Genomic DNA, 230,686 nt, shown 5'->3' on the forward strand with positions numbered 1-230,686 from the left:
TGGGCTGCGGTGACAAGGAAAGCGGCATGAAGATGCCGATGGGGCCGCAGGGCATGCCTGACGCGGTTCATCAGCGCTGATCGGGTCCTGACCGGAGCGGGGCGGCGCCATCAGCGTCGCCCCTGGAAAGGCCCAGGGAGGCACGTATGACAAGACTGATCTGGGGGTTCGCCGGTATCCTGCTGTTTGGGATCGGCGCAGGAGCGACCGTCGTTTTCGGTGGCCTGTATGATGTGGGCGCCACCTCGCCGCACTGGCGGCTGACCTATCGTGTTCTGGAAACGGCACGCCTCCATTCAATCCGGCATCACGCCGAGGGCATTACCGCACCTGTCGATCTTGAAACGCAGGCACGGCTCGTCGGCGGCGCATCGCATTTTTCGACGCATTGCGCCTCCTGTCATTCCGCGCCGGGCGTCGAGGCCGAGGATATGGCGGTGGGGATGTATCCGAAGCCGCCGGTTCTGAAGGATGTGGCGCAACGCTATACACCGGGCGAACTGTTCTGGATCCTCAAGCATGGCATCAAGATGTCGGGCATGCCGTCCTGGGCGGATCATGGTGATGATGATCTCTGGAACATCGTTGCGTTTCTCGGGAGCCTTCCGGGAATGAACAGTTCTGACTACCAGGCGCTGGTCGCCCAGGCAGGAGCAGCTGGCGGACATCATACGCATCACGACATGGATATGCCGATGCCCCGACCGTAGATGCCGCTGCGATAATTGATCGAGATCAAGGAAAATATGCCATACCCCCGTATAGTAATTTCTTATTCCTGACGACGTCCGGAAAATGGGTCGGTATGCGCTTTGCCGAGGATGATGACGTGTTGGAGAAACCATGAGGTGTTGATTTTCACCGAGAACTGGGTTCTTCCGCACTTTTCGTGATGATGTTTTTTGATTATGCGGGCTGAAGGACACGCGCCCTGAGGAGTTCGAAGCCTGCTCTTCCGAACATGGTTCGCTTGATCATTTTCAGTCGGCTGATCTGTCCTTCAACCGGGCTGGTTGTCCAAGGTGTGACAAGAGACGCTTCAATGGCAGCCGCATCCCGTTCAAGCGCGGGAATCAGACGTGACAGCAGCGTCGTCTTTCCTTCTTCCAGCAGAGCCTTCAGATCGCCTCCCGTGCAGGTGTCACCCCTTTTACAGAGCAGGGTCTGCATTTTCCTGAGCCAGCAGAGTGTGACGGCAAGGTGCGGTTCAGCTTCCAGAAGGGCAGGAACCAGCAGTCCCTCCTGTCCGGCAGATAACGGATCCTCTGCGAGGAGAAGCCGCGCAAGTCTGCGTCCCCGAGGTGCAACGACATGCGCGGAAGGAACGAGTTTCGCGGAACATCCCTGTCGCGTCGCCACCCATTTCCAGACGGTGCCATATTGTCCTGCAAAGCCCTGCTCCAGGAGTTCCCGCCATAGCTGACGACTATTGCGACATCCTTCGGACCATCTCTTTTCCAGGTGGGCTGTGTAAGGCACGAGTATGCTGCGTGACGGAACCGTTCTTTTCCATGGTGGTGCATGGCCCCGCTGAAACCAGCGCCGCACGGTTTTTCTCTCTACCCCGATCGTTGTGGCGATAGCCTGAATGCTGTGTCCCGCTGTTTTCAGGGCAAGAGCTTCCTTGAAAAGAATGTCACGCCGTTCCCCAGAGGCTGACCTGACGACCGCCTGCGCCTCTTCTGGATGCGCTCTGATTGTTTCAGATATTTTGCTTACGACCGTTGATACGTTCATCTGTCGTGTCAGGGTCCTGACAGTCGTCGTAAAACGGTCCAGAATGCTGACAAAAGCGTCTGACAGGTTCTTCAGCAGATGCCAGCGGTCTGTCACCTGAAGAGCGGATGGTGCGCCTCTGCGGCATCCGTCTGCATAAGTACCGGCACGGTCTCTGGCAATGATTTCAATACCGGGGTGGACCTGCAGCCATCGGGCAAGGGTATCAGCGTCCCGATCTGGCAGGAGGTCAATGACATCATTTTTCTCAAGATCGACCACAATCGTTCCATAGTGATGTCCCCGCCGCCATGCCCAGTCATCCACCCCCACCACACGTGTAAGGGCCGTGCCTTTTGTGGTGTTCTGCACACGTGAGAGAAGACGGCGGACAAGAGTATCCGCGCTGATGGGGCAACACAGGCGCACGGTCATTCGTGCTCCAGCGGAACCGCCCAGGGTGTGGGCGATATAATAATGAAGATCGGCAAGACGTGTGGTCTGTCTGCCATGACGCACGGTTATCCCCTCAAGGGGCATGACAAACGTCCGACGTGGACAAAGCATCGTCTGGCAGAAAAAGCGCGGCACAGAAACGATCAGCGTGGCTGGACGGCCCTGCCATGGAAGATCCGCGAGTTTTCTCTGATAGAAACTGTGAATGCGTTGTGTCGGGCACTGACAGTCCGGACACACTGCACTCCGTTTTCGCAGACCGACTTCGATCTCCACTCTGTTATCCAGTGCAACAACACGACGAACGACGAGGGAACGGGGAAGATCAAGAGACCGAAGGCGTGACACTGGGGAATATCCATGAAAGTGAACGACTTTCTGGATTTCCCAGTTCCGGAACCTCAGTACAAGATACCCATCACGAAAAGTGCGGAAGAACCCAGTTCTCAACGAAAATCAACACCATGAGCACCTTACTGACGTGTTTATCGGGCGCCTGCCGCCTAAAGCAGGATTGGGTAGGGCCAATGTCCGGAGTCGGGAATGTGATCTGGGCATCCGAACGACCGAGACGAGGGCGAAAGCTGCGACAACATCTCACTCTCCGCGACGGCGCCAAGGCTCTCACGTCGTCTGTCCAATACCTCATCAATCCGGAAAATTATGTCTTCGTGTCCATTGCACTGGCTCAAATATTTCGGAAGGGTGCCAGCCGGTCCGAAAGATAAAGACGATTCATCCGCCGTAACTCGTCAGGCGCGCTTGGCGTCGTGGGAGCGTCCTTCGCGAGCATGCCGCGCAAGGCTTTCATGGTGTTCAGAACAACGGCCGCGACATCTTTCGCCAGCATCTCATCCAATCCTGGCGCGCAGACACGCAGCGCAGCCGCGATTCCGGCTATAGCATGTCCTCGCGCACGATCACGGATCTCCATCTTGTCAGTCCGCGCTTCCATCAGGGCGGACAGAGATTTCACGCGAGGATGAAGCGTGACAAGCAGTTCGATCAAAATATCCGCCAGAGCGTCCGGCGAGAGGGTGGCTGCACGTTTGGCGAGTGCGGCGTATTCGTCTTCCAGAATGGCAATATGGCGCTGCACTAAAGCGTCCGCCACTGCTTCCTTGTTCGGAAAGAAGCGATACAGCGAGCCGATCTTCGCTCCGGCTCTTGCTGCGATCTCCGCCATAGTCGTCGCCTCGTAACCGCGCTCTGCCATCACGTCCGATGCGGCTACCAGCAGTTCTTCGACACGTTGACGTCCGGCTGCTCGCAGCGGTTGAAGAGTCGCTCGTTTTGCTCTTGACGTATTTGAGTCCATCCTCAAATAATGCTCCTGCTTGAGTATATGCTCAACTTATTAACGTTTCCGTGTGTTCCGGACAACAGTTCGGGATGGCGGTTCTAATGCCGATAGGGAAGGTCTTGCCATGATTTCGCTTCCAGCCACCCGGACGGCTCTCGTCCTGATCGATCTCCAGAAGGGCATCACGGGGCTCCCCCTAGCTCCGACACCGGGTGCTTTAATTGTTGAGCGATCGAAAGAACTCGCAATGCGTTTCCGGGCTGCCGGGGCTCCGGTCATTCTGGTTAATGTAGCGTTCGCACCAGATTTCGCCGATGCCGTGCATGCGGTCGTCGATCGCAACTTTTCGCCGCCCGGAGGCTTCGCGCCGGACTGGGCAGAACTCGTTGACGGACTTGCCGAGCCAACCGATCTGCGTGTCACGAAACGGCAGTGGGGTGCCTTCTACGGCACGGATCTTGACCTCCAGCTGCGGCGACGCGGTATCACGACCATCGTGCTCGGCGGAATCGCCACCAATCTGGGCGTAGAATCGACTGCCAGAGTAGCGCATGAGCATGGATACAACGTTGTGCTCGCCGAGGATGTCATGTCCACATTCACGGACCAGATGCAGCGCTTTGCCTGCGAGGAGATTTTTCCCCGTCTTGGCCGTGTGACGACGAGCGAGGCAATTGCGCTGGATGCATAAACGCATTGTTCATGTCTGCGCGTCTCACGGTTCCCGGAGAGATCGTTCATGAACGCCGGAACATCGTCGCCTGCCCAAGGCTCGGATCGACTGCCTCCAGGCACCTGGAAAATCGTGAGCGTCGCGGCGATCGGATCTTTCATGGCGCAACTGGACGCCACGATCGTCAATGTGTCGCTACCAGATCTTGTCGCGACCCTGCACGCGCCGTTTTCACACATTCAGTGGGTGGTCAGTGGCTATCTGCTGGCGCTCGCCCTGACGTTGCCGCTGAACGGATGGCTCGTAAGCCGCCTCGGGGGGCGAGCGGTCTATTTATGGTGCTTCGGTGCCTTCACGCTGACATCGGGCCTGTGCGCGCTGGCATGGTCGGCACCGTCGCTGATCGCCTTCCGTCTACTGCAAGGCATGGCGGGCGGCCTGCTCGCTCCTATGGCGCAGATGACAGTCGCCCGTGTGGCGGGTCGGCAGATGCCGAGGGTCGCGAGTGCGATGACGGCACCCGTTCTGCTCGCGCCGCTTCTTGGGCCGGTCGTCGCGGGAGCCATCCTCTCCATCGCGTCCTGGCGCTGGATCTTTCTTCTCAATGTCCCGGTCGGGCTGGCGGCCTTCATCCTCGCCGTTCTGTTTCTCCCGGACGACAGACATGAGGAGCGCCCCCGACCGCTTGATCTGACAGGGCTCGGATTGCTCGCGCCCGCCCTCGTCTCGTTTCTCTACGGCATGGATCATGTCACCCGACCCTACGGATCAGCGACCCTGGGTGCGTCTCTCGTGCTGTTCGTCCTGTATGTCCGATCCGCTCGACACAAGGGTGATGACGCGCTGATCGATCTGCGCCTGCTGCGTGCACCCGCCTTTTCTGTGTCGGCGGTCATCATGTTTCTGACGAACGGGGTGTCGTTCGCTGGTCAGATGCTTCTACCCGTATGGCTGATCCACGTCTGCGGTGTCTCGCCCGAGCGGACGGGTCTGTTTATGGCGCCACTGGGTCTGGGGATGATGTGCGTCTATCCGCTCATTGGCCGTCTGAGTGACCAGCTTGACGCGCGCAATCTGACCGGTTGCGGGGCTCTTTTGTCGTTGGTCGGAACAGTGATTTTGGTGGTGCTTGCTTATAGCGGTCTGAACGTCGTCCTGCTGACCATAGCATTGTTGTTGCGGGGCGGCGGCGCGGGCGCCGTCGGCATTCCGGCGATGAGCGCGGGATACGCTTCGATCGCACGCGCGGATATCCCGATGGCAACGACTGCGCTGAACATCATGCAAAGGATCGGAGGGCCGATGTTGATTACAGCGTGCGCCACATTCCTTGGGTGGCGGCTTGCGACAATCGCTCCATCCCATGTCGCATCGGAGGCTTATGCCGAAACATTTGGGTTGCTTGCATTATTCCATGGTATTCTGCTATTCGCGACGCGCTGCATCAAGCCTTTGGAAAAGAAACGTCAGTTCGGATCGAACCTGTCACGCTCTGATACTGACCTGAGAAAATAAAAGTTATCCAGGCAAGATTGGGCAGCGTCATCCGCTTTAAGATCAGTTGTTTGTATTTCGGATTGTCCGAGATGAGGGCGACTACGGCCCGTCTACTTTTCAGACCGGGTCGTCTTTCTGCTTAAGCAGAAACGTGTCCTAGCACTACAGTTGTTTTTCGAGATAAAGTATGATTCCATGCATTTCCATGGAATGGAACATGATGACGGGCGGAGCATCTGTTGAAGAGACGCTGTCGCTGCTGGTTACAGGACTGCGAACGGTCAAGGAAAAGATGCGTCCCCTGTTTGGCCAGGCCCGGGTTGCGGTCTCGGCGGAGCATTATCTGGAAACCCTTCTGGGTAATCTGCCACGCAAGACAGGGTGGCAACGTGCTGAAGCGGCTGGCGATGGAGGTCCCTGGCGTCAGCAGGCCTTACTGGGCCGAACGCAGTGGAACGCAGACGGCCTGCGTGACATTGTCCGCGATCATGTTCAGGAAACCCTGGGCGATGAGGATGCTGTCCTTGTGATTGATGAGACCGGCTTCCTCAAGAAGGGCAAGGCTTCCTGCGGCGTGGGACGCCAGTATACAGGTTCGGCAGGCAAGATCACGAACTGTCAAATCGGTGTGTTTGCAGCCTATGTCTCCCCCCGGGGTCATGCTTTTGTGGATCGTGCCCTGTATCTTCCCAAAGCCTGGACCTCGGATCCGGCACGGCTGTCTTCAGCCTCTGTCCCGACAGACGTAGCATTCGCGACCAAACCCTCTCTGGCCCGACAGATGATCGAGCGCAGCCTTCGGGCGGGCCTTTCTTTTGAATGGGTTGCTGCTGACAGTGTTTATGGCGTGGGAGAGATCGAGATGGGGTTGCGGCATGCTGCAAAGGGCTATGTCCTGGGCGTGGCAGGAAACCACTGGTTCAATTCCTGGGGCCTGGGAGAAAGACCCGTTGCAGGAGAAGCCCGTGACATCGCCCGGAATGCTCCGGAACAAGCCTGGGTCTCCCTGTCGGCCGGACACGGAACAAAAGGCGAGCGCCAGTATGACTGGCTATGGTGTCCGCTCGCCGAACTCAACGGAGCAGACTATACGGCAGGCGATGGCAGAGCCTGGATCCGGGGGCTGCTCGTGCGTCGAAATCCGACTGATGGGGATCTCGCATATTTCACTGTCTGGTGCCCTACGGGAACAACGCTTGAAAAACTCGTTCAGGTCGAGGGAACGCGTTGGCGGATCGAAGAAGGTTTCAGAACGGCCAAGAACGAATTCGGCCTCGATCACAATGAAACCCGTTCCTGGCATGGCTGGCATCGTCACGTATCCCTCGTCATGCTGGCCTATGCTCTGATGGCCGGTGTAAGGGCAGAAGCAAATGCCAGACCTCCCAAAAAAAGACTATCGAACGCTTACCAGGCCTGATCCGGTGGTCCATTCAGGAAATCCGGCGTCTTATCGTCAGATTAACGCAGCAGCAGATTTCCCTCGACCATATTCTCCACTGGTCACGCTTTCGAAGAACTCACCAAGCGGTAGCTTATGCCTCTCATCTAAAAAAACAACTGTAGTGCTAGGTCGCGTTGACAAAAGATTCAATCCAAAGTCTCGCGGCGGCGAGATTGAGGAAGCTTATGAATGATAAGGCGGTTTTGTCGTATCGGGTTGTAATACGGCGCATCTGCTTGAGCCTGTTGAACATCCGCTCAATGCGATTGCGGTCTCTGTAACGCCGCCAGTCTGTTTTCTGTGGAGCGTTGCGGCCTTTGCGTGATGGAATAACCGGCAGTATCCCACGGAACAGCAGATCCTGGCGGAAGCCGTCGCTGTCATAGCCCCGATCAGCCAGCATGGCTTTGGGGTTTGGAACCGGAAACGCCATCAGGGCATCTGTGGCCTTGTAATCCGAGACCTGACCTCCGCTAAGGGCAAAGCCGAAAGGACGTCCTTGATTGTCGCACCGGGCGTGGATTTTGCTCGTAAAGCCGCCGCGTGATCGACCAAAACCCTCCGTATGAGCCCCCCTTTTGCACCTGTTGCCTGGGAGTGGGCGCGGACCACGGTACTGTCGACCATATGCTGCCAGTCATCACTCAGACCCAGGTCCACCAGGGTTTGCAGCAGGGCATCCCAGACACCCTGTTCAGCCCAACGCCGGAACCTGACATAGACAGAGTTCCATTTTCCGTAGCGCTCATGCATGTCCCGCCACGGACAACCGGTGCGCAGGACATACAACATGCCGTTGAGAAACCGGCGGTTATCTCCGGATGGTCGTGCCCAACGGCCACGCTCGGATGGCAAAAGCGGACCAATCAGCGCCCATTCACGATCCGTCAGATCCCCTCGTGTCATCCCCGCTTCACCTTATCGCCTTCGTAGAAGCAACCAGTGAATCAGATCTCAGGATGATCGTATAGACCTTTTGTCAACGCGACCTAGGTCCACGAAGCTCAGAGCATCTACATATCCTGCCACAAGGCCCAGGATGAAAATGCGCCGGCCGGAGACAGCAATTGGCATGAGGGAAGGCGACATCATGAATTCCGATATTTGACCCGGTTCAGATAAATCTGGCACGACATTCTTATTCCAGTTTTCCAGTCGTCGTCATGAGGGCCGAGGAAACGGCTTATACTGCTATGGACGTTTTCTGTGTCTGATATGCCTTCTGCTCCTGTGAAACCATCTGTTCATCACAAGGACAGGATCCACCATCTCAGACGAACAGCGCGCGCCAGGACAACACGCTGGCGCCGGATGAGTCTTTACTGGATCGGCGCTGTCCTTGTGGGTCTCACTGCCGTTTTATTTGCCAGGTTTGGTGATCAGTGCGCTGAACTGCGGACGCGCTTCGTGACGTGGCATCCCTGGGCCATGCTTGTTCTCGCGCCCGCGGGCTTTGCCTTTATTACCTGGATGACACGAACGCTTTTCAAAGGATCACAGGGGTCAGGAATTCCCCAGACGATCGCTACCCTCCACATGGGAAATTACGACGTTGTGGACCGTATTCTCACGCTGCGGATTGCCGCCGGGAAAATCATTCTGACCTGCCTTGGCCTTGTCTGCGGTGCCTCCATCGGACGTGAAGGTCCCAGCGTGCAGATCGGGGCCTCGATCATGCATGGCTTTTCACGACTGCTTGGGCAATCCAATATCGCGTCCAAGCGCAGTATGATTCTGGCGGGAGGCGCTGCTGGAATGGCAGCTGCTTTCAACACGCCGCTGGCTGGAATTGTCTTTGCTATTGAGGAGCTTTCTCACTCTTTCGAACAGAAAGCCTCAGGCCGGACATTGACGATCGTTGTGATCTCAGGTGTCACCGCTATTACCCTCATGGGAAATTATACCTATTTTGGTCATGCCGACGTCAACATCCCGGTGGGGACAGCGTGGATCGCCGTTCTTGTCTGCGGCATTGTCGGGGGACTGGCTGGGGGGAGCTTTGCCGCACTCGTCATCAGGGCTTCCAGAGGCTTACCTGGCTCTGTCGGCCGATTGGCCAAACAGCGTCCGATCATGTTCTCAGCATTGTGCGGACTGTTGACCGCGGTGATCGGCCTGATCTCCAAAGGGAATACTTACGGAACGGGCTATGTGCAGGCCCAGGCAATTTTCGCAGGAACCGACCACTACCCGGCCTCGTTCTTTATCCTGAAGTATCTCTCCATGCTGGTTTCGTACTGTTCGGGAATTCCAGGTGGAATGTTCGCACCTTCTCTTGCAATCGGCGCGGGTATCGGCGGATGGATCGAGCAGTTTCTGCCGCACACGACCCCCGGTGCAGTCGTGCTGTTGGGGACAGTCGCCTATTTCTGTGGTGTTGCTCAATCGCCGTTAACAGCAACGATTATCGTCATGGAAATCTGCGATAACCAGCAAGTGACCCTTGCACTTCTGGCCACAGCGTTTCTGGCGTTTGGTGTTTCCCGGATTGTCTGCCCTCAACCTCTCTATACTGCCTTGGCCGACAGATTTCTGGAAACGATGGACAAACCCTCGGCACGACCAGAGCCCATGCTTACGAAACAGGACTCTGCCTCTGAGGAGAAGTTACCGATCTAAGCTTGAGAGACGGGTGGAGGGGAACAGTCTTCGGACGACCCATTCCATCGTAAGTCCTTGTACGATGATCGTGAATACCACTACGCCGTAACAAACCGGCAACAGCAACTCCCGTAAGTCTCCGGCTGGCAGTCCAAGCGCCAGAGAGACCGAGATGCGGCCACGGAGGCCACCCCATGTCAGGATACCCAGGACGCGGCCTCGTTCCCATTGCCTGAGATGGGTTGGGAGCGTTGAAAAGAGCACGCTCAAGGCCCGCACAGCAATGGATAGCGGGATGATGGCAAGCGTCGCCAAAACTGCAAACACATGCGGCTTGATCTCAAGGATTTCAAAGCCGATCAGCATGAACAGCAGGACGTTCAGCACCTCGTCAATAAGGGTCCACGCAACGTCGAGATCCTTGCGGGACGCTTCATCGAAAATGGAATGGCTATAGCTTGTTCCAAAGCACAGTCCTGCCACCACGACGGCAATCGCTCCGGACATTCCAAACTGATTGGCGATGCTGAAGGTTCCAGTGGCCAGGGCCAGCGATGTCAGCAGGTCGATATGCGGATCCCGCTGTCCCTTGAGCACCCGCAAAGCCATCCACCCGGTCAATGCGCCCAACAGACCACCACCGATAGAGGTGGTCCCCATTTTTCGGACAAAGCGATAAGCTATCATCTGGCCTGAACGAGGACGGGTTTTATGGGCAAGGTTACGCGGAAACGGTATGCGGCAGAGTTCAAGTCACGGGTTGCGCTGGAGGCGATCCGTGGGGAACTGACGCTGGCGGAACTGGCTTCGAAACATGGGGTACATCAGACGATGATCGCCCAGTGGAAACGGCAGGCGATCGAGGGGATGGCGGCGACCTTTTCCGGGAAGACGGTGGCTGAGCCCCCGGTCAGCCCAGCTGACGTGGAGAAACTGCACGCGAAGATAGGCGAACTTCTCGTGGAACGGGATTTTTTGCGGGATGCCTCTGCTCGGTTGGGCGTGATCAGAGGCGGCAGATGATTGACCTGAAGCGAGCGCGTCTGCCGATAATCCGGCAATGCACGCTGCTGCAACTCAACCGGTCGGGCGTCTACTATCGGCCTGTGCCACAGAGCGAGGCCAATCTGGAGCTGATGCGGCTGATCGACGCCCAGTTCCTGGAAACGCCATATTATGGCTCACGGCAGATGACATGGTATCTGCGCCGCCTGGGATATGAAGTCGGCCGCAAGCGGGTCCGGCGGCTCATGGCGATCATGGGCCTGCGGGCGGTCTACCAGAAGCCGCGCACGAGTGTGCCTCATCCGGAGCATCGGAAATATCCGTATCTGCTGCGGGATCTGGTCATTGAGCGGCCTAACCAGGTCTGGTGTTCCGATATCACGTATATCCCCATGAAACGGGGATTTCTCTATCTCGTGGCGATCATGGACTGGTTCACGCGCAAGGTGCTGTCCTGGCGTCTGTCGAACACGATGGATGCGGAGTTCTGCATCGAGGCGCTACAGGATGCCCTCATGCGCTATGGCGCCCCGGACATTTTCAATACTGACCAGGGGTCGCAGTTTACGACGCCCCGTTTCACCGGGCTCCTGGAAGAGCGTCAGATCCGCATCAGCATGGGACGGGCGCGGGCGATGGCTGGACAACGTGTTCATCGAGCGTCTGTGGCGGTCGCTGAAATATGAATGCGTCTACCTGCACGCGTTCGAGACCGGATCAGAGCTGAGGGCCGGGCTTGGCAGATGGATCGCCCATTATAACGAAAGGCGTCCGCATACGGCGCTGGCTGGACGTACGCCCGATGAGGCGTATCATAACGTGCCGACGCCATCTGGTCCGGGGTTAACCCCGGACCAGATGGCCAACAGCAACGCCGTCAGAAGGGCGGCATAACAACAACCGGGTATAGCTTATCAAGCCCGCAAAACTGTCCGAACGGACGGGACCACCTCACTGGTGGTTCCGCAGGCTGATGCGCCGTTTCCTGTTCCAGACCATTCATGATGTCTGTCTGATGCTCGATCGTGAAGCGGCAGGACGCGAAACCAGTCCATCGGGTGGTGTCATTGATAGCCAGTGAATTGCCCCGGGTTTTGTGGAGACAGAACGACCCGTGAGGTAAGAAGAATTCATGAGCAACAAATCGAAGCGTTTTCCGCCTGAATTTCGCGAGCGTGCAGCCCGCATGGTTCTGGAGGAAGAGAAGAACCATCCATCACGTTGGTCCGCAGTGATGATGATAGCGCCAAAGCTGGATATTCATCCTGACACGCTGTCAAAATGGACCCGTCTGCATGAGCGGGCCAATGCGCCTGCGGTGAGTGACCTGCCTGATCGAGAGAAGATCAGGCAACTGGAGCGAGAGAACCGCGAATTGCGGCAGGCCAATGAAATCCTGCGCAAGGCATCAGCATATTTTGCCCAGGCGGAGCTCGACCGCATCTTCAGACCATGACACGCTTCATTGAGGAGCATCGGCAGACATATGGTGTCGGGTCAATCTGCAGGGTTCTGTCGATTGCACCATCTGCCTATTACGCTTATCGGGCGAGACAGAAAAATCCCTGTGTGCGCAGCCAGAAAGATAAAGAGCTCTGTCATGAAATCCGCAGGATCTGGAACGATAATTTCTGCGTCTACGGAGTGCGCAAGGTCTGGCATCAGCTCAGACGTGAAGGTCTGGATGTCGCCCGCTGCACGGTAGAGCGGCTGATGCACCGGATGGGACTGAAAGGTGTCATGCGTGGCAAGGGGGTCAGAACCACACGGCCCGATCCGGCACGGCCCTGTCCACAGGATCTGGTACAGCGACAGTTTCATGCACCAGCCCCCAATAGACTCTGGGTTTCGGATTTTACTTACGTTTCCACCTGGCAGGGCTTTGTGTATGTGGCCTTCATCATTGATGTCTTTGCCCGGGTTATTGTGGGCTGGCGCGTCTCGTCCACTGCCCATACCGACTTCGTGCTGGATGCCCTTGAGCAGGCTCTGTGCCAGAGGCGGCCTGAGGGAAAAGTGACCCACCATTCCGACCGCGGATGTCAATATGTGTCCATTCGCTACACGCAAAGACTGGCTGAAGCGGGCCTTGTTGCTTCTGTCGGAAGCGTTGGGGATTCCTATGATAACGCTTTGGCGGAGACCATTAACGGACTTTATAAAACCGAACTCATCTATCGACAGGGGCCATGGAAAAACAGGGACGCTGTTGAGCTAGCAACACTGAAATGGGTCGACTGGTTCAATAATCGGCGGCTCCTGTCCTCCATTGGAAACATCCCGCCAGCAGAAGCCGAAGCACGTTTTTATGCGCAACAGAAATCACATGCATTAGCCGCTTAAATCAGATAAAAAACGTCTCCACAAAACCCGGGGCAATTCACCAGAGTATCAAGGCACCCCACGCAAAGACACGTGGTTATGACGCAGGCAAGAAGATCGTCGGTCGGAAACGTCACATCGCAGTTGATACGGATGGCCGCCTTCTCCTGGTTCAGCTGACAACAGCCGATATTTCGGACAGTGCAGGAGGACAGATGATCCTTGATGCCATTCGTAAACGCTGGCCTTGGGTGAAGCACCTGTTTGCCGATGGAGCCTATGACCGCCTCCAGTTGATGGATAAGGCCACTTTTCTCGACTTCACAGTCGAGATCATCCGGCGGTCAGAGACAGCAAAAGGGTTTGAAATCCTGCCGCGTCGGTGGGTTGTTGAACGGACCTTCGGTTGGATAATCCGCTGGCGTCGCCTTGTGAAGGACTACGAACAGCGGATCGACGTCGCAGAGGCCATGATCCACATCGCCATGGGAAGCCTCATGCTACGCCGAAACGCTCATCCGTGAATTTCCAAAAGGGCTCTAAGATCAGACGGATAGCGTTTCGTCTTGCGTGTAATTCCGGCCATGCGGCCTCGTTGTGCTGGCGTCCACATCCTGCCTTTGAATCACGCGCAAAACCTCTTGAAAACCTATCACAGCGAATTTCCAAAAGGGCTCTTAGCTATGTTCAGATGTATTCATATTCAGTCAGATTGCATGCCCCAGTAGCATAGTCAATATTGCACAGAAAATGTGTTGATCATGAATTACAAAAGACGTGTTCGTGTTTTATTGTAATGCGTTATCTTTCTAAAAAATTCTTAACTTTCGATGAATCGTTGAAACCTCGTTCAAACAGAATGGTTTGTTGTAATGACGGTCGTATCCGTGACCGTCTTGATATTGGAAACGAGGAATAGAAAAATGGCAAATCAAGGTGGTAGTCACGAACAGCATGTCAAGGCTGGCGAACAGAGCCACAAAAACACTGGCACGTCGCATGACGAAAAGAATCAAGGTGCGCATGGCTCCGGCACGAGAGGCGGCACTCACGAGCAGCACGTCAAAGCTGGTGAGCAGAGCCACAAGAATGCAAGCACATCGCATAGCGAGAAAGAGGAAGGCGAGCATGGCTCCGGCACGCGGGGCGGCACGCATGAGCAACATGTCAAAGCAGGCCAGCAGAGCCACAAAAATAGCTGACTCTGTGTCTGCTACCGGGGACATCGGCAATATCGCTGACGTCCCCGGAAACCGAATGCTTTCCTTAACTTACGAACTGTCCCATACCAGTCAGGTAAAGGACAGGCTTTCGAAAATGGAGAAAATCCATGGGCTTTTTTTCGAAACCGATAAGGACCCTTGACGATCTGTTTGTGCATACCCTTCAGGATATCTATTATGCTGAAAATCAGATCGTCAAGAACTTGCCCACGATGGTGGAAAACGCTGCTGATCCGGAGCTGAAGGCGGCATTTCAGCATCATCTGACGGAAACGGAAGAGCAGGTCCGCAGACTGGAGCGGGTATTCCATATGCACGATCAGCCCGTTAAAGGGGTGACGTGTCAGGCTATGGATGGAATCCTTGCCGAGGCAAAAGACATTATTAGTGATTGTGATGATCCTGAAGTTTGTGACGCCGCCATGCTTTCAGCCGCTCAGGCCGTAGAGCATTATGAAATAACCCGTTATGGCAGCCTTATCGCTTATGCCATACAGCTTGGCCGTCCCGACTGTGCCGCCGTCCTGAAGCAGACGCTTGAGGAGGAAAAATCGGCTGATCAGAAACTGACACATATCGCCGAGAAGGGTGTAAACCAGCATGCAGCCTAGGGCCTGTTAGATCTTGAATTTCTTCCCATATTGTAGGGATGGAAGAAGGAGACAGAACAGGCACCTTTACGGACGAGACATGGGCGATCTGGGAACCTCTGATTGAGGAGGTTCGCCCGAGGGGCAAGACGCCGCCACATGATCTGCGGCGGACGATAGCAGCGATTTTCTGGCGTCATGAGAATGGCGCGAAATGGCGGAGTATCCCCGCTGAACTGGGTCCGTGGTGGCGGGCTGCGCAGCTTTTCATCCGCTGGGCGAAGCTCGGCGTATGGGAGCACGGCCAGCCATTCCCGCGAAACGACGCGATGGCCCGGTCGCCTGCCCCAAATGGGCCTATCGGTGTCGGCATCTCGTTGAGAACCTCTGGGCTCGCCTCAAGGAGTGGCGCGCTGTCGCAACCAGATATGAAAAAACAGCAACGTCGTTCCTCGCGGTCATCCACATCGCTGCCGCAGCAGACTGGATCAAGCCCTAACAGGCCCTAGTTCCATCGTGTCCTTCTTCAGCGCCGCCCCCGCTTCGGCCGCAACCGTCTGGCCCGCGCGTTCGCTGCCCGTCAGGGCGACGCCACGGATGCGGAAATCTTTGATCAGTTCAGCGGACTGGTCGTTGTCGAGGAAGATATTGGTATAGACGCCAGCAGGTGCCCCTGCGTCATGGAACAGCTTTTCAAAGGCCAGCGCACATTGCGGCACGTTGGGTGCGTGTTTCGCAATGACCACGTTGCCCGCCATCAGGTTCGGGCCCGCCACGCGGGCAAGCTGGTAATAGGGAAAGTTCCACGGCTCGATGCAGTAAATCACGCCCAGCGGTTGGTTGATGATCTTTGCGTGGCCTTCCTTGACCTTCAGATGCGTAGAAGCGAGGAATTTCTCCGCACCATCGGCATAGAAGGAGAGGATGTCGGCGGTGATATCGATTTCCTCCAGCGCGTCAGGCAGCGCCTTGCCCATTTCGGTCGCGATCAGGCGCGCATGGGCCACACGGTCGCGGCGCAGCAGATCGGCGGCCTTTGACATGATGACCTTACGGGCCGCGATGTCACGCTTTTTCCAGTCGGTCTTCCACACATGGTCCGCGCGATCGACAATCGCCTTCATCTGCGCGGTGGTGTGAAGCTCGAACGTGCGTTCCACGGTTTCCGTGGTCGGGTTGAGGGTCTGGTAAAAACTTATTGGTCCGTTTCCCTGTTTATGGATTATGGAAAGGGTAGTCGGTGTAGCCATGCGCACTGCCGCCATACATCGTCGCCGGGTCCAGCGGATTGAGCGGCCAGTTATGTTCCAGCCGCGCAGGCAGGTCAGGATTGGCGATGAACTTCCGGCCAAAGCCGATCATGTCCGCCCAGCCATGCGCCAGCACATGCTGTGCTTTGTGCAGGTCGTAACGGCCCGCACACAGGATGCGGCCGCCAAAGATGTCGCGTACGCTGGTGCGGAAGGTGTCTGGCATTTCGGGTGCATTGTCCCAGTCAGCTTCGGCCAGCGAGACGTAGGCGATGCCCGCCTCCGCCAGTACGCGCACGGCTGCCGTGTAGGTTTCCGCTGGATTGTCCTCCAGCAGGCCGAGATAGACGCGCTCTTCCGTCGTCGTGCCGAACAGCGGAGAAAACCGCACGCCCATCCTGTCGGGCGTGACGACGGCGGAGACGGCCTCGACCACCTCGCGCAGGAAGCGCAGGCGATTGGACAGGCTGCCGCCATAGGCATCGATGCGGAAATTGGCCCGTTCGGAGATAAACTGGTTGATCAGGTAGCCATTGGCTGCGTGGATCTCTACCCCATCGAAGCCTGCGGACAGCGCGTTGCGCGCCGCCTGTGCATACATCTCCACCACTTCATGAATTTCGGGAATGGACAGCGCGCGCGGCGTGTCAGGTGGCACCAGCTTTCCCGTGCCTGGTCCCGTGGGGATGAACACATTCACGCCTGTTGCCGCGACCGCAGACGGGGCGATCGGCGCCTCATGACCGGGTTGCAGGGCGCGGTGAGAGACACGACCGACATGCCATAACTGCGCAAAGATAAGCCGCTGTTTTGCATGCACCACATCGGTAACCAGTTTCCAGCCCGCGATCTGTTCAGGAGAGTAGATGCCCGGTGTCCAGGCATAGCCCTGCCCGCGAGGTTCGATCTGCGTGCCTTCGGTAATCAGGAAACCTGCCTGCGTGCGCTGCGCGTAATACTCGGCCATCAGCGCGTTGGGAATATCGCCGGGCTGGGTGCTGCGGCAGCGTGTCAGTGGTGGCAGGAAGATCCGGTTTTCAAGAGGCAGATCTCCCAGCCGCACAGGCCTGAATAAAGAAGATGAAGACATGACCAACCTTGTTTACAAATACAGGCCATTCGTCCGGCCTGCCTGTAAACATTGACCCGCCCCATCTTATGCGCAAGAACGCACATAAACCGCCACTAGTGTCAGGAATGATACCATGCCTCGCATCCGTCATACCACGCTGGCCTGCAGCCCCGGCTGCACGGTGGAAGCCACGCTGGAACTGTTTGGCGGGAAGTGGAAGGCGTTGATTCTGTATCACCTGTTCGAGGACGGAGTGCTGCGGTTCGGCGAACTGCGCCGCCGTCTTCCCAACGTCACGCAGCGGATGCTGACCAATCAGTTGCGCGAACTCGAGGCAGACGGACTGGTGTCACGCACCGTTTTCCCCGAGGTGCCACCGCATGTGGAATACGCCCTGACCGAACTGGGAAAGACGCTGAAGCCAGTTATTCAGGCGCTCAAGAAGTGGGGAGATCGGTATGCGCATTCTGTTCAGCGGAACAAAGCTGGTGATCGAGATTGACCGCTAAGCATCGTGGCAATTCCGGCTCAACCTATCTGTCGGGTTAGCAAAAGCAGAGCAGACAGGCTGCAGTCGCCTCTTTGCGGACGCTGGTACATTTCCCAGTATCTCTTAAAAGCAGACCTAAAAGTGCGACCTAGGAACACTGATCTTCGGTGGTTTAGGGCCTGTTAGATCTTGAATTTCTTCCCATATTGTAGGGATGGAAGAAGGAGACAGAACAGGCACCTTTACGGACGAGACATGGGCGATCTGGGAACCTCTGATTGAGGAGGTTCGCCCGAGGGGCAAGACGCCGCCACATGATCTGCGGCGGACGATAGCAGCGATTTTCTGGCGTCATGAGAATGGCGCGAAATGGCGGAGTATCCCCGCTGAACTGGGTCCGTGGTGGCAGGCTGCGCAGCTTTTCATCCGCTGGGCGAAGCTCGGCGTATGGGAGCGGCTGCTCGCACTGGTTCAGGAACAACAGGGAGTGGCATTCGGAATGACTTTTCTGGATGGCACGAACATCAGGGCTCACCACAAAGCGGCGGGAGCCCAAAAAAAGGGGCCTCTTTCGAAGAGCGAGACCATCGTGAAGCACTTGGCCGCTCTCGCGGCGGCTATGGCACAAAAGTCTGCGTGATCGCTGATGGACATGGAAAAGCCTTCGGTTTTGCGCTGGCCCCTGGACAGGCTCATGAACTGCCTCTGACACCAGCCATGCTCGACAGCCTTCCCGCCACTCCCCTGTGGGTAGTAGCGGACAAGGGCTACGCGTCGAACGCCATGCGTGAACGGATATGGGACATGGGAGCACGGCCAGCCATTCCCGCGAAACGACGCGATGGCCCGGTCGCCTGCCCCAAATGGGCCTATCGGTGTCGGCATCTCGTTGAGAACCTCTGGGCTCGCCTCAAGGAGTGGCGCGCTGTCGCAACCAGATATGAAAAAACAGCAACGTCGTTCCTCGCGGTCATCCACATCGCTGCCGCAGCAGACTGGATCAAGCTCTAACAGGCCCTAAGGTCCAAGGGCGCTTATCAATCCACTTATCCCCCCACATACTTAAACTTTTTAGAATTGGCATGAGGCTTTCTCCTTCTGGAGTGAGAGAGTATTCAACTTTTGGCGGCACGACGGCATAGACCTTCCGTTCAATAAGGCCATCCTCTTCTAATTCTCTCAACTGCTTAACGATAAGTCGAGGAGAGGCTCCCACAGCGAGCTTACTAAATTCATTATAACGCATTGTTCCATCCAGAAGATGAAAAAGAAAGACTCCCTTCCATTTACCGCCAATAACATTCAAAGCAGCCTCAATAGAACAGCCAGGGATACGTTCCCATCTCTTCTCTTTTTTCATTCAGCCCTCCATCACTATACAAAATTATACTATATGGTTTTTTATACAGTATTTTCTTTTCTAACTTAGAACGCTACCTTCTACGAGAGTAAAGTTTTCATTTTTATTATAACGAGGCTACTGGTGAAACTGTTTGAACCGCTGACACTTCGCAATATTACACTCCGCAATCGTATTGTAATGTCACCAATGTGCATGCATTCAGCGCTTTCTGGTGGTTTTGTAAGCGATTTCCATCTTGTCCATTACGGAGCACGCGCTCTTGGTGGGGTAGGTCTAGTCTTTTTTGAAACACTGGCAACGCTTGAAAACGGTATGATTGGCCCAGGAGATCTCGGCATTTGGAGCGATGAACATATTGATGGTCTAAAGCGCCTTGTACAGGTTGTTCAAAAAATGGGCGCTAAAGCCGGTGCCCAAATTGGACATGCAGGGCGACTGGAAGGAACACAGGTCCACACGGCAATTGCTCCATCTGCCATTGCTTTTTCAGAAAATACTCAGGTCCCGCACGAACTTACTAACGAAGAAATTCTGAACATAGTTCAAAGCTTTAAAGCGGCGGCCAAACGGGCGCGACTGGCTGGCTTCGATATTCTGGAAATCCATACAGCGCATGGATATCTTCTGAATGAATTTTTATCTCCACTGGCCAACAAACGAACTGACACGTGGGGAGGAAGTCACGAAAATCGCTACCGTATAGTGCGATATATTCTTGATGAAGTCCGGCAGGAATGGGATGGTCCGTTATTTGTCCGGATATCATCTACAGATTACGCTCATGGTGGAAACACACCAGAAGATTTTGTCATCTATGGGCAGTGGATGAAGGAACAGGGTGTCGACCTCATAGATTGTTCTTCTGGAGGCATTGCACCTGCTAAAGTCGATAGTTTTCCGGGGTATCAGGTCACTGCGGCAACGCTGCTCCGTGAGCAATTAGACATTATGACAGGTGCCGTTGGGCTCATTGAAACCGGAGATCTCGCCGCCGATATTATCGGCAACAATCGAGCAGATCTTGTTTTCATTGGCAGGGCAATTCTACGAGACCCCTTCTGGCCGAGAACTGCGGCTGATGAACTACGGGTCAGCATCACTGTACCAGATCAATATACTCGCTATGGTGCATGGTGGCTGAACAATCAGCCTCGCCCCACACCAGCACTCCCCCAGACAACCGCTGAGTAAAATATCCAACGTAATTAGTTAGAGCTACCAGGTTCAGCTCTTATAAAGAGCTGAATTTGCATTTAGGGCCTGTTAGGGCTTGATCCAGTCTGCTGCGGCAGCGATGTGGATGACCGCGAGGAACGACGTTGCTGTTTTTTCATATCTGGTTGCGACAGCGCGCCACTCCTTGAGGCGAGCCCAGAGGTTCTCAACGAGATGCCGACACCGATAGGCCCATTTGGGGCAGGCGACCGGGCCATCGCGTCGTTTCGCGGGAATGGCTGGCCGTGCTCCCATGTCCCATATCCGTTCACGGAAGGCGTCCGAGGCATAGCCCTTGTCCGCCACCACCCACAAAGGAATGGCGGGAAGGCTATCGAGCATATCTGGAGCCAGCGGCAGTTCATGGGCCTGGCCGGGCGCCATGGCAAAACCAACAGCCTTTCCATGCCCGTCTGCTATCACGCAGACTTTCGTGCCATAGCCGCCGCGAGAGCGGCCAAGTGCTTCACGATGGTCCCGCTCTTCAAAAGAGCCCCCTTTTTTTGGGCTCCCGCCGCTTTGTGGTGAGCCCTGATGTTCGTGCCATCCAGAAAAGTCATTCCGAATGCCACTCCCTGTTGTTCCTGAACCAGTGCGAGCAGCCGCTCCCATACGCCGAGCTTCGCCCAGCGGATGAAAAGCTGCGCAGCCTGCCACCACGGACCCAGTTCAGCGGGGATACTCCGCCATTTCGCGCCATTCTCATGACGCCAGAAAATCGCTGCTATCGTCCGCCGCAGATCATGTGGCGGCGTCTTGCCCCTCGGGCGAACCTCCTCAATCAGAGGTTCCCAGATCGCCCATGTCTCGTCCGTAAAGGTGCCTGTTCTGTCTCCTTCTTCCATCCCTACAATATGGGAAGAAATTCAAGATCTAACAGACCCTAGAGCTTTTCAAGCATTACGACATCATGCGTCCCCACGGCAGCGACTACCAACATTTAAAACAATTGCGTGGTTATGTTAAGCGCTCGGCGCAGCTATGTAGTAACTTAAGCTCATGCTGGTAATAGAGAGAAACATCCTCTAACCAAACAATCTGTGCGATTGGCGCAGGCGGATCGCAATAGAGGTGTGAGAAAAGGTCATGATGAATACATCCGAAAACATATTTTATCTAATTGGCTCGGATGGTTCAAGATATGTGCCTTATAAAAAAGAAAATAGAAAGAATGGAAAGTATGGATATGAAATACTTCCATCGGGTTACGGCAATGATCCATCTCGCGCGGAGTATACAGAAGACGTCGAGCAGAGGTGGACCCGTCCGTTCGGACAGTTTTGTGGGCTTGATAAGCTATACCCGGTTGTTGTTATGCCGCCATTCTGACGGCGTTGCTGTTGGCCATCTGGTCCGGGGTTAACCCCGGACCAGATGGCGTCGGCACGTCATGATACGCCTCATCGGGCGTGCGTCCAGCCAGTGCCGAGTGCGGACGCTGCCCGTTATAATGGGTGATCCATCCGGCAAGCCCGGCCCGTAGCTCCGATCCGGTCTCGAACGCATGCAAATAGACGCATTCGTATTTCAGCGACCGCCACAGACGCTCGATGAACACGTTGTCCAGCCATCGCCCGCGCCCGTCCCATGCTGATGCGGATCTGACGCTCTTCCAGGAGCCCGGTGAAACGGGGCGTCGTAAACTGCGACCCTTGGTCAGTATTGAAAATTTCCGGAGCGCCATAGCGCGTGAGGGCATCCTGTAGCGCCTCGATGCAGAACTCCGCATCCATCGTGTTCGACAGACGCCAGGACAGCACCTTGCGCGTGAACCAGTCCATGATCGCCACGAGATAGAGAAATCCCCGTTTCATGGGGATATACGTGATATCGGAACACCAGACCTGGTTAGGCCGCTCAATGACCAGATCCCGCAGCAGATACGGATATTTCCGATGCTCCGGATGAGGCACACTCGTGCGCGGCTTCTGGTAGACCGCCCGCAGGCCCATGATCGCCATGAGCCGCCGGACCCGCTTGCGGCCGACTTCATATCCCAGGCGGCGCAGATACCATGTCATCTGCCGTGAGCCATAATATGGCGTTTCCAGGAACTGGGCGTCGATCAGCCGCATCAACGCCAGATTGGCCTCGCTCTGTGGCACAGGCCGATAGTAGACGCCAGACCGGTTCAGATGCAGCAGCAGGCATTGCCGGACAATGGAAAGGCGCGGTCGCTGTGGGTCAATCATCTGCCGCCTCTGATCACGCCCAACCGAGCAGAGGCATCGCGTAAAAAATCCCGTTCCACGAGAAGCTCGCCTATCTTCGCGTGCAGTTTCTCCACATCAGCAGGGCTGACCGGGGGCTCGGCCACCGGCTTCCCGGAGAAGGTCGCCGCCATCCCCTCGATCGCCTGCCGTTTCCACTGGGCGATCATCGTCTGATGCACACCATGTTTCGAAGCCAGTTCCGCCAGCGTCAGTTCCCCACGGATCGCCTCCAGGGCAACCCGTGTTTTGAACTCCGCCCCATACCTCTTGCGCGTAACCTTACCCATAAAACCTGCCCTCTCTCAGGTCGGATTATAGCTTATCGCCCTGTCTGAAAAATGGGGACCACCTCTGTTTGCCCAGAGTGTTGAGGCTGTATTGGTTTTATCAAGCAAGCCTTCTCTCAATCGCGCACCATCACTGGCGGCGGCATCTGTCGTCTTCCATTTGCGGAGCAGACGAAACTTCCGATCGATGGAAATATGAGATTTGTAGCCAAAGAACGGGATGGCCAAGTCTGTTGCGGGCATACTCCCGTCCTCCTTTCGTTTCGCTTTCGTGAACTTCAACGTCCAGCGCGCATGACGGTCCTTGTGGGACAGCTTGGAGGCTTGTCCTGCCTGTCCCTGTGGGATCCGTCGGATCCATCCTTCCCGCAGATCCGCCTTTTCATCGTTAGTATTGCGCTACTTTGGGGCTGCTACCAATGTTGCAGCCAGAATCTGGCCTGACATCGACAGATACGGGCGATGATCATGTTTGTGGAGAAGACGCGTCCTCTCGATTCGAATCCGATTCGCGCAGAAAGTGATTATTTTTACATCATTTGAATTTATGCCTTTTTATTTGAAGTAAATAAATAATTGAAATAAAATTAGAATATTCATTATCGCATTAGAGTAATATCGGATAAATTCAATTTATTTTATTGTTTATTTGAACATATTGAGTAATTTTTTCTCCTTTTCATATTTATATTAAAAATATGAGCGAATGTTATTTTTAAGTTCAAGGGTTGGAAATTGCTAAGCCGCATATATTCACGTTTCAAGTCGATAATATATGAAAATATACATATTAATACACAATTTTGGCAACAAACCGAAGAATTAGGCACTATTTTTTGCTGATTATCAGGAGTTTTTTCTATATTTGTACAGATAAAAATATTTTATTGTTTTAAGTCACGTTTTTTCGAGATATACCATTCGCATCAGAGGCGATATGCCTCGATATACTCTAATTTTTAAAGTAATTATTGGAGTATATGTTTTCTCGGAGGTAATGATGGCAGAAAATCTTCTGACAATTGCTCAGGTGTGCGAACGCGTGTCTATGTCGGCGTCTCACATACGCAAAAGGATTAAGCTGGGAAAATTTCCCGCGGCGACGCACAGGTTGAGCACACGTATGGTGAGATGGAGCGAAAGCAGCATTAATGAATGGATTGAAAAGACGCACGAGCAGAAAAAACACTAAACTGTTGAATATAAAACAGAATAACTCATGACTCATGTGTAGAGTGAAATGAATGGAAGAATTTACTCGATACGACGATCACCGACCTCACCGTTTTCTGTGTTGTAGAAGTGTCACGGCGTCGGCTGCGTCTGACATCAGAAGATCGGCCCATATCTGAGCCAGCTCCTGCCGACGTTCCATATGCAGAGCCCGGTTATACGCGGCTTCAACTCTGTTTTGATTTGAGTGTGCCAGCATAAGATCAATGACAGCTCTGTCCTGCGGATAATGCTCGTTCATGATGGACGAAAACGAAGCACGAAAACCATGTGGCACCTGTCTGCCAGCGTAGCCTGCCCGCTGCAGAAGATAACCGAGAGCGTTTTCGCTCATCGGGCGATGGGCCCACCGCGCATTAGGAAAAACAAGAGGGCCTCTGCCCGTCAGCGTAGAGACCGCATCAAGAATGTCCCGTGCCTGACGCGATAAGGGAACAACGTGCTCACGCCGCATCTTCATGCGCTCTGCTGGAATGACCCAGGTGGTTCTGTCCGCAGACACCTCATGCCAGGCCATTGCATGTACTTCACCGGGACGCACAGCAGTCAGAGCCAGAAAACGCATCGCCAGAAGCGTAACCGGGTGGGCCGGGATGGCTTCGACGTCCTGGAAGAGGCGTCTCAGCGCATCAAGATCAATGAGGGCAGGTTGTCGTCCTTTCTTCAGAGGAGCCAGAGCGCCTTTGATAACGGCGGCGGGATCATGAGAACCCAGCCCATGCGCGATACCGAACAGAAAAATAGCACTTAATCTCTGTCTGATCCGGCGCGCCGTTTCCTTCGCACGCCCAGCTTCAATTTTCCTGATTGCTTCAAGGACCATCGGAGCAGTGATATCGTCCAGGTCGATGTGCCCCAGATGCGGCCAGATCAGACGCTCAAGACTCGTTCGAACGTCTTCACTGTGTCGGGGTGTCCACCGGGCAGATTGAGTCTGAATCCACATTTCGCCGACATGCTGCAGCTGTCTATCAGTGCGCCTGGCTTGCGCTTGTCTCTGACGACGGGTCAGAGATGGATCACGGCCCGCCCGCAGCTCCGCGCGTGCCTGATCACGGGCGTCACGGGCCGCTGCAAGCGTCACCTCAGGGTAAGCGCCAAAAGCGAGCAGCTTTTCCCGCCCACCAAAGCGATACTTCATGCGCCACAGACGCGAGCCATTTTTCTGGACCAGAATGAACAGTCCGCCTGTATCGGCAAGCTTGTATGGCTTCTCTCGGGGTGCGAGGCGACGCAGCTGAACGTCTGTCAGCATTGATACCCCAACACCAGAAATGATACCCCCATATCTACCCCCACAATGCATGAGCTTGAAGGAACATCACAGCGCGTCATAGAGCACATAAGTGGCAGAAAACTGCCAGTCTTTCTGTGCTTGAAACGCTATAGACTGCTATGGGATATATCAACTGGCGGAGAAGGTGGGATTCGAACCCACGGTACCCATAAGGCACAACGGTTTTCGAGACCGCCCCAATCGACCACTCTGGCACCTCTCCGTAACGCCTTGCAGCGCTCGCAGCGAGCTTTTAGGCAAAGTTTTCATCAGGCACAAGAGGGGAATTGCGTCTCTGTCTGTTTTCGGTTGACGAAAAACCCGTCTCCCGCGTAAAAGCCCCTCTCCACCGCCGTAAGGTGGGGCAGACTGCGCAACAGCGGTCAACGAGAAAAAGCGACTGGACTGATCGCCTGCGTGAAAGCGCCGCGAGATGTCGATTGATCGGAAAGAGACGAGTTTCATTATGTTCGCAGTTATCCGCACCGGCGGTAAGCAGTATCGCGTTACGCCAAACAGCGTGCTCAAGATCGAAAAGCTTGAAGCTGAAGCTGGTTCGACCATCACATTCTCCGATGTTCTCGCTGTCGGCGGTGAAGCTGGTACGACCATCGGCGCTCCGCTGGTTGCTGGCGCCTCCGTGACAGCCACGGTCATCGCGCAGGACCGCCTTGCGAAGATCATCATCTTCAAGAAGCGTCGTCGTCAGAACAGCCGTCGCAAGAATGGTCACCGCCAGCCGGTCACCGTTGTTCGTATTGGCGAGATCAAGGCTGCCTGATCTCTCTTCGTGAGGTTGATCACAGGCAGGCATTAAGCAGGAGTAAGGTTCATGGCACAAAAGAAAGCAGGCGGTTCGTCCCGTAACGGACGCGACAGTGCAGGCCGTCGTCTTGGTGTGAAGAAGTTCGGTGGCGAAAGCGTCGTCGCTGGCAACATCATCGTCCGTCAGCGCGGCACGAAGATGCTGGCTGGTGCGAATGTTGGCGTTGGTCGCGACCACACGCTTTTCGCGCTGTCAGACGGCAACGTGCGCTTCCAGCGTCGTGGTGACGACCGCGTTCATGTTTCGGTCGAGGCTCTGCCGCTCGCAGCTGAGTAAAAGGCCCTGCGCGGGATCCCCCGCGTCTAGACGCAAGACAGGGGCCGATCCGGTTTGGATCGGCCCTTTTTGTATCCCTGTCAGGGCTTTTGTCGCCTGCAGGATGTCAGGTGACAGTGATGAAGTTTCTCGATCAGGCCAAAATCTATGTACGCTCGGGTGACGGCGGTGATGGTGTCACCGCTTTCCGGCGTGAAAAATATATCGAGTTTGGTGGTCCTGACGGCGGCAAGGGTGGCCGGGGTGGAGACATCATTTTCGAGGCTGTCGATAACCTCAATACGCTGATCGACTTTCGCTACACCCAGCATTTCCGGGCGCGTAAAGGCGGCAACGGTGCTGGTTCCGACCGTACGGGTGCTGCTGCGCAGGACGTCGTGATTCAGGTGCCGGTGGGCACCCAGATCATGGATGATGACAGGGAGACGCTGCTTGCTGATCTCGACAAGGCAGGCAAGCGCATCGTGCTGTGCAAGGGCGGCGACGGCGGTTTTGGTAATGCTCATTACAAGACCAGCACCAATCGTGCACCGCGTCGCTCTGACAAGGGATGGCCGGGTGAAGAGCGGTGGGTATGGCTGCGTCTGAAGCTGATCGCGGACGCCGGTCTGGTTGGCCTCCCCAATGCCGGGAAATCGACGTTTCTTTCTGTCGTGTCGGCAGCCCGTCCGAAAATTGCGGACTATCCGTTCACAACGCTTCATCCGCAACTCGGTGTTGTCCGTCTGTCGATGACGGAAGAATTCGTGCTGGCCGATATTCCTGGACTGATTGAGGGCGCTCATGAAGGTCATGGTCTCGGCGACCGTTTCCTTGGGCATGTCGAACGCTGCGCTGTTCTGCTCCACCTGATTGATGGTGCTGCGGGCGATGTGGTTGAGGCATGGCGCACCATCCGGACCGAGCTTGATGAGTACGGTGGTGGTCTGGCCGAAAAGCCGGAAATCATCGTTCTCAATAAGGCTGACGCCATGACGCCACAGCAGATTTCCGGTCGCAAGCGTGCGCTGGAAAAGGCTTCAGGCTCAAAGGTCATGGTCATGTCCGGTGTCGCGCGGCAGGGCGTCGATGACGTGTTGCGGGCGCTGTATGATGTGGTTGCAGCTGCGCGTGCCGAGCGTGTTGAAAATGCTGAAACGGACGACTCTGAAGCATGACGGATTCAGTCACACCTTCGCTGGCGCAGGCGCGACGCGTGGTCGTCAAGATCGGCAGCGCCCTTCTTGTCGATCCGGAACTTGCGGCCCCTCGTGAAGCGTGGCTGGCCAGCGTTGCCGATGATATTGCGGCGCTGCGTGCTTCCGGCACCGAGGTTGTGCTTGTCTCTTCCGGGGCTATTGCGCTGGCGCGTCATGCGCTGGGGATGCCGCATCGGGCGCTACGTCTGGAAGAAAAGCAGGCAGCGGCGGCTGTCGGTCAGATCAGACTGGCGCAGGCATGGAGCAGTGTGCTGTCCGAACGTGGGGTGACCGCTGCCCAGTTGCTGCTGACACCCGATGATACGGAAGATCGTCGCCGTTATCTGAATGCGCGGGCAACGCTCGACACGCTTCTCGGTCTTGGCTGTGTGCCGGTTATCAATGAAAACGATACGGTTGCGACGGCGGAAATCCGGTTTGGCGACAATGATCGCCTGGCGGCCCGTGTCGCGCAGATGATCGATGCCGACCAGTTGATTCTGCTGTCTGACATTGACGGGCTCTACACCGCTGACCCCAGAAATGATCCGGACGCGCAGCACATTCCGGTGGTCGGCGCGATGACTGCCGAAATTGATGCGATGGGGGGAGCTCCTCCGCCGGGTTATTCTTCCGGCGGTATGCGCACGAAGCTCGTGGCGGCTCATATTGCTACGGATTCCGGCTGTGCGATGGCCATTGCTCTGGGCAAGCGGCCCCATCCATTGGCGGCTCTACGCGATGGTGCGCGTTGCACATGGTTTCTGCCGGGAACCGATAGTCGCTCCGCCCGTAAACGCTGGATTGCCGGTGGTCTGACGCCCATGGGTGACATCACCATTGATGACGGTGCGATACGGGCGCTGGTGCAGGGAGGCTCTCTGCTGCCAGCTGGCGTGACGATGGTTGAAGGTGAGTTCAGCCGCGGCGATCTGGTGCGTGTGGTCAGCAAAACCGGTGACGAACTTGGGCGTGGGCTGTCCGCCTATAAGGCAGAAGATGCGCGTCGGATTGCCGGTCGTCGTTCAGAAGAGTTTGAGAGTGTGCTCGGTTGGCAGGGGCATGACGAACTGATTCACCGCGATAATCTGGTCCTGCTTTGAGTGACTAAAGATGGCGGTGTGCCTGTGAAATCCGACGACTTCAGTGGTGAGGGGAAACGTTCATGAATGCACAGGACATCATCACCCAGCTTGGACTTGCGCCACATCCTGAAGGGGGCTGGTATCGCGAGACATGGCGCGATCGTCACTTCGGGCATGATGAACGAGGCTGCGCATCGCTGATCTATTATCTGCTGGAACGCGGCCAACGCTCGCATTGGCATAAAATCGACGCATCGGAGATCTGGCTGCATCAGGGTGGGGGAACATTGCGCCTGCATACATGGTCCGGCGGAGAGGTGACGACGTGCTGTCTTGGGCAGGACCTTGCTGATGGTGAGGTGCTTCAGGCCTGTGTCGAGCCGGGTGAGTGGCAGGCGGCGGACACGGACGCGGATTGGGTGCTGGTCAGTTGCATGGTGGCGCCGGGCTTTATGTTTTCAGAATTCGAGATGGCTCCTCCCGGATGGGCTCCCGGTCATCCGGAGTAGGGCGCAAGCGGTACTGATGACTGTTCCTGTTTCTGGATCAGTTTGTACGCATCGCTGTCCCGCGTTTGTGGCCCTGTTATCCTTTCGATCATGATCCCACATTTAGGTCTGAAAATTTCATGATCAGAACAGGATGAAATCGACATGGCTGACAAACTTCCTCATGAAACAAGCAGTTTGCATGCTCTTGCCGAGCGGGCAGTCAAGGAGCCCAAGCTTCTGACGAAAGCTGAAGTCACGGAGCTGGCGAATTTTGTGCTCAAGGGCGGGGAACATGCCTCGGAGCTGGAGCGCGAGATTGCGAAAAAGGCACAACATAATCCTGAAGGCGTAGAGAAGTCCAACATCGTGACTCTCGCCCGCAAGGTGCTGGACCGGAAATAGGAGCAAGATCATGACGACACATCACGAACCATCCGCCGAGAATCTCGCTCACCGTCTGAAAGAGGTAGAGCGTGAACTGGCCCGTGCCGAAAAGGACAATCCGGAACATGTGCATGCACTGACAGAAGAGAAGAAAAAGCTCGAAAGTCAGCTCTCTCAACGCTGAGAGACACTCAAAAGCCTGCAAGAAGAGCAAGAGGCTTTCAATCTATAAGGATTGAAAGCCTCTTTTCTTTCCGTATGCCCGGACAGACTTACTCTCCGGTCACCTGCAAATAAGACGCCATAACCCGCTTGGCTCCGGCTTTTTCAAACGCCACTTCTGCCGAGCCACGATCCGCGCCAATCACCACGCCATAGCCGAACTTCTGGTGAAAAACCCGTGCGCCGACTTCGATTTTGGGCGCACTTTCCGCCAGTTCGTCATGCACTGAACGACGCTTCTTTGCGACCAGCGGCGACATTGAACCTGTCACCTCATCAGTGAATACGCTGGGGCGGAAAAAGCCGGAGTAGTCCTGACGGGCCTTCCGGGTGGCAGTCTCGCCCTCGCGATCCACGTATTCGTCGGGAAGTTCATCGAGAAAGCGGCTCGGCATGGATTCCTGCCAGTTGGCGTAAATCCGGCGATTGGCCGCATGCAGGATCGTGGCGCGGTAGCGGGCGCGGGTGATTCCGACATAAGCCAGACGCCGCTCTTCTTCGAGCCCCTTGTCTCCACCTTCATCCACCGTGCGCTGGGAAGGGAATACGCCTTCCTCCCAACCGGGAAGATAGACGGTATCGAACTCCAGCCCTTTTGCGCCATGCAGGGTCATGACCGAGACGCGCTCGTTCTCGTTCGTGCCTTCCGCATCCATCACAAGAGCGATGTGTTCGAGAAATTCTCCGAGCGTGCCAAAGTCGGCGAGGGCGCGGATCAGTTCTTTTAGGTTGTCCAGCCGTCCTGGGGCGTCGGGGGATTTGTCCTCACGCCACATTTCCAGATAGCCGCTGTCTTCGAGCAATGCGCCGACAGCGACAACATGGCCTTCCTTTTCAAGGAGCGCACGCTGCTGAACGAAACAGTCCTGAAAAGCAGCCAGTTTCTCTGCTGATTTTCCCTTGAAGCCCTTTGATTCAAGGAGTGCTCCAAGCGCCACGTAGAGAGAGCTTCTCTGGCCGCGGGCCTGCGCATGCAGTTTCTGGAGAGCGGCAGGGCCAACGCCACGTTTGGGAAGGTTGACGATACGCTCGAAGGCCAGATCGTCTGCAGGGTTGATCAGCAGTCGCATATAGGCGATCGCATCGCGGATTTCGGCGCGTTCATAGAAGCGAAGACCGCCGACGATACGATAAGGGATGCCGGTCTGCACTAGCCGTTCTTCAAAGGAGCGTGTCTGAAATCCGGCCCGCACAAGAATGGCGAATTCGCCAAGTGGGTGCCCGTTGCGCCACAGATTTTCGATGCGACTGCACACTTCCCGAGCCTCGGCGTCGGAATCCCACACGCCAACGACATGCACCAGTTCGCCCTGTGCGTCGTCCCGACCGGGGCGGAGAGTCTTGCCCAGACGGCCTTCATTGTGAGCAATCAGACCGGCGGCGGCTCCCAGAATCTGTGCGGTCGAGCGGTAGTTGCGTTCCAGACGGACAATCTTCGCGCCGGGGAAATCCTTCTCGAAGCGGAGGATGTTTTCCACTTCCGCGCCGCGCCATGAATAGATCGACTGGTCGTCATCCCCGACACAGCAGATGTTGGAAGGTTCACCCTCACGGCGTGCGAGCAGGCGCAGCCAGAGATACTGGATCGTGTTGGTGTCCTGATATTCGTCGACCAGAATATAGCGGAACAGACGTTGATACTGTTCCAGCACATCCGGGCGGGTGCGCAGGATTTCAACCACATGCAGCATCAGGTCGCCAAAGTCGCAGGCGTTCAGTTCGCGCAGACGGCTCTGATAGGCGGCGTAGATGGCGCGGGCATGGCCATCGGCGTAATCGGTGCTTTCGGCCGGAGTGATGCCGTCCGGGATCAGGCCGCGATCCTTCCAGCGCTGGATGATCCCGAGCAGTCCGTTCAGCGGCCAGCGTTTGACATCAATCCGCCACGGCTCGACGACCTGCTTGAGCAGACGCATCTGGTCATCGGTGTCGAGGATCAGGAAGCCGCTGGTCAGGCCGACATATTCAGCGTGACGGCGCAGCATCCGTGCGCAGAGGGCATGGAACGTGCCCAGCCAGAGCCCTTCCGCTGGCTCGCCGAGGATGCGCCCGATCCGCTCCCGCATCTCCCGCGCGGCCTTGTTGGTGAAGGTGACGGTCAGAACCTGCCACGGCTTCGCCCGATGGGAGAGCAGGATATGGGCGAAGCGGGTGGTAAGAACCCTTGTCTTGCCGGTGCCTGCGCCTGCTAGGACGAGCAGGGGCCCCTCGGTTGTCTCGATGGCGGCGAGCTGTTCGGGGTTGAGGCGATCAAGGTGGGAGGATGTCGTCACGTAATAAGGTCTTTATCGTCTCTGTTTCATCACACTGTAACAGGCGATGAGAGAGGGATTGTTCCCTATCCGTGCCTGCGGCAAAGCTTGGGAAAAGGGTTACACCTCTTCCTCCGTTTTGTCTTGCTAGCGAAAGCTTGTCCGTGATCTGCTGACAGAACGCTTGACGTGCGCGCCATGTCGTCTCACTTCTGAGGCTCGACGAGACCGGGACAGGAACCAATGAGCGTTCGCGTTTTGATTGATCATCGCAAGACGGCGCAGGACAAGACAGTTCAGGCGGCGCGCCACCCGGAAAAGGCGCATCGTCCGGATAATCCTATTGCACGGAAACCGGACTGGATCCGTGTAAAAGCGCCAAATCATCCCGTGTACCATGAGACGCGTAAGCTCATGCGCGACAACAAGCTGGTCACGGTGTGTGAGGAAGCGGCCTGCCCCAATATCGGTGAGTGCTGGTCGCAGCGCCACGCCACCATGATGATCATGGGTGAGATCTGCACGCGCGCCTGCTCGTTCTGTAACGTGACGACAGGCCTGCCGCATGCGCTTGACGCCGATGAGCCGACTCGTGTGGCGGATGCTGTGGCCAAGCTTGGTCTGAGGCATGTGGTGATTACGTCCGTGGACCGTGACGATCTGGCGGATGGTGGCGCGCAGCACTTTGCTGAGGTCATCGGCGCCATCCGCAAGGCGTCTCCGGAGACGACCATTGAGGTGCTGACTCCCGACTTCCTGCGCAAGCCCGGTGCTCTGGAAGTGGTGGTGGCAGCCCGTCCGGATGTGTTCAACCACAATATCGAAACGGTGCCGCGTCTCTACACCACCATTCGTCCCGGAGCCCGCTACTACCAGTCCGTGCGCCTGCTGGACCGGGTGAAGCAGCTTGATCCGTCGATTTTCACCAAGTCCGGTCTGATGCTGGGTCTGGGAGAAGAGAAAGCGGAACTGGCGCAGGTCATGGATGATTTCCGTATTGCGGACATCGATTTCATCACGATGGGTCAGTATCTCCAGCCGACCGTGAAGCATGCTGCCGTTGCGCGGTTTGTGACGCCGGAAGAATTCGCTGAATACGCCGCCATGGCGCGTGTGAAAGGCTTTCTGCAGGTCAGTGCAACGCCGTTAACGCGTTCATCCTATCATGCGGACGCCGATTTTGCGGCCTTGCGTGAGGCGCGTGAGGCTCAGCTTCGCAATCGCGGATCAGCGCCGCATGAACAGAGTGACAAGGTGAAGACTTCCTGATGCCTACCCATTCAGAACGCCGCGTACTGAACTATACACCCGAGCAGATTTTTGACCTTGTCGCGGATGTAGGTAGCTATCCGAAGTTTCTTCCGTGGTGCGCGAATGTTCGTGTTGTGTCATCAACGTCCAGCGAACTGCTTGCCGATCTGAGCGTTGGTTTTGGGCCTTTTCGGGAAACCTTTCGCTCCCGCGTGACGCTGGATCGGCCGAAGACGATTCGCGTTACCTATGAAAAAGGTCCGTTCAAGTATCTGAACAATGTTTGGACATTCACACCTGACGCCAATGGCTGTCTTGTCGATTTCTTTGTCGATTTCGAGTTCCGCTCGCGCCTCCTTCAGGCGGCGATCGGAGTGGTGTTCAACGAGGCCGTTCGTCTGATGGTCTCGGCCTTCATCCGGCGGGCTCGGGAGATTTATGGGCCGCCAGTTCTGGGGGCTAAGGCTGGCGCATCGGTGGCTGGGCGGACGGTATCAGGCTCGGGCGCGTAACTCATCAGTCTCTGTGGACTGAAATGGTCCGTTTGACTGAGATGTTGTTCATTTTGAACTGTGACGCCCGTAACCTCCTGAAAGTTTTCACGTTAAACTGGTTCTGATGATGCCGTTCATTTCATGGTGTCACATCCGATTGGCAGGAGACCGGTTTGCGGAGCCTGGATTTTAGTTCGTGGCATAGCGCCTTGATTACGATGATCGGCCTGACGCTGTTGACTCTTCTGGGTGTTGGCGTACGGCTTATCATGATGCTGACGCTCCAGCAGCGCCGGGAACGGCTGAACCGCCAGATCAATGAACGGATCAGGACACTTATCGCGGCTTACAAGACGCTGGGAGGCTCTTTTACGGGCGATCTGAGTGTCAGTCCACTTCATCTGCGGGATATGAAGCAGCGTGATGGCGGTTCCTCGGATGTGTCCTCTCTTGAGCTTTCAGGGAGCACTGATCGTGCCCGGCGTATCCGGGATGCTGTGGAGTCAGCACTCTCCGATATCATTCTTCTCGGAACAGAAGAGCATGTTCGTCTGGCTGTGAAAGCGGCTTCTGAGCTGGTGCAGGGCCGCAATGTCCATACGCACGATCTGGTCGTTGCCCTGCGGGACTTTATCCGCAAGGCGCTGGATATCGAACGTATTCCGTCCACCCTCGAAATTCCCCGTCAGGGTCCAAGCCGCCCCGCCAGTTCAGGCGGAGGACGTGAGAAGGGAGAGGGCGGCGGAAAAGGCGGTGGTGGTGGAGATATGGGCGGCGGAGGCGGCGGTATGGGAGGCGTTTCGACTGATAGCGATTCAGACGCTTCCAGCAGTCATCACATGTGATGCGTCATGCTTCATTCGCAGGAGCTGTTAACCTTGAAGCGCAGTTCGTAATGAGACTGATTTTCTGAACGTTTCTGCTGTGTAATACAGATATCCGGACTCTGTGGAATCAGGCTGTTGACGAGCCAGACGGTGTCCGGACCGGCTCCCTTGTTATCATAGGTAAGCGTGTAGTCTCCCTTTTTGAAATCTGTTTTTGCTGTGAACTGAATGTCGATTGTGCCAGCACCGTTTTTTATGGCGGAAAGGGAAGGAAAGGTTGCGGTCTTCGCCGACAAGGGCTGAGGCTGTCCGTTGATCGAAAGGGTCAACGTCTGTGCGATGTGGGCCACGTAAGTCTGCTGTTCCGCAACGGATAGATTGCCATCTCCGTTCTGGTCTATCTGGCGGATAACACCGTCAGCAACATCCACTCCGGGTGTAAGGCGCAGATGCAGCGCGATACTGTGGTCGGAAAGGCCGATTGTTGTCGCCTGAAGATATTCATCCAGCCGATGCGCCGAAGCTGTGACGGGAAAGCTCAGCGAGACAATAGCCAGCAGCAGTGCAGTCTTTTTTATGGTCATTGCGCTGTAAACCACCGGCTGCCATAGCTGTTGCTGGGGTCACGATAGACCGTGTGAACATGCAGGGTAGGGTCGCCACCCACGCCCTGTGGAGAGAACTCGATCCACAGATGTGGTCCCTGAATACGGTAATAGGACGAGCCATTGCGGTTGGGTTCATGTGTGGTCGGGCCACTCCATGCAAACCACGTCTCGTTCAGGGTGTCGCGGATTTCCTGCATATGAGGAGCGGCGTAGGTAGTGTTGATGATGCCTGCCCATTCCGTGATGACCTCCATCAGAAGAGCTTTCTGCTGTGTGGTCAGAGTCGAGCCTTTGATCCCTTCCGGGATGATGCTTTCTCCGTCATGTCCCGGACCCTGAACGAGATCCGCAACCTGATAGGGAAGGATGGCCTGCGCCCGCTGGGTGGCGCTCAGGCTGTTCAGAAATGCAAAAGCCTTGTCATTTTCGCCAGAGAGAACGCGAACGGTTTCATTGCCACGTTTGAACAGGGCTGGCTGGGCTCCTGTCAGGGTTGGAGTCATGGTGCCATGCGGACCGTCGATTACAATGTTCAGGCCCAGATGGTGGCCCCCGAACTGCACCATCCAGGGAGTGGTCTCAGAGGGTTCGCCCAATATGGCAATCGTATAGACGGCCTGACCTGAGGCAAAATGCGTTTCGGTCTCTGAAAGGGCCTGATCTGCTCCCATGATGTCCTGCACTTTCTGATAACCTTTGGCGCTCAGGAGTGTTTGCAGAAGATGGAACGCTGCGGCTTTCTGGTCCGGTGTCAGTTGCCCCATTTGAAGCCCCGGACGCAGCACATCGCTCACTGGGTAATTGGACCATATTCCGACGCCATACTGTTCGCCGATAAAACCTTCCGGTGGGCCCATGCCCGGCCCACGCCTGACCGGTGCTTTGGCCTGTTCGCCAGTCACGGGAGCGACTGGCTGATCCGGAGCCGTTCTGCGAAAACGGATGAGTGTGCCGAACTTTTTTTCGACAAAGGCGAACTGGACCTTTGGACGGCTGGCTGCGTCAAAGGTCGCCAGAAACGCACGACCAGCGGTTACTGCTGCCGCTGTTGTGCTTTCTGGTGTTGAGGCTGACGAAAGGGCTGATGATGGTTTTTCTGCAAGGGCAGGGGAGGCAGCCAGAATAAGGCTGCCAATTAATAAAAAGCTTTTATGCATCAGTGCATGTCCCGTTTTTTAAATCTATTGGCCACAAGAGTGCAGATCCTGAAGGTCTATGCCTTGGCCTGACTGAGCAGCCAGTCTCTTGCGGCCCTGATATGAAAAAACTTGCGTGCTGATCCCATGTGATCAACGCCCTGGAAGGTAAGGAACGTAATGTTTCCTTTCTGTTCAAGATAACTGTTGATCTCCACAGTCAGTTTTTCCTGCTGGTCTATTGGAAAAATAAGCGCCGGATCGAGTGTTCCCTTGGGACGGACGACCTTACCGCCAGCCTGCTCCCAGACGGGAATACATTTCTCGTTCCAGGGCGTGGCCTTGTCGTCTTCGGTTCCGGTAATGATCAGGACTTTCTGATGCGCAAGAGGCGCCATGTCGGCGGGACGCTGCTGTCCGGCAATGATGAGACCGGCAGTGAAAGTTTGCGGATGTTTGGCCATAAGCCAGAGCGAGGTCATCGCTCCCATGGACCAACCCGTGCAGTATACCCGTTTCGGGTCGATTTTCAGGACCTTGTCGGCACGGTCCGCCCGGTTGGGGTTTCCGTAATTCCATGTGTTGCTGAGAAGAGATTCGACAAGCCGCCCGGTATTTTCGACATCGAACGTATGTTCCCAGTAATCGTTCATCGTTGTGCGTTCGTAGCGGGGGGTGATCACCACGCATTCATGTCTCGCCTGTTCTTCAGGCAGGCTCCAGATACTGGCGATACATTGTTCTGTCAGGGTCTGCGCGCACGTGCCGTCATAGCTCGTTCCCGAATGGGTCACGGCGAGCACGAGGGGATAGGATCTGTTTTCACCGCCTTTTTCCAGAAAGGATTTCGGCAGATAGATGCTGTATTCCAGCCATGCGGAACGGGTGTCATCCCACCACCAGTGGCTCTGTTCCCAGTCATCGACCCCACGGATTGTGACGTTATTTCCCCTGTGACCTGCATTGGTCCAGAGCTTTCGGCTGGCGGCATAAACGGCACCGCTGGTGGTCCGGACGCTTTTGTTCTGGATCAGGGTCACCTTGTCGCTGTCCGTGGTCGGAAGGCTCAGGTCAGGATCGTGGGCGAATTCAGCAATGACATAACGTCCGGACGCACTTTTACGATCAGGACGCAGGCCCGGCTGATCACTTGTGTAAACCGCCATGACAGGGCGCTGCTGTGCGATGGCCGTCGTGTCGTTCTTGTTCGGCTCCTGCGGCATACCCGGGAAGAATCCTTTGGCGGCAGGAAAAACAGCCGCTGTGTAAGTGTCGGAGTGCAGGCTGGCCGGATCAATATTGACGTCATATTCGACGGCAATGCCGTAGACTTTTTCGCCGCCGCCCGTGACTTCACAGACTGCGCAGATACGCTGGATGCCGGGCTGTTTCTTTTCGTGGGGTCCGGGACCGTCTTCCATGTTGGAGGAGGCCGCCATGAAACCGCCGCCGGGATGATCCGCAGCGCTGGCGGTCCGGCTCGCGCCTATGGCCATGACTGAGACTGTGCCCGCCAGTGCTGCGCCGGCCACAAAATTTCGCCTCGACACTTCGGCCATGCTTTTCTCCATCCATTCAGACAGGCTGGAACGATCCTGTGATCCGACCTGATCAAACACTTATTGCAATTGTGTCGCATCTAGCCGTGATCGTGAAGTCTGAAAATCAGTAATGAGGTTTCCAGTTCCGGCCTATAGATCAACATAATCGGTTTTCTGAATGGGATTGCAAAATGCCAGAGTGTTTTGAGTGAATAATGAGGTTTTTTGTTATTGTCTGAAAAACTTGGAAACATGCGTGTCTGCCGAATGAAGTCGGCAAAAGACAGAGGATTACTGACATCACTGGCGAATTATTCAGTGCTCTTTGGTAACTTTAATGCTGTGCAATCAGGCTGTGTGATCGTGTCACAACAAAGCCGGGTATAGCGCTTTCAGAAAAAAAGTGTCTGGTGAGAGGCTTCCATGTCCGGACAGGGCTGGATGAACCGGCATTTATTCCGGTTCGTCCGCCGTCAGTTCGGGTTCATGAAAACCTGAATTGAGGCTTGCCTCAACCTTCTTCAATCCCGCCATCAGTCGATCCCGGATTTTTTTCAGGCGGTTTTCGTCTGTCACCTTCATGCCCGACAGATCCTTGACGTAGAACACGTCAACGGCGCGCACGCCGTAGGTGGTGATGTGGGCGGAGTAGATCTGCAGACGCATCTCGTTCAGGGCGCTGGCGACGTCGTGAAGCAGACCGGGACGGTCACGTCCGTTGATTTCGATGACGGTGTGCGAGTTGGACGCACGATTGTCGATGACGACACGGGGCGGCACGTGAATGGCACGTGTGCGTGACAGAAGCTGGCCTGACGCGTTGGTTTTCGCAATCTCGGTAGCGATATCCAGCCGTCCGCTCAGCGCCCGTTCGGTGATGGAGAAGAGCTTCGTCAGACGATGCGGTTCGTCAAAGGCCTCGCCGGTCGCATCCTGAATCCAGAGCGTATCCAGCGCCATACCGTTGCTGAGCGTGTGAATACGGGCATCGACAATGGAAGCGCCCGCCAGCGCCATGGCGCCTGCGATCTGTGCGAACAGACCGGGATGATCCTGCGTGTGGATCGTGACTTCCGTGACGCCGCGGGCAGGGAGAGGCTGGGTCTCGATCACGAATGGCGCGGACCGGGATTCTGCCTCCCGGATCAGGCGGGCATGACGCAGCAGCGTGTCCTGATCGAAGCAGAGCCAGTAACCGGCATAGCCCAGGTCGAGGAAGTGGTTGATGTCGGCCTGATTGAAGCCTTCTTCTTCCAGATTTTCCGCGATGATCGCCTTGCTGTGGGCCACGCGCATGTCGCGTTCGGGAGTGGCCAGACCGCCTTCCAGCACTTCGGCCACACGGGTGTAAAGTTCGCGCAGCAGCGTGGCTTTCCATGCGTTCCAGACGCGCGGGCTGACGGCCCGCATATCCACGATGGTCAGCAGCAGCAGCAGACGGAGACGTTCCGGGGACTGCACGACGTCAGCCACGTCCAGAATGGTCTTGGGATCGTCGATGTCACGCTGGAATGCCGTATGGCTGAGCAGGAGATGCTGAAGCACCAGCCATGAAACCGTTTCGGTCTCTTCGCTCGACATTCCGAGCCGGGGGCAGAGCTCCAGCGCCAGTTCCGAGCCAAGCTCCGAGTGGTCGCCGCCACGTCCCTTGGCGATGTCATGCATCATGACCGACATGTAGAGCGCCCGGCGGGACTGGATGTCCCGCGCGAGGTCGTAGGCCACGGGAATCTCGTCCGCCATCGTGCCTGTTTCGACGCAGCGGAGAATGCGCAGCGCCTCGATCGTATGCTCATCGACGGTGAAGATATGGTACGTGTCGAATTGCATCTGCCCGACGATGCGCGACCAGTCCGGGATCAGCGCGCCCCAGAGGCCGCTTTCGTTGAGAATACGGAGCCAGTGGACATAGTCGAGGCGGCGCCCGTTATCGATTTCGACCGGATGAGGCGCTTCCGCCGTCCGGACATCTGTGCGACTGGGGGCCGGTCGACGCGGCTTTGTCGTCGGTCGCTCGTCACACAGGAGCTCAAGGAAAATTTCGGAAGCGCGCGGGTCAGAGCGCAGGGTCGCGGCACGGCGCTCCCAGCGGATCAACTGCTGACGGGCGAGGGGATGAATCGGAACATGACGGCTGCGGGAGAGTTCGAGGATCTCGAACATCTTGATCGGCTCGTCATCGAAGGAGACGCCCTTGGCCGGAAGAATCTGACCATCGAGCAGGGTGAAGCCTGCCTCACGCATGGCGTCATCGGCCTTGAGCACATGGGCGGCCGCACCCAGTGCGATGCGCATGATGGTCGGCTCGAGAATGTGCGTCAGACGCATGACTTCCCGGACAGTCAGGAAGTAATGACGCATGAAGCGCTCAACACCATTCTGCCGTCCATGGCGCGTATAGCCCATGCGGCCACCGAGAACGGGCTGCATGTCGAAGGTCAGGCGATCTTCCCCACGACCGGCGACATAATGGAGATGAAAGCGGACGGTCCACAGGAAATCCCAGGACCGACGGGCGCGGGCAGCTTCCTGTTCGGTGATGAAGCCGAGACGGGTGAATTCCGGGGCCAGAAGATCCGAGACATGGCGTGTGCCGAAGGTGTAGCGGCACATCCAGTAGAGCGTCTGCATATCGCGCAGACCGCCCCGGCCTTCCTTGATGTTGGGCTCGACCAGATAGGGGCTTTCCCCGAAGCGGCGGTGACGCTCCGCGCGTTCCGCCCGTTTGTCGGTAATGAAGCGGGCTGATCCGGCTTCGACACAGGCGACGATGAAGCGCGCCTCGAACATGGCGAAGAGGCTGAAGCTGCCGACCAGCAGCCGCGCATCGAGCAGCGCCGTGCGGACGGTCGTATCGGCTTCCGCCTGTGCGATGCAGTCGGTGATCGAGCGGGTCGCGTGGCCGACTTTCAGACCAAGATCCCACAGGAAATACAGCACGTATTCCACAAGGGAGAGCACATCCTGCGAGGGCTCTTCGGGTGTCAGGAAAAGCAGGTCGATGTCGCTGAACGGCGCCAGCAGTTTTTTGCCATATCCGCCCGTGGCCGCGATGCTGATCTGATCAAGAAGCGCTTCCCCGCCGCCAAGCGCATTGGAGGCGAACACTACAAGGGAAGACACGAGTTCATCCGTAAAGGCGGCGAGCGCCTTGCCGGCCTGAACGCCTCTCAGTTCCCGCTTTTCGAAACGCTGCCGGACATCGGTCTGATACCGTCCGAGATGACGTCGGAAAATCGCCAGAGCGACATCACGATCCGCAACCTTGCCGTTTTTGCCAGCATGTTCAGCCAGTGCTTCCTGGAGCTGCAGCCCAAGGCTCTGCGGAGTCAGCGTGATTTCCAGAAGGTCATGGGACGCCGTATCAGGGATGTCTGACAGCACTGGATTGGTGATACCTTCGACCTTGAGACTGGGCATGATAGCGGAAGTGCTCGACAAAAAAGCTAAAGGGTTCTCATTCTCTTACAGAAAGGCTCTGCGCTTCAAGCGTCAATTTACGCAGATCATACAATGCGGCAAGAGCTTCCCGGGGCGACAGGGAATCCGGATCACAATCCCTGATCGTATCAAGAATTTCTTCATATCTGGTAAAATCAGCTGCCGGTGCGGGTTCAGGCTCTTCTTCCGACACGCCGGAAGGAGGGTCGTCAAACAGCGGTAGCGGAGCTGGGCCGGTTGCATGGTCCTTTTCCAGCTCTTTAAGAAGTCGCGACGCACGATCCACAACAGGCATCGGCACACCGGCCAGTTTTGCGACATGCACGCCCCAGCTTTTACGGGCTGATCCGGGGATAACCTCGTGCAGGAAAACCACCTGACCTTTCCAGTCCCTCACCGCCATGGTGTGGGGGGAAAGGCGGGGAAGGCTGCCCGAGAGTTCGGCAAGTTCGTGAAAGTGTGTTGCAAAAATGGTACGGCACCGCAGGGTGGAATGCATGGCCTCCAGCACGGCCCATGCGATGGAAAGACCATCCAGAGTCGAGGTGCCGCGTCCGATTTCATCGACGACAACCAGCGAGCGTGGACCAGCCTGATTGAGAATGGCCGCCGTTTCCGTCATCTCGACCATGAAGGTGGAGCGGCCACGGGCGAGATCATCCGCCGCGCCGACGCGGGAGAACAGCTTGTCTACGATGCCAATATGGGCGGATTTCGCGGGCACCGGCAGACCGGCCAGCGCGAGAATGACCGCCAATGCGTTCTGGCGCAGGAAAGTCGATTTACCGGCCATGTTGGGGCCAGTCAGCAGCATCACCCGGTGGTCCGGGGCAAGGGAACAACCGTTTGCCGTGAAGCGCACGCCAGAGCCCAGAGCAGCTTCCACGACCGGATGACGGCAGGCGGTCAGTGTAAACGCCTCGCTGTCGTCCACGGTGGCCCGGCACCATGTTTCCCCGACAGCGAGGGAAGCGCAGGACTGCATCACGTCGATAAACGCGAGGGCTCGGGCGAGTGGTGGAAGGTGTTCGTCTTCCAGAGCCTGATTGACGAGAAGCCCGAAAATCTGACGTTCACGGACCGAGGCGCGTTCCGCTGCTTCTGCAATGCGGGAGTCGAGTTCCGAAAGTTCTTCGGTCGAGAAGCGGGCGGCGGTTGTCGTGCCCTGACGGAAGCTGAGATCCTCGTTGGCGCGAAGCTTGGCCCCGGAGGCTGTCGGCACTTCAATCACATAGCCAAGCTGCGCATGGTGACGGATCTTCAGGCTCGCGACGCCAAAGCGCTGGGCATAGTCGTTCTGAAGTGTGGCGATGACACGGCGTGAGTCATCGCGGAGCGTGCGATAGGCGTCGAGTTCACCATCATAGCCGGTCGCAATGACACCGCCGTCATCAAGGCGTGCGGGAAGTTCATCCGCCAGCGCCCGGTCGAGTTCCGCAAGCAGCGTGTCACATTCACCCAGATGTTTCAGGGTTTTCGAGATCAGATCCGGCCTTGTGTCCGGTGCGATGATAGCTAGTTCTTCCGCGATCCTGTGGGCCGCAGTGACGCCATCACGCAGTGCAGCCAGATCGCGCGGCTGACCGCGTCCGAGCGAAAGCCGTCCGAGCGCCCGGTCTATGTCCGGCACGCCGCGCAGTGTCTGGCGCAGCAGTTCGACGCGAGGTGTGTCGCCTTTCAGCCAGTCCCAGCATGCCTGACGGGCGCTGATCCTGTCCGGCAGCGTTAAAGGGGCTGCAATCCATGAAGCCAGCAGTCTTGCGCCGGGGGCGGTAGCCGTACGGTTTACGGCGGAGAAGAGAGTGTGCTCGCTGCTACCGTCGCGGGCGCGGAGAAGGTCGAGGCTGGCGCGTGTCGCCGGATCAAGGCCGAGGGTGTGACTATCTTCCTGCGGCACCGGATGCGCCAGACGGGGCAGGGAACCAGCCTGTGATTTTCGGACATAATCGAGCGCCATGAGACCGGCGGCGGCCTCGGCGTCGCTGAAGGTGCCGAACGCATCCAGACTGGCGACACCGAAGGCTTCCGCCAGACGGGTGCGGGCCGTATGTGCTGAAGGTGGTTGTTCGCCGGGAGCACGTCGTAGGTCGAAATCGCCGAGGTCACGATCTGGCGGGGCCAGAATTTCGGCGGGGTCGAGGCGGGCGAGCAGGTGACCGAGTTCCGCATCCGCGCAACGGGCTGTCTCAAACAGGCCAGTGGAAATGTCGATCCATGCCGCGCCCCATTCAACGGTGCCACGTCGGGCAGAATGCGCTGCGAGCGCCATCAGAAGATTGGAGCGACCGGGTTCGAGAAGTTCGTCCTCGGTCAGCGTGCCGGGGGTGACCAATCGCACGACTGCACGGGGCAGCGGGCCTTTCTGGGTGGCTTTCTTGCCGGGCAGTTTTGAAGGCGGTGTGGCTGTCTGCTCGGCGATGGCGACGCGGAATCCGCGCCGGATCAGGCGGGAGAGATAGGCCTGCGCCGCGCTGACCGGCACGCCGCACATGGAGATTGGCTCGCCACCATGCGAGCCGCGAGCCGTCAGGGCGATGTCGAGCGCGGCGGCGGCCGTGATCGCGTCATCAAAGAACAGTTCGTAGAAATCGCCCATCCTGAAGAACAGCAGGAAGTCGGGATTCTCTGCTTTCAGCGCGAACCATTGCGCCATGGCAGGCGACGCGCCTTCCGGGGAAAGGCGCTGCTTTTTGGAGGAGCGTGCTGTTGCGCCGGTCTTCTGATCGGTCGTTGCCAAAACTGTCTCCGGAACTGTTTCTGTCAGAGGTAAAGGTTTCGCTTAATGCTTCCGCTGCGTCGCATATACAGCAATGCTTTCCCAGACGCGCTGCACGTAATTACGCGGCTCTTCCAGCGGAATCTGTTCGATCCAGTCGATGAAGGCATCCTGATCAGCACCGGTGCGGGCTGGATCGCCGCGTGTTTCGAGCCACTGGCTGACACGGTGCGGACCGGCATTATACCCGGCGGCGGCGTATTCGACCACATTGCCGAGCCGGTTATAAACGCGGCTCAGATAGGCCGTGCCAAGCTGCATGTTCAGTTCCGGCTGGTGCAAGGCAGATATGGTTACGGAGCCTGCGCTGACCTGATGCGCGGTTTCCTTCGCCGTGGCGGGAAGGAGTTGCATCAGGCCGATGGCGTTGGAGGAACTGACCGCATCAGGGTTGAAGTTGCTTTCCTGCCGCATCAGGGCCAGCGCAAAGCCGTATGGCAGGTCGGATGAAGGGGGCTGGAATGGTTCCGGCCAGCCATAATCGGGCAGGCTGATGCCCTCCTTGCTGGCCTTGCGGGCGACGGCCACGCCGATGTCGGGAAGGCCGATACGTGTCGCCAGTGCGGCGATGGCTTCACGGTCCTGCGGGTCATTGTCCTGCGCCAGAAGCAGGGTCAGAAAATCCCGTGCGTGGGTGGGGTCATTCCACGAGACGAGAATTTGCGCGGCGCGGGCGAGTTCGCTGCCGTCCAGACGGGTGACGATGGCTGTCGCCGCATGTTCATTGCCGGCACTTGCGGCTCGCCACTGGTTCAGGGCCGTGACCAAGGCTTCAGGCACTTCCGTTGGGGCAAGCAGCGTGTTGCCGGCACCTGCCAGTTTTGCAACTGCCATCTGGCCGTAGAAGGTTTCCGGCGCTTCTGCCGCCAGTCGCCAGTTGGCTTGCGCGGACGTCATGTCGCCCGCCTGAGCCCGCGCCTGCCCGAGCCAGTAGAACCCGCGTGCGCGGCTCAGCACGGACGGTGTTTCGGTCAGTTTGCGGAAGTGCGGTTCGGCCGCGGCAGGATCATGCAGGGCGCGGAGGGCGATCCAACCGCTCAGGAAAAAGGCGTCTGCGCGATTACGATCGCTGGTCTGGTGCGTGTCATCGGCCAGAATCAACGCGTCGGCGGCCCGGTTCTGATCGATCAGATCACGGGCCAGCCTGTCGCGCTCAATCCAGAACCGCCCTCTTGCGTCCGGAGCGACATTTTCTTCGGTCCGGAAACCGCTTGTCCGCCACAGGGCCAGAGCGTCATCGGGACGGTTGTTCTTTTCCAGCCAGTGGGCATGGTCGAGAAAGAGCGTGGCGTCGTTTGCGAATGCAGGCGGCACCTGCGCCAGAAGCGCTTCGGCAGAGGCGTCATTCCGTCGCAGGGCGAGGCGCGCGGAAGCGAGGGCAGCATGACCACTGTCCAATGACGCGATCGTCTGGGCGGTGGCCTGTAGCTGTCCACGACGTTCTTCGCGTTCGAAACGCGCCCAACTGTCGGCAGGCGTAAGAGCCGATCCGAACAGGGACTGAAGCGCGGCCGCGTCCTGCTGCGTGTCATTGCCATTGCGCCATGCCGCGACCCCGGCGGCTCGGAGGGAGTCTGCCCCCCCCATTGCCTGCGCGCAGCGGCTGAGTGCGGATGCGGTGCCGGGTGTCTGTGTGCGGCACAGATCGGCAACGGTTGTGTTGTCCGGTTCTGCTGTCAGGGCGCGTTCATAATGGGCCTGAATGATGGACCAGCGTGGCCAGACCGGACGGGTCGAGAGGAAATCGGCATAGGTGCGGGCAGGGATGGCGGCGTTGTATGGGGCCACCAGCTGGAGCCATGTCGTCAGTCGCCCTGCGACAGCGTCAATCTGGCCGTTTCCCGCAGCCTGCTGTTCAGTCGGCCATTGTGGCGGTGCCCCGGAAGTTTGTGAAAGCGCCTGGGGTGATGTCGAACAGGCTGAAAGGAGGGCCGCCAAACTGACCGGTAGGACAGAGCGGAAGCGGCTCACGAAAGCTGCCCCAGCACTTCACCACCACCCTTGTAGACCAGTTCCACGGCCACACCGAAGACGACCAGCAGTCCAATCCACGCGATCCAGCGGAATCGTTCGAGCAGTTTGGCGATCATGGTTGCGGCGAAGGCCATGAGCAGGATCGAGATGGCCAGTCCGCTGACCAGCACCCAGATATGCTCGCCCGCAGCGCCCGCGACAGCCAGCACGTTGTCGAGACTCATCGACAGATCGGCGATGATGATCCGGGTGATGGCCGAGCGCAGTCCGCCGGGTGTGGGGGCGCTGTCATCATCATGATCTTCGGGGGTCTGCAATTCCCGATACATTTTCCAGCATACCCAGAGCAGCAGCAGTCCGCCCGCAAAACGCAGGCCGATGATGCCGAGCAGCTGGGTGGCGATAAGCGCCAGACCCAGACGGATCAGGGCGGCGGCGGCAACACCGACAAGAACAGCGATTCTGCGCTGTTTCGCCTCAAGTTTCCTGACAGCGAGCCCGACAACAATGGCATTGTCCCCTGCCAGAGTAATGTCGATCAGGACGACCTGGAGGAGAGCCGTCAGGGAGGAGAGCGAAAGCATGGACCTGCTATAGCGCAGGAAAGGGGAAAGCGACCAGTCCGCAGATGTGCACTTTCCTCAATCCACGACGTCTTTTTTCTGATCCCTGAACTTACCCTCGCTGAAAACCGGCAACCTGTTCGTGGTGATAAAGGTAAAAAATATCATAATGGTCACTACTACCAGCCTGGAAGAGTAAAAAATTGTCCGTGGCAAACCGTTATCCTGCTCTGATGACAGGATGTGAGACTGGTCAGTCGATTTTTATCTTTTGTTTGTAAATGGACTGACCAGATCGGGCTGGTAATACGGCTACCAGGCAGTGAAGCCGTTATCCACAAAAAGCTGTGCGCCATTGACAAAGCGGGCGTCATCGCTGGCAAGAAACAGCACGGCATCGGCAATTTCTTCGGGAGTGGCCGCGCGTCCCTGACGGGCTGTCAGTTCTTCCTCCGACGCGCCAACCCCATGCGCCTTGAGGGCTGAAATTTCCTTCTGGCCGTGGGGAGTGTCAATAAAGCCCGGGCAGACCGCATTGCACCGTATGTTGCGGTCGCGGAATTCAACGGCGATGGCGCGGGCGAACATGTGGCACGCGCCTTTGGTGGCGTTGTAGGCGACTTCGGTGGGGGTCGCCGCTACGGCGGAAATTGAAGATGTGCAGACGATGGCTCCTCCGCCGCCTGCAATCATATGAGGCAATGCTGCCTTGGTCACAAGAAACATGCTTTTCACATTGACCGCAAAGAGCTGATCCCATTCTTCTGTTTCAATCTCGAGGAACGGTTTGATGAGTATGGTTCCGGCATGATTGAAAAGAACATCGACCTTGCCAAAAGTGTTGATGCAGGCCTGCATTCCTTCAGTGACCATGTGTGGGTCAGAAACATCGACATGAAAGAAGACAACCTTGTGTCCGTCGGCTGAAAGCTGCTCTGCGAGACGTTCTCCGGCTGTCACGTTGCGGTCGAATATTGCGACCTGTGCTCCTTCTTCAACAAAACGGACAACGCTGGCCGCACCCACACCTGTCGCACCTCCCGAAACGATGACAGTTTTGTTTGAAAATTTCTGTTTCATTTTTTTATTTCCTTAGCAGGATCTGGGATCTGTCACGGACTGGTGGGCGGAAAAAGCGATGCCAATACAGAAAACGATAATCAAGACGATCGGGATGAGCATGACTGAGACAATACTCTGATCGGGTGAAGACGGACGGGGCCATACAAGGTTGATCAGGGCCCCGACTTCGAAAGCAAGCGCTACTACGGTAAGAGCCCAGCCATATCGTCCCAGATTGAAAGGCCCAGAGGGACTCCAGCCACGCAGGCGGGCAAAGACAGCTGCGAGCAGCACCATTGTAAACGTCGTGTAGATACCGGCAGTGGCGAAGTTGATGACGGCTTCGGCAATGTGCGGGGCAAAGCTGCCAACCAGAAGAACGACGCACGGGAGGACTGTTGCGGCAATGACGGCTGCGGTAGGCAGTCCTGTCCGTGGATTGACATGCGACATTGAGGCGGAGAATGGAATCATCCGGTCTCGTCCCATGGAAAACAGAAGGCGACTGGTCGAAGCTATAACGGAAATTGTGGCGCTGAATGCAACCAGCATAAGGCATCCGAACATGGCGGTTGCCCCCATGGGGCCGAGTGCATTTCTCAGGGCCGCATCAGCCGGATTGGAGACGGCTCCTGAAACCGCGCCTGCCATATCGGGAACAGCCAGAATCATGCCGAGTGCGATCAGGAGAGCCGATCCACCGCCAGCGAGCATGGTGGTCAGCATGGCGCGCGGCACTTCCCGGGAAGCATCATGCACTTCTTCCGCAAGATCACCGCAGGCTTCATGGCCGAAAAATATCCATATTCCGAGAAGGCTTGCCGCCAGCATGGCGCCTGTGCGGTGTCCGGCACCCACACCGAAATCCTCGAACAGAACGTGGAAAGGCTGAACACGGGCAAAGAGCAGCATATAGACACCGCAAACAGCCAGACCGATCAGGCCGGCCCAGACGCCAAGTTCACTCATCTTTCCCAGAACTCTGGTGCCGATCAGGTTGAGGGAGGCTGAGAGAACGATGATGATCAGGGATACGCAATTGTCGAAAGTATTCGTGGCTTCCACCCCGATCAGCGCGGCCAGATAGGGGGCAACCCCTGCTGCGAGGCCAGCAGCTACACCGACGAGCGCTAGAAAATACATCCATCCCGTGAGGAAGCCCCACCGCTCTCCGACAAGCCGACGCGCCCATTGGTAAACACCGCCAGCGATGGGATACTGTGAGGATATTTCAGCAAAAATCAGGGCGTTGACTGTATGCCCCAGCAGAACAAGTGGCATCGTCCAGAAGAATGACGGGCCTGCTGTCGTGAGGGCATAGGCAAATAATGCATAGAATCCCGCGAGTGGACTCATGTAAGAATAGCCCACGGAGAAATTGGCAAAAAAGCCCAGAACTCTGTGGAATTCCGGCTTGTAGCCAAATTGTTCCAGGTTGCTGTCATCAGGCTGGATGACGGGATCGTCGCCTGCCATTGTCATCTCCGTTGCTGGCGGATAGTGCATTCAACTTTTATAGTTGTTGTATCGTAATGATATGGCGTGCGGAGAACCGAGGATATATCCCCAAAGGGATAGTTCGAGGATGCCTTGTCTGAAGCGAGGAGAGGAAATCCCTGTGATCGATCTTGTTGATGCTGTTGTCGAACTGGCTGTTCTGGCCGTCAACAGAGCGGATGATGCCTCTATCTTTCCGGAAATTGACCGGATCCTTGGTCATGTGGCGCAATTTGATATTTCCGTAGTCTTTTCATATCCGCCATCAGGCAGGCCGGAAGTCCTTCATGACGGCCTGAAGGAAATATCGCTCCCAAACGCCATGGGAGACTATCTGGCGGGAGGGTATCTCCTCGATGCTGTCTATGTTGCCTGCAAGCAGGATTTGCCGGATGGACTTTATCGCCTGAGCGCATTGGCGCCTGATGCTTTTTTTGAAAGCGAGTATTTCCTCTCGCCACTCGTTCATCCCTGTATTTCAATGGAAAGCGGGAGCCTGGTGGAGGAAATTGCTTTTTGCGCGCGTGCTCCGGATGAAACGATACTTGTCTATTCCCTGATGCGATCTAGGGGTGGCGTGGTTTTTTCAGAGCAGGAGTTTGCCGGCCTCCTGTCATTTGCTCCACTCATCAACGCAATCATGATGCGTCAGTGGCTTCGCCACGTGAAACTGGAAGCATCGAAACAGGAGGGAGTGGAATTCAGTCGTGAAACCTTGAATGTCTCGTTTCGTAATTTCGAGCGTGAGAGGCTTTCCCCTCGTGAGCAGGATGTGGTGGCTCTTCTTTTGCGTGGCCATAGCTCATTGTCAGCTGCAAAAAACCTCGGAATTACCGAGGGAACTGTAAAAATCCATCGAAAAAACATATACTCAAAGCTTGATATTTCAAGTCAGAGCATGCTGTTTTCTCATTTTATCAAGTCCATGATCCGAAACTGAATCGAAAATTTCACCATTGTATTTTTTGAAAAGTATCGAGATGCCTAAATTTCAGGCGACACAACACGATGCTTCACCACCTCGCCGACAATGATCAGGGCTGGACTGCGGAAATCCTGTTCGACCGTTAGACGGGGCAGGGATGTCAGGTCGGCAGTAATCACGCGCTGATCGGGTTGGGTGCCTTTTTCAATGACGGCGGCTGGCCATGTGGGAGGCAGTCCGTGCGTAATCAGTTGTTCACACAAAGAGGCGATGCCGCCGAGACCCATATAGATGACCACTGTCTGGCCACGCAGCGCGATGGTGTGCCACGGCAGATCCAGCGTGCCATCCGCACGGGCATGGCCGGTCAGGAACAGGCACGACTGCGCGCAGTCCCGGTGCGTCAGTGGAATGCCTGACGACGCAGCGCACCCGTTGGCGGCGGAAATGCCGGGCACGACACGGAATGGGACGCCCGCTTCCATAAGCGCCTCGATTTCCTCGCCACCACGGCCGAAAATGAACGGATCGCCGCCTTTTAGACGCAGCACGCGTTCGCCTGCTTTTGCGCGTCGGATGAGTTCGTCATTGATGGACGGTTGGGGGAGGGCGTGGTTGCTTTTTTGCTTGCCGACAAAAATCCGTTCGGCGTCCCGACGCACACGATCCAGAATATCCGGCGGCAGCAGGTGATCATACAGCACGCTGTCAGCGTTCTGCATCAGCCGTAGGGCTTTCAGTGTCAAAAGATCGGCGTCTCCCGGACCTGCTCCGACGAGCCAGACTTCACCTCCGCCCTTTTCGTCTGACGCAAGACGATCGAGGGTTGCGGATGCTCCGGTTTCATCCCCGGCCAGTGCCTGTTCCGCACCCTTGCCATCGAGGAAGTTTTCCCAGACCCGGCGACGGGTCTCCGGCGACGGGTGGATCTGCGCCATTTTTCCGCGAGCACCCTGCATGAAGCGGGAGAGACGGCTGATGCCAGCAGGGAGCAGCGTTTCTATCCGTTCGCGGATGCGTCGGGCGAGCACCGGTGCTGCGCCGGAGGTAGAGATCGCGACCATGACCGGACCACGCCGCACAATGGCGGGGGTGATGAAGGAGGACGGGTCGGGGTCGTCCACGGCGCAGACGGGAATGTTCATCTTCTGCGCCAATTCTGCCGTGAGATGATTGACCGCCCTGTCGCTGGTCGCGGCGTAAACGAGTCTTGCGCCCGGCAACTGCGCCTCCAGCACCTCCCGAGACGCCTGTGTAGCGATGTGTTCCAGGCGGCCTGATTTCAGTGCTCTTTCAAGTTCACCGCACAGGGTCGGAGAAATCACGACAACCCGCGTGTCTGTCGCCAGCAGCAGCGACACCTTGTTTGCTGCAACCTCACCGCCCCCGATGACCAGTGTCTTTGTCGTATTGTCGAGGCGAAGCACGACCGGAAACCAGATGTTTCTTGATTCTGCGAGAAGATCGTTCGCGGTCATGGGGCTCCGGTTCAGGAAAGAAGGTTCAGCCTCGCTGGCTCAGGAGGCACATCAGGGTGAACAGACGTCGCGCCGTCGGCAGGTCCATGGCGATCTTGCCAGTGAGCCGTTCGACCAGTAGGTCCGCAGCCTCATCATGAACACCGCGTCGTCCCATGTCGATAGCCTGCACTTTTGTCCGGTTGCCTTCCTCCATCGCGGCTTCGAAACTGTCGATCATCAGGGCGTAATCCTTGATGAGGCGACGGAAGGGCGAGAGGGAGATTACATGCGCGTAGAGCGGCATGTCCTCCTCGTTCCGTACGTCGAAAACGAGCCCGGATAGTCCCTGCACGGCGATGTGCAGGATGAACGGCCCCGAGAGGCCTTCTGGGCGGAAATGGGCGGTCTGACAGAGATCGAGAATGGCCTGTTCGCGGTCCTTGCGACGCTCCGGGTGGGCGTCGGTGGCAGGGTCGAGCGTACTGTCGAGGACAACGGCCATCAGGGCATCCGGCCGGTCTGATGGAAGGGTAGGTTCGTCCCGATGGCCACGGTTGTGAAGAAGTTTTGTCACGCCTGCGTCTCCTCCCGCTTCCGGGATTCTGCCTGTTCTTGTTTTTATGGGCGGTGGTGCCGGTTTGGGCCGGGGAAGACACCGCTCTTTCAGGTTGACACAGACCGATCTGCAAATCTTGCAAATCCTACGGAAAAGTCAGGTAAATTTCTGTAAAATACCGCCGCCACATCACACTCACGTGATATCATTCGTGTGGTTGTTCTTGTCAGCGTCCGGCAGAGTGCTTATGAGGAGCCGCCAACGGTGGGGAACCCGCGGCAGAGTGTCACGACCGCCCTTCCACTGACCAACAGCGCCGATTAAAGCGTTGTGGTGTCGATTCCCGACATCTGTAAGGTCTGGGGAAGATGGTTTGGTCGGGGAAGCTGGACGCCTATTCTGTCCTGCGCATGAGACCGGGATGCCCGCAACACAGAGAGGGGTCCCGCGCGCCATGGCCATTTCACTTTACGATCGTATTACAGACGCCCTCGCATTTGACGATGTGCTGATGGTCCCTGCGGCGTCCGACGTGCTGCCTGCGCACGCCGATACCCGCACCCGGCTGACCCGCACGATCGACCTCAACATTCCACTTGTTTCCGCTGCGATGGACACTGTCACCGAATATGCGATGGCGATTGCCATGGCGCAGCACGGTGGTATGGGCGTCATTCACAAGAATCTGGAAGCTGAAGAGCAGGCCGAGCAGGTCCGTCGGGTGAAGCGCTTCGAATCCGGCATGGTCGTGAACCCGGTGACGGTCGGGCCGGAGCAGACGCTGGCCGAGGTTCGTGCGATCATGAGCCATCACGGTATCAGCGGTCTTCCGGTGGTACAGCCAGGCACGCAGGAACTGATCGGTGTTCTCACCAACCGTGACGTCCGCTTTGCGACCGACCCGTCCAAGAAAGTCAGCGAACTGATGACGCGCGACAATCTTGTCACCGTCCGTCACGGCGCTGACGCCAACGTGGCGCGCCAGCTGCTGCATACGCATCGCATCGAAAAGCTGCTGGTCGTTGATGACGCCAACCGCTGTGTCGGCATCATCACGGTCAAGGACATGGATAAGGCCGTGGCGCATCCGCTGGCCATCAAGGACGGTCTGGGCCGGCTGCGTTGCGCAGCCGCGACAGGCGTGGGCGATGACGGATTCAAGCGCGCTCAGTTGCTCATTGAAGCCGGTGTGGATGTGCTCGTGATCGACACCGCGCACGGCCACTCTTCGGGCGTGCTGCGGGCGGTTGAGCGCGTGAAGGCAGCGAACAGCGATGTGCAGGTCATTGCCGGCAATGTGGCGACACCGGAAGCGGCGCGTGCGCTGATTGAAGTCGGCGCGGATGGCGTGAAGGTCGGCATCGGTCCCGGTTCGATCTGCACGACCCGTGTCGTGGCTGGCGTCGGTGTGCCGCAGTTCTCCGCCATTCTGGAAACATCCGCTGCGTGTCATGAGCACAATGTTCCGGCGATTGCTGACGGCGGTGTGCGGACATCTGGCGATCTGGTGAAGGCCATTGCCGCGGGTGGTGACGTCGTGATGGTTGGTTCACTGCTGGCTGGCACGGACGAAGCGCCCGGCGAAGTCTTCCTGTATGATGGCCGTTCCTACAAATCCTATCGCGGCATGGGCAGCCTTGGCGCGATGGCGCGGGGATCGGCGGACCGTTACTTCCAACAGGAAGTGAAGGACACGCAGAAGATGGTGCCGGAAGGCATTGAAGGCCGCGTGCCTTACAAAGGGGCGATGGGTGCTGTGGTTCACCAGCTGGTTGGCGGTCTGAAGGCGGGCATGGGTTATACCGGCTCTGCCACTATTCAGGCGCTTCAGACCAATACCCGTTTCCGTCGCATCACTAATGCTGGCCTGCGTGAGAGCCACGTCCACGACGTGTCCATCACGCGCGAAGCACCGAACTACCGCCGCGACTAAGGCGACGTTTTATGGTGGAGAGGCTGAGGTCTCTCCACTTTTTGACTCCATCATTTCCAGACTTCGGATCAGGACGCAGGATACCCGATGACGCCTTCCGCCCGGCTTGCGGCCGCAATCGACCTTCTGACCGCAATGGATGCCGCGCCGCGCCGTCCTGCTGACGCTACCGCCAACAGTTTTTTCCGTGAGAGACGCTTTATCGGCGGTGGTGACCGTCGTGCGATTTCCGCCATTGTCTGGGACGTGTTGCGTCAATGGCGTCGGGCTGAGTGGCTGATCGCACAGGTTGGCGGTGAAGCGACACCGCGTCTGCGTGTTGCGGTCAGGCAGCTTCTGGCGGGCGAAAGCTTCGGTGACATCGCTCAGTCTTTTGTTGAAGGGAAGTTTGCTCCCGGCGCGCTGGCACGTGATGAACGTCGTTATCTGGAGACGCTTGCTGCCAACAGACTGGACGAGATGAGCATGCCGCGCGCCGTGCGTCTGGAAGTGCCGGACTGGCTGCTGCCGCATCTGGAAGCGACATTCGGCGAGACGCTGGAGACCGAACTGGCGGCCATGGCCGGGGAAGCCACGCTCGATCTGCGCGTGAATACGCTGCGAGGCGATCGGGAGGCTGCGCAGAAAGTCCTGTTGCGGGATGGTTTCCGCGCCGAGTTGACCGAGCTTTCTCCGTGGGGCCTGCGTCTGTCCGGGCGTCAGCCGGTCACGGCGAGCACGGCGTTCAAGGAAGGGCTGGTCGAAATTCAGGATGAGGGCAGCCAACTGGTTGTCGCCATGCTGGGCGCGCGCCCCGAGATGCGAATTCTTGATTACTGCGCGGGAGCAGGCGGCAAGACACTCGCTATTGCGATGATGATGCAGAATCGCGGGCATATCGTGGCCTGCGATGTATCGGTGCCGCGCCTTGAGGGAGCGGTGAAGCGTCTGCGTCGGGCGGGCATCCATAATGCCGAGCGACATCTGCTGGTACCGGGCGACAAGTGGGCCAAGCGTCGAGCGAAATCGTTCGATCGCGTTCTGGTGGATGCGCCCTGCACGGGAACGGGCACATGGCGACGTAACCCGGATGCGCGGGTCAGGCTGGAAGAGAACGATCTGAAGGAGCTGACCGTCAAGCAGGCGGAGATTCTGGATCGTTCGGCTGCGCTCGTGCGACCCGGCGGGCGACTGGTCTATGCGACCTGCTCGATCCTGAACGCCGAAAACAGCGACCAGATCACGGCGTTCCTCGCCCGTCATCCTGACTTCGTGTCGGTTGTGCCGGGTGCACCGGAAGTGCCGGCATCTCTGGCTGGTTCATCCATGCTCTCATTGACACCGGGTAGAAATGGCACGGACGGTTTCTTCGCTGCCGTGCTGGAACGCAAGGAATAAGAGAGCAGTCTTCTGATTTGAAGACTGTGACAAAAACAGGATTGAATCAGCTAGATGGACAAGTATGGTGTCGTTGCGCTCCGATACTGGTCAATTTCATTGAGTAATATCAAGACGAAGGTTGAGTCGGCATAAAAACTGCCTGATATTATAATTCATGCAGTTTTTATGTCGGTTTATTGGCAATTGACTTGTTTTCGTAAGCTGGTTTTCTCTGAAGTGCGATTAATTTCGAAATAAAAAAACTTATCTATTGTTTTTCCGTTGTCGCGGAATGTTATTGAAAGTAACGGCGGGTCGGTCTCCGGCGACTGCCGATGGAGAAAAGATGGTCAATGTATCGTCAGGTAGTCCATACCGGCATAAGCGGTTCAACATCATCATGACGCTGATTGACGATATTGTAGTTGACAGGAAATCGTGTCGGATTGTTGATCTGGGAGGAACTCCAGATTACTGGCGCGATTTTCCAGCGTTTCAGGAACGGCCAGAGATTACAGTCCTAGTGATTAATCTGGTTCAGTATACCAGTGATGACACCCGAATACAGTGTATTGTTGGTGATGCGACTTCTCTCCCTGATTTGGCGGATAACACATTTGATCTTGTTCATTCCAACAGCGTGATCGAGCATGTCGGGACGTTGGAAGATATGAAGCGTATGGCTCAAGAAGTGCGTCGTCTTGCTCCGGTTTATTATGTTCAGGCTCCGAATTACTGGTTTCCCTATGAATTCCATACCTGCATGATCGGGTTTCACTGGTTGCCAAAGGTGTTTCGGCTGTTTCTTGTACGTCGGTTTTCCTGCGGGCATTATCCGCGCGCCAGAAACGCAGCCGAAGCTCAAGCCTATGTCGCGGACGCGAATAGTGTTACGGATCGACAGATACGAACCCTGTTTCCCGATGCGGAAATCAAACCGGAAAATTTTTTTGGGCTGACAAAAAGCTGGATGGCAATCAGGCGATCTTCACGCTCTGCTTCGATGTGAGACTGACCATTTGACCGGAACGGCTGAGAACGTCATCATGACGCCATGATCCTGCTGATCGACAATTATGACAGCTTCACCTTCAACCTCGTCCATTATTTTGGCGAGTTGGGGGAGGAGTGTGAAGTCCATCGTAACGACGCCCTGAGCGTTGAAGAAGTGGCCGCCCGCAAGCCGGAAGCCATCGTGCTCTCACCCGGTCCCTGCACGCCGAACGAGGCGGGCATCTGCTGTGACGTGATCCGCGCGCTCGCGCCGACGACCCCGATTCTGGGTGTGTGCCTCGGACATCAGGCCATAGGACAGGTCTTTGGCGGCAAGGTGGTCCGTGCGCCGGAGCCTGTGCATGGCAAGGTCTGGCCAGTCTATCACGAGAACACGGATGTGTTCGCAGGGCTACCGAATCCGGTCAGCGTCACGCGCTATCACAGTCTGATTGTGGAAGCGTCAACGCTGCCAGAGGTTCTGGAACGGACGGCGTGGACGGAGGATGGCATCATCATGGGGCTGCGTCATCGCCAGTATCCTGTGCATGGGGTGCAGTTCCATCCGGAAAGCATCGCCTCGGAAGGCGGTCATGACATGTTGCGGAATTTCCTGACGATGGCGCGCACGTGGAATGACACGCGGCGGGTGGCGTAGGGCTGTTTCGATGACCACAGGATTTCGGACATGAGCGGACCGGCGACGATTCCGGCTGAGGAGCCGCAGACAGCGGCACGCGAGCGGTTTCGGGTCATTCTGCGTCATATCGCTACGGGCAAGCCTCTCTCCGAGGCTCAGGCGGAAGAAGCCTTCGGGCTCGTCATGGATGGCGTTGCCGATGGAGCGCAGATTGCAGCGCTGCTCATGGGAATGCGCGTCCGTGGAGAGACGCAGGACGAACTGCTCGGTGCCGTGAAGGCCATTCGCTCCCGGATGAAAGCCCTGCACGAACCACCGCCGGATGCGATCGACGTCTGCGGCACGGGTGGTGACGGCCATGGCACGCTCAATGTGTCCACGTCCGTTGCGTTCGTGCTGGCGGGGCTGGGGGTGCCAGTAGCCAAGCACGGTAATCGGGCGCTGTCTTCCAAGGCTGGCGCGTCTGACGTGCTGACAGCGCTTGGCGTGCCTCTGAAGGAGGATGTCGCCACGCTGGGAGCGGATCTGCGTGAGAGAAATCTGACGTTCATGGCTGCTCCGCACCATCATCCCGCCATGCGTCATGCTGCGGGTGTGCGGCGGGCGCTTGGTGTGCGGACCCTGTTCAATTTCGTTGGACCTCTGGTCAATCCGGCCCGCGTGACCCGTCAGTTGGTTGGCGTGTCCGATGCGGCATGGCTGGCGCCAATTGTTGATACGCTGGCGAAGCTTGGCTCGACGCGGGTATGGGCGGTCTGTGGCGAAATCCCGGGTTCATCACTCCGCTGGATTGACGAGATCACGCTGGCTGGCCCGACCTATGTCGAAGCGTTTGAAGGGGGGGTACGTCATCGGTTCACCCTTGAGCCGGAAATGGCAGGACTGACCCGTGCGCCTGTCTCCGCGATTGCGGGAGGAGGGCCTGACGAGAACGCCAGAGCGCTGGAGGCCTTGCTTCGCGGATCTCGTGGTCCATATCGTGATACGGTGCTTTTCAATGCTGCCTGTGGCCTGCATATTGCGGGGAGAGGGCAGGTTCTGAATGGCGCCGGTCAAGTGGATAGGGATGTTCTGTGCAGGCTGGTGAGTCTGGCGGCATCCTCTATCGATAGCGGCGCGGCTCTGGCCTCGCTGGAAGCAGCTCGCGGAGTTACTGGATAAAACCGCAAGATCACTTTATAGGGATATGCTATCCCGTAGCGGTGTAATGTTGCTGCACAGGGCGCGCCATTCTGCGGCGCGTGAAATGGCTCTGAATATCGCATGAGCGTGCTCAGCCAGCGATAAAGTCATCCATGTTCATTTACGAGACGGAGACATGATGAACGAGACATCGGATCAGGTGCCAGTCGCGACCAATGCTGAGGCATGTTCCGAGCCATCGGATGTTCTTGGCCGGATTGTGGCGCGCACGAAGGTGGAGGTGGCTCACCGTTCGACGCTGCTGAGTCTGAAAGACATCACGGCGAAGGCTCTGGAGACGCAGTTTACCTCGCGTGGTTTCGGACGGGCGCTCAAGGACAAGACCGCTGAGATGGTTCCCGGCTTTATCGCCGAAATCAAGAAAGCCTCTCCCTCGGCAGGTCTGCTGCGTGATCCGTATGATCCTGTCGGTATCGCCAAATCCTATGAAGCGGCTGGTGCGGCCTGTCTGTCTGTTCTGACGGAAAGTTCCTGCTTCCATGGGAGCAATGACGATCTTATCGCCGCGCGTGCTGCCTGTGAGCTTCCTGTGCTTCGCAAGGATTTCATTATCGATCCGTGGCAAGTTTATGAGAGCCGGGTGATCGGTGCGGACTGCATTCTGCTGATCATGGCGATTCTGACGGATGAGGAAGCGGCGGCGCTGGTCGATCATGCCAAGGGTCTCGACATGGATGTGCTGGTTGAAGTCCATTCGGAAGAGGAACTGAACCGGGCGCTGGCGCTCGATACGTCGCTGATTGGGATCAACAACCGTAATCTCAAGACCCTGACCACTGATCTCGACATGACCATCCAGCTCGCGCCTCTCGTGCCGCCGGACAAGATCATTGTGTCGGAAAGTGGCATCAAGACGGCAGAAGATGTGAAACGTCTTTCAGCGGTGGGAGCCAGTGGTTTCCTCGTCGGTGAATCGCTTCTGCGGGCTCCTGATCCGGGTGAGGCGTTGAAGGCTCTGATGAAGCCAGTTGCCTGATTGGGAAAGCTCGTTAAAGCGTAAGTCTCGACCACACAGGTTGTTTCACAAGCAATTGGTTGTCTGTTGTGGTCATTCACTTTTAAAAATCTGTTTCCAAGCAAGCTTCAGGCAAGAAACATGTATGCTCTGAAAGAGGAAACAAAGCATCAGTTTGCGAAAACACTCAATAAACTGTCTACAGTCTGAGCGAGTAAGAGTCTGACCCGAAAGTTTTTCAACCCTGACTATATTTTGCTGTTCGTCGTGTGAGCATTCGGATTGAGGCGGTCAGTGTCCACGCGGTTGATCCTGAAATCACGCCACTTTCCGTGGTTTTCACCGACTGGCTGTCAATCATACTGGCTCTCAGAGAAACTTTGCGCCCCTCGATCTCCCGGCGCATGACCAGTACTATTCGTTGACCTCGAACAGTCAGGCATCTCGCCAAGCAGAGAAGCAACGCCGGACAGTCGAGATCGATGGAAAGCATTCCACCCACATCTCGTCATTAAACACAACAAAAAACGCCTCTTCCAGGCGTGCTACCCGGAAGAGGCGTCAGAACTCGGAAGGCCGCCTTAATTAAAAATGCAGCGCTCCGTCATAAGCCGCCAGCACGGCTTCGTGCATCGACTCAGAGATTGTCGGATGCGGGAAGATGGTTTCCTTCAGCTCCGCTTCCGTCAGTTCTCCACTGCGAGCGATGACATAGCCCTGAATCATCTCCGTCACTTCCGCACCGATCATGTGCGCGCCCAGCAACTCGCCGGTCTTGGCGTCAAACACGACCTTCACCAGACCTTCCGGCTCGCCCATGGCAATCGCCTTGCCATTGCCGATGAACGGGAAACGACCAACGCGGACCTGATAACCGGCTGCCTTCGCCTTGGCTTCCGTGTAGCCGACCGAAGCCACCTGTGGACGGCAATAGGTGCAGCCCGGAATCTTCGTCACATCGATCGGATGCACATGATTGCCAGCAATCGCTTCAACGCACATGACCGCCTCATGGCTCGCCTTGTGCGCCAGCCACGGAGCGCCAGCCACGTCACCGATGGCGAATACGCCCGGCTCACCAGTGCGGCAGAGATCGTCCGTCACGATATGCGTGCGATCCACGACAATCTTCGTACCTTCCAGACCGATATTCTCGACATTGCCGACAATACCCACGGCTGAAATCACGCGATCGAACGTGTAGGTTTCCTTCTTGCCACCTGCTTCGATCTCGACCGAGACGTCCTTGTCGGACTTCTTCAGCGTGCCGAGTTTCGCGCCGGTGAGGATTTTCATCCCCTGCTTCTCGAACGCCTTGCGGGCGAGACCGCTGATTTCCTCATCCTCAACCGGCAGCACGCGATCCGCGACTTCCACCAGCGTCACTTCGGAACCCATGTTGCGATAGAAGGAGGCGAACTCCGTGCCGATCGCACCGGAGCCGATCACCAGCAGGCGCTTCGGCAGTTCATCCGGCACAAGCGCCTCGCGGTAGGACCAGACAAACTTGCCGTCCGGCTCCAGCCCCGGCAGCGTGCGGGCGCGGGCACCAGTCGCCAGAATGACGTTCTTCGCCGTCAGCGTGACCGACTTGCCGTCCTTCAGTGCCACGGCAAGCTTGCGCTTCTTGCCATCCGTTCCAGCCAGCTTCGCAAAGCCGTCGAAAACCGGAACCTTCGCTTTTTTCAGCAGATGGCCCACGCCGCCTGAAAGCTGCTTCGACACAGCGCGCGAACGGGCCACGACCTTCTGGAAATCGAAGCGTGGATTATCCACGGCAAAACCGAACTGCCCGAGATCATGCAGCAGGTGATTGATTTCGGAAGCGCGCAGCAGCGCCTTGGTCGGGATGCAGCCCCAGTTAAGGCAGATGCCGCCAAGATGGTTGGCTTCGACAACCGCGACCGAGAGTTTCAGCTGTGCCGCACGGAGAGCCGCCACATAGCCGCCGGGACCGCCACCCACAACAATCAGATCAAAATCGGTGGTGCTCATATGATATTTCCTGATTGAGCGTCGGGCGGGCAGGAACTACTTCTTGCCCGCCCGACGGAACGGCCTGTCAGACGACGAGCGTGAACGGGTTTTCCACCACTTCGCGGAACCCTGCGGTCCACTTGGCGGCCAGAGCGCCGTCAATGGCGCGATGATCGACCGAGAGCGTCACGGTCATCACCGTAGCCACACCCAGCGACCCGTCCGCCTTCACAACCGCACGCTTCTCACCGGCCGCAATGGCCAGAATACCAGCCTGTGGCGGGTTGATGATCGCCGAGAAAGAACTGACGCCGAACATGCCCATGTTGGAGATCGAGAACGATCCACCCTGGAACTCTTCCGGCTTCAGCTTGCCCGCACGCGCACGGGACGCGAGATCTTTCATCTCGTTGCTGATCTCACGCAGCGACTTGCGATCAGCCTGACGGATGATCGGCGTAATGAGACCATCCGGGATGGACACGGCCACCGAGATGTCCACGTCGTTATACTCGATGAGCGCCTCGTCCGTGTAGGAGACGTTGACGCCCTTCACACGACGCAGGGTAACGGCAGCAGCCTTGATCAGCAGATCGTTGACCGACAGCTTGAACGCATCCGGCCCCTCGGCGGGTGACGCCGCGTTGAGCTGGCTACGCAGAGCGAGCAGCGCATCGAGCTGCACGTCAACCGAGACGTAGAAGTGCGGAACAGTCGTCTTCGATTCCGTCAGACGACGGGCGATGACCTTGCGCATGGTGGAATGCGGCGTGCTGGTCGAACCACCCGGCGTATAGGCTGCCACAGGCGCGGACTTCGCCGCCGAAGCACCGCCGCCAGCCTTTGCCGCCTCCACGTCCTTCTTGACGATACGGCCATTCGGACCGCTGCCTTTCAGGGTGGACAGGTCGATACCCGCATCCTTGGCAATCCGCTTGGCCAGAGGAGAAGCGAACACGCGGTTCCCCTTCTCCACAGGAGCCTTCACCTGCGGCGCAGGTGCAGCAGCCTTTGGCGCAGGAGCCTCGGCCTTTGCTGGTTCGGCTTTCTCCGTCTTGGGCGCGGCAGTGGACGAGCCTTCCGGCACCGCCTCACCTTCCTCGACCAGAATGGCGATGGGCGTGTTCACCGCCACACCTTCCGTGCCTTCCGGAATGAGGATCTTGCCGAGAATACCCTCGTCCACGGCTTCGACTTCCATCGTCGCCTTGTCCGTCTCGATCTCGGCAATCACTTCACCAGAAGAGACCGTATCGCCCTCTTTCTTGTTCCACTTCGCCAGCTTGCCTTCGGTCATGGTCGGCGAGAGAGCGGGCATCAGGATATCGATAGCCATGATGTCTTTCCCTCAGACGATTTTGGAAACGGCGTCCACAACCCAGTCGGGCTGCGGCAGGGCGAGCTTCTCAAGGTTGGCGGCAAACGGCATCGGCACATCGAGACCAGCCACGCGCACCGGCGGCGCATCGAGCCAGTCGAAGGCGTGCTCAATCACCTGCATGGCGATTTCCGCGCCGATACCGGCAAACGGCCAGCCTTCTTCAACCGTGACCAGACGGCTTGTCTTCTTCACGCTCTCGACGATGGTCGCGGTATCAAGCGGACGGATTGTACGCAGGTTGATGACTTCCGCGTCGATGCCTTTCTCGGCCAGCAGTTCAGCCGCGGCGAGTGCCGTGCCAACACTGATCGAGAACGCCACGATGGTCACGTCCTTGCCCGGACGCTCGATCTTCGCCTTGCCGATCGGCAGGATGAAGTCCTCATCCACTGGGCATGGGAACTTCTGACCGTAGAGGATCTCGTTCTCAAGCACGATCACCGGGTTCGGATCACGGATGGCCGCACGCAGCAGGCCTTTCGCATCGGCCGCCGACCACGGAGCCACAACCTTCAGACCCGGAACATGGGCATACCAGCTTGCAAAGCACTGCGAATGCTGAGCACCCACGCGGGCCGCCGCGCCGTTCGGGCCACGGAACACCATCGGACAGGAGATCTGACCGCCGGACATGTAGTGCGTCTTGGCGGCCGAGTTGATGATGTGGTCGATCGCCTGCAGGGAGAAGTTCATGGTCATGAACTCGACAATCGGCTTCAGGCCGGTCATCGCCGCACCCGTAGCCATACCTGTAAAGCCATGCTCGGTGATCGGCATGTCGATCACGCGCTTCTCGCCGAACTCGTCCAGCAGACCCTGTGACACCTTGTAGGCGCCCTGATACTGGGCGACTTCTTCACCAAGCAGGAAGACGTCTTCGTCACGGCGCATCTCGGCAGCCATCGCGTCACGCAGCGCCTCACGCACGGTGATCTCGCTCGTCTCGCCCCAGTCCTTTTCCGGCTCGCTGGTCGTCGTGACGACAGGAGAAGCAACAGCCGTAGGAGCCGCCGCTTTCGGCGCTTCTTCAGCCGCAGGACGAGCCTCGCCACTGCCTGCGGACGGCCCTTCCGGTACGGTCTCACCTTTCTCGACCAAAATGGCGATGGGCGTGTTGACCGCCACACCTTCCGTTCCTTCCGGAATGAGGATCTTACCGAGAATACCCTCGTCCACGGCTTCGACTTCCATCGTCGCCTTGTCCGTCTCGATCTCGGCAATCACTTCACCAGAAGAGACCGTATCGCCCTCTTTCTTGTTCCACTTGGCCAGCTTGCCTTCGGTCATCGTCGGCGACAGCGCTGGCATCAGGATATCAATAGCCATCCGTCTTATTCTCCCACCAGCACGTCGGTAAACAGTTCCGAAGGATCAGGCTCCGGGCTTGTCTTGGCGAACTCGGTCGCATCCGCGACGATTTCCTTCACCTTAGTTTCCATTTCCTTGAAGTCGGCATCATCCACGCCCGCCGCCTTCAGCAGGTTGCGCACATGGTCGATGGGGTCATGTTTCTGGCGGATTTCGTCCACTTCCGAACGCTGGCGATACTTCGCCGGATCGGACATCGAATGGCCGCGATAACGGTAGGTGGACATTTCCAGCAGGTAAGGGCCTTTGCCCGCACGGCAATGCGCGATGGCTTCTTTGGCGGCCGCGTTCACAGCTTCCACATCCATGCCGTCAACCTGCTTGCCGGGAATGCCCCACGGCTCGCCGTTCTTCCACAGCGCCTTGGAGGCCGAAGCGCGTTCGACGCTGGTGCCCATGCCGTAGCGGTTGTTTTCGATGACGAACACGCAGGGCAGCTTGTGCAGGGCGGCAAGATTGAAGCTCTCGAAGACCTGTCCCTGATTGGATGCGCCTTCACCGAAATAGGTGATGGAGACCTCATCCGTGCCGCGATACTTGTTGGCGAAAGCCAGACCGATGCCGAGCGCCACCTGAGCGCCGACAATGCCGTGCCCGCCATAGAAGTTCTTCTCACGGGAGAACATGTGCATGGAGCCGCCCTTGCCGTGGGAAAGGCCGGTCGCACGTCCTGTCAGTTCCGCCATCACACCGCGCGGGTCCATGCCTGCTGCGAGCATCTGGCCATGGTCACGATAGGAGGTGATGACCTTGTCACCGTCCTTCTGCGCCATCTGAAGGCCGACCACCACGGCTTCCTGACCGATATAGAGGTGGCAGAAGCCGCCGATGAGGCCCATGCCATAAAGCTGCCCGGCTTTTTCCTCAAAACGACGGATCAGCAGCATGTCGTAATAAGCCTGCTTGAGCTGATCCGTGGTCAATCCGGGGTGATTCCGGCCATCCGTTGCGCTGTCAGGCCTTGATTGCCCCGCATTATTCTGTTCGGTCATGAACTTACCTTTACCTCATCGGTTGTCAGGGTCTGGCACATAATCGCAGCCGTTAACTATAAATATTATCGTTAATTCTCAAGTAGTTAAAGAAAAACACCTTAGGCTATCCGGACACCTTTCCGTCCCGATCCCACCCGGCGATCACCAAGCGCCCGCCACCGATGACCGGAGAGACTCTCCCGTGAGCATCTTTCCTTCTCTCACCGCCAACGTCTCATCCTCGTTCGGGTTGTCATGACAAGTGCGCTACCCCTTCCAGAGACTGGTAACGCGAGCGCGACGTTCTGCAAAGCGCCGGAAAGGTGTAAAGTTGCAGTAACACCTCCATCAAAATGTGTACAATGTGAACATGAGCGCCGGTCATAAAAAACTTTTCGCAGGAAGCAGAATCCGCAAACTTCGGCGTCAATTCGGCCATACACAGCGTGAGATGGCGTGTCTGGTGAATATATCGTCAAGCTATCTCAACCAGCTTGAAAACGATCTGAGGCCGATTCCGGCTCAATTGCTGCTAACTATTTGCAGAACTTTCGCAGTGGATGCGTCCTGGTTTGGCGACAACGAGGAAATCCGCACCATCCAGATGCTACGGGAGGTTTTTGCGGACCCCATGTTCAAGTCCGACCTGCAGGCGGACGAATTCAGAAAAGCCGCGCAGGAGCTCCCCGGGCTGGCCCGGCACTTTATCGACCTGTATCGTTCCTACCGCACCCTCACGGAACGGCGCACTCATTTCTCAGCCGATACGTCCACTCAGGATCTTCCGCACATCCCCGACACACTGGGATCACCCCACTATGAAGCGGCCGGCGAATGGGTGCAGAGCGAGAAAAACTATTTTCACGACCTCGATACGGCAGCAGAAGATCTTTACGAGGCCGAGAATTTCGACCGCGCTTCGCCATCCGTCGTGTTTGAGCGCTACCTTCTGGATCACCATTCCATCCGCGCAGTCACCAATCCTGACTTTGCGTTACAGGATACGCTGTGGCGCTTTGATCGTCGGGAAAAAACTCTCCATCTCTCAGCCGGCATGGCGCCGGAAAGCCGCTCCTTCTGCCTCGCCAGACTGATTGGCGACATTGAATTCAGCCGAATCATCGACAAGACCATCCGCCGCTCCGGCTTGCCCGCAGGAGATGCGCAGGCGCTCGTCCGTGTCAGTATCAGCAACTATTTTGCTGGCGCGCTGATCCTGCCCTACGGACGGTTCAGGCAGGCAGCCAGAGAGACAAAGCATGACCTCGACCTGCTGCAAAGACGCTTCAAGGTCAGTTTTGAGCAGGTCTGTCACCGCCTCTCCACACTCCAGAGGCCGGGCGCTGAAGGCATCCCGTTCTATTTCATCAAGACGGATGTCGCGGGCAATATCCTGAAAAGCTACAGCGCCACCCGCTTCAGTCGCGCCCGCTTCGGTGGTCTGTGCGCCCTGTGGAACGTGTTTGAGAGCTTCGCCATTCCTGGCAGGCTGGCGACCCAGCTTTCGCAGGATACAGACGGCAGCGTGTTCATCAGCGTCGCCAGAACGGTCGGACGTCACCCCACATCCTTCTTCGAACGGACAAGACGTGTGGCGATCGTGCTGGGATGCTCGGTCACGCATGCTTCCGAGATTATCTATTCGACCGCCCTGAATATTGAAGACAGCAGAAACTTTGTCCCGATCGGCCCGGGATGCCGGGCATGCAGCCGGATCGACTGTCGCCATCGCGCCGTTCCTGCCAGCGGTTTCCGGCTTGATCCGAGTAGCGATGAGCGAGGTACCGTGCCTTATCGGGTTCTTATTTAACGCATAATGCAACCTTGAATTACATTGAATATCCTCGGCTCAGGTCTCATTCCTTGAGCCAGAAGATGAAGGTTGCCGCGACGTGAATTGTGAACATGAGCGCAGCGGTCATATGCAGCGGTCATATCCGGTTGCTGTCGTATCCCCCGCTCACCGATGACTTCCTCTGGTTCGCCCGCATAGTTTCCGACGTCACATATAGGGACGTAAACAGACATATCCTTAATTAAGGGTCTCGGCCCACTACGCTCTTACACCACCAGTAGCCTATCCTCACTCGAAACACTGCCGCCGGTTCCAACCAGCACAGCCTTCAATGCCGCAGGGTAGAGCACATGTTCCTGCACCAGTACGCGGGCGGCCAGATCGTCTGCGCTATCCTTTTTCGGAAAGACCGGGACAGCCGCCTGCGCGATGATCGGTCCTTCATCCATGCCTGCTGTCACATGATGCACCGTGCAGCCGTGGATGCGCACGCCCGCTTCCAGCGCACGTTCATGGGTATGCGTGCCGGGGAAGAGCGGCAGCAAGCTGGGGTGGATGTTGATCATCCGCCCGGCCCATGCGTCCGTCAGAAACGGTGTGAGCAGGCGCATGTAGCCCGCGAGGCAGATAAACTCTACGCCCGCTTCTTTCAGCTTCGCGTCGATAGCATGTTCATGTGCTTCCCGATCCTTGCCGAAAGCCTTGTGCGGCACTGCTTCGGTCCGCAGGCCAAGAGAGCGGGAGTAATCCAGTCCGGCAGCATCCTCCTTGTTGCTCAGGACAAGCGCAACCGAGGCCGGAAAATCCGGCTCAGTGCAGGCGGCGATCAACGAGCGCATGTTGCTGCCGCGTCCACTGATGAGGATGGCGATCGGGGTCTTGCGGATGCTCACGTCAGACTGCCTCAGGACCAGGAAAAGTCCGGGGAGACGGCCATCTCCAACGTGGGGGCCGCGTCTGCGTCAGCGACGGCTTCGATCTGGCCGAGCACAATCGGCGTTTCACCCATTTTGCTCAGACGTTCCATGACGACATCCGGCTTGGACGTGATCAGCACCATGCCGATACCGCAGTTGAACACGCGCAGCATTTCCTCGGTGGCGACATTGCCTGCCTTCGCCAGCCAGCCGAAGACCGGGGCAGGGGCCCAGGGACCGTCGATCACGGCTTTCACGCCGTTGGGCAGCACGCGTGGCAGATTGCCCGGCAGACCACCACCAGTGATGTGGGCGGCGCCGCTGAGCAGCCCTTCGCGATGCAGATCCAGAACCTGCGACACGTAGAGTTTCGTCGGCGTCATCAGCGCCTGCGCGAGCGTCTGGCCCGGTGCGAACGGGGCCGCGTCGTCAAGTTTGAGACCGGCGGCGGACAGGATGCGACGCACCAGCGAGAAGCCGTTGGAATGCACGCCACTGGAGACGAGGCCGATCAGCGCGTCACCGGCGCGGATTTCGCCCGGCAGTAGTTTGCCGCGCTCGGCGGCCCCGACGGAGAAGCCAGCGAGATCGTAATGACCGGACGCATACATGCCGGGCATTTCCGCCGTCTCACCACCGACAAGGGCGCAGCCGGACAGGCGGCAGCCTTCGGCAATGCCTTTCACAACCTTGGCGGCGTCTTCGACGGCCAGCTTGCCGGTGGCGAAATAGTCGAGGAAGAATAGCGGCTCCGCACCCTGCACGACGAGGTCGTTGACGCACATGGCGACCAGATCGATGCCGACCGTGTCATGCAGGCCGCTGTCGATAGCGAGGTTCAGCTTGGTGCCCACGCCGTCGGTGCAGGAGACGAGGACCGGATCGGTGAAGCCGGCGGCCTTGAGGTCGAACAGTGCGCCGAAACCACCCAGTCCGCCCATGACGCCTGTGCGGGTCGTGGCCTTGGCGGCGGGCTTGATCGCCTCGACAAGGGCATCGCCTGCTTCGATATCCACTCCGGCCTCGCGATAAGTGAGGCCCTTGGAAGAAGCGCTCTGTGAGGTTTCCGGGGGAGATGCGGTCATGGCGTCGGCTCGTTCTGGGCTGTGGGATGGTCTCGACAGGTGAGGGTCGAACATCCGGGGCGTTTACGGTATCAGGTTTATGAGCACTCTTTAAGGCAGGCGGGGCGGCGCGCATAGCGGTGACGGAACAGGTTTATGATCCAGAACGCCCCGGTCAGCCCGGTTCGGGCGAAAAAAGACCGGATGACATGCGTCAGTTGCCACTGCCGTTCGGGCATAAGCGCCGCTTTGACGAGGCGGGATTCGTGTCCGGACGCTCGAATGCGGCGGCTCGAACGTGGCTGTTTGCAACCGATGCGGAAAAAAACTGGTCGGAAAACCGGCTGGCGCTCTGGGGCGGGCAAGGGCGCGGCAAGACGCATCTGCTACAGGTGTGGGGACAGCGCAACGACGCGATGATCGTGGATGCGGCGCAGGGTCTGCCAGATATCGCGACCTTGCTGGAACGCACCCCCCGCGCTCTGGCGCTCGATGCGTTGCCTGAGCAGGGGCTGGACGAACTGGCGCTGCTGCGGATCATCAATACTTCCCGCGAGCGCCGGATGCCGCTTCTCATGGTGGCGCGGATGCCCCCGAGCCTGTGGACGGTGACGCTGCCGGATCTGTGCAGCCGTTTGCGGGCGACGATGACGGTGGAGGTTGGGCCTGCCGAAGATGTGCTGCTTTATCGGTTGATGTTGCGTCTGCTGGCTGAGCGTCAGCTGGTTGTGCCTCGACAGATCACGGACTGGCTGTTGCAGCGTCTGCCGCGGGAGGCCTCGGTGATAGAGGATGCGGTCAGCCGGATTGACGCGGTGACCCTTGCCTCGGGACAGCCCTTCGACTTACGAGCAGCCACGCGTCTATTGGCGGATCTGAGCGAGTAAGGCAGCGTTCAAAGTGACGCCGTCGACATCTCCCCTGCATATGTTCTTAAATTGTCATATGACAAAAGGATGATGGGCTCATACCATTTGGCCCGCATAAAATAACACACAGAAGTTATTGCGCTGAATCACAGTCGCACAGGAGAGTACTTTGTCGGAGCATGAGGGAAACAGAACGCGAGGAGTGGGCCGTCGCGTGAAGGGAACCCGTGCGCCTGCGTCCGCCAGATCGCAGGGCACTCGCCGGAAAACCGCAACAGCCGCAAAGGCTCAGACAGGCACAGCGGTTGCGCGCAGCCGGACGCGGAAGGCTGCGCCAGCTCCGGTTGAGATTACCGCAACGTCTCCTGATCGCTTTATCAACCGCGAACTGTCCTGGCTCGCCTTCAACCAGCGTGTGGTCGAGGAAGCCGATAACCCGCGTAACCCCCTGCTGGAACGTCTGCGCTTCCTGTCCATCAGCGCCAGCAATCTCGACGAATTCTACTCCGTGCGTGTCGCCGGTCTGGTGGGGCAAGTGCGGGAAGGGCTGGTTTCACTCTCTCCTGATGGGCTGACACCGTCGCTCCAGCTGGCGGCGGTACGGGAACGCTGCGTGCAGCTTTTTCGGGAGCAGCAGCGTATCTGGGTCCATCTGCGTGGTCTTCTGGCTGAGGCGGACGTGACGCTCTGTGGTCTGGAGCAGCTCGACGCCGACGATCGCATCTGGCTGTCCGACTTTTTCATGGACCGCGTCTTTCCGGTTCTGACGCCGCTGGCTGTCGATCCAGCGCATCCGCTACCGTTCATCCCGAACATGGGACTTGCGCTCGGTCTGAGCCTCCTGTCCGAGGAAACTGGCGCGTTCGTCATGAACGGCCTGATCCTGCTGCCCGCGCAGGTGGATCGTTTCATCCGGCTGCCCTCCCTGCCGGGCAAGCCGCCATCCGTGCGGTTCGTGCTGCTGGAAGACCTGATCAAGCTGTGCATCGACCGGCTCTATCCGGGACTGGCGATCGTGGAGAGCGGCACCGTGCGCGTGATCCGTGACACCGATGTGGAGTTCGAGGATGAGGCGGAAGACCTTGTCCGCGCCTATGAGACGGCGCTGAAACAGCGTCGTCGTGGCGTGGTGATCCATGTGGACATGGAAGAAAGCGTGCCGCGCGGTCTGGTGGATGCGATTGTCGATGAACTCGATCTGCCGCCTGAGGAAGTGTCCGTCCATTCAGGCATGATCGGCGTGGTCGACCTGAAGCAGATGATCGTTGATGATCGGCCTGATCTGCTGTTCCCTCCCTACACGCCGCGTTTTCCTGAGCGGATCGTGGATTATGGCGGCGACTGTTTTGCCGCCATCCGCGCCAAGGATCTGATCGTCCATCATCCGTTCGAGAGTTTCGACGTGGTGGTGCAGTTTCTGCGTCAGGCGGCGCTCGACCCGAATGTGATCGCAATCAAGCAGACGCTCTATCGCACGTCGCGTGACAGTCCGATCGTCAAGGCGCTGATCGAGGCGGCTGAGGCAGGCAAGTCCGTAACGGCGATGGTGGAACTGCGGGCCCGGTTTGACGAGGAAGCGAACATCCGTCTCTCCCGCGCGCTTGAGGCGGCAGGCGTGCAGGTCGTGTTCGGTTTTTCGGACCTCAAGACCCATGCCAAGCTGAGTCTTGTCGTGCGCCGGGAAGGCGGAACCGTCCGTTCCTACGCTCATTTCGGGACGGGCAACTATCACCCGATCACGGCCAAGATTTACACGGATCTCTCATTCTTCACCTGTAATCCGGAACTGGTGCGTGATTCGGCGCGTCTGTTCAACTATGTCACCGGCTACGCCAGACCGGCGAAAATGGAGGCGATCGCCTTCTCACCGCTGACCTGTCGCAAGACGTTGAACCACCTGATTGATGAAGAGATCGAGCATGTCCGTCAGGGGCGTCCGGGCCAGATCTGGCTGAAGATGAACGCGCTGGTTGATCCGAAGCTGATCGACAAGCTGTATGAAGCCTCCTGCGCCGGTGTGAAGGTCATGGGCGTCGTGCGGGGCATGTGCTGTCTGCGGCCGGGTGTGCCTGGTCTGTCGGAGAATATCCGCATCAAGTCGATTGTCGGTCGCTTTCTCGAGCATGCGCGTATCTATGCGTTCGGGAACGGTCACCGTCTGCCGTCGCGTTCCGCCAAGGTGTTCATCTCCTCGGCTGACTGGATGACGCGGAACATGGACTGGCGTGTGGAAAGTCTGGTGCCGATCACCAATCCGACTGTCCATGCGCAGATCCTTGATCAGATCATGGTGACGGATCTCAAGGACAACCTGAATTCCTGGATTCTGGAAAAGACAGGTGTCTGGCGTCGTCTTGATCCGGGTAGCAAGCCGTTCTCGGCGCATGAATGGTTCATGACCCACCCCTCTCTCTCAGGCAGAGGGTCGGCGGCGACGCAGATCACCGGGCGTTCGGCCCAGCCTCCACGGGACCGGCTGGCGGACGACTGAGGCTGTTGTCCTTCTTTGCGAAGCTCCGGAAATCTTTCTATAAAAAGGGAAAGATTTTCGGAGATGGCCAGATGAGCACTGACCGGTTTGTGTTCGGTGATGAAAAACTCACAGCGACGGTGTCCGCTCAGGGGGCGGAACTGGTTTCCCTGACGCTGCCGGACGGCACGGATGTGCTGTGGGATGCTGGCCCCGCGTGGAAGCGGCACTCGCCTGTGCTGTTTCCGATTGTGGGACGTCTTCCTGATGATCGGGCGACTATCGACGGCAAATCCTATCGCATGACGCAACATGGCTTCGCCCGGGATTGCATCTTTCGGTGGGTGGAACAGAAAGCCGACAGTTGCACACTGTTGCTGGAAGCGGATGACCAGACGCTCGCTGTCTTTCCGTTCCGCTTTCGTCTGTGGCTGACCTATCAGATCAGCGATGGAAAGCTGACGGTTCTCTATACCGTTCGCAATCAGGAAGAGGGCAGGGAACTTCCCTTTTCACTGGGAGCGCATCCTGCCTTTCGCTGGCCTCTGGAAAAAGGCGAAAAGCGTGAAGACTATCGTCTGACGTTTGAAGAACCCGAACCTGAGCCCGTCCGTCGTCTTGAAGGCGGTCTGCTCGATCCCGCACCACGTCCTACGCCTGTTGAAGGTGCGGTTCTTCCTCTTCGGGATGATCTGTTTGTTGAGGACGCCATTATTTTTGATCGGATCAGAAGCCGTTCCGTGACGTTCGGTCGTTCGGGCGGACTAGGTCTGCGTGTGTCTTGGCATGGCTTTCCCGAACTGGGTGTCTGGACCAAGCCGGGCGCACCGTTCCTCTGCATTGAGCCTTGGCAAGGATACGCGACACCGCATGGCTTCAAGGGAGAGTTCCGCGACAAGCCCGGTGTTGTGATCGTTCAGCCCGGTCAGGAATGGTCGGCGTCCTGGTCAGTGAGCGCTGTTCAGGGCTGAACCGTGGCAGCTCAAAAGAAAAAACGGGCTGCTCCTGTGAGGAAGCGTAGTCCCTTGCTACGGGTAGGGGCCGGGTTGCTGGCAGTTGTGGTGCTGACGGGCGGGGCCGTCGCTGGAACTGGCTGGTGGCGTTATACCGCGCCCGGTCCGTTGCCCACACCGACCGCACTGGACATTCCTCATGGTGGGTATGCCAGCACCATCGCGGCTTTGCAGCAAGGACACGCGCTGTCTGCAAACGGACTTGATGACTATGTTTTTCGCGCCGCCATTGAACTGACCCGGAATGAGGGGCAGTTGCATGCGGCGGAACTGATGTTTCCGGCTCATGCGTCAATGCGGGACATCTTGTCCGTGTTGCGTCATGGAAAGCCGGTGCTGCATCAGTTGACCATTCCGGAAGGCCTGACTGCCAGCCAGATTACGTCGCTCGTTCAGGCGGCTCCGTTTCTGAAGGGGACAGTCGTGGATTTGGGGGAGGGGCAAGCTCTTCCGGAAACCTATAGTTATCTGCGTGATTCAGATCGTGCTGCGCTTGTCGCCAGAATGAAGCAGGCCATGCAGCGACAGGTCGAGACGGTCTGGAAAGGCCGCGATCCGTCCATCGGTCTTACTGATCCGGGACAGATGGTGACACTTGCTTCCATGGTGGAGAAAGAGACGGGGCTGCCGGAAGAACGGCCCCGCATTGCACGGGTGTTTCTCAATCGTCTCAGTAAGGGCATGAAGCTTCAGTCCGATCCGACGACCGTTTATGCCCTGAATGGCGGCGCAGGACCGTTGGGGCGGCCTCTGGTCCGTTCGGATCTGGCCTTTCAGAGTCCCTACAATACTTATGTGACTGTTGGCTTGCCACCGGGGCCGATCTGTTCGCCGGGGCTTGCGGCATTGCAGGCCGTGGCGCACCCGGCATCGGGTGATGAGCTGTATTTTGTGGCGACAGGTTCAGGCGGCAGCCATTTTGCGTCATCGCTTGACGAGCATAATCGGAATGTATCGGCGTTTCGTAGCAAGGCGCAGGACAGGCAGTCTACTGAACCGGCTCATTCACCATGAGATGCTAGCCGTAAGCGGTTTCAAAACTCAAAAGTGGTTCGTGGACTCAACACCATGAGGCCTCGAACCACTTTTGACGGCTTTAATAGCCCTTTGACTGGGATTTGATCGGGGCGAGAGACTGGCTCTGGATACCGCTGCCACTATTGACCACAGGGGCGCTGTTATAGGGTGTGAGCTGAGCATCGCCTGTGGATGTGGTGTCTCCGGAAGAGGAGGAGCCGCTACCGACAACCGGATTGGCCGTGGTGGCCGCAGTCGCCGATGCACTGTAGCGGGTGAGGATCGCCCGCAGCGGATCAGCGCCAGCATTGTTCACCCGCATGGAGATCACGATCTCGGTCGGACCGACAATCTGGTTATAGTAGGCGCGGTTCGCATCACTATCGACCGTCAGCTTGGCGCCACTGAGGGCTACACCTGCAAACAGACCTTCCGACTTCTGAAGCGCCATGATGTCGGTGTTGGAGCGTCCAGCGGTTCCGCTCTCGATGCCGCTGCCCATTGAGGCAAAGGAGGCTGCCGCATTGGCGCCGAACTGGAACTGACTGTCGAGCAGCGCCTGCAGCCCCCGGTCGCTCATCACAAAGAACATCATCTCTGAAGACTGAACACCAAACTGGAAGCCGATAGACCCTGAACCAAACCTGTAGAAAGCGGGGTCAGACCATGAGCCTCGGGCGTCGCGGGAAAGGAGCAGGCATCCGCCCCCGGAACCGCCAATGCCGACCGACATGCGGAAGACGGAAGGACAGACCATCACGGCCCGTGCCTGTCCCAGATAGCGGTAAACGCGATCTGTGGTTTTTGCGCCTGTGAAAATATCCTGGACTGCAAGGGTGGCCTTGTCGACCAGCGTCTGCTCGGTGGTGCTGTCGGCGGCATGACCGACGGTGGAAAGACCAAGGGCCCCCAGCATCACAGTGGAGGAAAGAAAAAGCCGGGTCAGGCGGCGAGCCCGCATAGGATATCTCCTGTCACGAGGACGATGGCGATCAGAGTCGTCGGAATATATGGCGCAAGCATGGCGGAGGATGCGCCCCCACGCAATTTACCGGGTGCGCAAAGCTCTTAACTCTATCTGAGAGGAAGAGGAACACCGTTTACGGTCAGGATTCCGCCTTCCCAGTTCGTGTCCCAGGTATTGCTGTCACCACTCTTGTGGCTGACAATCCGCGCCAGCACCAGAGCAGCGGCAATCTTTGTCTGGGAGTCCTGCTGCGCCTTCTGGATAAGTGTGCCGATGTCCCTGATTTCCAGATGACCGCTTGCAGAAGCGCTCTCGTGCTCGCCGGTCAGGGTGGCGCGCCCGTTGCCGGACAGTTCGACCGTGTCACGTTTGGCTGACAGGGACTGAATGGTGACATGCACCGCTGGAAGCTGGGAGGCTTTGCCTGCTGTGGCCGCCATCAGACTGGCCAGTTCATTGACAGGCAGGGAGAAGGACGCCTGTGCGGATGAGGGGAGCAGCGATGTTGCTGTTGTGCCGCTGGTGGCGACACCACTGAAAGTCAGGTCGGCCTTGGCATCGCTCCCTGCGCCATTGATGGCTAACCCTGCGCCAGCCATGGATACGTGCAGGGTGCCACGTTTCACGGCAACGGATGTCCAGGCGAGTTTCAGCGTATGACCTGCGGCAAGGCTGGACTGGGCCACCTGGCCTTCGGTCTCCAGCCATTGTGAGCAGGCGGCATTGTGATGACCTGTCAGCGCAGCCAGTAACAGCACGGAAGAAGCATCCGCCACATCGCCTGCGGAGCCGGTCGTGCCTGTCAGAGTCTGACCTGCGGCGGTCAGTGTGCCGCTATCACCCGGGAACGTCACTGTAATGTGACTGAAGACGGCGTGATCGTCGCCGTTGTCCGCATTTTCATGATGGATCGTGGCGCATCCGGCTGGAACGCTGGCGGCAAGCACTGGGGATGCGGTCCAAAGCAGGGCGCCAAATCCGAGTGCGGAAGCCGTCATCTGCCAGGCAGCGCGACGGCGGAGGAGTGAGTGAGTGGATAAGTGCTTCATGTGATCGTAAAACTGGCGCAAGTGATCCCTATGCGCAATCTGTGCATAGGCTGCAACAGCTGAATCTTTCTCTCTTTTCACATTGGAAGACCATCCGATGCCGTTCAAGCTGGACCCATTTCTTGTCAGCCTGCTGGCGACGCTCGGCATTGCGACCGTCGCTCCTGCCCAGGGAGCCGCCGTTCCCTTCTTCAAGGATCTGGCGATCGCGCTGATTGCACTGATGTTCTTCCTGCAGGGCGCAAGGCTTTCTAGGACCGCAGTCCTCAGCGGGCTGACGGCCTGGAAACTGCATCTCACGATTCTGGCGTGCACGTTCGTGCTGTTTCCGGTGCTTGGTCTCACGCTTCATGCCATCGCGCCGGGTCTGCTGCATCCTGATGTGTGGACCGGCGTGCTGTTTCTCTGCTGCCTGCCTTCGACCGTGCAGTCCTCGATCGCCTTCACATCCATCGGTAGGGGCAATGTTCCCGCTGCGGTCTGTTCAGCAACGGCTTCCAATATTCTCGGTATCTTCATCACGCCGCTGCTGGTCGGGTTGATCCTCGCCAAGGAAGGCTCAAAATCAGGCGGCGCGCTGGACATCGTGTTTCAGTTGCTGCTGCCGTTCATACTTGGACAACTGCTTCAGCCGTGGATCGGCGACTGGGCGCGTCGGCACAAGAAGCTGCTGTCCTTCTCGGATCGCGGTTCAATTCTCGTAGTGGTCTATTCGGCGTTCAGTGAGGCCATTGTGCAGGGACTCTGGCATACTCTGCCGTTGTCACAGCTCGGTATCGTGGCACTTGTAGACAGCGCTCTGCTGGCTTTTGTGCTCGTCTTCACGATGGTCGGAAGCCGTCTGCTTGGCTATTCCCGCGCTGATGAGGTCGCCATCGTGTTCTGTGGTTCCAAGAAGACACTGGCGTCAGGCGTGCCGATGGCCAACGTGCTGTTTCCGGCCTCAAGCGTTGGTCTCGTGGTGCTGCCGCTGATGCTGTACCATCAGATCCAGCTTTTCGTCTGCGCCATTCTGGCCCAGCGTTTTGCCCGCGAGGCACAGAGCGAAGAAGATGCCGGTCTTCAGGCCCGCTGAGAGAACGACGACATATGGGGGGTGCCGAAACGGAGATCCTCGTGGCGGCCGCTGACCCACACTGCCGCATCCATAAGTCTGTTCAGGGCAGGGGCGTCATGGACGCCTGTCAGGGCGAGTCCTTCGATAATAAAAGATGGCACACCGTTGATACCCGCTTTCTGCGCCTGAATCTGTCCGGCAGTCACTGTGCCGGCAAGGGTCCGACCGCAGAGAAAATGCAGCGCCAGATCATGATCGAACCCCTCCTGCGCTGCGATGTCCGCCAGCACACCCGGATTGCCGATATCGTCGCCATTCTGGAAAAAGGCTTCGAAAATGGCGAGAACGAGTGCAGTGCAGTCGCCACGGGCAGAGGCCCATTCGATAAGGCGATGCGCATTCATTGTATTCGGAACATGCTGAATGCGATCGAAGTAGATGGCACACTCAAATTCCTGCGCTTGCACTTCGACCAGTTGCAGCAATCGATCCGCTCGTTCCCTGCTGCCATGCCGGGATTCAAGGTAGGCGTTAAACGCCATTCCTTCGTTCTGTGAGGCCGGATTGAGCAGAAAAGGACGCCATGTGTAGTGTGTTTCGATATCAAGACGCTGTTTGAAGACACTGATCAACCGGCGAATGCCCATGCAGCACCACGGACAGACGAAATCGAAAACGATTTCGACGCTCATCCTTGGTCGTGAAGGGGCGAGCATGTTCATGACCGTATACTAGGGACATGATCATGGACATGCACCTTGTTTCGTAGGGTTGGTTACATTTTTGTGTAAAAATGAAGTATAAAATAGATTGAAAAAGCAAGAGTGTTTTTTTGTCTAATTGTTAAGGGAGAAGCCGTGGTTTCCCTACCGATTTGCCAGTGGTAGGCTTGTCCGCCAGATCACGCCCGACCTCACACGGCCGTGGTTTCCCTACCGATTTGCCAGTGGTAGGCTGGCCGTCGCCGGGCGTGTATGGCGTCACGCGCCGTGGTTTCCCTACCGATTTGCCAGTGGTAGGCTATGCATGTGATGCTGCTGGTTTGAATTATAGCCGTGGTTTCCCTACCGATTTGCCAGTGGTAGGCTGAATCTGGCCTGCGCCGGATGGCATGCCGGGCCGTGGTTTCCCTACCGATTTGCCAGTGGTAGGCTGCGTCCTATGTGGCGCCAGCTCATGCCCAGGCCGTGGTTTCCCTACCGATTTGCCAGTGGTAGGCTACTCCTCGCCCAGCATAGAACCTTCATCAAGCCGTGGTTTCCCTACCGATTTGCCAGTGGTAGGCTGCGGCGGTCACGTCATCCGACACATCTCCCGCCGTGGTTTCCCTACCGATTTGCCAGTGGTAGGCTGTAACGCTGGCGCGTCACCTCGGCCAGATAGCCGTGGTTTCCCTACCGATTTGCCAGTGGTAGGCTAACGAATAGATGGACGGTGCGAGACCTTCGGCCGTGGTTTCCCTACCGATTTGCCAGTGGTAGGCTTCGTTCCTTTCGCAGTATTCACTCCCGTCAGCCGTGGTTTCCCTACCGATTTGCCAGTGGTAGGCTCCAGCCCGACGCATGCCGGGACGGCGGCAGGCCGTGGTTTCCCTACCGATTTGCCAGTGGTAGGCTGCGGACGGTGTGATCGGTCCTGTGACGCTGGCCGTGGTTTCCCTACCGATTTGCCAGTGGTAGGCTAAGAGCTTTCCTGAGGATGCTTTCCTGAAAGCCGTGGTTTCCCTACCGATTTGCCAGTGGTAGGCTGCGCCAGCCGGAATCGGAGCTGCTCCATGCGCCGTGGTTTCCCTACCGATTTGCCAGTGGTAGGCTGTAATCTTCCGCTGTAATTACAACAGAAGCGCCGTGGTTTCCCTACCGATTTGCCAGTGGTAGGCTGAGTGTCAGGTAGTATCGCCTACCGCTATCGCCGTGGTTTCCCTACCGATTTGCCAGTGGTAGGCTCAAGGGTATAGCTGATGCATTGGGTGCTTTGCCGTGGTTTCCCTACCGATTTGCCAGTGGTAGGCTTCCGTCAGTTCACGGGTGCGAGCGTTGACTGCCGTGGTTTCCCTACCGATTTGCCAGTGGTAGGCTACGGTGTCAGCAGCCAGAACGCTCTGACGCGCCGTGGTTTCCCTACCGATTTGCCAGTGGTAGGCTAAGATCTGACAGGCTGCCGCTCATGGCCGGGCCGTGGTTTCCCTACCGATTTGCCAGTGGTAGGCTGCAGGCGACCCGATGCCGCCTGCGTCATGCGCCGTGGTTTCCCTACCGATTTGCCAGTGGTAGGCTCCGAGATCGAGCATATGCGGGGGGTGTGGGGCCGTGGTTTCCCTACCGATTTGCCAGTGGTAGGCTCGTCATCGCCAAGACCAGACAGTTTAATGCGCCGTGGTTTCCCTACCGATTTGCCAGTGGTAGGCTGCAGCCTCCGCAGAGGGGATGAAATCTATTGCCGTGGTTTCCCTACCGATTTGCCAGTGGTAGGCTGCCCACACCACTGCCCACCGGCTCCACGCTGCCGTGGTTTCCCTACCGATTTGCCAGTGGTAGGCTCGTGCGTCTCATCCGTCCTCAATGTCGATCGCCGTGGTTTCCCTACCGATTTGCCAGTGGTAGGCTCTCTGCTGATGGTGCCGCCTTCTTGGTTTAGCCGTGGTTTCCCTACCGATTTGCCAGTGGTAGGCTCCACGCAAATCTTCACCATTCCACTGAAAGGCCGTGGTTTCCCTACCGATTTGCCAGTGGTAGGCTTCACCCGCTGCTGAAACGTAGTAACGTGTGGCCGTGGTTTCCCTACCGATTTGCCAGTGGTAGGCTAGAACCGGCATTGTCCAGCGCTTGTCCGCAGCCGTGGTTTCCCTACCGATTTGCCAGTGGTAGGCTTTTTTCTCGTGTCGAAGGGCCGCATAAAGGAGCCGTGGTTTCCCTACCGATTTGCCAGTGGTAGGCTGAAAAAAGATTTTTTCTGGTCGCCAGTCTTGCCGTGGTTTCCCTACCGATTTGCCAGTGGTAGGCTGAACCAGAGGACGTGGCGGCCAGATAACTGGCCGTGGTTTCCCTACCGATTTGCCAGTGGTAGGCTATACGACGTGATGCCCCGCACGGTTTTGAAGCCGTGGTTTCCCTACCGATTTGCCAGTGGTAGGCTAACGCCTACATCAAACAGACAGTAGCGGAGGCCGTGGTTTCCCTACCGATTTGCCAGTGGTAGGCTAACTCCTCCATGGTGGAGTGCGGTGAGCCTGCCGTGGTTTCCCTACCGATTTGCCAGTGGTAGGCTCTGCGGCGTTCGCGGCGGATCACGCCCATTGCCGTGGTTTCCCTACCGATTTGCCAGTGGTAGGCTACCTTCTTGGTAACCGGTTGGTGCTGCATGATTTTTTGTCAGTCTTGTGGTCTGAAATCATAGCAGCACCAACTGTTTTGTGCCGGTCTGTTCTGTTTTTTGTGCGAGTCCGAGCATGATCTCCATTCGTCCATATTGTTTGTCGGTGACCTGAAGCGCTCGAATGCTCCCCTCTTTGGGCAAAGCGGCGCGAACGCGACGAAGATGTTTATCGATACTATCCTGTCCACGTCCTACACGGGCATAGACCGAGTATTGCAGCATCATAAAACCATCATCGCGGAGAAAATTACGAAAGCGGGTAGCCTGCCGTCGCTGGGGTTTTGTTTTCACTGGCAGATCAAAAAAAATCATCAGCCACAAGAATCTGGCCTCCTCTGCTTTCATGCTGTCCTCGCGTCTGATGTTATTCCGATACCGATATTATGTTCGTGGCTTCAGAGAGGGCTGGTGGTCGTAACAGGGCTGCGCTGCTGTGTGTCAGGGACTTCACGGTGTCGGTCGCCACACTTTCTGTGGCGGCCAGAATGGTCATCCGTTCTTTCCCGATAAGAACCGTTTCAGAGAGTATGCCCGTCATAAAGCGTCGCTCTTCCACACTGACAGATGAGAGTGGGTCGTGTTCTGGGATAGTGCGGCGAACCATGCGATCCACACAGGGACGAAAAGGTTCGATGAGATCATCGGCGAGATTGAAAGCATTGGTGCGCGAAGCATGATGCAGACCGAGTGACGGGACGAGACCTGAAGCGACACAGGCGCGTGCGATTGCTGCCCGCAAAATTGCGTATCCATAGTTCAGCAGACCATTTCGTCTGTCTGCACAATTGGAACGGGTAAAACGGGGGAAAAGACGAGACCAGTAAAGTCGGGCAGCCTGAGCTTCAATGTTGTCCGGGTCACCTGAGGTGACACGGCGGATCATGTTTCTGAGCGTGCTGGCATCCTGATGTCCGGCTTCTTCAAGCAGAGCTGCCTGGTTGCTGATTTTAGCAACAACCAGAGTTTGCCAGAGACGTTTGCGAAGAGGTTTAGAGGCCGCTATCTGAATTCCTATGACTTCGGCCTGTAAATGATGTTGATGAAAAGGAAGAACGACACCGGCAGGATGGTGTTTATCATCTGGTATAATCAGAGCGATACCGGACATCGCAAGCGCGGAGAGAAGTGCGCCGGAAAGATTGACCTGCGGCGTGTCCAGCACGACGCAGGCCAGATCTTCCAGAGGAAGAGTAATGGTGTTCTCATCCTGTGTGACGACAAGTTGACTGTCTTTCAGGCAGAGTCTGGCTGGTCGGGAGATATGCACACATCGCCATGCCATGTTCGTGTCTCCTGCTCGACCATTGATATGTCTCCGAAACGATTTACGTTGTATTTCCTAATTGATTCCAGAGTTTTTGCGCCGATTCCTCGTTGAATTGATGTTGGGTCAGATGAACTGAGCAGTGAAAAAGCTGCAACAGTACGGTCAAGGCCAGCGAAATATCCTTCAATGATTTCGCCATCCCGTTTTACGATCTGCACATAGCTACGTGGGTACAGACTGAAGCGGAATTCGTGTTCCAGCCCCATTGTCGGCCAGTTTTTCTCGGATTTGCCATTAGCAGCGGCTTGGTTGGGGGGCTGCGGCCATTGAATGCGATCTATGACCTGATGGCGATAGATCGGCACGAGAAACCATTCCGGTTTCCCTTTTTTCCCCATTTTCGTAAATACATCCACCCGGGTCATCTCACCACGGTCGGCAGTGCCTCCACGCACAGATACTGCTGGCTTATTACGTGACATGACACGTATCTTGCGAATTTCGTCTCCTTTTGGGGACTGTGGTGGATAGTCAGCCGGTTTTCCTTTTTCGATCCATGTGCGCAGGCTGGAGATGATAGCGCTATTGCGTTCCGGATCCTTGATCCTTTCGAGGTCAGTTAATTTCAGATCAGATATGGCTCGACGTTCATAAACAACAGGGCCATCTTTTTCTTCTCGAAGCTGACGAATAGTTGCATCATGCCCTTTTCCCCTTGCGCGACGGCGTTCTGGACGTGCTACACGAATGTCTGCGTATGCTGTTTCAAGCTGATGACGGAAGCCTTCCCAAGGCATGGGAACATCTCGCATGGGGCGGGCAAGCCCTTTCTGCTCACATATCTGAAATGACTTTGTGAGTTTCTGGATTTCTTTCTCACTGACCGCTGCGACGACTGCTGCATCAAGCGCATGATGACGATCATCATTCAAGCGTTTGCCATTGATTTTTTTGAGAGATTCAACACCCCAGGCATGTCGCAGGGCGGCGGTTAGTGCGCCGGGACGGGTAAATACACGCTTGACACCTCCTTTTTCCGCCCGATTTCCAGAGGGATAAAGAAGACGGACGGCTTCGGCCATGACGCGGGCTGCATAACGTGTGTCATTAAGATTACGGCTGCGAAAACGCTCTTCAGTTTCCTTGCTGCTTTTTAAAAGAAAATTTCGTTTTTTTAGTCCGCGTGTCTCCTTGCGGCTTTCAACTGCGGCCGTGAAATGGTTCCATGCTTCCACTCCCTTCTGATTATGAATCCATTCCCAGGGAGTTCGATTTTTCTTTTCCTGATTGGCTTTTGCCGTGCAGAGAGCTTTATTGAGATAGCTATCGTCTCCAAAGCGGGACCATGGAAGAATATGGTCGACCTGAACGCTGTTGTCTGATGCGATAAGCTGGGATGGTGTTATAGGCTGATCTGTATAACAGCAGCGCCCTCCCTGTTCTTTCCATAAACGATAACGAAGAAGCGTTTCAGACGAGATATCGGACTGATTGAGATGTTCTTTGGCTTCTTGGCGCTCACGTTCCCGTTGTGCTGTATTTTTTTTGATACCGCTTTCTATTTCACGGCGTTTTTCAGCACTGTTACCGACATCACGAGCAAGTTCTATGCAGATAGCGCCGGGAAGTCCCCATTGATTTCGCATAGCCCAAACCTGTTTCATACCTTCACTGATGGCTTTGCGGGCAACAGGATTGGTAATACTGTCACGAACATCATCCATCAAAGAATTGAATTTAGCTTTTGTATCAATGCTGTCATAGTGAGTGAATTTTGATGCCGCATGATTATACCCGGCTTTTTGGCAGGCTTTGTCATAAGTAAGGCCCTCCTGCAAAAATGGGATCAGCTTGCGTGCAGCCTTATCGGAAAGAGAAGCAGCACCCTTGAATTTAGAAAATTTACCGTCCTCAAGGGCTTTACGGATGAGTTCCATAACTTCTGATGGCAGGCCGATAGTGGCAAGTTTGGAGATGATCGTGTCAGTAAGTTCGTGAAAGCTGATGATCCAGGCCGCTCTGTCGAGTTGTTCAGGATGAGGCAGAAGTTGACGCCAGAAAGATTCCCCGAGTATCGCACGGAATGTGGCAGTTCCAGTTAACGCGTCCCCGGTACGGGCTGCGATATCATGTTGCTCCTGATCAGGAGGGATTGTTGTGAAGCGCTGGTCATCTCGCAATCCAATGAGACTACGGACTTTTTTGACGCTAAGTTTGCGGGTTTTTCCGGCATCTTCGCAAGCAAGCCGTAGTTCTTCCGGGGTGAGCGGACGATCTTCAAGGCCGTCTGTAACCCGGAGGTTAACGAGGCGGCAGAGGAGTCGGAAGCGCTCGAAAGATGGAGCAAAGCGGGAGGCGCGTTTTTCATCCGGTTCGAAAAGACAGGTTTCAACGAGCCTTTCACTGTCCTGCATTGGTTTCTGACGAAAAGCGATATCGATAAAGGCCTGTTCCGTTTCTGATGTTGCTGAAAAATTTCCGAGCCGACGCTGACTCTCAAAGAGTATCTGTGTTTCTTTGAATAAGTCCTCACGGCTCATGGTGCGATCGAAACATCCATCCCGATTTCGACGTCTGTCTGCGTAAGCTGGATCACGGGCAAACATTTCCCCAATAGTCCGATATTGTGCTGATTGTTCTTTTGTCTTTTCAAGAGCAGCAAGCATCTTGCTGTCTTCTGATGGAGCATTTGTTGAAACACGCTTGGCGGCAGATTTGAATCCGCGTCTTTTAGCGATATGACCAAGTGCAACTGCAAATTCCTGGGGGGTGAGCTGATAATCGAGCCCTTTGGCGCGCATTTCCCACGGATCGGCGGATATCTTGGCCAACGCATCCGGATCTGCGGTATCGAGCATTCCTTTGGACGCAAAGAGGCGACGGATTTCAGCCATACGATTGCGACGGCGGCGGATGACCCGGCGAAGAAGCCGGTTTGCTCGTCTGATCTGGTTGGTGGGAATCCGCTCTTTGTCTGTCTCCGGGACATCGAAGCACCAACTTCCAAGCGCTACTATATTTTCATCTTTAGCTTTCTGGTTCAGGACTGCCCAGCCGCATGATCCAATACCCAAGTCTATGCCAAACACGAGGTTTTCTGCGATGTTTGCCATGCTTATCCCATTCCCATGCAGTTGACAGTCTGTATTATGTTTTATAGTAATTGAATCGGCAAATCGGTTGGGAAACCACGGTAACATGGTTTCACCATGTGAAGGATTACCTCTCGTCGGGAAACCGGCGGGAGGGATTCCCTTTTCATAAATGACACCAATTATTTGAAGTATTTTCGTTATTGGTAATATTTAAGTATTCGATAAAACGTAATCAATAGAGTATAGAAACTGCTTGATAGTAATTGGTTGTATTTACTGCGTTACAGTTTCCCAGCGCACGACTTTCCATGGAACGGGCCGTGCTTCCGGCATCAGGATCACTTCCGCATGACGGTTCATGCGGGCCAGTTTTCTTGAAGCGACAGCATCCACGACGACCAGCATTTCTTCTTCAAGACCACTTTCTTCCGGCTTCTGATCCGCTCCCATGGAAACACCGGAATGGAGCATTGCCTGCCTGACTACGGGATCATGACTTGTCTGATCAGAAAGATGTAGCTGTGCAAAAGAAAGATGCGGTTTGATGCGGGCAAGGATGACTGGCGTCATCCCCGGCACGGCCAGAAGATCCTCAAAAGTATGAAAAGGCTGTCCGGAAGATGTACAGGCAGCCTGACCGGGCGTGCCTGCTTCACCTTTATAGCCGGGCATGCGCCATGCCATGATGCTGGCGGCCAGAAAATTGGCTTGGTCGCTGGAGACGCCAGAAGTCGTCAGCAGTGATGACATCAGCGTCTGCCCCGCGACGTTGGGGTTGATGTGGTCGTTATCAGCGTGGCTGCTGACGCTGACAGTGATGTCGCCATCATCCGAGCCGGAGCGCCAGACCGGACGGGGAGGTGACTGTCCTGTGCTGATCGAAAACAGCTCCGTCGTAATCGCCGCATCTGCGGTGGTTTCCATCTGTGCTTTCTGGAGCGTTGAGGTTTCCAGACGAAGATCGGATTTTCCAAGCACAAGCGCCTGTGCGCCGATCAGCGACAGGAAGCCCAGCGTCCACAGCACCATCAGGAGAGCGAAGCCATCTTCGTTACTGCGGCTGGAAGAAGAGGGGGCAGAGTGTTTCGTTTTCACGTCAGTCGTTCCATGCGGTGGAGACTGATGCGGTAAAACGGACCAGAATCATGAAAGCGAAAACCCGTTGTCGTCGGCGTTCATGGCTGGCTCGTGGTGTCTGCTGTATTGGAGCGGCCGGTAGTGTTCTTTGCATCGGATCGGGAATCTCGCAGGGCGAGAATGGTCACAGAGACGTCGATTGTCCGGCCTTGCGTGGCTTCGTCGGCAGACGATGTGCCAGCCGCCTGAACCTGCACATCATCGACCAGCAGATGAGGCGTTGTACTGACTGACAGCGTGTCGAGAAGTTTGATCAGAGCATTCCAGTTGGTGGTGAGAGAAATACGCACACCGAGATGCTCGAAAGGTCCGCTATGGACGATGGGTAGGGGTTCCATGCTGGTTGGTTCCACCTGCACGCCTCGCGCGGCGTCATGCACAATTTCCTGAAGGCGAGCGAGCGCCGTTTCACGGGAGCTTTCGGCCAGCAGCGGAGAGTCGCCGTTGGCATTATGTGCAGCCTGTTCGTAGCGTTCCTTGAGGGCAGGAATATTGTCCACCAGCGCCTGCGTATGGAGGAGGATTTCCTTCTGATCGGTAATGCTCGCGTCTTCCCGAGCGTGGAATCCGAGCAGTCCTGAGACAAGAAACCATGCAATCAGAACAAGCAGGAACGTAATGGCGAGCGCCAGAATCCGTCCGGAACGTCCTTCCGGTAAATGGGCAGGCAGATGAGAGAGATTTACGGACACTGGCGTCTCAACCCGGCGCTTTGGCGTTGATGGTGAAGACGTCCATCTGCTTGTTCTCGGAGCGTGTGACCGGTCCGGAGAACGCTGCGTCCGAGAACGCCGCGTCATGCTCAAGAACACCGATCAGCTTGGTGGCCTGCGTGGACTCTCCCTCCATGGTCACATGACGTTCATGGATATGCATGGCGGTCAGGAAGGTTCCGTCCGGCAAGGCGTCTGTCAGCGTGCCGATAATATGCAGGGGAGAGCCGATGCGATGTTCCTCACGCGCCAGAGCCGCTGGGGCTGCTGTGAAGGCTGTAATGCGTCGACGGATATCCTCGGCCTGCGTGCGTCCGTCACTCAGCGCGGCAATGGCGTGGTGCAGACGAAACAGCGTGATCTGCTGGGAGATAAACGGTGCTGCGATGAATATTGCGGCGCAAATGGCGAACACACGCCCGATCGGATGACTTTTCCGGGCTGTTTTCCCTAAGGGAATTGTGAGTGGCGCGTCAGAGGCCGTGTCCATGCTGACGCAGGTTGGGTTGATGCCTGCGTGACTGAGCGTGTCCAATGCGGAGGAGACAAGAAAGCGGGGGACGACCAGCAGTCTGAAAATGATCTGCTCGCCCCGCTCTGCGCCCGGTTTGCGCTGGACACTCCACAGAACGTCGTCCTGCCGGAATGGGGTCAGTCGATCGAGATCGTAACCGATGGTGCGGGCGGCATTGCCGGCGGCGACACGCGGAAGAGTCACGTCACGCGAGAGGATGCTGCCCTGTGGCAGGACCAGCGCAATGTCCGGGGTGCGCGGCTGAGGCAGCCAGCGTGAGCGGGGAGCAGGGAGTTCTTCACGGCAGGCGACCACTTCAGTCGAGTCAAGCGTTCCGTCCGGACCGATCTCCAGCCGGATGGTCTTTCGGGGCTTGAGCGAGAGCGCTGCGGGAAGGATTTCCGTCATACGATCGCGCCACCACCCGACGCACTCGTGCAGCAGCCGTGAGGACGAAGTCTGTCCCGTCATGAACGGCTCGGAGAAGCTGTGGTGTGGGGCGAAAGCACCTGGTGCAAGGATCCTGTTCGGGCGGCCGACGGAGAATGCGTGATGCCATACCATTGTCTTCGGAAAGGAGGACAGGGGTGGAGTGTTATAGATTTATGACACGTTAACGAATGGTCTGGTTTTCATACTCCTGTCTCATGTAATCAGATTTCCTGATGCAGCCTGTTTGCGGGGTGCGTCGTTTATTGCGCTGTCAATGTCAGCCGCGCCAGCCATATGGCGGCTGCCAGACAGGGGCCGAAGGGAATCATGACCGTCATGCTGAAGCGTTGTGCGCGAAGGGTGGTTGCAAGCGCAATCACGATGCCGAACGCGGACGCCAGCACCACCACGATCGGCAGGGCGGCGAGACCAATCCACGCACCCCCGGCCGCAAGAAGTTTCACGTCTCCACCGCCCAGTCCTGAACGCCCGCGGAGAGCCCGGTATCCGTACGCCACAAGCGCGAACAGGGCCCACCCGCAGACAGCGCCCAGCGTGCGGTCCAGCAGCGCCTCAGTGCCGCCATTCACAAACCCTTCCGCCAGACCCGCGAGCAACAGCGGCAAGGTCAGGACATCGGGCAGTCTCATGCAGATGCGATCAATCCACGCGAGCGCCAGCAACATCCAGCCGAGAAAACAGTCGGCCAGCAGAAGCGGCAATGAGAAATCAGCCTCCGCCAGCGGAAATCCCTGTTCATGAGCGGTCAGCAGGCGCGTGGCGATGACGCAGGCAGGAACGGCAAGAGCCGTGAGCTCGATCCTGAGATGGTGCGGGTCAATCCGGCTGCCGCAGGTCCGGCATTTCCCTTTCTGCAACAGGTAGGACAGGACCGGGATCATCTCATGCGGCTTCAGGACCGTCTGGCAGTCCTCGCAGTGCGAACGTCCTATTGCGAAAGATTCGCCGCGTGGGATGCGCCGCACCAGCACGCCCAGAAAGCTGCCGATAAAAGGCGCAATGACAAAGGGAACAACAGGGGCGAGGGACATCATGGCGGCGCGACAGTGACGAATTGCCTCCAGTTGAGCAAGCCGATGATGACTGTCCTCGCGTCCGGCCAATCGGGGCGTCATCATGCTGGCTGAAGCGATGGATCTGGAAGCAGCCCTTCTCGACCGGGGTGTCTGCGATGCCCGCGCCCTTGAACGCTCACGCATGGTTTCCGAGGAAACCGGACAGTCGCTGGCGCAGGTGCTGCTCCAGCTTGGTCTTGTCAGCGAAACCGATCTGTCCCGCACTTACGCCACCATGCTTGGCACGGAGGTGCTGGACACGGCGCGTATGGGCGCCATTACTGAACCCGTGATGCCGGACCAGTTGGGTGGACGGTTTTTGAGACAGGCCCGGGCTGTGCCGCTCTCCTGTGAGGGCAGAACCCTGCATCTGGTCATGGCGGACCCGCTGGATTCCTTCACCGCCGGAGCTGCTTCTCTGGCGACAGGATGTCAGGTCGTGCGGGAGGTGGCGCGGTCAGCGGATATCGAGGCGACTCTCAATCGCCTCTATCCGGAAGGTGAAGAGGACGGAGAGAGCGCCGGCGAGCCGTTGGCTGATGAAGGTGAGGCAGCCGAGGACGATACAGACCGTCTGAAAGATCTCGCCAGTGAAGCGCCGATCATCCGGTTAGTGAACCAGATCATCTTCCGTGCCGTGGAAACCAGAGCGTCCGATATCCATATCGAGCCGTTCGAGGACCGTCTTCTAGTCCGTTACCGTTATGACGGCGTGCTGCATGAAGTGGACAGCCAGAGCCCGCGTCTGACGGCAGCGCTCATTTCCCGTATCAAGATCATGGCGCGGCTCGACATTGCGGAACGTCGCCTGCCGCAGGACGGTCGCATCAAGCTGGCGGTTCGCGGACACGAAGTGGATTTCCGTGTCTCGACGGTGCCGTCGCTGCATGGCGAAATCGCGGTACTGCGTGTGCTCGATCGCACGACCGTCAGTTTCGATTACAATCGTCTCGGTCTTGCTCCCGAAATCATCTCGTCTTTTCGCGAGGCGCTGGAAACACCAAACGGCATCGTTTTGGTGACAGGACCGACCGGTTCGGGAAAGACCACGACGCTTTATACAGGTCTCGCTGGTCTCAATTCCTCCGAACGCAATGTGATGACGGTGGAAGACCCGATTGAGTATCAACTCGCGGGCATCAACCAGCTTCAGATCAGACCATCTATTGGGCTGACCTTCGCCAGCTTCCTGCGCGCCATTCTGCGACAGGACCCGGATGTCATCATGGTCGGTGAAATCCGTGACATCGAGACCGCGCAGATTGCCGTGCAGGCCGCTCTGACAGGCCATCTTGTGCTCTCGACTCTGCATACAAACTCCGCCGCCGCCGCCGTGACCCGACTGCGTGACATGGGGCTGGAGGACTATCTTCTGACCGCCGTTCTGCGCGGAATTCTGGCCCAGCGTCTTGTGCGGCGGCTTTGTCAGGAGTGTCGTCGTCCGGAAGAGGTTTCTCCGGAACTGGCGGCGCGACTGGGGCTGGACCCGCAAGCGCGGCACACGTTGTGGCATCCGGTCGGCTGCGCGCATTGCCGCCAGACGGGCTACAAGGGACGAGGCGCTGTCGCTGAATTTCTCCAGCCTTCGCGTGAAGTGACACGTCTGATTCTTTCTGGGGCGGACCACTCGGAAATCGAGCGTGCGGCTGTGGCGGAGGGCATGAAGACCATGTTCCATGCCGGTTTGCAGGCCGCCCTAAAGGGTGAGACGTCGCTTGAGGAAATCAGCCGTATCGTCGGGCATGACGAATGACGTCCACACTGGCTGATACAACAGGTCCGGAAGTCTGGCGTTATCAGGCGGTCAATGCGGAAGGCCACGTCGTCCACGGCGAGATGACGGCCAGTTCGGAGACACAGGTTACCAGTCGTCTACGTCGTCAGAATCTGATGGTCATGAAGATTGCCCCGGCGACACGCGGCGGGGCGCTGGCGGGCGAGATTCTCTCGCTTCTCGGCCGCAAGAAGGATCTGCGTCTCAAGTCAGGTGAAGTCGCGGATTTTACCCGTAAGCTGGCGACGATGCTGACGGCTGGACTGGATCTTGACCGCGCGCTGCGTTTTCTGGGCGAAACGGCGGTTGGACCACGCAATGGACGGGTGATCGGGTCCTTGCGTGACCGCGTGCGTGACGGTGAGTCGTTTGCCGATGCGCTGGAAACGATGCCCGCAATTTTCTCGAAACTCTATGTCGGTCTGGTAAGGGCAGGTGAGGCGGGCGGTGCGTTAGGTGATGCTCTGCTGCGCCTGTCGGACCTGCTTGAGCGCGAGCGTAAGCTGAAAGCGACCGTGCAGTCAGCGATGATCTATCCGGTTGTGCTTATTGTTGCGTCGGTTTTTTCCATTGCGTTGTTGCTGACCCATGTTCTGCCGCAGTTCGTACCGCTGTTTGAGGAAAATGGCGCGTCTCTGCCGCTGGCGACAAAGATTGTTATTGTCGCAGGAGATTTCCTGACGGCGTGGGGTATGCTGCTGCTTGTGGCGGGACTGGTGCTGGTTGCGTGTGTGCGGATTGCCTTGCGGAAACCTGCTGTCAGACTGGCGACAGACAGGTTTCTGCTGCGTGTTCCTGTGATCGGAACGTTGCTGAGTGAGATCATGGCGGCGCAGTTTACCCGGACACTCGGCACATTGATGCGCAACGGCGTGCCGCTGGTTGGCGCGCTTCGTATAACGGAAGGCGTTATCAGCAACTCTGCCGGCGCGACTTGTCTTTCGGAAGCCACGCGGGATGTGCGGGAAGGGCGCAGTCTGGCTTTCTCGCTTGAGCGTACCAAAATCTTTCCCGAAACAATGACGCATTTTCTCAAGGTGGGTGAAGAGACAGCGCAGTTGGCTCCTATCGCCTTGCGGTCGGCCGATATTCATGAGGAAGCCAGCCGCGTCACCATCCAGCGTCTTCTCGCCATTCTTGTTCCTGCGATCACCATCATCATGGGTGTTCTGGTGGCGGGTATCGTGTCGGCGCTTCTCCTTGCCATGCTGAGCCTTAATGACCTCGCACACTGATGAATCCTCTCGATCATCAGAGGCTGGTTTCACATTGCTTGAAATCATGGTGGTGCTGGTGATCGCGGGACTGCTGATGGGCATGGCTTTGGAACGTGGGCCGATGAAGAGCGACGCGCTCACCTTCGCCACCGCCCGGTCACGCGTGCTGGACAGTCTGTATGAAGCGCAGATGCTCTCGGAAACGACTGGCGAGACCGTCATGCTGGAGGTGAATACGCCTACTTCCCAGATTGTGACGGTGCATGATCATGTCCCGCAGGTTCGTCGGATTTCGGGGCCAGCAAGAATTCTGCTGCCAAAACCTGGTGGAGGTTTTTCTCCACGTGGTGATTATCGTTTTACGGCGGATGGTGGCGTCTCCGGTCCGGCACTTGTGGTGACGTTGGGAAAACATCTCTGTCTGATCAGGGTCAGCCCCGTCACGGGGCGTATTGAAGCCGATGAAGGCTGATCTGATGGCTTTGTCGAAACGGGAGGAAAAGGGCTTCACACTGCTGGAAGTCATCATTGCCCTGATGATTTCCGGCTTTGCCTTGGCGGCGATGCTCGGATCGCTGGAGGCAGGGCTGGCGAGTGGCAGTCGCGCCCAGCGGGATCTTTATGCGACCTCGCTGGCCAGATCTCAACTTGCGGGTGTGCTGTCCACTCTTTCCATGCGTCCGGGCTCACAAAGCTACGATCTGGAAGGGCATTATCATTCGAATGTCGAAATTCGCCAGATTGCGGATGCCCCCACCAAGGATGGTGGTGACAGGATCGGGTTGTTTTCGATTTCCGTACAGATTCATCAGGATGGAACCGGGCGATCTGTCACTCTGACAAGCAGGGCAGTGCGTCCATCGGTGCAGGAATGAAGGACGACGGCTTTACGCTTCTCGAAATTCTTGTTGTGACGGTGGTCTTCGGTCTGCTGTCGGTCGCCTTGTGGGAAGGGATTGGTGTGGGCACGCATGGATGGTCCATGGCCGAGCATCGTCATGATGACGAGATGGCCGGGCAGGGGATTGAGGATGCGTTGCGGCGATTGATTGAGCGGGCCGATATTCCGGACAATGGCGGAGCAGGCAGGTTTTCCGGGCAGGGCGACCGTTTGCGTGTCATAGCGTGGCTTCCGGAAAAAAACGGCTATGAAAAAGAGGTCGAGGCGGCCTTTGGGGTAGATGCGCACCACGAACTTGTTGTGCGCTGGCAGCCCTACCGACGGGCAAACTGTCCTGAGCAGCCAGAGGCGTTACACGAAGAAATTCTGGCTCGCGGTATAAGCGCGATCGATTTTTCCTATTATGGTTTGCAAGGGGGACGACATGTCTGGCAATCGAACTGGAACAGTCCGTATTTGCCCCTATTAGTCAGGGTTCAGGTGCACTTCCTGACTGCTGGAAGAAGTTGGCCAACGATGATGATTCGCCCGTTGCTCAGTGGCGCAGAGGCGCGTTGAGGCGGGAAGGGCAGCGTTCTTGGGACGCCACGAAACGGTCATCATTTATTCATTGTTGTTTCTTTCGGCACGCCGTTATGGGGCAGAAACAGTTGGGACGGAGCAATTCCAGTCAGCCTGAGCAGCACAGGTCAGTTTGCAGAGTTTAACATCTCCTTCTGTTCTCTTTGAAAAAGGTTCTGTTGTGACGGTCAGATCACGTCTGTCTATGAGGGTAGCTGGAGGTGTTGCTCTGGCCTGGTTGATGTGTTGGCCAGTTTTTGCACAACAGGCTGTCGAGACCGACACCCCTACATCGGCACCCTCAGATTCCGGAGAAATCAGCGAAGACGTCAATAAAATTCTGGATCGTCCTCTTTTTGAGCCGGATCGACGCCACAAAGGCGTTGCTCATGAGGAAAATGGTGAGTTCCACCTTGTCGGCATTTCAGGACATGCCGGTATGTGGAAAGCAATTTTCAAACCAGACAAGGGTGAGGGTAAAAGTGTCGTTCTGACCGGGAATGAAAAGGTGAATGACTGGACGATTGCGTCCATTGATCCTGCCGGGGTCAATCTTGCTCAGGGTGAGAAAACAAAGAGGATTTCAATCATGTTTTCAAAACGTGCAGTGCCTCTTGTTCCTGAAAAAGTTAAGGGGACAACGGCGCACGTCATGAGTGCGGACAGTCCTGATTCGCACCTGACGTGGTGAATCCTGCTTTGAAATACTGCAATTTGTTTCAGACGAGTGTCTTTCACAAAATGATAACACTACATGAAAATTCTTTCATTTACTTAACGCCCTGTTTCCACCACCCCAGCCGGGGCCGGTTGATCGGAGTGGTATTCAGGTGAGCCAGATGTCTTCGATAACCGGTCATACCGTGCGAAAAGAAAGGTTCCGTGACGTGTTTGTAAAGCGCACGCGGCTTGCACTCTCAACTCTGCTGTCTCTGTCTGTCTTTTCCCCCGTGTCCGGCCACGCAAGTGACTGGAACATCTGGTCTGGCGGTCAGCAGCAGTCCAGCTCTTTCGGGAATACGTCCCAGACAAGAACCCCTATCAAGCATCTTGTTGTGATCTATCAGGAGAACGTCTCCTTCGATCACTATTTCGCAACATACCCCAAGGCGACCAACCCGACCGGTGAGCCGAGCTTCCGTGCGCAACGCGGTACGCCTGCGGTGAACAACCTGCAGACCAGCAACCTGCTGCAGCAGAACCCAAATACCAATACAGCCAATGGCACTGGTGCGGCGCTTCCTTTCCGTCTGGATCGCACACAGGCCAGCACGGCCGATCAGAATCATGCTTATACGGCCGAGCAGATGGCCTATAACAACGGCGCCATGGATCTGTTCCCGCTCTATACCGGTTCCGGTTCGTCCGGCGGCGTTGGCGCGTTCGGCACCAAAGGTCAGGTTCTGGGTTATTACGACGGCAACACCGTCACCGCTTACTGGCGCTATGCTCAGCGCTTCTCCATGAGCGATAACGCTTTCACCGACACCTACGGTCCGTCGACACCGGGTGCGCTTGAAGTCGTCTCCGGCCAGACCAACGGCCTGAAGCTGATTGCGACCACGCAGAGCCCTTCCACAAAAGAGAAATCTTCCGCCTATATCTCTGACGGTCAGGGCGGCTGGACGATGATCAATGACATCGATCCGGGTTATGACGCCTGCTCATCCACGACCAATCAGGGCATGATGACGGGCCGCAACATCGGTGACCTGCTCAATGAGCGTGGCATCACCTGGGGCGGCTTCATGGGTGGTTTCGACCTGACTCTGAGCAACACGGACGGATCGACCGGCTGTAAGCGGACGACCTACTCCACCATCGTGTCGGAAAATGTTGCGGATTACATCCCGCATCATAACTGGTTCCAGTATTACGAGAGCACGTCCAACCCGACACACGCCCGTCCGCACTCCGTCAAGTCGATCGGTTACACCTATATTCCGGGAACTTCCAAGAAGGATCCGGCTAACCACGAATACGATCTGAAGGACTTCTACAAGACTGCCAAAGAGGGCAATCTTCCGGCCGTTTCTTTCGTCAAACTGCCGGCCTATCAGGACGGTCACGCCGGATATTCCGATCCGCTTGATGAGCAGGTTGGTGTGGTCGATGTGGTCAACCTCCTGCAGAAGCTGCCGGAATGGAAAGATACAGCTATCCTGATCGCTTATGACGACTCAGACGGCTGGTATGATCACGCTTATGTTGCGCCGACACATGGTTCGTTTGACTCCTCGGCTGACCAGCTGAACGGTGCAGGCGTCTGCGGTTCGGGCACGGCGCCGAAAGGTGTTGAAGGCAAGGCTGTCAACGGTCGTTGCGGACCGGGAACGCGTGTTCCTCTGATTGCGATTTCTCCCTACGCGAAAAGCAACTATGTCAGCCACACTCTCGTGACGCAGGCTTCCATTGTTCGCTTTATCGAAGATAACTGGCTGGGCGGTAAGCGTCTTGGGCAGGGATCATTCGACGCCACCGCGGGCAAGATCGACGATCTGTTCGACTTCAACCGCCGTTCGAACACGGATCAGCTGATTCTTGATCCGGATACCGGTGACATCCGTTCGGGACAGATCTCGGGCAATGGTCACAACGGTTCATCGTCTCATAGTGATGACTCTCCGTTCGGTGGAAGCAGCAACAACTCTTCCTCCAACCAGAGCTCTTCAAATAGCGGTCTTTCAGGCCTTCTGGCTGCAATCTGGTCGTTCCTGTCCCAGTATGTCTAATCTCTCGCGTTCGATGCAGCCCGTTCTGGGCTGCATCAGTTTGCTTACACTTTTGTGGGCAACACCTGTCCTGGCGCAGTCCGGGACAGGTTCCTGCCTGCCTGCGCCGGACGGCAGCAATCCATGTCCCGTAGAGCTGCTGAAGCCCAAGATGCAGCCGCTTTCGCAAATGGCCTTGATCGGGAAGCAGATATTTAATGATCCGCTTCTTTCCGGTTCAGGGAAGCTTTCCTGCGCTTCATGTCATGAGCCGACAAACCATTATGCGCCTTCAGGAAATTCCCCGGTTTTTTCCGGTGGAATGCAACTGAACAAGCAGGGTAGGCGGGCGGTTCCAACGCTGACCTATTCTGAACGACGTCCAAATTTCAGTATTGGTCTGGATGATCCGACCAGCGAGGCAGCTCCCGCTATCGTCGCCAATGTAGGTGGTGCTGAACGTGGTGGTAAAAGTGCCACCAATAACGCTGCATCTGCTGGAAACCTTGTGCCGCAGGGCGGTCTTTTCTGGGATGGGCGTGCTGACACCCTGCAACAGCAGGTGCTTGGTCCTCTTTATGATCCTGCCGAGATGGCTTCTTCACCGCAAAAGGTGATCGAACGCATTAGCAGCGCACCCTATACAGCCGATCTCAAGCAGTTGGCTGGTATTGCAGGCCAGGCGTCTCCTGAGTTTCTTCTGGCCGAAGCGATGTTTGCTCTCGCTCGGTACCAGATCGAAGATCCAGCCTTTCACCGATATAACAGCAAGTTTGATGGATGGCTTGAAGGCAAGGAGAACTTCACGCCGATTGAACGCGCTGGCTATCTGGCGTTCAATGACCCGCAAAAAGGGAATTGTGCTGCCTGCCACGTCGATACGGTGTCTGGAAACCGTCTGCCACCAGTCTTCACTGATCATCAGTATGAAGCGCTAGGTGCCCCAAGAAACATGCAGATCGCGATGAATCATGATCCTGCCTATTTTGATCTGGGCGTGTGCGATCGTCAGCCGGATGGTCGAACGTCACTCAGTCTGTATTGCGGCATGTTTGCGACACCGACTTTACGAAACTCAGCAACGCGTCATGTGTTTTTTCACAATGGAGTCTTCCATTCCCTTGAGGATGTTCTGGATTTCTATGCCTTGCGTGATCTGGAGCCTTCGAAGTTTTATCCAGTAGGAAAAAATAAAAAGGTTCAGAAATATAACGATATTCCAGATAAATATCGTCAGAACCTCGATACACTGGATGCGCCATTTGATCGTAAGGCCGGTGAAAAACCAGCAATGACCGAGGATGAACGTGTCGCGATCATTGCATTCCTGAAAACTTTAACGGACAGATAGACCTTCTCTAAGCTGTGTCATTTTTCGAAAATAATAATTCCCGAACACGGGTCGATGGGTTGTAGCTCATCGACCCGTGTTCGGTTTTTGACGGATCATGTCTATTGCCGGATTTATGGATCGGGAGCATCGCACCAATGCGAGAAACTGGTTCAGGTTACCATCGTGTAAAATATTGCTTCGACACAGCCGCGATCCACAGAAGTAACATTCAGCTTTATGACAAAAGAGAAATAAATTCTCCTTCGAATGGGTGGAGTTCATGTTGGCGAAACAGGCGTCTGATTTCTTTTTCTTCGACGCTCTTGATAGGCAGGCAGATTTACCGGCCTCGTCCGCAAAAAAACTTGAGACCAACTTCGTTCGAAGAAGCAGCTGTTTCCCAAGTGTCAGGGCAGACATGGCGATACATATCAGACGACTTTTCAGTCAAAAGACAGAAAGTATTGCCGGATAATCATATTTTGAATTTTGAAGAGATTTTTATTTGGCTGGGGGACCTGGATTCGAACCAGGGCTGACCGGGTCAGAGCCGGTAGTTCTACCGCTAAACTATCCCCCAGCAGGGATCAGAACTTGGTGTGAACCGCGTTCCGTCGGTGTGAGCGGGCTAATAGCACCGCATTTTTTGTGGCACAACCCCTTTTCTCGATTTTATAGAGTACGAAAAATTTTTGCTTGCCGGAGCGGCGTGTTTGCTGAAATAGTGTCTTAAATTTGCATCAACCTTTATCACAAAAAGGAACCAGACGATGGACCTGACAGGCGCCTGGCTCCGAAGCCAGAAGGCGCTCGATACTCTTTCTCCAGCGCCACTTTTTCCTGCCTCACCCACACCCGACAGAACCACAGGTGTTTCTGTCAGTGCCCGCTCGGCTGGAAGCTTGCCGAACCCGCTTGTCGAGACAGCCTCGCCGGTCGTTGCGCTGCCGTCTCCGCTGATAAAAGAAGGGAAGAGCGCACGAGAACGCTCTGAAGGTTGGGGGCAGGGTGGCTCCTGCGCTGCTCTGGATCTGGGGACCAACAATTGCCGCCTCATGGTTGCCTCCCGTACGGAAGGTGGCTTTCGTGTGCTCGACAGCTACAGTCGTATTGTTCGTCTCGGAGAAGGGTTGCAGCGGACGGGTGAATTGAATGCCGCCGCCATGAACCGCACTCTTGAGGCGCTGCATACATGCGTGGGCAGGCTCGGACGTCATCGTCCGATCCGTCTGCGGGCTGTAGCGACGGAAGCCTGCCGCCGTGCGCGTAATGGTCTGGCTTTTGTCGAACGGATCCGGCAGGAAACCGGTTTCGAATTCGAGATTATTTCCGGCAAGGAAGAAGCTGAACTGGCTGTCGAGAGTTGCTCAGCTCTTCTTTTCGACCCTGTGTGGAAACGCCCGGTAACTCCCGCGAGAGAACCTCAATCCGAGCAGGACTGGGGGCTTCTGCTGGATGTTGGCGGCGGGTCGACAGAAATCGCATGGATGCAGCTGGATCAGGCCACCCGGAAACATACGCTCGCAGGCTATATCAGCCTGCCGATTGGCGTCATCACGCTTGCTGAACAGTTTCCTCATCGGCGACCGGGCACCTATCGGGCGATGGTTGAGATGGTCAGGGAAAGTCTGGAAGCATTCGAAGAGACACATCAGATCTGCCGCTATATCGCAGAGGACCGTGTGCGGGTTGTGGGAACGAGCGGCACAGTTACGACGCTGGCCAGTCTCGATCTCGATCTGCCCCGTTATATCCGTCAGGCAGTAGACGGTTATCGCCTGCAGCCGGACAGTGCCAGACGCGCCATTGGCCGTCTCCATCGCATGGGGATGGACGGGATGCGGGTGCATCCCTGCATCGGCTCAGAACGGGCCACCTATGTCATGCCCGGCTGTGCTATTTTCGAGGCGTTTCTGTCGCTTTGGTCCAGCAGTGTCGTGGTGGCGGACCGGGGGCTGCGAGACGGGTTGCTTCTGCGTATGATGCGCGAGGAGAAAAACGGCCTGCATGCTGGCCGAACTTGGCCGCATGTTCCGCGCTCCGATGGGCGTCAGGCCACACCTGACTGAGGTTTCAGTCGATCCAACCAGCAAAGTACAGTCAGACGTGACATCGAAAACTCCACCATCAGGCCCCAGCAAGCCTGCTTCCGCTCAGGCAACGCGTGTGCCGGGCCGTCGCGCCATCAGGGTGACGGCCACTCCCGGCGGCAAGAACAACGAATCTGACAGTCTGGCTGCCCGTTCGGTTCGCTCCAAAACCGTAACCCTGAAGAACACCCGAAAGAAAACAACGGCGCAGCAGCGCTGGCTGGCCCGTCAGCTCAATGATCCCTATGTGGCCGCTGCCCATAAGCAGGGATGGCGGTCCCGCGCAGCATTCAAGCTGATTGAAATTGACGACCGTTTTCATCTGATCAAGCCGGGTCAGCGCGTGGTGGATCTTGGTGCGGCTCCGGGCGGCTGGACACAGGTTGCGGTGAAACGCGGCGCTTCGCATGTGATCGGTGTGGATCTGCTGCCAGTCGATCCTGTTGCCGGTGCGGAAATCATTGAAGGTGATTTCACTGACCCGGAACTTCCTGATCGTCTGATCGAGATGCTCGGTGGGAAGGCCGACCTCGTTCTGTCCGATATGGCTCCAAATACGACGGGGCATGCTCCGACGGATCACATGCGGATCATCGGTCTTGCGGAAGGGGCGCTGGACTTTGCGTTCGATGTTCTCGCGGAAGGTGGCGGCTTTATCGCCAAGGTTTTTCAGGGCGGTTCAGAGAAGCAGATGCTTGAGCCGATGAAAAAACTTTTCGCTTCCGTACGTCACGTCAAACCGCCTGCGAGCCGTAAGGATTCCAGCGAGTTATACGTCGTGGCGACAGGATTTCGCTCGGCACGGCTGGCGGAAGTCAGAGCCGAGCAGAACGAGCGGCGCTGACATAATTTGAAACCATTCCTCTTTCGCCCCGTTGGGACAGAACAGAAGGAGGAATGAAGATCATGGCAACAGCAAACGCTCAAAAATAGAGAACACGTTTCTCACCATTATCGAGACATTGCTGCCTGTGCAAAGAAACCGATTGGCGATCGGACTGTGACGCCAGCCTATGAAGGCGACGCGGAGAAGACGATCGGATTGACCAGCTTGGCGGTATCCCCGACATGAACCCTGCCGGACTGGCCACGCGTTCCAATGCCGAATATGGCAAGCCGGATAAGCTGGTTGACATGATCAAGCAGAACCTCATCGCTGAGCGGATCGCAGTTGAGCACTACCGTGAACTGGTCCGCTATTTCGGAGACAAGGATCCGACGACACGGATCATGCTGGAAAAGATTCTGGCTCAGGAAGAAGAGCATGCGACTGACATGCACGACTTCCTTGTAGCTCACGAAGGCACTCCGTTCCTCAAGGATTGAGACCCTTGCAGGCTTTGCTCCTGAAAGTGGAGCAAAGCCTTTTTTCGTCAGACAATCTGGTTGATGAGGGGTTTTCCTTCCACCAGTCGTCTGACATTTTCATGCAGAATGTCAGCTACTCGGCTTTCATAAGCCACAGTATCGCCAGCGCAATGTGGTGTGATCAGAACATTGGGCATGGACCAGAGCGGCGATGTTTCGGGGAGAGGTTCCTGCTCGAACGTGTCCAGAGCGGCCATGCCAATCTGTCCTTTCCGCAGAGCTGCGATCAGATCAGTTTCCACAATAACTGAACCGCGAGCGACATTGATCAGGCAGGCTGTAGGCTTCATGCGCTTGAGCAGGTTACCGTTCACCAGTCCTCGGGTTTCCGGTGTCGCAGGGCAGGCGAGGATCACGTAATCCGCCTTTTCAACAGCCTGTGGAAGCTGATCGTCACTGACGGTGGTGATGGCCAATCCTGAATCAGCAGTCACATTCTTTCGGACAACAGTGACGGTCTGACCCAGTGCAAGGCACATAGTTGCCAGTCTTGCGCCAATGGCTCCAAATCCGACAATCACCACATGGGTTCCGGCTATTTCATGACGCCGCTCGCTCCGATCTCGTGCAAGCTTGCGCCAGAAGGATTGACGCTGGTCATCCCGCGCCTCCCACAATCTACGGGCATGACTGAACATCAGGGCAATGGCGTGTTCAGCAACGGCGTTGGCGTTCACACCCCGCGCACTCGCCAGATGAACGCCGCGTGCTCGAAATGCTTCCGTATCATACTGCTCGACGCCAGACGTCATGGTCTGGAGAAGCTTCAATTGTGGTGCAAGAGCCAGAAAACGGGGCTCCCACAGCGTCATCGTCACAAGAATGTCCGCCTCGGTCAGTGCCGGGACGAGTTCTGTCTTGTTTTTTGCCCAGACACAGTCAGTTGGCTCAGCCCATTCATCCACCAGTGATTTGATGTCGAACGATGAATGGGCAATGACGATTTTCGGTTTTTTATTGAACCAGAAAGACACAGGCTTTCTCCCGCCATGATACTGGCGATAAGCATCTCTCCGTCATCTGGTAAAATGCAACAGACGTTGTTGCGATCAGCGTTTCCCTGACGGTGCTGTTTCCAGAAAGTAGCGCGCAAGACGATCGAATTCAGCGATATTCAGCGTTTCCGCACGGCGGGCGCCATCAATCCCGGCAGCCTGTAGAAGGCGTTCTCCACCTATTCCTTTGAGCGAGCCGCGCAGCATCTTGCGCCGCTGACCAAAAGCCGCTGCCGTCACACTTTCCATGGCCCGGAACAGTTCGGGAGATGGCTGCTCGTCATGCGGGGTAATTTCCACGACAGAGGACCAGACTTTCGGGGGCGGTGAAAAAGCGCCGGGTGGGAGGCGCATGACCTGTGAACAGGTCGCGCACCACTGGGAGATGACCCCCAGTCGTCCATAATGCTCGCTTCCCGGTTCCGCGCAGATCCGTTCGGCGACTTCAAGCTGGAACATCAGCGTCAGTCGCTCCCACTGGGCCGCCTGTCGCAGCCAGCCAATCAGAAGAGGGGTGGCGACATTGTAGGGAAGGTTCGCCACAATCCGGCGAGGAGCCGGGCAAAGCGTCGTGAGATCCAGCGACGTAGCGTCGGCCTGAACGAGTTTCAACCGATCCGGGGCTTCCGCAACCAGTTCTTCGATAACGCCGATTGCGCGGGAATCGACTTCAACGGCAGCGATGGAAGCAGCCGGACTGTCCAGCAGCGCCCGTGTCAGGCCACCCGGACCGGGGCCTACTTCTACAACATGGCGGCCCTGAAGGGGGCCGGACAGTTCGACAATCCGCTCGGTGATGCCGGGGTCAAGCAGGAAGTGCTGGCCCAGCGAGTGACGGGCCGCAAGATTGTGGCGGTTGATGACGGAAGCCAGAGGCTCCCGGGAAGAGAGATTTGCCACTGATCAGGGCGCCGTCGCCACGCGCATATCGATGACGGCCCGGCGGTGCAGATCACGATCAAGCTGGCGGGCCGTCTGTTCGACGCGCTCGTTCAGAAGCTGATCCGCGATTTCACTCGGTGAACGATCCGCGAAGTTCTTGGTCTTCTTGCCGCAGACCATCAGGATGTCGATACCTTCCTGAGAGACCAGTGGTCGCGTGGGTTTGCCAATCGGTAGACCCGAGAGAATCTGCTGCATCTGGGGGTTGAGCCGTTCAAGCTGGAGTTCGCCCGGATTGGTCGGGCGGACCTCGCCAAACTGTTTGTTGGCAGCAGCAAGTTCGTCACAGGAATGCACGCTCTGAGTAAGACGCACAGCTTTTTCCAGCGTCTGCCGCTGCTGCTCTGTGGGGGCCTGTGGATTAAGCGGAGTCGAGAACGGCAGGAACGCCTGTCGGGCGTCAAGCAGTGTTCCCAGCTGATGCCCTATAATCCGTTTCCCCAGAACCGTTGCGATGACATAGCCACCGGCGACCTTGATGGGATTTGAAATCGCGTCTTCCGGCATCTGACGCACCATCGTCACCACTTCCGGGTCAAGGCTGTCTTCCTGAACCCATCCCAGCGATCCGCCGTCAAGCGCACTCTGCGCCTGCGAGAACTGCGCCGCGACAATCGGGAAAGGGGCTCCACGACGCAGTTCCTGAATGATGGTCTCGGTGAATTTCAGCTCATTTTCGCTGTGTCGCGGGTCGGCGACAGGCACAAAGATTTCGCTAATGAGATATTCCGGGCGACCCTGCTGCCTGCTCAGCGCTTCCTGTCGCTGGGCGATTTCAAGCGAGGTCATGCGGGCCTTGGCGCCAAGCTCCTGACGAAGAACCTGCATCCAGCCGATCTGTACACGGATCTGGTCGATCAGCGTCGTCAGGGAGACCCCGTCCTGCGCCAGTCGGTTGCGGAGCGTGTTGGGCTCCATGCCGTTGCGCCGCTCAATGTTGGAGATGGCCTCGGCAATCTGCTCGGGCGACACATTGATGTGGCGGGAAAGGATTTCCTGCGTGCGCAGACGCTCGTCGATCAGCTGGCGCACGATCTGTGGACGCAGACGCTGCATGATGTCTTCGCTCAGCGGCAGGCCGGTGGACAGCACGAACAGACGCCCGCGATTATCAACGTCGCGCTGTGTCAGCGGCTGGCCGTTGATGACGGCGATGATGGTGTCCTGCTTGTTGCCCAGAGGCTCCAGCTGCGTCGCATCAGAGTCCTTGGCCGTGCTGGTCTCTTCCTGAGCGGGAGCAGCAGTATCCACATCATCCTGCGTTGTCTGTGGCTGATGATGATGCCGCAGGTTCGCTGCGTGAACAGGCTGTCCGATTATCAGACTGGAGACGGAACCCAGCGCGACTACGAGGGCCAGGGCGGAACCTGTCACGGAAAGGCTCAGTCGCATACAGCTTGGTCTCTCACCTGATCGATTGGAGAAGTCATTGTTATCCAATCGCATGAATTTTTGAAGTGGACCCGAACGATCCCGTAGAAGGTTCATGATTTATTTGATGCCGAAGGCACCGATCGTCTTGAGTGTCAGCGTGAACAGCACGGTTGAATAGCGCTGCTGACCGCCAATTTTTGTGTATTGTTTCAGATACATCAGATCGAGCCCGAAGCAGTCGTTCATGTAGCCGATATTGCCGCCGACAGAGGAGAATTTGTGACGCGACAGCGCACGCCGTACAAAAAACGAGCCGTGCCAGTTTCGCCAGGTTGCGGAAGCGCCGCCGCTCAGCTCGTTTATGGGCGCATAATAGAGTGATGGCGGCGAGCCGCCATTCCGGAAGTCGTTCACATAATAATAGTATGGTGTGACCGGTTCCCGGACATATCCACCGAAAAGACTGACATAAGGTATGCTGACGTTGAAGAGCGCATCGGCAAAATTAACGCGTCCGGTGTAAGGATCAACCCGTGCCCGTCCTGTAACGCTGAGGTGACTGATCGGATCGATGCGCGCCCGGCCCACCACATCGGACAGATGATGATTAAGACCGGAATAGGGCAGGCGATCGTGCTGAACATGCTCCTGGAAGCTTTCACCAACCAGCACATCCACCACATGCCCGTTCCACGTCCAGTTGCCGTGGACGCCGACATTGGCACGCAACCCGCCGTCGATCCGGTCGGTTCCCTGATAGCGGTTCAGGGCGAAGAGTGTTGAATCCGTAAATTCGTAACTCAGACTGTCTTCATTGGGCAGACGACGGTCCACGCCTCCACCCTGATTGGGAGCGTAGATTGCCTGAACGATCGGTTCCAGAATCTGGCTGCCGTGACCCTTCATGAACTGACGGACAAACGGCCAGTTCATCTTGACTGCGAGTGTCGGCACAACCTGACCGGCTGTCGTGCTCTTCATGTATTTATAGTAGTTCGGCTGCTGATAGAGCTGGGAGGCATGATAAAGCATGCTGTCCAGCCGCGCCGTGACGAGGAACTTCTGTCCCCAGCTGCTGCGGAACGGACGATCCCAGTTTATCTGAACCTCTCCGCGCTGATCCCGTGTGCCCTGAGTACGATAGACATAAAAGTCGTTGCTGTTGACTGACAGCCGTCCACCAAGGATATCGGGCTGATTGACAAGACTGTATTCGTAATGCGGCAGCACGAACGGCAGTTCGTTGTTACGAATGACACCCCGGTTCAGGCCCTGATAGAACTGGGCGTCGAGCTTCGAGTAGGCTCCCGTGCCAAAGCCTTCAAGATAAGCCATGGAATTGAGGGTGTCGCCACCGTAGCCTGGCACACGGTAGTCACGCATATAGTTGGCGCTTGTTGCGATACGCCCATCGAAACCGGCGCGCCATGTGGGGGTGAGCGTGAACATGCCACGCCCGAAGATATAGCCCTGCACGCCGTGGTCGTTCTCGGCGCCGACAGATTCACCGAAGCCGTTTGTGTAACCACTGGATCTGCGTGTGTCATCAGCAAGACCTCCCATGATTCGCAGGGAGCCGAAATTGAATGCCTTGCGGTACAGGGCGCTGATCTGGGGACCTGTCTTGGTTGAAAAGAGCCCCTTCACCGTCAGGTCAGAGGAGTCATCGATTACCCAGTAATAGGGGATGGTGAAATAGGTGCCCAGATAGCGGTCATGCGGTGTGATGCCGGGAATCAGGAAGCCACTGTGACGTTTGGCTGATGGATCGGTCATGGAGAAATAGGGAAGGTAGAAAACCGGGATCCCGTAGATATCCATATAGGTGTCACGGAAATCGATGTTCTGGTGCTGGAGATCCTGTGTCGCGCTATAGGAGCGCAACTGCCAGAATGGCGCACGTGTCGGATCTTTCGCGCAGATTTCACAGGCCGTGTAGACGGCCCGGGTCAGGTCATTGACCTTGCCGCCTGTGCGCCGCATGCCGTTGGCCGCCAGCTTGGCATTGTCCACCATGGTCGCATTCACATGCGTCATGATGCCGTCCCGCATGTCGCCGCTCAGTTCCGCATAGTGGGAATACAGGACGGACCCATCAGGCTGGCTGGAGGCGACATTGCCGCTGGCGGCAATGATTCCCGTGTTGCGGTCATAGGTGATCTTGTCGGCCCGCAGGATGTGATCGGCCTGCCAGACCTGCACATTGCCCGTCCATGTCACGACGCCAGCATGATCATCGTAACTGACATGATCCGCCTGAAAGGTGGCGGGCTCATTCTTGGACGCGGAATTGCTGCTGCCCGGATTGAAATGCATGGGGGTTGGTGTGAACTGCGCGTGGGCCTTGTGCCCGAACAGTCCGCAGGCAGCTGCGGCTGACCCGAGGCTGAGGCTCATCCACAGAAAACGTTGCCCGATATGAACCGTGTCACAGCGCTGACTGGTTCTTCCCGACCGCCGCATAAGGGCAGCCCTCAGGCGCCGCAAACGACGCGAAAGCTGTCTCTCGGAACGAGGTGCGGGAAAGGGCAATCAGCCGTCCTCCAGGTGCAGTAAGAGCGAGACAGCCAGACAGAGGCCTGCGCCCGTCGGTGCCCAAGCCGCAAGCAGAGGCGGCAAGGCTCCCGAGTTACCAAATTGTTCAGCAACTTTCGAGACCGTGAAGAGCAGAAACCCTGCGCCGACCCCGGAACCGATCATTTTGGCAACACCTCCACGTCTCGTCGGCCTCATGGAGAAGCCTGCGGCCACGAGAGACATGGTTCCTGCAAGGATGGGAAGAGCCAGAAGAGACTCAAAATGTAACCGGTGCCGAATCGAAGAAAATCCAGACCGGTCCAGCATCGCTATGAAATTCGGCAGCGCCCAGACGGACAGCGTTTCAGGAGAGGCAAAACTTTCCTGCACGCGATTGAGCGTGAGATCGGTCGGCAGGGTGATGATGCGGGTCGCACCGGGTAATTCGTAAGGATGAAGCTCGCTGGCGTTATCAAGCTCCCAGTGGCCCGGAGCGAGATGCCCGGCTGGAGCCTCGATACGGAAAATCAGATTCCCTTCATGGTCCAGACGGAAGACACTGATATCGTGAATCGTCAGGAGTGCGCCGTCGAGATGCGTATCGCGTGAATGCAGGATGGCCACACCGTGCGGATCAAGCTCCGTGTCGAGCTGGCGCAACCACAGCGACGCGCCAGCCATGGTCAGAGGGCCGCCGCCTGAGCGCAGATACTGTTCGTCCAGCGCCTCGGCCCGGGCGTACATGATCGAGGACAGCGGTGACACGGCAGCCGTGGTCAACGCGCCCATCGCCAGCGCGCAGGCGAGAGGAGCCGCCAGAAACTGCCACGCGGAAATACCCGCTGCACGGGCGACAATCAGTTCGGAAGACCGGGTCAGACGCCAGAAGCAGATGATCCCGCCCAGCAACACGCCGAACGGCATGATTTCCATGAAGAAATATGGAATGTGCAGCCCCGCGATTTCCGTCACCAGACTGGTCGGCACGTCGGTCTTTGTGGCGACACGACGCAGCAGGTCGATGAAGTCGAACAGGCAGACGATGCCCGTCAGAAAGGCCGTCATCGACAGGACGGAAAACATGAACTGCCGCGCAATATAGATGGACAGCGTCACCGGAACGGTCGTGAAGAGCATGATCAGCCTTCCTGCGTCTGCCGGACGATCGCGGCTGTTTCACGGCCAGCCCTGATTTCCGGACCGAACAGAAGGACCGCGCAGATAAAGGCGGGAGCGGCTGACTCAAGCAGAATCAGGGGAATCAGCGCCATGTTCCGTCCCGCCAGATTTTGCAGCATCAGATTGAGCGCCAGCAGTCCGACAACGCTCAGAATGGCGCCCAGAGGACGGGTGATGTTGCCGTGTCGCGAGAACGCACCGCGCAGGATGGCGACAAGGGCGATCATGGCGAAGGAAAACGCCGTGAGCGGGGTGGTGATACGCCGCCAGCCCTCCACGGCCAGCTTGCCACGGTCGCGGATATTGATCTGCGTCAGATCGGGATGCAGCAGCTCGGACAGGGACATCTCGGACGCGTCACGCGACCGGTTTTCCTGATTTTTGCTGGAGGTCAGGTCGATGGTGTTGCGATCAAACAGCAGCATCGTCAGCCGCCCGGTCCGGTGATCGATCTCCTGACGGGAGCCGTCATAGAGTACCACGCGCGGCTGGTCGTTGACCACCAGCATTGTGCCTCTCTCGGCAAAGATCGTCGCACGGCTGTTCGCCACCCGGTCATCCTCGATCATGATGCCTTTCAGCGAGCCATCATGTCCGCGTTCGCGCACATAGACCGTCAGGGCATCCGATACCTTGGTGAAAACACCGTCCTGCAACATGAAGGCAGCCATCTTGTTGCGGATCTGGAACTCGTACTGCTTGAACTCGTGATAGGACGCCGGAACGATCCACAGATTGAGTGTGAAGGTCACGACCATGGCGACGGTCGCGCAGATCAGTCCCGGTCGGGCAAGCGCGAAAGGGGACAGGCCCGCCGCCTGCATCACCGTCAGTTCCCGGTCGCCCGAGAGGCGGTGATAGACGAACAGCGTGACGACAAAGGTCGTGATCGGCAGCACCACGGCGACGAACGACGGCACCATCAGGCTGGTTAGTTCCAGAAAGACCCGGAGCGACAGGCCGCGCCCAACCACCAGCGAGACGAAGCGCAGCGACTGGGTCAGCCAGATCAGCGCTGACAGCCCACCCGTGGTGGCGATGAGCGCCAGAAAAAGCTGGCGCATCGTATAACGATCAAGAGTGGTGAATCTCAGCACTGGGCAGACGGTTCCTCATGCTCCACGCGCCGGACTGGCGGAGAGGCTAAAGACACGCCTGCCAAACGAGTGCTCCCGGCGAAGAGCAATCCATCGGATTGCAGCGCAGGGCTGTCCGGAAAAGAAGCACGGTTGACCATGCGGCCTGTTTACTCCTTCGGCTACGGATACGGAAAGACCTTCGGGAATGAGCCTATAGGATCAATTGTAACGGATTGTCATCTCTTGTGATCAATCCGCGCTGCCAGCCTCGGACGCACCGCCAAGCGAGCCGGTCGAAAAAGCCAGACTCGTCGCAGCGATCAGCGCGGCAAAGTAGGCATCTGACTGACTGATTGTGGCATCCAGCAGGCCGTTCTGGGCAATTGTCGCCTGTGTGATGGAACCAACACCGCTTCTATAAGCCGTAAAAGCGGCTTTGAAGCTCGTCTGCGCGGCGGTCTTCAGCCGGGAAGAGGCTGTATAGGCGCTCAGACTGGTGTGGACCGCGTTTTCGGCGACCACGACCTGCCGGACGGCCTCGTTGACCGTCTGCTGCAAGGTGGCGTTGGCGCTGTCCGACTGGTTCTGCGCCTGCTTGAGAAACGCCGCCCGCATCCCGCCATCGAAAACCGGCACCGAGATGCCGCCAAGGATCAGACTGCTGAAACGGTTGCTGGACAGGTTCAGCGTGGGATTCGAATCATTGCCGATACCCGGCACCGACGACAAAGCGAGGCGTCCGGTCGTGTAGGCGACGTTGCCGGAGAGGAACACCTTGGGGAGAAACTCGCTTTTCGCCGCTGAAACCCGGCTGTCGGCAGCCCGCGCTGTTGCGTAAGCCGCAAGGACATCCGGCCGACGCGACACGGCGGTTTTGACCATTTCGTCCGTCAGGCGTCCGTCATCAAGCGACAGGGTGCGACCGGACACATCCATGGTGTCGACCTGCGACTGACTCGACACGCCCATAGCCGTCATCAGGGCCAGACGAGTATTTTCGACTTCTCCCTCAGCCTGAACGACACGCAATTCGTCCTGCGAGGTGATCTGCTGCGCCTGCGTGACATCGACAATCGTGCCCTGTCCCTGCTTCAGGCGGGCTTCCGCTGCCGCCTGCACGCGACGGGCGTTGACGAGGGCTTCCCTCAGAAGACGGAGCCGGGTCTCTGCCGCTGCATGGGTGTAGAAAGCGGTCGTAACGCCGTAGATGATCTTCTGATGGGACGCTGTGAACAGGATGTTCGAGGCGATCTGCACCTGTCTGGCAGCTTCTATGCTGGCTTCCCGTTTTCCGAAGTCAAACAGAAGCCACTGCATGCCGAGAGTCTGGACTTCGCCCGAGCCTGATCCGCCGCCCCCATTATTGCGTGTGTAACGATCGAGATTATCAAGCCCGTTATTGATAAGGCCACCGACTGCTCCGGCGTCGCTGATCGACGCATTCGAATCGGAAGTGTGGCTATGGCTGTAGCCTCCCACCACTGTAGCTGTCAGTTGCGGGAGGTAGATGCTTTTGGTGATCCCGACGGCAAGGGCGGCATCCCGGGCCGCATTCCAGGAGCGCCGTGTTTCGGGATTACGCGACTGGGCGACATCAATCAGTTCCGCCAGCGAGTAGGGATGATCCTGCCGTGCGATCAGCTCGGGAGACTGGGCGTGTTGCAGGGCATCCTTGTTGGCCGGAAGCGTGAAGCCTTCAGGAAGAACCAGACCGTGGTGAGGGTGTCTGTCTCCCTGATCCGAGGAAATGATGGCGCCTGATTCGGAGGTTGTAGGAACCCACGGCCTGTCCGGGCTTTGGGGCGCAGTCGCAAGTTCGGATGTCGCGCATCCGGCCAGCAAAACGATGCAGGGCAGGGTGAACACGGCGCGACTGTTCATGAAATGACGCTTTCCAGATGGGCGAGGCGGGTTTCCGCGTGTGGTCGGGCGGCGGGATCGAGCAGAGCCGCGCTGATGATTTCGGCCTCGTGAAATAGACCGTCCAGTTGTTCAAGATGCTCTATATCGGCGCGTATGTGGTCGGGTTCTGCAAAGGCATATTCACTCTGACGCTCGGCAAGTGAGACGGCTTCCTGCACGTTGGCAGCCTGCGCGAGCCGGTCTGCTTCCGTCACTGCGTCCCGCTGTTTTCCCAGCCGTTGCACGATGGTCCTCAGGCGGGCGTCGATGCCGTCAAAGGCGCTGCTGGGCCAGAAGCTTGTGAACATGGCGTAGGTCAGGAAATTTCCCAGCATGATGCCCAGAATACGGTCGCGGGCCGTAGCCATGTCGGTCGTTGGTCCATAGCCCTTCAGATCGGTCAGATAAAAGGCGATGCCGATCTGAAATCCGGCATAGGCGATGCGCTCGTCGCCCGTCTTGATCCATGCAGCAAGGAGGGAAACCACGAAAACCAGACACAGAAACGAAGTGATGTCATTGAAGTGCGGGATCGCGAAGATGATGGCGGTAATCCCGATCGCGCCGCCGATCAGCGCGCCGACAATGCGTAGCGTGAGCTTGGAGATCATCTCACCCATTGTCGGTTGGGCGACGATGAAGCAGGTAATGATGCAGGTATGGATGCCCTGCCAGTTCAGGATGCTGAAAATGAAATAGCTGAGCATGACCGCTGCCGTGCCTTTGACGGCGAAGCGGGTATGGTCCGGGTTAGTGAAGGCGTCCGCTGCAAAAAAGCCGCTCTTTGGCTCTTCTGTGTTGGTCTTCTCACTGGCTTTTTCGGGAGGAAGAACGGTAAGCATCCCGAGAATGTTCGCCATCGCCTGATAGGGCGGTTGTCCATCACTCAGCGCCGGATTTGCGGTGCTTTCCGGACAGATACCTTTTTCGAACTGGTCGGCGGCAGCGTTCAGTGCATCAATCAGAGACAGCGGCGGTTCACGGGTGGCAGCTCCTTCGGGGAGGCAATCCGTCAGCGCCAGAGAAAGCAGCCCCTCACTTGCATTGGCCGCCTGTTCCAGACGAGCCAGTTCTTCCGGTGCCCAGATCTTTTCCAGCCGCGCCATTTTAAGGGATTTGAGGAGACCACTGGCCCCTTCGCGTAGCAGGTCGGTGGCGCGCTCCTGTGTGATGTCATCCGAGCCGCAAAGCAGAGCAGCGCTCATCCGCAGACGGGCGGCAATCCCCTGCATGGCGATGGTGCGGGGCGATGGGCAGATCAGCAGACCGATCACCAGCATCACCAGACCGGGCACGGCGAGGAAGAGATCGACATAAAGAATGGCTCGGGTGATGAGTTCGCCGTTCGGCACCTGATCGATCGCAATCAGCCCGAACACAACGCAGAGGCCGAGCATGTAGGCGACCGGTTTGAGCTTGCTGGCTGATCCGAGGAAAAAGAAGCAGAAAGACAGGCCGGCGATGGCGGCTGTCAGCGCCATCGGGTTATCCAGCGTGAGCCGGATCCAGAGATAGACAAAGGCCAGCAGCAGAATGATCAGGATATTGACCGCCACGCCTGCCAGCGCGTTGGTCACACGGTCCTTCTGCCACAGCGCCATGGTGACGAGGGCAGGGACAGCGAGGTCCGGAACCTGCCAGATCTCGCCAACAAGCACAGTCACCGTGCATCCGGCGGCCATACGCAGCGCGTGGCCCTGACGCCCCGGCGACGGGTTACAGACCATCCGCCACAGACGCAGGAGACCGGGTTTCCCCAACGAGAAGCTGGTGTCAGTGGCAGGACGAGCCATGCCGTATCTCAAAAGTCGCCGTAGCTCCGACACGGAGCAGGGTCGGATCGGTGTGATCCAGTGTGACCCTGACCGGGAATCTCTGCGCCACATGCACCCAGTCCATCTGGCGAGGCACGATCGGTAACCCTCGCGCCAGTCCAGCGGAATCCAGCGACATGACGCCAAAACCGATGCTGTCCACCACGCCGTGAATCGGCTTTGTGCGATCGATCATGGAATACACCGTGGCGCAGTCGCCCGGATGGACCGTCGCCAGATCGGTCTCGCGCAGGTTGCCGACAGCATGCCATTCATCGTCCGTGATCAGGGTGAACAGCGCCTGCGCCGGGGCAAGCACTTCACCTGTCTTGACGCGCAGGCTGGTGACATATCCATCCGCTGGCGCTTTCACTTCCGTCTGGGCAAGTTCGTAGCGCACACGGGCGAGGGCGGCGGCGCTGGCGTCGCGGGCGGCGATGGAGCTTTTCAGATCGCCAATGGCCGTCGTGGCCGCGACAGACTGCTGGGTCGCCTGCGCCAGCGAAATCTCCGCGTTGCGGGCAGCAACCTGTGCCTGATCGTATTCCTGCAAGGGGATGTAGGAATTTTGCGCGAGGGGAGCGAGGCGTCTGACCGTGCGGGCTGTCAGATCACGGTTGGTGGTTGCGCGATGGACCTGATCCTGCGCCGAACTCGCCTCGACCGTCTTGATGGTCACCAGACGCTCCTGATGCTCGACTTCGGCCTGCGCCAGAGCTGCGTTCGCTTCAGCCTGCCTGAGCGTCAACAGGTAAGGTTCTGGGTCAATCCGGTAGAGCAGATCACCCTTATGAACGTGCTGGTTTTCCTGCACATGCAGTTCGATCAGACGTCCCCCGACGACTGAGGCCACATGCACTAACTCGGCATCAATGGAAGCGCTGTCCGTGGAAGGATAGGCCGTGTCCTGATGTGCGATGTGAATCCCGAACAGGATAGCGGCTGTGATGCAGACGGCGGCGATCACGATGCCCGGTTTGTTGCGGTTTTTTCGGGTTTTCGGCGGGGGAGTAGCGGTTTGCATGGGTCAGGGTCCGAATACCAGCGCCCACACAAGCAGGGCCATGAGCACGCCCAGAGAGACGTAAGTAAAAAGCCGGAATCTCAGGATCGCATCAATCCCGAGAGCAAGAAAAGCCACACGAAATCCGACGGCGGCCAGAATGCCGATGATGGCGCACATCATCCATGCCGGGAAATAGGCGCCCACAAGCGGAAAGGACGGTGCTCCCTGAAGGGAACACCCCGTGAGCGTCAGGAGGGTGGCTGACATGGCGATGGGTTTCAGGCAGGCGGAAGAATACGTCACGACGACGCTTTTTCCTGCGGGAGAGTCTGCCGCGTCACAGATCGCAAATCCTTTTTTTAAACCCACGCCGCAATGCGTTTTGAAGAACGGTGGATGAACGGACAAGTTCATTATGCAGAAAAAGCCTTGCTTGCCTGTACGGGAAAGGGATGCTGCCGCTCCTCTTTGTCGACCAGTTCCTGCAAACGCGCCTTGTCGATGGGAGAGCTCAGACTTTCATGAGCGCATTGCAACGCTCACTCTACACCCTGTCCGGAATTTCCCGCTTCCCACGCCCGTAGGCGGTCCATTCGGGCGCGCGCAGTATCGAAAAGCGACGTTCACGCTACTGTAATGTCCCTGATGACCGTCTGTAGGCCGGGAAAAGCGTTATTTTCTTGACAAGAACAGGGGTGGAGTGTCTTTCATCCGCAGTCGCGCGCGGTGGTCGCGGGCGATACGTAATGAAAGCAGGCCCGCGGGTGCCACAGGCACGGCGGGCAAGTCGTTCAGCATCCTGTATGCAGAGCGCAGACATGTTGGGGTTTCGACCCTGACAGGGAAACAGTTTCTACATGGCTTCAGCCACACAGACAGCCACCGATCATTTTCGCGGTGAGGATTTTGCGACACTGCTCGACGAGACACTCGGGCAGGACAGCGGCTTTGAAGGATCGGTGGTTAAGGGCTGCGTTGTCCGCCTGACCGATGATTTCGCGATTGTTGACGTTGGCCTGAAGAGCGAGGGCCGCGTTGCCCTGCGCGAGTTCGGTCCCCCGGGCGCTGCTCCGGAAGTCAAGCCGGGCGATGTCATCGAGCTGTACATCGAGCGTTACGAAGATCGTGATGGTTCCATCGTTCTGTCGCGCGAGAAGGCTCGCCGCGAGGAAGCATGGACCAACCTTGAGAAGGCTTTCGAGGCCAACCAGCGCGTCAATGGCACGATCTATGGTCGCGTCAAGGGCGGCTTCACGGTTGATCTCGGCGGCGCCATGGCGTTCCTTCCGGGCAGCCAGGTCGATATCCGTCCGGTTCGCGATGTAACCCCGCTCATGGGCGTTCCGCAGCCGTTCCAGATCCTGAAGATGGACCGCGCTCGCGGCAACATCGTTGTTTCGCGTCGTGCGGTTCTTGAAGAGACCCGTGCAGAACAGCGCAGCGAGCTGATTCAGGGCCTGAAGGAAGGCATGATCCTCGATGGCGTGGTCAAGAACATCACCGACTACGGTGCGTTCGTGGACCTCGGCGGCGTCGACGGCCTCCTGCATGTCACCGACATCGCCTGGAAGCGCATCAACCACCCGTCCGAAGCCCTGCAGATCGGTCAGCCGGTTCGCGTGCAGGTCATCCGCTTCAACCCGGACACGCAGCGTATTTCTCTCGGCATGAAGCAGCTTGAGGCTGATCCGTGGGAGAACGTGGCGCTCAAGTATCCGCCGGGCGCACGCTTCACCGGTCGCGTCACGAACATCACCGACTACGGTGCGTTCGTCGAGCTGGAGCCGGGCGTCGAAGGTCTGGTGCACGTTTCCGAAATGTCCTGGACGAAGAAGAACGTCCATCCGGGCAAGATCGTCGCTACTTCCCAGGAAGTCGACGTCATGGTTCTGGATGTGGACAGCACGAAGCGTCGTATCTCGCTTGGCCTGAAGCAGGTTCAGCGCAATCCTTGGGAGCAGTTCGCGGAAGAGCACAAGGTTGGCTCGATCGTGGAAGGCGAGATCCGTAACATCACCGAGTTCGGCCTGTTCATCGGCCTGTCCGCAGACATCGACGGCATGGTTCACATGTCCGACCTGTCATGGGACGAAGCTGGCGAAGAAGCCATGAAGAACTACGAAAAGGGTCAGGTCGTTCAGGCCAAGGTCCTCGACGTGGATGTCGAGAAAGAGCGTATCTCTCTCGGTATCAAGCAGCTTCATGAAGATCCGGCCGCTGACGTTCTGACGGGCGTTCAGAAGGGTGCGATCGTGACCTGCGTGGTGACGGCGGTTCAGGCCAACGGCATCGAAGTCAAGGTTGACGACGTTCTGTCCGGCTTCATCCGTCGCACGGAACTGGCTCGTGACAAGGCTGAGCAGCGTCCGGAGCGTTTCGCTGTCGGTGAGCGCGTCGATGCGAAGGTTGTCTCGGTTGACCGTGCAGCCCGCAAGCTTGCCCTGACCATCCGTGGTCGTGAGCAGGACGAAGACAAGCAGGCCATCAACGAGTATGGTTCTTCTGACAGCGGTGCGTCGCTGGGTGATATCCTCAGCGCAGCCATCCGTCGTCGGAGTGCTGACGCCTGATTAAGGCGATCTTAGTCTGATTGTGAAAAATGGCATCTCCATCGAGATGCCATTTTTTTTGTCCATCAGAGGTAAGTGACTGAAGCGAAGGTCTTTTGCCGGCTCAGGCTTTGCGGTAAAGTCTCAAAAAGAATTGATGTTCGATCTGTGTAGTTATTCAGGGAAGGCGAAGACGGAAACGTCGGCGTAGGTCAATGGCAGTCATATACAATACGAACTACACGCATAATCCGAACTACTACCTTACGCTTGCCTTTGAACGAGCTGCCAAAACGGTTCTTGGTGATAGCAATGTTGTCGTTGCCGACAATATGACCCTAGCCGGTCTGGCGGCGCAGGGTGAGCATGATGTTCTGATCTGTATTGACGGCCAGCGCATCAACATGGAGTTGATGCGTCGTGTCAGACCTGCCTTCAAGACGATGATTTTCTGGGCGTTTGAAGACCCGTTCATGGTGTCCTTCAACGTCGATAACATCGGCCTTTTCGACTACGTTTTCACGAACGATCCTTCCTGTGTCGATTTTTATCAGGGCAAGGGGCATTACCTGCCTCTGGGCGCCAGTCTTTCACTGCATGAACGCAAGGTGAAGTCTGCAGCCGAGCTCGATTACGATATCTTCTTTGCTGGTACGATGTGGCCGAATCGCGTCGAAACCCTGCGACGCGTCATCACGGCCTTCCCGGACGCCAGAATCAAGCTGGTTTGCCCCGGCAACGAGTATCTTCCACCTCTTCCTGCTGATCTTGCCGATCTCGCGATCCAGCGCCCGATCAGTCATGAAGCGTTCATCGATTTCGCCAATGCGAGCGCTGTGACGCTGACCATGTTCCGCGATTACGCCAGTCATGGCGATGTCGGGCAGGCGACAGCTCCGGGGCCGCGCTTCTATGAGCTTGGTCTTGCTGGCACGGCGCAGGTTGTCGAGGCTGGCGAGCAGCTTGACGAACGCTACATCCATGAAGTCGCAGGCGCGAGCATGTCCCGCTCAGTCGAGGGTGTGATCGAGCATATTGCTGCATTGCTGGCCAACAAGTCCCTGCGCCGCAAGCAGGCGACTGCCGCCCAGAAAGCCGTTCTCGAAGCGCACCTGTACGATCATCGTCTGCGGAAGATGATGGAAGTGACGGGCGCAGATTTCGGTCGGCATGTTGTTTCGAAAGAAGTGTCAGTGCCTGCGCGGCGTGGTCGTTTGCGCGTGCTGATGTGCACACACTCCACTATTCATGAGCAGGCCTGGGGTGGCGTTGAGGTCTATCAGCAGACCATCGCTTCCATGCTGCTGCGCGACGTGGAGTTTTTCTACTGGCTGCATCGTGACGGCATGTGCCGCCTGACGGACGCCAGTGGTCGTGAGATCGAGAGCTTTGACGTGCCGGACACCGGCTGGCTCGACACGATGTGCGATGGTCCGGAAGAGATGGCGTTCTCGGCTGCGATCAGCCAGTACAACTTCGATATCGTGCATTTCCAGCATCTGGGACATCACTGCCTCTCACTGCCGATCATCGCCAAGGCGAATGGCGTCGGTGTGGTGTTCTCGGCGCATGACTTCTTCCTGCTGTCATCCCGTTACAACCTGCTGAATCATGAGCTTCGCTATTGCGAGGAAGATGTGAAGTGGGTGCTCGCCGCCGACATTTCCATGAAGCGTTCTGACAATGTCGAGTTTGGTGGTGAGCAGACGCGTCGCGCTTTTGTGTCGAAGATGCTTGAGTCAGTGGATGTTATCCTGTTCGGGACAAGACATTCCCACGATCTGACTCACGAAGTTTATCCGCACCTTGAGAAAAAAGTCAGTCTGACTCTGGGAATTCCGTCCCCTGAGCCGACATCTCCTATCGTGCCGAAAACCTATGAGCCGCTGAATGGTCGCCGTCTTGGGGTGGCCGTGATCGGCAACTTCCTGCGTACCAAGGGCGCGGATGCTGTTCTGGCCATCATCGAGATGGCCAACTCGGATCTCTTCGAATTCCATATCTTTGGATATGTCCATCCGGAGTATGAAGGCATCCTCAACAACATGCACAAGAACAACGTGCATGTTTACGGGCGCTATTCCGCCGGTGATGTCGAGGCGCTGAAAGTCGCTGATGTTGCCCTCAACCTGTCAATCTGGCCGGAAACCTACTGTATCTCGCTTTCAGAAGCCTGGCAGAGCGGTCTGATCCCGATTGTCACGGATGTCGGCGCGCTTGGTGATCGCGTGGAAGATGGCGTCAACGGGTTCAAGGTGCCGATCGGCAGCCCGGCCGATGTGTTGCAGCGTCTTGAACTGATCCGTTGCAGCGAGGGTATTCGTAAACAGTTGTTGGCGAATATCGGTCCTCATCTCTGGACGGACGCCCGTACATACGGCGATGAGCTCCTTCAGCTTTACCGTGATGTGGCGCCTCGTTGTGACATGGGGAGCAGCAATGTGCAGTTCGATGTGGGGCAGGTGCATCTGCTGCCGCACGCTTCCTGGAAGAATCAGGCTCCGCCGCGTCACATCTTTGATCCGCCGACAACGCGAGATCTGTCCATCGAATTGCCGGAAACAGTCACGGACTGGTATTCGATTCAGGGTGCCGAGTATTACATCGACGATGTCTGTCGCCACGTCTTCGCGGAATATGAAGACGAAGATTTCGTTGCAGCGGATGAATTTCACATCCGTGGCTGGTATGTGGTGCCGGGCGTGTCTGGCTCCGGGCACCTCTATACGGTCCTGATGGGCGAGGAAGATATTCCTCCGATCTTCATCCCTACAGCCCGTGAGGTGCGTTCGGACGTCACCGGTCTGTTCCCCGGTGCGCCACGTCGTTCGGGATTTTCGGCTCAGGTCGCACTCCGCGGGAAATGGTGTGAAGGGGTTTTCCGCATCGGTCTCGTCAATATCGTGCATGGCAAGGGGGCTTTCCAGTTGACCTCCGTTCAGATCGAGGTTGAAGGCGGTCGTATTGTCAGCATTGCGCGCCTGCCACCCTCCAATGGCCAGATCCTGCGTGATTTCGAGCGTGTTTCAGAGAGCGACGGCGTGCTGAGAGGCATCAAGTTGTCTGAACTCGGCTGCAAGATCGGTCAGCAGTACAAGGGTGAGCTGCAATATTACATCGATCACTTTAGCGGCCTGATTGAAGATGGTGGTCACCATGAACGGGATCTGCCGGAAAGTGACCTGATTATTCGTGGCTGGGCGTTCCTGCGTGGGCTTTCGCGGGCAGGGCAGGTGTTTGTCGTGCTGGTGAACGAGGAGACCGGGGCTCCTGTCTTCATGGCCACATCACGTCTGATCCGTCAGGACGTGCAGACTATCTTCCATGACGCACCACTCTGCGTCGGTTTTGTCGGCAATCTGAGCCTGAAGAAGGGATTCAACGAAAAGCTGAATGGCTGGCATCGTATTGGACTGCTGAACGTGGTCGGTGATGAAGTCGGCTTCCAGACAACGGGCATTCGCATCCTCTGTGAAGATAATGAGGTCCGGGCCGTGGAGGAATCAGCAGCCGTCAAAACCGTCGTTGATTACTGCGTTGAAACTGTGCGTGACCTTGTCGAGCACTGAGCCGAAGTCAGGATAAGCGCCAGCGTATGCAGCGCGATGATGTGACATTCAGCGGGCCTGCCGTTTTTGAATGGCAGGAGGGCGAGGCGAGACGGATTCCCGTGTGGCTTCGCTTCGACGAGCCTTGGTATGTTGCGACCTATCCGGATGTGAAGCGCGATCTGAGCGCGGGCATAGGCGCCAATGCACTCGGCCATTATCGGGCAGTCGGGCAGAGGCGTGGGTATGCGCCCAACCGTTGGTTTGATGAAGGCTGGTATCGTTCCGTTCATCCGGATGTGACTGAATCGGTCGCGGACGGAGAGATGCGGTCCGGTTTTCAGCATTATGTGCAGAAGGGCTACCGCAGCCATTCTCCACACTGGCTGTTTTCTGAATCATTCTATCGCACTCATGAGCCCGATCTGACTGGAACCGTGCTCAGGGCAGCTGGTCTTGCCAACGGATATGATCACTATCTTTCGGAAGGAGAAGGGGGCTTTCGATCGGGCAGTCTGTTCTTCGATCCTGCCGTGTTCGGTGACTTTGTTGCGCGGCAGAGTGAAGCAGATTTTTCCGCGTTCAGGTGGTTTATTGACAATAAGAATGGTGATGCTGACCGTTTTCGGGCGTCATGGTATTTCGACCCAGTCTGGTATCTTGGCCGATACCCCGATGTCAGAAATCTGATTGAGGATGGGTCTTTTTCCTGCGCCCTGCATCATTATCTGACAGCGGGCGAGGCGGCCGGTTATTCGCCACAGGCAGCGTTTTCCGAGGAGTTCTATCGGGAGCGTTATCCTGATGTCGGTGCGTGTGTCGCAGCCGGACAGTTTCGCTCCGGATATGATCACTTTCTGGCTGCCGGAGCCTTTGAGGGGCGACAGCCCTCTCCGGATATTGCGCTGGTGGAGTACGCCGCCAGACCTATGGTGCGCGCCGATGTGGGAAGCGGCATCTTTCGCGATCCCTTCGCACACTGGGTGGCTGCGCAGGAACGTCATGAGGTCGGGAGTGCCGATGGGGCACTGGATGAAGCCCATTCCAAAATGATGTTCTGCCGGGAGGCCGCCGGTCTTCTGGTGGAGGCCGGTCGTCGGAAACTGGATTTTTCCTACAGCGGTGTTCCCACCGTCAGTGTCATCATGGTGCTGTACAACCAGTTTCCACTGACACTGATGGCGCTGGCTTCGCTGCGTGACTGTTTCCCCGGCGCGCTGGAACTCATCATCATCGATTCAGGTTCACGCGATGAAACGCGGCGATTGGAAGACTACGTTTCCGGGGCCACGATCCGGCATCTCGATCACAATGCGAGCTTCCTGCTGTCCTGCAACATGGCGCTGGAGATGGTTTCGGCCGATGTCGTGCTTTACCTGAACAACGATGTAAAGCTGGCGCCCGGAGCGGTCCAGAACGCGCTCGATCGTCTGACGTCTGATCCGAAGATTGGTGCGGTTGGCGGCAAGATCATCCGGACCAATGGTCGTCTGCAGGAAGCCGGGTCGATTATCTGGCGGGACGGCAGCGCCTACGGCTATTTGCGCGATGCCGATCCCAACTGTCCGGAAGCGAATTTCGTCCGGGACGTGGATTACTGCTCAGGCGCGTTCCTGATGGTCTCGACGGCTCTTGCAAAGACGCTGGGCGGCTTCGACGAAGCCTACGCGCCAGCTTACTTCGAAGAGTCCGATTTCTGTGTACGGATTATCCAGAACGGCTATCGGGTGGTCTACGACCCGTTTGTTGTGATCGAGCATCTTGAGTTCGGTTCTTCCTGCTCGAACAGTTCTCAGGCGCTGATGCAGCGGAACCGCCGTATTTTCGTCTCCAAACAGGCTGAATTCCTGCGCGGGCAGTATCCGGCGCATGCAGGAAACGCCATTCTGGCCCGGTCACGTCCGACAAACGGACTGCGCATCCTGTTTATTGAAGACCGCATCCCTTTGCGGAGCCTTGGCTCCGGATATGTGCGGTCAAACGATATCGTCCGAAGCATGGCGCATCAGGGTTGTGCCGTGACGGTATTCCCGGTCGATGCGCACTACCACTCGCTCAGCCGTGTCTATGGTGATTTTCCGGATACGGTCGAAGTGCTCTTTGACCGCTCGGCCGAAGATATGGACCGGTTTCTGGAAGAACGGGCAGGGGCGTTTGATCTGGTATGGATCGGGCGCACGCACAATCTGGCGAGACTGCTGCCAGTTCTGCACAAGAACAGCCGTTATCTGCCAGGAACCGAGTTTATTCTTGATACGGAAGCGGTCATCAGTCCCCGCCTTCTTCTCCGGGACAAGGTGCTGAGGCTGGATGAACAGGCTACGCCGAAAAGTCTCGATGTAGCGCTTAGGGAAGAATTCGAGTGCGCGTATTTCTGCCAGAAAGTCGTGGCGGTCACTGACAGGGAAGCTGAATTCATCCAGCGCGCAGGACATCAGAACGTCGTTGTGCTCGGTCATTCGCTGCAAGCGCGTCCGACGGAAAAGGGTTTTTCCGACAGAAAAGACCTGCTGTTCGTGGGTGCGATTGTGGACGCGGAATCTCCCAATCTTGACTCGCTGATCTGGTTTGGTCGCGAAGTCATGCCGAAGGTGCGGGCTGAACTGGGCAACGAAGTCAGGCTGACCGTGGTCGGTTCACGTTCGCGCAAGGTCGATCTATCATGCCTGAACGAGTTTGAAGGGCTGGATATTGTCGGGGAAGTGGAAGATCTGGAGCCGTTCTACGATACGCGCCGGGTCTTCATCGCACCGACCCGCTTTGCTGGGGGCATCCCTTACAAGATTCACGAGAGCGCCTCCTTCGGCCTGCCTGTTGTGGCCAGCGATCTGCTGATCGCCCAGCTTGGCTGGACGGATGGAGAGGATATCGTGTCTGGTGGGGCTCCCGATGCGGGAGTGTTCGCCGATGCGGTGATCCGGCTTTATCGTGACGAAATATTCTGGCGGCATATCCGCGAAGGGGCTTTGAAGCGCCTTGGGGAAGACTGTGCTCCGGACCGGTTTGACGCTGCGGTGACGGCTGTGCTGGAAGACGCACGCCAATGAAAACGCGACGTTGCGAACGAGATCAACCAAGACCCCGATAAGGACTGGAGAGACTGATGGCAAAGACAGGCGAATATTCCGGACGGGTTCTGATCTGCAGTGGCGGACGCTTTGAATCGCAGGCCAATGCTCAGATCCGTGAATCGATCATGGAGGGCTGGGCGGAATGCTTCGGTGAGGAAAATGTTACCGCGGCGAACATCAGCGGTGCGGCAGCGGCGATTCGTTTCCTCAAGCCGACTGTGGTGTTCGGTATCGGGTCATATCTGCCGGAAAGCACCTATTTTGGCGAAGTGAACCGCGAAGCCAAGAAGATCGGCGCAGCGACTGTCTTCTGGGCGACAGAAGATCCCTACGAACAGGATGCCAACTACCGCATCGGACAGGATTTTGATGCGGTGTTCTCCTGTGAGCGCTGGGGTTCGAACTTCTACACTCGTGACAATGTCTGGCATCTGCCGCTCGCAGCCTGCCCGAAGCTGCATTATCGCCCGATTGATGAATCCGTTGAGCGGAATATCGACGTTCTGTTCTGCGGCGTGGCCTTCACAAACCGTAAGGACATTGTCCGCGGTCTGCTGCCGACCCTGCGCAATCTGAACATCAAGATCATTGGTCCGGGCTGGGGCGAACTCGGAATCGGGTTCTCTGATGCGCGTCTGGAAAAGGAGCAGCTGGTGCAGTTCTACCAGCGTTCCAAGCTGGTCCTGAATCTTGGCCGCAGCCTGAGCTTCGAGAACAAGCGCTTCCTGATTTCCCCTTCCACGCCGGGTCCGCGCACCTATGAAGCTGCTGCGGCTGGTGCGTTGCAGGTGTTCCACGAGGATACCTACGAAATCCGTCGCTATTATACGAAGGAGGAAATTCCGTCCTTCTCGAACCGCAAGCAGTTCGAGGAACTGGTCGACAGGTACATCGACAACGGTGAGCTTCGTATTGAAACGGCGAAGAAAGCACAGGCGCGGACGATGGCGGATCATACCTATGGCCACCGTATCCGTCAGGCACTGGGTATTCTGAAAGAAAACGGCATCCTCAAGAGCTGATGCTGTCGAACGAGGCAGGAGCCTGTTGCATGACAGGCCCCTGCCATTTTTTTATGACGTAGGGAACCTTTGCAAATTCAGCTGATTGGCAAGTTCCGACTGAGCCGGTAACGTGACATTATGGCTGACCCGACCGTTTTCACCACTCCAGACCCCACAGTTCGCGAACTGCTGGCGACGCACTCGAATCTGTCGCTCGACGTGCGAAGTGGATTGATGCTGGATGGGGTGCCCCTTCTGGCTATTGCTGATGAAGTTGGCACGCCGTGCTGGGTCATCAGCGCTGATACTCTCAGAAAAAGAGCTGCGAAACTTCAGAATGCGATGAAGGCGGCGGGGCTGTCCGTTTCGGGGCATTTTGCGGTGAAGTCTAACGACCATCTGGCCGTGCTGAGCATCGTGTCTCAGGCTGGAATGGGGGCTGATGTTGTCAGTGGTGGTGAACTGACCAAGGCCCGCATGGCCGGAATCCCAGCGTCCCGGATCGTGTTTTCCGGCGTCGGCAAGACTGATGCTGAACTGAAGCTCGCTCTTCAGGAAGGCATCGCCCAGATCAATGTTGAGAGCGCTGAAGAGCTTGAGATCCTGTCCGGTGTGGCCGCGTCCATGGGATGTGAGATTGATGTGGCGTTGCGTGTAAACCCGGATGTCGATGCGAAGACGCATGCCAAGATCACCACGGGGGTCGCGGGCAACAAGTTCGGGATTCCCTACGATGAGGCGCTTGGACTGTATCGTCTGGCTTCCGGGCTACCCGGACTGAGACCCGTTGGTTACGCAGTGCATATTGGCAGTCAGATTCTGACGATGGGCCCTTATCGGGCAGCTTATGCCCGGATTGCCGAGCTTGTCCGTGCGACGCGTCAGGCTGGCTTGCCCGTGACGGTTGTTGATTGCGGCGGTGGGCTCGGAATCTGTTACCGTGATGAGGGTGAAGGCTCACCTGAGGCGCTGGCCGGAGTGATCCGTTCCGAACTGGGCGATCTGGACGTGCGTCTGGCCATTGAGCCGGGTCGGTGGATTGCTGCACCTGCCGGTGTGCTGCTGGCGAGCGTGATCCTGCGCAAGAAGGTCACGGATGGTTCGCCGTTCATCATTCTGGATGCGGCCATGAACGATCTGTTGAGGCCTTCCCTGTATGAAGCCTGGCATGGAATTCTGCCTCTCTCGGCCCACGATGCGGTTCTTGAACCTGAAGAGGCCAATGTCGTCGGACCTGTCTGCGAGACGGGGGATACATTCGCTCAGGGACGCAGTCTGCCGCCATTGCAGAGAGGGGCGCGTGTCGCGATCCTGGATACGGGAGCCTATGGCGCCGTGATGAGTTCCACTTACAATGCCCGACCGTTGGCTGCGGAAGTACTGGTCGATGGGGATCGCTGGTCAGTGATCCGACCGCGTCAGAAAATTGAAGAGCTGTGGGCAAGTGAAATCATGTCTGAAGGAATGCGTGTCGAGGCATGAGCATAGCCCCGCCGGAACAGATCAAAAACGCAGCTTTGTCTGACGAAAGCAGGCGGGCAACAGATCTCGCTGGCGTGCGCAGGAAAGCGCGTTCTGTTCTGGTTGTGGAAAGAGTTGCGGGCCTGCTTGCTCCTGCCGCTTCTGTGGCGGGCCTTTATTGTGTCGCCGGCTTTCTGCGTATTCCGCAGACCATGCCTGACTGGCTTCACGCCGTCGTCGAGGTGGGTAGTCTTGGTATGGTCGTCTGGCTAGGACGTCGTGGGCTGAAGCAGTATACGCCCCCCACCCAGATGGAAGTGGATCGGCGGATCGAACTGGCCTCCCGTTTGCGTAACAGGCCGCTGGCTTCCATGACAGACCGGCCGTCCGGCGTGGGGTCAGACATTCTCTGGAGCGCTTATCAGGAACGCCTGCTGAAATCGCTAGGGCCATTGCGGTCAGGTTGGCCCGAACTCTCCAGCTTGCGCAAAAGCCGTTTTCTGCCCGTTGTAGCGCTGGCTCTCATTGGCACAGGCGTCTGGGCCGGAAGCCATGCTCCCGGACGTCTGGTGGCTGCTTTTATTCCGGGAATCGATGACCCTGACGTGCCGTTACCGCATGTCGAGGCATGGATCACCCCGCCATCCTATGCGCCGTCGGCTCCGGTCTTTCTGGCTGACGGAGCAGCGCATGTTCCTGCCGTGCCTGAAGGTTCCGTTCTGGTTTCGACAGTCACGGGCACGCAGTCCACTCCGCATCTGAAGGGCGGTTTCAGCCACGAAACCATGCAGGCGCTTGGTCAGCATTCCTGGCGTATTCAGGCGGATCTCGACCACTCCGGTGCCTTTGTGGTCAACAGCCGTGGTCGCACGCTGGCGTCATGGCAACTGACGGTCACGCCGGATGCCCTACCGCAGGTGGCATGGGGGCCGAACCCCGGTGGCGAGAAGGGCGGGCGTCGGACCCGGCTTCCTTACGATGCGCATCACGCTTACGGGCTTGGCTCGCTGGTCGTTGAAATCAGACTGGCACATCCGGGATTGCTGACCAGAAGCCGTGTGCTGACAGTGCCTATTCCGCTGAAAGGCCATCCGGTCAGTGCAAAAGGCGTAGCCGGTCCAGACCTGTCAGATGATCCATGGGCGGGCGAAGAGGTCTCCGCCACACTAGTTGCGACCAGCGTCAGCAAGAAGGTGGCCAGAAGTCCGATTGCCACTTTCAGACTTGGTTCCCGGACGTTCAAATCGCCTGTGGCCAAGGCCGTGCTGGACCTGAGGCGGCGTCTGGCTCTGGGAGATGAGCGTCGTCATGCCGCCGCCGAGGATCTGGAGGCTATTGGTGAAACACCGGGGCCGATCGACCAGAACACCGGCACGTTCCTCAATCTGACCAGCATTGTCGCGTTGCTGGATAACCGTGACGTCGACGACAACGATGCCCGCAACGAGGCCGTGGGACGGCTGTGGGATCTTGCCCTCGACATTGAGGATCAGTTGCATGGCGGCAAGCAGTCCGCTCAGGCATCAATTGATGTGCGCGCGGCGCAGGAAGCCGTTTCAGAGCAGTTGCGGCATATGCGTGAAGACAATGCTCACGGGACGGAGGATCAGGCGGAACTGAAGCGGCGGATGGACGCCCTGCGCGCCGCCATTGGCCGCAAGATGCAGGCGCTGGCCGAGCAGGCCATGCGTGACGGCACGGCCATTCCCGATCTGCCCGGTCTTACGAAATCCGGTGATCGCGCTTTCCAGAAACTGATGGAGCAGTTGCAGGGTGACGCGGCGGAAGGTCACGAGGACGGTGCGATGGACAAGCTGCAACAGCTTGAGGATTCCATCGAGAAGATGCGCAACGCCACGCCACAGGATATGGCGCAGCTGGCGCAGCAGATGATGGCGCAGCAGAAGCTGAAAGAGCAGGCGGAAAGCCTCGGTGATCTGGTGAAGCAGCAGAGTTCGCTTCTGGATCATGCTCAGGCTCGGGTTGATCGGGATCAGCGGCGGCGGGACGAAAGCGCTGCCTCACAGCCGCCATCAGAGGACAGTGATCTTGGATCCATGTCCACATCGGAACTGTTGCGCAGACTTGGTCTGGTGCCGCCTGATGGTAGCGGTGGCCCATCTCAGCAGTCTGAGGGTGAAACACAGGCTCCCACTCCGCAGGAACCGGCCCAGTCAACGCAACAGACAGACGCGGACAAGAATGATCAGGCCGCAGCGGAAGCCGACCAGAAGAGGTCGGATGGCGCTGCCCAGCATGCCCTGATGCGGGCGACCGAAGAGCTCGGGAGTGAATTCAAGGAGCTTTCAGGCAAGGACGTTCCTGCGTTTGGCGAAGCGGGCAAGGCCATGAAGGATGCCCGTCATGCTCTGGCGGCTGACAATGATCAGGATGCTGTGAAGGCAGAGACTGCTGCGCTCAAGGCCTTGCAGCAGGGGCGTAATCAGATGCGCAAGGCCCTTCAGGGTAAAGGAGGAAGCTCGGGCAGCACGAGTTTCTTGCCATCCTTTGGTGGGGGCAGCAGTCAGGGCAAGGACGGTCAGTCCGGCACCGGCGATGAGGAAAATGGTGATCCGGGCGAAGGTCAGTCCGGTGACGAACAGAATGCCGATCGTGATCCGTTGGGCCGCTCCACAGGTGAGGGCACGGACACCAATCCGAACGCAGGAGACCGTCTGCCTGAGAAGATGTCGCGTGAACGCGCGCAGGCGATTGAGGAAGAGTTGCGGCGCAGGGATTCCGATCGGACGCGTCCGAAAGAGGAGCTGGATTACTTGGATAGGCTGTTGAAGTCTTTTTGAGGAATAGGGGGTTTGGGATGCGGCTGGTTTTTGGGGAAAGCCAGACCGTTTGCTTTCAGAATACAATGATGAAAAGCAGTCATATAATGACGCAGCTGACATCTATTCAGTTAGCATTCGAGCTAACTCAAAGAGCGTCACGAATTTTATGCCGAAATCAGATTCTAGCCACTTCCTGTGTTCTTCATCAAGAACAGAGGGCTTCTGATAGCTCTTGCCGAAATCCTCGCTGCAGAATAGATTCATCCCAAAGCCATAATGTGATGTGATGCTGTCACCATCAGCCCATTCCGCAATTGCTTTGGCCACGTGTTTTTTTTCAGAGTTGGTTTTTGCGCGCCCTAAACCTTTATGAAATAGCTCTTCTTCATCGTTCCCATATTTATCAGTGAGTTCTTCGTCTAGGGCTATTGCAGCAGCCTTTCCCACACCTTTACATCTTAAAACCTTGGCTAACTCATGTACCCTGTCCATGCAGCGAGCTAATTCTGCAATACCGCCATCAGGCTCATACAAAGAGTAAATTTTAGGATCTAAATGGAAATTTCCCATTTCCATACCAGACCTCAACGGGAGTATTTTCAAAGAAAGAGCATCATTAATCCTATTTTCATGTTGTATATTCATGGGAGATGGAGTGAATTGAAGTCCTATTTTAATACTGATCTGGTTTTTCTCAATTTCTTGACTTCTTGCTATTACGTTTGTGCTTCCGATTGTAGATGAACGATCTTTGTCTGTTATTCCTTCAAGCGTTATCAGGGTTTCACAGAAAAAACCTTGCAATCGTTCAGAATATATAGCCTCTAATACTATTTCAGCTTCTCTTTTATTTTGTCTCTGTGATTTTTTGGGATACAGAACAGAATTTAACGTATTTGTATCAAATGTTATTCTTTTTATTAAATTTTTACTCATGAGCGCCTCAAACTATTTCTATGTTACATTTTTAGTCTAAAATACATAATCTTTAAGGTAGTAGCGCATAGATTCAGAAATGTTCGCTTTCAGAGAAAACACAACATACATTAATGTTTCCAACGAGAGCGAAAGCGGACATTCATAAACCGCAGAGCTACTTTCTAAACAGTTTTTCGCGTGCTTGGTACGACTGAAAACCACACTCCATACCCGAGCAGCACGAGATAGGCAGGAGCAGCGAGCGCTAGAAAAGCAGCCTGAACACCTATATACGGCTTGATCAGAACGAAAATCTGCGGCGTGCACGCTCCCCCGGAAAACATCATGACCAGTAGAGCCGACGCAAGGGGAACGTGCCGCCCCGCGTTTCGTATCGCCATGGGGAACAGGGCGGGCATGATCATGGCATTGGCCAAGCCAAGAAGAGCGACGCACAGGACGGACACATAACCCGTTGTCAGATATGCAGCGACGGCGAAGAGAATGCCTCCCACGCAGGACAACACCATGCACCGTTCCTGTGAAAGAACACGCGGAACGAGGCAGAGGCCTGCGGCATATCCGGTCATCATCGCAAAAAGAGTGAAAGCGGTGAAAAACCGTGTCTGGTCGAGGGGCATGCCGAACGCCTGCCCATATGTCCCGATCGCGTCGCCTGCGAGAACTTCAATGCCGACATAGAGAAATGTCGCCACCATCCCAAAACCCAAGCGCGACGTGATGAGAAAACCGGGTGACGACAGGGTTAGAGTTTCAGGCGGGTCCATATCAGGGAGATTGGATAGAAAGACCGCGCAGGCTGCCACGCCGAGAAGGGCCGCCATACCGAGATACGGCCAGTAAATCGCATTGGTGAAACCGGCGAGTATAGCCTCACGTTCCGCCACGCTGGCGGCTTGCTGCGCCTGTTCCGCTACACCACCGATATTGTGCATGACCATGGCGGCCAGAACGATGGGCGCGAGAATACCAGCGAATTTGTTGCACAGTCCCATGATGGCGATGCGCTGGGCTGCCCGGTCGTGCGGGCCGAGCAGACTGACGTAGGGATTGACCGTTACCTGAAGCAGGGTGAGGCCCGCGCCGATAACCATCAGTCCGCCAAGTGCGCCGGGATAGGAGCGCAGCACAACACATTGTCCGAACAGGGCGCTCCCGGCTCCCATGATGGCCAGCGCCAGAGCGAGACCGCTTTTCAGGCCTGTGCGGCTGGCGATGCGGGCGGCAGGCAGGGCAAAAAGAAGGTAGGCGATATAGAACGCCAACGGCACAAGAAATGCTCCGACATCTGAGAGAGAGAAAGCCACTCTCACAAAGGAGATCAGTGGGCCGTTCAGCCAGGTGACGAAGCCGATCAGGAAGAACAGTCCGGCGGTGCTGATCAGAGGAGTCCAGCCAAATAATCCGGCGGGGCAGCGGGATAGGGATGTCTTGGGTGAGTGGGTCAGGCTGGACACGATGGCAGGGTTTCCAAGGACTAATAAAAGGTGAATTTCGTAGCGGCGGTTAAAGATGTTATTGGTTTGCAAGTATTATGATAGGCTTGAATTGAAGGCGAAGAGGTCAGAATGTGTTGCAACAGGAGAAGTAGATCGCAGAGCAGTTCAGCGAACTGTTATTAGCAGAATCTTTCAGTAATGAAATGATTTGACCCATTCAGGAAAGATTTTCCGGCACAGGGCTGTCCGGGCAGTAGCGTCGTGAAAGAATGAACGAAGATGAAAAATCGATTTCTTGTGACAGGTGGAGCAGGCTACGTTGGTAGTCACATGGTGCTGGCGCTGCTTGATGCGGGCCACGAAGTCACGGTTTTTGACAGTCTGAGAACGGGTCACCGGGCGGCTGTTCCGGATGGAGCGCGTTTTATTGAAGGTGACCTCGCGGATCTGCCACTGCTCGACAAGGTGCTGGCAGACGGCCCGTGGGACTGCGTCTTTCACTTTGCTGCGCTTTCTCTGGTGGGAGAAAGCATGCAGAAGCCCATGATGTATATGTCGGCCAATGGTGGGCTGGGGTTTGGCCTGATTGACGCCTGTGTGCGTCACGGTGTGAAAAAGTTCGTGTTTTCCTCGACAGCCGCGCTGTTTGGTTCAGCGGGCGACAAGCTGATCGACGAGGATACGCCTGTGCATCCGGGGTCAGCCTATGGCGAAAGCAAGCGGGTTGTGGAGCTGGCACTCTACTGGGCCGACAGAATTCACGGCCTGCGCAGCGCATGCCTGCGTTATTTCAATGCGGCAGGGTGTGACCCGCAGGGGCGGGCAGGTGAGGACCACCGGCCGGAAACGCATCTCATGCCGTTGGTGATCGACGCTGCCTTGGGACGCCGCGATGCTCTGACGCTGTTCGGAGAAGATTATCCGACGCCAGACGGGAGCTGTGTGCGTGATTATATCCACGTCACCGATCTGGCTCAGGCGCATCTTGCCGTTCTGCCACTGCTTGATGAGAAAAGCGTTACGTTCAACGTGGGCACCGGCAAGGGGAACTCAAATCTGGAGGTGATCCAGGCTGTGGAGCGTGTCAGCGGCAAACCTGTTCCCTGGAAAGCTGGTCCGCGTCGTGCCGGTGATCCGCCGATGCTTGTGGCCAGTCCCGCGCGCATCATGAAGGAAACCGGCTGGAAGCCACGCTTTACAGACCTGAATGAAACAGTCCGGACCGCTCTGGAGTGGCGTGTCGCTCATCCTCACGGCTATGCGGACTGACCTGTGACCTCCGCCAGCCAACAGACCGATGTAAAGCTGATCGAAGCCGCTTCCGCCGTTCGGGAGCGTGCCTACGCTCCCTATTCCGGCTTTAAAGTTGGAGCAGCGTTACGTTGCGACGACGGTCAGGTTCATGTCGGGTGCAACGTCGAAAATGCGGCTTATCCTGAGGGGATCTGTGCGGAAGGCGGTGCTATCGCGGCAATGGTGGCTGCTGGCGGTCGAAAGATCGTGGAGATCGTCGTATGTGGTGGTGGAAGCGGTCCCTGCACTCCATGCGGTGGGTGCCGACAGAAGCTGCGTGAGTTCGGTGCTCCCGGAATGCGGGTCTACATGACTGATCCGGCAGGGCAGGTGCTGCTGGTGAAGACACTCAGTGAACTTCTGCCTGACAGCTTCGGTCCGGAAAGTCTGGATTGAAAATCTGCATAAATAACCCGGACATCCTGCTTATCGCCGGATGTCCGGGCTTTGTGGTGTGCAATTCGGGAGGAAGGGTTTCCTCCGTTTGAAATGCTCTCATGCAATGAGGACAAACTACCGGTGAAACTTTTAAGAATGGGTAAATTTCAGCAGACGATTTTATGTTTCAAAGGTTTTCGAAAGTATTTCCCTCTCTTCACGGGAGTCGTCTCCTCCCTGCTGACATCCGTTTCAGGGCTGTCCTCTCATGCAGCCATCCCGCAACGTCCGGGGATCGGCCAGACAGACCACCGTCAAGCTGTCGACATGGCCTCGTTGCCGTGGAGCGCTATTGGCCGGGTTCAGACGGAACTGGGTAGCCGCTGCACAGGTTTTCTGGTTGCGCCGACTGTCGTTGAAACGGCGGCTCACTGCCTGTTCCTGCCCAAAACGGGCCGATACATTCAGCCGCACGATGTTCACTTTCTGCGGGCCTACAGCAAAGGCCAGTATGCCGCTCATGCACGCGCGATTCGACTGCTGGTGCCACCAGAATATGACCCTCGCAACGAATCCCGCACAGCAGCCTTTGACCGGGCGACCCTGTTTCTGGATACGCCTGTAGCGACCATGAAAGATGTGCTTGCCGTCTCGGATCGCCTGCCACCACCGGGAACTGACGTGGTGCTGGGAGGCTATGAGCAGGATTTCAGTGAAATTGTGCGTTCCGACATGGGGTGCCGGACAGGTGCGCTCATGGTGGATGGAGGCGGTAAACCTCTGGTTACGCATGACTGTTCCGCCACCCGAGGAAGCAGTGGCGCGCCGCTACTCAGTTTTCAGGATGGGCGGTGGACTGCTCTTGGCGTGCAGGTTCTGGCCAATTACGGGGTGGGCGGTGCGGCGGCACCGTTGTTGACTCTGGTGGTGGAAGACAGCGACCGCAGATGATTCACACCGCATCGTGATATATGTTTTGCGCATCTTATTTATTATTTTAATTGTTAAATCGCACGGAGCAGACAAGCATGTCTGAACTGGGGCGCAACAGAAGGACGCCTCATTATCAACTCCATTTAGTTGGGGAGTCTCTGTTATGGGTCGTCTAGCCAATCCTGGCCCTCTCGGTCTCGCCGGTTTCGGAATGACCACAATTCTGCTCAATGTCTGTAATGCCGGTTTTGTGCCGCTGAATTCTTCAGTGCTGGCCATGGGACTGGCTTTTGGCGGCTTCGCCCAGATGTGCGCGGGACTGCTGGAATATCCCAAGGGCAATACATTCGGTCTTACCGCCTTCACATCCTATGGGGCGTTCTGGATCTCTCTGGTGCTGCTGATCTTCCTGCCGAAATTCGGTCTTGTCGCACCCGCGACACCCGGTGCGATGGCAGCCTATCTCGGTACGTGGGGCATTTTCACGGCTTTCATGTTTGTTGGCACACTGAAAGCAAATCGCGTTCTGCAGTTCATCTTTGGCTCACTGACTGTGCTGTTCGCCCTGCTGGTCGCCGGTGAAGCGACAGGCAATGCGACCATCACGCATTTCGCTGGTTTTGAAGGCCTGATCTGCGGTGCCTCTGCCCTGTATCTCGCCATGGCGGAAGTGCTGGAGGAGCAGTTCGGTCACCCGATCCTGCCAACCGGCGCACAGCATCAGACGATTGTTGCCGCCAACCCTGTGCATTCGGTGAGAGTGGCTGCTGAATAAAGAAAGTTTCACCAATCAAAAAAGGGCGGCTGTGTAACAACAGTCGCCCTTTTTGTATGAATAAGCCGATTACACAAATCGTCCCGGCGCGCCGCGTTGCAGCACTTCGATCCGATACCCATCCGGGTCAGCGACAAAGAAGAACTGCCCGATCAGACGACCTTCATTTTTCAGTTCCTTGACCGGCTCCGGCTTCAGACCTTCCTTTTCAAATCGTGCATGTTCGGCCTGGATATCGCCAACCGAAACAGCGAGATGTCCGTATCCATCGCCACGATCATAAGGACGATCGCGGTCATGATTGACGGTCAGTTCCAGCTCAAATGTCTGCTCGTCGTTTGACAGATAGATCAGCGTGAAACTGTCGAACACAAATCGATCCGCAACATGCAGACCAAAGGCCTTTTCATAAAATGCCAGTGACGCCTTTTCGTCCCTGACCCGGATCATGGAATGGATCATCTTTACCATGAAGCGTTTCCTGTCTGTTGTTTGCGGGTGAATGAACCCCTGTAATCAAAGGTCCGGAATGTCGAAAGCCTGCAATTCCAGAAACTCGCGGTAGGGACCGTCACGGCGCTCAAGCTCTGAAGGAGAACCATCTTCCACGATCTTGCCTTTCTGCATCACGACAATGCGGTCAAAATCCTTCAGTGTGGACAGACGATGTGCAACGGCGATGACGGTGCGCCCCTGCATCAGCCGGTGCAGGGCTTCCTGAATGTGATGCTCGCTTTCGCTGTCGAGAGCACTGGTCGCTTCGTCAAGAATCAGGATCGGGGCGTTACGCAGGAAAGCGCGGGCAATGGCGAGACGCTGACGCTGTCCTCCCGACAATTTCACGCCACGATCACCGACTTCTGTCGCAAAACCTTCCGGCAGCGCCATGATGAAATCAGTGCATTCTGCGGCGTCTGCTGCCGCCCGGACATCATCGTCAGAAGCACCGGGTGTGCCATAGCGGATATTGTCCATGACGGACCGGCGCAGCAGGGAGACATCCTGCGGCACGACGGACATGCAGCCTCGCAGGGCTTTTTCTGACAGATCAAGGATATTCACGCCATCGATCATGACAGCGCCATCCTGCACATAACGCTGTCGCTGAAGCAGCGCGAGAACCGTGCTTTTGCCGGAGCCGGAACGTCCGACAAGGCCGACACGCGTGCCGGGCGCAACATGCAGATTGAAATGTTCCAGCACATTGGGGCCGGTCGGGTAATGAAACACGACATCCTGAAAGGACACTTCGCCCTTGGGGGGAGTGGGGAAGTCCCGGGCGTCGGCCCGGTCGTGCATTTCATGGGGAATGAGGATTGTTGAAAGCGTCTCTCCCAGCCGGGCCGTGTGCTGCACGGTCTCCACGAGCGCTACGGCCAGATCGCGGGTGCCGTGCAGGATCATGAAGCCGAGACTGACTACCATGACCACATCGCCAACCGTTGCGGCACCGACTTGCCAGAGCCAGACAATCCAGACGAGCAGGCCTGCGGTCAGGACGGCCGTCAGGACTGCATGGACGAGGCGCAGAATTTCCATGTTGCGCAGGGAAACGCCACGCACCGCCATTTCGCTATCGAGTAGTCCGGCAAGTCGCGTTCGCTCAAATCCGAGCATACCGAAGGTGCGGACCAGCGGCAGATTGCCGACCACGTCCTGCATTTCCCCGTCAATATTGGCTGCCGACCCGGCATAGGACGAGTGCAGCTTCTTGCCACCCCGCGCCATGCGGAACATCAGGGCGGCCAGCGTGAAGGCGAGGGCGGTGATGACGCTGCCCATCAGGGGGCTGACGCTGATCATCAGGCCGATCGAGAGCAACACGTTCAGGCACGGCGGCAGGATGTTCCATGCCAGCAGGCTTTCCAGCGTGAAGGAGGCGTTGCCCGCAGTGGAAATGCGTGCCGCCAGAGCCGCCGGCATACGGTCGGAGAAATAACCCGTGGAGTGACCGGTGAGGTAACGGAACAGATCTCGGCGTACATCGCCTGTAACAGCCACAAACGTCTTGGCCGCGTACCAGCCTGCAACACGCCAGGACAGATTATCCACGGCGATGATGCCAGCCAGCCAGATGACGGCAATCCAGACCGGCTGCACGGAAGTGCCGGCCTTATGCTGGTTCATCGTATCCACCAGATGTCTGATGGATGAAGAGGAGAAGACGGCGCAGGAAACGGCAAGGCCTACAAAGCCAAACACCATGACATGCGGAAAGGCGCGGTTTCGTGCATAGCGCATGAGAAAACGCACGGGATGACCAGCATATTGCGGAAGATCTGTATCGGGGACAGTGATCTCGCTGTCGTTACTCACGCGGCTCGGCTCATGCGTCATCTGTCCTGTCAACTTTTGGGTGAGTTTAAGCGTTTGTGCCATGAGTGGAAAGCTCGCACAGCAATACGGAAATCGTATGTCCTGTAGCGTTTAAAGTCGGTGAAACCGGAAAGGTTCACTCTGATCCGGATGTAGAGAGCCTGTAGAACAACAATAAAGATGCGGAGTTACCGGTCATGCGTATCGCCCAGATTGCCCCGCTCCACGAAGCCGTTCCGCCCAAGCTCTATGGTGGCACGGAGCGGGTGGTAGCCTTCCTTACCGACGAACTGGTCAAAATGGGGCATGATGTCACCCTGTTCGCCAGCGGTGACAGTGTGACATCCGCAACGCTGGATGCGGTGTGGCCCCGGGCGTTGCGACTTGATCCGGCCATCCGTGATCCGATTGCGCCGCACATGCTGCTCATGGAACGCGCCGCACAGCGCGCCGATGATTTCGATATCCTGCATTTCCATATGGATTACTGGCCGTTTACCTATTTCAGCCGTCAGAAAACGCCCTTTGTGACGACCATGCACGGGCGGCTTGATCTGATGGAACTCCAGCCGGTTTTCGATGCCTTTCCACAGGTGCCGATCGTCTCCATTTCCGACAGCCAGCGTCGCCCGCTACCGCAGGCGCGTTACGCCGGAACCGTCCTGCACGGATTGCCTGAACATCTGCTGACTCCACAGCCTGGACCCAGAGATTACCTAGCTTTTCTGGGACGTATCTGTCCCGAAAAAGGGATCGATAAAGCCATTCGCATCGCCCGCGCTGTCGGTATGCCGCTGAAAATTGCGGCCAAGGTGGACAAGGTCGATGTCGAGTATTTCGAGCGTGATATTCTACCGATGCTTGGAGATGGCGTCGAACTGGTCGGCGAGATCAATGATACGCAGAAATCGGCTTTTCTTTCCGGCGCGCGCGCCCTGCTGATGCCGATCGATTGGCCGGAGCCCTTCGGGCTGGTCATGATCGAGGCCATGGCCTGCGGTACGCCGGTGATTGCTTTCCGTCATGGCTCCGTGCCGGAGGTCATTGAAGATGGTGTCACGGGCGCTATCGTCACCAATGAGAAGGAGGCGATTGCGGCGTATTCCCGTGTCGAAAAACTCGACCCCGCCAGTATTCGACGTGAATTCGAGAAACGCTTCACAGCGCGTCGCATGGCGGAGGATTATCTGGCCATTTACCAGACACTGATTGAGGAACGGACTGGAAAGACCAGTCGTCAATGATGTCGGTTCTGAACAATGCTGATCCTATGCAATAACAGGAGCCTGACATGAGCACGTCTGGCTTGCCCTGCACGGAAGCTTACCCCAAGGTCTGGTTTTCGCGTCGGAGAGCTGGCGCTTATAGACAAGACGGGATGGGATGATCATGAAAAGTCGCCATATCTGGCATCCTCTGAGCTGGTTTTACAAGGACCGGCATCGTGACGATTCCGCCCCCGTTACGCCAAGCTGGCTCGACAAGTTCAATGATCGTCTGGCGATCCGGATGACCATCATTTTCGGCAGCATCTGGTGCGTCTATGCGTTCATGCTGTTTTCCCTGCTGCCGGTTTTCAAGCCGGAATGGCAGGGAGGGCTGCTCTATGTCAGCAATTCCATCCAGCTCGTGGCGCTTCCGGCTCTGATGGTGGGCAGCGCCATTCTTGCGCGCGGCAATGACCAGCGCGCTGCGGAAGACCACACGGCTCTTATCGAGATCCTCAGCGATGTGCGTGAAGAGGTCGCTCGTCTGCGTACGATGACGGCGAACATTGCCCAGCAGGAAACGCAGAACAGCGAAAGACCGACAGATGTGGTGTCGATTTCCAATGACGCCGTCATTTCCGTGAATGAGCCGGAACCTCCGACGGGCGGAGGGACCAGGGCTGGTGCCTGATAACCGGATCAGGTTCCGAAAAGGTGCAGCACAACTTCCCTTTGGTGCGGCGCACGCCGGTGCTCGAAAAGGTAAAGGCCCTGCCAGATACCCAGAGCCGGCTCGGAATCAATGATTGGAATACTGAGGCCGGATTGCGTCAGCATTGTCCGCAGATGGGCAGGCATGTCGTCAGCCCCTTCCGTGGAATGTCGGTACCGGCCGTTTTCTTCCGGAACGAGCGTTTCGAAAAACGTGGCGATATCGGCGCGTACAGTGGAATCAGCATTTTCCTGCACGGTCAGAGAGCAGGATGTATGCGGACACCAGAGCGTCAGTAGTCCTGTGAACACGCCTGTCTCGCGCACCCAGTCCAGAACGGGCTGGGTAATGGGAACAAGTCCCTTGCCCTGCGTTCTGAACGTCAGGCGATGGGTATGCTGTTTCATGGTCTGTCTCCCAGTCAGGCCGGTCGGATGGTGAGGGTCAGAAAGACCTGTTCATCCTGCTGGCGGGTCTGTGGGTTGATTGTCGGAACGGCTTTCCTTTTGTCCACCGAGACGGCCCGTGCAGCGGAAAGTCTGGACTGGCTTGCAGATCCCGGTGGCTGGAGTGGTCTGAAGAAACAATGGCAGAAAGCCGGTGTCGATGTCAGTATCGAGGATGTCGAGGAACTCTGGTCCATTCCGACTGGTGGGGCCTTGCCGTCCCAGCACTATGTCGGCCTGACGGATGTCGATGTCGTGCTTGATCTTGCAAGACTGGGTGGTAGCAGCGAACGTGACGGAGCCTGGGGCAAATTCGAGGTTAGCGCTCTTGATCTCAGAGGAAAGCCTTTCAGTAACTATCCTCTGTATGCGTTCAATCAGACATCATCCAGCGAGGCCGATCCGAACCTGCGGCTGTATGAACTGGCCTACAACTGGACCAGTGCAGGCGGACATATCGACACGCGGATCGGCAAGCTCGACCTGAGTCAGGACTTCATGGTCAGCACGACGGCGCAGACTTTCCTGAACGCGTCGTTCGGCTGGCCGATGCTGCCGAGCAACAACCTCTACGGACAGGGACCGGCTTCTCCCGTCGCCACGCCGGCGGTCCGTCTGCGTTACGTCTTCTCGAAGGGGTGGCAGGCACAGATCGCCGTGGCGGATGATAACGGCACCGGGGCAAAGTCTTTCATCAACAATACCGACCCATGGAACCAGAATCAGGATCCGGGCGGCACACATTTCAATTTCAAGACCGGCACGTTCGTGATTGGCGAAGTTGCGCATAACGTCAATCACGATGGGAAGACGGGAACATACAAGGCCGGTTTCTACGTCGATACCGGGCGTTTCCCGTTGCAGGCCAATCAGGATGTCAGTCGCCGTGGCAACTGGGAAGTCTATATGGTCATGGACCATACGCTCCTGAAGAATAGAGGAGCAGGCGAACTGCGCGGGTTCGTGCGGTGGGAATATACGGGGCTGGCTGACCGCAACCAGATTTCCTCTTCACTGGATGCGGGTCTCGTTCTCGACGGTCCTTTTCATCGTTCCGGCGACAATGTGGGAATTGGCTTTGGTTACGCGGCTCCCAGCCATTACCTGATGCTCCAGCGTCCGGATGGCTCGGAGCGGCATCATGGCAATGAATACCATCTCGAATTGACCTACGCTGCTCAGGTTCTGCCATGGCTGGTGGTGCAGCCGGATGTGCAGGGACTGATCAATCCCAGCGGTGGTGCCTATGATTCAGGAAAAAAAGTGAAAGACGCGCTGATTTTCGGTCTGCATATGGATGCGTCTTTCTGATCATTGAAACTGCGGCAATGTTTTCCCCTGCTGTGCAGACGGGCGCGATGTGGCACAAGGCGGTCCCTGATCTCGATAATACGCAAGGAACGGCATGATTACGCGCCTCTTTCCTGTCTGGGCCGTGCTGTTTTCCTATGCGGCGCTTGTCTGGCCGACAGTTTTTACGTCGTATGGCTGGGCCGTGACCTCTTTGCTGGCCTTCATCATGGTCACGATGGGCGTAACGCTCACGCCCAGCGACTTCCTCCGCATTGCCCGCAAGCCCAAGGCGGTCATTGCCGGGATCGGGCTGCATTACCTCGTGATGCCGTTGGCCGCGTGGCTGATCGCGACGATGCTGTCCATGCCGGAAGATCTGAAAACCGGCATGGTTCTGGTCGGCTGCGTCGCCAGTGGCACGGCGTCCAACGTCATCATCTATCTGGCGGGTGGCGATGTGGCGCTGTCTGTCAGTATCAGCATGGTCTCGACGCTGGTCGGGATTGTCGCAACGCCGCTGCTGACGCGCCTGTATCTGTCAGCGGATGTGGCCGTTGACAGTTGGGGACTGTTTCGCAGTCTGCTGATGATTGTGGCTCTTCCGCTTGTCGGTGGACTGGCGATCAATACATTCTTTCACAAGGCGGTTCGGCGGATTGAACCGGCTCTGCCAGTCGTGGCCATGCTGTCGATCCTGCTTATCATTGCAAGCATTGTCGCCAGCGTGAAACCGTCGCTGGCAGCGGTTGGTCCGCTCGTGCTGGTCGGTGTCATCCTCCACAATGCGACCGGTCTGCTCGGTGGCTACTGGGGCGGGCGTCTGCTGGGGTTCGATGAGGCGGTCTGCCGGACGCTGGCCATTGAGGTGGGGATGCAGAATTCCGGCCTCGCGGCGACGCTGGGGCGACTTTACTTTGCGCCGCTCGCGGCCTTGCCGGGCGTAATCTTTTCAATCTGGCATAATATTTCCGGCTCCATTCTGGCTGGCTACTGGAATGCGCATCCGGCCAGAAAAAGGACAGAAAGCGACTGAAAGAGTCGTGACCAATGCCGATTTAGCGCAGGCCGAGCCCTGATTTCAGACCTGCCGCATCTGTCTGCATTTCAAATCCGGGATGGCCGGGCTGAAAAAGCACGGACGATGAGAGGGGCCCAGTCACGACGGGATCAAAACCCGCAGCTTTCACAAGATCTTCCACACGCTGCACGGAGATCGCGTCATCTCCGGCCACCGGGATGGCTAGTCGGGGAGGCTCCCTGCCTGCCTCGGACGCCAGAACGCTCATGTCGATGGAACTGAAACCGCGAACGATATGCGCGCCGGGGAAATAGCGCTGGGTTGTCAGGCCCGCACCATCCCGGTCGGCAATGGAAGCGATAGAACCGTCACGGAACGGATAGAAATTGGTGGCGTCCAGAACGGTCTTGCCTTGGAGCAGAGGGGCCAGTTTTTGTCCGACATCCGGGATGGCGCGATAGGGAACCGCAAGCAGCACGACCGTTCCAAATCGGGCGGCTTCTTCGGGCGTGCCAGCGGAGGCGTTCGGTCCAAGGCTGGCGGCCAGTTCTTTCGCGTTACGTATATTCTGAGCTGAAAACATCACCTGATAGCCAGCCTTGATCCACAAACCACCGAGTGTGCTCGCTACATGCCCCGCTCCAATAATGCCGATTGTCGGGAGAGCATCTGCTGCACGGACAGGTTTTCCGGTCGTGGCGAGATCGGATAGCACTGTCAGGCCAGCCAGAAGAACGTGACGTCTTTTCATGATCGGTATCATCTGTTTCTTTATCCGTTCTTCGTGTTTTTGAGACCGAAAACAGGATCCGACTGAGGAAAAGGCAGGGTAGTCAGGCGACTGAGCTGTTCAGGCGTAGGCGCCTGCCGGACAATGTCGAAGCTTTGTTCGGGGGGATAAGCGCCGACCACCAAAAAATCATCGTCTGAAGACAGCTTCATGTGGCCGGTTCCTGCTGGTAGCAGGGCAATATCGCCGGCACGGACTTTGACCTGTCGCCCATTGGGGCCACCAAGCATCAAATGCGCCGAGCCACCTGCAAAACCGAGCACTTCATGCCCTTCTGTATGATAGTGGTGAAAGGAATAGACCCCATTGCGCCATTGGGGCGGCCAACCGTTCTGCTGGAACAGATTTTCAAAGTTTGCGGCAGGGTCTGGTCCGTCGATGGAAAGGGCGTTGCGATAGAGAACGACCGGCAGTTTCTGGTTGTTCGGAACCCAGTCATTTTTCTGAAGCAGAAAACTTTCGGTTCTGACAGGTGTGGCGGCTGCCGCTGACCGCACGCCACCTTTCCCCAAGGAAAGTCCCATTCCCGCCAGAATGGAATTGAAGACACGCCGTTCCATGTCGGTCACTCCCGCTCTGAATCCGGAACGCCAACATGGCGCGCTCAGTTCATGGCCACCAAATCAAATAATATTGTCAGGCGGGAGCAGGCTAAGATTGACTGCGGGCTTAGCCCTGTTTGGCTTCGCCGGGCGTCTCATGCGGGCGGGGAGTCATGGGAACGCTTTTCGGATCGATATTACGCAGGAAGCGTTCCGCCAGAGCGCCATAAAGCGGCTGTTTGCAGATCATCCTGGAGACACCGAAGGCCAGAAAGGAACTGGCGAGCAGGGCAAGCGTCACCTGCTGGTTGTCACACATTTCCATGACGATCACGGTCGCCGTTAGCGGAGCCTGCACAACGGCAGAGAAATAGGCCACCGTACCAAGCAAAACCACTGCACCCGGCGTCGTATGCGGCAGGAACTGGGCGACCCAGCCGCCCATGCCCGCGCCCACGGACAGGGAAGGTGCGAACAATCCGCCGGGAATGCCGGAACAGTAAGACACGATGGTGGCGATGAATTTCAGAACGAAATAGGAAGCAGGATAATGCTCTTCGCCGTGAATGATCGAGCGGGCCTGTGAATAGCCGGTGCCGTAGGTCATGCCGCCGGACGCCAGTCCAATGAGCGCCAGCACAAAGCCGCACAGGGCTGCGAAGGCAATTGGACGCTCAGCCACAAAACGTCCGGCTCGACCCGGCAATCCCTTGGAAGCGCGAATCAGAATGGCGGAAAAAGAGCCGCCGGTCACGCCACCCAGCAGCCCGCAGGCGATCACCGCCAGCCAGCTTACGCCGAGCGGCACAACGGAATCCGTGTGGCCGAAATAGCTGTAATTGCCCATCAGTGCGATTGCCGTGACACCGGCCAGCACCACGCCGGCGAGGACCACGCCGCTGGTCCGCTGTTCGAAGGAGTGGGCCAGTTCCTCAATCCCGAACACGATACCGGCCAGCGGTGTGTTGAAGGCGGCGGCCACACCGGCAGCGCCCCCCGTCAGCACAAGGGCGCGGCGTGATACGAGCTCTCCCATATTGAGATACCGCCCCACGGCGTTCATGATGGCGGCGCCGATCTGCACGGTCGGGCCTTCACGGCCGATTGACGCTCCCGCCACAAGTCCGAGACAGGTCAGCCCGACCTTGGCTGCTGCGATTTTCAGCGACAGGATGCGATCGACAAGCTTCTGGTCAGAGAGATGCATACAGGCGATCGCCTGCGGGATGCCGGAGCCCTGCGCACCACGGAAGAAGGTACGGGTCAGCCAGATCGACAGGGCCAGTCCGCCGGGTGTGACGATTAGCATCAGCCAGGGACTGTAGGAGATGATGAGATTGCGCAGATGCGCGGCCTGATCGGCGAGCGTCGCGAAGGTGATGGCTGCTAGCCCGACGACAATCGAGCCACCCCAGAAGATCAGTTTCCGTCGCCATTCAGCCGTAGTGATACGAGCTGTATCGCGGAAATGTCGGATGCGACCGGAGTGGGAAGCCATCGTGTATTAGTCAACTCATGTCTTGCGGCAGAAGTCCGGGTTCGACTCTACACAGTAAAAGGTCTTCGTCAGGGCTTACGCCCGACGCCTGCCTATTCCAAGCGCAAACCCACCCAATGGTTCCATTCCGGCAGGCCGGTGTGAGATTTTAATAACACCTTGTGGCGTGTGCGAGGACAATGCCGCTGTTCTTGGCCTTGTGTTCCGGTTCGACGTGAATGTTGATCACGCAACGTCCAAGCTCGTTACGGAGACCTGCTTCGATGCGGTCGCAGATATCGTGCACGACAGCGACCGTCATGGTGCCCGGGACCACCAGATGAAACTCGATGAAGGTGATTGCTCCGACTTCGCGGATGCGGATATCGTGCGCTTCAAGAGCACCTACGGCTTTTTCAGCGATCACCTCGTTGAGTTTGGCCAGCGTCGCTGAGTCAGGGGCCTCATCCATCAGGCCAGAGACGGATTGACGCAGCATCTCCCAGCCCACTCTCAGGACGTTGACGGCGATAAGCGCCGCAATGGCCGGATCGAGCCAGTGCCACCCGGTGAGCGGGATCAGGGCAAGCCCCGCCACCAGACCAAATCCGGTCCAGACATCGGAAAGCACATGTTGACCACCGGCGACCAGTGCAGGAGAGCGGATACGCCGACCGATGCGGAGCATGGTCAGACCCCATGCCAGATTGACGGCGGTGGCCACGCCATTCAAGGCTAGCCCGAACCACGGAGCGCCAACATTCTGGGGGTGGACAAAACCTTCGTATGATTCACGGGCGATCAGGAGAGCGGTCACCAGCACCATGGCGCTCTCGATAATCGCTGAGAGATACTCGGCTTTGTAATGTCCGTAGGTGTGATTGTCGTCAGCGGGTCTTTCCGCGAGGTGAATGGCCCATAGACCACCGATTGCGGCAGCGACATTGATGACGGTTTCAAGAGCATCAGATTTCAGGGCGATGCTGCCTGACACCGACCATGCGGCATATTTCAGTCCGAGAGCGACAAGACTGATACCGAGACTGACCCACGCAATCAGGTTCTTGCGTCGCTCGATCGTCTGTCCTTCCGATTCAGACACGGTCTGTACCGACGCAGTTGACGTCACACGCTTCGGTTTCGATCTGGATGGTTGTATGGATGATGCCGAAGCGTGTGCGCAGCATTTCGTTGGCAGTGTCCAGAATTCTCTGATCACTCCCGTCATCAGACGTCCGGACCAGATGCGCTGTCAGGGCTGTTTCCGTGGTGCTCATCGCCCAGACATGCAGGTCGTGCAGGTCGGTGACGCCGGGAAGGGCGCGGAAGAACCCGTCGATTTCGTTCATGTCGATCCCCTTGGGAACCGCATCGAGCGCCATATCGAGCGAATCCCGCAGCAACGACCACGTTGTCAGGACAATTAGCGCTGAAATGAGCAGACTGATGGCCGGATCAAGCCATTGCAGCCCCGTCAGCAGGACCAGCCCGCCGGTTATAACCACAGCCAGCGACGCCAGCGCGTCGGTCGCCATATGCAGGAAAGCCCCGCGAATATTGAGATCGTTCTTCTGTCCCTTCATGAGCAGAAGCGCCGTGCCGCCATTCACGAGAATACCGAGAGCCGCCACGACCATGACGGTCCAGCCGGAAACGGTTTCCGTGGGATAAAGCAGCCGCAGAACGGCTTCCCATGCGATGCCGCCGGTGACCAGAAGCAGGATCACGGCATTGGAAAGCGCTGCAAGAATGGAGGAGCGACGCAGGCCGTAGGTATAGCGTGCCGTCGGGCTTCTTCTCGCAAGATTGTGGGCCAGCCAGGCGGCTCCCAGCGCGAGAATGTCGGACAGGTTATGTCCGGCATCGGCCAGCAGCGCGAGGGAGTGTGAGAGAACACCCCATATGGCTTCAATCACCAGATAGGCGCTGTTGAGCACCATACTGATGGCGAAAATCCCACCGAACGTATCCGGCGCATGATGATGGTGGCCGAAAAGACCGTGATCATGGTCGTGATGATCATCGTGGTCGTGTCCATGATCATGCCCGCTGCAATTGCTCCCGTGATGATCGTGAGCATGCGCTGAATGGTCGTGATCCGTGTGATCATCATGGCTGTGATCATGGTCGTGGGTGTCGTGCGAACACTCTGAGCCGTGCATGGAAGCATCGCCCCCGTTTTTCTCTGGCGGGGTCAGGAGCAGAGATCCTGCGCACGCACGGAGGGGATGTTCACATTTTTCGCCTTCAGTACATCACGAACAATACGCAGCGTTTGGGCCAGAACTTCGTCAGCAGTCAGCGTGTCCGTCTCGATCTTGATAGCGTCCTCTGCCATACGCAAAGGGGCTGAGGCGCGGGTGCTGTCGGCGTGGTCTCTCTCGATGAGCGCGATTTCAACGGTGCGGACACGCTGGTCCCGGTCAGCCGCGTCATCAGTGCCACCGTTCTGAATGTAACGTCGGACAGCGCGGGCATATGGGCTGGCGGTGATGAAGAGCTTTACATCGGCATCCGGAAAAATGACCGTGCCAATATCGCGACCATCGAGCACGGCACCATTCTTGCGCGCAAACAGGCGCTGCATGTCGACAAGAGCCTGACGAACGGCATTGTCGCGAGCAACAAGGGAGGCGGCGGCATCGACATCCGGTGTGCGGAGGTCCGCGCGTTTCAGGTCAGCCAGCGAGAGGCCACGAGCGATGCTTTCTCCTGACGTGGAAGCGGGATCAAGCCCCGCATTGATCATCAGTCGCGCCACGGCCCGATACAGTAGGCCGGTATCGAGATGCGGCAACCCCAGAGCTTCAGCCAGACGCTTGGAAAGGGTGCCTTTTCCGGCCGCTGCCGGACCATCCACAGCAATGATGGGCGCCGATCCTGTCACCGGTCTTGTCATGGAGAAACATCCTTTGATCTGGTGCTGTTTTGTGGCGCGATACGCGGACAGGACTCTGGCGTCAATCTGCCTGTGAAACGGCGAGCCGCCTTCGTGGTGCGTTTATATCGAGGCTTGTTCGCCGCTGCCACGCTGAAATCAGAATTTTTGAACGATCGGATCAGAAGAGTGTCGGTCGATTGAAACTACGATGTCAGAGACCACATGAGGTGCAGACAGGGAGAGGCGAGTGGGACGTACACTGATAACCGTTGGTCTGGCGATTGTTCTGGTCGGAGTGAGGAAGGACTGATAGGGATAAACCGGCAGACAAGAGACCGATTTTCAGGTTGGGAAGACACTATGATGATCGCCAGCGATCATGGCCTGTCACGATGAGCAGTGAAGGCGGAAAGAACGTGCCTGCACGCGCAACCAGCTGGTCCTTGCGCTTTCGTTGGCGTGCTCTCACTCTGTGCGGCGCTCTGGCGGCCTGTCAGGCATCGCCGGTCGTCAGCACGAAACCGACGCCTCATACATTGGTTTATAGCTACATGATGGCGCATGGCATGGCGCGTGGAGCCGTGATGTCAGGTGGCATAACACCTCGCAGGCTCACTGAAATCATCGTGCTGGATCATGAGGCGCTGCTGGCCGTTGCGCGGGAAGAATCGCTGCCGAGTGACAGCAACATGCGTGCGGCGAACAAGGCGATCGAGCAGTTGATCGCAACGACGACGCCGGTAGATGGTGCACCGACCTCTCCGTCACCCGACACAAAATCGGCTTCCGGAGGGCCGTGAAGCGTATCAGTGAGAAAGGCTTTTTCTCACTGATACTGCAATATTCTCTCAGATTTCCTGTTTCACTGCAGGACGCGTGTCCTTGCGCAGGCGCTTTTCACCCAGAAGCAGCAGCAGTGGCGCTGCGATGAAAATTGAGGACGACGTGCCGACCACGATGCCGAACAGCATCACCCAGGCAAATCCGGACAGGCTTGCACCACCGAAGAAAGCCAGAGGCAGGGCTGCCAGAAAGACCGTGGTGGACGTCCCCAGCGTACGGCTCAGGGTCTCGTTGATGGAAAGATCAAGCAGTTCCCGCAGCGGCATGGTGCGATAGCGCCGCAGGTTTTCACGGATACGATCATAGACCACCACCTTGTCATTGGTGGAGTAGCCCAGAATAGTCAGGATCGCTGCGACCATCACAAGGTCGAACTCAAAGTGGGTCAGCACGAGAAAGCCCACGGTCTTGGTCAGGTCGAGCACCAAGGTGACGACTGCCGAGAGAGCGAACTCCCACTCAAAGCGGAACCAGATATAGGCGAGAATCATCAGCAGACTGATGCCGAGCGCCAGTAGTCCGTTGCGGAACAGTTCGGCTGACACGGACGCGCCGACCGCGTCGGCCCGCACGATGGTCGCGCCTGGCTGTGCTTCGGTGATGGCGTGGCGGACTTCATCGACAACCGCATTGGTGTTTGTCTGCTCGTTTGCACCCAGCCGGATCAGCACGTCATCAGGGCCGCCGAAGGCCTGAACCCCGTCGGTCTTGAGATTGTGCGCCGTCAGTGCGGTCCGGATCTTGCCGAAATCCGCTGGGCCATTCGTCTTGGCTTCCACGACGATGCCGCCACGGAAATCGAGACCAAGTGTCAGGCCGGGATGGAAGAACAGGATGACTGAAGCCAGCGACAGCACGGCGGAGGTTGCCAGTCCGACAAATCGGCCACGCATGAAGTTGATATGCGTATCCTTGCGGACAAAGCGCAGGAGGGGACGTCCGAACATGATGCGCCTCTCAGACCGGAAGAGTGGACGGACGGGTGAGGGCATACCAGCGCACCATCAGCATCCGAGAGAGAAGAAGGGTGGAGAACAGCGTCGTGGCGATGCCGATCGTGATCGTGAGAGCGAAGCCGCGCACAGGGCCGGTTCCGAACACGAACAGCATGACGTGCGCCAGAAAGGCCGTGGCGTTACTGTCCAGAACCGTGGCCGTGGCGCGCTCGAAACCGGCCTGCATGGCGGCCAACGGTGTGCGGCCACGCTTCAGTTCTTCACGGATACGCTCGATGATCAGGATGTTGGCGTCCACCGCCATACCGAGGGTCAGCAGCATGCCGGCCATGCCGGGAAGCGTCAGTGTCGCCCCGAACAGCGACAGAATGGCCAGCATTAGCACAAGGTTGGCGAACAGGGCGACATTCGCATACCAGCCGAAGCGGCCATAAAACAGCGCCATGAAGATGATCACCAGCACAAAGCCGACCAGCAGGCTGAGCGCTCCGGCCCGGATGGAGTCAGCCCCAAGCGATGGACCAATTGAGCGTTCTTCCACGACTGTCAGTGGCACGGGCAGCGCGCCCGCACGTAGCAGCAGGGCCAAATCTGTCGCCTGATGGGCATCGAAATTACCGGTGATGATACCGCTGCCACCGGTGATGGCCGTGCGGATCACTGGCGCTTCAATGATCTTGTTATCCAGCACGATGGCAAAGCGGCGACCCACATTGGCCTGCGTCACGTCACCGAAAGCGCGGGTTCCGACTGAATCCAGCGAAAAGCTGACAGCCCAGCCACCTGTCTGTTCGTCCGTCGTAGCGCCGGCGTTGGTGAGGTTCACGCCATCAACATCGACATGATTATGCACCGCGAGCGTGCTGTCCGGATGATCGGACAAGGGCAGTAGTGTGTCACCGGGAGGTGCGATCAGCGTGCCCGGCGGAAGTTCATCGACAAGTCGGAACGTCATCTTGGCGGTGGTGCCGAGCAGGGCTTTCACACGTTCCGGATCGCTGATGCCCGGAAGTTCGACGACGATGCGGTCTTCGCCCTGCCGCGTGATCTGGGGATCAACAGCGCCGGTGGCGTCGATACGACGACGGACGATCTCGATGGCCTGAGAGACGGCATCATGTGTCCGGACCCGCATGGCGCCACTGTCCAGCGTTATGGCAATGGTGTCGTCAGGACGGGTCGTCACTGAAAATTCGTTGGAAACCGTGCGGGGCAGATCTTCCAGCACTTTCAGATCCCGGTCCTTCTCGGAAGGATCGCGGGGCTGAAAGGTGATCTCGGCCTTGTCCGGATTGATCGCGATGTTGCGATATCCAAGGTTGGCGCTGATCAGGGACTGTCGCAGTGAGTCTGAGAGGCTCTGCAGACGATCATGCGTCAGCGATGAAAGATCGACCTGCAGGAGAAGATATGAGCCTCCCCGAAGATCAAGCCCAAGATGAATCTCTGGCCAGGGGATGGACGCCGCAGGTTTGCGGACAAAGTTGGGCACGCAGAGCAGAGCGCCAAGCAGGCACACCGCGGCCACGGAGAGCAGTTTGATCCGGCTGTAATACATCATTGCGTAGGCGACCGTTCTCCGTCTTGTCCGAAACAGGGAGCTTCTGCGAAGGCAACTGCCCCATTCTTGCTTCGTCCGGTACGTCTTTAGAAAAGCGGGCGGAAGATGCAAGGCATCGGAAATGAATGCAACCGCTGACAAGGCTTTCCCGCACAGGCTGGTTCATTGTTTTCGGGTGGTGTGGGGAGGAAAGAACTGTGTTTTTCTAAAAAAAAATAATTTTATCTTTTAATTTCATATGGTTGTTTGTTTTATCTTGTGTGCTTTGTAAATTAAGCCTGCGCTGGCGAAAATCTCGATCATGATGGATCAGACTATGATGTCTTGGGATCGACGAACCAATATATGGCCTAGGAAAATCAGACCTCATTCCCTGAAGTGGAAACTCATATAATAATATTAATTATATGATTTTAAAACATTATATTTTTATTCTTGGGTCATGTTTTGCGTGCAAGTCCAAGACTCCGGTCAAGCGCCGAGCGCACGCGTTCTGCTGAATGACGGATGCGGATATAGTCGCGTCCAGCTTCTGCCAGAGAAGCTGCTTTTTCAGGGTCGTGATAAAGATCTGCAGTGAGACGAGCCAGATCCGCAGCGCTGCTGGCGACAGCAGCCTGTAATTCAGGCGGAAGATTCATACCTTCCGTCGCAATGGGCGTGGCGATACAGGGGATGCCTGCAGCCCAGCTTTCCAGAACCTTGCTCTTGATGCCGGCTCCGAACCGTAAGGGGGCGATTGTCAGGCGAACGGAACGCAAGAAACTGTCCAGATCGGCAATATGTCCGAGCACCCGCACGCCCGTGATCTCACCCATCTGAATGATCAGATCCGGCATGGCGCTCCCGACCAGCAGAATTTCGATATCTGGAGCCAGCGCTCGCAAAAGCGGAAGGATGTCATTTACCAGCCACTTGGCGGCATCAATATTGGGGGCGTGCCCATAATGCGCGATAAAAGCCACACCATGCCGTCGTTCAAACGGAAGCGGTGGTGCTTTCAGTTCCAGATGCCATGGAACAACATGGATGCTGGCGGTCGGAACCGCAGCAGCCAGCAGATCGGCTTCGACAGGTGAATGAGTGATCACGCTATGGGACGCCCACGTCGCCATATGTTCCCGCACTTTTTCCTGTCCGGATGCCGTTCGTAGCTCAGGCCGATTTTCGGCAATGGCCTGCCGCTCAAGACGCAGCCACGCCAGATCGGCCACACTGGAGATCAGACGAGCTCCCGGCATGTAAAGTCTCGCCAGATCGAGGTAGCGGCCAGCGTTGGTCAGACGGTGAAAATAAATGGCGTCAAAGCTGTTTGTCTGCGTCCGGAGGAGCGATTCAACCGTCGGGTAGGCTGGAGCATGCCAGCAGGTAAAGCCCTGTTTTTCAAGCTCCCGGACAGCGGTAACGGCCGGTTCCGTGACTGATGCGATAAAGCTGACTTCATAGCCAAGCGCCTGTGCTGCCTGCATGTGTGAAAGGAGAGCGCTGGAACCGGCATCGCGGGTTGGATCGGGAGCGCGATCATCAACAAACAGGATTCTGGCGGCCGTTACGCCCGGTTCAGCTTCCTTGCGTCGCTGGGCTTGTCGATGGTGTTCTGTTGCCGCCTTGCGGGAATCGTCGCGTCCCTGTTGGTTCCGAAGCTGGTGGCTCTGATCGGCAAGAAACTCCAGAGCGGCCTCGCGCTGACGTGCCGTCGCTATTCCGTTGAGAGTCTGTCGGACGTGCTGGCGAAATGTCTCATTGAAGCGACGTGTCGCCGGGAAATGCAGGGGTGAGCCGGGCAGGTGTGTATTGGTCTCAACACAGAGAACTGAAACAACATGGTCACTGTCCAGAGAGAGCGGCGGCGAGAGCATGATGTCAAAGCCGTAGCGACCGTCGCTGAGGCCATTATCGCGCAGATCCGGTCGAAACTGATTGGCGAGCATACGATGCTGCAGCGCCTTATCGACCATGATCGCCACACTGAGACGCGTTTCAGGGTGGGTGTCGCTTCGCAGCCAGCCTGCAATCCTGTCGCGTCCGACAATATCAATAGAGGCGCGTAGGTCAGTCGGGATCGTGCTGGCAAGATGCTCGGCAAAAGGGAGCGGCTGACGATCCGGGAGCAACAGCACGTTGAAAGAGCCGATTTCTGCTGCGGGCGCAGCATCGTCCGGGATCAGAATGGAAAAGGCATGATGCCCGTCCGCGCTGCCCGGGATGACCAGATCTTCCCGAAAGCCGTCTGCCGTTGCGTCTGCAATCTGGTTGCCGTGGCATAATATGCAGACGTGATAATGGGCTGACGGATCGGTCAGGTTTCTCGCCCAGCCCGCAATCGTCCAGCCTTGGCCGGGTTCATGGCTGATGACGTCAACAAATCCGGCAAAGGCTGATCCGGCCAGCACGGCCGATTTTTCTGACACGCTCATAAAGAGCAGTGTCCGGTAAAATCCTGAAAGTTTTACGAACGGAAACGCTCAGGCGGCATGATCGTGCAGCGATCCACTTGCCGGATTGATCAGACAGTCTCCTGTGTCAGCATCCTCAACATGGATCAGGTCCGCCACCACCGGGCCATCACAGACGAAGCGGAACGCGTGCCGCCCTGAATAACGTCCTTCTCCAGTCAGATCCTCTCTGAAACGATCCGCTGTGACACGGCCCAGTTCGATGTCCCGGCTATAGATAATCAGCTCACGCGGCGTGTCAGATGCGGCATCACAGCGTGCCCAGCCCTCAATCGTCGTGGAAGTGACTGCGTCTACAAAGCCGCTGACCCGATTACGCTCCATGACGTCAGCAGCAAGCGCTTTTAAGCGCTGTCTGATCGCTTCGAGGTGCGGACCATCTTCGATGCGGGGCAGGCAGAAACGTGCCGTCTGACGCATGTCCTCGGGATAAAGCGCCGCATATTCAGTAGCGTTGTGGAACATGGCCCGGCTGTCATCGTCGACAAATGTTTCAGAGGCGGCCCCTTCCGCCAGCAGGAGATCGTGAGTCTCGAGTTCGATATGGATGTAATCCACGCGGCGTGGCCTGCGCGTCTGGGTTATGCTGGAGCCGTTGATCAGCAGGCTTGTAGGAATGAGTTTGTTGTCCAACGCCATCGCGTGAAGCGGCGATACACGCAGGGTCCGGCGCGGAAGACCATTCCCCAGAGCGCCTGCCTGAATGACGACGGGCAGGATATCCGGGTTGCCAGCGGCAAAGCGTCCGTCATAGCTGCGTCGCCCGATCCACCGAATCGCGCGACATTCTCCAGAAGCTGTCTGGATGACGTCACCAATTGAGAGAGTCTCAATGGGTCGCTCTCCATCAGGTGTGGTGATGAGTGTTCCGGGGCAATAGCAGGGTACGCCGTAGGTGATTCGGGTGCCGCCATCAGGAGCGCGCTGAAAGTAGAATGGTGAGCCAAATGTGCCACCAAGGTGGATGGACACGCTTTCGCTCCTCTCAGTCACGGTCAGAACGCCTTCAGAATCGATGAATCCGGTATCGATCTCATTGGCCGTTCCGGCGAATGTCAGGTCGGTAATGACAATCTGGTTGATCGTGCTGACAGTCTGGGTGCCTGACGCGCTGTAAAGCGAAGTCAGCCCCATCGACGAGACCGCACCGATAACGTCAAAGCCCTGAATGGTGATGGATGCGAGTTGATCCATCGTGATGTTCAGCACTGACTGCGTCGTATGGCTGCCCGACATGCCGTAGACCGTTTGCCCCGGATCGTTGTTCGGCAGAAAGGTGAGGGTGCCTGTGTAAAGAGCGCCTTTCTCAAGAGTGAGTGTGCCGCCATCCAATGCGATATTGGCTGCCGAGCCGCCTGCCTGCACATCAATGTTGGCGTTGGCGTTGGCCGTCGTATGAATCGCAGTCCCGCCAGACATGACGATCTGCTGGGCATAGCCATCCGCCCACATGGGAGTGGTGTGGTAGAGCCAGCCCAGATGCAGGCCTGTCAGCGTGGTGTCGATCGCTGTGCCACCGTTTTCGACATATTGAATGCTGTCGGAAATAGCCTGACCAAAAGGCAGATAAGTGTTTCCTGCAAAAGCCACATTCATCGTCGTGTCGCTGGACAGTCCACCCGCGCCGACGATCTGCGTCCCGTCGATCATCATGTCTGGGCCAAGATTGTTCGCATTATAGCGGCCCGTAATGGTCGTTTCGGTGGCTGTTCCGCCGAGGACGGACTGTGTACCGCCTATGACGCTGGTGGCTGAGGCCGAGCCGCCCGCCAGCACTTCCTCGGAGCCATAAAGGCTGGTCTGCACGACCCGTCCGCCAGAATCGACAACGTCGGTGCCATGCACTTCGTTCTGCACGCCCAGACCGTCGACATAAAGCCGTCCTCCAGCCTCAACCATTGTGTTGATGGCAAGGGATGTGGCTGGAATGAGGGCGTTTTCATCTGTGGCGACCACCGTGCCGACATCGCCACTGGCAATGACCGTATCAATGTGGGGGGAGGCAGCCCCGCCAAACGACAGGGTGGCGCCGGTACCGTCCGCATTTTCAACCAGTGTCAGGTTTGCATTGCTGTAGTCCGTTCCGCTGTCGAGAAAGATTGTCTCGACAGCCGCACCACCCGATTCGAGTGTCAGTTGTGATCCGCTGCCGAGAGAAAGCGATGTGTCCGATGTCACGCCGGACAGGAAAACGCTGTCATTCGCGCCGAAACCGGAGAGAGTGAGGCTTGTCGGGACTGAGCCCAGCACCAGAGATTCTCCGCCTGAGGTGGAGAAAAGGAACTGGACATGGCTGGCTTCAGCGCCGTCAGCGACAATGACGGTGCCGCCGGAGAGGGCAATGCTGCCGGAAAAATGCTCCAGAGCGCCTGATGTGAATTGCAGAGTCGTACCAGAACCGGTCTGGGTGATCGCTCCGGCCCCTGAAATCTGGCCTGCGACGGAACTTTGGCCCTCAAAAACGAGTGTGCCATCATTTGTCACAAAACCACCTGCCTCGACGACGTCATTTACGGCCGTTGCACCGGAAGCGACGGTCTGGATTCCGCCAGAAGCAACGATAACCTGCCGGGCCGATGTTCCGCTCTGTAGCGTCTGGCTTCCTCCTGACGCGACTGTCCCGTTTTCTACCGATGCGCCATTCATGACCTGCTGTGAACCGCCATCGAGGATGAGAAAATCCTGATCCGTAACGCCGCCTGATCCTGCCGGAGCCAGAATCTGCTCCTGAGCCGACACGCCACTGATCACTGTACCGGATGCGCTGCCACCGTTGAGAATCAGCGTGCCATCGGTCCCCATCTGTAATCCCGTGACAGAGGTTGCGCTGCCAAGAACGAGTGTCCCGGAGGAAACCGTCTGCACCGGAACACGCGCATCCGCGACGGTCACGGTTCCGCCGGTGAACGTCACGGATGTCACTTCAGCGGATGATATTGTGATGGCGCCTTTACTTCCTGCGACAAGGCTATCGGCCACCGCGCCGCTGGAGAGTGCTATAGAGCCTCCTGCAAGCGCTATACCCGTATTCAGCAGCCCCCCACTCATGACCTGCACGGATCCGGACAGGACAGTCACATTCTGCTCGGTGCCACCGCTCTGCACGATTTCCTGCGCCGAACCTGCTGTCGTGCCCTGTAGTCTGGTGCCGTTCGCGACACCGCTGACGACCAGAGTTCCGTCCCCAAGAACGGTTACTGCCGAGGCAATCGTGCCGGGAGCAACAGTAACGGTCTGACCGCTGAGGACAAAGCTGTCAGTGTCGGAAAAACTGGAGGAGGTTGTCATGACAGCGCCTTCATTGACCGGTCTCGATTTCTTTATGCAGATGTCGGTCCAGGAAGGCTGATCTGTCAGAATCAGAATCGTTTTGACCGCGTCGTCTGCTGATCCGTACTGTCGCACTGATCTATTTCTGATGGCTGTTAAAAGGACGGCAACGCGCGTTAAAACTCCGTTTAAAACGGGGTTTTATTCGCAAAAAGAGCATTGAAAATGGGCTTTTTCCACGTGACGGAACGGTATTCCGCATGGTCAGTTGGTTACAGAAGTGTCACGCTTGCTTGACAGGGAAATGCAGGGTCGTTAGCAAGCCGATGCACCCAGTTGGGAGGTGCGAGTGACCGAGGACAGAACTTCCTTTGACGAACGTCTCCGGGCTGCGCAAAAGCGCGTCTCGGGTAAGCAGATCACTGACCAGAAACCGGATGCTCAGGACAAATCGCTCCTGTCTCTGGCGGCAAGGGCAGGGAGTGAAATGCTGGGCGGACTCGTCGTTGGTGTGCTGGCAGGGTGGGGACTGGACCGCTGGTTCCATTTCAGAGCCCTTTTCATCGTGATCTTTGCACTTCTTGGCGGTGGCGCCGGTATCCTGAATGTCTGGCGGCTGATGCAGTCGCTGGAACGGCAAGAATAAGAATCCGAGCGACCAGAAAGGTCGGGGAGAATAACGTTGGCGGGCGGTTCAAGTATCAACGTGCTCGAGCAGTTCGAGCTGCATCCGGTTCTGGGTGGGCTGGGCGAGGCTCTAAGTCTCAGTCAGGCACCCATTTTCATGGTTGTGGCATGCGTGCTTGTTCTGGCTTTCCTTCATTTCGGGATGAAACCGGCAGCAGTTGTTCCTGGTCGCCTTCAAGCTGCGGCTGAAATCTGCTACGAGTTCATCCATAATCTGGCGGTGGATACGATTGGACCTGAAGGGACAGCTTTCTTTCCTTTCATTTTCGCTCTGTTCTTCTTTATCCTCGCTGGTAACTATCTGGGGCTCATCCCCTTCTCCTATACCTTCACCAGCCATATCGCTGTGACATTCGCCTTGGCGCTCATGGTGTTCCTGATCGCGATCGTTGTTTCGCTGAGGGTGCAGGGGTTCAAGTTCTTCGCGCATTTCATGCCTGCGGGAGCGCCGGTGCTGCTGGCTCCGCTGCTGGTGCCGATTGAAATTCTTTCCTTTCTGTCACGTCCGGTCAGCCTTTCGATCCGACTGTTCGCCAATATGGTGGCTGGCCATGTGATGTTCGATATCTTCGCAAGCTTCGTTATCATGCTGGCCGGCCTTGGCTTCATTGGTGATGTGCTCGCGGTTGGCCCTCTCGTGATCAACATTGCGCTGATGGGGCTGGAATTGCTGGTTGGTGTTCTGCAGGCCTATGTGTTTGCTATTCTGACCTGCATCTATCTGAGGGAGGCTGTGTCCCACTAATTGGGGCAGACCCCGTCGGGTTACGTTTTTTCGTTAATAGGGAAAATCAAAATGGACCTCGCTTCAGCCCGTGAAATCGGTGCCGGTATCGCTGTAATCGCCCTTGCCGGTGTCGGCATCGGGCTCGGCAACATCTTCTCCACGCTGGTCAGCAGCATTGCCCGTAATCCTGCGGCTCGTCCGCACGTGTTCGGCCTTGGCATGCTTGGTTTCGCGCTGACAGAAGCTGTTGCGCTGTTCGCCCTTCTGATCGCCTTCCTGATCCTGTTCGTCTGAGGACGGAGTAGCTTCGTGCGCAATCCGGTTTCCCTGATTCGTCACTCTCTCGTTGCAGGAGTCTCGAGTCTGCCGCTTCTCATGGCGGCGGCGCCCGGCGCGCACGCGGCGGGTATGCCTCAGCTGGACTTCAGAAACCCGCTCCTTACGGGGCAGGTTATCTGGGGTGCTGGCATCTTTCTGTTTTTCTACCTCGCTTTGCGTAGTTGGGCATTGCCGAAGGTTGATACGGTTCTTGCCAGCCGTAGTCAGCGTATAAATGGCGACCTCGATCAGGCGCATGCGGCAAAAGTCGATGCAGACAATGCCGTTCGTGAATTGAACGAGACAAAAAAGGCAGCCGCTGCCGAAGCTCAGGCGCATCTTGATGCTGTGCTTGATGAAGAACGCAAGCAGACAGCGTCTCGCCTGGCTGAATTGGGTTCCAAGCTGGAAGTTGAAATTGCTTCAGCCGAAAAAGCTGTTGCGGAAGAACGCTCCAGGGCTCTTGAGTCCCTTAAGCCGATTGCATCCGATGTTGCTGAAGCGTTGGTGCAGAAGTTGACCGGAACAAAGCCTGATCGTGTCAGGATTGAAGCAGCTGTCGCAAAGGTAGCCGCTGAAAAGTCAACTATTTCGGCAATCGCGTGACAGGGAGATAATGTCAGTGACAATTTTTCAGGAAGCTGGCTTCTGGTACGCGACGTCATTTGTGCTGTTTTTTGTGATCTTTGGACCAAAGATCTGGAAACCGCTTAGAGAGCTTCTCGATGCTCGTGCCGATCGTATTCGGGTAGAACTTGAAGAGGCTGCCCGTCTTCGTCGTGAAGCCGAGCAGATGCGTGAAGATGCGACGCGTGAGCGTGAGCAGGCTTACGCGGAAGCAAATGCCGTTATCGAGCAGGCACGCAAGCAGGCAGAAGATATGGCTTCAAAAGCCCGTGTCGAAGCTGAAGAAATGTTGAGCCGTCGCGAGCAGATGGCTCGTGATCGCATTGCGGCTGCAGAACGAGCTGCTGTTGAAGAGGTTCGAGCTGCTGCGGTTGAGGCTGCTTTTAAAAGCGCTCGGCTTGTGATTGAAGAGACAGTTAACCCAGAGTCATCTGTTTCCATGATTGATAAGGCGATTGCAGATCTGCCTGCCGCCCTGACTGCTCGTGCAGCCTAATAGATCTTTGTTGTCGAGTAAGGAAACATGTTCCACAGAGAATGAAAATTTCTCTGTGGGCTCGCCTGTTTTAAGCATTGTTGTAACGGTGCTAAACGAGCAGGAAAATATTATTCCTGTGTGTCAGGAATTGGCTACTGTCCTGCCAAATCTTCCTGTCTGTGAAGTCATTTTTGTCGATGACGGCAGTGTGGATGGCACGCTGGATATGTTGCGTCAGGCCCGAGAGACGATTTCTGGTCTGCAGGAATTGCGTATTCTCAGGCACAACAAACGCTGTGGCAAATCCGGTGCCTTAAGAACAGGTATCAAAAACGCAAAAGGTCGCTGGATTGCAACGATAGATGGGGATGGACAGGACGATCCATCCGAAATCCCCGAATTGTTTGCATTGGGACTTTCTGGCCAAAAAGCAGGTCATGCGCCTCTCGTCGTTGGAACGAGAGTGAAACGTAGCGATACGATATGGCGTCGTCTTGCGACACGTTTTGCGAATGGTCTTCGTCAGCGCATTCTGGCCGATGAGTGCCCCGACACCGGTGCCCCGATGAAGGTCTTTCTGCGTGAAGACTTCTTGAACTTGCCCCAATTTGAGGGATTGCATCGCTTTCTTCCCGCCCTCATGAAAACCTACAGGGTTCCATTGGTATGTAAGCCGGTGAGGCATCGTTCCCGGCTTCATGGAGAGTCCAAATATACCAATCTTGGACGCGCCATTGTTGGAGTGCGAGATCTGCTGGGCGTTGTGTGGCTGAGAAACAGAACCCGATTGCCTGAAACAGTCGAAGAATGCTGAAGAGCAAGCTGACGAGCACATTTATCAATCGCCTGCTGCTTCTTGTTTTCTGCGCTTTTTTGCTTCTATTGCCTGGACGAGCAAGCATACCTCCCTTTGATCGGGATGAGCCGCGTTACATGCAGGCTACAGCCCAGATGCTTGAGAGCCATGATTTCATTGATGTGCGGTTTCAGGATAAACCACGATATCTTCAGCCCGCTGGAATTTACTGGCTAGAGGCCGCCGCCGTTTCTTTAACAGGAACACTCTCCGATAGGGCTGTGTGGGCTTATCGCATCCCTTCGCTTGTTGCGATGACATCCGCTATCGGTCTGACAGCATGGATGGGAGCTATACTGTTCAATCCCGTGGCAGGGCTGCTCTCGGGTGCCTTGTTGGCGACTTCAGTTCTTGTGGAAGCTGAAGGCAGAATGGCGACAATTGACAGTACGCTGTTACTCGCTGTTCTCCTCGCTGAATTTTCGCTTCTTCTTGTCCTTGAGGATAGAAGTAAAGATCGTAGGACCCCGGTTAAAACGGCTTTGCTGTTCTGGAGTGCCTTGGGTTGCGGTCTTATGCTCAAAGGGCCTGTCATTCTTATTCCTGGCCTTGGAACACCCTTGTGTCTGGCCCTTGTTGAGAGAAACGGATCCTGGCTTCAGCGCTTACGCTTTGGGTGGGGCTGGCTTGTTATGCTGGCTATTGTAGTGCCTTGGTGTGTTGCGATTGGCGTCGTTAGCCATGGAGATTTTTTTCAACACTCTGTCGGAAGAAATTTTTTAGGAAAAATAGGGCAGGGCCAGGAAGCTCACGGCGCTCCTCCAGGTTTCCATCTTCTTGTTTTTGGACTGGCTTTCTGGCCGGGTTCCTTTTTTGCTGCAGCGTCACTTCCATTTATTTGGGCACGTAGAACAAGCTGGCAGATCCAGTATCTACTTTGCTGGATTATTCCGCACTGGATTGTCTTTGAATTAATAGCAACGAAGCTCCCTCATTATGTTTTGCCGACATATCCAGCAATCGCTCTGTTTACTGGGGCGGCCCTCTGTTGTTCGAACAAAGGATGGAGTTGGCCACAAAAAAAGTGGAGCAGAATAGCTTTGTTTGTCTATGGCGGCATTTGCCTCGTTATCGGAGTGGCGTTGTCGCTGGCAGGAATAGTTATCAGTAAAGTCATTGAAGGTAGCGTGCCTGCTGAAGCATGGCTTACCGCTATTGGTAGTTTCCCTCTTTTAATTTTAGCTGCGCGAGCTGTTATTGCAGTCAGAATGAGGCAGGCAGTATTCTATGCAATGGGATCTGCTGTTCTGATTTATGTGGGATTATTTTTGGGTGTTATTCCTCATCTACATCAAATATGGCTGTCTCCCAGACTGACGGTGGCAGTTAATCAGCACTTGCCCTGTTCTGATTCCGAAATCATATCAAGTTCATTTTCTGAACCCAGCTTTGTATTTTTGATGCATGGAAAAATTAAATTTGATACTGCAAAAAATGCCGCGCTCATGTTGAAAACCAATAGATCTTGTGGACTAGCTTTGGTTGATAGGCGTAATGAAAAAGTTTTTAACGAAGAACTGTCGAGTACATCTATTAAGACGATCGAATATGGGCGAGTTTCAGGATTTAATTATTCAACAGGTAAGTGGTTGGATATTGGTATATATGGCGTTTTGAACAGATGAATCATGTGGTTTTATTTTCTGTAGGTTGGGCTCGAGAGTTAAGCTGTTTGGCAGAGGCCTATAATCAGGCAAGCAGCGTCTTACATGAACTGGCGCTCTACGCTGGACCAGAGAACGACAACGAGTATCCATGACAGACCACGCAGCCGTGGGTGTGTTGGCATTGTTAGGTAGATAGTCAGGTCGGCCTGCCAGCAGGGCAATTGTGACCCGTTCTGCAGGTGTCGTAATTTCCCAGAGAGTTTCGGGATTAATGCGGCCTGTCGTGATCAGTCGAGCGGCTTCGACTATGCGCATATCTTTATCCTTATACTTCTAGAAGATAGTGAAGTGAGGATTTTGATAATTCAAGAAGGTTTCAAAGAGATTAATGGTTGAGTGATTTGTGGTGAAGTTAACGGTTGGGCAATCAAAATTTCTATGACGCATAGTTAAACTATTTTGACTGATGATTGTGCAGACAAGATAAGGAAGGAAATTTTTGTGTATGTTTGAACAGCCAAAAAACATTAGGGCATGTCATCAGTTAATTCCGATGATGGCGGAGACGAGTTGAACGGCAGTGAAGAAGGTTGACTTCAGCTTGTCGTAGCGTGTTGCAATGCCTCTGATCTGCTTCAGTCTGGCGAAGAAGCGTTCAATGATGTTTCTGTTTTTGTAGAGCTGGAAGCTGATTTTCCGTGGATCGCGTCGATTTTTCCTTGAAGGGATAACCGGTACGATCTGCCGTTCTTCGATCTTTTTGATAAGCGGATCAGCATCATAAGCCTTGTCGGCGATAAAAGCTGCAGGATCGACTTCATCCAGCAGGGGGCTGCTTCTGTGATGTCCGCTCTCTGCCCGGGCGTCAGGGAAAGCGCCACCGCCTTTCCTGCGGCGTCGACAATGGCGTAGATTTTCGAAGTCAGTCCGCCACGGGATCGCCCGATAGCCTGATCCATGCCCCTTTTTTAAGCGCCCCCGCACTGTGCTGGTGCGCCCGGACAATCGTGCTGTCGATCATCATGTAGTCGTTGTCGCGATCGGCGGCCAGATGCCGGAAAATCCATTCGATCACGCCGCCTTCGCACCAGCGACTCAACCGTCGGTGGACGTTTTTCCAGTCACCAAAACGGACAGGCGGGTCACGCCGGGGAATGCCGGCACGGTAACGATACAGAACCGCTTCCACTAACAGACGGTTATCGGCAGCCATTCCGCCAACATGGCCTTCGCGCCCCGGGAGGAGATCCTTTATCCGTTCCCACTGGCTGTCACTCAGGCCATATCGACGCATTCATTCTCTCCCTGAAAACAGAGAGAAAACTTCACAGATCAAACGGAAGTACAAGCCTCATAGCGCCAGATACTGACTGACGACACGACCTAGGATATTTCGACAGATTGCAATAGCAAAACAGAAAAAAAGAAATTCAATCACATTTATAAATCATAAAAAAGTGTTGATAGATTAAAAATAATTTTTGAAATAAAATATCTAGTATTTTTCTTCCCTATTTTTATAATTGCTATTTACATTAAATGAATAAATATTTATGTTTTGCTGTATTTTAATAAAGAGAATTATGAATTTTAAAAAATCTTTTACTTATAGGGAATAATTTGGATTTTTCGGAAAGCTTGCATTTTTTCGCAATATGCGAATAAATATATAAAAAATGCATAATATATGGGTTAATGGGAATGATATATTATCGTAACATCCTGTTTGCATTGTGTTTTGTGGGTAATCTTCATTCTGCCAGAGCGGCTGATGATAGTTCTGCTTTACAAGATCAGTTGGATGTTTGTTATACAAAAAAAAACTCCTGCATTATTGATCTGCATGGTGCTAAAAAGGTACTTTCAAAGACATTAAAGATAAATCCTGAAATGGTTACCATAAGAGATGCCTTATTTGAATGCCGCATGAATAATGGCGCATGCCTTTATATATCTGAAGAAGGATATGGGCACCGTAGCGACGCTACAATTAATAAACTTGAGCATATTACTCTTTTTGGAAGCAAATCAATTGATGGAATTGTCATGAATTATGATAATCCAAGAGATTATGTTACTAATGCTGCCTTTACTCTTTCAAGTGTATCTATTCAGGGGTTTGATCATGGATTGGTCCTAGGCAGCGGAGTTTGGGGAGTTGATATGTTCAATGTAATAATTGGGGGAGGGAATACTGGAATTTTTGTACCTCCTGGTACAAAAAATGCCGGAGAAAGAAATACTTTTGTTGGTGGTGCTATTTACAACAATGCGATTGTTGGGCTTGACGAGGAATCAAATATTGAACTGGATTTTCAAGGGACAAGTTTCGATTATAACAATCAGCAGATGTTTTTGAACGGACCAACTGATTTTACCGGGCATTTGGAAAACAGCGAAAACAAAAAGCCAGAGATCGTATTGAATGCTCTCCCTGGTGTGGCTGCCGGTTCATTGTATATGAGCGCTGGTTCGACGATTACTGTAAACGGGTGGAATCCAAAAGCACCAAAACAGCCATGTTATGTGGAAACCAAGGTCTCGTGGAGTAATGTCAAACTTCCTGCGACAGTGTATGGCTTTGGTGGAACTGTGGGTGGAATTTGTGGTCCTGGAAAAGTAGTAACGTGGGATGGTGAGGCTGCCAAATTCTAAAAATAGTATTATTTACCGTATAGATACCTACTGATTGTTCTTCTGCTAAAACAGAAAGATCAGCAATATATTTTGAATGAGATGTTATTGTAATTTAACAAGATTATCTAGCATCGATTATCAATCTATGCAGCCAATTTCGGTCAATACGCTTGGTATCAATGAAAGTTACATCTCCAGCGGCCGATAGCGTATGCAGCCCTTGTGTATATGGAGCGCAACGTGCTGGCGCTCTCAGTTCGGTGCCAGGATTAAAGCTGGAAGTAGTCGATAGAGGGAGGGTGGCATCTATAAGACGGACGCTATCGCCATAAACATTGGAGTCAGTCCGAGTCGGTAATATGATCCTGCCTTCTTGTATGACAGGAGAGCCGCCCATCCTACTAATGCTTTTATCACCTTCAGTTGTCTGCATGGAGATGTTTTCCCATGGTCCGCACAAATGCGTTGACTGGGCAATTTTGAGCGTCTTGGGCGCAGAGTCAGGCGAAGTATAAAACATCCACCACACCCCATCACTTTTCACAGGCGTTGCGTTAATCGTAGGGCAGGGAAATGAAAACTCAGGTACAGTTTCCCATCGCCAAGGAAAATCTACAGCACGGTACAACGTCAGTCTGTTCGATCCACAAGGATCTGGAAGCATCCAGATTTCACCGTCGTCTTCGATGAGTGTTGGGTAAGCCAGATTCCAGGTTTCAGAAAGAACAACTCGTTCCTCCATGACCTGAAACATTCCATTCAGACGAAAAGCCTTTATGACGCTTTTGCGTGTCCGGTAGTCATAATATTTAGCAAGAACATAGAGATCACCTTTGTGCCACAAACCGAACGGATCGGATAGGGAACGGAAAGAACCGTTCAAGGGCAGCCAGTGAATCGGAAATGGATCAATAGAACCCGCTTCGATTATGCGCTGTATGGGAGCAGTAATGGCTCCCGTTTTCCAGATATCGGTCCTGAAAATACTCATGATGAGTCAATAGCGGGATTCAGAACGCCTTCCAATGGTCAGGCAGATAAATCCCGGATAAAAAAAGTTGTGTTCTCACGACCCTGCCATGTATCGACACGTAGCCATCCCACGATATTCAATGTAGGCCGGCTCAGATTTTCCAATGTATCCAGTATCGCATCGTTTTTGACATTGAACATGACGGCATTGATCTTGCGATTGCCTTCACCAGACAGCGTCAGACGTATTGATCGCTTGTTTGCTCCAATCCGGAAGAAACGATCCACCTTGACATCTGCTATTGCCAGAACAGGTTCTTCATTGCCCTGCCCAAAAGGGGCAAGAACGCCAAGAGCTTTTGCCAGATCAGAAGTCGCGGCGCTGGGAGGAATAATGGCGTCCACTGAAAGGAACGGTTTCTTGGGATAGACTCTGACCGCCTCAAAACGCTCATTCAGGAAAGCGTGAAATGCGGGCAAGTCTTCTCGGGCAAGAGTAAATCCACACGCCGCTGCATGACCGCCTGCCGCGATGAGAAGGCCATGTTCCTTGGCGGCAATGACTGCAGCACCCACGTCGAAGCCGGGAATGGAGCGTCCTGATCCCTTGAGCTTCCCATGCTCGTCTTCGGAAGCGACAAAAGAAGGGCGGTTGAATTCGTCCTTGATACGGCTTGCAACAATTCCGACGACGCCGGCATGCCAGTCTTGGCTCGTGACGAGGAGGGCGGCATTGCCTGCATCGAACTGAAGACGGGCCTGCTCCATCGCGGCATCCAGAATGTCTGCTTCTACATCCTGCCGCTTACGATTGACGTCATTCAGGCGTTCAGCCATCTGGCGGGCCGAAAAATCATCTTCAGCAGCCAGCAGTTTGAAACCGAGATCCGATTCAGCAATCCGGCCGCCTGCATTGATCCTTGGACCCAGCGCGAAACCGCATGAAAAAGCGTTGGGTTTCTCAACGACGCTCGCAATTTCCATCAGCGTGCGTAGCCCGACACGCTGACGCTTTCCCATCACGCGCAATCCCTGATGGACAAAAGCGCGGTTAATGTCCTGCAAAGGCATGACGTCGCAGATGGTAGCAAGCGCGACCAGATCCAGACAGGCGAGTAGATCCGGCTCGGGCTGGTCTTCGGAAAAATAGCCGTTGCAACGCAAGGCGCGCGTCGTTGCGATCAGCGTGACAAACGTGAGAGCCGCTGCACAGAGATGGTTCAGGCCAGAAGCGCAGTCTGGCTGATTGGGATTGACCAGCGCATGAATGTCGGGAAGCGACAGTTCCGCTTTGTGATGATCAATGACAACCACATCAGCTTTCTGCTTCAGGCAGGACAGAATGGAAGCAGCGGCTGTGCCGCAATCCAGGCAGACAACAAGGGATGCCCCGCGCTCCACCAGTCCAAGAAGGGCCTGTTCGTTCGGGCCGTAGCCCTCCTTCATCCGATCAGGGATGTGGGTATATACGACACACCCAAACTGACGGAAATACTCTGTCAGCAGTGCTGATGAGCAGGCTCCATCAACATCATAATCGCCCAGAATACCGACGGTTTCATGATTTTGGACAGCCTTTGCCAGACGTGCCGCAGCAACGTCCATGTCTTTCAGGCAGGAGGGATCAGGAAGAAAAGTGCGTAGCCGCGGTTCAATGAAAGCGGATGCTGTTTCCGCCTTCAGGCCACGCATCGCCATGATACGGGCAACAATTTCGGGGAGCCCGCAGGACTGCGCGATAGCGCTTCCCAACCGAAGAGTTGCTGGATCATCGGCTCCTGATCGCCAGACCCAGCGATGCCCCAGAAGACTCTCTGTGACCCCTAAAACAGGTTCTGGAAGAGTGTTTTCCTCGGTCGTGTCAGGGAGTTCCTCTTCCAGAATCATCGTATGAGCCGTTCAAGAGCGCTCAGGAAACGCTCCAGGTCTTGGTGTTGTAGTTATGGTAGCCCTCAATAAAGCGAAGCGTGCCGGACTTTGAGCGCATCACGAGGGAGTGAGTCACGGAGCGATGCGGCATACGCTTCACACCTTTCAGCAGGAACCCGGTGGTGACGCCCGTTGCGGAGAAAAGCACATCGCCGGAAGCCAGATCATGCAGGCCGAGCTTGCGGTCCGGCTGCTTGTTGGGGTTCATCTTCTGGGCGCGTTCACGCTGCGCGTCGTCTTCAAACATCAGACGGGCCTGCATCTGGCCACCCATGCAACGGACTGCTGCCGCTGCCAGAACACCTTCAGGCGCGCCGCCAGAACCGGCGTAAATATCAACAGAAGAGGTCTCAAGACACGCAGCAATACCAGCCGCCACATCACCATCGGAGATCAGACGGACACGGGCTCCAGCCTCGCGGGTCTTGGCAATCAGTTCTTCATGGCGCTCACGCTCAAGCGCGCACAGCGTGATGTCACCGATATGGCGACCGCGAGCCTTTGCGAGGTTGCGAAGGTTCTCGCCAATCGATGCGTCAAGGTCGATCACATCGTCAGGAAGACCTGCGCCGACAATCAGCTTGTCCATATAGACGTCTGGTGCGTGCAGGAAATTGCCACGCTCTGCGAGCGCCACGACAGTAATCGCGTTTGGCATGTCCTTGGCGCAGAGATTGGTGCCTTCCAGCGGATCGACAGCGATGTCCATTGCCGGACCGCCAGCGCCAACCTTCTCACCGATATAGAGCATCGGCGCTTCGTCCATCTCGCCTTCACCGATGACGACCGTGCCATCAATGGCGACCGTATCGAAAGCCTTGCGCATGGCTTCCACCGCTGCGCCATCGGCATCGTTCTTCTTGCCGCGACCCGTCCAGCGAGCGGACGCCACGGCTGCGGCTTCGGTGACACGAACCAGCTCAAGGGCCAGATTTCGGTCCGAGACGACGTAGGAGGGGGTATTCGTTTCGGCCGACATATCTGTTGCTCCGGTCAGAAAAATGACGTGGCTTTAAGCCATGTTAATAATTGATGGTACCACCCGAGAAGGCTGAGGTCGAGATCAGAAGTTTTCGATGCGAATGAGCACAGGCTCCGCTGAGACTACATCCAGAGCAGCAATGCGCTGACGGGCGGCCTGCATTGCACTTTCATCAGTCGGATGCGTGACCAGTACCAGCGGCACGTTCTGCTCCTGTTTTGCGGAAGGATGCTGGATCATGCTGCTGAGGGAAACGCCACAATCACGCAGGATGGCGGTGATGTCGGCAATCACGCCAGCACGGTCTGCAACACTGAGACGCAGATAGAATGCGCCATGCCATTCAGATGCCGGACGGCTCTGTGTGGCTTTCAGTGTGGTCACATCCGTGCCCCAGACCGGGACGGTGTTGCCACGTGCAATGTCGATGATATCGGCGGCAACAGCACTTGCAGTCGGGCCAGCACCAGCGCCACGACCTTCGACCATCAGACGACCGACAAAGGTGCCTTCAGCAATGACGGCGTTGAACACACCATCAACCTGAGCAATCGGTGTTGCTTCCGGCACAAGACAGGGCGCGACACGAGCTTCCACGCCCCGCTCGGACTGACGGGCCAGACCAAGCAGCTTGATGCGATAGCCCAGCGTGCGGGCAAAAGTCAGATCAAGCGCGCCGATGCAGCGGATGCCCTCAACATGCACGCTGTCGAACTCGACAGGCTGACCGAAGGCGAGGGAAGCAAGGATCGTCAGCTTGTGGGCTGCATCGATTCCGTCAACGTCTGTGGAAGGATCAGCTTCCGCGTAGCCCAGTTCCTGAGCTTCAGCGAGCACGTCGCTGAAGTCACGTCCGGTTTCCCGCATTGCAGTCAGGATGTAGTTGCAGGTGCCATTTAGAATGCCACCAATGGACAGCAAACGATCCGCAGCCAGACCTTCCCGGACCGTCTTGATGGCGGGGATGCCGCCAGCGACAGCCGCTTCAAACAGCAGTGGCGCATTGTTGGCAGCACTCAGGCGGGCGAGGCTGTCCCCATGCACGGCCAGAAGCGCCTTGTTCGCTGTCACTACGGCCTTGCCTGCCTTCAGGGCAGCTTCAACCAGCGAGCGGGCGGTGCCTTCGGAGCCGCCGATCAGTTCGACAACGACATCGACATTCGGATCAGAGGCGAGATCGACGGCATTGCTGTGCCATGTGAGGGCGCTCAGATCGATACCGCGATCACGCGTCTTGTCACGGGCAGCGACAGCCGTGATTTCGATCGGGCGACCGGCCCGCTTTGTAATGATATCCGCGTTGTCACGCAGGAGAATGGCAAGACCGGCACCTACTGTGCCGAGACCCGCAACACCAAGGCGCAGCGGGGTTTTGGAAGCGACGTCTCCTTTAGACGAACTCACGACGCGGTATCCTCCAGAGCGGACTGTTTCTGTTGTGGGCCCTGTTGGCTGGGCCCGTTAATGCCATTGGCGTTCAGGAAGCCCTTGATGGCGCGGGTTGCCTGACGCAGACGCTGGGTGTTCTCCACCAGACCGATACGCACGAACCCTTCGCCATGCTCACCGAAGCCAAGCCCCGGCGCGACGGCCACACCCGCTTCCTGCAGGAGTAGCTTGGAGAACGCGACGCTTCCCATATCCCGGAACTTCTCGGGGATCGGCGCCCAAGCGAACATCGAGCCTTCCGGCTTGGGAACATCCCAGCCGGCAGCGTGCAGGCCACGCAGCAGCACGTCGCGGCGATCTTTGTAGAGCTGGCGAATTTCCGCCACGCAATCCTGCGGACCGCTGAGTGCTGCGACAGCCGCGACCTGAATTGGTGTGAACGCACCGTAATCGAGGTAGGATTTGATCCGTGCCAGCGCTTCGATCAGGCGCGGATTTCCGGCGGCGAAGCCCATCCGCCAACCCGCCATCGAATAGGTCTTCGACAGTGAAGTGAACTCGACGGCGATATCTTTCGCTCCTTCGACCGCCAGAATGGAAGGCGGCACGAGGTCGCCGAAATAAATCTCGGCATAGGCCAGATCGGACAGGATGAAGATTTCTTCCCGACGGCAGAATTTGACGATTTCCTTGTAGAAATCGAGGTCTGCCAGATACGCCGTCGGGTTGGACGGGAAGTTGACGATCAGTGCAGTCGGCTTCGGCACCGAATGACGCACGGCACGCTCAAGAGCGCGCAGCATCTCGTCATCAGGATAGGCCGGGATCGAGCGCACGGACGCGCCAGCAATGATGAAGCCGAACTGATGGATCGGGTAAGACGGGTTCGGAACCAGAATAGTGTCGCCTGGGCTTGTGATGGCTGAAGCCAGATTGGCGAGACCTTCCTTGGAACCCAGTGTCGCGATGACTTCCGTATCCGGATCAAGCTTCACGTTGAAACGGCGGTCATAATAGCCAGCCAGAGCCTTGCGCAGGCCGGGAATGCCACGACTGACCGAATATCCGTGACTGCGTGGGTCCGCGACGGTCTCCACAAGCTTCTTCACGATATGCGAGGGAGTCGGGCTGTCCGGATTTCCCATGCCGAGGTCAATGATATCCTCGCCCCGCGCTCGGGCTGCGGCCTTGGCTTTGTTGACCTCCGCGAAAACGTAGGGAGGAAGGCGACGGATACGATGGAACTCTTCGGTCATGACCGGACTGTCCTGAGTGGCTCTTACGGCTCTTGCTGCCAGAATGGCGGGGAAAAAGGTATAGGAAGGGATGAGGGTGGTGGCAAGGTTCCGACTGTCAGCGGGTGTCGCTCTTCTGGTTTCATAATGTCGGGATTCATTAGAGTCGTAAGAATCTTGAAAATACGTGTATCAAAAGAGTCGTAAGAATCTTGAAAATACGTGTATCAAAGTATATTGTTTTCATAACGAAATATATTGTCTTGTCGCATCCGTGACCTGAGGGAATTCTCATGACTGGTAACAGCCGTTTCGTCAGTCGTCTGGTCGGGTGCGTTACTGTCATTATGGGTCTTGCCTGCGGAATGACTGAAGTCCGGGCAAAGCCACCTTCCTTCAGTCACGTTTATGTTTTTGGTGACAGCTACAGTGATAACGGGGCTGCTCTGATGGTCTCGGAAGAAGCCGTAAAGGTGAAAATTCCGGATGCGATCGTGCTGCCCGCTGCGCCGGAAAGCGGCCTGTATTGGCAGGGGCGATGGAGCAACGGCCCGACAGCCGTCGAACTGCTGGCCAAAAAGATTGGCGCGGGATTGAGTGATTATGCCGTCGGTGGCGCACGCTGCGGGAGCGGAAATTATTACAGTTGGCTCGATAGTTGGCGTGACACCGGCCTGCGGGGACAGGTGCTCAGCTTTCTGTCGCAGCTCCAGACACTCGACCCAAAGGCGCTGTATGTTGTCGGAGCCTCAGCCAATGATCTGTTTCAGAAAATCGACTTCGCAAAACCTGTTTCCATTCCGGACGCTGCCAACCAGTGCGCGACCGATGTAAGGGATGTCATTGCTCTGCTCCAAAGTGGCGGAGCGCGTCATTTTCTTGTTTTTGGTGTCTACGCTCTCGATCGTGTGCCGGCTGTGGCCAACACGCCTGCCGCAGTCAGTCAGGCGCGGGAGTTTGAAGACGCATTTGACAGCAAAATGCAGGTAATGCTGTCCGGCATGAACAAGATGCCAGACACAACATTGAACTGGTTTTCCTGGCGTAAAGCGACGGAGGAACTGGTCCGTTCCAGCAAGGATTCAGGTCTGGCCAACGTTGAGACGCCCTGTCAGATCACGTTACCAAAGCCCCAGAAAGCCTGCGCAAAACCTGATGCTTACCTGTGGTGGGATGAATATCATCCGACACGCCATGCTCATGCCCTGATAGCCACACGAATGGTTGAAGCTCTGCAACAACCCTGATTTTGCCAGTGATCGCATGAAATCGGAGATCAACTCCGTTTCACTCTTTGTCGGTACTATTGTTTTGTTACCTCGTCTCATGCTCTGGATGAGAACAAGAAAAACAATAAGAACCGGTGACAAGCATGTCAGAGCAAAACGTCATTGAGGCGCATACGTCTCAGGACATCCGTCTGAATCAGATATTCAGCAAGGTCACGCTGCGGCTGATCCCTTATATCTTTGTCTGTTATCTCTTTAATTATCTCGACCGTGTGAATGTCGGCTTCGCCAAGCTGAGCATGCTGGACAGCCTCCACATGAGTGAGACGGCCTATGGGCTAGGAGCGGGGATTTTCTTTCTTGGCTACATTGCATGCGGCATTCCCAGCAATCTCATGCTGGCGAAAATCGGCGCCCGACGCTGGCTGGCGCTGATCATGATCGTGTGGGGCTGGCTTTCAACCAGTCTGATGTTCGTTGAAACGACGACCGGATTTTATATCCTGCGTTTCCTGACGGGTGCTGCGGAAGCCGGGTTTTTCCCCGGCATGGTGCTTTACCTCACGCAATGGTTTCCCGCGCAGCGACAGGGCAGGGCGCTCACCCTTTTCATGGCGGCCATTCCGCTCTCCGGTGTGCTGGGAAGTCCTCTCTCTGGTCTCATCATGAACTGGTTCAGGGGCAACAGCCACGGGTTTGAAGCCTGGCAGTGGCTCTTCCTGCTGGAAGGACTGCCAACAGTGCTCCTCGGTATCGGCATGTTTCTGTTCCTGCGTGATTCGGCTGATGAGGTTGCGTGGCTGAATGCAGAAGAAAAAGGGCTGCTGTCGGATACACTCGCTCAGGATCGGCAAAATCGCCCCAGACAGGTCTCGGCCAGATTTTCCGAGGTAGTGCGTAGCCCAGCTATATGGATATTGGGCCTGCTGTATTTCTGCATTCAGAGCAGCGTCTATGCGATCAATTTCTGGCTGCCGACCATCATCAGGAACATCGGTTTTCATGATGTGGGCGTCATTGGATGGGTAAGCGCCATTCCCTATCTGGGAGCCTGTTTTTTCATGATTGCGGCCGGCCGTTCTTCAGACCAACGCCGTGAGCGGCGCTGGCATCTCGCCATTCCGCTTCTTATGGCGGCTTTTGGGCTCGCCTGTTCCGCCGCGTTTCACGACAACGCGCTGATCTCGGTTGCGGGACTGACCATTGCCACGGCAGGAGCATTGAGCGGTCTGCCCCTTTTCTGGCCGCTGAGTAATGGTTTCCTGAGCGCCGAGGCGGCTGCCGGTGGCGTGGCGTTGATCAACTCACTGGGGCAGTTGGCCGGTTTTCTCAGTCCGTATTTCGTGGGCTGGATCAAGGATGCAACTGGCAGAACCGATATGGCTCTCTACGGCCTTGTAGCGTTGGCGCTGCTGGGAGTGATGATCGTTCTGAGGATACCGGCAGAGCGTGTCAGTCGCTGAAAGCAGAGCTTTATCTCTCGGTTTTCTCAACTGACAGCGCCGTCAACAGGGACAGGATCTCTTTGAGGTCGGCTTCACTGAGCCCGGTTTTCTTTGTCAGAGGTCCAGCCTGTGCGAGGGAGGAAAGAGCGGTTCTTTCCTCTGCTCTCAATAACAGACTGGCATCGTTATATTCCAGCCACCAGACGTTGGCGGCTCCCGCAAGTCGCCTGAGCATGAAAAGGATGTCGCCACAGGTTTTGAGATAGTCGGAACGACGCAAGCCTTCCAGACGCGTCTGCTGATACAGAACCTCGGCCTTGGTCGAGAACGTACCAGCCTCACGTCGGGCGTGCTCGATTTCATTCCATGACGCCTTGTCTTCTCTTGCCGCCAGCATGGCGTAACGAAGATTGGCCGAGACGGCCGCCATGATCTGTTGCGCCAGAGAAGGCGCTTTCGCTTCCGGCCAGAGCAGGACACACGCCGCCAGTCCCACCAGACTGCCTATGGTGTTGTTGGCGGCTCGGGACAGCGCGACGTCCCAGCCGTGGGTTGTGCTGACAAGATCGGTGACCAGCACGAAAAGCTGCGTCATGAACATGACACACAGCGTGTAGTTCACGCCTCTTAGCGCAATGGTCACGGCGGCCAGAGGAAAGATAAGCAGCAGGACCACCGGCATGGGCAGGGTGACGCCCATGACAGCCGCAAGCAGACCGCCTGCGACGCTGCCTGCCACACGCTCCAGCGCACGGGGCAATGTCACGTTCACGCTGGGCTGGATGACCACGACCACCGCCATCATCGCCCAGTAGGCGTAGGGCAGGTCGAGCCAGAGAGCGATCGCGTAGGCAATCAGCACCGCGACGGAAAGACGTGCTGCGTGCCTTACGAAGATGGCGGTCGGCCAGTTCTGCGCTTTGGATTGAGACGGACTGGCGGTGATCTGTCCATCCTCGGCTGGCGTTTGCCACGTCTGCTGAAGATCCGTGAGAGCGTCCGCACACAGATGAGCGCACCGGGCAAACAGATCACCATCGCGTGGCCCTACGGTGCGCAGGAAATGGATCTGTCGGGTCAGACACTCAGGCCGGGGTTGGGGGCTGGCAATTTCGCGTGCCGCACGTCTCAGGGTCGCAGCAATTAATCCGGCTGTCCGTCGAGCGATCGGAGGAAGCGGGGCCGTAAAAGCGGCATGCTCGAAGCCCATGGCCGCGACGAAAATCCGGTCACCCGCTTCCACGGTGCGCAGGAGCGTTCCGTGAGTGCGGCTGTTCAGAACGTCAGCCGAGAGCATCTCCACGCGTTTGCGGGCCTGCTCGATCCGGTTGCGGATATCGCGCCTGTAGGAGCTGATCTCATGATAGAGCGCGTCATGATCAAGCGCGTTACGCTCGGAAAGCAGCAGAAGCCGACTGATCATGTTTGCCTGCTCGCGGAAAATCGCGGCACAGGCCTGTCTTTGCGGCACATAAGGATCGACGGGCCAGGCAAAGATGCAGATCAGCGCGGCCCAGACAGAGCCACCAACAAACATGCCTGCGAGATGCACGCCTCCCAGCGGTGTCTGTGGATAGCAGACGGCGACCACCGCGACGATGGCCGCGAGCACACTGATCTGCGTGGCGACCGGTCCGCGCTGACGCGCCAGTCCACAGATGAAAATGCAGATGCCCAGAGCAATGAAGACCGGCACCAGACCATAGCCTGAGGCGACGGAAAGCAGGCCTGTGATCAGTGTGCCGGAAGAGCCGAATTTCAGCAGGGTCGCAAGCCTGAGACGTATCAGACCACCGGGATCAACAAGGCAGGTCCAGAAGGCGGCGAAGGCCGACCAGGCCATGAGCGGTGCATCCAGATACCACGCCAGCAACATCACCGACCCGACAGCCACGCCCGCCCGCAGCCCTTCTCGCACACCAATCTGTTCCGGCGTGATGCTGATTGCGCGCACACCCAGCCAGTGCGTTATGGCGGGAGGCATCATGCCACCTGCCAGTTGCATGGTGAAACGGTTGAAGCGTCGGCAAAGGGGAAGGGCAGTGGTTTTCATCGGACCGAACGCAATATAAAAAAGTGAACTGTCACGATAGTGTGAGGCTGCAACAAACGCGAGAATTATGTGTGACCAGCCCTTCTGGCTGGCCAAAGTGAGGGATCAGAGATCCGTGGTGAACGAGAACTTGAAGGTTCTCGGCAGACCTTCAAGCAGATAGCCATTGAAGGCGGATGACCAGAAGCGCGTGTTGGCAAGATTATCCACGCCAAACCGCAAGGTCAGCGGCTTGCCGTAAGCGGCGAACGTATATCGTGCGGCGAGATCGAAGCGGGTCCAGACGGGCAGGTGGGCCGTGTTCTCTACATTGACCATCTGCTTGCCGGTATTGACCACGCGCCCGATAACCGTCGCGCCTTTCAGGAAGGGCAGGTCATACTCAAGGTTGCCGTTGATCGTATAATTCGGGATTCCAATGGCAGTATGACCGTTATTGGTGCCGCCAGCCGTACGTTTCAGATCGGCATCGATCAGCGTCAGGCCGCCATTGAAACGCAATCCCTTGATGATCTCACCGTTGACGGTGAGTTCCATGCCTCGGTTTCGCTGCACTCCGTTGTCACGGAATATGAGTTCACCTGTGTTGCCATAAGGCTCCGTGTAGGAGTTCGGCTGGGAGATCTGGTAAAATGCCAGCCCGACATTGAACCGTCCAATGTCATATTTTGCACCGACTTCGTACTGGACGCTCTGGTAGGGTGCGAAGATCTGTCCCAGATTGACGACATTCGTACCTGTCGCAGCTGGCCCCTTGGAAAGACCTTCAATCCGGTTGAAGTAAATCGCCGTCTGACGTGTCGGGTGAATGACAAGGCCGACAACAGGTGTAAACGCGCCCTTGTTGTATCCGTCCTGAAGAGAACCGTTTGTTGAATAATTGTAGCTGTTATCGAGAATATTCTGATACCGGAAACCGGCTGTCAGGACGATCCGGTCGTGCCAGAACGTCATCGTGTCGGAAAGATACAGGCTATACAGTTTGGTCCAGTTTGAACGGGTAGGGTCTTTCAGATTGCCACCCGCAAGGTTCTGCTCAGGAGCCGCGAGCTGGGGCGTGTTGTAGAGATTGCTGTTTAGTGGAGCAGCATTGTTATAATACATTGAATAGGCTGTACGGGCTTCTTCCCATAAGGCAGAGCCACCAGCGTTGATTTCATGATGAATGGGCCCCGTATCCACATGGGCCCTGACACCTGCGCGCGTGCTTTCATTGCTCTGCTGATAGGGCACATACATGGCCCCTGCGGTGCCAGCCCCGGTGGCCGCATTGCTTACCGTGAAGGTGGAATAATTTCCCTTCTCGTCGCTGCCCAGTGCTCCGAAAGCGCCATAAACAGTAATGTGTTTCCCGAAGTCATGCTCGATATTCAGTGTGCCGAACAGATAGTTCAGGTCAGCATAGGTCCAGCGCTGACCGAAATTGTGGGATGGCGCCACCGGACGGGGAACCGAGGTCACTCCAGAGCCGAGAAAAACACCGCCGCGGCCATCCTGAACATTCTGGTTCTGATAGGCCATGTTGAGATCAATACGCGTGTTGTCGTCGTGCCAGTCGAATGTGCCGCCAACGACCGCGTCATGCCGTCGCTCATGGTCGATGGAAGTCTGGCCATCCATGCCTGCCGCGTTCAGACGGAACCCGAACGCTTTGTCCTGACCAAAGCGACGACCAAAATCGATAGCGCCGCCGCCCTGCCCATTGCTGGTGTAATCGCCTGTAACGCGATTGAGGTCGGTCTTTTCAGCGTGCTTGAACATCAGGTTGATGTTGCCGCCGATGGATGAACCGCTGGGCGCCGCACCGTTGAGGAACGCACTGGCGCCATTCAGCACCTGAACCTGATCATAAAGCTGAGGCGAAACAAGCTGCCGGGGAACGACGCCATAAAGTCCGTTGATCGAAATATCGTCGCCATTCACGGGAAAACCGCGAATGACGAACATTTCCGAGAAGTTGCCATATCCCATGGTCGTGCGGACGGAAGGATCGTTCTCCAGAACCTGTCCGAGCGTCTGGGACTGCTGGTTGAGAATCAGGCTGGAATTATAGCTGCGGATATTGAACGGGACATCGAGCCCCTTCTTCGTTCCAAGCGCTCCAAGCTGACCGCCGCTGGTCACTTCCATCCGTTCGCGTCGCGCTGCACGGATGACAATGTTTTCGGTTTTGTCGGCTTCAACAGATGGTTTCGCACTGGCCGCCCCAGCAAGAGGCTTTCCCGGTTGAGCCTTTGTCGCAGGCTCTGCCGCGAGACTGACCGGGATAAAACTGCATGAGGCTAGCAGCAGGGATAGCAAGCGGGATGCGGACTTTGCAGCCATGAGATGAAGCGTCCTGATGTACGGAAAACGGCTCCTTCGGGCGCATCGACCCGGGAATGGGTGTGTTGTTAATGATAATATGTCGCAATTGCAAGTGGCTATTATGATTAAATACATGACACGCGATGTCTGGATATCCGCGAATTTTGGCTGGTATATAGGAAAGCAAATGATTGTTTTCGCGGAAGTATTGCCCGCAGGACATCAAAAATGGCAGTAGCCATCCCGTCTGTCAGTTTCCTTCCTGCAAATGGACGGATGGTGCGGGAGTAGACAATCCGGCACGCCCCTTACGCCGGTGAACCGGCTGGCTCTTTCCTGCGCCATGCCAGAAGACACACAATTTGCAGGCACACAGCCCCAAGCGGCAGCCAGATAAACCCGGCCGTCACCCACGATAACAACTCGCGGGGCTGCGTGGTTCCATCCGCAACGTAATGTCCCCATGACAGAAACTGCGCCAGCACAAATCCGGTTATGCCCATTGCCAGTTTCGTGACCCATGTGTTGATCGAATATGCCAGCCCCGCCGAGCCTGTGGAGGTGAGGGGATCACCATCATCAACAGCTTCTGCCAGCAGTGTATAATAAAGCGGCGACATCGTGCCTTGCGCCAGAGCCAGAAGGGCTGCGGACAGGACAAATCCTGTCATCGATGCGCCCGCCAGAGCCATTATGAGATAGGCGACAATCTGGCCAGCGAGACACACAATCCCTGCACGCACAGCGCCCAGACGTTTGGCGAGCGGAACACAGGCAGGCACAATCGCAAACAGCAGAATGGTGATGCCGGTAATGATATTCGCGCCCGTCTGCTCCGTTCCCCCAAGAATGGCGCGTGCATAATACAGGGCAAATCCGAAAAGCGCCGCCTGCCCAACGAAATAGAAAAACGCGAGAAGATTGCTCAGCACCCAGGCGCGGTTTCTGCAGAGATGGCACAGCGTGACCACGAGGTTCTGTCGAACAGGTGCGGGGGGATGTCGAACAGTGCAGCCTCGTGCGACGCAAAACCACAAAATGCTGCCCAGCACTGACAGGATCAGAACATAGAGCGCCATTCCATAACGATGCTGTGCCGGACTTGCTCCTCCGCCAAGCCAGCTAATGGCGGGAATGGTGGCGAGCGCTACAAACAGCGATCCGGCCTGACACCCCATCATGCGAAATGCATTAAGGCTGGTTCGGTCAGTTTCAGAACGACTGATCATGACGGCCAGCGCGCCATAGGGTGTGTTGATGCAGGAGTAGATCGCTCCGAACACGATATAGGTCAGTCCCGCCCACAGAACTTTACCTGTGGGAGAAAGCGGCAGGGCCAGAAAGCAGAAAAAGCCGGTGATACCAAAAGGAATGGCAAGGCTCTGGATCAGACGCGGCACAATCCGTCCGCCCATGCGATCGACAAAGTAACCAATGGCCGGGTCGCAGAAGGCATCAACAATACGGGCGACAAGCAGTATCCACGAGACGGCGACAAGCGGAAGACCGTAAATATCCGTGTAATAATACATCAGATAGGATGAGGTCATGCCCCACATCATGTTAGATGAGACATCACCACAGCCGTAGGCTGCTTTTTCTTTCAGAGAAAGCGCCTGTTGTGACGGCATGTTTTCGTTTCCCTGACAGTACTTAAGTGAATCAGACGCTATCATGGGGCAGGGAAGTAGCAAAAGCTTTAAGGGATGCAGTTTTTTGAAAAGAAGGTAGCTGCCTGTTTGCCGCTGTTTCCCATTTCAGGCTCAGGAACGTCATTGTCACGATTACAAGCGTATAGAGTTCGACATCAATGAAGGCGAAGTAATGGCCAAGTATGAAGCGGCCGAAAGAACTGGAACGAAAACTGTCGAGCGCAGGTGTATATAGCAGCTTGAGACATTTTGTCGCATAAAACAATGACTGTTGCGAGGATGGCATTTCGGAGAGGGTTTCTCTGTCGGGACAGGAGGGTGACGATGCACCAGATCATTGTTCCCCATAACCAAGAGCCACCCCATTTTGCGATGATGAGGAGCAGTAGAAACAGAATGTGACGACGTAGGGTGAAGCATTGGCAAAACTGTCTTCACATGAGATGGCCATGTTCATAATTAGGTTGAAACGATGTATTTAAATAAAAATCATCGTTTAATATGTTAAATAAAAAAATTATTTCCCTCATATTGCATTATTGAGGCAATGTCTTTCGAGCATAACTAATTTCAAAGCCGTCAGGAACAGGTTTAAACGGCTTTTCTGGAGATCGATAACTGCTCTGAAATCGGCGGAGGCTTTCGATGTTGATCTGTCCAAGAACACAGTAATCAGCAATTCCTCCTTTGACTCGAAGAACATCTCGCTTCCAATTTTCTTTAAATGGCGCACGTATGCGACTATCACCATATTGTCTATCATTACACTGAATAATATATGCATGCATATCAAGTGCAGCCGATTCAACGAGGGCATTAAAAGTTTCAGTATCTTGGTTCCATTCAGGAACAAACAATGCATCAATCTTACCTCTTAGATATGATCTATATTTAATATTTGTAAGCTCGCTACAAATTAAAATAGAAAATCTTAAATTTCCATGCTGAATGATGGGCGGCTTTTTCCATTTTAGTTCTGGACTCATTTCGAGATTATTTAGTCTTCGAAGTTCAGACTCTTCGTGTAAGGCTGGATTCTGCTTATCTTGCCGATATATCATAAGCGAAGGAAAACCCAAGCCATCATGCAACAGCGAGGACCAAACTTGATTTCGAACTTTAGATTTTTTTGTATGTAAGTATTCTATACCAGTTATCAGAGAAATACCTTTTCCTTGTAGTTTCCGTGCAATACGAATAAACCAATGCGCAGGCAATGAAAGTTCTGGCATAATTAGATACCTACTTTCTTGAGATTCTGAAATTATTTTGTTGAGTAGTCTATTTAATCGTGCATATCTTCTCGTATCAGGATCGGGCTGATTCATTACTGCAGCGGTCCAACTATTAAAATCAGTCTGCCAACTTGATACGGCTATGACGTAGTTTAACGATGTCTCTTTATTTGTAACTTGGAGAACTCCATTTTTATCGAAATAGGGAGTGCTTCCATTAAAAGAAAACCCACGGATAGCTAACGTAACAGTCCGCAATAAATCAATACCTTTTTTGGTATAATTTTCTCTATTTATAATAAATATCTCACCTATACTAAATGGTCTGGTTGAAAAGATGAAACCATATGGTAGGCCTTTAAGTTTAGTCCATCTAGATAGAATTTTTACACCTGAAACTATATTGCTATTTAATAATTCTTCTGGATGATCCCATGATGTGATCGCTTTTTTTGAAAGTGCGCTGCTCTGCAAGATCATCTCTTTTGGTAAACCCAGAAAACGGAATGGGAGATGAGCAAGGTCACAAGAAAAGAGTTTTTTCTGTTTTGTTTGAAATTCTTTTTTAGAACGAGGCCAATTTAGAAAAATGCCAGAAACAGATGATGGATGGTATTCTGACATGAAATTTTTCCATTCTTGTTTTCCAGATTGTGAGAGTGTTGTCGGAATTGCTGCAGAAATACTTTCTTGAATTGTACTAAAAACTTGCTTTTCCCATTTCAAAATTATCTCATCCTGAGAAAGGTTAGTGTTAGGATGGCATGCTTTTATAATAGCAAAGCAACTCTTTTTGACCGATAAGCACAGCTTCTCAAGTGCATTAATGATTTTTCTAATATACGCGAAATCTTCGCAAGCAGCAGCTAATTTTATCACGCGTGGAAGATAAATCTCTAAGTCAAAAAACTTAGGTAATACAATAACATGCTGTATAAATGCTTGAAAAAAAGCATGTCTATGTTGTTGCCATGCTTGCGGGTGTAAATCTCGCTCATAAGCCTCAAGATCACGTAATTTAATTGCGAAAACGGCGCGTCTCATAGTTAATGCATCGGTCTTCCTTAGATTGTCTGCAGCTTCACCATCATTCTGAGTCGCTGACAATAAATCAGTCCCTACTTGGGAGGATGAATGTGGTAACCAAGGCATTGCACGCCATTCACTGGTTCGCTCATGTATTTGATGAATAATAGAATTGACAAGTGCTTTTCCATTTTCACCAGATAATAAGAATATTTTATTTTTTTTATTTGAAAATTTAATTTTACTTTTCTGTCTAGGCTTATCTAGATAATTTGGTTTGTAAATTATTTCATTATTTTGATGGTTGTTCCATGCAAGAATATTCCCTGATCTACTGAATATCCACTCCCAAATCTCATTTGGCGAACGAAAATTTGAAGTATTTTCCATAACTAGCATAATATCGTCAACATAGCGTCCATAATGTAATGGAACAATTTGACGTTCGATAATCCTATCTAATTCGAGCAATGCAACATTTGCGACTACAGCAGATGCTGGTAGTCCAACAGGCAGGCCTTTTTTCAATGGTGTATTGGCTGCCCAAGCGTGCAATCCATTAACAAATAAACGATTGAGTTTTTCTTGTGTCGACGATAACTCGATATTTAATATTTTATTATAAAAATCAGAATCAAGCATAAATTTTGGATTAAGATTATGATAAAATGAATTTATATCTGCTGTAATGGCAATGATTTCTTTGTTGTTTTGCAATGCATATTGCATTGCAGCAATACCAGTATCGCGCCAGTCTCTAAATGGTTTTAAATATGGTAAGAATGATCCTAAAGAGAGGAGATTTAATTCATTTCCACTTTTCTTTCGCCGCAAGCGATTACCATAGGCGCTGGATGTGAGTTTGCTATCAAATAAATGTCCAACTTTTATTATCCAAAGGGCGGATAAAACATGAAAATCTAAACTGCATTGTGCCATGACGCGAAACTCGGCCTTAGGTTTCTCTGCATTCTCTTTGGTAGCAAGAGTTTCACAAAACTGTTTCCAGTTATCCGAAGGAGAAGAAAAAATTAGATTAGATTTATAACCTTCTTGATTATCAAGAAGGGAAGCCGGGCTGATGGATTTCGCAGATAAAGTCCATTCACCATAAAAATTTTGCGAAGATACCCATGTTTCATCTAATCCATTAATTTTTTCTAATAACATTAGAAGGTTTTTATATAGATTTTCTTCGTATAAAGCTATCAATTCTAACGATGGATGAGAGGAATAAAAAAGATCTACTTTCGCTTTTCGATAAGCTAGAATTAAATCTGATAGTTCTATCATGACTATATGTTCCATTTAATTAAAAAAGTTCCTTTTTAAGGAGATTCTTCTTTTTGTAACTTTTATTTGAGATTATGACAAGATCACGACAATATGCTCCATGTGACTGTGATTTATAATTCATCAATATGATGCAGATATTGAAATCGAGAAGTATATTCGCCATCAAAGTGTGTCTAGAACCTTTTTCATGCCTCAACTAAGGTAGAAACCACTCACCGAACCCTCTCCAGCCTCAACCGCCCGCGCTCATCCGTCAGATGCAGGCACGTCAGCACCGCCGCTAGCGTAGCCCCGGCGAGGTTTCCGAAAATGACAAGGCTCATCAGCACAATCTGGTAGCGGGAGGCGGCGACAGGGCTCATCCCGGCAAGCAACTGTCCGGTCATGATGCCGGGAAGCGTAACAAGTCCGGCTGCCGACATCTGGTTCAGTGTCGGGATCAGCGCCGTGCGGAGCGCCTTGCGGATGGGGTCTTCCAGCGCCTTCAGGCGTGTCGCGCCGAGCAGGATGCGGGCTTCGATAGCCGAGCGATCCCGTGTCACGGCGGTCAGCAGACTGTTCAGGGTGAGACTGGTGGCGTTCATCACGTTGCCGATAATCAGCCCCGCCATGGGAATGGTAGCCCGTGCGGCGAACAGTGGGTGAGGGCGCAGGCTGGTGAGGAAGCCCATCGATGTCGCCAGAGCCGCGCCGAAAAGGATCGAAGCGCCAGCAATGCCGTAATGCCAGCGTGACACCATGCGTGATGTCTGACGGTTTCCTGCCTCGAAGGTTCCCGCGCACAGGATTACGGCGAGCACGGCGAATGTCAGGAACAGCGACGTCTGCCCAAACACAAACAGCAGCACATTGCCGATCAGCAGCAACTGCACCGACATGCGCAGCGCCGCGATGACAATGGACCGGCCCGTTTTCAGAGCCAGTATTTGCGAGGCAACCGCACAGGCGAGGATAAGGCAAGCCGCAATAGCAAGGTCAAAGGGCGTGATAAGGGCAGGGGCCATGCGTCAGGCTACCTCTTCCAGCCGACCATCCCGCAGGATGGCGCGCCGGTCGGCCAGACGTTCAACCTGAGCGGCATTATGCGACACCAGAACAATGATCCGGCCCTCGTTTTTCTGGCGTGTGATCAGGTCTTCGACCAATGAAGTGGATTGAGGATCAAGGGCGGAAGTCGGCTCATCCAGAAGCAGAACCTGTGGGTCGTGTAAAAGCCCCCTGACAAGAGCCAGTCTCTGTCGCTCACCGGTTGAGAGACCACGAAGCTCGGCAGTCAGCATCCGTTCAGGCAGGCCGACTGCTGAAATGAGAGCCCGGGCCTGCGGGGTGCCCGCAATATGGTCGCTGACGTGCTCGCTCCACCATCCCGGTTCCGCCGGAAAGTAGGCGACACGCTGCCGCCAGACATGGCCGGCCATGCTCAGGGAGTTTTCACCATCCAGAGTGAGTGTGCCGGTATGCGGGTCAAGGTCCGCGACCAGACGCAGCAACAGGGATTTGCCGCTACCTGATGCGCCAGTGATGGCCAGGCACTCGCCGTGCGCGACATGAAAGGTGACCGGACCGACCCGTTCAGACCTGAGTTTATCAGCAATAAGGCCGGTATTTTTGCTCATGAATGACTTTTAGCGAAACGGCGGGAAGGCCGCAATTCCGCTGAAAATGCTGTGTTTTTATGTGAACAATCCATAAGATACAAAAGTTTAATATCGTGAAATTGACGAAAATCATGGAGCCGACCGTCGAGTTGCGTGCTTGTTGCGCTCGCAGGTCAAACATCTGCTGTTCACATCTGCCTTCAGGGGAGAACGCACATGGCACGCGTAGCAGGAAAAGTAGCGATTATCAGTGGTGCGGCTTCGGGCATCGGCAAGGCGACCGCCATGCTTCTGGCAAAGGAAGGCGCGTCTGTTGTTATCGGCGACCTGAAAGAGGAAGACGGTCAGAAGGCCGTTGCGGAAATCGAGGCGGCAGGCGGCAAGGCGCTGTTCGTCAAGCTCGACGTCAGCAAGGAAGCTGACTGGAAAGCGGCGATCGACGCAACGATCGCAAAATTCGGAAAACTGGATATTGCCGTCAACAATGCGGGCATCGCTTACACGGGCACCGTGGAGAGCACCGATCTCGCGCATTGGCAGCGTGTGATTTCAATCAACCTCGACGGTGTGTTCCTCGGCACGAAATACGCCATTGAAGGCATGCGCAAGCATGGCAAGGGCGGGTCGATCGTCAACCTGTCCTCGATCGAGGGACTGGTCGGTGATCCGACGCTGGCCGCCTACAACGCCAGCAAGGGCGGTGTGCGCCTGTTCACCAAATCATCCGCGCTGCACTGCGCCAAATCCGGCTATGCGATCCGCGTAAACTCGGTGCATCCGGGTTATATCTGGACGCCGATGGTGGCTGGTCTCACCAATGAGCAAGCTGAAGCCAGACAGAAGCTGGTGGATCTGCATCCGCTCGGTCATCTTGGTGAGCCGGACGATATTGCTTACGGCATTCTCTACCTCGCATCCGATGAATCCAAGTTCATGACGGGGAGCGAACTGGTGATCGACGGTGGTTACACCGCTCAGTAACGAGCAGATCTGACGCCCGCTGTGTCGTAGCATCAGCGGGCGTTAATCTCGTCAGAAAATGAATTAGCCGACTTCCAGTGTTGTCACATTGAATGACGACAGCATGTGCGGACCAAACGACGTGGAAATCGCCACGTCAGCCGCATCGCGCCCTCGTGCAATGACAATCCGACCGATACGCGGCTCATTGTGACGCGCATCCTGCGTGTACCAGCTCCCATCCATCCACACCTCGAACCACGCCGAAAAATCCATTGGATCGGGTAAAAGCGGCACACCGATATCGCCCAGATAGCCTGTGCAGTAGCGGGCCGGAATGTTCATGCAGCGGCAGAGCGTGACAGCCAGATGCGCGAAATCACGGCAGACGCCCGTGCCTTCACTCCATCCTTCCCATGCTGTGCGTGTGCAGCGGGCATTGGCGTAATTGAATTTGATGTGATTGTGCACATAATCGACAATGGCCTGTACACGCCCCCAGCCGGGAGCAATATGCCCGAACATGGACCATGCGAATTCCGACAGCACATCCGTCTCACAGTAGCGGCTGCCCAACAGGAAAACGAGCAGATCGGAGGGCAGGTATTCCACGGGGGTCTGCTCTACGCCCCATCCCTGTTTTTCCGGCAGGCCGCTGTCATAAATCGTAAAGTCAACCCATGTACGGAACCGTCCTGCGGGCGCAAGGAGGCGTGTGCAACGGTTACCAAACCCGTCGATATAGCGCTGTACCGGGACGAAGGGATCGATTGAGGCTCGCTGAGGTGTCAGCAGATCATTTTCCCGCTCCGGACGAATATCGAGCATCAGAACCAGAGGCGTTGGCGCAGGAAAGTCTATGGAAATGTCGTATCCGGCTCTGATTTCCATGAATTCTCTTTCCTTTTCGGGTCGTAACAAATGCAGCAATGGTGTTTCTAGCAACAGCAGACACGATCCTAGTCTGTAACGATCTTCAGGTGCTACAGTTCTCTTGAAGAAATTACTGTCTGCCCTTGAAGAAAGGCATGGCTTGTGTGAGTCCGGACAGCCAACCGTCCCAACCCGGGTATGAAAAATCGATGACCGATAACCGTTCCCAGCTTTCTTCCTCGTCATTTCTGACGCCCGAAGATCCGTCACCTGTGATCGTGCATGGAGGAACCGATCCCCGGTCGCCTTTGCTGCTTGTCAGTGACCATGCGGGACAGGCCATTCCGTCTGTTCTGGGAGATCTGGGTGTGCCGGAAGAGGAGCGGGCCAGACATATTGGCTGGGATATCGGCATTGACGGGGTGGGGCGGACGCTGGCCGATCTGACCGGTGCCTTGTTGATCGAGCAGAGCTATTCACGGCTTGTAATCGACTGCAACCGTGCGCCGGGCCATGAGACCGCCATCGTGACCATTAGTGACGGGACACCTGTGCCAGCCAATCAGAATGTGAGCGCGACGGAAGCCGCACTTCGCACACAGGCCATCTTTGATCCCTATCACACCCGTATCGGTGAGGAACTGGATCGGCGTGAAGATGAAGGCATCGAGACTTTTCTGATCGCCCTGCATAGTTTCACGCCAGAGATGCAGAATTTCAGACGGCCTTGGCACTGCGGCGTGCTGCATAATCATGACCCGCGTTTCGGACGGATCATCATCGACTGTCTGAGCGAGGAAGGTCTGACCGTCGGAGACAATGAGCCCTACGAACTGACGGACACGAGCGATTACACGGTTCCTGTGCATGGGGAGCGTCGCAAGATCCCTCATGTGGAGATCGAAATCCGGCAGGATCTGATCACGGCTGAACCCGGTCAGAAGGAATGGGCGGAGCGGCTCGCTCGCATTCTGCCTGAAGCCATGAAGCGCTATCATGAGCAGTATGGCAGCCACCCCACCACGGAAGCAGAGTAATGAGTGAGTTCCGCATTACCGGCAAAGCGAAACTGGCCGGTGTGATCGGTCACCCGGTGACGCATTCCCTGTCACCCGTGCTGCATAATTACTGGCTTGCCCGCAAGGAAATTGACGGTGCCTATGTGCCGCTGTCCGTCGCTCCGGACGTCTTTGTCACAGCCGTCAAAGGCTTGCAGGCATCGGGCTTCAGGGGTGCCAACGTCACCATTCCTCATAAGGAAGCGGCTTTCGCCATCGCTGACGAGGTGGACCCAATGGCCCGCATCGCAGGGTCGGTCAACACGCTGGTGTTCCGTGAGGATGGCACCATCCACGGCTCCTCCACAGATGGGTTTGGCTATATTGCGAACCTTGAAGCGGACGGAATTGATGTGACGGCGTTGGCCAACCGGGGACCGGCGCTGCTGCTCGGAGCGGGCGGGGCTGCGCGTTCCATCGCGACAAGCCTGCTGGAGAAAGGCTTTCAGGTCATTTTCTCCAATCGGACTGCCGAGCGTGCCGATGGGCTCGCAAACGAACTCGACGCGGCATGGCGGCGCCATTTCCCGAAAGGTGATGCGCCCCGGCTTTCCACTGTCGCGTGGGATAAGTGGGAAGAGCAGCTGAGCGAGTTGGCGTTGGTGGTGAACACTACCTCGCTGGGGATGCAGGGCGGCCCCGCTCCAGACTGGACGCCGGATCTCAGTAGGGCGTCCAGTCATCTGGTCGTCTCGGACATCGTGTATGTCCCGCAGGAAACGCTATTTCTTAAAGCGGCCAAAGAACGGGGACTGACAACATCAGGCGGGTTGGGGATGCTGCTGCATCAGGCACGTCCTGGCTTCAAGGCATGGTTCGGCGCAGACACAGAGGTCGATGAAGCCACGGCCGCGTATATTCGCGCCGCTCTGAACAAACGCTGATTCCCATGAAAGTCCTGGGTCTTACTGGCGGAATTGGCATGGGCAAGACGACGGTGGCCCGTATGCTCAGTCGCGCCGGTTTCCCGGTTTTTGATTCAGACGCCACCGTGCATCGTCTTCAGGGGCCGGGTGGCGCAGCCGTTCTTCCGATTGGAAAGCTCATTCCGGCTGCGTTGTTGAAAAACGCGCATGGTCAGCTTTCACTGGATCGGCTGGAACTCAGAAAAGCTGTGATGGCGCACCCTGATCTGATCAAGCAGCTTGAGAAAATCATTCATCCTCTGGTGTTTGCAGCCCGTGATCGGTTTTTCAAACGATGTCGTCGTCGGGGAGCGGACTGGGTCGTCATTGATGTTCCTCTGCTGTTCGAGACAGGCGGAGAAAAACATTGTGACAAGGTCGCTGTCGTTTCAGCGCCACGCCGTACGCAGGTCGCCCGGATTGCCCGCAGACGAGGCATGACACCTGCGGAGGCGCAGAGAATGATCGCCCGACAAATGCCAGACCACGAAAAACGGCGGCGTGCGGATGTGGTAATTCGCACAGGACTGTCGATGGCTGATACAAGGCGCGAGGTGAGGGCACTGATCAGGGAAATGCGCGCATGAAACGCTCGGTTCTGTTCGATACGGAAACTACGGGGCTTGAGCCGACCAAAGGCGACCGTGTGATTGAAATCGCGGCGCTTGAACTGTTAGGCGATCTGCCGACCGGCAAGGCGTTTCATGTGCTGATCGACCCGGAGCGCGATATTCCGGAAGAGGCATCCCGTGTGCATGGCTTCACGCGGTCCGATCTGGAGGGGAAGCCGAAATTTGCCGCTATTGCCGATGATTTTCTGGAATTCATTGGTGATGATGAGCTGATTGCCCACAACGCAAGCTTCGATTTCGGGTTTATCAACGCCGAGATGGAGCGTGCTGGCAGACCGCCTCTCGATCCCTCACGCAAGGTCGATACGCTGGAACTGGCGCGGGAACGCTTCCCCGGCATGCCCAACAGTCTCGATGCGCTGTGTCGCCGGTATGGCATCGACCTGTCAGAGCGCACGACCCATAACGCTCTGCTCGACTGCAAACTGCTGGCCGATGTCTATGTCGAACTCATGGGCGGTCGTCAGCATGGGCTGGGACTGGGCGGAGAGGACGGCAATGACTCACCGGTTGCACGTTACACGGGACCGGGACCGGGAACGAGAACGCCCGTTCTGATACAGCCGAGTGCAGAGACACTGGCGGCCCATGCTGCTTTTGTTGGAAAACTGTCTGATCCTGTCTGGACTGCAGGCGAGAAAACGGATGCCTGATCTTTCAGGCGACGAGCGTCACGACCGCCCGAAGTCCATTCGGTTTGCGGTTGTGCAGCACCACATCGCCGCCCTGACCACGAATGATCGTCCGGGTGATGGCCAGCCCCAGACCGGTGCCGCCAGTTTCCCTGTTACGGCTTTCCTCGCCCCGCACGAACGCTTCGAACATCCGCTCCAGATCGTCTTTCGGCAAGCCGGGACCGTCATCCTCAACCGTTACGGTCACCCGTCCATTACGCGGCGGGCGGATAGTCACCATCGCGTTGCCACCGTAATTGACGGCGTTATTGATCAGGTTGGTGAAGGCCCGTTTCAGTCCCATCGGGCGGCCTTTTGTCATCACCGTTCCATTGAAGTCGGCCAGAATGATCCGGTCGGCATCCGCCGGGCGACTCTCGGCAACATCATCAACAACTGTTTGTAAGAGCGCATGCAGGTCCAGCGTGATCAGGGGCTCACTGGCTGAGCTGTCCTTGCTGAATTCAAGCGTTGCTTCAACAAGGCACATCAATTCATTGATGTCATGAAGGAATTTTTCCCGCATTTCATCGTCTTCAATGAACTCGGCCCGTAATTTCATCCGCGTGATAGGGGTCCGGAGATCATGACCGACCGCAGAAAGAATGCGTGTTCGTTCCGAAATGAATCGCCGGATACGGGCTGCCATCGCATTGAAGGCGGCGGCGGCCTGAGCCACTTCCAGCGGTCCTTCCTCGGACAACGGAGGTGAGGCGGCATCAGGCGCAAAAGCGGCGGCTGCGGCGGACAGTGTGCGGACCGGCAAAAGCAGGCGTCTGACGCCCCAGACAATCAGCAGGCCACTGCCAACCGTCATCAGGCCGAGCGCCAGTGGGAAGGTTGCTGAGTTGAACGGATTGGGCGCAGGCAGGCGATAACGAATGACCAGCCATCGCGTATCATTGGGCAACTGAAAAGCCAGTCCCCGGTAGCGTTTTCTGTGATCCGGCAGCCATGCCACGCGCTTGGGTGGGAAGGGAAACAGCAGGTCTTTCAGGCGACGCTGTTCAAGAGACGGTCCGAGGCATTGGGGATCGGCAGAATGTTGTGGCTCCCCGTTAAAACTGCCGTCGGGCCCCTGATGTGTCAGGTCATGACAGAGTTCAGGAGGGCCACCGCCTCCTCCGCCAAATAAAGGTGCGTGCGTGCCGTTTCGAAAGAAGCGTAATTGAAAGGGAGGAGGCCCAGGGTGCGGCCCTCCTGGACCCGCCATGTCATCAAGTGGACTGTTCCTGAAACCTTCAGGGACAAAAAACAGCTTCTGGAACTCCAGCCAGCTTTCCTGCCGGACCATGTCCATGTCAGGCTCATCAGCGAGGCGTACGGAAAAGCTGGACGGAGGATCCAGCTCCCGCAATTCCTGATCCCGTTCTGCAGGAGGGTCTTCCGCGACTGAACGATAGATCATCAGGGTGCGAAGCAGATCCTGATGCGCGACGAACCGTTCATGGAACGTGATTCTGTCCATGGTCTCGACCACGAGCCCCATGACAGCCAGTCCCACGAAACCCACGGTCAGAAGCAGACTCATCCGTGCCGCAAGAGAGCGCGGCAGAAACCGGACGTGCCAATTCTGGGGAAAATGTCGGTTCACAGCGTCCGTAGCGCCGACAGGTCCGCCATATCAGCGGCGCTCGACATCAGCGGCCAGCACATAACCCCCGCCGCGCACCGTCTTGATAAGCTGGGCATTGCGCCCGTCATCCTCCAGCTTGCGTCGCAGGCGGCTGACGGCCACGTCGATCGCCCGATCGAAAGGACCGGCCTGTCTGCCACGCAGGAGGTCAAGCAGCATGTCGCGGGTAAGCACCCGGTTAGGCCGCTCCAGAAGAGCCAGAAGCAGGTCGTACTCGCCACCCGTGAGGGAGACTTCCGCCCCATCGGGATTCAGCAAGCGGCGACGGGCAAGTTCCAGTCGCCAGCCCGCAAAAAGGATTTCACGCGCTTCGGTCGAGCCCTGTTCCTGACTTTCGCTGACACGACGCAGCACCGCGCGGATACGGGCCAGCAGTTCCCGGGGATTGAACGGCTTGGTGACATAATCATCTGCGCCGAGTTCCAGACCGATGATACGGTCCGTTTCTTCATTCATCGCCGTCAGCATGATGATCGGCACATTGGCCTGACTGCGGAACCAGCGGGCGAGGTCCAGTCCCGACTCGCCGGGCAGCATCAGATCGAGCACGATCAGATGATAATGCCCCTGTCCCCAGACACGTCTGGCTTCACGCCCGTCACGGACGCTGGTGACACGCATCTGGTTGCGTTCAAGGAATTTTGACAGAAGATCGCGGATTTCGCGGTCATCATCAATGATCAGTATATGGGAAGTCTGCTCCATGAATCGTTTATAAAACAACAGAAGCCGCCTGTGCAGGCCATGTTGCACTCTGTTGCACTTCGGGAGGTGTCGTACGATTTGACCGACAGGAACGAGCAGTCGATCATGTCCCAAGATCAGAGTTTCCCACGGCCATCTTTCAAAATAAACGGACTGGAGAGCGATGTGATGGATGGTTTCGGATCTTGTGGTCCACGACTACGAGGCGCATTGCTCACGGCCAGTCTGGGCTGCGCCGTGGCATCCTTTATGGTCGTGGTTTCTCCCGGTGCCTTGGCTCAGTCACAGCCCGCTCACTCAATTTCAGAGAATCGCGATACGGTAACGGGCGACAATCCTGATCTGGATATTCCCGAAGCCCCTCCTGCAAAGCCGGCTTCAGACAGTCCCCAACCTGCCGTTATTGCTGCCATCATCACAACTGAATCGCTCGGCAGTCTGATTGATCGGGATGTGCAGGCCGTCACAGGCGGCAACCTTGGCCACATCGTTGACGTTCTGATTGACGTTGATGGAGAGATGCAGGCGGTGGTGATCGATATTGGTGGATTTCTTGGCGTTGGCAATCGCCGTGTCGCCGTTGCCTCGGACCTGATTCAGGTCAGTCACAGCAATCCGCAGGCCCCCGTGATCATGCAGGTTTCAGCGGCAGTGATTCGATCCGCTCCTGAATATAAAAGAGGGGACAGGAATGCGTCCGTCCTCACAGGTCCGCGCCTGCTGGCCTCAGGCCAGCCTGCTGGCGCCTCCACGTCCTCGTCGACTGAAACGATTTCAGTGAAACCAGCCACCAATCCAGATCCATCCCCGCCTGCATCCTCTTCTGGCGGGTGAACGCGTGGCAGACGCACGCATTCCTGCCTGCCGTGATCAATGCAACAGAATGTCTGCGGCCAAAGGCAGGCTGACATCATGAAAAAGCTTAAACCCAACAGCACGATGGGGCTGGATGGGGTCAGCTTTTTCGTCGCCAACCTTCAGGCCGCCTTTGGTCCGTTTGTCTCGGTCTATCTCACGGAGCAGCACTGGACGCAGGGAGAAATCGGCATTGCCCTGACGATCGGTTCCGTCACGGCGATGGCCAGTCAGGTGCCCGCTGGCGCGCTTGTGGATGCTCTGAGGAACAAACGGCTTATTGCCGAACTGTCCATCGTCGCCATCATCGCATCCTGCCTCATCATGGCGATCATGCCGGACCGTCTGCCAGTCGCAATTGCCGAGGTTCTGCATGGTCTGGCGAGTTGCACGCTCAATCCGGCCATCAGCGCCCTGACGCTTGGCGTCGTCGCTGTGGCAATTGCCCGCGACCCGGACAAGGCAAGAAGCGCGCTGGGTATCCGCTTCGGGCGTAACGCCAGCTTTGCCGCCGTCGGCAATGCCCTGTCTGCTGGCCTGATGGGAGCCGCTGGCTATTTCATTTCGTCGAGGGCGACGTTTTTTCTGGGGGCGGCTATGGCTGCTCCCGGTCTGATTGCCCTTCGCATGATCGAGCCGATCGGGACACCGCTCGACCGAAGCGCTTCGGGGTTGGCTGAAGGCGAGAATCCCCAGCAGGCAAAGGTGCGATCCTATCTCAGTCTATTGAAAGAGCCGGGCCTGTTCGCTTTCGCACTGTGCGTCGTGTTCTTTCATCTTGCCAACGCTGCAATGCTGCCACTGGCGGCGGGACAGATCACAAAAGATGCCGGTCATTCGGCGGAAATTATCATTGCGGCCTGCATTCTGGCGCCGCAGCTTCTGGGGGCTGTCCTGTCGCCGTGCATCGGGCGTTGGGCGGAAACAGTCGGACGGAAACCCGTGATGATTCTGACCTTCATGGCGCTTCCGCTACGCGGCATTCTGTTGAGCTGCACATCCAATCCCTGGCTTGTCGTGCCATTTCAGATGCTGGACGGAATCAGCTCGGCATCATTTGGAGTCATGCTGCCTCTTGTGGCGGCGGACCTGACCCGCCGCACCGGACATTTCAACCTCTGCATGGGGCTGCTCGGGCTTGCCATGGGGCTGGGCGCGAGTTTCAGCACGACGCTGGCGGGAGCCGTGGCCGATCACTCGCTTCGATATGCGTTTCTGCTGCTGTCCGCCTCGGGAGGTATCTGCCTGCTGCTGATTGTTTTTCTCATGAGGGAAACCCGCCTGAATAATCCGGGCATGCAGCAGGCCTGAATCTGCGACATCAGACTGCGATGAGCCTATCCCATTCTTCCACCAGAATGGCGTCGACCTGTTCCATCGTGGCGGTTACGCCGAGCTTTCTCAGGCTGGTGACGCCAAACTCTTTGATCCCGCAGGGGACAATGCCATCGAATGCAGACAGGTCCGGATCAACATTGATTGAAATTCCGTGCCAGCTGACCCAGCGCGTCACTCTGACGCCAAGAGCCGCTATCTTGGCTTCTTCTCCAGTGCGGGGATCGACGACCCAGACACCGACACGCCCCTCACGCCGCTCTCCCTTAACGCCGAGGCGGCCCAGTGTTGCGATGATCAACTGTTCCAGAAACGAGACGTAAGCCCGCAGATCACGCTCAGGTACGGGGCCATGAGGGTGCGACAGATCCATCATCAGATAGGCGACCCGCTGTCCGGGGCCATGATAGGTCCACTGACCGCCACGTCCGGCGGGATAGGTGGGGTATCCCCGTGGGTTGAAAAGATCGGCATCCTTCGCGGATGTGCCCGCCGTGAACAGGTGCGGATGTTCAAGGAGCCAGATTCGCTCCTGCGCCTCCTCAGCGCGAATCTCCCGGACCGTTTCTTCCATGCGGGAGAGAGCCACCGGATAGGGGACGAGTTCGTTCGATCTTTCCCAGACGATTCCGTTGTCGGCCCGGAATTTTTCCGGGACGACCCCACGTGGAATGGCCGTATCGGCAATTAAATCAGGTTGTTTGTCACGAATCGTACATTCAGACATTGCAGCATTCTCAAGCATCAGTTATACGCCCCTCCAACTTCAACCGGTATCACTCAAATGAGGCTGGTTGTCACGGGCGGCCGTGGCGGAATGGTAGACGCGCAAGCTTGAGGTGCTTGTGGGGGAAACCCTGTGGAAGTTCGAGTCTTCTCGGCCGCACCAAAGTTACCCTGAAGTCAGGGTTTTACTTTCAAAAAAAAGACAGTGATGTAAATCAAACCACCCTGCAGAAAATGCGGGGGTGGTCTGTCTTTGTTTTTGTTAAATATTTTCGTTTTGCCCCGTTTTTAACAGACTTCTGCACTAGAACAGAGTGGCGAGACCGATTTAGAGTCTCCACCATCTGGGCGCGGGAGGTCTGCTCGTGTGCCCTGTTCCGTAGCATGGATAAAGGTACTACTTCGTGATCAAGCCTTTACGTAAAGCAGTTCTTCCGGTTGCCGGACTTGGAACCAGATTCCTTCCCGCCACCAAAGCCATGCCGAAAGAGATGCTGCCTGTCGTGGACAAGCCGTTGATCCAGTATGCGATCGACGAGGCCCGCGCCGCAGGTATTGAAGAAATTTGCCTCATCACGGGGCGCGGCAAAGATTCTCTCATCGATTATTTCGATGTCGCTTTTGAGCTTGAGCATACGCTCCGCGAGCGAAACAAGCTCGATGCCCTGAAAGCTCTTGAGCAAAGCAGCATCGAAGCCGGCTCACTGATTGCTGTGCGTCAGCAGGAACCGCTGGGCCTTGGCCATGCGATCTGGTGCGCCCGCAGCTTCATCGGTGATGACCCGTTTGCCATTCTCCTTCCGGATGATGTCGTGCAGGGAAAAGTCGCCTGCATGAAACAGCTTGCCGACGCATATTACGCGACGGGTGGCAGTGTGGTTGCCGTGGAAGAAGTTCCCCGCGAGCACACCAATCGTTACGGCATCCTGAAGCCGGGGAAGGATGACGGTAAGCTGGTCGAAATTACCGGTCTGGTCGAAAAGCCGAAGCCGGAAGATGCGCCGTCGAACCTCTCCATCATCGGACGCTATGTCCTGACCCCGGACATCATGCCGTTCCTGTCCCTCCTTGAAAAAGGAGCCGGTGGTGAAGTGCAGCTGACAGACGCCATGGCCAAGACCCTCGGCAAGACGCCGTTCCATGGTCTGCGCTATGAAGGCACCCGATTCGACTGCGGTAACAAGATCGGCTTCCTTGAAGCCCAGATCGCCTTTGCTCTTGAGCGTCCTGAACTCGCGCCGGATGTGAAGACGTTCCTCAAAAAATATACGGGAGCTGTCTGATATGAGCTTCAAACATACTTTCGAGCAGACCAGTCTGCGTGAATATGACATCCGTGGCATTGTCGGTAAGACACTGAATGTCGAAGATGCATTCGCTATCGGCCGCACCTTCGCCAGCATTGTTCTGAAGAACGGCGGCAAGACGGTCGTGATCGGTTATGACGGTCGCGTGTCCTCGCCGTCTCTGGAAGAGGCGCTGGTCAACGGTGCGGTCGCTTCCGGTGCTGATGTGATCCGTATCGGCCGTGGTCCGACCCCGATGCTGTATTTCGCATCCGTCACGCTGAAGGCGGACGGCGCGATCATGGTCACGGGCAGCCACAACCCGGCCAACTACAATGGCTTCAAGATGATGCTGGCCAACAAGCCGTTCTTCGGTGAGCAGATCAAGCATCTCGGCCATCTGGCGCGCGAAGGCGATGTCGTTCCTGAAACAAAGGGCACGGTGAAAACCGTCGATATCAAGAAAGAGTATATCGAACGCCTTCTGAAGGATTACGACGGCGGCGACCGCAAGCTGAAGGTTGTCTGGGACAACGGCAACAGCGTGGCTGGCGACATTCTTCCGGCCCTGCTCGACAAGCTGCCGGGTGAGCACATCATCCTGAACGGCGAAGTCGACGGTACGTTCCCGGCTCACCATCCGGACCCGACGGTTGCGAAGAATCTCGAGCAGATCATCGCTTCCGTGAAAGAGAACAAGGCCGACCTCGGTATCGCCTTCGACGGCGACGCGGATCGTATCGGGCTTGTGGACGACAAGGGCGGCATCCTCTGGGGTGACCAGATCCTCGTTCTGCTGGCGCGTGACGTTCTCAAGAACCATCCCGGCGGCACGATCATCGCCGACGTGAAGGCGTCTCAGGTTCTGTTCGACGAAGTAAAGAAGGCTGGTGGTGAGCCGCTGATGTGGCGCACCGGTCATTCGCTCATCAAGTCGAAGATGGCCGAGACAAAGTCCCCGCTGGCTGGTGAGATGTCCGGTCACATCTTCTTCGCCGACAAATGGTACGGCTTTGACGATGCGATCTACGCCGCCATCCGGGTGCTGGGCATCGTCGCCCGCATGAAGGAGCCGCTGTCTGCGTTCCGCGAGGCTCTGCCGCAGACAATCTCCACCCCGGAAATCCGCTTTGACTGCGACGATCTGCGCAAGTTCAAGGTGATTGAGGAAGTGGCTGAGCGTCTCCGCAAGGACGGCGCGGACGTGTCCGAGATCGACGGTGTGCGCGTGAACACGCCGGACGGCTGGTGGCTGCTCCGCGCTTCCAACACGCAGGCCGTTCTGGTTGCGCGGTGCGAAGGCAAGAGCGAAGCCGGTCTGGACAACCTCAAGGCAGCGCTGACGCGTCAGCTTGAGCTGTCCGGTCTGGAAAAGCCTGACTTCTCAGGCGACAACGCCGGTCACTGATCAGGAAAAGGGGTGAAACGTGTGACGGATGATGCGTTTCACTCCTTTCTGGAGCCGGGCCAATGGGTCCGGCATCCCGATCATCCCGAATGGGGCGACGGGCAGGTGCAGTCGGCCATCTCCCACAGGGTGACAGTCAATTTCCTGCATATGGGCAAGGTAGTTCTTGATGCCCGTGTCGTGACGCTTGTCGTCATCTGAGCTGATTTTCCGCGATCATGCCCTGTGTGCCATGCACATCAGGCTGTCCGGCAAGGAGTTTCGCTTTCCAGCAGGGTCGTGCGGGTTTATACAGGACCTATGCAGTCCAGTTTAATCGACATTCAGGGCCGAAAAATCTCCTATCTCCGTGTTTCGGTGACAGATCGCTGCGACATGCGCTGTGTGTACTGCATGTCGGAAAACATGGAGTTTCTGCCGCGTCCTGAGGTTCTGACATACGAGGAACTGGAACGGCTGTGTGCAGTCTTCATGCAGCACGGCGTGAAGCGGATCCGCCTGACAGGCGGTGAGCCTCTGGTCAGACGCGATATTGGCGGCTTTCTGCTCTCGCTTGGACGCTGGATACAGCCTGACGCCACCACGCCGGGATTGGATGAACTGACGCTGACAACCAACGGCAGCCAGTTGCGCCGTTATGCGGATACTCTGGTGAAGGCTGGGGTTCGCAGGGTTAATGTCAGTCTGGACTCCCTGAAGCCTGAGCGTTTTTCCGCTATCACCCGGCGCGGTGACCTGCGTCAGACACTGGATGGTGTTCGCGCCGCTCGCGATGCGGGGCTGGCTGTCCGCATCAACACTGTGGCCATGAAGGGGATCAACGACGATGAGTTTGATGATCTGATTGCCTGGTGCGGTGAAATCGGCGCTGATCTGTGTCTGATCGAGACGATGCCGATGGGCGAGACTGGCGAAGACCGGCGCGCCCAGTATCTTCCGCTCCACGCGATCAGGCTTAGTCTTCAGAAACGGTGGACTTTCGAAGCCGCGAATGGCGCTGGTGGCGCTGGGCCGGCGCGTTATGTGCGGGTTGCGGAAACTGGGCAGAAACTGGGCTTCATTACGCCACTGAGTCACAATTTCTGCGACAGCTGTAATCGTGTGCGTCTGTCCTGCTCGGGGCAGCTCTACACATGCCTTGGATCAGATAATGCTGTGGACCTGCGTGCCATTCTGCGGAGCGGCGGAAGTGATGAGGACATTCTCAGGGCTATCGACCTCAGTCTTGCCCGCAAACCTTTCCGCCATGATTTTCTGATCCCGGATAATGATGCAGACGTGCAGGGACCAGCCCGTCTGATGAGTGTTACTGGCGGATAAATCAATCAGACTGTTGACGTATGCCGAACACGCACAGAGATTGGATGCGAACGGCATTTTCACGGAATTGGTGATTTTTCAATATATTCCGTGCCTCATGCCGTGATGCACAACATGAGGCAGGAAATGAGCGTCAGCAGCCGGATCAGTCCCGTTATTCAGGATATCGTTGAGAAAGCTCTTGAAGAAATCGAGACATCCCTGGACGCTCGCATCATTCTTGCAATGGACGCCGGTCTGAGAGGGCAGGGTATGGAGTCTGCGGACAGCCCTTACCAAATCATGTTCGTCTATGTGCATCGGCTGGACTGGTATCTGAAACTTTCTCCCGGTCCCGCGACGGTTGAACTACCTGCGTCGGATGATTTTTCCCTGACAGGATGGGATATCCGACATCTCGTTGAAAAAATGAAGCAGTCGGATGCAACGGAAACGAGATGGCTGAACAGTGGTGCAGTCTACCGTTCCGATGTGGATCTGATGAGGCGTCTTGCTGTTCTGCAGCGTCGCGTCTGGCAGCCTGCTCCTGCTCTTGCCGCTGAAATCAAAACCGCGACCAGCGTGCAGGGCAATTGGTCACTGGGCCATACTCTGACCACGGAAGAGTTTCTGACCCCCATGTATGCGGCGCTCTCTGGAAAAGTGATTGCGGAAGATAATGGCCCACCTCCAGGAGACATACGGGTACTGTATGAGGGGTTGAGTGAAGAAGTCACCAATGAGATGGATGTCATTCTTTCGAAAAAAGCGAAAAACGCCGCAAATTCTGATGCTCCACCCTGTTTTCGGTCCCAGATATTCATGAACGCCGAACTGGCACGTCTGCAGACGGTTGAGCTGCCGACACATCCTGCTCCGGATGACAGTATATTCGACCGTTTTCTGGCTGATACGATACGGCGGTTCGGCTGACGCAGGGAGGGATGGCATCGCAATCAGGGTGATGTCGACATCCGGGGAAAGCAGAGGGATAGGCGAAAGCAATGCAGTGCAACACGGAACAGGAAACCAGTGATCTCCTCGCTGAAGCCCGAAGAATCAGACTGACTATTCCTGAAGCCTGCCTGCCGGGTGTTACTGCCAATAGCAGACTTTTACAGACCTATATCGACCTTGTGCTGGAGCTGGAGCTCCCTGACAACTGTCCTCCAGCCTATGAGTACGAACCATGAGCCTGACTGCTGTCGCTATCGCCAACACGGTACGTTTCGGACTGCGAACAGCCCGGGATGTGGTGGAGACAACGCTGGAGGCGATTGGCACCCGTAACCAGACCTATCATTGTGTCACCCGGCTACTGACAGAGCGGGCGCTGCATATGGCTGACACGCTGGACGCCCGAATTGCCAACGGTGATCCGGTAGGCGTGCTTGCCGGTGTTCCCTTTGGCGTCAAGGATCTCTTCGACATGGAGGGACTTGTCACGACAGCGGGTTCGGTCGTGCTGAACGGCAATCCCCCGGCGACACAGGATGCTGCCGTCGTGCAGCGGCTTGTCGCGGCAGGCGCGATCCCTGTCGCCACGCTGAATATGGATGAATTCGCCTACGGTTTCTCTACTGAGAATGCCCACTATGGCACCACACGCAACCCAAGAAACACGGACTGTCTGGCTGGCGGCTCATCCGGTGGTTCAGCAGCTTCCGTTGCGGCGGGTCTGCTACCGTTCGCATTGGGGTCAGACACAAACGGCTCGATCCGTGTGCCTGCTTCTCTCTGCGGCGTCTGGGGCCTGCGTCCCACACAGGGGCTTCTTCCGTTAGACGGGGTTTACCCCTTTGTCGCCAGCCTCGACACGGTCGGTCCTTTTGCCGGAACCGTGACGGACCTTCAGCGTGTTTTTGAGGCCATGAACGGCCATGCGCTGGAGGAAATCGAAGACGTGCGCAGTCTGCGGATTGCCCGGTTGGGAGGCTGGTTCCTGCAGGATGTCGATCCAGCCATTCTTGACGGGATTGACCGTATACTGGCGTTTTTTGGAAGCCATAAAGAGGTTGATCTGGCCGAAGTTGCCCGTGCGAGGGCATCCGCTTTTCTGATTTCCGCCGCAGAAGGGGGCAATCTGCATTTGCCTCGTTTGCGAAAGACTCCCATGGACTATGATCCCGCAACCAGAGATCGGTTGATTGCGGGTGCCATGCTGCCATCGGCGGCAGTCGTTCAGGCGCATCGCTTCCGGAACTGGTTTCGCACGGGCCTGCATGAACTCTTCGAGCAGGTCGATGTGTTGCTCGCGCCAGCAACACCCGGTCCGGCTCCTCGTATTGATCAAGCGACCCTCTCGGTTGGTGGAAAGACTGTTTCTGCTCGCGCCAATCTTGGACTGTTCACACAGCCATTGAGTCTGGGAGGGATGCCCGTTCTTTCCGCCCCTCTGCCACCAGCGGCATCAGCTTCGACAAGTGGAATGCCTCTGGGAATACAGATCATTGCCGCTCCCGGAAAAGAGAATGTTCTTTTCGCGATCGGCAAGGCGCTTTCTCACGCGGGCCTTGCGGGATATCCCGTTCTGGGCGGGCCAGTACCAGACAAGGGCTGAGGAAAACGGGACGTTTCTATCGTCTGATGACGCCGAAATACTCTTCCAGAAGGTCGATGTTCCGAAGATTGGCCTTGAACGCAATATCGACCAGATCGCCCAGAACCGGCACAAGGTCAAAAGCTGCTTCCAGAGCAATATTGACCAGCATTTTAGCCAGCAGGCTGGTGGGAGCCTTCAGACGCCAGCCTTCCCAGACGAAAAGCAGGGAAAGAACCGTCATGATCACTGTGCCGCCAACCGGCAGCAGACCGATCAGGGCGTCTGCGCCCATGCGGAATTTTGTTCCCGGTATGCGAAGGGCCGCATCCAGAAACCACGCCAGCCGCCGCAGTCTCTGCAGACGCTGAAGCACGTCTCCAGAAAGTGGGGGCAGGATTTCTCCATTCAAAGCAGTCGCTGCATTCATACCAGAGATATGAGAATCGCCGATCTTCCGCGCAAGGATTGTAATGCAAAAATTTACTTTGCTTGCTAAGGGAGGCCGCTTCGCTCCGGCTTGTCGCACCTGCCAGCCGCCGGATGACACTGCTTTTTTCTGGAACCCATCCGGTTATGTACATCCCGTCCGCCGTCGCCGTTGCACGCGACAGTTTTCTTCTGGCGTTTCCTGCTCTTTTTTCGATCATCAATCCACTTGGGGCGGCGATCATCTTTATTCAGGCGGCAGGCAACTGCCCAGCGAGCGAACGTGCCCGGCTGGCGAAAATGGTCGCCTTTTACACCACGCTTCTGCTGATAGGCTCTGTCTGGATCGGCAGTCTGTTGCTCAGTTTCTTTGGCATCACCCTGAATGCTCTGCGCGTGGCAGGCGGTCTTTTTGTCGCGCGCGGCGGCTGGATCATGCTGCAAAGCCCCGCCGATGACGACCACCAGCGGCAGAGCCAGATCGTCAGTGAAGACGGCACTCCCATTTCAGCACCCAACTCGCAGGATATTGCGTTCTTTCCACTGACCATGCCTTTCACCGTTGGTCCTGGCACAATGTCTGTCGCCATCGCCCTGAGTTCCGGCGATAGCGGCAAGCATTCACTGGCCTATGAAGGCGGACTGTCAGCCGCGGCAGTCGCCGTGGCGCTGACCGTGTGGCTTGCCTATGCATATGCTGACCGACTGACCACCATTCTGGGCGTCACCGGAACGCGGATCATGGGACGACTGGCGGCCCTGATCCTGCTGGCGATTGGCGTGCAGATTGTGGCGGCCGGGCTCATGGGCTTTGGGCATGACTTCCTGAATTCCGTGAAGGACTGACAGGATCGGTGTTTCGTTTACGCGTCACTTTCCGAGAATGCGGGTCACTTCCTGTCTGAGGGCGGGGAGAACCTCATCGCCAAACCATGGATTGCGTTTTTCCCATGCTCCGGTGCGCCATGATGGATGGGGCAACGGGAAATATTGGGGCAGATAGTCCCTGAAATGCGCGACACGTTCAGAGACGCGGCCCGGCCCAAGAACATAATTCTGGGCATAGGAACCCACGAGAAGTGTCAGTTGCACGTCCGGCAGGTTGGCAAGAACCTGATCCCGCCAAAGGGGAGCGCATTCTTTTCGCGGGGGGCAATCACCACCTTTTGGCAGGCGTCCGGGGTAACAGAATCCCATTGGCACCAGCGCGACCTTCTCGGCGTCGTAAAAAGTGGCGCGATCCATTCCAAGCCAGCTTCGCAGGCGGTCACCAGAGGCATCGTTAAAGGAAATGCCTGTCTCATGGACTTTCGTGCCGGGCGCCTGACTGGCGATCAGGAGGCGTGCGCGCGGTGAGACATGCAGGACAGGTCGCGGACCCAGCGGAAGACTCCCGGCGCAGACAGTACAGGCCTTGATGCGAGCAACCAGATCCGAAAGAGCCTCATCATTCATGATGTTTCTGCGGCCAGTCGACTTTTCACGAAGCGGGGAACGACCGAGGTCGCAGGGCCATAGGCAGCTTCATCGAACAGTCCGGCCTTCCCGGAGGGCGCGAGATTGAGTTCGACGGTGTGAGCATGATTGGTCGCCAGTTCAGTGAAGCCTGCCGCTGGATAGACTGTCGCTGACGTGCCGATGGCGACAAAACAGTCGCAGCGTGCGATGGCATCCATGATCCCCTCCATGTGAAGAGGCATCTCTCCAAACCAGACAACATCCGGACGGAGTGCCTGTGCGCCGCATTCGGGGCATGCTGTCGCACGGGTGCAGTCCTGATGCCATGTAGGCGTCGCGCCACAGGATAGACATCTGAGCTGCAACAGTTCCCCGTGCATATGCACGACATTATGGGAACCGGCGCGTTCATGAAGATCGTCGATGTTCTGCGTTATGAGCAGGAAAGCGTCATCCTCATTGGCTCCGTAGGCCTGCTCCAGTTCGGCCAGAGCGCGATGAGCTGCATTGGGAGCAACGTGTTGTAGTTCCTGCCGCCTATGGTTGTAAAAAGCATCCACCTGGTCAGGGTTTCGGGCAAATCCTTCAGGTGTGCAGACATCTTCCAGTCGCACCCTGGACCAGACACCGGCTTCGTCACGAAACGTCGCCAGTCCTGATTCCCGGCTGATACCGGCTCCTGTGAGAATGACGATGCGTTCCATGCATTACTCCATTCTGCGACAGAACCGGTACACGTGTCCGTTTTCAATCAATGAACGGACAGGAACGATTCTTCATTAGTTTGAAAGTTGTTGAGCCTCGGTTTCCGAATTTCTTTTGTAGACCGTGATGGCGCTGTGCTCTTTGTCGATGCGCCGATCTGCTGGTCGCATATACTGATATATCAGATGGTATTGAGTTGCCAGAACACCATCAAGATAGTGCCGGACATCCATATTTTCATCTTCCGCTAAGGTGTCATTGCTGACGACATAGAGTGGCCTTTTCGACATGATCCGGTGGAGTTCGGCCAGAGGATCTATGCCCGTCCCGTATTTTTCGGAATTCATATAAAAATGGGAAGGAAAAGGATGAGTGGTCAACGCGCACCAAGACACGGAATCATAGAGCGTGGGTGGACCACGATAAATGAAGATGCACCCCGGAGGATCACTCAGATAATGGGTGAGGGTTTTCAGAGTATCGGCATTGCCTCTTTTCCGGATATGCGAACTGACCAGTTTCTCACCAAAAATGAAACCCGTCAGAAGACAGAGGCTCAGAGTGATGCGTCCGGCCTGCCACCTCCAGAGTGGGGCAGCGATGACAGCGAGAGGCGCGTAAGTCGGTAGGGCGTAATGATCGAACCAGTCTCCAAAAATCAGAACGCCGAACAGGGAAACCGCAGCCCAAAGAAAGATAAATCTGACCTGGATGGAGCGTCTTGTTTCGGATGGGAAAGTTGCAAAAGCAAACATTCCGCTGATGATCAGTGGCAGTTGTTTCGCTACCAGGGGGAGCAGAAAGAGTACGAGCAGATTGCCGGGGCGCGGCTGCCTCAGAAAGATCGACTGTATATTGGCAAAAAACCACTCATGCCCGTGTCCGATCAGAGCGTAGAACCCAGCTGCCAGAAAGGTAGGGGCAAGAGCTGTCGTGACCCATAAAAGGGCGTCTGTCGCAATGACGCCGACTGGTTTCCTCGCCTTGAAATCACACCAGAGCAGAAAACAGCCGAGAAAAATTCCTTCAAAAACGGCCGTATATTTTATCTGGATCGCCAATCCGAATAGCGCCATTCCCACCATGCCCACGGAACGAAGCCGATCAGGGCGTTCTTCCGGCCATAGAGCGCCGAAAAGGGTATGCGCCATCGCGGCAGTGACAAGCAGATTATAGAATACCGGTGACTGGCCGCCTTCGCCGCCGGACAGATTGAGGCAGGCGATATAGAGCAGGCCGCTCATCAGGGCTCCACCGGGGGGAGCGAAGGAACGCGCCATCCTGACAAGGAGCAAAGACGTGCCCCAGACGCTGAACAGCGCAAAGATCTGATAGGCCCAGATACGATAGGTGCCGAACAGATGGAAGAAAGCGTAGAGAAGGAAAAGCCCGAGAGGCTTGCGGTCCCAGAGCTGCACATAAGGCAGATCGCCATGGAGCATTCGGCCACCCACGAAGAGGTAAAACTCCTCATCGACATGGATGAACGGATTACCGAAAGTCTGGAAACGACACAGGACTGCAAAGAGAAGGAGGGCGAGAAGCGTGAAGAGCGGGGAAGTGAGCGCTCGGGTATAGAATGTCACGGCAAGGAGATCCGTCATTTCGACGGGAGATACCCGCCACAATCAGGGCGGTTCTGCCATTTCAGCAATCTTATGACAAATTTAAAGAAGTGACGGGATGTAATCTTTTTTTACCGGTTGAAAAAAGGATTACATCCCCGGCGTCCTCTTCTCAGATGACGCTCAGAATATGCGTGACAAGCGCATCAGCGTTTTCTTCCGCTGTAGCCCCGTCCGCCTTGATGTGCAGGTCGGCTTTTGTCGGCGCTTCATATGGCGCGCTGATGCCGGTGAAGTTCTCGATTTTGCCATCCCGTGCGGCCTTGTAGAGCTCCTTGGAATCACGCTGCTCACAGGTTGCAAGGCTGGTATCGACGAAGACCTCGTCAAACTCCTCACCGATGATCTTACGCGCCAGAGCGCGGTCAGCCACCAGCGGCGAGATCAGCGCCACGATCACAACCTGACCGGCCTGCGTGAGGATCTTGGCGACCTCGGCAGCACGGCGGACATTTTCGTGACGATCAGCCTCCGTGAAGCCCAGATCGCTGCACAGTCCCATGCGGAGTGTGTCGCCATCCAGCACGAACGCGTCGATACCGCGTGCAAACAGCTTTTTCTCGGCCAGACGGGCGATCGTGCTCTTGCCTGCACCCGAAAGGCCTGTCAGCCAGACGACACGCGCCTTGTGACCCTTGCTGCGTGCACGCTGCGCGCCGTCAACTTCGCCAGCCGACGGATGGATCGCGTAACCGTCCTTCAGATCAGCCGGGCCAAGCAGCGGCGCACCACCGACGATGCGCTGGTTACGATCAACCAGAACGCCGCGTCCATCCGACGTGCCGGGGGAGAACGGGTCGAACTGGATGGCTTCACCCGCCACAAGCGTGACATGCGCGAAACCCTCGGGACCGACTTCCTGCGCCTGTTGCTCGGTCAGATCGTCAAGACGCAGGACTGAGTCGATCGACGCCACCGTCACCTGATGCTCGGCAGTGGAAAGGCGCAGACGGAAGCTCTCGCCAACCCGCAGAGGCTCCTGACGCAGCCAGAACAGGTGGGCGCGGATACGGGCCGTTTTCTCGGGAGCCTGATGCGGCAGGAAGAGCATGTCACCACGGGCGGGGATCACGTCCGGCTCAAGAACCAGCGCGATGGACTCACCGGCCTCGGCTTCCTTGCGCTCCAGAGCGTGCCAGCGAGCAACCTTCGCCACACGGGCCTTGCTGCCCTGCGTGCCGATCTCCACCGTATCACCCTCACGGATGACGCCGCGCTCGATGCGACCAGCGACATAGCGCACGTCGTCATAGCGATAGACATCCTGCACAGGCATGCGGAACGGCAGGGCGGCGCGGGTGTTGCCACTCGGGACGGCAGCCAGAGCCTCGGTCAGGATCGGGCCGGTGTACCAAGGCGAGCGCTCGGAACGGCTGGCGATGTTGTCGCCGTCACGAGCGGAAGCAGGAACGAACAGGGATGGCGTCAGGTCAAGCTGGGCCAGCAGGTCTGTCACGGACTTTTCGACGGCGCGGATCTTCTGCTCGTCGAAGCCCAGCAGGTCAGCCTTGTTCAGCAGAACGATGATGTGGCGGATACCGATCAGGCGCAGCAGCATCGCATGACGACGGGTCTGCTCCTGAGCGCCTTCGTTGGCGTCCACCACCAGAACGGCGGCTTCGGCATCGGCGGCGCCGGTAATCATGTTACGTAGGAACTGACGGTGGCCCGGCGCATCGACGATCACGAACTGACGGTTACCAAGACGGAACGGGATACGGGTAGAATCAACCGTCACGCCCTGATCGCGCTCGATCTGGAGGCTGTCGAGCAGGAAGCTCCATTCGACGGCCAGACCGCGCTTCTTGGAGGACTCGATGATCTGCTGGACCTTGCCGTCCTGCAGATTGTCAGTGTCGTACAGCAGGCGGCCGATCAGGGTGGATTTGCCGTGATCAACATGGCCGACAATGACGATAGGCGTTGCCGTATCGAGCAGAGCCTCGCGGTCAGCGGGGTCGAGGCGTGCGGCGGATAATGTGTCGCTCATGGTGTCTGTTCCCAGCTCTCAGAGATAACCGGCGACACGCAGCCGCTCGAATGCGTCTTCGGATTCATGGTCCATGGCGCGGCCAGCACGTTCGGACGTCTTGGTGGTCTCAAGTTCCGCGATGACCTCGGCCACGGTGGAGGCGTTGCTCTCAACCGGAAAGGTGATGTCGGAATCGCCCAGCGAGCGGTAACGTTTGCCGTTCTTGGCGAAATACAGGTCCACCAGCGGAATGTTCTCACGCTCGATGTAGCGCCAGATGTCGATCTCACGCCATGAGAGCAGCGGATGCACGCGGATATGCATGCCTTCCTCGTGCGGCGTGGCATACTGGTCCCAGAACTCGGGCGGCTGGTTGCGGATGTCCCACTTGTGGGATGCGCCACGCGGGCTGAACACGCGCTCCTTGGCGCGGGTGCCCTGTTCGTCCCGGCGGATGCCGGCGATGACGCCCTGAAGCTTGTTTTTCTCGATCATGCTGGCGAGACCAGCGGTCTTGCGGGCGGCAGACCGGGCGGCAGGCGGCAGGGTTGGATCCATTTCCTCGACCGGCGGGCAGTAGCCCAGGAGCAGATCGAGATTCCACTTTTTGGTGTATTCGTCGCGGAACGCATACATCTCGGGGAATTTCTTCTCCGTATCGACATGCATAACGGGGAACGGCACGCGACCCATGAACGCCTTGCGGGCGAGCCAGACCATGACGTTGGAATCCTTGCCGAGCGACCACAGCATGGCCAGCGGCTTCAGCTTCCGATACGCCTCGCGGAGGATGAAGACGCTCTGCGCTTCAAGTTGATCGAGATGATCCATGATTAAGTGGAACCTTCTTATGCTGTCAGGCCGAATACTGTCAGGTGGGGCGGTGGATGCCACATTCGACTTTTGCCATACCAGCCCAGCGGCCGGCACGGGGATCTTCATTTTCGCCCACCGGCCGTGTGCAGGGCGCACAGCCGATCGAGGGGTAACCTTTGGAGGCCAGCGGATGACGAGGCAAGCCGCGTCGGGTCATTTCCGCGTCAATTTCCTCTCTGGTCCAGTCGGCCAGAGGATTGATCTTGATGCGTCCCTCGCCATCCGTCTCAATTACTTCCATGCGGTTGCGTGTCGCGGCCTGTGAACGCTTCCGTCCGGTAATGAGCGCAGGGTAGGGCAGGGATGCCGCATCAAGCGGCTCGACCTTGCGCATCTTGCAGCAGGCATCTGGATCGAACGCCCAGAGCTGTCCTTCCGGATCACGATCCTGAAGGGTGCGCTCCGAGGGACGAACGTCAATCACATCGAGCAGGCCAAGGGTGCGGGCCAGTTCGTGGCGATATTCGATGGTCTCCGGGAAGTGCATGCCGGTCTCGAGAAACAGGACCGGTATGGCGGGATCGACCTCAGCCGCCAGCGCCAGAAGGAGAGCAGACTCAGCCCCGAACGACGACAGCACGGCGACCTGTCCCGGAAGCACCTCGCAGGCGGCTTTCAGGACGGCTTGTGCATCGCTTCCGGCTGCCCGAAGCGTATCGATCTGTTGCTGGGTGACACTCACGTCAGATATCCCTGCTGTTTAATACGACTGAACGCCGTGATTTAGTGGGGATGTAGAGTATCAGAGTTACAAATTCAAGACGTATAACGGAATTTCATAAGAGAGTTTAATGTTAATTGAACTATATATAATAGTGAAATTGATTTCGTCGTTTGATAAAACAGTATGATAGGCTTGGCCGACGTTGTGACCGGGTTCGCAACGCCGCATGCTTTCCGGAGAAGAAACATGAAGCTTTATTATTCGCCAGGCGCCTGCTCTCTTGCTTCCCATATCATACTGAAAGAAACCGGCCTGCCGCATTCACTGGAAAAAGTCGATCTGAAAACAAAAAAAACCGAAACAGGCGAGGATTTTCTTACCATCAACGGCCGTGGGGCCGTCCCGGCGCTTGAGACCGCCCCCGGCGTTTATCTGACGCAGAATGTGGCCATTCTTCCTTATATCGGCGACCATTCAACTGTTCCGGCTTTCAAACCGGCAGCCGGTTCTCTTGAGCGGGCTCGTCTGGCGGAAGCGCTTGGCTTTTGCGAAGACATTCATTCGGCTGTTGGTGTGCTTTTTGTTGATGTTCTGGAGCCCTCCGTCCGCGAACGGCTTGTCGGTCTGGCGCATCGCAGGCTGGGTCAGTTCGAAGCCATGCTGACGGAAGGGCGCGACTACTGGCTTGAGACAGGCTTTACACAGGCAGACGCACTGGCGTTTGTCATTCTCAGCTGGGCCAAACCGTTGAATCTCGACCTTTCGCCCTACATCAAAGCCGTTGCATTGCGCGACCGGGTTGCGGCTCGTCCTGCCGTGCAGGCCGCCCTCAAGGAAGAAGGGCTGGCTTAACCTCTCTGTCCGCCCATATTTGCGGTGTTACAGACAGGTCGGGATTTTGCCTTACGCACTCTTCATTCAGCGCGGATGGAGAGTGTGTCTTCTCTTTCATGGTTTCAATCTGGGCTTCCCAATGCGTCACGCAGGGATGTTGTGAACTGTCCCGGCGCGAGCGGCTTGGGCTGGGTCGGGGCAGGGGCCCAGGCGCTCATCACCGCCAGATGGAGGGGAAGGGACAGAATCCCTTCCTCATCTCCGCATTTCTCTGCCAGCCCTTCGAGCGCGGCGGGAAAAAGCGCCGGGTCGGGAATACGCCGGTCCCGCAGCGTCAGGGCGTTGGTCTCCCCCGCCGCCCTCAGGTCCCGAAACAGCGCCAGTCCTGAACGGTAACGGATATCCATCACGTCCGCGTCCACAACAGGCAGGGCAAATCCCGCTCGTTGAAGCAGGGACGCGCAGTCTCGCAGCGTCGGAAAAGGCGAGACATGAGGTGAAACACCGCCGCTCAGAGCCAGTTCCGCTTCCTCGAACCCCGCACGCAAGGGGGCGAGCGTTGGCAGCACAGGCATGCTGGCCAGAAAAAGACCGTCCGGCTTCAGGATTTTCCTGATCTGAAGGAGTGCGCCGGGCAGATCGTTCACCCAGTGCAGCGAAAGGCTGGCGATCACCAGATCGAAGCTGTTCTCGGCAAAAGGGAGAAATTCCTCATCGGCACAGACTGTCAGCGTGCCGGTTCTGTCCCTGACATGACGCGCCATACGAGGCGACAGGTCACTGCTGACAACCTCAATTCCCCGCATCTGTAGGCTGGACGCCGTCGCACCTCGGCCACCGATATCGAGCGCCAGCGGGAAGGAGCGTGTCAGATCGTCCAGCCGCTCAATCAGACGGTCAGCGGCTTCTTCCAGAATGGCGGAAACATCATCAAGAGTGTTCGCTGCACGATCCCGATGCAGTCTGACTGTATGGCGGTCGAAGATGGCATGGTGATGTTCCATGCTGGAAATATGTGCGCCGGTCTTCTGTCTGTGCCAAGAGGAAAGCACAGGATGGAACGGTATATTCATCACAGTGACGGCAGATCAGGGCCAGTAAAGCGATGCCAGCAACCTCACATCAGCAGGTCGGTTCATCATGACGCTTCTTACAGGGCGTTTTGGCAGGGCGATCAGAGCCACGGGCCGCTTTGCATTGGATCTCGTGCTGCCTCCTACCTGCTCATCCTGTGGCGAGGAAGTGGATCAGCCGCATTCACTCTGTCCGGCCTGCTTCGTCAGGATGCACCCGATCGGCGAGCCTCGCTGCGATCAGTGCGGGGTCCCGCTTCCCGCTTCTACCCATCTTGGACGGGATGCGCGTTGCGTCTCCTGTGAACTTCATCCTCCACCCTGGTCGAAAGCCCGGGCGGCCTATGTGTATGACGAGGGATCACGCGACCTGATCCTGTCGCTGAAATATGCTGACCGCACCCAGAACGCCATCATTCTGGCGCGGCAGATGAACCGGGCCGGGCGAGATATTCTGGAGCGGGCGGACTGGCTGATCCCGGTTCCCGTTCACTGGCGCCGATTGCTTGAGCGGAAATACAATCAGGCAGCACTACTGGCCCGTGCGGTGAGCCGACTGTCATCCGTCCCCGTGTTCGTGGATGCTCTCCAGCGGCCTAGGGCCACCAGCCGTCTCGCCAGTTTTTCCGCCGAGGAGCGGGCGAAGGAAATGCAGGATGCTATCCGGATCAGACCACGAAACGCCGAGACGATCAGAGGGAAGCGCGTCGTGCTGGTGGATGACATTCTGACAACAGGCTCGACCGCGGCGGCCTGCACACAGGCTCTTCTTTCTGCCGGAGTGGAAACTGTCTGTCTGCTGGCGGCGGCGCGGACCACGCCGGATACGCACGACGATATAAGTCGGCCAGACCTCTCGGAGGATTAGCGGACACAGACAGCTTCTCTAATGCCTCGTCAGAATGCTTTTCTGTATCGGCTTTCATATGACAGCGGGCAATGACACGCTATGATAGGGCATATCGAAGCAGTGTCGGGCATGAGCCCGCCTCACAGTGACGGAATGCGAATGCCAAAGATCGAGATCTACACCCAGCCTGGCTGCCCCTACTGCATTCGGGCCGTAGCGCTTCTTGAAAAGAAGAAGGTGCCTTTCACAGAGATAAATGCGCCGCATGGCACGCAGGAGCGTGTGGATTCACGGGAGCGCTCTGGCGGCAAGACCACGGTTCCGCAGATTTTTGTGGATGGAAAAGGCATTGGCGGCTGTGACGATCTGTTCGCTCTTGAACGGAGCGGAAGACTGGACGCCCTGTTACAGGCCGCCTGAAACAGCCCATGATCCACTATCAACTCCGCTGCGTCTCCGATCATGAATTCGAAGGATGGTTCAGGGATTCTTCCGCCTTCGAGGATCAGGCTGCGCACGGACTTCTTTCCTGTCCTTTTTGTGGAACGGCAAAAGTCGACAGGGCGCTGATGGCGCCTGCAGTGCGTTCATCGCGGCAAAAAAAGAATGAACAACAGGAGCAGCCTGTCGCCGCTGCCGAAGTGCCTGCAACATCTGTTGCCGGGCAGGCTGGTATTCCCGATGCCCTACTGTCGGCACTTCAGAAAATGCGGCAGGAAGTGGAAAGCAAATGCGAGAATGTCGGCGACCGGTTTGCCGAGGAAGCCCTTCGCATCCATCATGGCGAGGCCGAAGAACGCGGTATTTATGGGTCCATGACCTCTGAAGACCATGAACGACTTGAGGATGAAGGCGTTTCAGTTCAAAGGCTTCCCTGGGTACAGCCTGCCGAGGGATAACCGTTCCGTTCACTGGAACCGGTTGCCACCGGGTAACCGGAAGGATGAAATACGTGACTGCTGATTTGCCGCCAGAAACTCCCGGTCGTTCATTATCCGCCATCACGGTTGGAAAAGCGGCTGTCCGGCTGATTCTCGCTGCTTTTGTAGGATTTGCCGCCCCTGCTGTAACGGCTTCCGTCCACGCGGCTGAACCATCAAGTGCCGCCATTCCGCAGGATGCCTCCATCATGGGGATGTGGCTGAGCGAAAAGCATGACGGCATCTTCCGGATTGCACCGTGTGGCGATTCTGTCTGCGGCACGCTGATCGGCTTGTCTTACGGCCCGAAAGAGCCCATGCCACGCGCCAAGGATGGCCGCGCAGAATGTAATCTGGTCATGCTCACAGGATTCCGTCCGATGGAGGATGATCCCGGACGCTGGGAAGGCAAGATCCTCGATCCGGACGCAGGCAATCTGTATCACGCACAAATCTGGTCACCGAAGCCGGATATTCTGAAGCTGCGTGGTTATATTCTGGTGCCGGTCTTCGGCGAAACCCAGACATGGAGCCGCTACCACGGCACGATCGGCCCCGAGTGTCGCATGCCAGCCAATCCTTGAGGATTTGAAAGAAGGTCTCGTGCGGGGTGGACGTCACCCCGTCACGTGACTAAGGCATGGGCCACAAGAACGATCATTTCTGAAAAGCGGGAGCAGGTTCTGACGACGCGATGAGGTTTTCGGGTTCTCCCGCGACACGATCGTCTGCCGGTCGCTGGTTTATCGTCGCTCTCACCCTCATTGGTCTGCTGGGGCAGCTTGCCCTGCAGGGCCTCGCCTCGCCGGGCGAAACACCCCGGACCGCCATTCTCCGCCTGACCGGGATCGATATCAGCCCCAGGGCTGTCGTTTCAGGTCATCTGCCCGGCCATGAAATGAGCGGCATGCACATGGGACACGGCTCTTCAGCCGATGGTCATCATGTCATGCCCATGCCGGATCATCATGGACATTCCGGAGAAGAGCATCACCACGACAGCGACTGTCCTCTCTGTCCGCTGTTACTGTTTTTCGGCATTCTCCTGAATGCGACGGTCTTTCTTCCGGCCGTCAGCGAGGTCTGGCTATCCATGCGACGGTTCTTCGCGCAACCACGGGCACCACCCGCTTTCACCCTGCTGTTGCCACCGGCGACAGGGCCTCCACTCGCCATCTGAACATCTTCCGCCATCGCACTTCATAGTTGACCGAATGGGCGCTTCAGCGTGCGCGTCTGTCGGTGACTTCTGCGATCGACTTCTGTTCAGATCACAGGATAGCCCTGTCATGTTTACTCCCGGCCACAAGCACGCCCTGCTGTGCTCTGTCTTCACGCTTGGATTTATTGTTTCTGTTTCACCACTCTCCGTGTTCAGCGCCCGCGCTGCCACGTTTGATCTGACTCCGGCAAAGAGCCTTTCCCGCGTTTCACCCAAATCTTCTCAGACAAAGGTGTCAGCTGAGAAGGATGCCACCGGGCAGACCAAGATTGTTGCTCATGCGGATGAGAACATCATCGTCAATGCAATCAGGCTGCGCGATCGTACCAATCCCGACACCACATCGCTTTTTCGCCACAGCCTTGGTTTCAGCTCCTATTCTGCGGGAGGCGTCTCCGCGCTCCCCGTGCTGAACGGCATGGCCGATGACCGTGTCGCCACGATTGTCGACGGCATGAGGATTGCCTCAGCCTGTCCGAACCACATGAATCCCGCACTCTCCTATGTCGACCCAGATTCAGTCGCGACGGCGCAGGCGATTGCTGGCATTACTCCTGTGAGCATCGGCGGTGACAGCACGGGTGGCAGTATCGTGGTGGAGCGGCGCGATCCTCTGTTTGCAGAACACGGAAAACTCCTCGTCACCGGGCATGTGCGGGGGGATTACCGCAGCAATGGCGGCGGCTCTGGTGCATCGGGCACCATAACCGTGGCCAATGACACATGGAGCCTGCGCTATACCGGGTCCTACGCCCACGCGAGCAACTATCGGACGGGCGGAAGCAACAGCAGGCAGGTCCGATCCACCAGCTATCTGAGCTTCAATCACGCCGTTACTGCCGGTTTTCACAAGGACAATCACCTCGCGTCCGTCACCTTCGGTCAGCAGGATATTCCCTACGAGGGCTTTCCCAACCAGTACATGGACATGACCAACAACCGGTCCACCTATGTGAACGGCAAATACAAGGGCGATTTCGACTGGGGCAATCTGGAAGCGCGGGCCTACTGGCAGCGGGTCGATCATGTGATGAACATGATGAACGACAAAGGCGGCCATACCGCCACTACCGGCATGCCGATGAATACGGACTCCCGTTCAGTCGGCTACAGCCTCAAGGCGACCATTCTTCTTGCGCCGAAGCATACGCTCACTCTTGGCAGCGAGTTCGAGCATAACGGCCTGAACGACTGGTGGCCGCCTCTGACCGGCAGCATGATGATGGGGCCGAACACGTTCCATAACATAAACAACGGTCACCGCGATCGGCTGGGACATTACGCGGAATGGAACGCCCAATGGCTGCCCCGCCTGTCCACTTTGCTCGGCTTTCGCAGTGATCTCATCATGATGAATACAGGGCAGATAGCACCCTATTCATGGACCGGCATGATGTCGATGGCCGACGCCATGGCCGCTCAAAAGTTCAACGCGTCGTCACGGGGACGCACCGACACGAACTTCGATGTGACAGCGCTCGTTCGCTGGCATCCGCTGGATAGTCTGTCGATTGAAGGCGGATATGCCCGTAAGACGCGGTCTCCCAACCTTTATGAGCGCTATTCCTGGGCACAAGGGGGAATGGCTACCAGCATGATCGGCTGGTTCGGTGATGGAAACGGCTATGTCGGTAATCTCAACCTGTCCCCGGAAGTCGCCAATACGGCCAGCTTCACCGTCACATGGCATGATCCGACCGACGATGGCTGGGAAGTGAAAGTTCAGCCGTATTACACCTACACCCACAACTATATAAATGTTGTGCGGATCGGTTCTCTTTCGAACGGCCTGTCGCAGCTTCAGTTCGTGAATCACAATGCCCAGAGCTACGGCATCAATTCCTCGGCCAGAGCGCGGCTGTGGAAAACAGAAGCGTATGGAACAGGTGAAATCCGCGCCAATCTGAACTGGGTGCGCGGTCAGGATCTACAGAATCACTCTGGCCTGTATCACCAGATGCCAACCAACGGCACTGTAGGGCTCTACGAAACCTACCAGAACTGGACGGGACGGATTGAAACCACTCTGGTCAAGAGCAAAAGCACCGTTGACTGGGTCAGAAACGAGCCCCGCACTCCGGGATATGTGCTGCTTGGACTTGGCGGCAGCTATCGCTGGCGGAATTTCCTGCTGGATGCCAGCATCGAGAATATCTGTAACCAGAAATACTATCTGCCGCTGGGAGGCATGTCGCTGGGAGACTACAAGGCGACCGGTATCATGAGCCCGCTTCAGGGCATGGGACGGTCTTTCAATGTCAGTCTGACGGCCTCTTTCTGAGCTCACCAACGAGGCAGAAGTTAGTCGAGATTATCTCGGCTTTTTCTGCCTTGGTAACTGGCGTTGGATTGTGGACGATGTCGTTGGTGATGCCGCGAAATGTAAGCTCAATCTTTTAGAGACGTTGTCAATTGAGATTGAACCTGGGGGATAAGGATTTTTCAGTTAATGGCAATAAACCTGCCTCCATTTTCAGCAAAAATGAAATGAAAACATAATGATCTCTAGAGAGAATATCCAAACCAGCGCAGCACTCCCATCGTCGCCATATAAAGCCCGAACGTGAGACAGCATCCACCCAGAAGCGCGGGATAAAAGGCCATCCCGTGTTTCATCGCCCAAGGAATGAGCAGAAACATCGGCAGGGAAGGCAGCACATACCAGAATGTCGCAAAGACATGCGCCTGCATCCGCTCTGCATCATGGGTTTCCTGCCACAGCCAGAGCATGCCGAAAATCGAGACAAGCGGCAGCGAGGCGATAAGAGCACCTGCTGCCGGATAGCGTTTGGCGACTGATGAGGCGAGAGCGATCATCAGTCCGGACAGCATGACTTTCAGAAGAAAAAACATCGACGCCCCGACTCATTTCTTTTTGCGTTAGCCTGTTTTCGGCAGTCTGCCCACCTCGGGACATGTCGAGAAAAATTACATTCACCTGCGCCATATCAATGCGCCCTAAATCGACATCAACCAGACTCCTTGGGCAAGGGAGACAGAAATGTTCGCGATGCAGCTCAGCAAACCCCATACCCCGCTTGAATGGGTCGAGCTTCCAGACCCTCATCCGGGGCCGGGCCAAATCCGTGTAAAGGTTGGTGCCTGTGGGGTATGTCGCACTGACCTGCATGTGGTGGATGGTGATCTGACCCATCCGGCCTTACCGATCATTCCGGGGCATGAAATCGTCGGCAGGATCGACGAACTGGGAGACGGCGTCACGGATCTGAGCATCGGTCAGCGTGTCGGCATCCCTTGGCTGGGACACACCTGCGGCCATTGTCTCTACTGCGATGAGGGCAAGGAAAATCTCTGCGATCACCCGCTGTTCACCGGCTACACGCGCAATGGTGGTTACGCGACGATGACGGTAGCAGATGCCCGCTACGCCTTCCCGCTGGGAGAAGAGGGAGACGACGTCTCTCTCGCGCCACTGCTCTGCGCTGGGCTGATCGGCTGGCGGTCCCTTTCTCACGCAGGTAATGGCAAGAAAATCGGACTGTACGGATTTGGCGCAGCCGCGCACATCATCGCTCAGGTTCTGCGCTGGCAGGGCAGGGAAGTTTACGCTTTCACCACGCCCGGTGACACGGAAAAGCAGGCATTTGCACGGTCTCTTGGAGCTGTATGGGCAGGTGGTTCGGACGAAATGCCGCCGGATCTTCTTGATGGAGCAATTATCTTTGCCGCTGTCGGCCCTCTGGTGCCTGCGGCTCTCAAGGCCATACGCAAAGGATGCCGCGTGGTCTGCGCCGGGATTCACATGAGTGAAATTCCGGCGTTTTCCTACGATATCCTGTGGGAAGAGCGTGAGATTGTCTCAATTGCCAATCTGACACGGCAGGATGGACTCGATTTTCTGTCTCTTGCCCCAAAGATTGGCATCAAAACAAAGACTACGACCTATCCGCTCAACAAGGCGAATGAAGCTCTGGATGATCTGCGACATGGCCGCTTTGATGGGGCAGCCGTGCTGGTTCCTTAAATCCATGCATCGAGAAATTAATCAAGCACAGCTTGCAGATTACGGATCAGGACAGATGAAGCGTAGGGTTTGTGGATGACAGGCACATCGGAAAATTCGGCGGGAATCATGTCATGCCCCGTATATCCGGTCGTAAAGATGAAAGGCACTCTCTTTTCACGCAGGATTGCGGCGACATCCAGCACATTTTCCTCGCCCAGATTGATGTCCAGAACCGCGACATCCAGTGCTGAGGAGAGAATGAGCTTCTTCGCTTCGCTGACGGATGCCGCAGTACAGATTCCGGCTACGCCATGATCGGTGAGAGTGTCCTCAATCTCCATGGCGATCAGCATCTGATCTTCCACAATCAGAACGTGAGCATTCCTGAGATTGATGCCTCTTTTCTGATCCTCGGCGAGTTCTTGGTTGCATCGATGCGTCATGGACCACGGTTTGCGATCATGCTCGGGGGTTTCATTTACAAAGCGGGCAGGCACCGACAGACGGATATTGACACCCTCGGGACAGAATGTCCGTTCCGCGACGCCGCCCAGTTCATGCGTAAGGGCGCGGGAAAGCAGCAGGGACCCGAACCCGAGATGGGTCGGTTCGCTGACTTTCGGTCCCCCGGTTTCTTTCCAGAGAATGTCCCAGGTCTGATCAACCCTGTTGAATGTCCAGGAAATGGCGAGATGACCCGCCTCACATGACAACGAGCCATACTTGGCTGCATTGGTGGCAAGCTCATGAAACAGCAGCGTCATGACGGACAGCGCCTTTCCCGGCATCCACAAATCCGGACCCGTCACCGTTATGGCATCCGGTCGGATAGAGTAGGGAGCCAGTTCAGCCTCAAGCAAAGCATAGAGGTATCCGCCGCTATTGGCGCTCACGATCTGATCATGCGCTACGCCGAGCGCCTTGATCCGGTCACGCAGCCGCTGAATGCTGTCTTTCTGCGACCTTTCCTCGACAATGGAACGGCCGACGACAGACTGCACAACGGAGAGGATATTTTTGACGCGATGCGTCAGTTCATCATTCAGCAGCCTCTGGCGTGCTTCGGCTTGTGACCGCTGCTCCAGCAGCGCCTGATAGTAAGCCCCGGTTGCCTCTATCAGGGCAGCGCGTAATTCCTCAGCTGCTTCCTCGTCCTCAACGGTCCATGTTGCGGAACAGTTATGAACCCTGTCCTGACAGAAACCGCCCTTTCCGTAACGCACCGTCGGCGTTTCACCGGGCTCGGGCGCACGGTTCACGAGGCGAACCTTTTCCTTGCGGAAGAAATACAGGTAGTCGCCCGGCTGAGCCGTCATGGGCACGATCATCATACCGGCGACACCAGGCAGATGCGGCACCAGGGAGGGGACATCCCGAATGAGTGAGACGGTGCTCCATATCTGGGTAATGCCGTCGTTATAAGTCCCTGACCAGCGGACCAGTTCAGAGATGGATTCAGGCTGGATTGTAAACCCGTGGACTGCCGGATGCCCGTCAATCCAGACAGCTACGCCGTCACACTCCACCTGAGACGCCAGGTCGGCGACATGAGCGCGGATATAGGCCGGAATATCAGTCGCAGATGCCGCGTCATGCACAAAACCATGAATGGCGGCATATGTTTTCTGGGTGACCTGCAAGCGGCTGGCGCGGACATTGGCTGTAATCTGGAGCGCCACATATTCACTGAACATTTTTGCGACAGCACGCTCGTCCATAGTGACATTCATCGGGGTATAGTTGCGCCCGATCAACATGCCCCACAACGCGCCATCAACGACAAGCGCCAGCAGCATTGTCGCCTCTATGCCGCAGGCTTTCATATAGGCCCGCCTTTCTCCTGACGATGCGCGCATCATCACCAGAGAAAGATCCAGGGGCGCCAGTTCGGACTCTGAACGGATTTCAACTGCTTCTGACGAGACGTTTTCGATCACCCGGATCAGGGAGCGCAGATAGAGCTTTCTAAGCGCATCTGGCAGACCTGCATGGGATATGTACTGCCCAGACAGATGAGCAAGTCCAGAAACGCAGTCATCAGCCATCACTTCAGCCAGCCCATGCGGAGCGAACCGGCACAGCATAACGTGATCGTACTCAACGATCATTCTCATCTGAACAACGGCCGCCTGACATAACGGCAGGAGCTCATTGTTCTCTCTCAGTCGATCAATCGCGCTTCTCAGATGGCGAATGAGAGAACCGGTCAGTTGTGGAGGACCAGGAGGTGTACACTCAATGACAAGATCATCGCCTGAGACATGGACTGCGATATCGCAGGCTACAAGTTGAGGACCGACGGGAAGATTGAAAAGCAGGGCAGGGCGTCCAGTAATCTGGTTCTCTTTCAATCCGTCCAGAATGGCTCGCGCAGCGGTTTCGGCAGTGCACTGAACAAACGTCTTCCCGAGCGCCATATCAGGCTGTGAAAGAAAAGTGGGAGCGTTTACAGAATAACGTCGCAGCTGGAGCGTGTGGGTATCAAAACAGAGAAGACACCCGCGTGCCTGAACGAGGTTCCTGACCGTTGCACTTTCAGGTGCAGGAGATGAGACAGCTATCGAGCGTTCTCCCTGCCGGTTTTTACTCCAGCTTGTCTCATTCTTTTCTCTGCTGAATTCCATTCTTTATACCTACCCCGCTAGGCGCCATGCATTTTCTCCGCCGACAGAAATGTCGGCTTCCTTCCACCGTGATTTCGCATGGCTACGGTTGGCAGTGCGCGTTAAAGAAAACCTCCTCCTCATCAACCGGTTTACCCGAAAACAGAAGCCTGTTTGTCTCTAACACATCGGAAGCATCACAAAATATAAAAAAGGCCTGTAAAAGAGTGTTTACAGGTAGGCTAACGCAATAATACCACTGATCAACGCCAGTGCAAAAACACCACACACCAGCGGCAAACGTTTCTCGATAAAAGTTTCAATCGGCGCTCCAAAGCGACGCAGTAGTCCCGCCACGAGAAAAAATCTAGCCGCACGTGTTGCCAGACTGGCCATAATAAACGGCAACAGAGCAAAATGAGCCGCGCCGCTTGCAATTGTCACAAATTTATAGGGAACGGGCGTCAGTCCCTTGATCAGTATGATCCATACACCCCATTCACGAAACTTCTGCTGTAAAGCGGCCAGCGTGGCGTCCGCATGGTAAAAATGGACGATCGGGCGAGCTATGACTTCAAGCAGAAAGGCTCCGATATACCATCCGAGCACACCTCCTGCGACACTGGCCAGGGTCGCGATGATGGCATAACGCCACGCTTTCGCCCTGTTGGCGAGAACCATCGGAATGAGCAGGGTTTCCGGCGGAAGTGGAAAGAAACTTGCCTCAGAAAAAGCAAGAAAAGCCAGGAAAAATGGAGCATTGGGACCAGCCGCATGAGCACGCACACGTGCATAAAGACGGTCAAGCATGACGTCAGAGATCCCGTATCCAGTTAAACTGGCGCAGGCATGCCACTTTGACCACATGGAGGGCAAGACCAATGATGGCCTCATGCGGGGCTCTTTATCGAAATGACGTTAAAAGAGCATTAGAAATAATGATCGATCAGTAATCAGGCTGCTGCTTCTCAGGGAAGGGGAGAAAACCGAGGCTTCCAAGGCAGCAGAATAAGGTAGGAAGCTGTCAGGTAGATGAGATTAATGTCAGTTCATCAGACAACAGGATTTCCTGTTACGATTTTAGCCCATTTTAACGAGACACCAGAGGCCGCGGGCTTATGTATCGATACACAAAGCGGACGAAGGTCGTCCCGCAGCCATCATGTGCGATGTATGTATCGAGACACCCAAAAGACGCATAAGATATATTATGCCAACTTTTTTTGTGTCGCAAATGGGCTGACAAACTATGACAAGGACATCCGGCTTCGCGTCGATATGATTGTGTCTTACAGTCCGTTGTCGAACAAACAGGCCTGTTGCGAGTTATGACAGCGTCTGAACAGAGTTAAACAGAGAAAGACGGCAACGTATGATCGTCAATAAACGGATCGGCCTTATGGTTCTGATGCGGGAAAGCATCGGCACCCTTCTTGTTCTGGCTGCATGGGATTTTGTGGTCGTCATTCTCTACCAGCTTTTCCATCAGGAATGGATGGAAATCCCCAGCCTCCCCCTTTCCCTGATTGGATCAGCGCTCGCTCTCTTTATGAGCGTGCGCAACAACACTGCCTATGCCCGGTGGTGGGAAGGTCGCACGCTCTGGGGCGCCATCACCAACAACTCCCGCTCTTTCGGGCGTCAGGTCTGCTCCATTCTTGGCGGACGCAAGGATCTCGTGCGGGCAATGGCCGCCTATCCGCATGCACTCAGAACAGCTCTGGGTCAGGTAGACGCCACCAAAGACGTCGAGCGGCTTCTTGCGCCGGAAATGGCCGCCCGCATCAAGGGCTGGAAAAACCAGCCTAACGGTATTCTGGTGCAGTTAGGTATGGTTGTAACCGAGGAAGCCACAAAACTCGGTATCGACGGCGCGCTGCACGGGCAGATCGATCGTATCCTGTCCGATCTGGCCAATGCTCAGGGCGGCCTGGAACGGATCCAGAAGACGCCGCTGCCTATCCAATATTCCGGCCTGCCTCGCGCCCTTGCCAATATTTTTTGCGTCGTGCTGCCGTTGTCGGCCGTTCAGACACTCGGCTGGATCACGCCTCTTGGCTCTTCACTGGTCGGGTTGCTGTTTGTGGTTCTGGACAAGACTGGCGCCGACCTGCAGGAACCTTTCATCAACACGCCTCATGCCCTGCCCATGGCGGCCATGGCGACAACAATCGAAACGGATCTGCTGCAATCCATCGGCGAGGCCCCGCCTTCCCCCATTGCCATCAACAACGGTGTGCAACCATAACGAAAGTGCGTCATTCAGGTCACAATCCGATCACAAGCCTATCAGGTAAGCCGATATTCCGTTGACCGCCATTACTATTTCGTCACATTTCAGACGTAGCGTCGTCACATATCGTCTCACCATGCCTGGCACTGTCGACGGCTTTACCGAGCCGTCTCCACGCAGGCCCGAAAAGGACCACTATGATCGGAGTTCAGCTGGCCCTGATTTCTGCTTTCCGTACCTTTAGCCGGTCTCCATCGGTAGTGCCTGAAAGCATGCGCCGTTCCAGCCGCAACTCTTTTCTGGCTGTCAGCCTGCTTGCAAGCTCATCACTTTTTCTGACAGCTCATCAGGCGAGAGCTGATGAATATACCGACCTGCTGGATATTCTGAAGATCAAGGGCAGCCTTACACAGGGCGAATATAGCGCCCTGATGATCAAGCACCGTCGCCATCAGCAGGAAAGCGCCGAAGCCGAATCAGACCGCAGTGATCGCCGTGCTACCCGTCTGGCTTCCACACGGGATCAGGATCGTGCCGGACATTTCCATTCGACCTCCTCGTCCGCACATCATGTCGCCGTGGCGAGCGGTTCGGATGTCACGCCGGTATTCCTTGATGCTCAGGATGCCGCCTATGACGCAGCCGCCAGCGCACGCTCGGCCCGTCAGTCCATGCTGGCGGCTCAGGCGGCCATCAATGACCCCACCATTGTTAGGGTGGACAAATACGTCCCCGGCAAAGGCGTGACCTTCCACGCCGGTCCTGTCGCGATCAATCTGTCCGGCTTCGTGAACGGTTTCTACACATACGACAACGCATATGGACGCTATGTCGGTGGCGGCACATCCGCGGGTGCGGGCGGCAGCAAGTTTGATGCGTCCGCCGTTCGCAACGGTTACCTTCCTGCGGCTCTGATCACCAAGATCACCACCACGCAGGATGGCATCGATATGGCGGCGGTGTTCGGCATGTATCCGGGCCTCGACAACAACAAACCGGGCGCCATGAACGCCAATTCCGGCGGTAGTCCCGTCGCACTTGGAACGCCCGGCATCGATTTCCGTCAGGTTTACATGACCTTCGGGAACAAGAAGATGGGAACAATCAAGATCGGTCGTGATCTTGGTATCTTCGGTTCTGACGCCATTCTTGATGACGCCACCCTTATCACGCTGGGTTCCATTGGCGGCAACTCGGCCCCCGGCAACACCAGCCTTGGTCGTATCGGCGTAGGTTACCTCTACGCCGACTGGATCCCGCAGATTTCCTACCAGTCGCCCATGATGAGCGGCGTGCAGGTCACGGTCGGCGTCATGCAGCCGATGGATGAGTTCAACTTTGCCGGCACCAACAATAACGGCACGGGACCGGATGCGCTTTCAGCCCAGTCCACCCATCACAGCGCGCCGATGGCTCAGGGCAAGGTCACCTATGACTTTACCAGCGGCGACATCAAGGGCCGTGTCTGGGCCGGCTTCCTCATCCAGCATCAGCAGAGACTGTATTCTTCGGTCATCAGCGAAAGCCAGGGCAAAAGCGCTACGGTTGAAGCCGGAGAAGTTGGCGCGAAGCTCAGCTATAAAGGCTTCGAGGGCGTCGGATACTACTATCGGGCGAGTGGTCTCGGCAGCACGGGACTTTTCTTCGACGGTATCACCCCCGCTGGCAACAAGCGTAATTCCGAGGGCTATTACGTTCAGGGTTCCTACTCGTTCGATAAGAAGCTACGGCTTGCCGCAAGTTATGGTGTCAGCAATCTCTACCAGGCTCCGGGCGAAATCGATTCCATTCTTGTCCGACGCAATGAGTCTGAAGTGGGTGCGCTGTTCTACAAATGGACAGACTGGATCCAGTTTGTCGCGGAATACAGCCATACCGAATCAATCGCGCACAATGGCAATCGCGGCAAGGATAACTCGGCTTCTGGCGGTGCGGTGCTCTTCTTCTGATCTTCTGAAGCAAGCAGAAGCGTTTGCCGGATGATCTGTCTGGATAAAGATAGAGTCCGTCCATCGTGCTGAGTGTTGAACCCACCGGAAAAGGTCACGTTGTCTTTCAATGTCCGAAAAGGTTGCATTGTAAAAAATAGTGCAACTTTCAGGCGGTCGATGCTTTGAATGCTCGCATCACATGCCGAGCATTTTGGTCCACAAGACAACGTCGCGTTTTTATGGTAAAGCTGCACCTATGAATACATTCAGATCTCCTCCGAAGGGCGGCGTCACAGACGCCATGGCGCGGACAGCAGCGGCCACGACTGCTGCGCAGGCGAAAACGAAGGTAAAAGACGAAGATCCGTTTCAGGAAGGCGACTCAATCGTCTATGCGGCCCACGGCGTCGGGCGCGTTGACCGGATCGGCGTTGATGAAATTGCCGGGACAAAGCTGGAGGTGATCCAGATTTCCTTCCCCGGCAATCAGATGACACTGCGTATTCCGCTTTCAAAAGCGCGGAAGGCCGGTCTGCGCAAGATCGTCTCCCGTGAGATTGTCGACAAGGCGATGTCCATCATCAAGGGCAAGCCTCATGTCAGCAAGGGCATGTGGGCACGCCGTGCTGTGGCCTATCAGGAAAAGATCAACTCCGGTGATCTGGTCCAGATTGCGGAAGTACTCCGTGACCTGCGCCGGAACGTCGACAGTCTTGATGGCAGCTTCAGTGAACGCAAGCTGTTCGAGGCGGCTCAGGAGCGTTTCGTGGCCGAGGTCGCCGTTCTTGAAAAGAAAGAGCCGGCAGATGTGCTTCAGTCATTGACCGCCGTGATGAAAGCCGCCTGACACAGGAACTGACTGTGCTGCTCCCCTCGCCCGCTCCGCTTTCCGAGAACACATCCCTTCCCTCCAGCGAAGCGCTGAAACTGCTGTTGAGGCGGGCAGAGATGGAACTGGAAGCGGAGCATTTTGCCGAGGTCATGGTGGCTCTCAGCCCACATGGCGGCATGGGATCCGAGGCCATCGATTCCCTGCTGGGCTTCGCACTCACTGGTCTTGAGCAACATGAAGAAGCCGCTCTCTGCCTTCACTCCGCTTTTCATCTTGGTGAAGGCAGCAAACATCCGGCTCTTGATCTTGTTGCTCTCTTCGGTCGCCTGAACAGAAGAGAGCAGGCCAGAAAGACACTTGAGGCTCTTCTAAAGATTACACCCAACGATGCGCGCGTACTGGATGCTCTGGGTGAAATCCTGATCTATCTTGGTGAAACCGAAGAGGCTCTCAGGATTCTGGACCATTCGCTGGATGTTCGTCCGACCTCGCCGCTGACTATGAATTTCAAGGCCATCGCGCTCATGGAACTGGGCGAGATCAGTGAAGCCACCAAGATATTCAAGAAAGTGCTGAAACTGATCCCAGACAATGCCAGTGCGCTCTCAAATCTGGCCTGTATCTACTCCGCTCTGAACCGTTCTGACGACGCATTGGCTCTCTATCGCTCTGCCATCATTGAACGACCTCAGAACGCAACAATCCGCCTGAACCACTCGATCTCCCTTCTCAAGGCCGGTCGATATGCGCAGGGCTGGGCGGAACACGAATGGCGTCTTCAGCTTCCGGGGCATTCCCAACTGCCTGCGTCACTGCTGGTTCCCTCTCTGGGAGACGGCGTCGACATTCGCGGCAAGCGTATACTCGTGACGCAGGAAGAGGGCCTTGGCGATACGCTTATGTATCTCCGCTATATCCCGGCCCTGGCCCGTCGTGGTGCGATCGTTCATCTGTGGGTGCCTGAGACGCTGGCGGATCTGTGCCGCCGGGTGGAAGGCGCTGCCGTCGTGCAGGTTGGTGGAAACGTGCCTGAATTTGACTGGCATTGTCCATTCATCAGTCTGCCCAGAGTCTTTGTTGGAACGGAGGACGCCATGGGCGACCCTGTTCCCTATCTCCATACGGATCCTCGGAAAGATCAGGCTGCACGCGAGTTGCTTCCGGATAACGGCAAGCTGAATGTCGGACTTGTCTGGGGTGGGGCACCCCGTCCCAATCTCAGCAGCGCTCTGATGCTTGACCGCAAACGCTCCACCTCCCTCGCCTCCCTTGATCCACTAGGGAAAATAGCGGGCATCAATCTGATCAGTTTCCAGAAAGGACCTCACGCCGAACAGGGTACGACCCTGCCGTGCGGCAAGGAAATTCTGGACCTGATGCCTTACGCCGATACAATGGACGATACGGCTTCCTTTCTTATGGGGATCGACGTGCTGGTTTCGGTGGATACATCGGTCGTCCATCTTGCTGGCGCTCTGGGGCGTCCTGTCCTGCTCATGGACCGGTTTGACAACTGCTGGCGCTGGCTATCGGGACGGGATGATTCGATCTGGTACCCGGATTTGACGATTATCCGCCAGAAGAAACCCCACAAGTGGGATGACGTGGTCAAACGCGTTGCCGCACACCTTAAAAAGATGGCCGCAGCTCACAAACGGTCCTGATTTTTTTTCGACGTCTTTATCTGGAATATTGAATGACTGGTTATTTGGGAGGCTGGAAAGCCAATCCCGTTCGCGAATGCCTTGCCGGCATGGTCGCGACCTTTGCTCTTATCCCCGAGGTCATCGCCTTTGCCTTCGTCGCAGGCGTTGATCCTTCGGTCGGCCTGTACGCCTCCTTTATCATCAGCATCGTCATCGCCTTTACGGGCGGTCGGCCGGCGATGATTTCCGCAGCAGCTGGCTCAGTCGCGCTCGTCGCTGCTGGCCTAGTCCATGCACATGGTGTGCAGTATCTGCTGCTGGCGACCCTGCTCTGCGGCGTCATCCAGATTGTGTTCGGTCTGCTGCGTCTGCATGTGCTAATGCGGTTTGTGTCCCGGCCAGTGCGGACCGGCTTTGTGAACGCTCTGGCCATTCTGATCTTTTCTGCACAGCTGCCACATCTGACTGGTGTATCGTGGCAGACATGGATGCTGCTCGGGATCGGACTGGCCATCATCTATGGCGTTCCACGTTTCTTCACGGCCATCCCGTCACCACTCATCTGCATCGTGGTGCTGACGGTCATCGTCACGCTGTATCCGATGCCGGTCGCACGGGTATCGGACCTTGGACATCTTCCCGACGGACTGCCGCTTCCCGTTCTGCCGCATCTGCCGTTTACATCCGAAACACTGGAAATCATCTTTCCGGCGGCACTTGCAATGGCCATGGTGGGACTGCTGGAAAGCCTGATGACGGCACGAGTGGTAGATGACCTAACGTCAACGCCATCCGACAAACGTCAGGAATCCATCGGTCTGGGACTGGCCAACTGCGCTTCCGGGCTGTTTGGCGGCATTGCAGGCTGCGGCATGATCGGACAGACAGTCGGTAACATTCGCTATGGTGGTCGGGGACGGCTTTCGACGCTTTTCGCGGGCGTGTTTCTGCTCGTCCTGATGGTGCTGCTGCGTCCGCTCGTCGCACAGGTGCCGGTCGCCGCTCTGGTCGCCATCATGGTCATGGTGTCAGCCAGCACCTTTTCATGGTCGTCCATCAAGGAATTGACCTCCCATCCGCCTCTCGCCAGCACGGTCATGGTCGTCACCGTCGTTGTTGTCGTGCTGACCCACAATCTGGCGGCGGGCGTTGCCGTCGGCGTCCTGCTTAGCGGCGTCTTCTTCGCTTCCAATGTGTCGTCGATGCTCAAGGTCGATAAGACGCAGGATGCCCGGACAGGATCGGTGCATTACGCCGTCAAAGGCGAAGTCTTCTTCGCCTCGGCTGAACTGCTGGAAGATTCCATCGAGTATGGCGAACCCGCAGCCGGCAATGGCACGGCCGTGACCATCGACCTGAGTCAGGCTCATATCTGGGACAGTACGGGTACGGGAGCGATTGAAACAATCGTCACCAGCCTGAAGGAGCGCGGATATGTCGTTCAGCTGACGGGGCTTAATCAAAAGAGCAGCAGTCTGCTTGAGCGCTGCTCTTCCATTTCGGGCTAATTACCAAATCCGGAATGACGGCAATTTTCGCCAGAAAAAACGAAAGCCGTTACCTGTTTTTTTTCAGGTAACGGCTTTATTGCCTAAGGCATTGTCGCACGGCCTTGCTTTGTGACAATGCCTTTGATCATGTTGAAATTTCCGGGTCCGCTGCTTGTCAGGAAAGCGACGCCAGAACACCAGACATTCAGTTCGCTGGCTGCCTGTCAGGAACCCTATACCAGGTCGGCGGCTGCTTTCCGTGGCGATGTTTGGAGTGGAAACCATATTTTCCATTGCCGTCATCGTCGGCACAGGCGGAAATGGTGCAGGCCAGCACAAAAAGCATCAGCCAGCGTCGCCAGCCAGCCGTGCCTGACGTTAGAATAGTCTTATTCATTGTGTCGTTTCCCGAGCTTTGAAGGGCTGGATTGGGGCCATGGACCCGGCTTCACGCATATACTGCGCAGCCAGAGGATCGGTGTCAGCGTCTGTCCCGGCTCTTGCGCCGAGGCTCTGGGCGGCCTGAGCCAGAAGCGCGTTCGCACGTTGTCCCTGCCCTGCCTGACGTGCCGCCTGTGCTTCCAACGCCAGCGCACGGGCCATCGCCCTGTAATCTCCCGTCTCACGACGCAGGGAAACAGCATCCGCCGCATGGTTCATGGCCTGCTGCGGGTTGCTGTTCAGGGAGTAACAGGCCTGAAGCTCCGCCAGATCGCCTTTCTGCACAGCGGACTGCGGTGGCTTGGCCGACTGGATCGTCCCGATTGCCGACATAAGGGTCGTACTGTCGTGCTGTCGTGCTGCGACTAGTCCCTGCACAAAGGCTCCACGCAGGGAGACATCCGTATCCGGTGACTGGGTGGCGACCCGGGCCTCGCGCGCTGCTATACCAAGATCATTCAGACGAAAAGCAGAAGCTGCCGCCACGAGACTGAGCGCACCGGAGTCTGACTCAACGGTCTCTGCTCCGTGTGAGCTCTGAGGTAGCCCACCAGCTGTCGCGTGCGCCTCACTTCCCTGACGCATGGCCAGAGCAGAGCGGGCATTCTGCACGGTCTGAAGCGCATCTGATGGCTCGTCTGCCGCAAGCTGCGTGACGGCAAGATTGTAGGAGGCATCGCCAATGGCGCCTACGTCATTACGACGCAGGGCCAGCCGTGTCGCTTCACGATAGGACTTTTCCGCAACGGAATAACGCTCGATAGCCAGAGCCTGACTGCCTACATCCATGGCCTGCTGATAGGCCACGTCCTGATCCTGAACCGTTTCGTCTTTCGTTGACCCTGCACAGCCTGAAAGGGTCGTGCACAGCAGCAGGGCTGCGATCAGGGAGACTTTCTTCATGGTGCCACCTTTCTGGCTGGCAGCCGGTTTTTGCTCTTCTGCTGATGACCGCCGAGCAGCCACAGTCCTTTCAGCTGGTCCGTGAGTTTCTGCAGGCTGTAAAGCGTTGTCTGCGCCTGAGTGAGCATGGCCGGAACGCTGGCCAGACTTTCATCCACATTCTTGGTTATGGAAGGCAGTCTCGGCGTGGCGTTCTTCAGGTCATGCGTAGCGGATTTCACATTGGCCATCGTGCTGTCGGTCTTGCTGAGGATGGCGCGAAGCTGCTCTTCTTCCGGCCGCAGACGGTTGATCACCTCGTTGAGAGAAACGATCATCGCCTCTGACTTGCGCACCAGATCGTCGTTGGTCATCAACTGGCCGACACTGCCTTTGCCCGCATGCATGTCCGTGATCGCCTCATCCAGCTGCGCCATCATGTGACGGGCGCTGGAGAGAGCGGGCATGATCTGGGCCTGAATGTCCTTCAGAGTCTGGGTAATCATGTCCGTCGGGCTCGGCTCGGTGATGGCGTTGATGACGGCGTAATTCCAGTCCATCGCCTCGCCGGAACCACGGGTCAGATCGAGATAACTCGCTCCGGCCACGACAAACGCTTTCCTGATGACGGCCTTGCTGTCACGGCGCAGGAACGGTTCCACCTGCGGATCGAGGTCCACCAGAGCATACATGCCGCCGGTAGGATTCAGCTTGATGGCGCGGATCGTTCCGGCGTGTGCACCGAGGATCTGCACATCGCCTCCCACGGTCAGACCACCGACACCGGTCTCCGGCAGCACGACGCGCAGGCGGGCGGGCGGGCTGAGCCAGTCACTGAGCACGCCGGCCTCGATGACCGCCGCCGCGAAAAGCACCATGGCGATCAGAACAAGCAGACCAACCCACTCGTCAGCATAGCGCAGATGAATAAGAGGGCGGCCTTTCTGCCGTAACCTGACCTGAAACATCAGCGTATCCGTACCGTTAAGAGACCATCATCCGCCAGCCGCCACAGGGCGCTGACCGCTTTGCGATAGGGCTGCCACACAGTTGTGTCGCGGACAAACCAGACGACTGCCGCCCCTCTGTCACGTGCTTCTGTCAGACATTCAAAGAATGCCCCTGAAATATCCACGGGACTACCCTCCAGAGGATCCTCGATCAGAAGCAACTGGGGCTGTCCCAGAAATGCCCGAACACAGGACGCCCTTACCAGATCCGCACTTGAGAGACGGCGCGGTGTTTCAACGGGAATACCCGGCAACCCGAACTGGGTGCAGAGACGGGCGGTTTCCCCTGTCAGATCCTGCACCGAAACAGTTGTATGATGCAGTTCCTTGAACATCATACCCACATGGGTGCCGAACAGATCCGTCCACACCGGTCTGCGGGTGATGCGCCCGATGCGACCACGCAGGGCGTTGCGGTGCCGGTCATCCAGATCATTCCAGTTCATATCCATGAAACGCGCACTGCCGTTGCGCAGAT

General features: G+C 56.5%; 188 protein-coding genes, 3 tRNA genes, 12 pseudogenes, 1 CRISPR repeat array and 1 other annotated feature (2 of these 205 cut by a window edge). Of the genes and pseudogenes, 104 read left to right on the forward strand and 99 right to left on the reverse strand.

What is annotated here, in order from left to right; translation table 11 throughout:
- Both EMQ_RS01325 and EMQ_RS01330 read left to right on the forward strand, forming a co-directional pair.
- Window positions 1-80: the final stretch of a hypothetical protein gene (locus tag EMQ_RS01325; protein ID WP_018307592.1), read on the forward strand. The gene continues 313 nt to the left of window position 1, outside the view; 80 of the gene's 393 nt are visible here — the last part of the coding sequence; its start codon lies beyond the left edge, outside the window; the stop codon is at window positions 78-80.
- Between the two features lie 66 nt (window positions 81-146).
- Window positions 147-710 (forward strand): c-type cytochrome, encoded by a 564-nt coding sequence (locus EMQ_RS01330; RefSeq protein ID WP_007284535.1) that lies wholly within the window; start codon window positions 147-149, stop codon window positions 708-710.
- A gap of 196 nt (window positions 711-906) precedes the next feature.
- Here EMQ_RS01330 and EMQ_RS01335 read toward each other — a convergent pair whose 3' ends face one another.
- Both EMQ_RS01335 and EMQ_RS01340 read right to left on the reverse strand, forming a co-directional pair.
- Entirely contained in the window at window positions 907-2,520 is a 1,614-nt protein-coding gene (locus EMQ_RS01335) for an ISL3 family transposase (protein ID WP_035347742.1), read from the reverse strand.
- A gap of 340 nt (window positions 2,521-2,860) precedes the next feature.
- The gene (locus EMQ_RS01340) at window positions 2,861-3,490 is read right to left on the reverse strand and encodes a TetR/AcrR family transcriptional regulator (protein WP_010667505.1); all 630 of its coding nucleotides are present in this window, start codon (window positions 3,488-3,490) and stop codon (window positions 2,861-2,863) included.
- 109 nt (window positions 3,491-3,599) lie between these two features.
- Between EMQ_RS01340 and EMQ_RS01345 the strand changes: the two genes are divergently transcribed.
- From EMQ_RS01345 to EMQ_RS01355, 3 genes and pseudogenes are all read left to right on the forward strand, one after another.
- Window positions 3,600-4,166, forward strand: coding sequence for a hydrolase (locus tag EMQ_RS01345; protein ID WP_010667504.1), 567 nt, complete (start codon window positions 3,600-3,602; stop codon window positions 4,164-4,166).
- Between the two features lie 48 nt (window positions 4,167-4,214).
- Window positions 4,215-5,663, forward strand: coding sequence for a DHA2 family efflux MFS transporter permease subunit (locus tag EMQ_RS01350; RefSeq protein ID WP_010667503.1), 1,449 nt, complete (start codon window positions 4,215-4,217; stop codon window positions 5,661-5,663).
- 187 nt (window positions 5,664-5,850) lie between these two features.
- A pseudogene (locus tag EMQ_RS01355) lies at window positions 5,851-7,044 on the forward strand (IS701 family transposase); the annotation flags it as partial.
- A 169-nt stretch (window positions 7,045-7,213) separates the two neighbouring features.
- Here the strand turns inward: EMQ_RS01355 and EMQ_RS17105 are convergent.
- Window positions 7,214-7,968, reverse strand: a pseudogene (locus EMQ_RS17105) (IS5 family transposase); the annotation flags it as partial.
- 432 nt (window positions 7,969-8,400) lie between these two features.
- Here EMQ_RS17105 and EMQ_RS01365 point away from each other — a divergent pair.
- Window positions 8,401-9,708: a chloride channel protein gene (locus EMQ_RS01365; RefSeq protein ID WP_010668233.1), complete on the forward strand. Its 1,308-nt coding sequence runs from the start codon at window positions 8,401-8,403 to the stop codon at window positions 9,706-9,708.
- On the opposite strand, the gene EMQ_RS01370 is transcribed toward EMQ_RS01365, so the two are convergent.
- Window positions 9,697-10,377: a cation:proton antiporter domain-containing protein gene (locus tag EMQ_RS01370; RefSeq protein ID WP_048874289.1), complete on the reverse strand. Its 681-nt coding sequence runs from the start codon at window positions 10,375-10,377 to the stop codon at window positions 9,697-9,699. The genes EMQ_RS01365 and EMQ_RS01370 overlap by 12 nt on opposite strands.
- Before the next feature lie 24 nt (window positions 10,378-10,401).
- On the opposite strand from EMQ_RS01370, the pseudogene EMQ_RS01375 reads away from it, so the two are divergent.
- The 4 genes and pseudogenes from EMQ_RS01375 to EMQ_RS01390 all read left to right on the forward strand — a co-directional run.
- Window positions 10,402-11,589, forward strand: a pseudogene (locus EMQ_RS01375) (IS3 family transposase).
- 64 nt (window positions 11,590-11,653) lie between these two features.
- Window positions 11,654-11,773 (forward strand): annotated as a pseudogene (locus tag EMQ_RS01380) (IS5/IS1182 family transposase); the annotation flags it as partial.
- A 54-nt stretch (window positions 11,774-11,827) separates the two neighbouring features.
- A protein-coding gene (locus EMQ_RS01385; RefSeq protein ID WP_132012128.1) for an IS3 family transposase occupies window positions 11,828-13,038 on the forward strand; the annotation gives its coding sequence in 2 pieces (ribosomal slippage) (window positions 11,828-12,113 and window positions 12,113-13,038; 1,212 coding nt in all).
- Window positions 12,106-12,222: a sequence feature (AL1L pseudoknot), on the forward strand. Its footprint overlaps the gene before it by 117 nt.
- Before the next feature lie 35 nt (window positions 13,039-13,073).
- A pseudogene (locus EMQ_RS01390) lies at window positions 13,074-13,541 on the forward strand (IS5-like element IS12528 family transposase); the annotation flags it as partial.
- Between the two features lie 285 nt (window positions 13,542-13,826).
- On the opposite strand, the gene EMQ_RS01395 reads toward EMQ_RS01390, so the two are convergent.
- Window positions 13,827-14,243 (reverse strand): hypothetical protein, encoded by a 417-nt coding sequence (locus tag EMQ_RS01395; RefSeq protein ID WP_018307570.1) that lies wholly within the window; start codon window positions 14,241-14,243, stop codon window positions 13,827-13,829.
- A 104-nt stretch (window positions 14,244-14,347) separates the two neighbouring features.
- On the opposite strand from EMQ_RS01395, the gene EMQ_RS01400 reads away from it, so the two are divergent.
- Window positions 14,348-14,851, forward strand: a complete 504-nt coding sequence (locus EMQ_RS01400) for a YciE/YciF ferroxidase family protein (RefSeq protein WP_010669324.1) — start codon at window positions 14,348-14,350, stop codon at window positions 14,849-14,851.
- 38 nt (window positions 14,852-14,889) lie between these two features.
- A pseudogene (locus EMQ_RS01405) lies at window positions 14,890-15,329 on the forward strand (transposase).
- Between the two features lie 4 nt (window positions 15,330-15,333).
- On the opposite strand, the pseudogene EMQ_RS01410 reads toward EMQ_RS01405, so the two are convergent.
- Together EMQ_RS01410 and EMQ_RS01415 are read right to left on the reverse strand one after the other, a co-directional pair.
- Window positions 15,334-16,029, reverse strand: a pseudogene (locus tag EMQ_RS01410) (aldehyde dehydrogenase family protein); the annotation flags it as partial.
- A gap of 16 nt (window positions 16,030-16,045) precedes the next feature.
- Window positions 16,046-17,170, reverse strand: coding sequence for an alkene reductase (locus EMQ_RS01415; RefSeq protein ID WP_026200304.1), 1,125 nt, complete (start codon window positions 17,168-17,170; stop codon window positions 16,046-16,048).
- Between the two features lie 115 nt (window positions 17,171-17,285).
- Between EMQ_RS01415 and EMQ_RS01420 the strand changes: the two genes are divergently transcribed.
- Together EMQ_RS01420 and EMQ_RS01425 are read left to right on the forward strand one after the other, a co-directional pair.
- Window positions 17,286-17,654, forward strand: a complete 369-nt coding sequence (locus EMQ_RS01420; protein WP_010665696.1) for a winged helix-turn-helix transcriptional regulator — start codon at window positions 17,286-17,288, stop codon at window positions 17,652-17,654.
- Between the two features lie 202 nt (window positions 17,655-17,856).
- Window positions 17,857-18,653 (forward strand): IS5 family transposase gene (locus EMQ_RS01425; protein ID WP_197980098.1). Its coding sequence is split into 2 segments (ribosomal slippage): window positions 17,857-18,196 and window positions 18,196-18,653, totalling 798 coding nucleotides; the frame shifts between segments, so codons are not numbered across the junction.
- Here the strand turns inward: EMQ_RS01425 and EMQ_RS01430 are convergent.
- Entirely contained in the window at window positions 18,643-19,002 is a 360-nt protein-coding gene (locus EMQ_RS01430; protein WP_018308587.1) for a winged helix-turn-helix transcriptional regulator, read from the reverse strand. The genes EMQ_RS01425 and EMQ_RS01430 overlap by 11 nt on opposite strands.
- Window positions 19,003-19,125: 123 nt before the next feature.
- Here EMQ_RS01430 and namA point away from each other — a divergent pair, with 123 nt between their 5' ends.
- Window positions 19,126-20,196: an NADPH dehydrogenase NamA gene (namA, locus tag EMQ_RS01435; protein WP_010666866.1), complete on the forward strand. Its 1,071-nt coding sequence runs from the start codon at window positions 19,126-19,128 to the stop codon at window positions 20,194-20,196.
- Window positions 20,197-20,268: 72 nt separating this feature from the next.
- Here the strand turns inward: namA and EMQ_RS01440 are convergent.
- The 3 genes and pseudogenes from EMQ_RS01440 to EMQ_RS01450 all read right to left on the reverse strand — a co-directional run.
- A protein-coding gene (locus EMQ_RS01440) for an IS5 family transposase (protein WP_197980099.1) occupies window positions 20,269-21,065 on the reverse strand; the annotation gives its coding sequence in 2 pieces (ribosomal slippage) (window positions 20,269-20,726 and window positions 20,726-21,065; 798 coding nt in all).
- A 467-nt stretch (window positions 21,066-21,532) separates the two neighbouring features.
- Window positions 21,533-22,720: pseudogene (locus tag EMQ_RS01445) on the reverse strand (IS3 family transposase).
- A 66-nt stretch (window positions 22,721-22,786) separates the two neighbouring features.
- Window positions 22,787-23,176: pseudogene (locus tag EMQ_RS01450) on the reverse strand (IS5/IS1182 family transposase); the annotation flags it as partial.
- A 544-nt stretch (window positions 23,177-23,720) separates the two neighbouring features.
- Here EMQ_RS01450 and EMQ_RS17115 point away from each other — a divergent pair.
- Entirely contained in the window at window positions 23,721-23,912 is a 192-nt protein-coding gene (locus EMQ_RS17115) for a helix-turn-helix transcriptional regulator (protein ID WP_257916676.1), read from the forward strand.
- Between the two features lie 87 nt (window positions 23,913-23,999).
- On the opposite strand, the gene EMQ_RS01460 is transcribed toward EMQ_RS17115, so the two are convergent.
- Together EMQ_RS01460 and EMQ_RS01465 are read right to left on the reverse strand one after the other, a co-directional pair.
- Window positions 24,000-25,208 (reverse strand): tyrosine-type recombinase/integrase, encoded by a 1,209-nt coding sequence (locus tag EMQ_RS01460; RefSeq protein ID WP_018308580.1) that lies wholly within the window; start codon window positions 25,206-25,208, stop codon window positions 24,000-24,002.
- 155 nt (window positions 25,209-25,363) lie between these two features.
- Window positions 25,364-25,452 (reverse strand) — tRNA-Ser (locus EMQ_RS01465).
- Between the two features lie 243 nt (window positions 25,453-25,695).
- Between EMQ_RS01465 and rplU the strand changes: the two genes are divergently transcribed.
- The 7 genes from rplU to EMQ_RS01500 all read left to right on the forward strand — a co-directional run bounded on the left by rplU (window position 25,696) and on the right by EMQ_RS01500 (window position 29,653).
- Window positions 25,696-26,010, forward strand: coding sequence for a 50S ribosomal protein L21 (rplU, locus tag EMQ_RS01470; RefSeq protein WP_010667132.1), 315 nt, complete (start codon window positions 25,696-25,698; stop codon window positions 26,008-26,010).
- Window positions 26,011-26,061: 51 nt separating this feature from the next.
- The gene (gene rpmA, locus EMQ_RS01475; protein WP_010667131.1) at window positions 26,062-26,331 is read left to right on the forward strand and encodes a 50S ribosomal protein L27; all 270 of its coding nucleotides are present in this window, start codon (window positions 26,062-26,064) and stop codon (window positions 26,329-26,331) included.
- 119 nt (window positions 26,332-26,450) lie between these two features.
- Window positions 26,451-27,488 carry a GTPase ObgE gene (obgE, locus tag EMQ_RS01480; RefSeq protein WP_010667130.1) on the forward strand — a complete coding sequence of 346 codons (1,038 nt, stop codon included), beginning with the start codon at window positions 26,451-26,453 and terminating at the stop codon, window positions 27,486-27,488.
- The gene (proB, locus tag EMQ_RS01485; RefSeq protein ID WP_010667129.1) at window positions 27,485-28,612 is read left to right on the forward strand and encodes a glutamate 5-kinase; all 1,128 of its coding nucleotides are present in this window, start codon (window positions 27,485-27,487) and stop codon (window positions 28,610-28,612) included. The genes obgE and proB overlap by 4 nt, the downstream gene beginning before the upstream one ends.
- 62 nt (window positions 28,613-28,674) lie before the next feature.
- On the forward strand, window positions 28,675-29,103 hold the full coding sequence (locus EMQ_RS01490; RefSeq protein ID WP_010667128.1) for a cupin domain-containing protein: 429 nt from the start codon (window positions 28,675-28,677) through the stop codon (window positions 29,101-29,103).
- Between the two features lie 144 nt (window positions 29,104-29,247).
- On the forward strand, window positions 29,248-29,487 hold the full coding sequence (locus EMQ_RS01495; protein WP_010667127.1) for a hypothetical protein: 240 nt from the start codon (window positions 29,248-29,250) through the stop codon (window positions 29,485-29,487).
- Window positions 29,488-29,497: 10 nt separating this feature from the next.
- Window positions 29,498-29,653, forward strand: a complete 156-nt coding sequence (locus EMQ_RS01500) for a hypothetical protein (RefSeq protein ID WP_010667126.1) — start codon at window positions 29,498-29,500, stop codon at window positions 29,651-29,653.
- Window positions 29,654-29,741: 88 nt separating this feature from the next.
- Here EMQ_RS01500 and EMQ_RS01505 read toward each other — a convergent pair whose 3' ends face one another.
- On the reverse strand, window positions 29,742-31,964 hold the full coding sequence (locus EMQ_RS01505; protein WP_010667808.1) for an ATP-dependent helicase: 2,223 nt from the start codon (window positions 31,962-31,964) through the stop codon (window positions 29,742-29,744).
- Window positions 31,965-32,186: 222 nt separating this feature from the next.
- Between EMQ_RS01505 and lipA the strand changes: the two genes are divergently transcribed.
- The 3 genes from lipA (at window position 32,187) to EMQ_RS01520 (ending at window position 34,533) form a co-directional block, all read left to right on the forward strand.
- On the forward strand, window positions 32,187-33,212 hold the full coding sequence (gene lipA, locus EMQ_RS01510) for a lipoyl synthase (protein WP_010667807.1): 1,026 nt from the start codon (window positions 32,187-32,189) through the stop codon (window positions 33,210-33,212).
- Window positions 33,212-33,706: a type II toxin-antitoxin system RatA family toxin gene (locus EMQ_RS01515; protein WP_010667806.1), complete on the forward strand. Its 495-nt coding sequence runs from the start codon at window positions 33,212-33,214 to the stop codon at window positions 33,704-33,706. The genes lipA and EMQ_RS01515 overlap by 1 nt, the downstream gene beginning before the upstream one ends.
- Before the next feature lie 200 nt (window positions 33,707-33,906).
- Entirely contained in the window at window positions 33,907-34,533 is a 627-nt protein-coding gene (locus EMQ_RS01520) for a hypothetical protein (RefSeq protein ID WP_010667805.1), read from the forward strand.
- 11 nt (window positions 34,534-34,544) lie between these two features.
- Here EMQ_RS01520 and EMQ_RS01525 read toward each other — a convergent pair whose 3' ends face one another.
- The 9 genes from EMQ_RS01525 to EMQ_RS01565 all read right to left on the reverse strand — a co-directional run bounded on the left by EMQ_RS01525 (window position 34,545) and on the right by EMQ_RS01565 (window position 49,092).
- Window positions 34,545-35,099 (reverse strand): hypothetical protein, encoded by a 555-nt coding sequence (locus tag EMQ_RS01525; protein ID WP_010667804.1) that lies wholly within the window; start codon window positions 35,097-35,099, stop codon window positions 34,545-34,547.
- Window positions 35,096-36,280, reverse strand: a complete 1,185-nt coding sequence (locus EMQ_RS01530) for a DUF3500 domain-containing protein (RefSeq protein ID WP_018308578.1) — start codon at window positions 36,278-36,280, stop codon at window positions 35,096-35,098. The genes EMQ_RS01525 and EMQ_RS01530 overlap by 4 nt, the downstream gene beginning before the upstream one ends.
- A 56-nt stretch (window positions 36,281-36,336) precedes the next feature.
- On the reverse strand, window positions 36,337-37,818 hold the full coding sequence (locus tag EMQ_RS01535) for a prolyl oligopeptidase family serine peptidase (RefSeq protein ID WP_026200299.1): 1,482 nt from the start codon (window positions 37,816-37,818) through the stop codon (window positions 36,337-36,339).
- A gap of 435 nt (window positions 37,819-38,253) precedes the next feature.
- Entirely contained in the window at window positions 38,254-41,220 is a 2,967-nt protein-coding gene (locus EMQ_RS01540; RefSeq protein ID WP_010668386.1) for a [protein-PII] uridylyltransferase, read from the reverse strand.
- A 37-nt stretch (window positions 41,221-41,257) separates the two neighbouring features.
- The gene (mutS, locus tag EMQ_RS01545; protein WP_048874259.1) at window positions 41,258-43,894 is read right to left on the reverse strand and encodes a DNA mismatch repair protein MutS; all 2,637 of its coding nucleotides are present in this window, start codon (window positions 43,892-43,894) and stop codon (window positions 41,258-41,260) included.
- 126 nt (window positions 43,895-44,020) lie between these two features.
- A complete protein-coding gene (locus tag EMQ_RS01550; RefSeq protein ID WP_018308575.1) occupies window positions 44,021-45,988 on the reverse strand; it encodes a transglycosylase SLT domain-containing protein in 1,968 nt (655 codons plus the stop codon).
- Entirely contained in the window at window positions 45,985-46,575 is a 591-nt protein-coding gene (locus EMQ_RS01555; RefSeq protein ID WP_010668623.1) for a YjbE family putative metal transport protein, read from the reverse strand. The genes EMQ_RS01550 and EMQ_RS01555 overlap by 4 nt, the downstream gene beginning before the upstream one ends.
- Before the next feature lie 291 nt (window positions 46,576-46,866).
- Entirely contained in the window at window positions 46,867-47,634 is a 768-nt protein-coding gene (locus tag EMQ_RS01560) for an SDR family NAD(P)-dependent oxidoreductase (protein WP_010668621.1), read from the reverse strand.
- A gap of 12 nt (window positions 47,635-47,646) precedes the next feature.
- Window positions 47,647-49,092 (reverse strand): amino acid permease, encoded by a 1,446-nt coding sequence (locus EMQ_RS01565; RefSeq protein ID WP_018308574.1) that lies wholly within the window; start codon window positions 49,090-49,092, stop codon window positions 47,647-47,649.
- A 142-nt stretch (window positions 49,093-49,234) separates the two neighbouring features.
- Between EMQ_RS01565 and EMQ_RS01570 the strand changes: the two genes are divergently transcribed.
- On the forward strand, window positions 49,235-50,053 hold the full coding sequence (locus EMQ_RS01570; RefSeq protein WP_018308573.1) for a helix-turn-helix transcriptional regulator: 819 nt from the start codon (window positions 49,235-49,237) through the stop codon (window positions 50,051-50,053).
- Window positions 50,054-50,097: 44 nt separating this feature from the next.
- Here the strand turns inward: EMQ_RS01570 and cysG are convergent, their stop codons facing one another.
- Together cysG and EMQ_RS01580 are read right to left on the reverse strand one after the other, a co-directional pair.
- On the reverse strand, window positions 50,098-51,516 hold the full coding sequence (gene cysG / locus EMQ_RS01575; RefSeq protein ID WP_010668263.1) for a siroheme synthase CysG: 1,419 nt from the start codon (window positions 51,514-51,516) through the stop codon (window positions 50,098-50,100).
- A 25-nt stretch (window positions 51,517-51,541) separates the two neighbouring features.
- A complete protein-coding gene (locus tag EMQ_RS01580; protein WP_010668264.1) occupies window positions 51,542-52,072 on the reverse strand; it encodes a UPF0262 family protein in 531 nt (176 codons plus the stop codon).
- A 436-nt stretch (window positions 52,073-52,508) separates the two neighbouring features.
- Between EMQ_RS01580 and guaB the strand changes: the two genes are divergently transcribed.
- From guaB to trpC, 6 genes are all read left to right on the forward strand, one after another.
- On the forward strand, window positions 52,509-53,987 hold the full coding sequence (gene guaB, locus EMQ_RS01585) for an IMP dehydrogenase (RefSeq protein WP_010668265.1): 1,479 nt from the start codon (window positions 52,509-52,511) through the stop codon (window positions 53,985-53,987).
- An 87-nt stretch (window positions 53,988-54,074) separates the two neighbouring features.
- Window positions 54,075-55,364 carry an RsmB/NOP family class I SAM-dependent RNA methyltransferase gene (locus EMQ_RS01590; protein WP_018308572.1) on the forward strand — a complete coding sequence of 430 codons (1,290 nt, stop codon included), beginning with the start codon at window positions 54,075-54,077 and terminating at the stop codon, window positions 55,362-55,364.
- 382 nt (window positions 55,365-55,746) lie between these two features.
- Window positions 55,747-56,355, forward strand: a complete 609-nt coding sequence (locus EMQ_RS01595) for a class I SAM-dependent methyltransferase (RefSeq protein ID WP_197980100.1) — start codon at window positions 55,747-55,749, stop codon at window positions 56,353-56,355.
- 45 nt (window positions 56,356-56,400) lie between these two features.
- Window positions 56,401-56,997, forward strand: coding sequence for an anthranilate synthase component II (locus EMQ_RS01600; RefSeq protein ID WP_010668440.1), 597 nt, complete (start codon window positions 56,401-56,403; stop codon window positions 56,995-56,997).
- Between the two features lie 30 nt (window positions 56,998-57,027).
- Window positions 57,028-58,140: an anthranilate phosphoribosyltransferase gene (gene trpD / locus EMQ_RS01605; RefSeq protein ID WP_010668438.1), complete on the forward strand. Its 1,113-nt coding sequence runs from the start codon at window positions 57,028-57,030 to the stop codon at window positions 58,138-58,140.
- Between the two features lie 157 nt (window positions 58,141-58,297).
- The gene (trpC, locus tag EMQ_RS01610; protein WP_010668437.1) at window positions 58,298-59,158 is read left to right on the forward strand and encodes an indole-3-glycerol phosphate synthase TrpC; all 861 of its coding nucleotides are present in this window, start codon (window positions 58,298-58,300) and stop codon (window positions 59,156-59,158) included.
- A gap of 280 nt (window positions 59,159-59,438) precedes the next feature.
- Here the strand turns inward: trpC and EMQ_RS17450 are convergent.
- The 5 genes and pseudogenes from EMQ_RS17450 to pdhA all read right to left on the reverse strand — a co-directional run.
- Window positions 59,439-59,549 (reverse strand): annotated as a pseudogene (locus EMQ_RS17450) (IS5/IS1182 family transposase); the annotation flags it as partial.
- A 173-nt stretch (window positions 59,550-59,722) separates the two neighbouring features.
- A complete protein-coding gene (lpdA, locus tag EMQ_RS01620) occupies window positions 59,723-61,132 on the reverse strand; it encodes a dihydrolipoyl dehydrogenase (RefSeq protein ID WP_018308569.1) in 1,410 nt (469 codons plus the stop codon).
- Window positions 61,133-61,199: 67 nt separating this feature from the next.
- Window positions 61,200-62,450 carry a pyruvate dehydrogenase complex dihydrolipoamide acetyltransferase gene (locus EMQ_RS01625; RefSeq protein ID WP_018308568.1) on the reverse strand — a complete coding sequence of 417 codons (1,251 nt, stop codon included), beginning with the start codon at window positions 62,448-62,450 and terminating at the stop codon, window positions 61,200-61,202.
- A 12-nt stretch (window positions 62,451-62,462) separates the two neighbouring features.
- On the reverse strand, window positions 62,463-63,821 hold the full coding sequence (locus tag EMQ_RS01630; RefSeq protein WP_018308567.1) for a pyruvate dehydrogenase complex E1 component subunit beta: 1,359 nt from the start codon (window positions 63,819-63,821) through the stop codon (window positions 62,463-62,465).
- A 5-nt stretch (window positions 63,822-63,826) separates the two neighbouring features.
- Window positions 63,827-64,855 (reverse strand): pyruvate dehydrogenase (acetyl-transferring) E1 component subunit alpha, encoded by a 1,029-nt coding sequence (gene pdhA / locus EMQ_RS01635; protein ID WP_026200295.1) that lies wholly within the window; start codon window positions 64,853-64,855, stop codon window positions 63,827-63,829.
- A gap of 352 nt (window positions 64,856-65,207) precedes the next feature.
- Here pdhA and EMQ_RS01640 point away from each other — a divergent pair, with 352 nt between their 5' ends.
- On the forward strand, window positions 65,208-66,647 hold the full coding sequence (locus tag EMQ_RS01640; RefSeq protein WP_026200294.1) for a helix-turn-helix domain-containing protein: 1,440 nt from the start codon (window positions 65,208-65,210) through the stop codon (window positions 66,645-66,647).
- Between the two features lie 251 nt (window positions 66,648-66,898).
- On the opposite strand, the gene purN is transcribed toward EMQ_RS01640, so the two are convergent.
- Window positions 66,899-67,525 carry a phosphoribosylglycinamide formyltransferase gene (purN, locus tag EMQ_RS01645; RefSeq protein WP_010665843.1) on the reverse strand — a complete coding sequence of 209 codons (627 nt, stop codon included), beginning with the start codon at window positions 67,523-67,525 and terminating at the stop codon, window positions 66,899-66,901.
- A gap of 11 nt (window positions 67,526-67,536) precedes the next feature.
- The gene (purM, locus tag EMQ_RS01650) at window positions 67,537-68,634 is read right to left on the reverse strand and encodes a phosphoribosylformylglycinamidine cyclo-ligase (RefSeq protein WP_010665842.1); all 1,098 of its coding nucleotides are present in this window, start codon (window positions 68,632-68,634) and stop codon (window positions 67,537-67,539) included.
- Window positions 68,635-68,753: 119 nt separating this feature from the next.
- Between purM and EMQ_RS01655 the strand changes: the two genes are divergently transcribed.
- The 4 genes from EMQ_RS01655 (at window position 68,754) to mltG (ending at window position 73,979) form a co-directional block, all read left to right on the forward strand.
- Window positions 68,754-69,500 carry a P-loop NTPase family protein gene (locus tag EMQ_RS01655; protein WP_010665841.1) on the forward strand — a complete coding sequence of 249 codons (747 nt, stop codon included), beginning with the start codon at window positions 68,754-68,756 and terminating at the stop codon, window positions 69,498-69,500.
- Window positions 69,501-69,831: 331 nt separating this feature from the next.
- Window positions 69,832-71,973 (forward strand): RNA degradosome polyphosphate kinase, encoded by a 2,142-nt coding sequence (locus EMQ_RS01660; protein WP_231368075.1) that lies wholly within the window; start codon window positions 69,832-69,834, stop codon window positions 71,971-71,973.
- Window positions 71,974-72,044: 71 nt separating this feature from the next.
- Complete coding sequence (locus EMQ_RS01665; protein ID WP_026200293.1) at window positions 72,045-72,923, forward strand: aldose 1-epimerase family protein; 879 nt, start codon at window positions 72,045-72,047, stop codon at window positions 72,921-72,923.
- A 54-nt stretch (window positions 72,924-72,977) separates the two neighbouring features.
- Complete coding sequence (gene mltG / locus EMQ_RS01670) at window positions 72,978-73,979, forward strand: endolytic transglycosylase MltG (protein ID WP_231368025.1); 1,002 nt, start codon at window positions 72,978-72,980, stop codon at window positions 73,977-73,979.
- An 82-nt stretch (window positions 73,980-74,061) separates the two neighbouring features.
- On the opposite strand, the gene EMQ_RS01675 is transcribed toward mltG, so the two are convergent.
- Together EMQ_RS01675 and EMQ_RS01680 are read right to left on the reverse strand one after the other, a co-directional pair.
- Window positions 74,062-74,943, reverse strand: coding sequence for a lipid-binding SYLF domain-containing protein (locus EMQ_RS01675; protein WP_010665837.1), 882 nt, complete (start codon window positions 74,941-74,943; stop codon window positions 74,062-74,064).
- A gap of 113 nt (window positions 74,944-75,056) precedes the next feature.
- Window positions 75,057-76,106, reverse strand: coding sequence for a hypothetical protein (locus EMQ_RS01680; protein WP_010665836.1), 1,050 nt, complete (start codon window positions 76,104-76,106; stop codon window positions 75,057-75,059).
- On the opposite strand from EMQ_RS01680, the gene EMQ_RS01685 reads away from it, so the two are divergent.
- Window positions 76,096-77,073: a bile acid:sodium symporter family protein gene (locus EMQ_RS01685; RefSeq protein ID WP_010665835.1), complete on the forward strand. Its 978-nt coding sequence runs from the start codon at window positions 76,096-76,098 to the stop codon at window positions 77,071-77,073. The two genes, EMQ_RS01680 and EMQ_RS01685, sit on opposite strands and share 11 nt — an antisense overlap.
- Here EMQ_RS01685 and EMQ_RS01690 read toward each other — a convergent pair.
- The 8 genes from EMQ_RS01690 to EMQ_RS01725 form a co-directional block, all read right to left on the reverse strand.
- Window positions 77,061-77,747, reverse strand: coding sequence for a DsbA family oxidoreductase (locus EMQ_RS01690; RefSeq protein ID WP_018308563.1), 687 nt, complete (start codon window positions 77,745-77,747; stop codon window positions 77,061-77,063). The two genes, EMQ_RS01685 and EMQ_RS01690, sit on opposite strands and share 13 nt — an antisense overlap.
- Before the next feature lie 162 nt (window positions 77,748-77,909).
- A CRISPR array of direct repeats spans window positions 77,910-80,388; the repeat unit is 36 nt; unit sequence GCCGTGGTTTCCCTACCGATTTGCCAGTGGTAGGCT.
- Window positions 80,389-80,445: 57 nt separating this feature from the next.
- On the reverse strand, window positions 80,446-80,775 hold the full coding sequence (gene cas2, locus EMQ_RS01695) for a CRISPR-associated endonuclease Cas2 (protein WP_010669110.1): 330 nt from the start codon (window positions 80,773-80,775) through the stop codon (window positions 80,446-80,448).
- Between the two features lie 19 nt (window positions 80,776-80,794).
- The gene (gene cas1 / locus EMQ_RS01700) at window positions 80,795-81,712 is read right to left on the reverse strand and encodes a type II CRISPR-associated endonuclease Cas1 (protein ID WP_010669111.1); all 918 of its coding nucleotides are present in this window, start codon (window positions 81,710-81,712) and stop codon (window positions 80,795-80,797) included.
- Window positions 81,664-84,810: a type II CRISPR RNA-guided endonuclease Cas9 gene (gene cas9, locus EMQ_RS01705; RefSeq protein ID WP_018308562.1), complete on the reverse strand. Its 3,147-nt coding sequence runs from the start codon at window positions 84,808-84,810 to the stop codon at window positions 81,664-81,666. Before cas9 ends, cas1 begins: the two co-directional genes overlap by 49 nt.
- A gap of 255 nt (window positions 84,811-85,065) precedes the next feature.
- The gene (locus EMQ_RS01710) at window positions 85,066-85,887 is read right to left on the reverse strand and encodes a type II secretion system protein GspK (protein ID WP_231368024.1); all 822 of its coding nucleotides are present in this window, start codon (window positions 85,885-85,887) and stop codon (window positions 85,066-85,068) included.
- An 80-nt stretch (window positions 85,888-85,967) separates the two neighbouring features.
- On the reverse strand, window positions 85,968-86,621 hold the full coding sequence (gene gspM / locus EMQ_RS01715) for a type II secretion system protein GspM (protein WP_010666388.1): 654 nt from the start codon (window positions 86,619-86,621) through the stop codon (window positions 85,968-85,970).
- 7 nt (window positions 86,622-86,628) lie between these two features.
- Entirely contained in the window at window positions 86,629-87,627 is a 999-nt protein-coding gene (locus tag EMQ_RS01720; protein ID WP_231368023.1) for a PilN domain-containing protein, read from the reverse strand.
- A gap of 221 nt (window positions 87,628-87,848) precedes the next feature.
- Complete coding sequence (locus EMQ_RS01725) at window positions 87,849-88,727, reverse strand: prepilin peptidase (RefSeq protein WP_010666390.1); 879 nt, start codon at window positions 88,725-88,727, stop codon at window positions 87,849-87,851.
- Between EMQ_RS01725 and EMQ_RS01730 the strand changes: the two genes are divergently transcribed.
- The 8 genes from EMQ_RS01730 (at window position 88,726) to EMQ_RS01765 (ending at window position 97,179) form a co-directional block, all read left to right on the forward strand.
- Window positions 88,726-90,417, forward strand: a complete 1,692-nt coding sequence (locus tag EMQ_RS01730) for a GspE/PulE family protein (protein WP_018308561.1) — start codon at window positions 88,726-88,728, stop codon at window positions 90,415-90,417. The genes EMQ_RS01725 and EMQ_RS01730 overlap by 2 nt on opposite strands.
- Entirely contained in the window at window positions 90,414-91,673 is a 1,260-nt protein-coding gene (locus tag EMQ_RS01735; RefSeq protein WP_010668322.1) for a type II secretion system F family protein, read from the forward strand. The genes EMQ_RS01730 and EMQ_RS01735 overlap by 4 nt, the downstream gene beginning before the upstream one ends.
- Window positions 91,657-92,127, forward strand: coding sequence for a type II secretion system protein (locus EMQ_RS01740; protein ID WP_081471014.1), 471 nt, complete (start codon window positions 91,657-91,659; stop codon window positions 92,125-92,127). The genes EMQ_RS01735 and EMQ_RS01740 overlap by 17 nt, the downstream gene beginning before the upstream one ends.
- Before the next feature lie 4 nt (window positions 92,128-92,131).
- On the forward strand, window positions 92,132-92,530 hold the full coding sequence (locus EMQ_RS01745) for a type II secretion system protein (RefSeq protein WP_231368022.1): 399 nt from the start codon (window positions 92,132-92,134) through the stop codon (window positions 92,528-92,530).
- Complete coding sequence (locus EMQ_RS01750) at window positions 92,527-93,114, forward strand: prepilin-type N-terminal cleavage/methylation domain-containing protein (protein ID WP_010668325.1); 588 nt, start codon at window positions 92,527-92,529, stop codon at window positions 93,112-93,114. Before EMQ_RS01745 ends, EMQ_RS01750 begins: the two co-directional genes overlap by 4 nt.
- A 136-nt stretch (window positions 93,115-93,250) precedes the next feature.
- Window positions 93,251-93,808 carry a hypothetical protein gene (locus EMQ_RS01755; RefSeq protein WP_132012068.1) on the forward strand — a complete coding sequence of 186 codons (558 nt, stop codon included), beginning with the start codon at window positions 93,251-93,253 and terminating at the stop codon, window positions 93,806-93,808.
- A 148-nt stretch (window positions 93,809-93,956) separates the two neighbouring features.
- A complete protein-coding gene (locus tag EMQ_RS01760; RefSeq protein ID WP_010667112.1) occupies window positions 93,957-95,849 on the forward strand; it encodes a phospholipase C in 1,893 nt (630 codons plus the stop codon).
- Window positions 95,842-97,179, forward strand: coding sequence for a cytochrome-c peroxidase (locus EMQ_RS01765; protein ID WP_018308559.1), 1,338 nt, complete (start codon window positions 95,842-95,844; stop codon window positions 97,177-97,179). The genes EMQ_RS01760 and EMQ_RS01765 overlap by 8 nt, the downstream gene beginning before the upstream one ends.
- Window positions 97,180-97,667: 488 nt before the next feature.
- Here the strand turns inward: EMQ_RS01765 and EMQ_RS01770 are convergent.
- Window positions 97,668-97,741, reverse strand: a tRNA-Gln gene (locus tag EMQ_RS01770).
- Window positions 97,742-97,931: 190 nt separating this feature from the next.
- Between EMQ_RS01770 and EMQ_RS01775 the strand changes: the two genes are divergently transcribed.
- The 3 genes and pseudogenes from EMQ_RS01775 to EMQ_RS01785 all read left to right on the forward strand — a co-directional run.
- Window positions 97,932-99,230 carry a Ppx/GppA phosphatase family protein gene (locus EMQ_RS01775; protein ID WP_018308558.1) on the forward strand — a complete coding sequence of 433 codons (1,299 nt, stop codon included), beginning with the start codon at window positions 97,932-97,934 and terminating at the stop codon, window positions 99,228-99,230.
- Window positions 99,169-100,095 (forward strand): RlmE family RNA methyltransferase, encoded by a 927-nt coding sequence (locus tag EMQ_RS01780; RefSeq protein WP_018308557.1) that lies wholly within the window; start codon window positions 99,169-99,171, stop codon window positions 100,093-100,095. The genes EMQ_RS01775 and EMQ_RS01780 overlap by 62 nt, the downstream gene beginning before the upstream one ends.
- 191 nt (window positions 100,096-100,286) lie before the next feature.
- A pseudogene (locus tag EMQ_RS01785) lies at window positions 100,287-100,577 on the forward strand (ferritin-like domain-containing protein); the annotation flags it as partial.
- Between the two features lie 47 nt (window positions 100,578-100,624).
- On the opposite strand, the gene EMQ_RS01790 reads toward EMQ_RS01785, so the two are convergent.
- The 10 genes from EMQ_RS01790 to EMQ_RS01835 form a co-directional block, all read right to left on the reverse strand.
- Window positions 100,625-101,593, reverse strand: a complete 969-nt coding sequence (locus EMQ_RS01790; protein ID WP_018308556.1) for a D-2-hydroxyacid dehydrogenase — start codon at window positions 101,591-101,593, stop codon at window positions 100,625-100,627.
- A gap of 75 nt (window positions 101,594-101,668) precedes the next feature.
- The gene (gene rsmA, locus EMQ_RS01795) at window positions 101,669-102,514 is read right to left on the reverse strand and encodes a 16S rRNA (adenine(1518)-N(6)/adenine(1519)-N(6))-dimethyltransferase RsmA (protein ID WP_010666991.1); all 846 of its coding nucleotides are present in this window, start codon (window positions 102,512-102,514) and stop codon (window positions 101,669-101,671) included.
- Between the two features lie 3 nt (window positions 102,515-102,517).
- Window positions 102,518-103,948 carry a peptidylprolyl isomerase gene (locus EMQ_RS01800; RefSeq protein WP_010666992.1) on the reverse strand — a complete coding sequence of 477 codons (1,431 nt, stop codon included), beginning with the start codon at window positions 103,946-103,948 and terminating at the stop codon, window positions 102,518-102,520.
- Window positions 103,949-104,047: 99 nt separating this feature from the next.
- Complete coding sequence (locus EMQ_RS01805; RefSeq protein ID WP_231368020.1) at window positions 104,048-106,327, reverse strand: LPS-assembly protein LptD; 2,280 nt, start codon at window positions 106,325-106,327, stop codon at window positions 104,048-104,050.
- A gap of 135 nt (window positions 106,328-106,462) precedes the next feature.
- On the reverse strand, window positions 106,463-107,584 hold the full coding sequence (gene lptG, locus EMQ_RS01810; RefSeq protein WP_010666994.1) for an LPS export ABC transporter permease LptG: 1,122 nt from the start codon (window positions 107,582-107,584) through the stop codon (window positions 106,463-106,465).
- Between the two features lie 2 nt (window positions 107,585-107,586).
- Window positions 107,587-108,723 carry an LPS export ABC transporter permease LptF gene (gene lptF / locus EMQ_RS01815; protein ID WP_010666995.1) on the reverse strand — a complete coding sequence of 379 codons (1,137 nt, stop codon included), beginning with the start codon at window positions 108,721-108,723 and terminating at the stop codon, window positions 107,587-107,589.
- 231 nt (window positions 108,724-108,954) lie between these two features.
- On the reverse strand, window positions 108,955-110,586 hold the full coding sequence (locus EMQ_RS01820; protein ID WP_010666996.1) for a TolC family protein: 1,632 nt from the start codon (window positions 110,584-110,586) through the stop codon (window positions 108,955-108,957).
- Window positions 110,583-112,400: an FUSC family protein gene (locus EMQ_RS01825; protein WP_010666997.1), complete on the reverse strand. Its 1,818-nt coding sequence runs from the start codon at window positions 112,398-112,400 to the stop codon at window positions 110,583-110,585. Before EMQ_RS01825 ends, EMQ_RS01820 begins: the two co-directional genes overlap by 4 nt.
- Window positions 112,381-113,445, reverse strand: a complete 1,065-nt coding sequence (gene mdtN, locus EMQ_RS01830) for a multidrug transporter subunit MdtN (protein ID WP_010666998.1) — start codon at window positions 113,443-113,445, stop codon at window positions 112,381-112,383. Before mdtN ends, EMQ_RS01825 begins: the two co-directional genes overlap by 20 nt.
- Window positions 113,446-113,448: 3 nt before the next feature.
- Complete coding sequence (locus EMQ_RS01835; RefSeq protein WP_026200287.1) at window positions 113,449-113,730, reverse strand: YtcA family lipoprotein; 282 nt, start codon at window positions 113,728-113,730, stop codon at window positions 113,449-113,451.
- Window positions 113,731-114,284: 554 nt separating this feature from the next.
- Between EMQ_RS01835 and rpsA the strand changes: the two genes are divergently transcribed.
- The 6 genes from rpsA to EMQ_RS01865 all read left to right on the forward strand — a co-directional run bounded on the left by rpsA (window position 114,285) and on the right by EMQ_RS01865 (window position 127,861).
- Window positions 114,285-115,997: a 30S ribosomal protein S1 gene (gene rpsA, locus EMQ_RS01840; protein WP_018308553.1), complete on the forward strand. Its 1,713-nt coding sequence runs from the start codon at window positions 114,285-114,287 to the stop codon at window positions 115,995-115,997.
- 194 nt (window positions 115,998-116,191) lie between these two features.
- On the forward strand, window positions 116,192-119,545 hold the full coding sequence (locus EMQ_RS01845) for a glycosyltransferase family protein (RefSeq protein ID WP_010667070.1): 3,354 nt from the start codon (window positions 116,192-116,194) through the stop codon (window positions 119,543-119,545).
- A 26-nt stretch (window positions 119,546-119,571) separates the two neighbouring features.
- Window positions 119,572-122,571 carry a glycosyltransferase gene (locus EMQ_RS01850; protein ID WP_018308552.1) on the forward strand — a complete coding sequence of 1,000 codons (3,000 nt, stop codon included), beginning with the start codon at window positions 119,572-119,574 and terminating at the stop codon, window positions 122,569-122,571.
- Between the two features lie 56 nt (window positions 122,572-122,627).
- A complete protein-coding gene (locus EMQ_RS01855) occupies window positions 122,628-123,617 on the forward strand; it encodes a CgeB family protein (protein WP_010668878.1) in 990 nt (329 codons plus the stop codon).
- 120 nt (window positions 123,618-123,737) lie between these two features.
- Window positions 123,738-125,081: a diaminopimelate decarboxylase gene (gene lysA / locus EMQ_RS01860; RefSeq protein ID WP_010668820.1), complete on the forward strand. Its 1,344-nt coding sequence runs from the start codon at window positions 123,738-123,740 to the stop codon at window positions 125,079-125,081.
- Entirely contained in the window at window positions 125,078-127,861 is a 2,784-nt protein-coding gene (locus tag EMQ_RS01865) for a DUF4175 domain-containing protein (RefSeq protein ID WP_010668821.1), read from the forward strand. The genes lysA and EMQ_RS01865 overlap by 4 nt, the downstream gene beginning before the upstream one ends.
- Window positions 127,862-127,963: 102 nt before the next feature.
- Here EMQ_RS01865 and EMQ_RS17120 read toward each other — a convergent pair whose 3' ends face one another.
- Together EMQ_RS17120 and gluP are read right to left on the reverse strand one after the other, a co-directional pair.
- The gene (locus tag EMQ_RS17120) at window positions 127,964-128,779 is read right to left on the reverse strand and encodes a hypothetical protein (protein ID WP_231368019.1); all 816 of its coding nucleotides are present in this window, start codon (window positions 128,777-128,779) and stop codon (window positions 127,964-127,966) included.
- Window positions 128,780-128,943: 164 nt separating this feature from the next.
- Window positions 128,944-130,239 (reverse strand): glucose/galactose MFS transporter, encoded by a 1,296-nt coding sequence (gluP, locus tag EMQ_RS01875; RefSeq protein WP_010668279.1) that lies wholly within the window; start codon window positions 130,237-130,239, stop codon window positions 128,944-128,946.
- Between the two features lie 261 nt (window positions 130,240-130,500).
- Between gluP and galE the strand changes: the two genes are divergently transcribed.
- From galE to EMQ_RS01895, 4 genes are all read left to right on the forward strand, one after another.
- Window positions 130,501-131,490 carry a UDP-glucose 4-epimerase GalE gene (gene galE, locus EMQ_RS01880; protein WP_010668280.1) on the forward strand — a complete coding sequence of 330 codons (990 nt, stop codon included), beginning with the start codon at window positions 130,501-130,503 and terminating at the stop codon, window positions 131,488-131,490.
- A 3-nt stretch (window positions 131,491-131,493) separates the two neighbouring features.
- Window positions 131,494-131,910: a cytidine deaminase gene (locus EMQ_RS01885; RefSeq protein ID WP_010668281.1), complete on the forward strand. Its 417-nt coding sequence runs from the start codon at window positions 131,494-131,496 to the stop codon at window positions 131,908-131,910.
- Between the two features lie 309 nt (window positions 131,911-132,219).
- A complete protein-coding gene (locus EMQ_RS01890; RefSeq protein ID WP_164466526.1) occupies window positions 132,220-132,843 on the forward strand; it encodes a trypsin-like serine peptidase in 624 nt (207 codons plus the stop codon).
- Between the two features lie 145 nt (window positions 132,844-132,988).
- Entirely contained in the window at window positions 132,989-133,600 is a 612-nt protein-coding gene (locus EMQ_RS01895) for an acetate uptake transporter (RefSeq protein WP_010667730.1), read from the forward strand.
- A 69-nt stretch (window positions 133,601-133,669) separates the two neighbouring features.
- Here the strand turns inward: EMQ_RS01895 and EMQ_RS01900 are convergent, their stop codons facing one another.
- Both EMQ_RS01900 and EMQ_RS01905 read right to left on the reverse strand, forming a co-directional pair.
- On the reverse strand, window positions 133,670-134,071 hold the full coding sequence (locus tag EMQ_RS01900; protein WP_010667731.1) for a VOC family protein: 402 nt from the start codon (window positions 134,069-134,071) through the stop codon (window positions 133,670-133,672).
- Window positions 134,072-134,116: 45 nt separating this feature from the next.
- Window positions 134,117-135,937 carry an ABC transporter ATP-binding protein gene (locus EMQ_RS01905; protein ID WP_010667732.1) on the reverse strand — a complete coding sequence of 607 codons (1,821 nt, stop codon included), beginning with the start codon at window positions 135,935-135,937 and terminating at the stop codon, window positions 134,117-134,119.
- A gap of 176 nt (window positions 135,938-136,113) precedes the next feature.
- On the opposite strand from EMQ_RS01905, the gene EMQ_RS01910 reads away from it, so the two are divergent.
- Together EMQ_RS01910 and EMQ_RS01915 are read left to right on the forward strand one after the other, a co-directional pair.
- Window positions 136,114-137,160 (forward strand): glycosyltransferase family 4 protein, encoded by a 1,047-nt coding sequence (locus EMQ_RS01910; protein ID WP_010667733.1) that lies wholly within the window; start codon window positions 136,114-136,116, stop codon window positions 137,158-137,160.
- 139 nt (window positions 137,161-137,299) lie between these two features.
- A complete protein-coding gene (locus EMQ_RS01915) occupies window positions 137,300-137,815 on the forward strand; it encodes a hypothetical protein (protein WP_010667734.1) in 516 nt (171 codons plus the stop codon).
- Between the two features lie 8 nt (window positions 137,816-137,823).
- On the opposite strand, the gene EMQ_RS01920 is transcribed toward EMQ_RS01915, so the two are convergent.
- Complete coding sequence (locus EMQ_RS01920; RefSeq protein ID WP_010667735.1) at window positions 137,824-138,243, reverse strand: secondary thiamine-phosphate synthase enzyme YjbQ; 420 nt, start codon at window positions 138,241-138,243, stop codon at window positions 137,824-137,826.
- On the opposite strand from EMQ_RS01920, the gene EMQ_RS01925 reads away from it, so the two are divergent.
- Together EMQ_RS01925 and panS are read left to right on the forward strand one after the other, a co-directional pair.
- A complete protein-coding gene (locus tag EMQ_RS01925; protein ID WP_018308549.1) occupies window positions 138,232-139,593 on the forward strand; it encodes a carbohydrate porin in 1,362 nt (453 codons plus the stop codon). The genes EMQ_RS01920 and EMQ_RS01925 overlap by 12 nt on opposite strands.
- Before the next feature lie 94 nt (window positions 139,594-139,687).
- Window positions 139,688-140,608 carry a ketopantoate/pantoate/pantothenate transporter PanS gene (panS, locus tag EMQ_RS01930; RefSeq protein ID WP_010667737.1) on the forward strand — a complete coding sequence of 307 codons (921 nt, stop codon included), beginning with the start codon at window positions 139,688-139,690 and terminating at the stop codon, window positions 140,606-140,608.
- Between the two features lie 22 nt (window positions 140,609-140,630).
- On the opposite strand, the gene EMQ_RS01935 is transcribed toward panS, so the two are convergent.
- The 6 genes from EMQ_RS01935 to EMQ_RS01965 all read right to left on the reverse strand — a co-directional run bounded on the left by EMQ_RS01935 (window position 140,631) and on the right by EMQ_RS01965 (window position 146,301).
- Window positions 140,631-141,356 (reverse strand): NADPH-dependent F420 reductase, encoded by a 726-nt coding sequence (locus EMQ_RS01935; RefSeq protein WP_010667738.1) that lies wholly within the window; start codon window positions 141,354-141,356, stop codon window positions 140,631-140,633.
- Between the two features lie 8 nt (window positions 141,357-141,364).
- Window positions 141,365-141,943, reverse strand: a complete 579-nt coding sequence (locus EMQ_RS01940; RefSeq protein ID WP_010667739.1) for a cupin — start codon at window positions 141,941-141,943, stop codon at window positions 141,365-141,367.
- A 109-nt stretch (window positions 141,944-142,052) separates the two neighbouring features.
- Window positions 142,053-143,423 carry a chloride channel protein gene (locus tag EMQ_RS01945; protein WP_010667740.1) on the reverse strand — a complete coding sequence of 457 codons (1,371 nt, stop codon included), beginning with the start codon at window positions 143,421-143,423 and terminating at the stop codon, window positions 142,053-142,055.
- A gap of 148 nt (window positions 143,424-143,571) precedes the next feature.
- Window positions 143,572-144,504 (reverse strand): cation diffusion facilitator family transporter, encoded by a 933-nt coding sequence (locus tag EMQ_RS01950; RefSeq protein WP_010667741.1) that lies wholly within the window; start codon window positions 144,502-144,504, stop codon window positions 143,572-143,574.
- On the reverse strand, window positions 144,497-145,564 hold the full coding sequence (locus EMQ_RS01955) for a cation diffusion facilitator family transporter (protein ID WP_231368018.1): 1,068 nt from the start codon (window positions 145,562-145,564) through the stop codon (window positions 144,497-144,499). Before EMQ_RS01955 ends, EMQ_RS01950 begins: the two co-directional genes overlap by 8 nt.
- 32 nt (window positions 145,565-145,596) lie before the next feature.
- A complete protein-coding gene (locus EMQ_RS01965) occupies window positions 145,597-146,301 on the reverse strand; it encodes a (d)CMP kinase (RefSeq protein ID WP_010667744.1) in 705 nt (234 codons plus the stop codon).
- A 374-nt stretch (window positions 146,302-146,675) separates the two neighbouring features.
- Here EMQ_RS01965 and EMQ_RS01970 point away from each other — a divergent pair, with 374 nt between their 5' ends.
- Complete coding sequence (locus EMQ_RS01970) at window positions 146,676-147,083, forward strand: hypothetical protein (protein ID WP_010667745.1); 408 nt, start codon at window positions 146,676-146,678, stop codon at window positions 147,081-147,083.
- A gap of 48 nt (window positions 147,084-147,131) precedes the next feature.
- Here the strand turns inward: EMQ_RS01970 and secF are convergent, their stop codons facing one another.
- From secF to EMQ_RS01990, 4 genes are all read right to left on the reverse strand, one after another.
- Window positions 147,132-148,073 carry a protein translocase subunit SecF gene (gene secF, locus EMQ_RS01975; RefSeq protein ID WP_010667746.1) on the reverse strand — a complete coding sequence of 314 codons (942 nt, stop codon included), beginning with the start codon at window positions 148,071-148,073 and terminating at the stop codon, window positions 147,132-147,134.
- A gap of 10 nt (window positions 148,074-148,083) precedes the next feature.
- On the reverse strand, window positions 148,084-149,640 hold the full coding sequence (secD, locus tag EMQ_RS01980) for a protein translocase subunit SecD (protein WP_010667747.1): 1,557 nt from the start codon (window positions 149,638-149,640) through the stop codon (window positions 148,084-148,086).
- A gap of 443 nt (window positions 149,641-150,083) precedes the next feature.
- Window positions 150,084-152,060: a glycosyltransferase family 4 protein gene (locus EMQ_RS01985; RefSeq protein WP_048874240.1), complete on the reverse strand. Its 1,977-nt coding sequence runs from the start codon at window positions 152,058-152,060 to the stop codon at window positions 150,084-150,086.
- Window positions 152,061-152,108: 48 nt separating this feature from the next.
- Entirely contained in the window at window positions 152,109-155,387 is a 3,279-nt protein-coding gene (locus EMQ_RS01990) for a Hint domain-containing protein (RefSeq protein WP_231368017.1), read from the reverse strand.
- A 331-nt stretch (window positions 155,388-155,718) separates the two neighbouring features.
- Here EMQ_RS01990 and EMQ_RS01995 point away from each other — a divergent pair, with 331 nt between their 5' ends.
- The 7 genes from EMQ_RS01995 to EMQ_RS02025 are packed head-to-tail and all read left to right on the forward strand — an operon-like array spanning window position 155,719 to window position 160,687.
- Complete coding sequence (locus tag EMQ_RS01995; RefSeq protein ID WP_010667435.1) at window positions 155,719-156,015, forward strand: AtpZ/AtpI family protein; 297 nt, start codon at window positions 155,719-155,721, stop codon at window positions 156,013-156,015.
- A 36-nt stretch (window positions 156,016-156,051) separates the two neighbouring features.
- Window positions 156,052-156,801, forward strand: coding sequence for a F0F1 ATP synthase subunit A (locus EMQ_RS02000; RefSeq protein WP_010667434.1), 750 nt, complete (start codon window positions 156,052-156,054; stop codon window positions 156,799-156,801).
- Window positions 156,802-156,852: 51 nt separating this feature from the next.
- Window positions 156,853-157,077: an ATP synthase subunit C family protein gene (locus EMQ_RS02005; protein ID WP_010667433.1), complete on the forward strand. Its 225-nt coding sequence runs from the start codon at window positions 156,853-156,855 to the stop codon at window positions 157,075-157,077.
- Window positions 157,078-157,092: 15 nt separating this feature from the next.
- Window positions 157,093-157,707, forward strand: a complete 615-nt coding sequence (locus EMQ_RS02010) for a F0F1 ATP synthase subunit B family protein (RefSeq protein WP_010667432.1) — start codon at window positions 157,093-157,095, stop codon at window positions 157,705-157,707.
- Between the two features lie 22 nt (window positions 157,708-157,729).
- Window positions 157,730-158,224, forward strand: coding sequence for an ATP synthase F0 subunit B (locus EMQ_RS02015; RefSeq protein ID WP_291363705.1), 495 nt, complete (start codon window positions 157,730-157,732; stop codon window positions 158,222-158,224).
- A gap of 55 nt (window positions 158,225-158,279) precedes the next feature.
- On the forward strand, window positions 158,280-159,020 hold the full coding sequence (locus EMQ_RS02020; RefSeq protein ID WP_018308543.1) for a glycosyltransferase family 2 protein: 741 nt from the start codon (window positions 158,280-158,282) through the stop codon (window positions 159,018-159,020).
- Complete coding sequence (locus EMQ_RS02025) at window positions 159,014-160,687, forward strand: ArnT family glycosyltransferase (RefSeq protein WP_018308542.1); 1,674 nt, start codon at window positions 159,014-159,016, stop codon at window positions 160,685-160,687. Before EMQ_RS02020 ends, EMQ_RS02025 begins: the two co-directional genes overlap by 7 nt.
- 522 nt (window positions 160,688-161,209) lie before the next feature.
- Here the strand turns inward: EMQ_RS02025 and EMQ_RS02030 are convergent.
- Window positions 161,210-161,963: pseudogene (locus EMQ_RS02030) on the reverse strand (IS5 family transposase).
- A 407-nt stretch (window positions 161,964-162,370) separates the two neighbouring features.
- Between EMQ_RS02030 and EMQ_RS02035 the strand changes: the two are divergent.
- On the forward strand, window positions 162,371-163,324 hold the full coding sequence (locus EMQ_RS02035; RefSeq protein WP_132012036.1) for a hypothetical protein: 954 nt from the start codon (window positions 162,371-162,373) through the stop codon (window positions 163,322-163,324).
- 103 nt (window positions 163,325-163,427) lie between these two features.
- Here the strand turns inward: EMQ_RS02035 and EMQ_RS02040 are convergent, their stop codons facing one another.
- From EMQ_RS02040 to EMQ_RS02060, 5 genes are all read right to left on the reverse strand, one after another.
- Entirely contained in the window at window positions 163,428-164,297 is an 870-nt protein-coding gene (locus EMQ_RS02040) for a glucosamine inositolphosphorylceramide transferase family protein (protein WP_132012037.1), read from the reverse strand.
- 38 nt (window positions 164,298-164,335) lie between these two features.
- Entirely contained in the window at window positions 164,336-166,165 is a 1,830-nt protein-coding gene (gene recJ / locus EMQ_RS02045; protein ID WP_018308540.1) for a single-stranded-DNA-specific exonuclease RecJ, read from the reverse strand.
- Window positions 166,166-166,187: 22 nt separating this feature from the next.
- A complete protein-coding gene (gene glpX, locus EMQ_RS02050) occupies window positions 166,188-167,186 on the reverse strand; it encodes a class II fructose-bisphosphatase (protein WP_010667225.1) in 999 nt (332 codons plus the stop codon).
- An 84-nt stretch (window positions 167,187-167,270) separates the two neighbouring features.
- A complete protein-coding gene (locus EMQ_RS02055; protein ID WP_010667224.1) occupies window positions 167,271-168,593 on the reverse strand; it encodes a homoserine dehydrogenase in 1,323 nt (440 codons plus the stop codon).
- A complete protein-coding gene (locus EMQ_RS02060; RefSeq protein WP_018308539.1) occupies window positions 168,590-169,834 on the reverse strand; it encodes an LL-diaminopimelate aminotransferase in 1,245 nt (414 codons plus the stop codon). Before EMQ_RS02060 ends, EMQ_RS02055 begins: the two co-directional genes overlap by 4 nt.
- 272 nt (window positions 169,835-170,106) lie before the next feature.
- Here EMQ_RS02060 and EMQ_RS02065 point away from each other — a divergent pair, with 272 nt between their 5' ends.
- Both EMQ_RS02065 and EMQ_RS02070 read left to right on the forward strand, forming a co-directional pair.
- Window positions 170,107-171,060, forward strand: coding sequence for an SGNH/GDSL hydrolase family protein (locus tag EMQ_RS02065; protein ID WP_010668549.1), 954 nt, complete (start codon window positions 170,107-170,109; stop codon window positions 171,058-171,060).
- Between the two features lie 125 nt (window positions 171,061-171,185).
- On the forward strand, window positions 171,186-172,505 hold the full coding sequence (locus EMQ_RS02070; protein WP_010668550.1) for an MFS transporter: 1,320 nt from the start codon (window positions 171,186-171,188) through the stop codon (window positions 172,503-172,505).
- Window positions 172,506-172,515: 10 nt separating this feature from the next.
- Here EMQ_RS02070 and EMQ_RS02075 read toward each other — a convergent pair whose 3' ends face one another.
- From EMQ_RS02075 to EMQ_RS02100, 6 genes are all read right to left on the reverse strand, one after another.
- Window positions 172,516-174,540 (reverse strand): FUSC family protein, encoded by a 2,025-nt coding sequence (locus EMQ_RS02075; RefSeq protein WP_132012038.1) that lies wholly within the window; start codon window positions 174,538-174,540, stop codon window positions 172,516-172,518.
- 105 nt (window positions 174,541-174,645) lie between these two features.
- The gene (locus tag EMQ_RS02080; RefSeq protein ID WP_018308537.1) at window positions 174,646-176,865 is read right to left on the reverse strand and encodes a TonB-dependent receptor; all 2,220 of its coding nucleotides are present in this window, start codon (window positions 176,863-176,865) and stop codon (window positions 174,646-174,648) included.
- Window positions 176,866-177,155: 290 nt separating this feature from the next.
- Entirely contained in the window at window positions 177,156-178,478 is a 1,323-nt protein-coding gene (locus tag EMQ_RS02085; protein WP_010668350.1) for an MFS transporter, read from the reverse strand.
- A gap of 557 nt (window positions 178,479-179,035) precedes the next feature.
- A complete protein-coding gene (locus EMQ_RS02090) occupies window positions 179,036-182,053 on the reverse strand; it encodes an RNA-directed DNA polymerase (protein ID WP_081617528.1) in 3,018 nt (1,005 codons plus the stop codon).
- Between the two features lie 215 nt (window positions 182,054-182,268).
- Window positions 182,269-183,060 carry an ABC transporter permease gene (locus tag EMQ_RS02095; RefSeq protein WP_018308535.1) on the reverse strand — a complete coding sequence of 264 codons (792 nt, stop codon included), beginning with the start codon at window positions 183,058-183,060 and terminating at the stop codon, window positions 182,269-182,271.
- 3 nt (window positions 183,061-183,063) lie between these two features.
- Window positions 183,064-183,672 carry an ABC transporter ATP-binding protein gene (locus tag EMQ_RS02100; RefSeq protein WP_010667568.1) on the reverse strand — a complete coding sequence of 203 codons (609 nt, stop codon included), beginning with the start codon at window positions 183,670-183,672 and terminating at the stop codon, window positions 183,064-183,066.
- Window positions 183,673-183,870: 198 nt separating this feature from the next.
- On the opposite strand from EMQ_RS02100, the gene EMQ_RS02105 reads away from it, so the two are divergent.
- Window positions 183,871-184,635, forward strand: a complete 765-nt coding sequence (locus EMQ_RS02105; RefSeq protein WP_010667569.1) for a glucose 1-dehydrogenase — start codon at window positions 183,871-183,873, stop codon at window positions 184,633-184,635.
- Between the two features lie 63 nt (window positions 184,636-184,698).
- Here EMQ_RS02105 and EMQ_RS02110 read toward each other — a convergent pair whose 3' ends face one another.
- Window positions 184,699-185,505 carry a transglutaminase-like domain-containing protein gene (locus EMQ_RS02110; RefSeq protein ID WP_010667570.1) on the reverse strand — a complete coding sequence of 269 codons (807 nt, stop codon included), beginning with the start codon at window positions 185,503-185,505 and terminating at the stop codon, window positions 184,699-184,701.
- 191 nt (window positions 185,506-185,696) lie between these two features.
- Here EMQ_RS02110 and EMQ_RS02115 point away from each other — a divergent pair, with 191 nt between their 5' ends.
- Genes EMQ_RS02115 through dnaQ form a run of 4 tightly spaced genes read left to right on the forward strand, consistent with a single transcriptional unit; the run spans window position 185,697 to window position 188,735 of the window.
- Window positions 185,697-186,524: an N-formylglutamate amidohydrolase gene (locus EMQ_RS02115; RefSeq protein WP_010667571.1), complete on the forward strand. Its 828-nt coding sequence runs from the start codon at window positions 185,697-185,699 to the stop codon at window positions 186,522-186,524.
- Window positions 186,524-187,429 (forward strand): shikimate dehydrogenase, encoded by a 906-nt coding sequence (locus EMQ_RS02120; protein WP_010667572.1) that lies wholly within the window; start codon window positions 186,524-186,526, stop codon window positions 187,427-187,429. Before EMQ_RS02115 ends, EMQ_RS02120 begins: the two co-directional genes overlap by 1 nt.
- 5 nt (window positions 187,430-187,434) lie before the next feature.
- Complete coding sequence (coaE, locus tag EMQ_RS02125; protein ID WP_010667573.1) at window positions 187,435-188,037, forward strand: dephospho-CoA kinase; 603 nt, start codon at window positions 187,435-187,437, stop codon at window positions 188,035-188,037.
- Window positions 188,034-188,735 carry a DNA polymerase III subunit epsilon gene (dnaQ, locus tag EMQ_RS02130; protein WP_010667574.1) on the forward strand — a complete coding sequence of 234 codons (702 nt, stop codon included), beginning with the start codon at window positions 188,034-188,036 and terminating at the stop codon, window positions 188,733-188,735. The genes coaE and dnaQ overlap by 4 nt, the downstream gene beginning before the upstream one ends.
- Window positions 188,736-188,739: 4 nt before the next feature.
- Here the strand turns inward: dnaQ and EMQ_RS02135 are convergent, their stop codons facing one another.
- Window positions 188,740-190,350: a sensor histidine kinase gene (locus EMQ_RS02135; protein WP_018308534.1), complete on the reverse strand. Its 1,611-nt coding sequence runs from the start codon at window positions 190,348-190,350 to the stop codon at window positions 188,740-188,742.
- 30 nt (window positions 190,351-190,380) lie between these two features.
- A complete protein-coding gene (locus EMQ_RS02140; RefSeq protein ID WP_010669034.1) occupies window positions 190,381-191,097 on the reverse strand; it encodes a response regulator in 717 nt (238 codons plus the stop codon).
- Window positions 191,098-191,202: 105 nt separating this feature from the next.
- Between EMQ_RS02140 and EMQ_RS02145 the strand changes: the two genes are divergently transcribed.
- Window positions 191,203-191,931 carry a PRC-barrel domain-containing protein gene (locus tag EMQ_RS02145; RefSeq protein WP_010669033.1) on the forward strand — a complete coding sequence of 243 codons (729 nt, stop codon included), beginning with the start codon at window positions 191,203-191,205 and terminating at the stop codon, window positions 191,929-191,931.
- 78 nt (window positions 191,932-192,009) lie between these two features.
- Entirely contained in the window at window positions 192,010-193,263 is a 1,254-nt protein-coding gene (locus tag EMQ_RS02150; protein WP_018308533.1) for an MFS transporter, read from the forward strand.
- A 10-nt stretch (window positions 193,264-193,273) separates the two neighbouring features.
- Here EMQ_RS02150 and lipB read toward each other — a convergent pair whose 3' ends face one another.
- Window positions 193,274-194,014, reverse strand: coding sequence for a lipoyl(octanoyl) transferase LipB (gene lipB, locus EMQ_RS02155; RefSeq protein ID WP_010668378.1), 741 nt, complete (start codon window positions 194,012-194,014; stop codon window positions 193,274-193,276).
- Window positions 194,015-194,090: 76 nt separating this feature from the next.
- Here lipB and EMQ_RS02160 point away from each other — a divergent pair.
- The 8 genes from EMQ_RS02160 (at window position 194,091) to EMQ_RS02195 (ending at window position 200,566) form a co-directional block, all read left to right on the forward strand.
- A tRNA-Leu gene (locus EMQ_RS02160) sits at window positions 194,091-194,176 on the forward strand.
- Window positions 194,177-194,417: 241 nt separating this feature from the next.
- Window positions 194,418-195,296: a UTP--glucose-1-phosphate uridylyltransferase GalU gene (gene galU, locus EMQ_RS02165; protein WP_010667982.1), complete on the forward strand. Its 879-nt coding sequence runs from the start codon at window positions 194,418-194,420 to the stop codon at window positions 195,294-195,296.
- Between the two features lies 1 nt (window position 195,297).
- Window positions 195,298-196,707, forward strand: a complete 1,410-nt coding sequence (gene pgmG, locus EMQ_RS02170) for a phosphoglucomutase/phosphomannomutase PgmG (RefSeq protein WP_010667983.1) — start codon at window positions 195,298-195,300, stop codon at window positions 196,705-196,707.
- Between the two features lie 12 nt (window positions 196,708-196,719).
- Complete coding sequence (locus EMQ_RS02175; protein ID WP_010667984.1) at window positions 196,720-196,908, forward strand: DUF3553 domain-containing protein; 189 nt, start codon at window positions 196,720-196,722, stop codon at window positions 196,906-196,908.
- A gap of 99 nt (window positions 196,909-197,007) precedes the next feature.
- A complete protein-coding gene (moaA, locus tag EMQ_RS02180) occupies window positions 197,008-198,027 on the forward strand; it encodes a GTP 3',8-cyclase MoaA (RefSeq protein ID WP_010667985.1) in 1,020 nt (339 codons plus the stop codon).
- A gap of 126 nt (window positions 198,028-198,153) precedes the next feature.
- The gene (locus tag EMQ_RS02185; RefSeq protein ID WP_010667986.1) at window positions 198,154-198,939 is read left to right on the forward strand and encodes a DNA polymerase beta superfamily protein; all 786 of its coding nucleotides are present in this window, start codon (window positions 198,154-198,156) and stop codon (window positions 198,937-198,939) included.
- A 71-nt stretch (window positions 198,940-199,010) separates the two neighbouring features.
- Window positions 199,011-199,199, forward strand: coding sequence for an AtzG-like protein (locus EMQ_RS02190; protein WP_010667987.1), 189 nt, complete (start codon window positions 199,011-199,013; stop codon window positions 199,197-199,199).
- Entirely contained in the window at window positions 199,196-200,566 is a 1,371-nt protein-coding gene (locus tag EMQ_RS02195; protein WP_018308532.1) for an AtzE family amidohydrolase, read from the forward strand. Before EMQ_RS02190 ends, EMQ_RS02195 begins: the two co-directional genes overlap by 4 nt.
- A gap of 16 nt (window positions 200,567-200,582) precedes the next feature.
- On the opposite strand, the gene EMQ_RS02200 is transcribed toward EMQ_RS02195, so the two are convergent.
- A complete protein-coding gene (locus tag EMQ_RS02200; RefSeq protein WP_010668010.1) occupies window positions 200,583-200,921 on the reverse strand; it encodes a DUF4112 domain-containing protein in 339 nt (112 codons plus the stop codon).
- Window positions 200,922-201,121: 200 nt separating this feature from the next.
- On the opposite strand from EMQ_RS02200, the gene EMQ_RS02205 reads away from it, so the two are divergent.
- The gene (locus EMQ_RS02205) at window positions 201,122-201,820 is read left to right on the forward strand and encodes a MarC family protein (RefSeq protein WP_010668009.1); all 699 of its coding nucleotides are present in this window, start codon (window positions 201,122-201,124) and stop codon (window positions 201,818-201,820) included.
- A gap of 24 nt (window positions 201,821-201,844) precedes the next feature.
- On the opposite strand, the gene EMQ_RS02210 is transcribed toward EMQ_RS02205, so the two are convergent.
- From EMQ_RS02210 to EMQ_RS02235, 6 genes are all read right to left on the reverse strand, one after another.
- Window positions 201,845-202,429: a uracil-DNA glycosylase family protein gene (locus EMQ_RS02210; protein WP_010668008.1), complete on the reverse strand. Its 585-nt coding sequence runs from the start codon at window positions 202,427-202,429 to the stop codon at window positions 201,845-201,847.
- Complete coding sequence (locus tag EMQ_RS02215; RefSeq protein WP_010668007.1) at window positions 202,426-203,136, reverse strand: NAD-dependent deacylase; 711 nt, start codon at window positions 203,134-203,136, stop codon at window positions 202,426-202,428. Before EMQ_RS02215 ends, EMQ_RS02210 begins: the two co-directional genes overlap by 4 nt.
- A gap of 75 nt (window positions 203,137-203,211) precedes the next feature.
- On the reverse strand, window positions 203,212-204,741 hold the full coding sequence (locus tag EMQ_RS02220; protein ID WP_018308531.1) for an ArnT family glycosyltransferase: 1,530 nt from the start codon (window positions 204,739-204,741) through the stop codon (window positions 203,212-203,214).
- 133 nt (window positions 204,742-204,874) lie between these two features.
- On the reverse strand, window positions 204,875-206,752 hold the full coding sequence (cysC, locus tag EMQ_RS02225) for an adenylyl-sulfate kinase (RefSeq protein WP_010668088.1): 1,878 nt from the start codon (window positions 206,750-206,752) through the stop codon (window positions 204,875-204,877).
- 18 nt (window positions 206,753-206,770) lie between these two features.
- The gene (cysD, locus tag EMQ_RS02230) at window positions 206,771-207,565 is read right to left on the reverse strand and encodes a sulfate adenylyltransferase subunit CysD (protein WP_010668087.1); all 795 of its coding nucleotides are present in this window, start codon (window positions 207,563-207,565) and stop codon (window positions 206,771-206,773) included.
- Between the two features lie 40 nt (window positions 207,566-207,605).
- Window positions 207,606-208,292, reverse strand: coding sequence for a phosphoadenylyl-sulfate reductase (locus EMQ_RS02235; RefSeq protein WP_010668086.1), 687 nt, complete (start codon window positions 208,290-208,292; stop codon window positions 207,606-207,608).
- A gap of 228 nt (window positions 208,293-208,520) precedes the next feature.
- On the opposite strand from EMQ_RS02235, the gene EMQ_RS02240 reads away from it, so the two are divergent.
- Entirely contained in the window at window positions 208,521-209,126 is a 606-nt protein-coding gene (locus tag EMQ_RS02240) for a glutathione binding-like protein (RefSeq protein WP_018308530.1), read from the forward strand.
- Between the two features lie 104 nt (window positions 209,127-209,230).
- On the opposite strand, the gene EMQ_RS02245 is transcribed toward EMQ_RS02240, so the two are convergent.
- Window positions 209,231-210,112, reverse strand: a complete 882-nt coding sequence (locus tag EMQ_RS02245) for a methyltransferase domain-containing protein (RefSeq protein WP_018308529.1) — start codon at window positions 210,110-210,112, stop codon at window positions 209,231-209,233.
- 136 nt (window positions 210,113-210,248) lie between these two features.
- Between EMQ_RS02245 and EMQ_RS02250 the strand changes: the two genes are divergently transcribed.
- The 6 genes from EMQ_RS02250 to EMQ_RS02275 all read left to right on the forward strand — a co-directional run bounded on the left by EMQ_RS02250 (window position 210,249) and on the right by EMQ_RS02275 (window position 215,454).
- Complete coding sequence (locus EMQ_RS02250) at window positions 210,249-211,049, forward strand: ComF family protein (RefSeq protein ID WP_010665771.1); 801 nt, start codon at window positions 210,249-210,251, stop codon at window positions 211,047-211,049.
- Between the two features lie 141 nt (window positions 211,050-211,190).
- Entirely contained in the window at window positions 211,191-211,451 is a 261-nt protein-coding gene (gene grxC, locus EMQ_RS02255; RefSeq protein ID WP_010665770.1) for a glutaredoxin 3, read from the forward strand.
- 8 nt (window positions 211,452-211,459) lie between these two features.
- Window positions 211,460-211,930: a DUF1178 family protein gene (locus tag EMQ_RS02260; RefSeq protein ID WP_010665769.1), complete on the forward strand. Its 471-nt coding sequence runs from the start codon at window positions 211,460-211,462 to the stop codon at window positions 211,928-211,930.
- Between the two features lie 44 nt (window positions 211,931-211,974).
- The gene (locus EMQ_RS02265; RefSeq protein WP_010665768.1) at window positions 211,975-212,535 is read left to right on the forward strand and encodes a DUF2147 domain-containing protein; all 561 of its coding nucleotides are present in this window, start codon (window positions 211,975-211,977) and stop codon (window positions 212,533-212,535) included.
- 110 nt (window positions 212,536-212,645) lie between these two features.
- Complete coding sequence (locus tag EMQ_RS02270) at window positions 212,646-213,131, forward strand: DUF2946 family protein (RefSeq protein ID WP_010665767.1); 486 nt, start codon at window positions 212,646-212,648, stop codon at window positions 213,129-213,131.
- Window positions 213,132-213,240: 109 nt separating this feature from the next.
- Window positions 213,241-215,454: a TonB-dependent receptor gene (locus tag EMQ_RS02275; protein WP_010665766.1), complete on the forward strand. Its 2,214-nt coding sequence runs from the start codon at window positions 213,241-213,243 to the stop codon at window positions 215,452-215,454.
- Between the two features lie 224 nt (window positions 215,455-215,678).
- Here the strand turns inward: EMQ_RS02275 and EMQ_RS02280 are convergent, their stop codons facing one another.
- A complete protein-coding gene (locus tag EMQ_RS02280) occupies window positions 215,679-216,026 on the reverse strand; it encodes a DUF3147 family protein (protein WP_010665765.1) in 348 nt (115 codons plus the stop codon).
- Window positions 216,027-216,174: 148 nt separating this feature from the next.
- On the opposite strand from EMQ_RS02280, the gene EMQ_RS02285 reads away from it, so the two are divergent.
- On the forward strand, window positions 216,175-217,158 hold the full coding sequence (locus EMQ_RS02285) for a zinc-dependent alcohol dehydrogenase family protein (protein WP_010665764.1): 984 nt from the start codon (window positions 216,175-216,177) through the stop codon (window positions 217,156-217,158).
- Between the two features lie 17 nt (window positions 217,159-217,175).
- Here the strand turns inward: EMQ_RS02285 and EMQ_RS02290 are convergent, their stop codons facing one another.
- Window positions 217,176-219,764 carry an HWE histidine kinase domain-containing protein gene (locus tag EMQ_RS02290; protein ID WP_010665763.1) on the reverse strand — a complete coding sequence of 863 codons (2,589 nt, stop codon included), beginning with the start codon at window positions 219,762-219,764 and terminating at the stop codon, window positions 217,176-217,178.
- 210 nt (window positions 219,765-219,974) lie between these two features.
- Window positions 219,975-220,553, reverse strand: coding sequence for a YqaA family protein (locus EMQ_RS02295; protein ID WP_010665762.1), 579 nt, complete (start codon window positions 220,551-220,553; stop codon window positions 219,975-219,977).
- Window positions 220,554-221,115: 562 nt separating this feature from the next.
- Here EMQ_RS02295 and EMQ_RS02300 point away from each other — a divergent pair.
- From EMQ_RS02300 to EMQ_RS02320, 5 genes are all read left to right on the forward strand, one after another.
- A complete protein-coding gene (locus EMQ_RS02300) occupies window positions 221,116-221,991 on the forward strand; it encodes a bestrophin family protein (RefSeq protein WP_018308528.1) in 876 nt (291 codons plus the stop codon).
- Between the two features lie 182 nt (window positions 221,992-222,173).
- Entirely contained in the window at window positions 222,174-223,925 is a 1,752-nt protein-coding gene (locus tag EMQ_RS02305; RefSeq protein ID WP_010666444.1) for a porin family protein, read from the forward strand.
- A 238-nt stretch (window positions 223,926-224,163) separates the two neighbouring features.
- Window positions 224,164-224,754, forward strand: a complete 591-nt coding sequence (locus EMQ_RS02310; protein WP_026200274.1) for a CarD family transcriptional regulator — start codon at window positions 224,164-224,166, stop codon at window positions 224,752-224,754.
- Window positions 224,755-224,768: 14 nt separating this feature from the next.
- Window positions 224,769-226,403: a tetratricopeptide repeat protein gene (locus tag EMQ_RS02315; protein ID WP_010666499.1), complete on the forward strand. Its 1,635-nt coding sequence runs from the start codon at window positions 224,769-224,771 to the stop codon at window positions 226,401-226,403.
- 32 nt (window positions 226,404-226,435) lie between these two features.
- Window positions 226,436-227,893, forward strand: coding sequence for a SulP family inorganic anion transporter (locus EMQ_RS02320; protein WP_010666500.1), 1,458 nt, complete (start codon window positions 226,436-226,438; stop codon window positions 227,891-227,893).
- Window positions 227,894-228,080: 187 nt separating this feature from the next.
- Here EMQ_RS02320 and EMQ_RS02325 read toward each other — a convergent pair whose 3' ends face one another.
- The 4 genes in view from EMQ_RS02325 to EMQ_RS02340 are tightly spaced (each overlapping or abutting the next) and all read right to left on the reverse strand, a layout consistent with a single transcriptional unit that may run on beyond the window.
- Entirely contained in the window at window positions 228,081-228,272 is a 192-nt protein-coding gene (locus EMQ_RS02325) for a hypothetical protein (RefSeq protein ID WP_010666397.1), read from the reverse strand.
- Window positions 228,269-229,219: an outer membrane protein assembly factor BamD gene (locus EMQ_RS02330; RefSeq protein WP_010666398.1), complete on the reverse strand. Its 951-nt coding sequence runs from the start codon at window positions 229,217-229,219 to the stop codon at window positions 228,269-228,271. Before EMQ_RS02330 ends, EMQ_RS02325 begins: the two co-directional genes overlap by 4 nt.
- Entirely contained in the window at window positions 229,216-230,166 is a 951-nt protein-coding gene (locus EMQ_RS02335) for an MlaD family protein (protein WP_010666399.1), read from the reverse strand. The genes EMQ_RS02330 and EMQ_RS02335 overlap by 4 nt, the downstream gene beginning before the upstream one ends.
- Window positions 230,166-230,686 carry the 3' portion of an ABC transporter ATP-binding protein gene (locus EMQ_RS02340; RefSeq protein WP_010666400.1) on the reverse strand. 178 nt of this gene lie beyond the right edge of the window, so 521 of the gene's 699 nt are visible here — the last part of the coding sequence; its start codon lies beyond the right edge, outside the window; the stop codon is at window positions 230,166-230,168. Before EMQ_RS02340 ends, EMQ_RS02335 begins: the two co-directional genes overlap by 1 nt.

This window comes from Acetobacter aceti NBRC 14818 (assembly GCF_000193495.2).
Lineage (GTDB): Bacteria > Pseudomonadota > Alphaproteobacteria > Acetobacterales > Acetobacteraceae > Acetobacter > Acetobacter aceti.

What these genes read in the sequence shown, in the direction of transcription:
- EMQ_RS01330 (WP_007284535.1), top strand. Translation starts at nt 147, where the DNA reads ATGACAAGACTGATCTGGGGGTTCGCCGGTATCCTGCTGTTTGGGATC.
- EMQ_RS01340 (WP_010667505.1), bottom strand. Translation starts at nt 3,490, where the DNA reads ATGGACTCAAATACGTCAAGAGCAAAACGAGCGACTCTTCAACCGCTG.
- EMQ_RS01345 (WP_010667504.1), top strand. Translation starts at nt 3,600, where the DNA reads ATGATTTCGCTTCCAGCCACCCGGACGGCTCTCGTCCTGATCGATCTC.
- EMQ_RS01350 (WP_010667503.1), top strand. Translation starts at nt 4,215, where the DNA reads ATGAACGCCGGAACATCGTCGCCTGCCCAAGGCTCGGATCGACTGCCT.
- EMQ_RS01365 (WP_010668233.1), top strand. Translation starts at nt 8,401, where the DNA reads ATGAGTCTTTACTGGATCGGCGCTGTCCTTGTGGGTCTCACTGCCGTT.
- EMQ_RS01370 (WP_048874289.1), bottom strand. Translation starts at nt 10,377, where the DNA reads ATGATAGCTTATCGCTTTGTCCGAAAAATGGGGACCACCTCTATCGGT.
- EMQ_RS01395 (WP_018307570.1), bottom strand. Translation starts at nt 14,243, where the DNA reads ATGTCCCCGGTAGCAGACACAGAGTCAGCTATTTTTGTGGCTCTGCTG.
- EMQ_RS01400 (WP_010669324.1), top strand. Translation starts at nt 14,348, where the DNA reads ATGGGCTTTTTTTCGAAACCGATAAGGACCCTTGACGATCTGTTTGTG.
- EMQ_RS01415 (WP_026200304.1), bottom strand. Translation starts at nt 17,170, where the DNA reads ATGTCTTCATCTTCTTTATTCAGGCCTGTGCGGCTGGGAGATCTGCCT.
- EMQ_RS01420 (WP_010665696.1), top strand. Translation starts at nt 17,286, where the DNA reads ATGCCTCGCATCCGTCATACCACGCTGGCCTGCAGCCCCGGCTGCACG.
- EMQ_RS01430 (WP_018308587.1), bottom strand. Translation starts at nt 19,002, where the DNA reads ATGAAAAAAGAGAAGAGATGGGAACGTATCCCTGGCTGTTCTATTGAG.
- EMQ_RS17115 (WP_257916676.1), top strand. Translation starts at nt 23,721, where the DNA reads ATGGCAGAAAATCTTCTGACAATTGCTCAGGTGTGCGAACGCGTGTCT.
- EMQ_RS01460 (WP_018308580.1), bottom strand. Translation starts at nt 25,208, where the DNA reads ATGCTGACAGACGTTCAGCTGCGTCGCCTCGCACCCCGAGAGAAGCCA.
- rplU (WP_010667132.1), top strand. Translation starts at nt 25,696, where the DNA reads ATGTTCGCAGTTATCCGCACCGGCGGTAAGCAGTATCGCGTTACGCCA.
- rpmA (WP_010667131.1), top strand. Translation starts at nt 26,062, where the DNA reads ATGGCACAAAAGAAAGCAGGCGGTTCGTCCCGTAACGGACGCGACAGT.
- obgE (WP_010667130.1), top strand. Translation starts at nt 26,451, where the DNA reads ATGAAGTTTCTCGATCAGGCCAAAATCTATGTACGCTCGGGTGACGGC.
- proB (WP_010667129.1), top strand. Translation starts at nt 27,485, where the DNA reads ATGACGGATTCAGTCACACCTTCGCTGGCGCAGGCGCGACGCGTGGTC.
- EMQ_RS01490 (WP_010667128.1), top strand. Translation starts at nt 28,675, where the DNA reads ATGAATGCACAGGACATCATCACCCAGCTTGGACTTGCGCCACATCCT.
- EMQ_RS01495 (WP_010667127.1), top strand. Translation starts at nt 29,248, where the DNA reads ATGGCTGACAAACTTCCTCATGAAACAAGCAGTTTGCATGCTCTTGCC.
- EMQ_RS01500 (WP_010667126.1), top strand. Translation starts at nt 29,498, where the DNA reads ATGACGACACATCACGAACCATCCGCCGAGAATCTCGCTCACCGTCTG.
- lipA (WP_010667807.1), top strand. Translation starts at nt 32,187, where the DNA reads ATGAGCGTTCGCGTTTTGATTGATCATCGCAAGACGGCGCAGGACAAG.
- EMQ_RS01515 (WP_010667806.1), top strand. Translation starts at nt 33,212, where the DNA reads ATGCCTACCCATTCAGAACGCCGCGTACTGAACTATACACCCGAGCAG.
- EMQ_RS01520 (WP_010667805.1), top strand. Translation starts at nt 33,907, where the DNA reads ATGATCGGCCTGACGCTGTTGACTCTTCTGGGTGTTGGCGTACGGCTT.
- EMQ_RS01525 (WP_010667804.1), bottom strand. Translation starts at nt 35,099, where the DNA reads ATGACCATAAAAAAGACTGCACTGCTGCTGGCTATTGTCTCGCTGAGC.
- EMQ_RS01530 (WP_018308578.1), bottom strand. Translation starts at nt 36,280, where the DNA reads ATGCATAAAAGCTTTTTATTAATTGGCAGCCTTATTCTGGCTGCCTCC.
- EMQ_RS01535 (WP_026200299.1), bottom strand. Translation starts at nt 37,818, where the DNA reads ATGGCCGAAGTGTCGAGGCGAAATTTTGTGGCCGGCGCAGCACTGGCG.
- EMQ_RS01540 (WP_010668386.1), bottom strand. Translation starts at nt 41,220, where the DNA reads ATGCCCAGTCTCAAGGTCGAAGGTATCACCAATCCAGTGCTGTCAGAC.
- mutS (WP_048874259.1), bottom strand. Translation starts at nt 43,894, where the DNA reads ATGGCGCAATGGTTCGCGCTGAAAGCAGAGAATCCCGACTTCCTGCTG.
- EMQ_RS01555 (WP_010668623.1), bottom strand. Translation starts at nt 46,575, where the DNA reads ATGCTTTCGCTCTCCTCCCTGACGGCTCTCCTCCAGGTCGTCCTGATC.
- EMQ_RS01560 (WP_010668621.1), bottom strand. Translation starts at nt 47,634, where the DNA reads ATGAAACAGAAATTTTCAAACAAAACTGTCATCGTTTCGGGAGGTGCG.
- EMQ_RS01565 (WP_018308574.1), bottom strand. Translation starts at nt 49,092, where the DNA reads ATGGCAGGCGACGATCCCGTCATCCAGCCTGATGACAGCAACCTGGAA.
- cysG (WP_010668263.1), bottom strand. Translation starts at nt 51,516, where the DNA reads ATGACCGCGAACGATCTTCTCGCAGAATCAAGAAACATCTGGTTTCCG.
- guaB (WP_010668265.1), top strand. Translation starts at nt 52,509, where the DNA reads ATGGCCATTTCACTTTACGATCGTATTACAGACGCCCTCGCATTTGAC.
- EMQ_RS01590 (WP_018308572.1), top strand. Translation starts at nt 54,075, where the DNA reads ATGACGCCTTCCGCCCGGCTTGCGGCCGCAATCGACCTTCTGACCGCA.
- EMQ_RS01595 (WP_197980100.1), top strand. Translation starts at nt 55,747, where the DNA reads ATGACGCTGATTGACGATATTGTAGTTGACAGGAAATCGTGTCGGATT.
- EMQ_RS01600 (WP_010668440.1), top strand. Translation starts at nt 56,401, where the DNA reads ATGATCCTGCTGATCGACAATTATGACAGCTTCACCTTCAACCTCGTC.
- trpD (WP_010668438.1), top strand. Translation starts at nt 57,028, where the DNA reads ATGAGCGGACCGGCGACGATTCCGGCTGAGGAGCCGCAGACAGCGGCA.
- trpC (WP_010668437.1), top strand. Translation starts at nt 58,298, where the DNA reads ATGATGAACGAGACATCGGATCAGGTGCCAGTCGCGACCAATGCTGAG.
- lpdA (WP_018308569.1), bottom strand. Translation starts at nt 61,132, where the DNA reads ATGAGCACCACCGATTTTGATCTGATTGTTGTGGGTGGCGGTCCCGGC.
- EMQ_RS01625 (WP_018308568.1), bottom strand. Translation starts at nt 62,450, where the DNA reads ATGGCTATCGATATCCTGATGCCCGCTCTCTCGCCGACCATGACCGAA.
- EMQ_RS01630 (WP_018308567.1), bottom strand. Translation starts at nt 63,821, where the DNA reads ATGGCTATTGATATCCTGATGCCAGCGCTGTCGCCGACGATGACCGAA.
- pdhA (WP_026200295.1), bottom strand. Translation starts at nt 64,855, where the DNA reads ATGACCGAACAGAATAATGCGGGGCAATCAAGGCCTGACAGCGCAACG.
- EMQ_RS01640 (WP_026200294.1), top strand. Translation starts at nt 65,208, where the DNA reads ATGAGCGCCGGTCATAAAAAACTTTTCGCAGGAAGCAGAATCCGCAAA.
- purM (WP_010665842.1), bottom strand. Translation starts at nt 68,634, where the DNA reads ATGACCGCATCTCCCCCGGAAACCTCACAGAGCGCTTCTTCCAAGGGC.
- EMQ_RS01665 (WP_026200293.1), top strand. Translation starts at nt 72,045, where the DNA reads ATGAGCACTGACCGGTTTGTGTTCGGTGATGAAAAACTCACAGCGACG.
- EMQ_RS01675 (WP_010665837.1), bottom strand. Translation starts at nt 74,943, where the DNA reads ATGCGGGCTCGCCGCCTGACCCGGCTTTTTCTTTCCTCCACTGTGATG.
- EMQ_RS01685 (WP_010665835.1), top strand. Translation starts at nt 76,096, where the DNA reads ATGCCGTTCAAGCTGGACCCATTTCTTGTCAGCCTGCTGGCGACGCTC.
- EMQ_RS01690 (WP_018308563.1), bottom strand. Translation starts at nt 77,747, where the DNA reads ATGAGCGTCGAAATCGTTTTCGATTTCGTCTGTCCGTGGTGCTGCATG.
- cas2 (WP_010669110.1), bottom strand. Translation starts at nt 80,775, where the DNA reads ATGAAAGCAGAGGAGGCCAGATTCTTGTGGCTGATGATTTTTTTTGAT.
- cas1 (WP_010669111.1), bottom strand. Translation starts at nt 81,712, where the DNA reads ATGGCATGGCGATGTGTGCATATCTCCCGACCAGCCAGACTCTGCCTG.
- cas9 (WP_018308562.1), bottom strand. Translation starts at nt 84,810, where the DNA reads ATGGCAAACATCGCAGAAAACCTCGTGTTTGGCATAGACTTGGGTATT.
- EMQ_RS01720 (WP_231368023.1), bottom strand. Translation starts at nt 87,627, where the DNA reads ATGACGGGACAGACTTCGTCCTCACGGCTGCTGCACGAGTGCGTCGGG.
- EMQ_RS01730 (WP_018308561.1), top strand. Translation starts at nt 88,726, where the DNA reads ATGCTGGCTGAAGCGATGGATCTGGAAGCAGCCCTTCTCGACCGGGGT.
- EMQ_RS01725 (WP_010666390.1), bottom strand. Translation starts at nt 88,727, where the DNA reads ATGATGACGCCCCGATTGGCCGGACGCGAGGACAGTCATCATCGGCTT.
- EMQ_RS01735 (WP_010668322.1), top strand. Translation starts at nt 90,414, where the DNA reads ATGACGTCCACACTGGCTGATACAACAGGTCCGGAAGTCTGGCGTTAT.
- EMQ_RS01740 (WP_081471014.1), top strand. Translation starts at nt 91,657, where the DNA reads ATGACCTCGCACACTGATGAATCCTCTCGATCATCAGAGGCTGGTTTC.
- EMQ_RS01745 (WP_231368022.1), top strand. Translation starts at nt 92,132, where the DNA reads ATGGCTTTGTCGAAACGGGAGGAAAAGGGCTTCACACTGCTGGAAGTC.
- EMQ_RS01750 (WP_010668325.1), top strand. Translation starts at nt 92,527, where the DNA reads ATGAAGGACGACGGCTTTACGCTTCTCGAAATTCTTGTTGTGACGGTG.
- EMQ_RS01760 (WP_010667112.1), top strand. Translation starts at nt 93,957, where the DNA reads ATGTCTTCGATAACCGGTCATACCGTGCGAAAAGAAAGGTTCCGTGAC.
- EMQ_RS01765 (WP_018308559.1), top strand. Translation starts at nt 95,842, where the DNA reads ATGTCTAATCTCTCGCGTTCGATGCAGCCCGTTCTGGGCTGCATCAGT.
- EMQ_RS01775 (WP_018308558.1), top strand. Translation starts at nt 97,932, where the DNA reads ATGGACCTGACAGGCGCCTGGCTCCGAAGCCAGAAGGCGCTCGATACT.
- EMQ_RS01780 (WP_018308557.1), top strand. Translation starts at nt 99,169, where the DNA reads ATGCTGGCCGAACTTGGCCGCATGTTCCGCGCTCCGATGGGCGTCAGG.
- EMQ_RS01800 (WP_010666992.1), bottom strand. Translation starts at nt 103,948, where the DNA reads ATGCGACTGAGCCTTTCCGTGACAGGTTCCGCCCTGGCCCTCGTAGTC.
- EMQ_RS01805 (WP_231368020.1), bottom strand. Translation starts at nt 106,327, where the DNA reads ATGAGCCTCAGCCTCGGGTCAGCCGCAGCTGCCTGCGGACTGTTCGGG.
- lptG (WP_010666994.1), bottom strand. Translation starts at nt 107,584, where the DNA reads ATGCTCTTCACGACCGTTCCGGTGACGCTGTCCATCTATATTGCGCGG.
- EMQ_RS01820 (WP_010666996.1), bottom strand. Translation starts at nt 110,586, where the DNA reads ATGAACAGTCGCGCCGTGTTCACCCTGCCCTGCATCGTTTTGCTGGCC.
- EMQ_RS01825 (WP_010666997.1), bottom strand. Translation starts at nt 112,400, where the DNA reads ATGGCTCGTCCTGCCACTGACACCAGCTTCTCGTTGGGGAAACCCGGT.
- mdtN (WP_010666998.1), bottom strand. Translation starts at nt 113,445, where the DNA reads ATGCAAACCGCTACTCCCCCGCCGAAAACCCGAAAAAACCGCAACAAA.
- rpsA (WP_018308553.1), top strand. Translation starts at nt 114,285, where the DNA reads ATGGCTTCAGCCACACAGACAGCCACCGATCATTTTCGCGGTGAGGAT.
- EMQ_RS01845 (WP_010667070.1), top strand. Translation starts at nt 116,192, where the DNA reads ATGGCAGTCATATACAATACGAACTACACGCATAATCCGAACTACTAC.
- EMQ_RS01850 (WP_018308552.1), top strand. Translation starts at nt 119,572, where the DNA reads ATGCAGCGCGATGATGTGACATTCAGCGGGCCTGCCGTTTTTGAATGG.
- EMQ_RS01855 (WP_010668878.1), top strand. Translation starts at nt 122,628, where the DNA reads ATGGCAAAGACAGGCGAATATTCCGGACGGGTTCTGATCTGCAGTGGC.
- lysA (WP_010668820.1), top strand. Translation starts at nt 123,738, where the DNA reads ATGGCTGACCCGACCGTTTTCACCACTCCAGACCCCACAGTTCGCGAA.
- EMQ_RS01865 (WP_010668821.1), top strand. Translation starts at nt 125,078, where the DNA reads ATGAGCATAGCCCCGCCGGAACAGATCAAAAACGCAGCTTTGTCTGAC.
- EMQ_RS17120 (WP_231368019.1), bottom strand. Translation starts at nt 128,779, where the DNA reads ATGAGTAAAAATTTAATAAAAAGAATAACATTTGATACAAATACGTTA.
- galE (WP_010668280.1), top strand. Translation starts at nt 130,501, where the DNA reads ATGAAAAATCGATTTCTTGTGACAGGTGGAGCAGGCTACGTTGGTAGT.
- EMQ_RS01890 (WP_164466526.1), top strand. Translation starts at nt 132,220, where the DNA reads ATGGCCTCGTTGCCGTGGAGCGCTATTGGCCGGGTTCAGACGGAACTG.
- EMQ_RS01895 (WP_010667730.1), top strand. Translation starts at nt 132,989, where the DNA reads ATGGGTCGTCTAGCCAATCCTGGCCCTCTCGGTCTCGCCGGTTTCGGA.
- EMQ_RS01900 (WP_010667731.1), bottom strand. Translation starts at nt 134,071, where the DNA reads ATGGTAAAGATGATCCATTCCATGATCCGGGTCAGGGACGAAAAGGCG.
- EMQ_RS01905 (WP_010667732.1), bottom strand. Translation starts at nt 135,937, where the DNA reads ATGACGCATGAGCCGAGCCGCGTGAGTAACGACAGCGAGATCACTGTC.
- EMQ_RS01910 (WP_010667733.1), top strand. Translation starts at nt 136,114, where the DNA reads ATGCGTATCGCCCAGATTGCCCCGCTCCACGAAGCCGTTCCGCCCAAG.
- EMQ_RS01915 (WP_010667734.1), top strand. Translation starts at nt 137,300, where the DNA reads ATGATCATGAAAAGTCGCCATATCTGGCATCCTCTGAGCTGGTTTTAC.
- EMQ_RS01925 (WP_018308549.1), top strand. Translation starts at nt 138,232, where the DNA reads ATGCTGTTTCATGGTCTGTCTCCCAGTCAGGCCGGTCGGATGGTGAGG.
- EMQ_RS01920 (WP_010667735.1), bottom strand. Translation starts at nt 138,243, where the DNA reads ATGAAACAGCATACCCATCGCCTGACGTTCAGAACGCAGGGCAAGGGA.
- panS (WP_010667737.1), top strand. Translation starts at nt 139,688, where the DNA reads ATGATTACGCGCCTCTTTCCTGTCTGGGCCGTGCTGTTTTCCTATGCG.
- EMQ_RS01935 (WP_010667738.1), bottom strand. Translation starts at nt 141,356, where the DNA reads ATGATACCGATCATGAAAAGACGTCACGTTCTTCTGGCTGGCCTGACA.
- EMQ_RS01940 (WP_010667739.1), bottom strand. Translation starts at nt 141,943, where the DNA reads ATGGAACGGCGTGTCTTCAATTCCATTCTGGCGGGAATGGGACTTTCC.
- EMQ_RS01945 (WP_010667740.1), bottom strand. Translation starts at nt 143,423, where the DNA reads ATGGCTTCCCACTCCGGTCGCATCCGACATTTCCGCGATACAGCTCGT.
- EMQ_RS01955 (WP_231368018.1), bottom strand. Translation starts at nt 145,564, where the DNA reads ATGCACGGCTCAGAGTGTTCGCACGACACCCACGACCATGATCACAGC.
- EMQ_RS01965 (WP_010667744.1), bottom strand. Translation starts at nt 146,301, where the DNA reads ATGACAAGACCGGTGACAGGATCGGCGCCCATCATTGCTGTGGATGGT.
- EMQ_RS01970 (WP_010667745.1), top strand. Translation starts at nt 146,676, where the DNA reads ATGAGCAGTGAAGGCGGAAAGAACGTGCCTGCACGCGCAACCAGCTGG.
- secF (WP_010667746.1), bottom strand. Translation starts at nt 148,073, where the DNA reads ATGTTCGGACGTCCCCTCCTGCGCTTTGTCCGCAAGGATACGCATATC.
- secD (WP_010667747.1), bottom strand. Translation starts at nt 149,640, where the DNA reads ATGTATTACAGCCGGATCAAACTGCTCTCCGTGGCCGCGGTGTGCCTG.
- EMQ_RS01985 (WP_048874240.1), bottom strand. Translation starts at nt 152,060, where the DNA reads ATGAGCGTGTCAGAAAAATCGGCCGTGCTGGCCGGATCAGCCTTTGCC.
- EMQ_RS01990 (WP_231368017.1), bottom strand. Translation starts at nt 155,387, where the DNA reads ATGACAACCTCCTCCAGTTTTTCCGACACTGACAGCTTTGTCCTCAGC.
- EMQ_RS02005 (WP_010667433.1), top strand. Translation starts at nt 156,853, where the DNA reads ATGGACCTCGCTTCAGCCCGTGAAATCGGTGCCGGTATCGCTGTAATC.
- EMQ_RS02025 (WP_018308542.1), top strand. Translation starts at nt 159,014, where the DNA reads ATGCTGAAGAGCAAGCTGACGAGCACATTTATCAATCGCCTGCTGCTT.
- EMQ_RS02035 (WP_132012036.1), top strand. Translation starts at nt 162,371, where the DNA reads ATGATATATTATCGTAACATCCTGTTTGCATTGTGTTTTGTGGGTAAT.
- EMQ_RS02040 (WP_132012037.1), bottom strand. Translation starts at nt 164,297, where the DNA reads ATGAGTATTTTCAGGACCGATATCTGGAAAACGGGAGCCATTACTGCT.
- recJ (WP_018308540.1), bottom strand. Translation starts at nt 166,165, where the DNA reads ATGATTCTGGAAGAGGAACTCCCTGACACGACCGAGGAAAACACTCTT.
- glpX (WP_010667225.1), bottom strand. Translation starts at nt 167,186, where the DNA reads ATGTCGGCCGAAACGAATACCCCCTCCTACGTCGTCTCGGACCGAAAT.
- EMQ_RS02060 (WP_018308539.1), bottom strand. Translation starts at nt 169,834, where the DNA reads ATGACCGAAGAGTTCCATCGTATCCGTCGCCTTCCTCCCTACGTTTTC.
- EMQ_RS02065 (WP_010668549.1), top strand. Translation starts at nt 170,107, where the DNA reads ATGACTGGTAACAGCCGTTTCGTCAGTCGTCTGGTCGGGTGCGTTACT.
- EMQ_RS02070 (WP_010668550.1), top strand. Translation starts at nt 171,186, where the DNA reads ATGTCAGAGCAAAACGTCATTGAGGCGCATACGTCTCAGGACATCCGT.
- EMQ_RS02075 (WP_132012038.1), bottom strand. Translation starts at nt 174,540, where the DNA reads ATGAAAACCACTGCCCTTCCCCTTTGCCGACGCTTCAACCGTTTCACC.
- EMQ_RS02080 (WP_018308537.1), bottom strand. Translation starts at nt 176,865, where the DNA reads ATGGCTGCAAAGTCCGCATCCCGCTTGCTATCCCTGCTGCTAGCCTCA.
- EMQ_RS02085 (WP_010668350.1), bottom strand. Translation starts at nt 178,478, where the DNA reads ATGCCGTCACAACAGGCGCTTTCTCTGAAAGAAAAAGCAGCCTACGGC.
- EMQ_RS02090 (WP_081617528.1), bottom strand. Translation starts at nt 182,053, where the DNA reads ATGATAGAACTATCAGATTTAATTCTAGCTTATCGAAAAGCGAAAGTA.
- EMQ_RS02095 (WP_018308535.1), bottom strand. Translation starts at nt 183,060, where the DNA reads ATGGCCCCTGCCCTTATCACGCCCTTTGACCTTGCTATTGCGGCTTGC.
- EMQ_RS02100 (WP_010667568.1), bottom strand. Translation starts at nt 183,672, where the DNA reads ATGAGCAAAAATACCGGCCTTATTGCTGATAAACTCAGGTCTGAACGG.
- EMQ_RS02105 (WP_010667569.1), top strand. Translation starts at nt 183,871, where the DNA reads ATGGCACGCGTAGCAGGAAAAGTAGCGATTATCAGTGGTGCGGCTTCG.
- EMQ_RS02110 (WP_010667570.1), bottom strand. Translation starts at nt 185,505, where the DNA reads ATGGAAATCAGAGCCGGATACGACATTTCCATAGACTTTCCTGCGCCA.
- EMQ_RS02115 (WP_010667571.1), top strand. Translation starts at nt 185,697, where the DNA reads ATGACCGATAACCGTTCCCAGCTTTCTTCCTCGTCATTTCTGACGCCC.
- EMQ_RS02120 (WP_010667572.1), top strand. Translation starts at nt 186,524, where the DNA reads ATGAGTGAGTTCCGCATTACCGGCAAAGCGAAACTGGCCGGTGTGATC.
- coaE (WP_010667573.1), top strand. Translation starts at nt 187,435, where the DNA reads ATGAAAGTCCTGGGTCTTACTGGCGGAATTGGCATGGGCAAGACGACG.
- dnaQ (WP_010667574.1), top strand. Translation starts at nt 188,034, where the DNA reads ATGAAACGCTCGGTTCTGTTCGATACGGAAACTACGGGGCTTGAGCCG.
- EMQ_RS02140 (WP_010669034.1), bottom strand. Translation starts at nt 191,097, where the DNA reads ATGGAGCAGACTTCCCATATACTGATCATTGATGATGACCGCGAAATC.
- EMQ_RS02145 (WP_010669033.1), top strand. Translation starts at nt 191,203, where the DNA reads ATGTCCCAAGATCAGAGTTTCCCACGGCCATCTTTCAAAATAAACGGA.
- EMQ_RS02150 (WP_018308533.1), top strand. Translation starts at nt 192,010, where the DNA reads ATGAAAAAGCTTAAACCCAACAGCACGATGGGGCTGGATGGGGTCAGC.
- lipB (WP_010668378.1), bottom strand. Translation starts at nt 194,014, where the DNA reads ATGTCTGAATGTACGATTCGTGACAAACAACCTGATTTAATTGCCGAT.
- pgmG (WP_010667983.1), top strand. Translation starts at nt 195,298, where the DNA reads ATGAGCTTCAAACATACTTTCGAGCAGACCAGTCTGCGTGAATATGAC.
- moaA (WP_010667985.1), top strand. Translation starts at nt 197,008, where the DNA reads ATGCAGTCCAGTTTAATCGACATTCAGGGCCGAAAAATCTCCTATCTC.
- EMQ_RS02185 (WP_010667986.1), top strand. Translation starts at nt 198,154, where the DNA reads ATGAGCGTCAGCAGCCGGATCAGTCCCGTTATTCAGGATATCGTTGAG.
- EMQ_RS02190 (WP_010667987.1), top strand. Translation starts at nt 199,011, where the DNA reads ATGCAGTGCAACACGGAACAGGAAACCAGTGATCTCCTCGCTGAAGCC.
- EMQ_RS02195 (WP_018308532.1), top strand. Translation starts at nt 199,196, where the DNA reads ATGAGCCTGACTGCTGTCGCTATCGCCAACACGGTACGTTTCGGACTG.
- EMQ_RS02205 (WP_010668009.1), top strand. Translation starts at nt 201,122, where the DNA reads ATGTACATCCCGTCCGCCGTCGCCGTTGCACGCGACAGTTTTCTTCTG.
- EMQ_RS02210 (WP_010668008.1), bottom strand. Translation starts at nt 202,429, where the DNA reads ATGAATGATGAGGCTCTTTCGGATCTGGTTGCTCGCATCAAGGCCTGT.
- EMQ_RS02215 (WP_010668007.1), bottom strand. Translation starts at nt 203,136, where the DNA reads ATGGAACGCATCGTCATTCTCACAGGAGCCGGTATCAGCCGGGAATCA.
- EMQ_RS02220 (WP_018308531.1), bottom strand. Translation starts at nt 204,741, where the DNA reads ATGACGGATCTCCTTGCCGTGACATTCTATACCCGAGCGCTCACTTCC.
- cysC (WP_010668088.1), bottom strand. Translation starts at nt 206,752, where the DNA reads ATGAGCGACACATTATCCGCCGCACGCCTCGACCCCGCTGACCGCGAG.
- cysD (WP_010668087.1), bottom strand. Translation starts at nt 207,565, where the DNA reads ATGGATCATCTCGATCAACTTGAAGCGCAGAGCGTCTTCATCCTCCGC.
- EMQ_RS02240 (WP_018308530.1), top strand. Translation starts at nt 208,521, where the DNA reads ATGAAGCTTTATTATTCGCCAGGCGCCTGCTCTCTTGCTTCCCATATC.
- EMQ_RS02245 (WP_018308529.1), bottom strand. Translation starts at nt 210,112, where the DNA reads ATGGAACATCACCATGCCATCTTCGACCGCCATACAGTCAGACTGCAT.
- EMQ_RS02250 (WP_010665771.1), top strand. Translation starts at nt 210,249, where the DNA reads ATGACGCTTCTTACAGGGCGTTTTGGCAGGGCGATCAGAGCCACGGGC.
- grxC (WP_010665770.1), top strand. Translation starts at nt 211,191, where the DNA reads ATGCCAAAGATCGAGATCTACACCCAGCCTGGCTGCCCCTACTGCATT.
- EMQ_RS02260 (WP_010665769.1), top strand. Translation starts at nt 211,460, where the DNA reads ATGATCCACTATCAACTCCGCTGCGTCTCCGATCATGAATTCGAAGGA.
- EMQ_RS02265 (WP_010665768.1), top strand. Translation starts at nt 211,975, where the DNA reads ATGAAATACGTGACTGCTGATTTGCCGCCAGAAACTCCCGGTCGTTCA.
- EMQ_RS02270 (WP_010665767.1), top strand. Translation starts at nt 212,646, where the DNA reads ATGAGGTTTTCGGGTTCTCCCGCGACACGATCGTCTGCCGGTCGCTGG.
- EMQ_RS02275 (WP_010665766.1), top strand. Translation starts at nt 213,241, where the DNA reads ATGTTTACTCCCGGCCACAAGCACGCCCTGCTGTGCTCTGTCTTCACG.
- EMQ_RS02280 (WP_010665765.1), bottom strand. Translation starts at nt 216,026, where the DNA reads ATGTTTTTTCTTCTGAAAGTCATGCTGTCCGGACTGATGATCGCTCTC.
- EMQ_RS02285 (WP_010665764.1), top strand. Translation starts at nt 216,175, where the DNA reads ATGTTCGCGATGCAGCTCAGCAAACCCCATACCCCGCTTGAATGGGTC.
- EMQ_RS02290 (WP_010665763.1), bottom strand. Translation starts at nt 219,764, where the DNA reads ATGGAATTCAGCAGAGAAAAGAATGAGACAAGCTGGAGTAAAAACCGG.
- EMQ_RS02295 (WP_010665762.1), bottom strand. Translation starts at nt 220,553, where the DNA reads ATGCTTGACCGTCTTTATGCACGTGTGCGTGCTCATGCGGCTGGTCCC.
- EMQ_RS02300 (WP_018308528.1), top strand. Translation starts at nt 221,116, where the DNA reads ATGATCGTCAATAAACGGATCGGCCTTATGGTTCTGATGCGGGAAAGC.
- EMQ_RS02305 (WP_010666444.1), top strand. Translation starts at nt 222,174, where the DNA reads ATGATCGGAGTTCAGCTGGCCCTGATTTCTGCTTTCCGTACCTTTAGC.
- EMQ_RS02310 (WP_026200274.1), top strand. Translation starts at nt 224,164, where the DNA reads ATGAATACATTCAGATCTCCTCCGAAGGGCGGCGTCACAGACGCCATG.
- EMQ_RS02320 (WP_010666500.1), top strand. Translation starts at nt 226,436, where the DNA reads ATGACTGGTTATTTGGGAGGCTGGAAAGCCAATCCCGTTCGCGAATGC.
- EMQ_RS02325 (WP_010666397.1), bottom strand. Translation starts at nt 228,272, where the DNA reads ATGAATAAGACTATTCTAACGTCAGGCACGGCTGGCTGGCGACGCTGG.
- EMQ_RS02330 (WP_010666398.1), bottom strand. Translation starts at nt 229,219, where the DNA reads ATGAAGAAAGTCTCCCTGATCGCAGCCCTGCTGCTGTGCACGACCCTT.
- EMQ_RS02335 (WP_010666399.1), bottom strand. Translation starts at nt 230,166, where the DNA reads ATGTTTCAGGTCAGGTTACGGCAGAAAGGCCGCCCTCTTATTCATCTG.